The 230,686-nt window shown below is 67.4% G+C and carries 192 protein-coding genes, 1 tRNA gene and 3 pseudogenes (2 of these 196 running past the window's edge); 96 read left to right on the top strand and 100 right to left on the bottom strand.

What is annotated here, in order from left to right:
• Nucleotides 1–1,670: the 5' portion of an N-acetylglutaminylglutamine synthetase gene (ngg, locus tag C0J29_RS03625; protein WP_065044049.1), read on the bottom strand. 115 nt of this gene lie to the left of the window's left edge; only the first 1,670 of its 1,785 coding nucleotides appear in the window; the start codon lies at nucleotides 1,668–1,670; its stop codon lies off the left edge, out of view.
• A gap of 158 nt (nucleotides 1,671–1,828) precedes the next feature.
• Here ngg and C0J29_RS03620 point away from each other — a divergent pair, with 158 nt between their 5' ends.
• Together C0J29_RS03620 and C0J29_RS03615 are read left to right on the top strand one after the other, a co-directional pair.
• Nucleotides 1,829–2,464, top strand: a complete 636-nt coding sequence (locus C0J29_RS03620) for a TetR/AcrR family transcriptional regulator (RefSeq protein ID WP_120794530.1) — start codon at nucleotides 1,829–1,831, stop codon at nucleotides 2,462–2,464.
• The gene (locus tag C0J29_RS03615; RefSeq protein WP_120791552.1) at nucleotides 2,461–3,126 is read left to right on the top strand and encodes an enoyl-CoA hydratase-related protein; all 666 of its coding nucleotides are present in this window, start codon (nucleotides 2,461–2,463) and stop codon (nucleotides 3,124–3,126) included. Before C0J29_RS03620 ends, C0J29_RS03615 begins: the two co-directional genes overlap by 4 nt.
• On the opposite strand, the gene C0J29_RS03610 is transcribed toward C0J29_RS03615, so the two are convergent.
• Nucleotides 3,104–4,135 carry a DUF4185 domain-containing protein gene (locus tag C0J29_RS03610; protein WP_120791551.1) on the bottom strand — a complete coding sequence of 344 codons (1,032 nt, stop codon included), beginning with the start codon at nucleotides 4,133–4,135 and terminating at the stop codon, nucleotides 3,104–3,106. The genes C0J29_RS03615 and C0J29_RS03610 overlap by 23 nt on opposite strands.
• A 3-nt stretch (nucleotides 4,136–4,138) precedes the next feature.
• The gene (locus C0J29_RS03605) at nucleotides 4,139–5,026 is read right to left on the bottom strand and encodes a LysR family transcriptional regulator (RefSeq protein ID WP_065165982.1); all 888 of its coding nucleotides are present in this window, start codon (nucleotides 5,024–5,026) and stop codon (nucleotides 4,139–4,141) included.
• A gap of 83 nt (nucleotides 5,027–5,109) precedes the next feature.
• Here C0J29_RS03605 and C0J29_RS03600 point away from each other — a divergent pair, with 83 nt between their 5' ends.
• The 4 genes from C0J29_RS03600 (at nucleotide 5,110) to C0J29_RS03585 (ending at nucleotide 9,640) form a co-directional block, all read left to right on the top strand.
• Nucleotides 5,110–6,573 (top strand): aldehyde dehydrogenase family protein, encoded by a 1,464-nt coding sequence (locus C0J29_RS03600; protein ID WP_120791550.1) that lies wholly within the window; start codon nucleotides 5,110–5,112, stop codon nucleotides 6,571–6,573.
• Nucleotides 6,573–7,520, top strand: coding sequence for an amidohydrolase family protein (locus C0J29_RS03595; protein ID WP_120794529.1), 948 nt, complete (start codon nucleotides 6,573–6,575; stop codon nucleotides 7,518–7,520). Before C0J29_RS03600 ends, C0J29_RS03595 begins: the two co-directional genes overlap by 1 nt.
• A gap of 36 nt (nucleotides 7,521–7,556) precedes the next feature.
• Complete coding sequence (locus C0J29_RS03590; protein WP_065044054.1) at nucleotides 7,557–8,969, top strand: amino acid permease; 1,413 nt, start codon at nucleotides 7,557–7,559, stop codon at nucleotides 8,967–8,969.
• A 104-nt stretch (nucleotides 8,970–9,073) separates the two neighbouring features.
• Entirely contained in the window at nucleotides 9,074–9,640 is a 567-nt protein-coding gene (locus tag C0J29_RS03585; protein ID WP_120791549.1) for a hypothetical protein, read from the top strand.
• Nucleotides 9,641–9,649: 9 nt separating this feature from the next.
• Here the strand turns inward: C0J29_RS03585 and C0J29_RS03580 are convergent, their stop codons facing one another.
• Nucleotides 9,650–10,408, bottom strand: coding sequence for an alpha/beta hydrolase (locus C0J29_RS03580; RefSeq protein WP_120794528.1), 759 nt, complete (start codon nucleotides 10,406–10,408; stop codon nucleotides 9,650–9,652).
• Nucleotides 10,409–10,552: 144 nt separating this feature from the next.
• On the opposite strand from C0J29_RS03580, the gene C0J29_RS03570 reads away from it, so the two are divergent.
• The 3 genes from C0J29_RS03570 to C0J29_RS03560 all read left to right on the top strand — a co-directional run bounded on the left by C0J29_RS03570 (nucleotide 10,553) and on the right by C0J29_RS03560 (nucleotide 13,797).
• Nucleotides 10,553–11,275: a hypothetical protein gene (locus C0J29_RS03570; RefSeq protein ID WP_162951384.1), complete on the top strand. Its 723-nt coding sequence runs from the start codon at nucleotides 10,553–10,555 to the stop codon at nucleotides 11,273–11,275.
• An 86-nt stretch (nucleotides 11,276–11,361) separates the two neighbouring features.
• Complete coding sequence (locus C0J29_RS33295; protein WP_174814814.1) at nucleotides 11,362–11,910, top strand: oligopeptide transporter substrate-binding protein; 549 nt, start codon at nucleotides 11,362–11,364, stop codon at nucleotides 11,908–11,910.
• Nucleotides 11,911–11,991: 81 nt separating this feature from the next.
• A complete protein-coding gene (locus C0J29_RS03560; protein WP_120791547.1) occupies nucleotides 11,992–13,797 on the top strand; it encodes an Hsp70 family protein in 1,806 nt (601 codons plus the stop codon).
• Nucleotides 13,798–13,821: 24 nt separating this feature from the next.
• Here C0J29_RS03560 and iniC read toward each other — a convergent pair whose 3' ends face one another.
• The 5 genes and pseudogenes from iniC to C0J29_RS03525 all read right to left on the bottom strand — a co-directional run bounded on the left by iniC (nucleotide 13,822) and on the right by C0J29_RS03525 (nucleotide 21,894).
• A complete protein-coding gene (iniC, locus tag C0J29_RS03555; protein ID WP_120791546.1) occupies nucleotides 13,822–15,309 on the bottom strand; it encodes an isoniazid-induced dynamin-like GTPase IniC in 1,488 nt (495 codons plus the stop codon).
• Entirely contained in the window at nucleotides 15,306–17,147 is a 1,842-nt protein-coding gene (locus C0J29_RS03550) for a dynamin-like GTPase family protein (protein ID WP_197748182.1), read from the bottom strand. Before C0J29_RS03550 ends, iniC begins: the two co-directional genes overlap by 4 nt.
• Nucleotides 17,148–17,263: 116 nt before the next feature.
• The gene (locus C0J29_RS32670; RefSeq protein ID WP_156298596.1) at nucleotides 17,264–18,307 is read right to left on the bottom strand and encodes a hypothetical protein; all 1,044 of its coding nucleotides are present in this window, start codon (nucleotides 18,305–18,307) and stop codon (nucleotides 17,264–17,266) included.
• Between the two features lie 2,646 nt (nucleotides 18,308–20,953).
• Nucleotides 20,954–21,046: pseudogene (locus C0J29_RS33540) on the bottom strand (IniB N-terminal domain-containing protein); the annotation flags it as partial.
• Nucleotides 21,047–21,324: 278 nt separating this feature from the next.
• Nucleotides 21,325–21,894, bottom strand: coding sequence for an Rv0340 family IniB-related protein (locus C0J29_RS03525; RefSeq protein WP_120791543.1), 570 nt, complete (start codon nucleotides 21,892–21,894; stop codon nucleotides 21,325–21,327).
• Between the two features lie 210 nt (nucleotides 21,895–22,104).
• Between C0J29_RS03525 and iniR the strand changes: the two genes are divergently transcribed.
• The 4 genes from iniR to C0J29_RS03505 all read left to right on the top strand — a co-directional run bounded on the left by iniR (nucleotide 22,105) and on the right by C0J29_RS03505 (nucleotide 30,567).
• The gene (iniR, locus tag C0J29_RS03520; RefSeq protein WP_242460348.1) at nucleotides 22,105–24,501 is read left to right on the top strand and encodes an isoniazid response ATPase/transcriptional regulator IniR; all 2,397 of its coding nucleotides are present in this window, start codon (nucleotides 22,105–22,107) and stop codon (nucleotides 24,499–24,501) included.
• Between the two features lie 168 nt (nucleotides 24,502–24,669).
• Entirely contained in the window at nucleotides 24,670–27,699 is a 3,030-nt protein-coding gene (locus C0J29_RS03515) for a (Fe-S)-binding protein (protein ID WP_120791541.1), read from the top strand.
• Between the two features lie 30 nt (nucleotides 27,700–27,729).
• Entirely contained in the window at nucleotides 27,730–29,019 is a 1,290-nt protein-coding gene (locus C0J29_RS03510; RefSeq protein WP_120791540.1) for a pyridoxal phosphate-dependent aminotransferase, read from the top strand.
• 174 nt (nucleotides 29,020–29,193) lie between these two features.
• Complete coding sequence (locus C0J29_RS03505) at nucleotides 29,194–30,567, top strand: PE family protein (RefSeq protein WP_120791539.1); 1,374 nt, start codon at nucleotides 29,194–29,196, stop codon at nucleotides 30,565–30,567.
• Between the two features lie 10 nt (nucleotides 30,568–30,577).
• On the opposite strand, the gene rfbA is transcribed toward C0J29_RS03505, so the two are convergent.
• The 5 genes from rfbA to C0J29_RS03480 are packed head-to-tail and all read right to left on the bottom strand — an operon-like array spanning nucleotide 30,578 to nucleotide 33,760.
• Nucleotides 30,578–31,444, bottom strand: coding sequence for a glucose-1-phosphate thymidylyltransferase RfbA (rfbA, locus tag C0J29_RS03500; RefSeq protein ID WP_065042912.1), 867 nt, complete (start codon nucleotides 31,442–31,444; stop codon nucleotides 30,578–30,580).
• A gap of 16 nt (nucleotides 31,445–31,460) precedes the next feature.
• Entirely contained in the window at nucleotides 31,461–31,835 is a 375-nt protein-coding gene (locus C0J29_RS03495; protein ID WP_065042913.1) for a nuclear transport factor 2 family protein, read from the bottom strand.
• An 11-nt stretch (nucleotides 31,836–31,846) separates the two neighbouring features.
• Nucleotides 31,847–32,602 carry a maleylpyruvate isomerase family mycothiol-dependent enzyme gene (locus C0J29_RS03490; protein ID WP_120791538.1) on the bottom strand — a complete coding sequence of 252 codons (756 nt, stop codon included), beginning with the start codon at nucleotides 32,600–32,602 and terminating at the stop codon, nucleotides 31,847–31,849.
• Between the two features lie 22 nt (nucleotides 32,603–32,624).
• Nucleotides 32,625–33,050 carry a tautomerase family protein gene (locus tag C0J29_RS03485; protein WP_120791537.1) on the bottom strand — a complete coding sequence of 142 codons (426 nt, stop codon included), beginning with the start codon at nucleotides 33,048–33,050 and terminating at the stop codon, nucleotides 32,625–32,627.
• Nucleotides 33,051–33,058: 8 nt separating this feature from the next.
• Nucleotides 33,059–33,760, bottom strand: coding sequence for an SDR family oxidoreductase (locus tag C0J29_RS03480; protein ID WP_120791536.1), 702 nt, complete (start codon nucleotides 33,758–33,760; stop codon nucleotides 33,059–33,061).
• 97 nt (nucleotides 33,761–33,857) lie between these two features.
• On the opposite strand from C0J29_RS03480, the gene C0J29_RS03475 reads away from it, so the two are divergent.
• From C0J29_RS03475 to C0J29_RS03460, 4 genes are all read left to right on the top strand, one after another.
• On the top strand, nucleotides 33,858–34,343 hold the full coding sequence (locus C0J29_RS03475; RefSeq protein ID WP_120791535.1) for a winged helix-turn-helix transcriptional regulator: 486 nt from the start codon (nucleotides 33,858–33,860) through the stop codon (nucleotides 34,341–34,343).
• A gap of 102 nt (nucleotides 34,344–34,445) precedes the next feature.
• Nucleotides 34,446–37,145, top strand: a complete 2,700-nt coding sequence (locus tag C0J29_RS03470) for an adenylate/guanylate cyclase domain-containing protein (RefSeq protein ID WP_120791534.1) — start codon at nucleotides 34,446–34,448, stop codon at nucleotides 37,143–37,145.
• Nucleotides 37,146–37,300: 155 nt separating this feature from the next.
• On the top strand, nucleotides 37,301–37,927 hold the full coding sequence (locus tag C0J29_RS03465) for a TetR/AcrR family transcriptional regulator (RefSeq protein WP_065163169.1): 627 nt from the start codon (nucleotides 37,301–37,303) through the stop codon (nucleotides 37,925–37,927).
• 39 nt (nucleotides 37,928–37,966) lie between these two features.
• Nucleotides 37,967–39,742, top strand: a complete 1,776-nt coding sequence (locus tag C0J29_RS03460) for an N-acyl-D-amino-acid deacylase family protein (RefSeq protein WP_120794526.1) — start codon at nucleotides 37,967–37,969, stop codon at nucleotides 39,740–39,742.
• On the opposite strand, the gene C0J29_RS03455 is transcribed toward C0J29_RS03460, so the two are convergent.
• The 6 genes from C0J29_RS03455 to C0J29_RS03430 all read right to left on the bottom strand — a co-directional run bounded on the left by C0J29_RS03455 (nucleotide 39,732) and on the right by C0J29_RS03430 (nucleotide 46,418).
• Nucleotides 39,732–41,063: a UDP-glucose dehydrogenase family protein gene (locus tag C0J29_RS03455; protein WP_065163168.1), complete on the bottom strand. Its 1,332-nt coding sequence runs from the start codon at nucleotides 41,061–41,063 to the stop codon at nucleotides 39,732–39,734. The two genes, C0J29_RS03460 and C0J29_RS03455, sit on opposite strands and share 11 nt — an antisense overlap.
• 78 nt (nucleotides 41,064–41,141) lie before the next feature.
• Nucleotides 41,142–42,557: a DUF7159 family protein gene (locus C0J29_RS03450; protein WP_425272106.1), complete on the bottom strand. Its 1,416-nt coding sequence runs from the start codon at nucleotides 42,555–42,557 to the stop codon at nucleotides 41,142–41,144.
• Nucleotides 42,558–42,676: 119 nt separating this feature from the next.
• Nucleotides 42,677–44,446 carry a DUF7159 family protein gene (locus tag C0J29_RS33285; RefSeq protein WP_425272105.1) on the bottom strand — a complete coding sequence of 590 codons (1,770 nt, stop codon included), beginning with the start codon at nucleotides 44,444–44,446 and terminating at the stop codon, nucleotides 42,677–42,679.
• 87 nt (nucleotides 44,447–44,533) lie between these two features.
• Nucleotides 44,534–45,106, bottom strand: coding sequence for a dCTP deaminase (dcd, locus tag C0J29_RS03440; protein WP_120791533.1), 573 nt, complete (start codon nucleotides 45,104–45,106; stop codon nucleotides 44,534–44,536).
• Between the two features lie 32 nt (nucleotides 45,107–45,138).
• Nucleotides 45,139–45,810 carry a VldE C-terminal domain-containing protein gene (locus C0J29_RS03435; protein WP_065162519.1) on the bottom strand — a complete coding sequence of 224 codons (672 nt, stop codon included), beginning with the start codon at nucleotides 45,808–45,810 and terminating at the stop codon, nucleotides 45,139–45,141.
• Nucleotides 45,811–45,938: 128 nt separating this feature from the next.
• Nucleotides 45,939–46,418: an SRPBCC family protein gene (locus C0J29_RS03430; protein WP_120791532.1), complete on the bottom strand. Its 480-nt coding sequence runs from the start codon at nucleotides 46,416–46,418 to the stop codon at nucleotides 45,939–45,941.
• A 30-nt stretch (nucleotides 46,419–46,448) separates the two neighbouring features.
• On the opposite strand from C0J29_RS03430, the gene C0J29_RS03425 reads away from it, so the two are divergent.
• Together C0J29_RS03425 and C0J29_RS03420 are read left to right on the top strand one after the other, a co-directional pair.
• Nucleotides 46,449–46,519: transfer RNA gene (locus C0J29_RS03425), tRNA-Gly, on the top strand.
• Between the two features lie 279 nt (nucleotides 46,520–46,798).
• Nucleotides 46,799–47,503 carry a PE family protein gene (locus C0J29_RS03420; protein WP_120791531.1) on the top strand — a complete coding sequence of 235 codons (705 nt, stop codon included), beginning with the start codon at nucleotides 46,799–46,801 and terminating at the stop codon, nucleotides 47,501–47,503.
• Between the two features lie 900 nt (nucleotides 47,504–48,403).
• On the opposite strand, the gene C0J29_RS03415 is transcribed toward C0J29_RS03420, so the two are convergent.
• On the bottom strand, nucleotides 48,404–48,889 hold the full coding sequence (locus C0J29_RS03415) for a DUF456 domain-containing protein (RefSeq protein WP_120791530.1): 486 nt from the start codon (nucleotides 48,887–48,889) through the stop codon (nucleotides 48,404–48,406).
• Nucleotides 48,890–49,016: 127 nt separating this feature from the next.
• Here C0J29_RS03415 and C0J29_RS03410 point away from each other — a divergent pair, with 127 nt between their 5' ends.
• Nucleotides 49,017–49,817 (top strand): endonuclease/exonuclease/phosphatase family protein, encoded by an 801-nt coding sequence (locus C0J29_RS03410; RefSeq protein ID WP_162951382.1) that lies wholly within the window; start codon nucleotides 49,017–49,019, stop codon nucleotides 49,815–49,817.
• Here C0J29_RS03410 and C0J29_RS03405 read toward each other — a convergent pair.
• Together C0J29_RS03405 and C0J29_RS03400 are read right to left on the bottom strand one after the other, a co-directional pair.
• Nucleotides 49,807–51,045: an NRAMP family divalent metal transporter gene (locus C0J29_RS03405; RefSeq protein ID WP_120791528.1), complete on the bottom strand. Its 1,239-nt coding sequence runs from the start codon at nucleotides 51,043–51,045 to the stop codon at nucleotides 49,807–49,809. The genes C0J29_RS03410 and C0J29_RS03405 overlap by 11 nt on opposite strands.
• Entirely contained in the window at nucleotides 51,042–51,992 is a 951-nt protein-coding gene (locus C0J29_RS03400; RefSeq protein WP_242460346.1) for a magnesium transporter MgtE N-terminal domain-containing protein, read from the bottom strand. The genes C0J29_RS03405 and C0J29_RS03400 overlap by 4 nt, the downstream gene beginning before the upstream one ends.
• A 254-nt stretch (nucleotides 51,993–52,246) precedes the next feature.
• Between C0J29_RS03400 and C0J29_RS03395 the strand changes: the two genes are divergently transcribed.
• Nucleotides 52,247–53,866, top strand: coding sequence for a serine/threonine-protein kinase (locus tag C0J29_RS03395; protein WP_120791526.1), 1,620 nt, complete (start codon nucleotides 52,247–52,249; stop codon nucleotides 53,864–53,866).
• 5 nt (nucleotides 53,867–53,871) lie between these two features.
• On the opposite strand, the gene C0J29_RS03390 is transcribed toward C0J29_RS03395, so the two are convergent.
• Nucleotides 53,872–54,618 (bottom strand): M15 family metallopeptidase, encoded by a 747-nt coding sequence (locus tag C0J29_RS03390; RefSeq protein WP_242460609.1) that lies wholly within the window; start codon nucleotides 54,616–54,618, stop codon nucleotides 53,872–53,874.
• A gap of 247 nt (nucleotides 54,619–54,865) precedes the next feature.
• On the opposite strand from C0J29_RS03390, the gene C0J29_RS03385 reads away from it, so the two are divergent.
• Nucleotides 54,866–55,330 (top strand): DUF3592 domain-containing protein, encoded by a 465-nt coding sequence (locus C0J29_RS03385; protein WP_162951381.1) that lies wholly within the window; start codon nucleotides 54,866–54,868, stop codon nucleotides 55,328–55,330.
• A 76-nt stretch (nucleotides 55,331–55,406) separates the two neighbouring features.
• Here the strand turns inward: C0J29_RS03385 and C0J29_RS03380 are convergent, their stop codons facing one another.
• Nucleotides 55,407–55,973 (bottom strand): dihydrofolate reductase family protein, encoded by a 567-nt coding sequence (locus tag C0J29_RS03380; protein ID WP_120794524.1) that lies wholly within the window; start codon nucleotides 55,971–55,973, stop codon nucleotides 55,407–55,409.
• Between the two features lie 362 nt (nucleotides 55,974–56,335).
• On the opposite strand from C0J29_RS03380, the gene C0J29_RS03375 reads away from it, so the two are divergent.
• From C0J29_RS03375 to C0J29_RS03360, 4 genes are all read left to right on the top strand, one after another.
• Nucleotides 56,336–57,721, top strand: a complete 1,386-nt coding sequence (locus tag C0J29_RS03375) for a fatty acid desaturase (protein WP_371872479.1) — start codon at nucleotides 56,336–56,338, stop codon at nucleotides 57,719–57,721.
• Between the two features lie 160 nt (nucleotides 57,722–57,881).
• On the top strand, nucleotides 57,882–59,066 hold the full coding sequence (locus C0J29_RS03370) for a type III polyketide synthase (protein WP_120791522.1): 1,185 nt from the start codon (nucleotides 57,882–57,884) through the stop codon (nucleotides 59,064–59,066).
• A gap of 49 nt (nucleotides 59,067–59,115) precedes the next feature.
• Nucleotides 59,116–60,819 (top strand): ATP-binding cassette domain-containing protein, encoded by a 1,704-nt coding sequence (locus C0J29_RS03365; RefSeq protein WP_120791521.1) that lies wholly within the window; start codon nucleotides 59,116–59,118, stop codon nucleotides 60,817–60,819.
• Nucleotides 60,820–61,136: 317 nt separating this feature from the next.
• Entirely contained in the window at nucleotides 61,137–61,850 is a 714-nt protein-coding gene (locus tag C0J29_RS03360) for a PE family protein (RefSeq protein ID WP_133449451.1), read from the top strand.
• A gap of 106 nt (nucleotides 61,851–61,956) precedes the next feature.
• On the opposite strand, the gene adhE is transcribed toward C0J29_RS03360, so the two are convergent.
• Nucleotides 61,957–64,551: a bifunctional acetaldehyde-CoA/alcohol dehydrogenase gene (gene adhE, locus C0J29_RS03355; protein WP_277950734.1), complete on the bottom strand. Its 2,595-nt coding sequence runs from the start codon at nucleotides 64,549–64,551 to the stop codon at nucleotides 61,957–61,959.
• Between the two features lie 179 nt (nucleotides 64,552–64,730).
• Between adhE and mtnA the strand changes: the two genes are divergently transcribed.
• From mtnA to mug, 3 genes are read left to right on the top strand one after another with little or no spacing between them, the layout of a single operon-like run.
• Nucleotides 64,731–65,696: an S-methyl-5-thioribose-1-phosphate isomerase gene (mtnA, locus tag C0J29_RS03350; protein ID WP_120791518.1), complete on the top strand. Its 966-nt coding sequence runs from the start codon at nucleotides 64,731–64,733 to the stop codon at nucleotides 65,694–65,696.
• Between the two features lie 33 nt (nucleotides 65,697–65,729).
• The gene (locus tag C0J29_RS03345) at nucleotides 65,730–68,327 is read left to right on the top strand and encodes a flavin-containing monooxygenase (RefSeq protein WP_120794523.1); all 2,598 of its coding nucleotides are present in this window, start codon (nucleotides 65,730–65,732) and stop codon (nucleotides 68,325–68,327) included.
• On the top strand, nucleotides 68,324–68,830 hold the full coding sequence (mug, locus tag C0J29_RS03340) for a G/U mismatch-specific DNA glycosylase (RefSeq protein WP_120791517.1): 507 nt from the start codon (nucleotides 68,324–68,326) through the stop codon (nucleotides 68,828–68,830). The genes C0J29_RS03345 and mug overlap by 4 nt, the downstream gene beginning before the upstream one ends.
• On the opposite strand, the pseudogene C0J29_RS34720 reads toward mug, so the two are convergent.
• A pseudogene (locus C0J29_RS34720) lies at nucleotides 68,831–68,947 on the bottom strand (aminobenzoate oxygenase); the annotation flags it as partial.
• Nucleotides 68,948–69,069: 122 nt separating this feature from the next.
• Between C0J29_RS34720 and C0J29_RS03330 the strand changes: the two are divergent.
• Nucleotides 69,070–70,656 (top strand): PE family protein, encoded by a 1,587-nt coding sequence (locus C0J29_RS03330; protein ID WP_120791516.1) that lies wholly within the window; start codon nucleotides 69,070–69,072, stop codon nucleotides 70,654–70,656.
• Nucleotides 70,657–70,729: 73 nt separating this feature from the next.
• Here the strand turns inward: C0J29_RS03330 and C0J29_RS03325 are convergent, their stop codons facing one another.
• The 3 genes from C0J29_RS03325 to C0J29_RS03305 form a co-directional block, all read right to left on the bottom strand.
• Entirely contained in the window at nucleotides 70,730–71,830 is a 1,101-nt protein-coding gene (locus C0J29_RS03325; RefSeq protein WP_120791515.1) for a ferritin-like domain-containing protein, read from the bottom strand.
• Nucleotides 71,831–71,972: 142 nt separating this feature from the next.
• Nucleotides 71,973–74,108 carry a DUF7159 family protein gene (locus C0J29_RS32660; RefSeq protein WP_162951380.1) on the bottom strand — a complete coding sequence of 712 codons (2,136 nt, stop codon included), beginning with the start codon at nucleotides 74,106–74,108 and terminating at the stop codon, nucleotides 71,973–71,975.
• 136 nt (nucleotides 74,109–74,244) lie between these two features.
• Nucleotides 74,245–74,883 carry a cutinase family protein gene (locus tag C0J29_RS03305; protein ID WP_065162156.1) on the bottom strand — a complete coding sequence of 213 codons (639 nt, stop codon included), beginning with the start codon at nucleotides 74,881–74,883 and terminating at the stop codon, nucleotides 74,245–74,247.
• Between the two features lie 70 nt (nucleotides 74,884–74,953).
• Here C0J29_RS03305 and C0J29_RS03300 point away from each other — a divergent pair, with 70 nt between their 5' ends.
• On the top strand, nucleotides 74,954–75,715 hold the full coding sequence (locus C0J29_RS03300; protein ID WP_065045349.1) for an alpha/beta hydrolase family protein: 762 nt from the start codon (nucleotides 74,954–74,956) through the stop codon (nucleotides 75,713–75,715).
• 22 nt (nucleotides 75,716–75,737) lie between these two features.
• Here the strand turns inward: C0J29_RS03300 and C0J29_RS03295 are convergent, their stop codons facing one another.
• Together C0J29_RS03295 and C0J29_RS03290 are read right to left on the bottom strand one after the other, a co-directional pair.
• On the bottom strand, nucleotides 75,738–78,347 hold the full coding sequence (locus tag C0J29_RS03295; RefSeq protein ID WP_120791512.1) for a LuxR C-terminal-related transcriptional regulator: 2,610 nt from the start codon (nucleotides 78,345–78,347) through the stop codon (nucleotides 75,738–75,740).
• Nucleotides 78,348–78,389: 42 nt separating this feature from the next.
• On the bottom strand, nucleotides 78,390–78,587 hold the full coding sequence (locus C0J29_RS03290; RefSeq protein ID WP_065162154.1) for a hypothetical protein: 198 nt from the start codon (nucleotides 78,585–78,587) through the stop codon (nucleotides 78,390–78,392).
• 117 nt (nucleotides 78,588–78,704) lie between these two features.
• Between C0J29_RS03290 and C0J29_RS03285 the strand changes: the two genes are divergently transcribed.
• Nucleotides 78,705–79,724 (top strand): AbrB family transcriptional regulator, encoded by a 1,020-nt coding sequence (locus C0J29_RS03285; protein WP_120791511.1) that lies wholly within the window; start codon nucleotides 78,705–78,707, stop codon nucleotides 79,722–79,724.
• On the opposite strand, the gene C0J29_RS03280 is transcribed toward C0J29_RS03285, so the two are convergent.
• Complete coding sequence (locus C0J29_RS03280; RefSeq protein ID WP_120791510.1) at nucleotides 79,714–80,361, bottom strand: TetR/AcrR family transcriptional regulator; 648 nt, start codon at nucleotides 80,359–80,361, stop codon at nucleotides 79,714–79,716. The two genes, C0J29_RS03285 and C0J29_RS03280, sit on opposite strands and share 11 nt — an antisense overlap.
• A 60-nt stretch (nucleotides 80,362–80,421) precedes the next feature.
• On the opposite strand from C0J29_RS03280, the gene C0J29_RS03275 reads away from it, so the two are divergent.
• From C0J29_RS03275 to C0J29_RS03260, 4 genes are all read left to right on the top strand, one after another.
• Nucleotides 80,422–81,618 carry an acyl-CoA dehydrogenase family protein gene (locus tag C0J29_RS03275; protein ID WP_197748179.1) on the top strand — a complete coding sequence of 399 codons (1,197 nt, stop codon included), beginning with the start codon at nucleotides 80,422–80,424 and terminating at the stop codon, nucleotides 81,616–81,618.
• A 94-nt stretch (nucleotides 81,619–81,712) separates the two neighbouring features.
• A complete protein-coding gene (locus C0J29_RS03270; RefSeq protein WP_120791509.1) occupies nucleotides 81,713–82,696 on the top strand; it encodes a TauD/TfdA family dioxygenase in 984 nt (327 codons plus the stop codon).
• A 76-nt stretch (nucleotides 82,697–82,772) separates the two neighbouring features.
• Complete coding sequence (locus C0J29_RS03265; RefSeq protein ID WP_120791508.1) at nucleotides 82,773–86,015, top strand: MMPL family transporter; 3,243 nt, start codon at nucleotides 82,773–82,775, stop codon at nucleotides 86,013–86,015.
• A 74-nt stretch (nucleotides 86,016–86,089) separates the two neighbouring features.
• Nucleotides 86,090–86,974: a cyclopropane mycolic acid synthase family methyltransferase gene (locus tag C0J29_RS03260; RefSeq protein WP_120791507.1), complete on the top strand. Its 885-nt coding sequence runs from the start codon at nucleotides 86,090–86,092 to the stop codon at nucleotides 86,972–86,974.
• An 11-nt stretch (nucleotides 86,975–86,985) separates the two neighbouring features.
• On the opposite strand, the gene C0J29_RS03255 is transcribed toward C0J29_RS03260, so the two are convergent.
• Together C0J29_RS03255 and C0J29_RS03250 are read right to left on the bottom strand one after the other, a co-directional pair.
• Nucleotides 86,986–88,089, bottom strand: a complete 1,104-nt coding sequence (locus tag C0J29_RS03255; protein WP_120791506.1) for a hypothetical protein — start codon at nucleotides 88,087–88,089, stop codon at nucleotides 86,986–86,988.
• A 9-nt stretch (nucleotides 88,090–88,098) separates the two neighbouring features.
• Nucleotides 88,099–88,779, bottom strand: coding sequence for a class I SAM-dependent methyltransferase (locus C0J29_RS03250; protein WP_120791505.1), 681 nt, complete (start codon nucleotides 88,777–88,779; stop codon nucleotides 88,099–88,101).
• A 27-nt stretch (nucleotides 88,780–88,806) separates the two neighbouring features.
• On the opposite strand from C0J29_RS03250, the gene C0J29_RS03245 reads away from it, so the two are divergent.
• The 3 genes from C0J29_RS03245 to xylB are packed head-to-tail and all read left to right on the top strand — an operon-like array spanning nucleotide 88,807 to nucleotide 92,410.
• The gene (locus C0J29_RS03245) at nucleotides 88,807–89,640 is read left to right on the top strand and encodes an AraC family transcriptional regulator (RefSeq protein WP_065045357.1); all 834 of its coding nucleotides are present in this window, start codon (nucleotides 88,807–88,809) and stop codon (nucleotides 89,638–89,640) included.
• A complete protein-coding gene (locus C0J29_RS03240) occupies nucleotides 89,637–91,031 on the top strand; it encodes a mannitol dehydrogenase family protein (RefSeq protein WP_065045358.1) in 1,395 nt (464 codons plus the stop codon). Before C0J29_RS03245 ends, C0J29_RS03240 begins: the two co-directional genes overlap by 4 nt.
• Complete coding sequence (gene xylB, locus C0J29_RS03235; RefSeq protein ID WP_120791504.1) at nucleotides 91,028–92,410, top strand: xylulokinase; 1,383 nt, start codon at nucleotides 91,028–91,030, stop codon at nucleotides 92,408–92,410. The genes C0J29_RS03240 and xylB overlap by 4 nt, the downstream gene beginning before the upstream one ends.
• Here xylB and C0J29_RS03230 read toward each other — a convergent pair.
• Nucleotides 92,400–93,899 (bottom strand): bifunctional phosphatase PAP2/diacylglycerol kinase family protein, encoded by a 1,500-nt coding sequence (locus C0J29_RS03230; RefSeq protein WP_065045360.1) that lies wholly within the window; start codon nucleotides 93,897–93,899, stop codon nucleotides 92,400–92,402. The genes xylB and C0J29_RS03230 overlap by 11 nt on opposite strands.
• A gap of 33 nt (nucleotides 93,900–93,932) precedes the next feature.
• Nucleotides 93,933–94,247 carry a hypothetical protein gene (locus tag C0J29_RS03225; protein ID WP_065045361.1) on the bottom strand — a complete coding sequence of 105 codons (315 nt, stop codon included), beginning with the start codon at nucleotides 94,245–94,247 and terminating at the stop codon, nucleotides 93,933–93,935.
• Nucleotides 94,248–94,358: 111 nt separating this feature from the next.
• On the opposite strand from C0J29_RS03225, the gene C0J29_RS03220 reads away from it, so the two are divergent.
• Nucleotides 94,359–94,589 (top strand): hypothetical protein, encoded by a 231-nt coding sequence (locus C0J29_RS03220; RefSeq protein WP_065045362.1) that lies wholly within the window; start codon nucleotides 94,359–94,361, stop codon nucleotides 94,587–94,589.
• Nucleotides 94,590–94,591: 2 nt separating this feature from the next.
• Here the strand turns inward: C0J29_RS03220 and C0J29_RS03215 are convergent, their stop codons facing one another.
• From C0J29_RS03215 to C0J29_RS03165, 11 genes and pseudogenes are all read right to left on the bottom strand, one after another.
• Nucleotides 94,592–95,467, bottom strand: a complete 876-nt coding sequence (locus tag C0J29_RS03215) for a glycoside hydrolase family 16 protein (protein WP_231513191.1) — start codon at nucleotides 95,465–95,467, stop codon at nucleotides 94,592–94,594.
• 137 nt (nucleotides 95,468–95,604) lie between these two features.
• Entirely contained in the window at nucleotides 95,605–95,907 is a 303-nt protein-coding gene (locus tag C0J29_RS03210; RefSeq protein ID WP_120791503.1) for a hypothetical protein, read from the bottom strand.
• An 18-nt stretch (nucleotides 95,908–95,925) separates the two neighbouring features.
• Complete coding sequence (locus C0J29_RS03205; RefSeq protein WP_120791502.1) at nucleotides 95,926–96,771, bottom strand: TauD/TfdA dioxygenase family protein; 846 nt, start codon at nucleotides 96,769–96,771, stop codon at nucleotides 95,926–95,928.
• Nucleotides 96,772–96,784: 13 nt separating this feature from the next.
• Complete coding sequence (locus C0J29_RS03200) at nucleotides 96,785–97,120, bottom strand: hypothetical protein (protein WP_065045366.1); 336 nt, start codon at nucleotides 97,118–97,120, stop codon at nucleotides 96,785–96,787.
• A 2-nt stretch (nucleotides 97,121–97,122) separates the two neighbouring features.
• Nucleotides 97,123–98,379, bottom strand: a complete 1,257-nt coding sequence (locus C0J29_RS03195; RefSeq protein ID WP_120791501.1) for an aromatic ring-hydroxylating oxygenase subunit alpha — start codon at nucleotides 98,377–98,379, stop codon at nucleotides 97,123–97,125.
• A gap of 13 nt (nucleotides 98,380–98,392) precedes the next feature.
• Complete coding sequence (locus tag C0J29_RS03190) at nucleotides 98,393–99,154, bottom strand: SDR family NAD(P)-dependent oxidoreductase (RefSeq protein WP_120791500.1); 762 nt, start codon at nucleotides 99,152–99,154, stop codon at nucleotides 98,393–98,395.
• Nucleotides 99,151–99,417 (bottom strand): annotated as a pseudogene (locus tag C0J29_RS03185) (2Fe-2S iron-sulfur cluster-binding protein); the annotation flags it as partial. The gene C0J29_RS03190 and the pseudogene C0J29_RS03185, both read right to left, overlap by 4 nt.
• Nucleotides 99,418–99,513: 96 nt before the next feature.
• The gene (locus C0J29_RS03180; protein WP_120794521.1) at nucleotides 99,514–99,966 is read right to left on the bottom strand and encodes a MarR family winged helix-turn-helix transcriptional regulator; all 453 of its coding nucleotides are present in this window, start codon (nucleotides 99,964–99,966) and stop codon (nucleotides 99,514–99,516) included.
• 11 nt (nucleotides 99,967–99,977) lie between these two features.
• Nucleotides 99,978–101,252, bottom strand: a complete 1,275-nt coding sequence (locus C0J29_RS03175) for a metal-dependent hydrolase family protein (protein WP_120791499.1) — start codon at nucleotides 101,250–101,252, stop codon at nucleotides 99,978–99,980.
• Nucleotides 101,249–101,578 (bottom strand): hypothetical protein, encoded by a 330-nt coding sequence (locus C0J29_RS03170; RefSeq protein WP_065045371.1) that lies wholly within the window; start codon nucleotides 101,576–101,578, stop codon nucleotides 101,249–101,251. Before C0J29_RS03170 ends, C0J29_RS03175 begins: the two co-directional genes overlap by 4 nt.
• A complete protein-coding gene (locus C0J29_RS03165) occupies nucleotides 101,575–102,840 on the bottom strand; it encodes an aromatic ring-hydroxylating oxygenase subunit alpha (protein ID WP_065045372.1) in 1,266 nt (421 codons plus the stop codon). The genes C0J29_RS03170 and C0J29_RS03165 overlap by 4 nt, the downstream gene beginning before the upstream one ends.
• A gap of 88 nt (nucleotides 102,841–102,928) precedes the next feature.
• Here C0J29_RS03165 and C0J29_RS03160 point away from each other — a divergent pair, with 88 nt between their 5' ends.
• Nucleotides 102,929–104,329: an aldehyde dehydrogenase gene (locus C0J29_RS03160; RefSeq protein WP_242460345.1), complete on the top strand. Its 1,401-nt coding sequence runs from the start codon at nucleotides 102,929–102,931 to the stop codon at nucleotides 104,327–104,329.
• 1 nt (nucleotide 104,330) lies between these two features.
• On the opposite strand, the gene C0J29_RS03155 is transcribed toward C0J29_RS03160, so the two are convergent.
• The gene (locus C0J29_RS03155; RefSeq protein WP_065045374.1) at nucleotides 104,331–105,344 is read right to left on the bottom strand and encodes an NADP-dependent oxidoreductase; all 1,014 of its coding nucleotides are present in this window, start codon (nucleotides 105,342–105,344) and stop codon (nucleotides 104,331–104,333) included.
• A 48-nt stretch (nucleotides 105,345–105,392) separates the two neighbouring features.
• Here C0J29_RS03155 and C0J29_RS03150 point away from each other — a divergent pair, with 48 nt between their 5' ends.
• Nucleotides 105,393–106,121, top strand: a complete 729-nt coding sequence (locus C0J29_RS03150; RefSeq protein ID WP_065162138.1) for a DUF3060 domain-containing protein — start codon at nucleotides 105,393–105,395, stop codon at nucleotides 106,119–106,121.
• 12 nt (nucleotides 106,122–106,133) lie between these two features.
• Here C0J29_RS03150 and C0J29_RS03145 read toward each other — a convergent pair whose 3' ends face one another.
• The 4 genes from C0J29_RS03145 to C0J29_RS03130 form a co-directional block, all read right to left on the bottom strand.
• Nucleotides 106,134–109,205 (bottom strand): ATP-binding protein, encoded by a 3,072-nt coding sequence (locus tag C0J29_RS03145; RefSeq protein ID WP_242460344.1) that lies wholly within the window; start codon nucleotides 109,203–109,205, stop codon nucleotides 106,134–106,136.
• A gap of 119 nt (nucleotides 109,206–109,324) precedes the next feature.
• A complete protein-coding gene (locus tag C0J29_RS03140; RefSeq protein ID WP_055578198.1) occupies nucleotides 109,325–109,747 on the bottom strand; it encodes a hypothetical protein in 423 nt (140 codons plus the stop codon).
• Nucleotides 109,748–109,780: 33 nt separating this feature from the next.
• Nucleotides 109,781–111,256 carry a DUF7159 family protein gene (locus tag C0J29_RS03135; protein ID WP_120791496.1) on the bottom strand — a complete coding sequence of 492 codons (1,476 nt, stop codon included), beginning with the start codon at nucleotides 111,254–111,256 and terminating at the stop codon, nucleotides 109,781–109,783.
• A gap of 197 nt (nucleotides 111,257–111,453) precedes the next feature.
• On the bottom strand, nucleotides 111,454–113,382 hold the full coding sequence (locus C0J29_RS03130; RefSeq protein ID WP_120791495.1) for an Hsp70 family protein: 1,929 nt from the start codon (nucleotides 113,380–113,382) through the stop codon (nucleotides 111,454–111,456).
• Between the two features lie 205 nt (nucleotides 113,383–113,587).
• Between C0J29_RS03130 and C0J29_RS03125 the strand changes: the two genes are divergently transcribed.
• Nucleotides 113,588–114,094: a nuclear transport factor 2 family protein gene (locus C0J29_RS03125; RefSeq protein WP_065049004.1), complete on the top strand. Its 507-nt coding sequence runs from the start codon at nucleotides 113,588–113,590 to the stop codon at nucleotides 114,092–114,094.
• A gap of 7 nt (nucleotides 114,095–114,101) precedes the next feature.
• Here C0J29_RS03125 and C0J29_RS03120 read toward each other — a convergent pair whose 3' ends face one another.
• Both C0J29_RS03120 and C0J29_RS03115 read right to left on the bottom strand, forming a co-directional pair.
• The gene (locus tag C0J29_RS03120) at nucleotides 114,102–114,758 is read right to left on the bottom strand and encodes a L,D-transpeptidase family protein (RefSeq protein WP_065049002.1); all 657 of its coding nucleotides are present in this window, start codon (nucleotides 114,756–114,758) and stop codon (nucleotides 114,102–114,104) included.
• A gap of 43 nt (nucleotides 114,759–114,801) precedes the next feature.
• Nucleotides 114,802–115,467, bottom strand: a complete 666-nt coding sequence (locus C0J29_RS03115) for a phosphatase PAP2 family protein (RefSeq protein WP_120791494.1) — start codon at nucleotides 115,465–115,467, stop codon at nucleotides 114,802–114,804.
• Nucleotides 115,468–115,524: 57 nt separating this feature from the next.
• Here C0J29_RS03115 and C0J29_RS03110 point away from each other — a divergent pair, with 57 nt between their 5' ends.
• From C0J29_RS03110 to C0J29_RS03100, 3 genes are read left to right on the top strand one after another with little or no spacing between them, the layout of a single operon-like run.
• Complete coding sequence (locus C0J29_RS03110; protein WP_065048999.1) at nucleotides 115,525–116,007, top strand: hypothetical protein; 483 nt, start codon at nucleotides 115,525–115,527, stop codon at nucleotides 116,005–116,007.
• 35 nt (nucleotides 116,008–116,042) lie between these two features.
• Nucleotides 116,043–116,711: a 5,6-dimethylbenzimidazole synthase gene (bluB, locus tag C0J29_RS03105; RefSeq protein ID WP_120791493.1), complete on the top strand. Its 669-nt coding sequence runs from the start codon at nucleotides 116,043–116,045 to the stop codon at nucleotides 116,709–116,711.
• Nucleotides 116,712–118,109: a sulfatase family protein gene (locus C0J29_RS03100; RefSeq protein WP_120791492.1), complete on the top strand. Its 1,398-nt coding sequence runs from the start codon at nucleotides 116,712–116,714 to the stop codon at nucleotides 118,107–118,109.
• Here the strand turns inward: C0J29_RS03100 and C0J29_RS03095 are convergent.
• Nucleotides 118,098–118,880, bottom strand: a complete 783-nt coding sequence (locus C0J29_RS03095; RefSeq protein WP_065048994.1) for a trans-aconitate 2-methyltransferase — start codon at nucleotides 118,878–118,880, stop codon at nucleotides 118,098–118,100. The two genes, C0J29_RS03100 and C0J29_RS03095, sit on opposite strands and share 12 nt — an antisense overlap.
• Before the next feature lie 175 nt (nucleotides 118,881–119,055).
• Here C0J29_RS03095 and C0J29_RS03090 point away from each other — a divergent pair, with 175 nt between their 5' ends.
• A complete protein-coding gene (locus C0J29_RS03090) occupies nucleotides 119,056–120,270 on the top strand; it encodes an alpha/beta hydrolase family protein (RefSeq protein WP_120791491.1) in 1,215 nt (404 codons plus the stop codon).
• On the opposite strand, the gene eccE is transcribed toward C0J29_RS03090, so the two are convergent.
• The 14 genes from eccE to C0J29_RS03020 all read right to left on the bottom strand — a co-directional run bounded on the left by eccE (nucleotide 120,257) and on the right by C0J29_RS03020 (nucleotide 138,876).
• The gene (gene eccE, locus C0J29_RS03085; protein ID WP_120791490.1) at nucleotides 120,257–121,264 is read right to left on the bottom strand and encodes a type VII secretion protein EccE; all 1,008 of its coding nucleotides are present in this window, start codon (nucleotides 121,262–121,264) and stop codon (nucleotides 120,257–120,259) included. The genes C0J29_RS03090 and eccE overlap by 14 nt on opposite strands.
• Nucleotides 121,261–122,625, bottom strand: a complete 1,365-nt coding sequence (gene mycP / locus C0J29_RS03080) for a type VII secretion-associated serine protease mycosin (RefSeq protein ID WP_242460607.1) — start codon at nucleotides 122,623–122,625, stop codon at nucleotides 121,261–121,263. The genes eccE and mycP overlap by 4 nt, the downstream gene beginning before the upstream one ends.
• Before the next feature lie 44 nt (nucleotides 122,626–122,669).
• Nucleotides 122,670–124,070: a type VII secretion integral membrane protein EccD gene (eccD, locus tag C0J29_RS03075; protein ID WP_120791488.1), complete on the bottom strand. Its 1,401-nt coding sequence runs from the start codon at nucleotides 124,068–124,070 to the stop codon at nucleotides 122,670–122,672.
• A 75-nt stretch (nucleotides 124,071–124,145) separates the two neighbouring features.
• Nucleotides 124,146–125,015: an ESX secretion-associated protein EspG gene (locus tag C0J29_RS03070; RefSeq protein WP_065166023.1), complete on the bottom strand. Its 870-nt coding sequence runs from the start codon at nucleotides 125,013–125,015 to the stop codon at nucleotides 124,146–124,148.
• Nucleotides 125,016–125,025: 10 nt separating this feature from the next.
• On the bottom strand, nucleotides 125,026–125,316 hold the full coding sequence (locus C0J29_RS03065) for a WXG100 family type VII secretion target (RefSeq protein WP_065042858.1): 291 nt from the start codon (nucleotides 125,314–125,316) through the stop codon (nucleotides 125,026–125,028).
• 27 nt (nucleotides 125,317–125,343) lie between these two features.
• On the bottom strand, nucleotides 125,344–125,637 hold the full coding sequence (gene esxG / locus C0J29_RS03060; protein ID WP_055580202.1) for a type VII secretion system protein EsxG: 294 nt from the start codon (nucleotides 125,635–125,637) through the stop codon (nucleotides 125,344–125,346).
• A gap of 105 nt (nucleotides 125,638–125,742) precedes the next feature.
• Nucleotides 125,743–126,051 (bottom strand): PE family protein, encoded by a 309-nt coding sequence (locus C0J29_RS03055; protein WP_065042859.1) that lies wholly within the window; start codon nucleotides 126,049–126,051, stop codon nucleotides 125,743–125,745.
• Complete coding sequence (eccCa, locus tag C0J29_RS03050) at nucleotides 126,048–130,046, bottom strand: type VII secretion protein EccCa (protein WP_120791487.1); 3,999 nt, start codon at nucleotides 130,044–130,046, stop codon at nucleotides 126,048–126,050. The genes C0J29_RS03055 and eccCa overlap by 4 nt, the downstream gene beginning before the upstream one ends.
• On the bottom strand, nucleotides 130,043–131,653 hold the full coding sequence (gene eccB, locus C0J29_RS03045) for a type VII secretion protein EccB (RefSeq protein ID WP_065042861.1): 1,611 nt from the start codon (nucleotides 131,651–131,653) through the stop codon (nucleotides 130,043–130,045). Before eccB ends, eccCa begins: the two co-directional genes overlap by 4 nt.
• Nucleotides 131,650–133,503, bottom strand: coding sequence for a type VII secretion AAA-ATPase EccA (eccA, locus tag C0J29_RS03040; protein WP_065166033.1), 1,854 nt, complete (start codon nucleotides 133,501–133,503; stop codon nucleotides 131,650–131,652). Before eccA ends, eccB begins: the two co-directional genes overlap by 4 nt.
• Before the next feature lie 213 nt (nucleotides 133,504–133,716).
• Entirely contained in the window at nucleotides 133,717–135,210 is a 1,494-nt protein-coding gene (locus C0J29_RS03035; protein WP_120791485.1) for a PPE family protein, read from the bottom strand.
• A 77-nt stretch (nucleotides 135,211–135,287) separates the two neighbouring features.
• Nucleotides 135,288–136,184 (bottom strand): class I SAM-dependent methyltransferase, encoded by an 897-nt coding sequence (locus tag C0J29_RS03030; protein ID WP_065166019.1) that lies wholly within the window; start codon nucleotides 136,182–136,184, stop codon nucleotides 135,288–135,290.
• Nucleotides 136,185–136,303: 119 nt separating this feature from the next.
• Nucleotides 136,304–137,884: a PPE family protein gene (locus C0J29_RS03025; RefSeq protein WP_120794520.1), complete on the bottom strand. Its 1,581-nt coding sequence runs from the start codon at nucleotides 137,882–137,884 to the stop codon at nucleotides 136,304–136,306.
• 86 nt (nucleotides 137,885–137,970) lie between these two features.
• On the bottom strand, nucleotides 137,971–138,876 hold the full coding sequence (locus C0J29_RS03020) for an oxygenase MpaB family protein (RefSeq protein WP_065166018.1): 906 nt from the start codon (nucleotides 138,874–138,876) through the stop codon (nucleotides 137,971–137,973).
• An 89-nt stretch (nucleotides 138,877–138,965) separates the two neighbouring features.
• Between C0J29_RS03020 and C0J29_RS03015 the strand changes: the two genes are divergently transcribed.
• Nucleotides 138,966–139,661: a TetR/AcrR family transcriptional regulator gene (locus tag C0J29_RS03015; RefSeq protein WP_120794518.1), complete on the top strand. Its 696-nt coding sequence runs from the start codon at nucleotides 138,966–138,968 to the stop codon at nucleotides 139,659–139,661.
• Here C0J29_RS03015 and C0J29_RS03010 read toward each other — a convergent pair.
• Both C0J29_RS03010 and C0J29_RS03005 read right to left on the bottom strand, forming a co-directional pair.
• Nucleotides 139,588–140,133 carry a hypothetical protein gene (locus C0J29_RS03010; RefSeq protein WP_065042866.1) on the bottom strand — a complete coding sequence of 182 codons (546 nt, stop codon included), beginning with the start codon at nucleotides 140,131–140,133 and terminating at the stop codon, nucleotides 139,588–139,590. The two genes, C0J29_RS03015 and C0J29_RS03010, sit on opposite strands and share 74 nt — an antisense overlap.
• 17 nt (nucleotides 140,134–140,150) lie before the next feature.
• The gene (locus C0J29_RS03005; RefSeq protein WP_065042867.1) at nucleotides 140,151–140,732 is read right to left on the bottom strand and encodes a VOC family protein; all 582 of its coding nucleotides are present in this window, start codon (nucleotides 140,730–140,732) and stop codon (nucleotides 140,151–140,153) included.
• A 66-nt stretch (nucleotides 140,733–140,798) separates the two neighbouring features.
• On the opposite strand from C0J29_RS03005, the gene C0J29_RS03000 reads away from it, so the two are divergent.
• From C0J29_RS03000 to C0J29_RS02990, 3 genes are all read left to right on the top strand, one after another.
• A complete protein-coding gene (locus tag C0J29_RS03000; protein WP_120794516.1) occupies nucleotides 140,799–141,425 on the top strand; it encodes a TetR/AcrR family transcriptional regulator in 627 nt (208 codons plus the stop codon).
• Complete coding sequence (locus C0J29_RS02995; RefSeq protein WP_174814813.1) at nucleotides 141,422–142,537, top strand: alpha/beta hydrolase; 1,116 nt, start codon at nucleotides 141,422–141,424, stop codon at nucleotides 142,535–142,537. Before C0J29_RS03000 ends, C0J29_RS02995 begins: the two co-directional genes overlap by 4 nt.
• A gap of 68 nt (nucleotides 142,538–142,605) precedes the next feature.
• A complete protein-coding gene (locus C0J29_RS02990) occupies nucleotides 142,606–144,780 on the top strand; it encodes an acyl-CoA dehydrogenase family protein (RefSeq protein WP_065042869.1) in 2,175 nt (724 codons plus the stop codon).
• A 98-nt stretch (nucleotides 144,781–144,878) separates the two neighbouring features.
• Here C0J29_RS02990 and fadD2 read toward each other — a convergent pair whose 3' ends face one another.
• Complete coding sequence (gene fadD2, locus C0J29_RS02985) at nucleotides 144,879–146,684, bottom strand: long-chain-fatty-acid--CoA ligase FadD2 (protein ID WP_120791484.1); 1,806 nt, start codon at nucleotides 146,682–146,684, stop codon at nucleotides 144,879–144,881.
• Nucleotides 146,685–146,753: 69 nt separating this feature from the next.
• On the opposite strand from fadD2, the gene ligD reads away from it, so the two are divergent.
• The 6 genes from ligD (at nucleotide 146,754) to C0J29_RS02955 (ending at nucleotide 152,758) form a co-directional block, all read left to right on the top strand.
• Nucleotides 146,754–148,010 carry a non-homologous end-joining DNA ligase gene (ligD, locus tag C0J29_RS02980; protein WP_065163003.1) on the top strand — a complete coding sequence of 419 codons (1,257 nt, stop codon included), beginning with the start codon at nucleotides 146,754–146,756 and terminating at the stop codon, nucleotides 148,008–148,010.
• Nucleotides 148,011–148,046: 36 nt separating this feature from the next.
• Nucleotides 148,047–149,036, top strand: a complete 990-nt coding sequence (locus C0J29_RS02975) for an ABC transporter substrate-binding protein (RefSeq protein WP_120791483.1) — start codon at nucleotides 148,047–148,049, stop codon at nucleotides 149,034–149,036.
• A gap of 85 nt (nucleotides 149,037–149,121) precedes the next feature.
• On the top strand, nucleotides 149,122–149,790 hold the full coding sequence (locus C0J29_RS02970; protein ID WP_120791482.1) for a 5-oxoprolinase subunit B family protein: 669 nt from the start codon (nucleotides 149,122–149,124) through the stop codon (nucleotides 149,788–149,790).
• An 11-nt stretch (nucleotides 149,791–149,801) separates the two neighbouring features.
• Nucleotides 149,802–150,680 carry a 5-oxoprolinase/urea amidolyase family protein gene (locus C0J29_RS02965; RefSeq protein WP_065163020.1) on the top strand — a complete coding sequence of 293 codons (879 nt, stop codon included), beginning with the start codon at nucleotides 149,802–149,804 and terminating at the stop codon, nucleotides 150,678–150,680.
• Nucleotides 150,681–150,703: 23 nt separating this feature from the next.
• Nucleotides 150,704–151,237 carry a GNAT family N-acetyltransferase gene (locus C0J29_RS02960; RefSeq protein WP_120791481.1) on the top strand — a complete coding sequence of 178 codons (534 nt, stop codon included), beginning with the start codon at nucleotides 150,704–150,706 and terminating at the stop codon, nucleotides 151,235–151,237.
• 123 nt (nucleotides 151,238–151,360) lie between these two features.
• Nucleotides 151,361–152,758 carry a nitrate/nitrite transporter gene (locus C0J29_RS02955; RefSeq protein WP_120791480.1) on the top strand — a complete coding sequence of 466 codons (1,398 nt, stop codon included), beginning with the start codon at nucleotides 151,361–151,363 and terminating at the stop codon, nucleotides 152,756–152,758.
• 15 nt (nucleotides 152,759–152,773) lie between these two features.
• Here the strand turns inward: C0J29_RS02955 and C0J29_RS02950 are convergent, their stop codons facing one another.
• Nucleotides 152,774–154,570: a PE family protein gene (locus tag C0J29_RS02950; RefSeq protein WP_120791479.1), complete on the bottom strand. Its 1,797-nt coding sequence runs from the start codon at nucleotides 154,568–154,570 to the stop codon at nucleotides 152,774–152,776.
• 426 nt (nucleotides 154,571–154,996) lie between these two features.
• Between C0J29_RS02950 and C0J29_RS02945 the strand changes: the two genes are divergently transcribed.
• The 4 genes from C0J29_RS02945 to C0J29_RS02930 are packed head-to-tail and all read left to right on the top strand — an operon-like array spanning nucleotide 154,997 to nucleotide 158,777.
• A complete protein-coding gene (locus tag C0J29_RS02945; protein WP_120794515.1) occupies nucleotides 154,997–156,394 on the top strand; it encodes a nitrate/nitrite transporter in 1,398 nt (465 codons plus the stop codon).
• A gap of 34 nt (nucleotides 156,395–156,428) precedes the next feature.
• The gene (locus C0J29_RS02940) at nucleotides 156,429–157,574 is read left to right on the top strand and encodes a uroporphyrinogen-III synthase (RefSeq protein WP_065042875.1); all 1,146 of its coding nucleotides are present in this window, start codon (nucleotides 156,429–156,431) and stop codon (nucleotides 157,572–157,574) included.
• Entirely contained in the window at nucleotides 157,571–158,281 is a 711-nt protein-coding gene (locus C0J29_RS02935) for a sirohydrochlorin chelatase (protein ID WP_120791478.1), read from the top strand. Before C0J29_RS02940 ends, C0J29_RS02935 begins: the two co-directional genes overlap by 4 nt.
• 46 nt (nucleotides 158,282–158,327) lie before the next feature.
• Nucleotides 158,328–158,777 (top strand): TetR/AcrR family transcriptional regulator, encoded by a 450-nt coding sequence (locus tag C0J29_RS02930; protein ID WP_065042877.1) that lies wholly within the window; start codon nucleotides 158,328–158,330, stop codon nucleotides 158,775–158,777.
• Here C0J29_RS02930 and nirD read toward each other — a convergent pair.
• Both nirD and nirB read right to left on the bottom strand, forming a co-directional pair.
• Entirely contained in the window at nucleotides 158,774–159,142 is a 369-nt protein-coding gene (gene nirD / locus C0J29_RS02925; protein ID WP_120791477.1) for a nitrite reductase small subunit NirD, read from the bottom strand. The genes C0J29_RS02930 and nirD overlap by 4 nt on opposite strands.
• Nucleotides 159,143–159,166: 24 nt before the next feature.
• On the bottom strand, nucleotides 159,167–161,728 hold the full coding sequence (nirB, locus tag C0J29_RS02920) for a nitrite reductase large subunit NirB (protein ID WP_120791476.1): 2,562 nt from the start codon (nucleotides 161,726–161,728) through the stop codon (nucleotides 159,167–159,169).
• Nucleotides 161,729–161,943: 215 nt separating this feature from the next.
• Here nirB and C0J29_RS02915 point away from each other — a divergent pair, with 215 nt between their 5' ends.
• Nucleotides 161,944–162,381 carry an Hsp20/alpha crystallin family protein gene (locus C0J29_RS02915; RefSeq protein ID WP_120791475.1) on the top strand — a complete coding sequence of 146 codons (438 nt, stop codon included), beginning with the start codon at nucleotides 161,944–161,946 and terminating at the stop codon, nucleotides 162,379–162,381.
• Nucleotides 162,382–162,444: 63 nt separating this feature from the next.
• Here C0J29_RS02915 and C0J29_RS02910 read toward each other — a convergent pair whose 3' ends face one another.
• Nucleotides 162,445–163,200 carry an isocitrate lyase/PEP mutase family protein gene (locus tag C0J29_RS02910; RefSeq protein ID WP_065042880.1) on the bottom strand — a complete coding sequence of 252 codons (756 nt, stop codon included), beginning with the start codon at nucleotides 163,198–163,200 and terminating at the stop codon, nucleotides 162,445–162,447.
• A 139-nt stretch (nucleotides 163,201–163,339) separates the two neighbouring features.
• On the opposite strand from C0J29_RS02910, the gene C0J29_RS02905 reads away from it, so the two are divergent.
• From C0J29_RS02905 to C0J29_RS32655, 5 genes are all read left to right on the top strand, one after another.
• Nucleotides 163,340–163,636 carry a hypothetical protein gene (locus C0J29_RS02905; protein ID WP_065042881.1) on the top strand — a complete coding sequence of 99 codons (297 nt, stop codon included), beginning with the start codon at nucleotides 163,340–163,342 and terminating at the stop codon, nucleotides 163,634–163,636.
• A gap of 94 nt (nucleotides 163,637–163,730) precedes the next feature.
• The gene (locus C0J29_RS02900; RefSeq protein WP_120791474.1) at nucleotides 163,731–164,558 is read left to right on the top strand and encodes a hypothetical protein; all 828 of its coding nucleotides are present in this window, start codon (nucleotides 163,731–163,733) and stop codon (nucleotides 164,556–164,558) included.
• Between the two features lie 52 nt (nucleotides 164,559–164,610).
• Nucleotides 164,611–166,536, top strand: coding sequence for a fumarate reductase/succinate dehydrogenase flavoprotein subunit (locus tag C0J29_RS02895; protein WP_065042883.1), 1,926 nt, complete (start codon nucleotides 164,611–164,613; stop codon nucleotides 166,534–166,536).
• The gene (locus C0J29_RS02890) at nucleotides 166,536–167,282 is read left to right on the top strand and encodes a succinate dehydrogenase/fumarate reductase iron-sulfur subunit (protein WP_065042884.1); all 747 of its coding nucleotides are present in this window, start codon (nucleotides 166,536–166,538) and stop codon (nucleotides 167,280–167,282) included. The genes C0J29_RS02895 and C0J29_RS02890 overlap by 1 nt, the downstream gene beginning before the upstream one ends.
• A 28-nt stretch (nucleotides 167,283–167,310) precedes the next feature.
• Complete coding sequence (locus tag C0J29_RS32655; protein ID WP_162951378.1) at nucleotides 167,311–167,466, top strand: hypothetical protein; 156 nt, start codon at nucleotides 167,311–167,313, stop codon at nucleotides 167,464–167,466.
• 23 nt (nucleotides 167,467–167,489) lie between these two features.
• Here C0J29_RS32655 and C0J29_RS02885 read toward each other — a convergent pair whose 3' ends face one another.
• Both C0J29_RS02885 and C0J29_RS02880 read right to left on the bottom strand, forming a co-directional pair.
• Nucleotides 167,490–167,981: a flavin reductase family protein gene (locus C0J29_RS02885; RefSeq protein ID WP_065042885.1), complete on the bottom strand. Its 492-nt coding sequence runs from the start codon at nucleotides 167,979–167,981 to the stop codon at nucleotides 167,490–167,492.
• A gap of 4 nt (nucleotides 167,982–167,985) precedes the next feature.
• Nucleotides 167,986–169,032, bottom strand: a complete 1,047-nt coding sequence (locus C0J29_RS02880; protein WP_065042886.1) for an isopenicillin N synthase family dioxygenase — start codon at nucleotides 169,030–169,032, stop codon at nucleotides 167,986–167,988.
• A gap of 191 nt (nucleotides 169,033–169,223) precedes the next feature.
• Here C0J29_RS02880 and C0J29_RS02875 point away from each other — a divergent pair, with 191 nt between their 5' ends.
• Nucleotides 169,224–171,059 (top strand): acyl-CoA dehydrogenase, encoded by a 1,836-nt coding sequence (locus C0J29_RS02875; protein ID WP_065042887.1) that lies wholly within the window; start codon nucleotides 169,224–169,226, stop codon nucleotides 171,057–171,059.
• Nucleotides 171,060–171,438: 379 nt separating this feature from the next.
• On the opposite strand, the gene C0J29_RS02870 is transcribed toward C0J29_RS02875, so the two are convergent.
• A complete protein-coding gene (locus C0J29_RS02870) occupies nucleotides 171,439–172,746 on the bottom strand; it encodes an acetyl-CoA C-acetyltransferase (protein ID WP_120791473.1) in 1,308 nt (435 codons plus the stop codon).
• A gap of 125 nt (nucleotides 172,747–172,871) precedes the next feature.
• Here C0J29_RS02870 and C0J29_RS02865 point away from each other — a divergent pair, with 125 nt between their 5' ends.
• Complete coding sequence (locus C0J29_RS02865) at nucleotides 172,872–174,236, top strand: 3-oxoacyl-ACP reductase (protein WP_120791472.1); 1,365 nt, start codon at nucleotides 172,872–172,874, stop codon at nucleotides 174,234–174,236.
• A gap of 2 nt (nucleotides 174,237–174,238) precedes the next feature.
• Nucleotides 174,239–175,093 (top strand): MaoC/PaaZ C-terminal domain-containing protein, encoded by an 855-nt coding sequence (locus C0J29_RS02860; RefSeq protein ID WP_120794514.1) that lies wholly within the window; start codon nucleotides 174,239–174,241, stop codon nucleotides 175,091–175,093.
• On the opposite strand, the gene C0J29_RS02855 is transcribed toward C0J29_RS02860, so the two are convergent.
• Entirely contained in the window at nucleotides 175,090–176,355 is a 1,266-nt protein-coding gene (locus tag C0J29_RS02855) for a chloride channel protein (protein WP_120794513.1), read from the bottom strand. The two genes, C0J29_RS02860 and C0J29_RS02855, sit on opposite strands and share 4 nt — an antisense overlap.
• A gap of 64 nt (nucleotides 176,356–176,419) precedes the next feature.
• Between C0J29_RS02855 and C0J29_RS02850 the strand changes: the two genes are divergently transcribed.
• A complete protein-coding gene (locus tag C0J29_RS02850; RefSeq protein WP_120791471.1) occupies nucleotides 176,420–177,202 on the top strand; it encodes a M15 family metallopeptidase in 783 nt (260 codons plus the stop codon).
• Here C0J29_RS02850 and C0J29_RS02845 read toward each other — a convergent pair.
• Together C0J29_RS02845 and C0J29_RS02840 are read right to left on the bottom strand one after the other, a co-directional pair.
• Nucleotides 177,199–177,825 carry a TetR/AcrR family transcriptional regulator gene (locus C0J29_RS02845; RefSeq protein ID WP_120791470.1) on the bottom strand — a complete coding sequence of 209 codons (627 nt, stop codon included), beginning with the start codon at nucleotides 177,823–177,825 and terminating at the stop codon, nucleotides 177,199–177,201. The genes C0J29_RS02850 and C0J29_RS02845 overlap by 4 nt on opposite strands.
• Before the next feature lie 41 nt (nucleotides 177,826–177,866).
• Nucleotides 177,867–179,048, bottom strand: coding sequence for a glycoside hydrolase family 3 N-terminal domain-containing protein (locus C0J29_RS02840; RefSeq protein ID WP_120791469.1), 1,182 nt, complete (start codon nucleotides 179,046–179,048; stop codon nucleotides 177,867–177,869).
• Nucleotides 179,049–179,150: 102 nt separating this feature from the next.
• Here C0J29_RS02840 and C0J29_RS02835 point away from each other — a divergent pair, with 102 nt between their 5' ends.
• The 3 genes from C0J29_RS02835 to C0J29_RS02825 are packed head-to-tail and all read left to right on the top strand — an operon-like array spanning nucleotide 179,151 to nucleotide 185,024.
• Nucleotides 179,151–179,324: a DUF2613 domain-containing protein gene (locus tag C0J29_RS02835; RefSeq protein WP_065042893.1), complete on the top strand. Its 174-nt coding sequence runs from the start codon at nucleotides 179,151–179,153 to the stop codon at nucleotides 179,322–179,324.
• 40 nt (nucleotides 179,325–179,364) lie between these two features.
• Nucleotides 179,365–183,528: a DUF3367 domain-containing protein gene (locus C0J29_RS02830; RefSeq protein WP_242460606.1), complete on the top strand. Its 4,164-nt coding sequence runs from the start codon at nucleotides 179,365–179,367 to the stop codon at nucleotides 183,526–183,528.
• 53 nt (nucleotides 183,529–183,581) lie between these two features.
• On the top strand, nucleotides 183,582–185,024 hold the full coding sequence (locus tag C0J29_RS02825; RefSeq protein WP_120791467.1) for a lipase maturation factor family protein: 1,443 nt from the start codon (nucleotides 183,582–183,584) through the stop codon (nucleotides 185,022–185,024).
• Here C0J29_RS02825 and C0J29_RS02820 read toward each other — a convergent pair.
• The 5 genes from C0J29_RS02820 to C0J29_RS02800 all read right to left on the bottom strand — a co-directional run bounded on the left by C0J29_RS02820 (nucleotide 185,004) and on the right by C0J29_RS02800 (nucleotide 190,962).
• A complete protein-coding gene (locus tag C0J29_RS02820) occupies nucleotides 185,004–186,224 on the bottom strand; it encodes a PE-PPE domain-containing protein (protein ID WP_120791466.1) in 1,221 nt (406 codons plus the stop codon). The two genes, C0J29_RS02825 and C0J29_RS02820, sit on opposite strands and share 21 nt — an antisense overlap.
• 357 nt (nucleotides 186,225–186,581) lie before the next feature.
• Complete coding sequence (locus C0J29_RS02815; protein WP_120791465.1) at nucleotides 186,582–188,567, bottom strand: PPE family protein; 1,986 nt, start codon at nucleotides 188,565–188,567, stop codon at nucleotides 186,582–186,584.
• A 17-nt stretch (nucleotides 188,568–188,584) separates the two neighbouring features.
• Nucleotides 188,585–190,105: a PPE family protein gene (locus tag C0J29_RS02810; RefSeq protein WP_370530880.1), complete on the bottom strand. Its 1,521-nt coding sequence runs from the start codon at nucleotides 190,103–190,105 to the stop codon at nucleotides 188,585–188,587.
• A gap of 3 nt (nucleotides 190,106–190,108) precedes the next feature.
• A complete protein-coding gene (locus tag C0J29_RS02805; RefSeq protein WP_120794511.1) occupies nucleotides 190,109–190,417 on the bottom strand; it encodes a PE family protein in 309 nt (102 codons plus the stop codon).
• Nucleotides 190,414–190,962, bottom strand: coding sequence for a hypothetical protein (locus C0J29_RS02800; RefSeq protein ID WP_242460342.1), 549 nt, complete (start codon nucleotides 190,960–190,962; stop codon nucleotides 190,414–190,416). The genes C0J29_RS02805 and C0J29_RS02800 overlap by 4 nt, the downstream gene beginning before the upstream one ends.
• Nucleotides 190,963–191,081: 119 nt before the next feature.
• Here C0J29_RS02800 and C0J29_RS02795 point away from each other — a divergent pair, with 119 nt between their 5' ends.
• Genes C0J29_RS02795 through C0J29_RS02785 form a run of 3 tightly spaced genes read left to right on the top strand, consistent with a single transcriptional unit; the run spans nucleotide 191,082 to nucleotide 192,680 of the window.
• Nucleotides 191,082–191,474, top strand: coding sequence for a hypothetical protein (locus tag C0J29_RS02795; RefSeq protein ID WP_306255680.1), 393 nt, complete (start codon nucleotides 191,082–191,084; stop codon nucleotides 191,472–191,474).
• On the top strand, nucleotides 191,471–192,250 hold the full coding sequence (locus C0J29_RS02790) for a hypothetical protein (protein ID WP_120791463.1): 780 nt from the start codon (nucleotides 191,471–191,473) through the stop codon (nucleotides 192,248–192,250). Before C0J29_RS02795 ends, C0J29_RS02790 begins: the two co-directional genes overlap by 4 nt.
• A 25-nt stretch (nucleotides 192,251–192,275) precedes the next feature.
• A complete protein-coding gene (locus C0J29_RS02785) occupies nucleotides 192,276–192,680 on the top strand; it encodes a TOBE domain-containing protein (RefSeq protein WP_120791462.1) in 405 nt (134 codons plus the stop codon).
• A 6-nt stretch (nucleotides 192,681–192,686) separates the two neighbouring features.
• On the opposite strand, the gene C0J29_RS02780 is transcribed toward C0J29_RS02785, so the two are convergent.
• On the bottom strand, nucleotides 192,687–194,333 hold the full coding sequence (locus tag C0J29_RS02780; protein ID WP_120791461.1) for an acetolactate synthase large subunit: 1,647 nt from the start codon (nucleotides 194,331–194,333) through the stop codon (nucleotides 192,687–192,689).
• 77 nt (nucleotides 194,334–194,410) lie between these two features.
• Between C0J29_RS02780 and C0J29_RS02775 the strand changes: the two genes are divergently transcribed.
• Nucleotides 194,411–195,829 (top strand): NADP-dependent succinic semialdehyde dehydrogenase, encoded by a 1,419-nt coding sequence (locus tag C0J29_RS02775; RefSeq protein ID WP_065045637.1) that lies wholly within the window; start codon nucleotides 194,411–194,413, stop codon nucleotides 195,827–195,829.
• Between the two features lie 26 nt (nucleotides 195,830–195,855).
• Here C0J29_RS02775 and C0J29_RS02770 read toward each other — a convergent pair whose 3' ends face one another.
• On the bottom strand, nucleotides 195,856–196,797 hold the full coding sequence (locus C0J29_RS02770) for a R2-like ligand-binding oxidase (RefSeq protein WP_065045636.1): 942 nt from the start codon (nucleotides 196,795–196,797) through the stop codon (nucleotides 195,856–195,858).
• A 241-nt stretch (nucleotides 196,798–197,038) separates the two neighbouring features.
• On the opposite strand from C0J29_RS02770, the gene C0J29_RS02760 reads away from it, so the two are divergent.
• Entirely contained in the window at nucleotides 197,039–198,241 is a 1,203-nt protein-coding gene (locus C0J29_RS02760) for an IS110 family RNA-guided transposase (RefSeq protein WP_174814885.1), read from the top strand.
• Here the strand turns inward: C0J29_RS02760 and C0J29_RS02755 are convergent.
• Nucleotides 198,222–198,932, bottom strand: coding sequence for a TetR/AcrR family transcriptional regulator (locus C0J29_RS02755; protein ID WP_120791460.1), 711 nt, complete (start codon nucleotides 198,930–198,932; stop codon nucleotides 198,222–198,224). The genes C0J29_RS02760 and C0J29_RS02755 overlap by 20 nt on opposite strands.
• An 81-nt stretch (nucleotides 198,933–199,013) precedes the next feature.
• The gene (locus C0J29_RS02750; RefSeq protein WP_120791459.1) at nucleotides 199,014–200,720 is read right to left on the bottom strand and encodes an acyl-CoA dehydrogenase family protein; all 1,707 of its coding nucleotides are present in this window, start codon (nucleotides 200,718–200,720) and stop codon (nucleotides 199,014–199,016) included.
• Between the two features lie 126 nt (nucleotides 200,721–200,846).
• On the opposite strand from C0J29_RS02750, the gene C0J29_RS02745 reads away from it, so the two are divergent.
• The 4 genes from C0J29_RS02745 to C0J29_RS02730 are packed head-to-tail and all read left to right on the top strand — an operon-like array spanning nucleotide 200,847 to nucleotide 205,793.
• A complete protein-coding gene (locus C0J29_RS02745; protein WP_065042491.1) occupies nucleotides 200,847–201,827 on the top strand; it encodes a phosphotriesterase family protein in 981 nt (326 codons plus the stop codon).
• A complete protein-coding gene (locus C0J29_RS02740; protein WP_120791458.1) occupies nucleotides 201,824–203,281 on the top strand; it encodes an AMP-binding protein in 1,458 nt (485 codons plus the stop codon). The genes C0J29_RS02745 and C0J29_RS02740 overlap by 4 nt, the downstream gene beginning before the upstream one ends.
• Entirely contained in the window at nucleotides 203,281–204,024 is a 744-nt protein-coding gene (locus C0J29_RS02735; RefSeq protein WP_120791457.1) for a PP2C family protein-serine/threonine phosphatase, read from the top strand. The genes C0J29_RS02740 and C0J29_RS02735 overlap by 1 nt, the downstream gene beginning before the upstream one ends.
• Nucleotides 204,025–204,029: 5 nt before the next feature.
• Nucleotides 204,030–205,793 carry a DUF6311 domain-containing protein gene (locus tag C0J29_RS02730; RefSeq protein ID WP_120791456.1) on the top strand — a complete coding sequence of 588 codons (1,764 nt, stop codon included), beginning with the start codon at nucleotides 204,030–204,032 and terminating at the stop codon, nucleotides 205,791–205,793.
• Nucleotides 205,794–205,798: 5 nt separating this feature from the next.
• Here C0J29_RS02730 and C0J29_RS02725 read toward each other — a convergent pair whose 3' ends face one another.
• Entirely contained in the window at nucleotides 205,799–207,049 is a 1,251-nt protein-coding gene (locus C0J29_RS02725; protein ID WP_120791455.1) for an acyltransferase family protein, read from the bottom strand.
• 185 nt (nucleotides 207,050–207,234) lie between these two features.
• On the opposite strand from C0J29_RS02725, the gene pgfA reads away from it, so the two are divergent.
• The 3 genes from pgfA (at nucleotide 207,235) to C0J29_RS02710 (ending at nucleotide 211,138) form a co-directional block, all read left to right on the top strand.
• A complete protein-coding gene (gene pgfA / locus C0J29_RS02720) occupies nucleotides 207,235–208,500 on the top strand; it encodes a cell envelope lipid trafficking protein PgfA (RefSeq protein ID WP_162951375.1) in 1,266 nt (421 codons plus the stop codon).
• A 14-nt stretch (nucleotides 208,501–208,514) separates the two neighbouring features.
• Nucleotides 208,515–210,218 (top strand): MmpA family trehalose lipid delivery protein, encoded by a 1,704-nt coding sequence (locus C0J29_RS02715; RefSeq protein WP_120794509.1) that lies wholly within the window; start codon nucleotides 208,515–208,517, stop codon nucleotides 210,216–210,218.
• A gap of 140 nt (nucleotides 210,219–210,358) precedes the next feature.
• Complete coding sequence (locus C0J29_RS02710) at nucleotides 210,359–211,138, top strand: YoaK family protein (protein WP_120791454.1); 780 nt, start codon at nucleotides 210,359–210,361, stop codon at nucleotides 211,136–211,138.
• A gap of 12 nt (nucleotides 211,139–211,150) precedes the next feature.
• Here the strand turns inward: C0J29_RS02710 and C0J29_RS02705 are convergent, their stop codons facing one another.
• Nucleotides 211,151–212,320, bottom strand: a complete 1,170-nt coding sequence (locus tag C0J29_RS02705; protein ID WP_120791453.1) for a glycosyltransferase family 4 protein — start codon at nucleotides 212,318–212,320, stop codon at nucleotides 211,151–211,153.
• 151 nt (nucleotides 212,321–212,471) lie between these two features.
• Between C0J29_RS02705 and C0J29_RS02700 the strand changes: the two genes are divergently transcribed.
• From C0J29_RS02700 to C0J29_RS02680, 5 genes are all read left to right on the top strand, one after another.
• Nucleotides 212,472–212,819 carry a WhiB family transcriptional regulator gene (locus C0J29_RS02700; RefSeq protein WP_120794508.1) on the top strand — a complete coding sequence of 116 codons (348 nt, stop codon included), beginning with the start codon at nucleotides 212,472–212,474 and terminating at the stop codon, nucleotides 212,817–212,819.
• A complete protein-coding gene (locus tag C0J29_RS02695) occupies nucleotides 212,786–213,280 on the top strand; it encodes a lipoprotein LpqH (RefSeq protein WP_120791452.1) in 495 nt (164 codons plus the stop codon). Before C0J29_RS02700 ends, C0J29_RS02695 begins: the two co-directional genes overlap by 34 nt.
• Nucleotides 213,281–213,308: 28 nt before the next feature.
• Complete coding sequence (locus C0J29_RS02690; protein WP_370530882.1) at nucleotides 213,309–214,088, top strand: class I SAM-dependent methyltransferase; 780 nt, start codon at nucleotides 213,309–213,311, stop codon at nucleotides 214,086–214,088.
• A 98-nt stretch (nucleotides 214,089–214,186) separates the two neighbouring features.
• On the top strand, nucleotides 214,187–215,680 hold the full coding sequence (locus C0J29_RS02685) for an aldehyde dehydrogenase (protein ID WP_120791450.1): 1,494 nt from the start codon (nucleotides 214,187–214,189) through the stop codon (nucleotides 215,678–215,680).
• Between the two features lie 336 nt (nucleotides 215,681–216,016).
• On the top strand, nucleotides 216,017–218,410 hold the full coding sequence (locus tag C0J29_RS02680; protein ID WP_120791449.1) for a PE family protein: 2,394 nt from the start codon (nucleotides 216,017–216,019) through the stop codon (nucleotides 218,408–218,410).
• 132 nt (nucleotides 218,411–218,542) lie between these two features.
• Here C0J29_RS02680 and C0J29_RS02675 read toward each other — a convergent pair whose 3' ends face one another.
• Entirely contained in the window at nucleotides 218,543–219,325 is a 783-nt protein-coding gene (locus tag C0J29_RS02675; protein WP_120791448.1) for a crotonase/enoyl-CoA hydratase family protein, read from the bottom strand.
• Nucleotides 219,326–219,500: 175 nt separating this feature from the next.
• Between C0J29_RS02675 and C0J29_RS32650 the strand changes: the two genes are divergently transcribed.
• The 5 genes from C0J29_RS32650 (at nucleotide 219,501) to C0J29_RS34320 (ending at nucleotide 225,469) form a co-directional block, all read left to right on the top strand.
• Complete coding sequence (locus C0J29_RS32650) at nucleotides 219,501–219,644, top strand: hypothetical protein (RefSeq protein WP_162951374.1); 144 nt, start codon at nucleotides 219,501–219,503, stop codon at nucleotides 219,642–219,644.
• Nucleotides 219,641–220,261, top strand: a complete 621-nt coding sequence (locus C0J29_RS02670; protein WP_174814812.1) for a TetR/AcrR family transcriptional regulator — start codon at nucleotides 219,641–219,643, stop codon at nucleotides 220,259–220,261. The genes C0J29_RS32650 and C0J29_RS02670 overlap by 4 nt, the downstream gene beginning before the upstream one ends.
• A 170-nt stretch (nucleotides 220,262–220,431) precedes the next feature.
• Nucleotides 220,432–222,387 carry a PE family protein gene (locus tag C0J29_RS02665; RefSeq protein ID WP_120791447.1) on the top strand — a complete coding sequence of 652 codons (1,956 nt, stop codon included), beginning with the start codon at nucleotides 220,432–220,434 and terminating at the stop codon, nucleotides 222,385–222,387.
• Nucleotides 222,388–222,512: 125 nt separating this feature from the next.
• Complete coding sequence (locus C0J29_RS02660) at nucleotides 222,513–223,973, top strand: PE family protein (protein WP_065165628.1); 1,461 nt, start codon at nucleotides 222,513–222,515, stop codon at nucleotides 223,971–223,973.
• Nucleotides 223,974–224,206: 233 nt separating this feature from the next.
• Nucleotides 224,207–225,469, top strand: coding sequence for a PE family protein (locus tag C0J29_RS34320; RefSeq protein ID WP_065046903.1), 1,263 nt, complete (start codon nucleotides 224,207–224,209; stop codon nucleotides 225,467–225,469).
• A gap of 41 nt (nucleotides 225,470–225,510) precedes the next feature.
• On the opposite strand, the gene C0J29_RS02650 is transcribed toward C0J29_RS34320, so the two are convergent.
• From C0J29_RS02650 to C0J29_RS02630, 5 genes are all read right to left on the bottom strand, one after another.
• Nucleotides 225,511–225,807 carry a hypothetical protein gene (locus tag C0J29_RS02650; RefSeq protein ID WP_065046905.1) on the bottom strand — a complete coding sequence of 99 codons (297 nt, stop codon included), beginning with the start codon at nucleotides 225,805–225,807 and terminating at the stop codon, nucleotides 225,511–225,513.
• Nucleotides 225,804–227,291: a class I adenylate-forming enzyme family protein gene (locus C0J29_RS02645; protein WP_065046907.1), complete on the bottom strand. Its 1,488-nt coding sequence runs from the start codon at nucleotides 227,289–227,291 to the stop codon at nucleotides 225,804–225,806. The genes C0J29_RS02650 and C0J29_RS02645 overlap by 4 nt, the downstream gene beginning before the upstream one ends.
• Before the next feature lie 121 nt (nucleotides 227,292–227,412).
• Nucleotides 227,413–228,192, bottom strand: coding sequence for a crotonase/enoyl-CoA hydratase family protein (locus tag C0J29_RS02640; protein WP_065163590.1), 780 nt, complete (start codon nucleotides 228,190–228,192; stop codon nucleotides 227,413–227,415).
• Between the two features lie 57 nt (nucleotides 228,193–228,249).
• Nucleotides 228,250–229,659 (bottom strand): WS/DGAT/MGAT family O-acyltransferase, encoded by a 1,410-nt coding sequence (locus tag C0J29_RS02635; protein WP_065163589.1) that lies wholly within the window; start codon nucleotides 229,657–229,659, stop codon nucleotides 228,250–228,252.
• A gap of 43 nt (nucleotides 229,660–229,702) precedes the next feature.
• Nucleotides 229,703–230,686: the 3' portion of an alpha/beta hydrolase gene (locus C0J29_RS02630; protein ID WP_065046914.1), read on the bottom strand. The gene runs 216 nt beyond the window's last position; 984 of the gene's 1,200 nt are visible here — the last part of the coding sequence; its start codon lies off the right edge, out of view — the gene reads right to left on this strand; the stop codon is at nucleotides 229,703–229,705.

Below are 230,686 nucleotides of genomic sequence, written 5' to 3'. Positions count from 1 at the left end.
CCGGGCCGCTCGTTCGCCTCGATGAATGAGTAGTCCTCGGCGGTGACGTCGGGGACGAGGAGGTCGATGCCGGCCACCGGGATACCGATGACCTCGGCCGCCTTGACCGCTACCCGGCACAGTTCTTCGTTCACCTGGCCGGTCACGTCCTGCAGTTTCCCGCCCTGGTGCAGGTTGGCGGTGGCGCGAACCCGCAGGACGGTGCCTTCAGGCAGCACGTCCTCCAGCTGCCAGCCCTCCTTGGCGACCGTCTCTCGCGCGAGGTCGTCGAGCGGTATACGGGACTCACCGTCGGTGGCGGCAGAGCGCCGCCGGCTCTCGGCCTCGATCAATTCGCGCACGGTGTGTTTGCCCGTCCCGATGACCTCGGGTGGCATCCGCAACGCGGCCGCCACCACCCGGCCGTCGATCACCACCAGCCGCAGGTCGTCGCCGTGCACCCGCTTTTCGATCAGCACTTCCGGATCCTGCTCCCTGGCCCGCGCCAGCGCCGCGGCAAGCTCTGCCGGACCCTTCTCGGCAGTGACCCCGACGGTGATGCCCTTACCCTGCTCTCCCCGGCACGGCTTGATCACCGCCTCGCCTATCTCGTTGAGGAACACGTGGTCGTCGTCGTCGAACGTGGCCAGCCGCGCCGGCGGAACGACGATGCCCGCCGCCTTGACCAGACGCCTGGTGAGTCGCTTGTCGTCACAACGGCACATCGCGATGGCCGAGGTGTATTCCGACAGCGACTCGCGGGTGACGACGGTCCGGCCGCCGTGGGAAAGGCGCATCTCGCCGGTCTCGGCGTCCAGAACCTCGACCCGGATGCCGCGGCGGAGCGCCTCCTCGGCGATGATCCGCGCGTAGGGATTGAGGTCGTCGATGGTTTCCGGCGGCGTCGTGAACAGCGGCTCGTTGATGGTGTTCTTTCGCTTGACCACCAGCACCGGGACGCGGCGGAAACCGATCTTCTCGTACAGGGCGATCGCGGCGTCATTGTCGTGGGCGACCGACAGGTCAACGTAGGCCAGCCCATCCCGGCGAAAGCGATCCGCCATGGCGAGGGTCAACGCTTTGCCGATGCCTGGCAGCGCAGCGGCCGGATCTACCGCGAGTGTCCACAGGCTCGCGCCTCGCTCCGGATCCGAGAACAGCACCTTATGGTCGACGCCCGTGGCGGTGCCGATCACCGAGCCGTCGTCGTTACGCACGGCAACCAGGTATGTCACCGCGTCTACGTGCTGATGGTTGTGCCAGATCGTCTCGACCGGCGCTGGAACCATTCCGCACCGCACGAAAATCCGGTTCATGGCATCGGCCTCGGCCCGGGACTGCAGTGTGCGCACCGTCACACCCTGTGGCGCCGGTGCCGGGTCCGCCGGCTCGGTGAAGCGCAGCCGATAAGTGTGGCTCGGGTCGATGAACAGTTCGGTCGGCGCCCGCGCCACGACGATGTGCGCCTCACGTGCGTAGATGCACACGTCACGCCGCCCGGGCGCCTCGTTGCGCAAGGCCTCGACGAGTGCACCGGCGTCGGCGAACGTCTGACCGAAAATGATTCGGCCCCAGCCTAATTCGAGCTCAGTGTGCTGTGCCGCCGACTCGGCGAGGTGAGGCGACGAGGCGTCGTGCAGATTGAGCGTGATGGACTCGGGATGGTCCTCGGCGGCACCCATGGCGCTCATATGACCACCCCTGCCCTCTCAGCGACACCGCGCCCGCGCGACGACTCCGATGAACGTGTCATGGTCGGGCTTGGTTACCCATTTTCCGGGAATCGATCCCCAGGGGCGCGCGCATGGCAGCGGAATAATAGAGCAACTGCTCTGTTAGGATGCCGGTCATGCCGAGGCCCCGCGTGCACGACCCGGACACGGTGCTCGATGCCGTCGAGTCGCTGGCCGTCACGTCCGGCCCGGCCGCGGTGACCATCCGCGCGATCAGTTCGGCCGTCGGCGTCTCCAACGGGGCGCTGTATCACACGTTCGGGTCGAGGGCCGGGCTGCTGGCGCGGGCCTGGCTCAGGGCGGGGCGCCGCTTTCTGCAGGCGCAGAACGCGCTGGTCGACGCGGCCCTCGCAGCCCCGGGCCCAGAAGCCGGCATCGAGGCGGTCGTCGCCGCGGCGGACGCACCGGCGGCGTTCGCCGAGCAATACCCGAACTCGTGCCGCTTGCTGCTCACCATGGCGCGCGACGAGGTGCTCGGCTCCGAGCCTGCGGACGACATCGCCACTGCGATAAGCGATCTCGAGACTCAGCTGATCGGCCTGATGATCCGGCTGGCGCGCGTCGTCTGGGACCGCAAGGACGCCGCGGCGGTGGACACCATCACGATCTGCATCGTCGACCTGCCGACCGCGATCCTGCTGCGTCGCGACCGCCTGCACAGTTCGGTGGCGCGCGAACAGTTGCGCGCCGCGGTACGCGCCGTCCTGCACATCGAGCCTCCGATTCGGCAACCTGGAAGGGAACCCCTGTGACCATCACGCTCAGCTATGACGAAAAGATCGCCATCCTTGACCTCGGGAATGACGAGAACCGTTTCTCGCCAAGCTTTCTCGACGACATCAACGCCCACCTCGACGACATCGAAGGCAGCGGTGCGCAGGCGTTGGTCACCACCGCGGCGGGCCGGTTCTACACCAACGGGCTGGATCTGGACTGGCTCGGCGCGCACGGCGAGCAAACCCAGTTGTACGTGGGCCGGGTGCAGGATCTGCTGGCACGGGTTCTCACGCTGCCGATGCCTACCGCGGCGGCGGTCGTCGGCCACGCATTCGGAGCCGGGGCGATGCTGGCCGTTGCCCATGACTTTCGGGTGATGCGCGCCGACCGCGGGTTCTTCTGCTTCCCCGAGGCGGACATCAACATCCCGTTCACACCGGGCATGGCGGCGCTCATCCAGGCCAAGCTCACCCCGCAGGCGGCGGTCGCCTCCATGACCACCGGGCGACGCTTCGGTGGTGCCGACGCCGCCGCCATCGGGATCGTCGATGCCACCGCGGGCGAAGGAGCGGTGACTGCCGCCGCGGTGGAACTGCTTCGCCCGCTGGGCAATAAGGACCGTGGCACTCTGGGGGCGATCAAACAGACCATGTTCGGCAACGCGGCGCACTTGCTCAGAGCGCGCGCCGACGGCTGACGTTGGCGAGCACCAGCTGCGTGTTGTACGGCGCGCCGAAGGGCACACCCTGCCCGTCGGCTTGGGTATTCCATTGACTGGCAAAGATTTTCATCGACGCCAAGGTGGATCCCGGCAGGATGTAGCCGCCGTAGTTCTGAGCCACGAAGTTCGGGCCGGCCGGGTCGCTCTGCTGCATCAGCACGGTCGGCGGGCCCGCACTGAAAATTTCGGTGGGTCTGTCCGCGACCCAGATCTCCACCGCGCCGTCGGGACCGGTGCGCACATTGAATCCCGCCAGCACGGCGCAACCGTCGACCTCCCGGAAGCTGAGCTCTCCAAAGCTGTTGGCGCTCAGCGCGGTTGCCCGTTGTCGTGGGGTGCCCCAGCCGGCTTCGCCGTCGGATCGCCGCACATAGGGTCGCCAGGAGGAGCGGTCGGTGAAGGTGCGGGGTTCCGTCCGGTAGGTGGTCACGCGCCGGCTGCGGTCGAAGGCATCGGCAACGATGTACACGTACCCGTCCGCTGCCTGGTAGCCGCTGATCTGGGATTGCCCGCCGTCGGCATAGTCGCCGGGACGCCACGAACCTCGGACCGGCTTCCAGCCCTCGGCCGGACGGTCGGTGACTTCCACCAGCCATGAACCGCCCTCGGTGCGCAGGTCCCTGGTACCCACCACCAGCATGTAGGTCCGGTCGCCGACCAGAACGCTCCCGGAGGGCAGCGTGTTCGTGCCACGCGCCTGCCGCGGCGGGATGAAGAGCGGGTTGCCGCTGCCTCTGGGTCCGGTCAGCGGCGCACCGAAGTGGGGGCGGCCGGCGTCATCGAAGTGCACCGGCACCGCGACCGACGGGTAGTGCGGGTGGGTGCCCACCTTGTCACCGCCGAACGCGTCGCCGAAAACGGCCACGTACGACCCGTCGGGCAATTCGACGACCTCCCCGAGGTCCACGGCGCCGATGCCGGGTACGCCGGCGGATGCGCCGGTCCCGGCGACCGGACCGAGGTTGCGCACCTCGCCATGGCGCATCGCCTACGCCTTCTCCTTGATCAGCGACAGCAGCGCGCGCACCGCCGCGCTGGTGGGGCGCGTCGCCGACGTCGCGACGTAGAGCCGCCAGCACAATTCCTGGTCGGTGACGGGAACGGTCACCAGGCCGGCGTCATCGATGTCGTCGAGGATGGTCCAGCTCAGAAACCCGATGCCCAACCCGTTTCGGATGTACGCCGCGGCCGTCCCCAGATCGGCGACCTCGAGGGTGACAGTCCGCTCCACACCGGCGGCGGCGAACGCCTTGTCGATGACGATTCTCGTGCCGTAGCCCGGCGGGGCGTCGACGAAGGACATGCCGGCCAGCTCGGCCAGTGTTACCGAGGCCGCGGACGCCAGCGGGTGCTCGGCCGGCACCACCAGGTGCAGCTTGACGGCGGCGACCTGTTGCCCGTTGAGTCCGGCCGGTACGTCACCGGGGAAGACGAGGAAGGCGATGTCCAGATCGCCGTCGCGCAGTTGTCTTTCCAGCCCGGTCGTCCCGGCGCGGGCCGCGCGCAGCTGTACCCGCACCTCGGGATGGCGGGCGTGCAGCTCCGCCAGGACCGTGGGCAGGTCGATGACATTGATCGAGGTCAGCGTGCCGACGGTGACGGTTCCCCGCACGGCGCCGCGGGTGGCGTGGACGGCGTCCTTGGCGGCCGAGGCGGCATCAAGGGTCGCGCGGGCGTGCGGTCGCAGCTGCTCGCCGGCCGGCGTCAGGCGCACTCCGGCCGGGCCGCGGATGAACAGCTCGGCGCCGAGTTCGCGTTCCAGCGCCCGGATGGTGGCCGAGACGCCGGATTGGACGACGTGGAGTCGCTTGGACGCCCGGGTGAAGCTCAGATTGTCCGCAACAGCGAGGAAGTACTCCAGCTGCCGCAACTCCATGCAGGAATTATCACCGTTCGTGCTGGCGTCGATCAAGAACTTTCGCTGGCAGTGATCATGGCGGCCGGCGTACCTTCGGGCCGGTGGAGCTCACCCGAACCCGCTGGTCATCGCGATCCGACGAGCATCAATTCGTCGTCGAGAATCCTGCCACCGGGCAACCGGTTGCCCGCATCCAAGGCGCGGGAACACAGCAGGTGCACGAGGCTGTCCAGGCAGCCCTTGCTGCTCAGCAGCGCTGGAAGCAGCGTCCGGCCCGCGAACGCGGCCGTCACCTGCGCCGGGTCGCCGACGTCATCCGCGCCCACGCCGACGAGATCGCCGCGCTGGAATCCCTGGAGATGGGCAAACCTGTCACCCAGGCGCGGCAGTTCGACGTCGCGACGGCGATCACGATCTTCGAATACTTCGCCAGCGTGGTCGAGGTGCTGCCCAGCCAGGCCCGCGACTACGGCCCGGTGTTCGACGTGACCACCCTCGAGCCCTACGGCGTGATCGCCGGCATCGTGCCGTTCAACTGGCCGCCCATTCACACCGCCGGCAAGACCGCCCCGGCGCTGGCGGTGGGCAACGCGATCGTGCTCAAGCCGCCGGAGCAGACGCCGTCGGTGGTGCTGCGCATGGTGGAACTGATCAACTCCGCGCTGCCCGATGACCTGGTGCACGCGGTCCCCGGCGGTGGCGCGGTCGGCGCCGCCCTGGCCGCACATCCGTTGGTGGGCAAGGTCTCCTTCACCGGCTCCCCGGTGACGGCGGTCTCCGTGCTGCGCACCACGGCGGACAACCTGACCCCGACGCTGATGGAGCTCGGCGGCAAGAACCCGGTGCTGGTGTTCGACGACGCCGACCTCGATGCGGCCCTGCTCGCCGCGATCGACGGCGGGTTCTTCAACCAGGGCGAGGCATGCACGGCGGCGTCACGAATCTTGCTGCACCACAGCATCTTCGACCAGTTCTCGGCGGGGCTGTGCGCGGCGGTGCAGCGCCTGAAGGTGGGCGACGGCGCCGATCCGGACACCGACGTCGGACCGCTGGTCACCCAGGCTCAGCAGCGACGGGTCCTGGACTATCTGGACATCGGCGTGACCGAGGGGGCCCACATCGCCGCGCAGGCACCGCTGCCCGACGATTCCCGCCTGGCCGACGGCTTCTATGTCCCGCCGACCGTACTCACCGACGTCACCCCGCAGATGCGGGTGGCCACCGAGGAGATCTTCGGCCCCGTCGTCGCGCTCATCCCGTTCGCCGACGAGGCCGAGGCGGTCCGGATCGCCAACGGCACCCAATTCGGTTTGGTGGCCGGGGTTTTCACCCGCGACACCGACCGTGCGCTGCGGGTGAGCCGGCAGATCCGGGCCGGCGCCGTCTTCGTCAACAACTATGTGCGGGTCGCGGTCGGCACCGGTTTCGGCGGTGTGGGGCACAGCGGCTTCGGACGTGAGCACGCACAGGAGACGCTGGCGGAATACGGGTACACCAAAACCATTCGACTGGCTGCCGACACACCTCCCCGGTGGGCCGCGGCAGCCCGGGTCCTGGAGGCTTGATGCGCACCATTGCCCTCGAAGAGCATTACGCCACAACACAATTCCTGAATGGCCCGGGTGGCTGGCTGAAATCCCGGCCGGATATCAGCGAGGCGCTCATCGATCTCGGTGACACCCGCATCAAGGAGATGGACGACGCCGGCGTCGACGTCGCGGTGCTGTCACTGGTCGCACCGGGCGTGGAGCAACTCGACGGTCCGGCGGCTGTGCGACTGGCCCGCAGGTGCAATGACGAACTCGCCGCGGCCGTGCAGCGGTACCCCGGCCGGTTGGCGGGGTTCGCGGCGCTGCCCATCAGCGAGCCCGGCGCGGCGGCCGACGAACTCGAGCGCGCGATCGCCAACGGCTTCGTCGGCGCGGTGGTCAACGGCCACTGCCGGGGCGTCTACCTCGACGACCCGCACTTCGATCCCGTTCTGGACCGGGCCGCTGCCCTGCAGGTTCCGATCTACCTGCACCCGACCATCCCGCCCGAGGCCGTCATCGAATCCTGCTATGCCGGGTTCGCCGAGGAGGTGGCGTTCGCGCTGGCGACCGTGGGCTGGGGCTGGCACATCAGCACCGGCACCCAGGTGCTGCGACTCATCCTCGGCGGCGTGTTCGACCGGCACCCCGACCTGCAGATCATCATCGGACACATGGGTGAGGCCCTGCCGTTCATGGTGCCGCGCTTCGACGCGACCCTGCGCCCGGAACTGACCGGTCTGCGGCGTCCGGTCAGCGCCTACCTGCGGGAGAACCTGACCTACACGTTCGCCAACTTCAACGATGCAGCCACCTACGCAAACCTGGTGGCCAACGTCGGCGTGGACCGGGTGGCCTTCTCCACCGACCACCCCTTCGGATCCATGTCCGCGGGCCGGCAGTTCCTCGACGATCTGCCCCTCACCCGACAGGAGCGGGCCGCCATCAGCCACCGGAACGCGGAGCGACTGCTGGGGCTGTGAACTGCCGGCGGCTTGTCCGTGGGATAGCCTGACGCGATGGCAGCGCCCGCGCGCGCGTTGGACCGCGAAGACGCGGGTTACCACAAGGCGCTCAAGAACCGTCAGATTCAGATGATCGCCCTGGGCGGCGCGATCGGAACCGGGCTGTTCCTCGGCGCCGGCGGCCGGCTCGCCTCGGCCGGGCCCGGGCTGTTCATCGTCTTCGGCATCTGCGGCATCTTCGTCTTCCTGATCCTGCGCGCCCTCGGTGAGCTGGTGCTGTACCGCCCGTCGTCGGGCTCGTTCGTGTCGTACGCGCGCGAATTCTTCGGTGAGAAGGTGGCTTTCGCCGCCGGGTGGATGTACTTCCTGAACTGGGCCATGACCGGGATCGTGGATACCACCGCCATCGCGCAGTACTGCCGCTATTGGAAGGTGTTCCAGGTCGTCCCCCAGTGGACGCTGGCGCTCATCGCGCTGATTGTCGTGGTGTCGATGAACCTGATCTCGGTCAAGCTGTTCGGCGAACTGGAGTTCTGGGCCGCCCTGGTCAAGGTGCTGGCGCTGGTGACGTTTCTGATCGTGGGCACCGTGTTTCTGGCGGGACGGTTCAAAGTGGACGGCCACGACACCGGGTGGTCGCTGTGGAGCAGCCACGGCGGCCTGTTGCCGACCGGCCCGCTGTCGCTGCTTCTCGTCACTTCAGGAGTGGTGTTCGCTTACGCCGCAATCGAACTCGTCGGCATCGCGGCCGGGGAAACCGCGGAACCCGAGAAGGTCATGCCACGCGCCATCAATTCGGTGGTGTTCCGGATCGCGGTCTTCTACATCGGCTCGACGGTCCTGCTCGCGCTGTTACTGCCCTACACCGACTACAAGGACGGCGAGAGCCCGTTCGTGACCTTCTTCAACAAGCTCGGTATCTCCTGGGGCGACGACCTGATGAACCTCGTGGTGCTCACCGCAGCGCTGTCGAGCCTGAACGCGGGCCTGTACTCCACCGGGCGCATCCTGCGGTCGATGGCGATCAACGGCAGCGGCCCGAAGTTCACCGCGCCGATGTCCAAGAACGGCGTGCCCTTCGGCGGCATCCTGCTCACCGCGGGAATCGGTCTGTTCGGCATCGGGCTGAATGCCGTCACCCCGAAACACGCCTTCGAGATCGTGCTGCACATCGCCGCAACCGGTGTCATCGTGGCCTGGGCAACGATCGTCGCTTGCCAGTTGCGGTTCCACCGCCTGGCGAAGGCGGGGGATGTGGAGCGCCCGCACTTCCGCATGCCGCTGTCGCCGTGGACGGGCTGGGTCACGCTGGCCTTCCTGGCTGGTGTGCTGGTGTTGATGATGTTCGACAAGGTGTACGGCCGCTGGATGCTGGCCGCGATGGCGATCGGTATCCCGGCGCTCATCGGTGGTTGGTTCGTGGTGCGCGGGCGGGTCCGCGACGCCGCGGCCGAGGCCGACGCGTAACGCTTTGCCATCAGCGTCATTCCAAGAGCGCGTCACTGCACTGAGTCGGGTATTCCCGTGCGTAATCTGACTTGCTGATATCGGATATTCCGGGGAGTACTACGTTGCGGTTATTGCCCAAGGCTGGGTGGGTTCCACTCGCCGTCGCCGTGCTCATCGCCGGATGCAGTACGACCATCGACGGCAGGCCGGTGGCCAGCCCCGGCGGACGCGGTCCGACCGAACCCTCGTTCCCGACGCCCAGACCCAGCGCTTCCGCGCCGGCTGCGCCGACGACGCCCATCGCGCTTCCTCCCACGCAGCCGCCGTCCACCAACCCGTCACCCGGCACGATCGCGCTCAAGCCTGACCAGAACGGCTATGTCTTCATCGAGACCAAGTCGGGCATCACGCGCTGCCAGATCAACCAGGAGAGCGTGGGCTGCGAGGCACCGTTCACCAATTCACCACTCAAGGACGGCGAGCACGCCAACGGGATCCACATCACTTCCGCCGGAAATGTGCAGTGGGTGCTCGGCAATCTGGGCGCCATTCCCACCGTCACGATCGACTACAAGACCTACGACGCGCAGGGCTGGACCATCGTCGCGACCAAGGAGGGCACCCGCTTCTCCAACAACGGCACCGGCCACGGCATGTTCGTCAGCGTCGACAAGGTCGACACGTTCTAAAGCGCGACGTCACCCGCCCGAGGCGAGGGTCTGCGAGAGCCACTCGAGAACGGGCGGCGCCACCTCGTTGAGTGCCGATTCCGCGATGATCCAGTGCGGAAGGCCGGGATGCACCTGATGCTGCGCGCCATACCGTTTGGCGATCTGCCGTGCGGCCGACGCCGCGACATTTCGGTCCTCGCCTGCGCTGACGCACAGCACCGGGCACGTCACATCCGAAGCGTTGACCCGCGTGACGGGCGCACCGATGAGCATCTGGCGGTACACCTTCCCGGAATCGCGAACCAGCCGCGGTATCAACGCGTCCTGTTCGGTGGAGGGCAGAGTGCACAGCGGCACATTCCGCATCGTTCGCGGCGACGGGAGGATCGGTCGGCCCGCCAGGATGGCGGGCATCAGCGGCGCCAGGTGCGGAAGCGGTTTCAGCTGGGGCCACAGGATGCCGGGGGGCACCGACGCCAGGAGCACCACAGCGCGCGGATCCCGCGCTGCCGCCAGCTTCTGGGCAAGTAATCCGCCCATGCTGTGGCCAATGACGACCGGCGGTGTGGCAAGACCGTCATAGACCTGCAGGACGGCGTCGAAAAGCTCACCGATACCGGTGCCGCGTAGCACCGCGTCGTCCGATGGATCGCGACCGGGCAATGTTGGTGCCACGCAATCGAATCCGACCTGGCCGAAGAAGTCTATCCACGGCTTGAGCAGTGCCGGACGCCCGAATGCGCCGTGAATCAACAGAACTGGCGGGCGTGAGTCGTTCGACTCCATCAGTGGTGACGTCCTTTCCTGGTTTCCCCGCGGGATTGGCGAGAAATGGGTTGCCCGTACAGACCGGGGCCGTCCGGGAAATTCATCGCGCGGTTCGTCGCCCGCCGCCCCTCGTCCTGCGCTCCGACCTATAACATCGAAACCGTGGCACGTTACGGCCCACCAGACGACTTCAACAACCAGCCCACCCAGTACGGCGGTTACGGCGGACAACCGCCGCAGGGCCCGCCTCCCGGTGGGCCACCCCAGGGGCCGCCTCCCGGTGGTCCTCCGCCGTACGGCCGACCTCCCCAGGGCCCGCCGCCAGGGCCCCAGCACCAGCCGACCGTAGAAGGCCAGCCGCCGCTGAGCGGCACGCCGATGCAGAACCAGCCCACCGTGGAACACGGCCACCCCGGCCAGCCACTGCAGTACCAGCCGACCGTGGAAGGCGCTGCACCGGAGCAGTACGACCAGCTCGGAGCCGAGGATCCTGACCAGGAGGGCCGGCCGTGGTACCGCAAGCCGGTGACGCTCATCGGCTGGGCCATTCTGGTGCTGATCCTGCTCGCCCTGATCGCCTACGGCGTGACCCAACTGCTCGGGAGCGACAACAGCAAAAGCCCGGCGCCCAGCACGACGTCCACCACGACCACCTCGACCACCACCGAGACGACCACGAGCACCACCACGACGGAGCCCACCACCACGACCAGCGAACCGGCGACGACGCCCACCGCGGCTCCACCGGCCAACCCGCCCCGAAATCAGCCGCCGGGCAACCAGCCGACCCAGCAACCGACCCATCGGCCACACCTGCCTCAGCTGCCGTCGACCATCACGGTTCCGGGCGGCCCCACCATCACCCTGCCCAACCTGCCCCGTTAGGGCTTGGTGAAGGTTTGATTGCTGATCGGTCACGGGCGGCGCGCGCCGAGCCGGGTGGCCGGGAGTAGCGAATACAGTCGGGGCCCGTGACGAGGTACGACCCGCCCGAATACGGCGCCAACGACCCGACCGCCTACGGCAACTACGGCTACGGGCCCGGCGGGGGCGGGTACCCGCAGCCGACCGGCGGCGCCTACCCGCCCGAACCGGAGCCCGAACGCACGCCCGGCTGGCGCAAACCCCTCGCCCTGGTGGGCTGGGGCGTGCTGATCGCGGTTCTGATCGCGCTGATCATCTACGGCATTGTGCTGCTGGCGCGTGGCCGACCGAGCCCGGCCACGGTCACCACGACCGTGACCACGGTGGCGCCCGCGACTACGACCACGACCACCACGGCTCCGAGCACGACGACAACAACTACAACGACGACCACCACCACAACTACGACGACGACCGCCACCACTACGACCACGACCAGCCCGAGCGAACCCACCACGACGACGCCGACCACTACGACCGCATCGCCGACCACCACGCCCGCCAATTCCCCGGCTCCCGGACTGATTCCCAGACTGCCGTCGCAGATCACGTTGCCGGCCATACCCACCGTCATCAATCTGCCGCCAGGACTGTGACCCGGGGCCGCTGTCTGCGCGACGGCTAGGGTGGGGAACGGCCCCGACCGCAGCGAACAAGGGACGACGAAGGGTGTGGATATGAGTGAGCCGCTCGGGTTGTCGATCGGAGTGGCCAACCTGGTGGCTGCCCGCTCCGGTAGCGTCCCGGTCTCCCGCACACCGGTCGTGACGTTGTTCGAGAACCGTCCATCGGAGGTGGGGCTGCCCGAGGAGAACCCGAATCTGACCGAACCCGGCCTGGTGTTACGCGGGTTCGTGGAACGGGTCGGTGACCCGGCGCCGCTGGTGGCGGCCGACGGGACGAAGTACCTGGGGCAGGCGTTGACCATCGAAGCTCTGGAAGCGATGGCGCGCACTGTGGGCTACGGCCGCCCGATCACGGTCGCCGTCCCGGCGTATTGGTCAGAAAACCAGGTCGCCGCATTGCGCCAGGAGCTGTTCGCCCAGCCCGACCTCGCGGCCCAAGGTGGCACGCCGACGTTGATCTCCGACGCCACGGCGGCGCTGGCCGCGGTCAATGCCCGACCCGGCTTCCCCCGGCAGGGTGTCGTCGCGCTGTGTGACTTCGGGGCCGGCGGCACGAGCGTCACGCTGGCCGACGCCGGATCCGGCTTCCAGCAGATCGGCAGCACGGTCCGCTACAGCGAGTTCTCCGGTGACGACCTCGACCAGCTGATCCTGAATCACGTGCTGGCCTCCTCCCCCAGCGCCGACAGCAGCGATGTATCCAGCACCGCCACGTCCATGGGTTCGGTGACACGCATGCTCGGCGCCTGCCGCACTGCCAAGGAGCAACTGTCCGCGGCTACGGTGGCCACCATCGCCACCGGCACCGGCGGTGCTGATCACCGATTGACCCGCAGCGAATTCGAAGAACTCGTCGCGCCGCCACTGGACAGGTTCCTTGGTTCTATCCCAGAAGTGTTGCAGCGCAACGGGGTTGGACAGCTGGCGGCGGTGGCGATCGTCGGCGGCGGCGCCGCCATCCCGCTGATCTCCACCCGGATGTCGCAACGCCTGCAGGTCCAGGTCTTCACGACGGCGCAACCGCTGTTCGCCGCCGCGATCGGTGCCGCCACGCTTGGCGACGCGCAAGTGGCGTCGGCCGGCGCGGCCACCGGGATCGGACCCGCCGTAGGACTGCCGACAGCCATGATCGGCGCCGCCGTCGGTCCTGAGACGTTGGCATCCCCGACGGCGCCGGTCAACACCGAAGCATTCCCCGACAGTGCCCGTCAGGAGACCGACCGTGCGCTGGCGTGGTCCGAAGACAGCGGCACTGGCATGGAACCGGTCCCCTACACCGGACCCGCCGACTACACCGGCCCGGTCGAGCCTCCGCCCGGCCCGGCGGCTCCCGACACCCGGCAGGACCGCTACGCGGCCGAGCCCGAGGTCCCGCTGTGGTACCGGCGTCCAGCCATTCTGCTCAGCCTCGCCGGCGCCGCCGCGGCCATCATCATCGCCATAGTGCTGGCCTTTACCCTGCGGCCGACCAACGCCAAGCCGGTGGTGACCACCTCGCAGCCGCCGCCGTTCACCACCGTCGTGACCGGGCCGGACAACAGCCCGACCGAGACGGTCATCACCCCGCCGCCCGTCACCGTGACCACCACGCCCTCTACCACCACCAACCCGCCCAGCACCTCGGACACCACGTCGAGCACATCCACCACCACGTCGACGACGACAACCACGACCACCCAGCCCACCACCACGACCACGCAGCCGACGACCACCCAACCGACCACCACCCAGCAGACCACCACCCAGGCACCACCGACCACCACGCAGAAGCCGCCAACCACGACGGCGGCGCCGGTCACACCCACCACCGCGGCGGCACCCACCACCGCGGCGCCTGCCCCCGCGCCAGGCGGCTAGTCGGGCGCTGCGGGTCGCCCCTTATTACGCACGGAATTCGGCCAGCAGCGCCTCGGCGCTGCGGACCGCCGCACGACACGCCCTGGTGGTGAACGGGTCGTTCAGCGGATGCTCGGCGCGGCGGCGCCAATGTTGCGCGGCGGCGAATGCCGCCCGGGAGACCTCCTGAGGGTTGGCCCGGCAGACCTCCGGGTCCAGTCCCAGCCTGCTGGCCGGGCCGGTTCCCGAACCGCCGATGATACGCCGCAGCAGCACGACGTCATTTTCCTTCAAAGTTGTTGTGCGCGAAGATAATTGACTGAGCAGTCGGAGTTCTTCGAACGCGTGGGTGTCAGCCAGCAGCGGGTCGATGTCGGCGATCACATACGGCGTGGCCAGCACCGGGTGCGCTTCGACGAACCGGCGCAGCGACACCAGCGCGGTGTGCGCCTTGAGCATGTCGGAGCGCTGCGCGAACTGCTGGTCGATGACGTTGCGTAAGGCCGTCAACCCGCTGCGCTCCAGCAGTTCGTTGGCCAGTCCCGACGCGTCGGCGACGCCGGCCGCCAGCACGGCAATCGAGATGCGGATGCCGAACATCCCGAACCGCTCCAGCAGATGAGCACGGGTCGCCGCGTCGACCGGCAGTGGGCTGTCCGGGCGTGCGAAGCGATCCACACTCAGCAGTGCCCGGTTGAGTTCGGCGGCGTCGGAGCCGGCAAGCTTCTGCAAGGCGACGAATTCGCTCTGACGCAGCGTTCGCGCGGTCATCGCGAGCAGCCCCGACACCGGGACCACCGCCTGACAGATGCCGGTCTGATTCATCTCGCTGGTGAACCGCCTGGCGACCTCGCTGGCGGACAGCATCGCATCGATGCGCCCGGCGCCGATCTCATCCGCCCGCGATGCCACACCGATGATCCCCAGCGCTCCCGCGGACCCACCCACCAGCCCGCCGATCTGCTTGAGCAGCGCGATGTCAGCGGCGTTGAGGGTGCGCAGCAGGAACACCACCGCATCCACGCGTGGCACCCCGTCCGGGGGCACGAGCAGTCGCAGCGTGCGCTCGGAGGCATCCCGGGTCAGCGACGACGTGCCGGGGGTGTCGATGATGGTGGCTTGCGTCAACTCCTCGGCGGGCCACTCGACATCGAGGTGGGCCACTTCCGCCGGGTTGAGGCTGCGCAGATCGAAGCTCAGCCCGTCGCGATGGGTGATCGGTACGTTGCTGCGTCTTCCGCCCTGGTGTATCGCGGTGACCTTCGGTGTCGGGCCGTGCCGGAACCAGGTCACGATTCTGGTCGCCTCGGTCGCGTCCGTTGGTGCGATGTCGTCCGCGACGAGCGCGTTGACCAGCGTGGACTTACCCGCCTTGAGGGTGCCTGCCAACGCGATGCGGATCGGCTCGTTGAGCCGGGCGCCGATGCGTTCCAACTCGTGGAAGACGTCCGGCCGTTGACGATAGGCCGGTTCCCCCCGATAAGCCTGGATGGTTCCGCCCAGGATGGCACGGACCCGATCGCTTGTGCTCACGCTCGTCCTAGGGTCGCCTGGGGCCGCAGTTTGTCCAAGTTTTCGATGACCTGACGCAGAATGTCCAGTTGTCGCTCCAGCTCGCGCACCCTGGCGTCGCGCTCCACACCCTCCAGGTGGGCAGCGGTCAGGGTGGCCTGCAGTGACTCGTTGAGCGAGCGACTGAGCTCGTTGGCGATGTCGCGGTAGTGGTCGCGCAGCTTTCGGTGAATCGTCTTGAGCCGGTCGCGAGATTCCTTGCCGACGATGAACGACACCTCGTCGACGAAGCGCCGCACGTTCGCCTTGGCCTCGGCGCGCGCCCGCAGTAGCCGACTCTGTTTCTCCTCTTTGTAGGCCATCCGGCCGAGTAGCAGCCCGGCGCCCACCGACACCGGGTTGAACAGGCCCAGCCCCGCGACCGATGACAGCATGCCGATCATCACCACACCGCCGTAGGAACCGCGCAGTCCCGACAGGGCTTTCTGCCCCTTGCCCTGCGGCTTGGATTCCAGTTCCGCCAGTGCTTTGAGTTGATCGAAGTCAGTGGCCATCAGGCGCGACGTCAGCTCCGGCGACATCACCGAGTTCAGACCCGCATCCGCGAAAGAGCGGGCGACTTCGTCGGCCAGGGCCGCAGAACGCTGGTAAGCCCAGACGAAGTTGTCACCGACCGCGGTCGCGATGGCATCCTCGGCTTCGGCACCGATCTCCGCCCAGTGCAGGGTGGGGTCGCAGGAATCGATGCGCTTCTCGATCTCGTCGGTGACGGCGCGAAAGCGTGCCCGCAGGTCGTGGTCCACGTCGTTGCTCACGTCGGTGAAGCCGTCGTTGAGCACCTGCTGCCACAAGGCGGTCGCCTGCAGGGCGTTCTCGGCGTCCCGCTTCCGGCGCTGCAGATCGCTTTCCAGCCGCTCACGCAGGCCGGGGTCGTTGACCGAGGCCAGCTCCGACCCCGCCTTCGTCGTTAATTGCCCTGCAGCAGAACGAATTTCGTTGAGAACTTCGTCACGCACCCGGTCATTCTCCCGGGTCAGCACTTTCTCGCTCAGGAACTTCACCACGGCCGGGAAGTTGGATTCGTCGTTGAGCTCTTTGTCATTGAGGCTCACGGCGTGGCTGCGCAGCAGCGACGAGACCGGGATGATCGGCATGGGCACCCGGCCGCGCTGCAGGTGGTTGGCGTTGGCGTTGACGATCTGACGCCAGTGCGGGTACAGGTCGGTCTTGGTCGCCACGATCACCCCGACCGGGCAGATCTGGTGCGCCTTGCGCAGGAACCACATCTCGGGTTCGGTGAACTCCTGGCTTGCGTCGCTGACCATCAACATCGCATCGGCATCGGGCAGCAGACCGAGCGTCGCTGACAGGTGCGGCTGCCCGTGGCCGCCCACACCCGGGGTGTCGATGAACACCAGGCCGCCCTGCAGCAGTGGGCTGGGCGCGCCGATCTCGACCCGCAGCACGTGGCGTCCGCCGGCCTGTGGCGCCCGGCGCAGATCGGCATTGATCTCCTCGACCGGGATGTCGACTGTTGTGGTTTCGCCGTTGGGTCCCGCCGCCAGAACCAGCCTTGCCGACGGCTGGGCGCTGTAGCTGACGATCGTGATCACTACGGTTGCCTCGTCGTCGCCGACTCGGGCTACCGGCAGATTCAGCAATGAGTTGAGCAGTTGGCTCTTGCCCTGTTTGAGCTGGCCGGCGATCACCACCCGGATGTGGGGGTCGGTGATCCGCTCCCGGGCCCGACGCAGCCGGTGCACGAGATCGCCGCGTTCGTGCAGCTCGGCGATGGCGATCGTGTGATCGATCAGCTCGACGATCACGCTGACCCGACGCGGGTCATCGGGTTGTGCCACCGTGCTGCCCCACTTTCTTCCGTCGCGGTCTGTCAGATCGTCTGTCAGATCAAGGTATGCGTACAAACCGGCGGGGACCACGAGGGTCCCCGCCGGTTTTCAGCCGGGTCTGGTTATCAGAACCCGTGGTGGTCGGCCGGGCCGTGCGTCGCCGGCGGCTCGGTGTGCGCCGGCGGCGTGTGCGGAGCCGGGTCGTGACCGAACACCGACGGGCTCTGCGGCTCGTGGTGGGTCGGTTGCGGCTGCTCCACCGGCTGGTGCTGCTGCGGAGTGAACACCGGGCCGTGATCGGCCGGAGCCGGGTGAGTCGGAGCCGGCGTGTCACCCTGCGGGGCAGGCGTGTGCGGCGCGTTGATCACCGGCGGGTTTGCGCCGCCGGCACCGCCCGTGCCGGCCGGTGTGCCGGGGGTCTGGATGACCGGACCGTGCCCACCGCCTGCCGGGGGCGTCGTTCCGCCGGCCCCGGCGCCGCCGCCGGTGATGACGGGACCCTGCCCTGAGGGCACCGTCGGCTGGTGATCGCCCGGAGTGACCCCGCCGGCCGTACCGGCACCGGCACCCGCGCCGCCGCCGGCGCCCACGCCGCTCGGTCCGACGCCGCCCGCGCCACCTGCGCCGACACCACCGCCGAGTGTCGTGCCTTCCTGGCCCAGGATGTCGCCGTGGCCGCCAGCCCCGGCACCTGTGTGTGCGCCCGGCCCGGTGGCTACGCCCCCGGGTCCAGCAGCCGGCGTGGCTGGTCCGGTGGTGACGGTGCCCCCGCCCGCTCCGGCCGCCGCGACACCGCCGGGGCCTGCCTGCGCTCCGGCTCCGGCGCCGGCTGCACCGGACACTCCGACCGGCTGCGGAGCCGGGTGACCGGCCAGCGGTGTGTTTCCGCCGCCGCCGATACCCAGTCCTGCGCCGCCGGCGGCACCGGCCTGGCCGCCCACGCCGACTCCGCCGATCGGGCCTGCGACGTGGGGCGTGGCAGCGCCGTTCAGCGCTGCGCCCTCGCTCGCAATGAGTCCGGCCTGGCTTCCTGCTCCTGCGCCGAGCGCGGCGTTGGTGCCGGCGATGCTGCCAGCGGTGGCGGCGTGTCCACCCAGAGCCGCCTGACTGGCGAGACCGGCTTGGCCGGCAACTCCGGCCTGCCCGGCGAGACCAGCTTGCCCAGCCATCCCGGCCTGCCCGGCAAGGCCCGCCTGGCCGGCGAGGCCCGCCTGGGCACCTGCCGCGGCGCCCGCCTGACCACCCGCCGCGATTCCGGCCTGGGCACCAGCGCCGACACCGGCCTGGGCCCCGGCGCCGATACCGCCACCAAGCCCGCCGCCGATCGCGCCGCCGGCTTGACCACCAAGGGCCCCACCGACCTGACCGCCAGCGCCGATCGCACCGCCAACCTGACCACCAGCACCCACCGCGCCACCAAGCCCGCCACCGACCTGGCCACCAGCACCCACCGCGCCACCGAGGCCACCACCGACCTGGCCACCAGCGCCGATGGCCCCGCCAACCTGACCGCCAGCGCCGATCGCACCGCCAACCTGGCCGCCAGCACCTACCGCGCCACCAACCTGACCACCGACACCCACAGCACCACCGAGGCCACCACCGACCTGGCCACCGGCGCCGATGGCCCCGCCAACCTGACCACCGGCACCGATCGCACCGCCAACCTGGCCACCGGCGCCGATCGCACCGCCAACCTGGCCACCAGCGCCTACCGCGCCACCAACCTGACCACCGACACCCACGGCGCCACCGAGGCCGCCACCGACCTGGCCACCAACACCACCGCCGATGCCACCACCAATGGCTGCGCCGGCCTGACCACCAAGGGCACCGCCAACCTGACCACCGGCACCAATAGCGCCACCAACCTGGCCGCCAGCGCCGATCGCACCGCCAACCTGGCCACCAGCACCGATCGCACCGCCGACCTGGCCACCAACACCACCACCGATCGCACCGCCGGCCTGACCACCAATGGCACCGCCAACCTGACCACCAGCACCGATCGCACCGCCAACCTGGCCGCCAGCGCCTACCGCGCCGCCGACCTGACCACCGACGCCCACGGCGCCACCGATGCCACCGCCGACCTGGCCACCAACACCACCACCGATCGCACCGCCGGCCTGACCACCAATGGCACCACCGGCCTGACCACCAATGGCACCGCCAACCTGGCCACCAGCGCCCACCGCGCCACCAACCTGACCACCGACACCCACAGCACCACCAAGCCCGCCACCGACCTGGCCACCAACACCACCACCGATCGCACCGCCGGCCTGACCACCAATGGCACCGCCAACCTGACCACCAGCACCGATCGCACCGCCAACCTGGCCTCCGACACCTACAGCGCCGCCAAGGCCACCACCGACCTGGCCACCAACACCACCGCCGATGCCACCACCGATCGCACCGCCGGCCTGACCACCAATGGCACCGCCAACCTGACCACCAGCACCGATCGCACCGCCAACCTGGCCACCAGCGCCCACCGCGCCACCAAGGCCACCACCGACCTGGCCACCAACACCACCACCGATGCCACCACCGATCGCACCGCCGGCCTGACCACCAATGGCCCCGCCAACCTGGCCACCGGCACCGATCGCACCGCCAACCTGGCCACCGACACCCACCGCGCCACCAAGGCCACCACCGACCTGGCCACCAACACCACCACCGATGCCACCACCGATCGCACCGCCGGCCTGACCACCAATGGCACCGCCAACCTGACCACCAGCACCGATCGCACCGCCAACCTGGCCACCAGCGCCCACCGCGCCACCAACCTGACCACCGACACCCACCGCGCCGCCAAGGCCACCACCGACCTGACCACCAACACCACCGCCGATGCCACCACCGATCTGGCCGCCAGCGCCTACCGCGCCACCAACCTGACCACCGACACCCACAGCACCACCGAGGCCACCGCCGACCTGACCACCAACACCACCGCCGATCGCGCCGCCGACCTGACCGCCAACACCGAGGCCACCGCCGACCTGGCCGCCGACACCCAGTCCGCCGCCGACCTGGCCACCCAGTCCGACACCGCCACCGACCCCGCCACCGATGACGCCGCCGGCGCCAGCGCCGATGCCACCGCCGAGTCCGACCTGGCCCCCGAGCCCGATACCGGCCTGGCCACCGATCCCACCACCGAGACCGACACCGGCACCGCCACCAATACCGCCGACTACACCGGCCTGGGCACCGATCTCGGCTTGCACGCCGAACTCAACGCCGGCCTGCGCGCCGACTCCCACCCCGGTTCCGACGCCGGCGCCAAGTCCGGCACCGATTCCTGCTTGAACACCGAATCCGACCTCGAGGCCCGCTTGGGCTCCGACACCGACTCCGGCACCGACTCCGGCACCGACGCCGCCGGTCGGCTCCACGAAGGCCAGCCCGGGAGCGGGCCCAACGAGACCGGTCTGCACGCCCAACCCGCTCTGTCCGACCAGACCGGCGTTGATGCCGTTCGCCAGACCCACACCAACGTCGGACGCGACCGCGCCTGCCAATCCGACGCCCGCGTCCGCGGCGATCAGGCCCGCGTCCGTAGCAACGAGGCCGGCGTCACCGGCCACCAGCCCGGCGTTGCCGAGAACGGGACCGGCGTCTTGCGCGATGAAGCTGGACATGACGCCCGGATCCGCCGATGGGATCGCGAAGCCGTGCTGATCAGCCACGGCCTGCTGCAGGGCGCCGATCGGGTCGTCGGAGGAGACGACCGCGCCGGGGACTGCGCTCGCGACGGCCGAGGAGACCTCGGCGGGAGAGACGTTGATCAAACCGGCGTTGGTCATGGCCTGCCCGGGTGCAGCGACGAACGACTGTGCCGCCTCTTCGCTGCGGAACAGGCTCAGGATGTAGTCAACTAGCGAGGTCATCTTCTTTTCCCTTCGATCGAAACCGTGAAGTTGTTCGCCGAAGTGACCGGCGCTCTGTCATAAACCGTATGGATTTCGCGGCTGCCCCAAATCGGGGTCGGTACCCCCAGCCGGGGGGAGCCCCATCGGGATAGCTAGGGCTGCCCCATTAGGGGATTAGGGGAATCGCACTGCCCCCAGCCCCGCGCTGAAACCACCCCCGTTTGCAGCATTTATGCACGTCAAACAGTACTCGCCAGCTGTCTAGGCCGCCAGACGCAGCAGCGACGCAACGCAGATCAGCCGTGCAAGCCGTCGATGCCGAAGGCGTGGTGATCGGGCTGTCCCTCATGTGAATGCGCGTCCGGATGGATCACTGAGTGGTCCCATATACCGGGGTCGCCAGCTGGGAAGCCGCCATGGTCGAACGCAACTTCGTGCGCTTCAGCACCTGTGAGCAGCGCTGATGGCCCGGGATGACCAATCCCCACCGCGGGGGGACCTCCCGTTGCATCGGCCGGCAGATGCGATGCCGGTTGGTTAATCACGCCACTGACACCACCGATAGCTGCATGCTGGGGTGCCACCGCAGCCGGCGGATGAGGGCTGAAGGCGTCGAATGCCGCCGTCGCCGCACCGCTTGCCCACACATTGCCGTGATCGGCGACCGGCATGCTGCTGGCCGCACCGGAGAGCCCGCCCATCGATAGCGAATCCGACACCATCGGAATCAAATTGTTGACATCGACGCTGGTCACATCGGTAAGGTGCGCGTCGGCAATGGCTTGGGCGGGGTTCGCGGCGTAGCGCGCGGCGACCTCGGGATCGCGCACCAGCGAGATCACGAAGTCGAGCAACGAATTAGCCATCACCGATCTCCCTGTGGCAGATGCCCGCCTGAATTAAGCACTAGCAAGATGCTATCCGCTATGCAGACGCCGGTGTTCGGTGCGAACCCCGCCCACCCCCGGCACCCATTAGGGGGTGACGCGTTAGGGGAATGACCGGGTTACGGGGCAAGGGCGGCTATGGTGAAAAAGCCGCTGGTGACCGCCTATGGAGCACAGGGGGGTACGCACATGGAGTTTCCGCGTGCTGCCCGCGATGTGCTCGGCGAACTCGCAGAAGCCGCGGCCACGCCCGTCAGGGCAGTGATCGTCGGTGGCATCGGCACCGGGAAGACCACTTTCCTGGCAGCCGCGCGCGACAGCCTGCGCCACGCCGGCGTCCCGGTTCTGACCCGACCCCCACGTAACGACGATCCGCCAGGGACGGCATTCGTCGTCGACGACGCTCACCTGCTCGACGACGCCGACCTGCTCAAGCTCACCCAAATCGTCGGTGACTCCGGCGCGACCGTCCTGGTGGCTGCCCAAGCCCACGAGCAGCACGCGGCTCTGCGTCACCTGACGACGGCTATCGCGCGAGACAGACCGCGGATCGTGCTGGGCCCGATGGCGGTCGCCGAACATCAAATGGACTACACCGCGGGTCTGCCGTTTCTCGTCCAAGCGACATCCACCGGTGGCCAGGCACACGGCGCCAAGCTCGCGCTCATCGAGCGATTGCGGCGAATCGACGAGCCCGATCTCGACGCGTTGTTGATCATGTCGTTGACCCACACCCTGGGTTCCGCTGACGTCGCTGCCGCGCTTGGCATTTCGGTCCTCGACGCCCGAACGTTGGTGGATCGGGCACACGCCAGCGGACTGATCGACCCGTCATACCCGCCCGCCTTCCTGGAGCTTGTTCATGATTGCGTCGCTCAGATCATCGGCAACGCCCACCACCACGAAGTCGAAACTTCTTTACTGCGTTCACAACTCGACATCTCTACCGTGTCACCCGACTTCGCGCTGCGACTGGCCGAGCACGGTCTGTGCGACGAGCGATTGTCGGCAATCCTCTCTCACCGTGCAGCCGAAATCCGTTGCGATGCAGCTCAATCCGCCCGGTTCTATCGGGCAGCGGTAAATGTCGGCGCTGCCGGGCTGGCGCCGAAGCTGGCCGACTCGCTCGCCCTCAGCGGGGAGTGTGTAGCCGCCGCGTCGCTCGCCGACAGTCTGCTCGGGTCCCCGGACTTCGCCGAACGTGCAGCAGCCGTGCGCATCGCAGCCAGCGTGGCGACGCACGACGGTAATTCCGGTCAGGCGGCCGAACTCTTCGGCTGGCTGGGCCCGTACCCGGATTCCGTGGTGGGCTCGGCGGCTGCGATCGTGCTCACGGCGACGGGCGACCTCGCTACCGCCCATGCCGCTGTTCGGCTCAAGGACTCAGGCCCGCCGACGATCGCGGCACGCGCATCCCGAAACCTGGCCGAGGGCCTGCTGCTGACTATGGATCAGCCCTACCCCACCGCCATGGCCAAGCTCAGCGGATCCATCGCGGTCGAACACCCTATCGCTGAAGCCTTTCCGGACAGCCCGGCCGCACTCGTCACGCTGGCCGCAATACACGGCGGGGATCCGGTGCGCGCCCACAGTGTGATTGGGCGCGCCGTACGCGCAGAAGCTGAGGCCTTCTTCAAGCACCGCCACCTGCTGCTCTGCGGCTGGATCAAAATGCAGGACGGGCAACTGCCGTCCGCCAGCGCGGACGTCGCCGCAGTGTCCGGCGCGGGCCTGCACCGCCGCGACGCACTGTGGGCCGCCGCCCTGCAGACCGCCATCGCGCGCCGCAGCGGCGATACCGGTGCGCTGCAGAAGCATTGGTACGCGGCCGCCGAGGTGCTCGCGGAGTACTCCCTGGACCTTTTTGCGCTGCTGCCATTGGGCGAGCTGTGGGTTGCGGCAGCCCGCATGCGGCAGGTCGACCAGTTGCAGCACACCTTGGATCAGGCGTTCGCGCTGCTCAACTCCCTGGGAAACCCGCCGCTGTGGTCGGTCCCGCTGCATTGGGCCGGTGTGCACGCGGGAATCCTGGCGAATTCACCGGAGTCCGTCGCACCCCACGGGCAGGCCCTTAGTGCTGGGGCCGCGCAAAGTGTTCTCGCTCAGGCGCTTTCGGTTGCCGGCCGGACGTGGCTGCGAGTTCTTGCCGGGCAGGTGGACGCGGACGAGGTCGGTGCCGCGGCCCGGTCGCTGTCACATGTCGGGTTGACCTCCGATGCGACCCGCCTCGCCGGCCAGGCAGCGCTGCAGACATCGGATCCGCGAGTGGCCGGCGCCATGCTGCAACTCGCGCGCGACCTGAAGATCGGCATGGGCTCCGTCGAGGCACCCAGCGCTGGGGATCAGGTCGAAGCCACCGCCTCGTCCCCCCGTCAGCCACCCTCGGGAACACCATTGTCCGACCGCGAACGCGAAGTCGCCGAACTGCTTCTGCTCGGCCTGCCCTACCGCGATATCGGAAGTCAACTGTTCATCTCGGCAAAAACCGTCGAGCATCACGTCGCCAGGATCCGCCGTCGCCTCGGCGCCGGCTCACGCTCGGAGATGCTGTCGATGCTGCGGGCGATGCTTGCTCCGCAAAGCTGAGGTGTACGCCTGATCACACCCCGCCACGCTGGGCTGGTGATCTGCGCAAACTTAGGATTGCCTATCTCGCAGCCGATGTCCCCGAGATGTCAGTATGAACCTGTTGACTAGCAAAGGCGCTTCCGCGCCTCATCGCATCTGAATGACGACGAATCGAGGTGGCCTTCGGTGACCACGCAGACCCTCATCCGGCTCATCGTGGGCTTGGGCATGACCGCGTTGGTGGGCGCACTGGCGCTCAAGCGTGTCTGGTGGTTGTACAAGCTGGTCACGGCCGGACAGCCGGCAAGCGGACGCACCGACGACATCGGCACCCGTGTCTGGGCGCAGATCTCCGAGGTGTTCGGACAACGCAAGTTGCTGAAATGGTCGATCCCCGGTCTGGCGCACTTTTTCACGATGTGGGGCTTCTTCATCCTCGTCACCGTTTACATCGAGGCCTACGGCACCCTTTTCCAACCCAATTTCCACATTCCGATCGTCGGCCGCTGGGACGCTCTGGGCTTCCTGCAGGACTTCATCGCCCTCAGCGTGGTCTTCGGCATCGTCACGTTCGCGATCATCCGATTGCGCTCGGAGCCCAAGGAATACGGCCGCCAATCGCGGTTCTACGGCTCCCACACCGGAGGCGCGTGGCTGATCCTTTTCATGATCTTCCTGGTCATCTTGACGTTCGCGATCTTCCGCGGCGCCTCGGCGAACACCGGAACTCTCCCCTACGGCGGCGGCGCCTTCTTCTCCCACGCCATGGGCACGCTTATGAGCCCGCTCGGCACAACCGCAAACGAGTGGATCGAAACCGTCGCGCTGTTAGCCCACATCGCCGTGGCGCTCGTCTTCCTGCTGATCGTGCTGCACTCCAAGCACTTGCACATCTTCCTGGCCCCCATCAACGTCACCTTCAAGCGACTGCCCGATGGACTGGGCCCGCTGCTGCCACTCGAGGCCGACGGAAAGCCGATTGACTTCGAAAACCCGCCGGAAGACGCAGTTTTCGGCCGCGGCAAGATCGAGGACTTCACCTGGAAGGGCATGCTCGACTTCGCCACCTGTACCGAGTGCGGTCGATGCCAATCGCAATGCCCCGCCTGGAACACCGCAAAGCCGCTGTCGCCCAAGCTCGTGATCATGGACCTGCGGGATCACTGGATGGCCAAGGCGCCCTACATCCTGGGCGAGAAGGAATCCCCGCTGGAGAGCACACCCGAGGGTGGGCTCGGCGAAGAACTTCGCGGGGAGAAGCACGCCGAGGAACATCACGTCCCCGAATCCGGGTTCGGCCGCATCATGGGCTCCGGGCCTGAGCAGGCCACCCGCCCACTCGTCGGCACTGCCGAGCAGGGCGGCGTGATCGACCCCGACGTGTTGTGGTCCTGCGTGACCTGCGGCGCGTGCGTCGAGCAGTGCCCGGTGGACATCGAACACATCGACCACATCGTCGACATGCGCCGCTACCAGGTGATGATGGAGTCGGAGTTCCCCTCGGAGCTTTCCGCATTGTTCAAGAACCTGGAGAACAAGGGCAATCCGTGGGGCCAGAACGCCGCCGACCGCACGTCGTGGATCGACGAGGTTGACTTCGACGTCCCCGTGTATGGCGAAGACGTCGAAAGCTTCGCGGGATACGAGTACCTGTTCTGGGTGGGCTGCGCCGGCGCCTACGACGACAAAGCAAAGAAGACCACCAAGGCCGTCGCCGAACTTCTTTCCATCGCCGGCGTCAAATTCATGGTCCTGGGCACCGGAGAAACCTGCAATGGCGACTCCGCGCGCCGGTCAGGCAACGAGTTCCTCTTCCAACAGTTGGCGCAGCAGGCCATCGAAACTCTGGACGGGGTGTTCGAAGGTGTGGAGACCGTCGATCGCAAGATCGTCGTCACCTGCCCGCACTGCTTCAACACCCTCGGCAAGGAATACCGACAGCTCGGCAGCAACTACTCCGTGCTGCACCACACCCAGCTGCTGAACCGACTGGTGCGCGACAACAAACTGGTGCCGGTCAACTCCGTCTCCCAGGACATCACCTACCACGACCCGTGCTACCTGGGCCGTCACAACAAGGTCTACGAAGCGCCGCGTGAGTTGATCGGTGCGGCGGGAGCCAACCTCACCGAGATGCCGCGCCACGCCGAGCGCAGCTTCTGCTGTGGCGCCGGCGGCGCGCGCATGTGGATGGAAGAGCACATCGGCAAGCGCATCAACCACGAACGCGTGGACGAGGCGCTGGCCACCAACGCCACCACCGTCGCGGTCGCCTGCCCGTTCTGCCGGGTGATGGTCACCGACGGCGTCGGCGACCGGCAGGAAGAAGCGGGTCGCAGCGGCGTCGAGGTTCTCGACGTGGCCCAGGTGCTGCTCGCATCGCTGGACCGCGACAGCGTGAAGCTGCCCGAGAAGGGCACCGCCGCCAAGGAAGCCGAAGAGCGAGTCGCCAAGGTGGAGAAGGCCGAGCCCAAGGCCGCCGCGGCCGCCCCGGCAGCTGCACCCGAGGAAGCACCGGCCGAGGAGGCCGCCGAGCCTGCCGAAAAGCCCGCCGCCGCAACGCCTGCAGCCCCGGTGAAGGGTCTTGGCATGGCGGGCGGCGCCAAGCGCCCCGGCGCGAAGAAGGCACCGGCGGCTGCCGCACCTCCCGCAACGGAGGAAGCCGCCGCACCTGCCGCCCCCGCCAAGGGGTTAGGCATGGCCGCAGGCGCCAAGCGTCCCGGGGCCAAGAAGGCGGCGCCGGCCGAAGCCGGCAAGGCCACCGAGACGCCCGCTGAAACGGCGCCGGCCGAAGCGTCCACGCCGGCCGCACCCGTGAAGGGTCTTGGTATGGCCGCCGGCGCGAAGCGTCCCGGCGCCAAGAAGGCGGCACCGGCTGCTGAGCCGGCCAAGGCTGAGCCGGTCAAGGCCGAGCCGGCCAAGGCGGAGGCAGCGCCCGCTGAAGCTCCGGCCGAACCGGCCAAACCGGAGGTGCCGGTGAAGGGGCTGGGTATCGCGGCCGGCGCCAAGCGACCGGGTGCGAAGAAGAGCGCTCCTGCCGCGCCCGCCAAGCCTGCCGAGCCGGCAAAGCCTGCCGAGCCGGAAGCCGAAGCGGAAACCGAAGCAAAGTCGGAGCCCGCGCCGTCCGGCGACTCCAACGGAGACGCCGCCGCGCCGGCCGCGCCGGTCAAGGGCTTGGGTCTGGCCAAGGGTGCGCGCCCACCGGGTAAGCGCTGATCACGGTTTTGCACCGATCAGCAAATTTCAGTGGACAGCGGTGGGACCATGGGTGACGTGACCACTCACCAGCTGCCTGCGCACACCTCCGGCCACCACCGGCAGCGCGTGTTCGCGCAGTCGTCCAAGCTGCAGGACGTTCTGTACGAGATCCGCGGACCGGTACACCAGCACGCCGCACGGCTGGAAGCCGAGGGGCACCGCATCCTCAAGCTCAATATCGGCAACCCGGCGCCGTTCGGCTTCGAGGCACCCGACGTGATCATGCGCGACATGATTCAGGCGCTGCCCTATGCGCAGGGGTACTCCGACTCCAAGGGGATCCTGCCGGCACGCCGCGCGGTGGTGACCCGCTACGAACTCGTCGACGGCTTTCCCCGCTTCGATGTCGACGATGTCTATCTGGGCAACGGGGTCTCCGAGCTGATCACGATGACCCTGCAGGCCCTGCTGGACAACGGCGACCAGGTACTGATTCCCGCACCGGACTACCCGTTGTGGACGGCGTCGACCTCCCTGGCCGGCGGCACGCCGGTGCATTACCTGTGCGACGAAACCCAGGACTGGCAGCCCGATATCGCCGACCTGGAATCCAAGATCACCGAGCGCACCAAGGCGTTGGTGGTGATCAACCCGAACAACCCGACGGGTGCGGTGTACAGCCGCGAAATCCTTACGCAGATGGTCGCTTTGGCGCGCAAACACCAACTGCTGCTGCTCGCCGACGAAATCTACGACAAGATCCTTTACGACGACGCCAAGCACATCAACGTGGCCTCGTTGGCCCCCGACATGTTGTGCCTGACCTTCAACGGCCTGTCGAAGGCCTACCGGGTCGCCGGATACCGGGCCGGCTGGCTGGCGATCACCGGCCCCAAGGACCACGCCGGCAGCTTCATCGAGGGCATCAGCCTGCTGGCCAACATGCGCCTGTGCCCGAATGTGCCTGCGCAGCACGCGATTCAGGTTGCACTCGGCGGCCACCAGAGCATCGAGGACCTGGTGCTGCCCGGCGGCCGTCTGCTCGAGCAGCGTGACGTCGCGTGGAGCAAACTCAACGAAATACCTGGCGTCTCGTGCACCAAGCCCGAAGGCGCGCTCTATGCCTTCCCGCGGCTGGACCCTGAGGTCTACGACATCGCTGACGACGAACAACTCGTCCTGGACCTGTTGCTGCAGGAAAAGATCCTTGTCACCCAGGGCACCGGATTCAACTGGCCCGAACCGGATCACCTGCGGATCGTGACGCTGCCGTGGGCACGTGATCTGGCCAAGGCAATCGAACGCCTGGGCAACTTCCTGACCAGCTACCGGCAGTAAGGCCGTCGGCCAGCCGGGCCGTCCTGAAACACGGTTGATCGGCGACCGACCGTCGAACTGCAAGACGTGCCTAAAGGCGCAGCCCAGTAGGGGCGAAATGCCCTAGTAGGGCCCGATCCAGATGCGCGACGCTTCAATCCCCTGTGTCGATGTTGACCTGGTCGGGAGGAAGCAATGTCATATGTGGTGGTGCCGCCGGAGATGGTGGCAGCGGCGGCAACAGATCTGGCGAATATCGGTTCGTCACTGAGCGAGGCCAGTGCTGCCGCGGCAGCCCCGACGATGGGCGTGTTGGCGGCGGGCGCTGACGAGGTGTCGGCGGCCATCGCGGCGCTGTTCACCGCACACGGTCAGGCCTACCAGGTGTTGAGCGCCCAGGCGGCGGCGTTCCAAGCCCAGTTCGAGGCCACCTTGACCGCGGGCGCGAATGCGTATGCGACCGCGGAGGCTGCCGCCGCGGCGCCTCTGCAGCCCCTCCTCGACCTCATCAACGCGCCTACCCAAGCGCTATTCGGGCGTCCGCTGATCGGCAACGGCGCCAACGGGGACCCGGGCACCGGGGCAAACGGCGGAGACGGCGGCATCCTCGGGGGTAACGGTGGGGCCGGCGGCAGTGGCGCACCCGGCCAGAAGGGTGGCAATGGCGGCGCCGGCGGGCTCCTGTTCGGCACCGGCGGCACCGGTGGCGCCGGCGGGGCGTCGACGACCGGGGTCGGTGGGGGTGGCGGCGCCGGCGGGATTGGTGGGCTGTGGGGTAACGGCGGCACCGGTGGCGCCGGAGGGGCCTCGACGGTCGCCGCCGGTGGGCCGGGTGGGCCCGGAGGACGTGGGCTCTTGGTGGGCGTCGGGGGCGCCGGCGGCGCCGGCGGGGCTTCATTGGCGGACGTCGGCGGTGCCGGCGGGAAGGGCGGGGACAGCGGGCTGTTCTTCAGTCCCGGCGGGGCGGGCGGCACCGGCGGGTTCGGCTTGATAGCCGGCGGTCGCGGCGGCGACGGAGGTACGGGCTATTTCGTCGCCACTGGCGGCAACGGCGGCACTGGTGGGTCCACCAGTGGGACCAACTCGCTCGCCGGCACCGGCGGGAACGGCGGCACGGGCCTGTTCGGCAGCGGCGGGGCCGGCGGCACCGGCGGCTCGACCACTGCCCTCAACGCCGTCGGCGGGAGCGGCGGAATCGGCGGGTTGGGCTATTTCGGCAACGGCGGAGCCGGTGGGGCTGGTGGTGACAGTGTCCGCGGCAACGGCGGGTGGGCCGGTGTGGGCGGCGGCGGTTTCTTCAACGGCGGTACCGGCGGGGCGGGCGGATACGGCGGCAACATCGGGGGGAACGGCGAAAGGGGCGGGAACGCCTGGTTCGGCAACGGTGGCGACGGCGGGAACGGCGGCACCGGCGCGACTGTCGGCGGGAACGGCGGTGGGGGCGGCCCATCCACTTTCATCGGCAACGGCGGCAACGGTGGCAACGGCGGGGCGGGCCCGGTGCACGGCAGCCCTGGCGCGGGCGGCACGGCGCTGATCGGCGTCGACGGGTTGCCCGGCCAACTCTAGAGCACCTAAATCAGTTGCGCTCCAACAAGTCCAGCAGGTAATTCCCGTACCCGGACTTGATCAGACTCTGGCCGCGCTTCGCGAGTTGCTCATCGTCGATCCAGCCCAGCCGCCACGCCACTTCTTCGGGAACGCTGACTTTCAGACCCTGCCGCAATTCCAGGGTTCGAACGAAATCGGCTGCGTCCAGCAGGGAATCGAACGTGCCGGTGTCCAGCCACGCGGTACCACGAGCCAGCACCTCAACGGCCAGGCGGCCGCGGTTCAGGTAGATCTGATTGACCTCGGTGATCTCGTACTCGCCGCGCGGCGACTTCTTCAATCCCTTGGCGATCTCGACCACGTCGTTGTCGTAGAAATAGAGACCGGGGACCGCATAGTTCGATTTCGGGGTGGCCGGCTTCTCCTCCAGCGACACCGCCATGCCCGCGGCGTCGAACTCCACCACACCGTAGGCCGACGGGTTGGCCACCCAGTAGGCGAAAACGGCTCCACCACTTATGGATTGGAACCGACTGAGGTTGGTGCCCAGCCCCGGTCCATAAAAGATGTTGTCTCCCAACACCAATGCCACCGAATCGTTGCCGATGTGGTCGGCGCCGACGACGAATGCTTGAGCCAGGCCGTCCGGCCGTTCCTGCACCGCGTAGGTGAGGTTGATGCCGAATTGCGTTCCGTCACCGAGGAGCCGGTGGAATCCGGGTGCGTCGTGGGGCGTGGTGATCATCAAGATGTCACGGATGCCGGCCATCATCAGGGTGGTCAGCGGGTAATAGATCATCGGCTTGTCATAGACCGGCAACAACTGCTTACTGATGCCCATGGTGATCGGATACAGCCGGGTGCCCGAACCGCCCGCCAAGATGATCCCGCGCATACCTGACTCCTCAGCCTCAGTCGACCCGGTCGTTTTCGGTGAGTTCGGTCGCCGCCAGCGCCGACGCCAGGTCCGCATGACGGAAGACCGAGGTGACGTGGTCGCGGACCACTCGGAACGCCGACGCGGTCGTCGACGCGTTGAAGGGCTTGTTGCGATCGCTGATCTGCTGTTCGACGACCACGATGCCGTCGTGCACGTACATCCGGCCCAGCTCAGCCCTTGCCGTCAGCGAGCTCACCCACCGGCGCAGCGCGTCGTGCCCCTGCACGGCTCCCTGCGCGTCGCCTATCTCGATGTCGTCGCTGGACAACGCGACCAAGGTCTCGATGTCGGCGCTGTTCAGAGCATCGTGCCAAGCGAGCACGGTGGCGATCTCGGATGTGGTCATGAGGTGCAAGTCTAGAGAGGCGTACGGTCCAGCCATCTCTGCCATACGGCTTGATCGCCGAACACGGCGATGCCGGTGGCATCGAGCGGGACGCGGCGTGTCATCGCCAGCAGCAATTCGGTGACCCCACCGCGCAACGCGACCGTGCCCTTGCCGTGTTCGTGCGACCACGTGATGGCGACATCTTCGACGGCCACCGTCCACTCGCCGGCCTCGCCGAGCCCGGGATCGGTGGCGTGCAGGTGCAGGGTGTCACCGCCCTCCAAGGGAAGCGCCGCACCGTCCTTTCCGGCCTGGATCACGATGCGTTCCAGAAACTCATCGATCCCGTCGGCCGCGACCTCGGCATCGAGGGTGAAGTCGGCGCCAACGGCCAAGGCGGCGTCCGCTCGATGTATGGCGTTCTCATGAAGGCGGCGCCTGATCCACCACCCGGCGGGTCGGGGACCGAGGAACGTCCAGATCGGGGTTTCGGCGCCAGTCCCTTCGACGGCGTCGACCAGGCGCTGCGCGCCACCGTTCAGCCACGCGATCGCGCCGTCCAGGTCCGGGGGCGGCTTGCCCTCTTCGACACTGCGGAAATCGAGGAAGCTGTCCATCCGGTCGCGGACGATCTGCGCGGCCCAGCGGTCGCCGCGACCGACGTGACGGAACAGCTGCTCAAGCGTCCACCCAGGACAGGTCGGCACCGGCGTCGATTGATCGGCAGCGCGGATCAGTTCACCTAGGGCCCGGGTCTCTTCGAGGTAGCTCGACGCGTAATCCACGCAGGTGACGCTACTCCGGTTGTCAGTACGCGGACACGGCGTTCGCTCGGGCCCAGGCCTTTTCGGCTTCCGAGCCGCCCGGCGGCGGAACGAGCCCGTTGATCATCCAGAGTTCCTCGCTGGTCTCATCGACGTGAAACTCCCAGTGCAGGTTGGGTTTCGCCTGAGCCAGTGGGGCCAGGATGCCGTTGATCCAGTGGGTGATCCGCTGACGATCGCCGGTGCTGTGTGAATGCCGGGCGATGTGATCGATGACGACTCGGATACCTACCGGCGTGGGTTCACCGCCGACGTAGAAGTCCTCGGTACTGGTCTCTTTGAACAACGCGATCACGTAGAACCGGGGCAACCCGGCCTTCTCGTAGTGGTCGGTGATCCGGGTTGCCAACTCGTGCTTCTCTTCGTCGGTGAAGATGCCCGGCGTGTGATGAATTGTCCACAGTGGCATGGTGATTCCTAGCGCGCCAAGCTGAAGGCCAGGTTCTCCACCGGGCCCGAGAGTGCCGCTTTGACGTTAACCGTGACGTCGTCGACAAGAACCTCGACGGCACCGGCTTCCAGTCCGTCCACGATGCGTCTGGCCACCTCTGCCGGAGTCGTCTTCTGCATCGGGATGTCCGCGACCATGTCGGTGTCGATGAATCCGGCATGTACGCCTACCACCTGGGTGTTCTGTGACGCCAACTCAAGACGGAGCGAGTTCGTCAACGACCAGATGGCGGCCTTGGACGAACCGTAGGCTCCGCTGCCGGCGAGCCAGGACAACACCGAATGCACGTTGACCACCGCCCCGCCGCCATTGGCCGCCAGGATCGGCGCGAACGCCCGGGTCACCCGCAACGGCCCGAAGACGTTGATATCAAACGTTTCAGTAATTTGTTCGAAGCTTCCCGTCAACAGCGAATCGGGGAGAAGGATGCCGGCGTTGTTGATCACGATGTCTGCGTCACCCGCGATGCGGGCGAGTGCACCGACCGAGTCGGCGTCGCGAACCTCGAGTTCGTGGGTGACCACCTGCGGGCGGTCATCGGTGAACGCGCTTCTAGCGGTCGAGTAGACCTTGCGGACCCCGCGGGCCAGCACCTCGTCGACCAGAGCCGCACCGAGCCCGCGTCGACCTCCGGTCACCACCACCACTTTGTCGGCTACTGCAACCATCTCCTGCTTCCTTCCACTCATCTGACTAACGTTTTCGTTACTTAGATAGAAGCACGCTATGCTGGATAACGCAATCGTTAGTTATGTGAGGTGCGCCATGGAGTTCGAGAAGAAACTGCGCGACCGCAACAAGTGGTCGGTCGGCGACGGCTGCCCGATGGCGAAAACACTCGACCTGCTGAGCACCAAGACCACCTTCCTGGTCCTCCGCGAATGCTTCTACGGCACAACACGATTCGAGGATTTCGTGGAGAGGATCGGCGCCTCGGCGCCAGCCGTGTCGCGGGCGGTGAAGCAGTTGGAGTCCGCCGGGATCATCGAACGGGCGCCCTATCAGGAGCCGGGCCGCCGGGTTCGCGACGAGTACCGCCTGACTCCGGCGGGCAAGGATCTGCTGCCTGTGCTCCTGTCGCTGGCGCAGTGGGGAGACAAACACCTGCACGGCGGCCGGGGCCCCCTGAGGTTCGTCGACCCCACGAGTGGTCGGGCCCTTGGTGTGCGGATCACCGACGAATCAGGGGACATAGCGACGGAGTCCGATGACATCGAAATTCGTGCCAATCCGGCTTTCAGGCGGCGTTAGGCCGCGGCGACCGAAGACTCGAAAGTAATCGACGAATTGTCGGGGGTGGACGACGCCGCGATAGTCGTCGTCATGGCCCGCGTGCTATGAGATTCTGTTGAGGTGTCCGCTCCTGCGGAGGCTGCTCCTGCCGGGGTAGTCACGTTTCTGTTCACCGATGTGGAGGGCTCGACCCGTCGGTGGGAAACCGATGCCGAAGCGATGCGAGCGGCGCTGGCGGCTCATGACGAAACTTTGCGCGAGACCGTCGCCGCGCATGGTGGGTTCCTCTTCAAACACACCGGCGACGGAATCTGTGCGGCGTTCTCTTCTCCGAGCTCGGCTGTAGAAACGGCGATCACCGCGCAGCGAGCACTCAAACTGCCTGTCCGAATGGGGCTGGCCACCGGAGAAGCCGAAGTGCGTGGCGGCGACTACTTCGGCACCGTGCTTAATCGGGCCGCACGGGTGATGGCTGCCGGCCACGGCGGTCAAATCCTGGTGGCCGAGTCCACCGCGGTTCTGCTCAGCGGGGTCGACATGGTGTCTCTGGGGCCCCGACGGCTGCGCGACGTCCCGATACCCGTCGTGCTTTACCAAGTTCGTGCACCGGGCCTGGCGACGGACTTCCCACCGCTGCGAGCCCTTGTCGCCGGTCCCGGGAACCTGCGGCGTGCGACCACCAGCCTGATAGGACGCGAGTCGCACGTCGAGGAGCTGGCCTCGACCGTGAGCACGCACCGGCTGGTGACCCTGACCGGCGTCGGCGGAGTGGGCAAGACCCGGCTCGCAACCGAAGTCGCAGCGCGCCTGGCTGACGAATACCCAGACGGCATATGGCTTTTCGAACTGGCAGCGGTCACCGACCCGGCAGCGGTACCCGATGCGGTAGCCGCAACTCTGGGCATCGCCCAGCAGCCTGGAAAAACTACGGCCGAGTCGGTGGCCGCAGCGCAAGAAGGCCGTATCCGCTTCTTAATTTTCGATAACTGTGAGCACGTACGCGACGCCGCCGCCGAGCTGATCGATGCGATCTTGGCGGACTCCGACACTGTGCGAATCGTCGCCACCAGCCGCGAGGGGCTTGGGCTCGCCGACGAACAGTTGTGGCTGGTTCCGTCGCTGGACGTGCGCTCAGGCGTGAACTCAAGCGCAGTAGCGCTTTTCGCCGAGCGCACTAACGCGGTCTCGCCCGGTTTCTCACTTGAGAGGGCTGAGGATATCGACGCCGTGGTGGAAATCTGCCGGCGCTTGGACGGCATTCCGCTGGCCATCGAGTTGGCGGCTTCGCGCATGGCGTCGATGACCGCTCGCGAAATCAGGGATCGCCTTGATCAGCGGTTCCGCCTGCTGATCGGGTCACGGCGTGGCATTGAGCGTCACCACACTCTGCGTCATGCGGTCGGCTGGTCCTACGACCTTCTCAGCGAGGCCGAAAAGGTCCTGCTGGCAAGGTATTCGGTTTTCAGCGGAGGATTCGACCTCCGCAGCGCTTGTGCTGTCGCCGAAAGCGATGACGAGTTCGCGACGCTGAACCTGTTGGATGCGCTGGTTCGCAAGTCACTACTCAATGCGGACCGATCCGGCGGCAGCACTCGTTTCTCGATGCTCGAGACGATCCGCCAGTTCGCTGAGGACCAACTGGTGGCCGCCGGCACTGCCGACGCCGCCCGCGCCGCACATGCGCGCTACTTCGCGAGCCGTGAAGCTGACCTCCTGGCATTGTGGGACGGCCCGGGACAGCGGGATGCGTACGGCTGGTTCACAACTGAGTTCGCCAACCTCCGCGCTGCGTATCGGTGGGCCGCTGACCATGGAGAACTAAACGCGGCGATCTCGATGGCCTGGTACGCAATGTTCTTCGGCGTCTGGGTTGAACAGTATGAGTCCGTCGTATGGTGCGAGGAGATGATCAAGCTGGCTCGGCCGGTCCGCCATCCGAGGCTCCGGCAGCTTTATGTGGCGGCGGCGCAAAGTTTTGCCACCGGTCGCGTCGTGGACGCGCTCGCCTACTTCGAGGCTGGTGAACAACTTTCGGAAAGCGACGATTTCGACGCAGTCACCTATGAAGGCGAGTATTCGTCAGGCGTGGTACTCAGTGTGGCCGGCCATCCTGAGCAATGGGTCGACCTGTGCCGCCGAGGCATCGCCGAAGGCACTGGCGCCCGAGTCATCACCCGCGCGTGCTTGTGTATCGCGCTGTATCAATCGGGCAAGTGGGACGAGGCGAGAGCGGTGTCTGAGGGCCTCCTTGCAGCGGCGGCGTCCACCGACAATCCGAACACGGCTTGCTTTGCACTCCTGGGATACGGAACCAGCCACATCAACAGCGATCCCGTCGCGGCCTATCACGCTTTCAGCCGGGCGCTGACGATCGCTCGGGAGACCGGCAACCGGCAAATGGAATCGACGATGTTGACGATGCTGGGCATCGTGGCCGCCAATGAGAACGACCCGTTCTTCGGAGCGGCCGGAGACAACAACATCGGTGCTCTCGAGTACCTCAGCGTGGCGATCCGCCGGTATCACGATGCGGGCAACGTCGTCATGATCCAAAACCCGCTGGCCGTCCTAGCCGCGTTGCTCGACCGTCTCGGGCGCCAGAGGCAAGCCGCAATTGTCACCGGGTTCGCCTTGAGTGAGATGGTACGAGCGGGCTATCCGCAGATAATCGCCATGATCACCCACCTACGCGAGGTGCTCGGAGAGCAGACCTACGAATCGCTTGCGCGCGAAGGCGAGGCAATGACCGTCGCTGCCATCGTGACCTACGCCTACGACCAAATCGACCAATTGCGAACAGAACTCGAACACCACGGCTGACCCTATCTCGCTAGTCATTTCCCGCCCGACCACGTGGTGTCGCCGCGCTGCTTCGGCGGGCTTCCCACTCGGCGCAGTCCGCCGGCGACATGCCGTCAGGATCGAACTCGTCGTCGGCAAGTCCACGACGTCTGGACGGGGCTAAGGTCTCAGCCATGCGCACCCACGGGTGGAGCGGTGCGAGGCCCGCGACCGACAACGAGGCGATCGAACGCATCCTCGACGCCGCCAGCGAAGCCATCGAGCAACGCGGCGGCGACATGCGGATTGCCGACGTGGCGCGCACGCTGGGCGTCTCCCGTCAAACGGTCTACAACTACTTCCCCGGGACCAACACCCTCATCGAGGCCGCAGCAACCCGGTCCGGCATGCGGTTCTGCGAAATACTGTCCAGGCACCTCGCCGGGATGACCGATCCGGTCGAGGCACTGGTGGAGAGCCTGGCGTTCACGCTGGAATGGCTGCCCAGCGACAAACACATCCAATTGATGCTGGTCCGCGACTTCACCAAGGCATCAGCCGGCATCACCTCGGACATCGGGATCAAGTTCAGTCACGGCATCCTGGCCGGCCTGGACGTCGACTGGGCCACCTTGGGTCTCACCGACGCCGACCTGGACGATCTGGCCGAGTACACGTTGCGGATCCTGCAGTCGTTCACCATCGATCCCGGCCGGCCGCCGCGCACCGGCGAGGTGCTGCGCGGATATCTGCGCCGCTGGATCGCACCGGTGCTGACCGCCGAAATCGCCCATCAGGGGACGGCCACGACCTCGAGTTGACGATTTCGGTAAGCTGTCCATTCAAGTGAGGTGGTCACATTGACTTTCGACGCAGTGGTCGTCAACGGCAGGTGGTTCGACGGCAGTGGGGGGCCCTCGGCCATCCGCAACATCGGGATACGCGACGGCCGCGTGGCGGCTGTCACCCCCACTCCGCTGGATACCGAAGGCTGCCCGAACGTCATCGACGCCGAGGGCAAATGGGTGATTCCGGGCATCATCGACATCCACACCCACTACGACGCCGAGGTGCTGGCCGCGCCGGAGCTGTCGGAGTCCGTGCGTCACGGCGTCACCACCATCGTGATGGGGTCGTGCTCGCTGTCCACCGTGCATGTCAGCGCCGGCGAAGCCGCCGACCTGTTCGGGCGGGTTGAGGCGATCCCGCATGAGCACGTGGTCCGCATCGTCGGTGAGCACAAGTCGTGGACGAATCCGCAGGAATACATCGACGCCCTGGAGTCGCTGCCACTCGGCCCCAACGTGACGGCCTTCATCGGCCACTCCGACATGCGGACATCGGTGATGGGCCTGGATCGGGCCACCCGCGAGGACGTCAAGCCCACCGCCGCCGAACAGGCCCGGATGGAACAGATGCTGGACGAGGCGCTGGACGCCGGATTCCTCGGAATGTCCTCGCAGCAACTACTTTTCGACAAGATCGACGGAGACACCTGCCGGTCCCGTACGCTGCCGTCCACCTACGCCAAGGGCCGCGAACTGCGTAGGCTCAAGTCGTTGTTGCGGCGTACCGGTCGCGTCCTGCAGTCCGGTCCCGACATCAGTCACCCACAGAACATCGTCTCCCAAGCACTGCAGTCGCTGGGAATCCGCCGGCGCCACCTGAAGACCAGCCTGCTGGCGGCCGCGGACATGAAGTCGGCGCCGGGAACCATCTGGTTGACCAGCGGATTGGCGGCTCTGGTGAATCGACTCGGCGGCGACTTCCGCTTCCAGCACCTTCCGGTGCCGTTCGAGGTGTACGCCGACGGGATCGACCTGGTCGTCTTCGAGGAATTCGGCGCCGGGGCGGCCGCACTGCACCTCAAGGACGAAGTCGAGCGCAACGAGCTCATGCGCGACGAGGAGTACCGCCGGCAGTTCCGGAAGGACTACGACAGCAAGTTCGGCCCGCGTGCGTGGCATCGGGACTTCTTCGACGCGGAGATCGTTTCCTGCCCCGACGAGTCGGTGGTGGGCAAGTCGTTCGGTCAGGTCGGCGTGGAACGCGGCGGCCTGCACCCGGTCGACGCCTTCCTCGACCTGGTACTCGAACACGGCACCGCGATCCGCTGGCGCACAACGATTTCCAATCACCGTCCCAAGATGTTGCGCCGGCTGGCTCAGATGCACGGCTTGCAGGTGGGGTTCTCCGACGCCGGGGCACACCTGCGCAACATGGCCTTCTACAACAGCGGGCTGCGGCTGCTGCGGCATGTGCGTGACGCTCAGCGCGAGGGCCGCCCGTTCCTATCGATCGAGCAGGCGGTGCACCGGTTGACCGGCGAACTGGCCGACTGGTACGGGCTGGATGCCGGTCACCTGCGGGTGGGCGACTGGGCCGACCTGGTGGTCATCGACCCGCAACGGCTCGACGACTCGCTGGACGCCTACCACGAGGCCAAAATCAATGCCTACGACGGTCTTTCACGCATGGTGAACCGCAACGACGCCACCGTCGAGGCCGTCTTCGTGTCGGGTCGCGAGGTATTCCGGCACGGGCAGCCGACCGAGATCCTGGGACGCGAGCGCACCGGCGGATTCCTGCGCGCCGACGGCCGGCCGCGCAACGTGCCGCAGGCCGTCACCGCGTAGGGCGCCGCGCTCCGAGCCGGAACACCCGCCAGCCCGCCCGTTCCCAGCGGCTCACATCCAGGCAGTTGCGGCCGTCGACGATGACACGGGCCCGCACCCGATCCGCGAGGTCGTCCGGGTCGAGGTCGACGAACTCCCGCCACTCGGTGAGCACCAGCACGGCATCCGCGCGCTCACATGCCTCTTCGACCGAAACCGCATAGGTCAACGTGGGGAACAGCCGGTTGGCGTTGTCGAGCGCCTTGGGGTCGTAGACGTTGACGGCGGCACCGTTGAGTTGCAGCTGCCCGGCGACGTTGAGCGCGGGAGAATCCCGCACGTCGTCGGACTCCGGCTTGAAGGCCGCACCCAGCACTGCGATGTTGGCACCGAGCAGTGATCCGCCGCAGGCCGCGGTGGCCAGTTCGACCATCCGGGTCCGGCGCCGCATGTTGATGCTGTCGACCTCGCGCAGGAAAGTCAGGGCCTGGTCGGCGCCCAGCTCGCCCGCCCGGGCCATGAATGCGCGGATGTCCTTGGGTAGGCACCCTCCACCGAAACCCAAACCGGCATTGAGACATTGGCGTCCGATGCGAGGGTCGTACCCCAGCGCGTCGGCCAGCAGGCTGACGTCGGCGCCCGCCGCCTCGCACACCTCGGATATCGCGTTGATGAACGAGATCTTGGTTGCCAGAAAGGCATTGGCAGAGACCTTGACGAGTTCCGCGGTCTGCAGATCGGTTACCAGAAAAGGCACCCCCGAGGTCAGCAGCGGCTCGTACAGCTCGCGCACGACGGCCTCGGCGCGGGCGGAATCCTGTTGCACGCCAAGCACAATGCGGTCCGGGTGCAGCGTGTCGTGGACGGCATAGCCCTCGCGGAGGAACTCCGGGTTCCAGGCGATTTCGACGTCCACTCCGGCGGGGGCCAGCGACGCGGCCCGCCGGCTGAGTTCAGCCGCGGTGCCCACCGGCACCGTCGACTTGCCGACCAGGACGGAGGCCCTGGTCAGACGTGGCACCAAGGCGTCGATGACGGCGTGCACGTGCCGTATGTCGGCGCCGTATTCGCCCTTCTTCTGCGGTGTGCCGACGCCGAGGAAATGCACGTCGGCGAATTCGGCCGCCATGTCGTAGTCGGTGGTGAAATGCAGTCGGCCCGCAGCAAGGTTGGCAGTCAACAACTTTCGCAAGCCAGGTTCATAGAACGGAATGTCGCCACCCGCCAGCTTGGCGACCTTACCCGGGTCGATATCTACCCCGACGACCTCGTGTCCCAGCTCTGCCATTCCGACAGCGTGGGTGGCACCGAGGTAACCGGTACCGAAAACGGTGCATCGCATACCACCGTGTGTAAGTGGCCGCGATGAGCGGACCGCATCGCGACGCTGAACGGCAGGTGACAGCTACCCGGCGAGATGCTAGAAGCCGGGGATCCCGGGAATGTTGAACCCGCCGCGACCGCCGCCGCCCTTGCCGCCGCGCTCCCCGCCACCTTTGCCGCCACCGGGGAACTTGCCGGGTCCCCGGCCGTCGTCGCCGCCGCGGCCGCCACCGCCACCCGGGCCGAGCGGGAACTGCGGGGTAAAGATCTGCGGCAGCTGAGGTACCGGCACCGGCACCGGGACCGGAGCGGGTGCAACCGGGACCGGGGCGGGCGCCACGGGAGCGGGTGCAGGCGCCTGCGGAACGGGTGCTTGTGGCACCTCCACGGGCACCTGGGGAGCCTGCGGCGCCGGAGCCTGCTCAGGCACTTGGGCCGGAGCCTGCGGAGCCGGCGCGGGCGCCTGCTCGGGGACGGCTGCCGGAGCGGGAGCCTGGGGCGTCGGGGCGGGCGCCTGAGGAGCCGGGGTGGGCTGGACGAGGGCTTGACCCGGGTCCGGCCTGGTGTTGGACGTGCTTCGGATGCTGACGGCCAGCGAGACGACCAGCGACGCCACGCCGACCACGAAGATCGACAGCAGGACGCTGCCCAGCAACCCCAGCGGCCGACGACCTTCTGTCTTCGGCTCGTCGTGATCGGCGTCGACAGCGCTGTAGGCCAGTGCCCCGTCTGCTGCGGCGGAGTTGTCGAAGTAGGCGGGGTCGAGCACCAACGGCGCGTAAGCGCCGGTACCGGGGTCCTGAGCGTAGGCGCGAGCCGCCGTCGATGCGGACAGCAACGGGGTGTTCGCCGACGCCAGCGCCGCTCCCCAGGCGAGTGCGGTCTCGGGCTCTTCGGGCAAGGTCACCGGGAGCGTGGTTGCGGCGTCCAGCGCCGGCTTGATCATGGGAACGTCGACACCGGAGCCGACCACAAAGACGGCGTCGGGATGCGTCTGCAGCGTTTCGGCCGTGGCGACCAGCTCGGCCAGCCGGGCCACCGCGGCGTCGTCGTCCGACGGCAGCGGCTGCGTCTGGATGTCGGCGACGGATCCATCGGCGCTGTTCACCACGGCCAGAGTTGCGGTGTCGGGTTCGATGAACAGCAGCGCTGTCTGTGCGTAGTTGGTCTCGTTGCCGACCGAATGCGCCAATGCGGCTGCGGCGAGGAACGCCGAAACCAGCATGACGTTCTCGATCTTGCGGCTGGCCAACGCGTCGCGGAGCTCAGCCGCCTGGGCCGGGTCGCGCCACGTCACTCCTGTTGAGGCCAGCTGGTAGCCGCCCTCGGTGGCGCCTTCCCGGGTCCCGAGTATGGCCGAGATGACCTGGTCGGCAGCGTTGAACGTCGGCGCGTCCTCTTCCCTGACGTCGATGCTGTCTTCATCCACCAGGGCGCCGTCGCCGTTTTCGCCTTCGACCAGCACCATCCGGACTGCGGTCGGTGCCATCGACACGCCAAGTACGGTGTCCAAAGCTCCCCCAAAGTTGACTGTGCGGATTCCCCAACCCGTGCTATATAACGGTACCCGCGCACCGCTTTCGTACCCATTTGAGTTTGCTTTGTAGGCAAACTCACAGGGTCAGAGGCCGGCTAACGGTGCCCGCCGCCGCCACCGCCGTGTCCGCCACCGAAGCCGCCTCCGCCACCGCCGAAGCCGCCTCCGCCGCCGCCGAAGCCACCGTGACCGCCACCTGAGCCACCGCCACCCGGGCCGCCGCCACCGAACGGACCGTGCCCACCGGATCCGCCGCCACCGAAGGGACCCTGACCTCCGGGGCCACCACCACCGAACGGACCGCGTCCGCCGGGACCGCCGCCACCGAACGGACCCTGGCTACCGGGGCCACCGCCGCCCCCGAAGGGACCTTGACTGCCGGGGCCGCCACCTCCGAACGGACCGCGCCCACCGCCGAACGGGCCCTGGTTGCCGGGATTACCCCCGCCACCACCACCGAAAGGACCCCGGCCCGGGTTGGGCACCGGTGCCTGCGGGATCTGGGGAACCGGCGCCTTCGGGACCTGGATGACGGGCGCCTGCGGGATCTGGGGAACCGGCGCCTTCGGGACCTGGATGACGGGCGCCTGCGGGATTGGATTCTGGATGCGCGGCGGCGACGCCGGAATCGGCGCGCGCGGAGCAGGCAGTTGCGGCTGCTGACGTGGCACCTGGATGGGCGGCACCAGGATCGGGATCACCGGCGGAACGAGAACGGGGTCCGGTAACCGAGGCGCGGGCAGCTCGGGAGCAGGCAGCGCCGGAGCGGGTATCACCGGTGCCGCCGGCGCCGGGATTACAGGTGCCGCCTGAGCCTGCTCGATCGGTGCCGCTGGCGCCACCTTGGGGACCTGCGGTGTCTCGACGCGTGGCGGCGCTGCCGGCAGGTCGATCTTGTGCTGGGGCGCGGCCACCTCGGTTTGCACGGCCTCGGGCTGCATGGGTGCGACGAATTGGTTCTCGTTCGGCTTCGGCTGCAGAGCGACCGTCGGACGAATGTTGATGGCCAGCGCCACCTCCAGAGCGATGACGGCCGCGCACGCGACCACCGCCAGGCCACTACCGAGCAGCAACGCGGGCCGGCGCTTGGCCGACTCCTCCTCGGGGAGGTCGCCGTCGTCGAACCCGGGTGCCTCGGGGAGCTCATCGCCGAGCTGCGCGTAGGCCAAAGCTGCGGTGGTGGCCGCGAACAACGGCGAGCTTCCCGAAGCCAGCGCCGCGCCGCGGGCCAGCGCCATGTCGGGTTCCTCCGGCACGCTGATCCTCAGCGTCGTCGCCGCGTCCAGAGCCGGCTTGATCATGGGCACGTCGACGCCCGAACCCACCACGTAGATGCCGTCCGGACGGGCGCGCATGGTCTCGGCGGTCGATACCAGCTGCGCCAGTTCGGCGACCGCGGCGTCGTCGTCCTCGGCCAGAAATTGGCGTCGCACGTCGCACAGCGAACCGTCGCGGGTGTCCACCACGGCCAGGGTGGCGCTGTCCGGTTCGACGAACAGGACGCCCGTGCGCTCGTAGCCGACTGCGGCGCCGACAGACTGCCCCATCGCAACCGCCGCCAGAAACGCCGAAACCAGCATCACGTTCTCGACTTTGTGGGCGGCCAGGGCGTCGCGCAGGGCTGCCGCCTGAGTCTGATCGGTCCAGCTAACACCGACGGAGGACAACCTGAGACCTGCGTCACCGGCACCTTCCCGGGTGCCCAGGATCGCCGCCATCACCCGGTCGGACGCGCACGTGGCGGCCGTGTCGCGGGCCATCCGGAAGCTGTCTTCTTCGACGATGACGCCGTCGGCGTCCTCACCTTCGACCAACGCCATGCGCACTGCCGAAGGCGCCATCGAAACCCCGAGTACGACGTCCAAAACCCCTCCCAAGGTTTACCGGTCTATGGAGGGCAACACGGCACGAAGCCGTCGAATTCCATTGTGGCCCCAGAGGCTATGCGCAGGCTAGGTGGAGCGTATGAAGTTCAGGTACGACCGCGAAGGTGTCGGGCCCCGCTGACCCTGGTACTTCGAGCCTACTTGCGAACTGCCGTAAGGATGCTCGGACGGGCTGGTCAGGCGAAGGATGCACAACTGGCCGATTTTCATCCCCGGCCACAACGTGATCGGCAGGTTGGCCACATTGGACAGTTCGAGGGTGATGTGGCCGCTGAAGCCCGGATCGATGAAGCCCGCGGTGGAGTGCGTCAGCAAACCCAGGCGGCCCAGCGACGACTTGCCTTCCAACCGGCCCGCCAGGTCGTCAGGCAGCGTGCAGAGTTCCAGAGTCGAGCCGAGCACGAACTCGCCGGGGTGCAGGACAAACGGCTCGCCCTCGGCGGGTTGCACGAGGCTGGTCAGCTCGTCCTGCTGGTGCGCCGGGTCGATGTGCGTGTAGCGGGTGTTGTTGAAGACCCGGAACAACGAGTCGAGCCGGACGTCGATGCTGGACGGCTGAACGAGGTCGTCGTCGAAGGGGTCGAGCCCCAGTCGGCCAGCGGCGATCTCGGCCCTGAGGTCACGGTCGGAGAGCAGCACTCGACGAGCGTAGCTGCCAGTGGTTGCCCGGGTTAGCGGACGTAGATTTCATCCCCGGTCGGGTAGCCGCCGCCGGTGGTGGTGACGTGGACGTGGTCGTAGTGGCCGTAGCCGCCGGACTGAGCACCGCCGCCGGGTGTGTAGTAGGTACCGCGCCAGATGGCGTCCTGGATACCGAAACGATCGGCGTTCTGTAGGACGAAAGTGACGATCGCGTTCCCCAGCTCGATCCCCTCGTCGGAACTCGGGTTGGGGATCATCACGTCAAGCGCCAGGCCTTCGGGGTGCCACCGCAGCGCGTCCGGTCGCACGCCGCCGATCTGATGGATCTCGGGGAACAGTGCGCTGATGCTGCGCTCGACCAGGATGGTCCTGACCTGCAGTCCGGCTTCCGGGGCGACGCCGACGGGCAGGACGCGCGATCCCGCGTTGGCGCGCGAGCGGTCGGCTCGCGACCGCTCCGCCGGGGCCATTTCGTCGATGCTGAATCTCAAGTGGGAGGTGTCGATGGTGGAGGCCGTGGCCGCGGCGAGCTCGATGCAGCATGACTCGTTGGCGGGGATCAGCGGCTTGGCTTCGGCTCGGGCGGCACCGTGCGAACTCACGTCGCCCGCCACCGCGAAGTACACGGCAGCGGAGGCGAGGCCCACAGCCAGCGCTGCGGGCGATTTCCGCGGCTTTCTAGCTAACTCGTGCCTGCCCACGGGAGGTCACAATACGAGGTCACGGATGATAACGAAAGGGTAAACATCACATTTTTAGGATTTGCATTAATTCACCGACTTAACGACTTCGCGAATTACACGCTTGTAGTTTGCGGCGATTGACCCCGTCAGCCGACCAACCAGTTCGCCAGTTCCTCGAGCATCTGCCGCGCGTAACCCCGCCAGAACCAGCCGAAGGCCGGCAATGCTGACGCGGCCACACGTGACCGCGGAAACATGTTGTAGCGCCACGTGATTCGGGTACCGGTACCGGCCGGAGCGAAGAGGAATTCGCCGTCGATCGTGGTCAGGAGGGCGGCAAGTGGCCCCTTGAAGTCGGTGATCCGGTAGATCCAGGCGTGTGGTTCGTCGACACTGACGACGGTCTCCCTGACGCTGCCCCATGGGCCGAGTTCCAGCACCCGGGTCTGGCCGGGCGTTCCGCGCCAGTCTGTGGTGTCTGGACCGCTGACGGCCAGGATCGGCGGGATCGGTCCATACCGTCGGCGGAACATGGCGGGGACGTCCATCTGGATGACTCCGCGGAAGGCCTGTTCAGGCGTCACGGGGACGGTTCGGGATTGTTCGACCCGCACACCATTCGGCATCGCCCGATGCTAGCCTTTCTGGGCAACAGCGCCGATGTAGTTCAATGGCAGAACATCAGCTTCCCAAGCTGAATACGCGGGTTCGATTCCCGTCATCGGCTCCGCGTTGAGCACCACGTATACCGTTCGAACGGTGTTCGCCCGCTCCCCGATGTCACCCGTTGCCTCGACTCGCCCCGAACCGGCGTGGGCGGTTCCGGTTGATGCTTGACGTTTGAGGTCCGGTTGCTGGTTGACGTTTCTGGGACGCGGTTCCGGTAGGTCCGCGGCCGCAGTTCCGGTAGGGGCTTAGAGCCGAAAGTCCCTAGTGAGTGAGACATGTTCCCGCGAGAATTTTCGTCCTACCGATGAGTCGATGAGGACAAGTTGGGAGGGCAAAGATGTCCGCAGTGATCGCGTCGCCGGGAATGATGGAGGCGGCAGCAACGGATTTGTCCGCTATTGGATCGAGGCTTAGCGCCGCCCAGATGGTAGCGGCGGCCCCAACTCTTTCCGTGCTGCCCGCTGCCGCCGATGAGGTCTCGGCACGTATTGCAAACCTGTTCTCCGGTTACGCCGAGGACTATCAGAAACTGGCCGGGCAAGTGGCGGTGTCTTATGAGCAGTTCGTGCAGCAGCTCACCGGCAGCGCGGTCTCGTATGCCAGTGCTGAGGCCGCCAACGTCGCGTCGTTGCTGCAACCTTTGACAACGATTGCGGCACCAGTTGCCGCAGCTGCCGCAGTCGCCCAGAACGTGCTGATCGATACGGTCATCTCTGCACTATCCACTGGGGCTGTTATCTTAATTGGCGGAGCTGTGGTTTCAGTTTTCTTGGCTTGGCTTTCACTCGATCTCGCGGCGCTATTTTTAGCGCCAATTGTGATTAACGCGACGTCAACGTTGATTAACTCGACAGGGCTTGCCACTTGGTTAAGTGTAGCAATCAACTCTTTAACCGAAGTGGCGTATTCCATGTTCACGACATTTCCAATTCTTGGACAATTAGCCTCTCTCTTTACATCAACGATTTATAATGCGTCCTTTATCTTATTATTGCCGTACATTTTGGCAAACTTTCTTGTCCTGAGATCATACTCCTACTGATGATCAAAAACGATCGAAGCGATTGCGCTCGTCTCCGACAAAATTGACGCCGCACTGAGTATCCGGGTTGGTCATTGATCAATCCTTCGCAACCATGGCCGTATTTCCAATAATTTCACGGATACTATCGGAATCAATTGCTCCACGAGAGGATTCGGCGTTCTATACATGTTCGAAAACGTTTAAAATTGCCTTCTCGGTACTTTCTGCGCGTTGGTCGGCAATTGAGCCCCCGGTCGGCGTCAGTCCGGGCTTACCCTGCCTCCGTCGGCCTCACTAGGGCTCAGTCAGCTGCGCTTGTCGCTTTTGTCGCTTTGCTGGAGATCTCCAGCAATGCCAACTAAGTACCCATGAGTGCGAGCAAGTGCGTAAAAATGTGCTGGACAGCGGCTTTCAATGTGCATTCGTTGGCATTTATCGGCACAGAAAAGGCGCTCATATATACCAAGGCAGCTTCCCAAGCTGAATACGCGGGTTCGATAAGTTCGCAGAGTACGGCGTCTTGACCGCCGCTTGACCGACGGTCCGTCGGGCGCTCGCGCCGAAGCTGTCTGCTTTGCCCGACCTTTTCAGAAATATCGCGCCATCAACAATATCGAAACCTGGGAACCCGCAAATGCGTGCCGCCAATCGAGCAGATTCGTCAGCCGCATAATGCGCGGCGCGGCACTGCCCACGTACGTCGCCGTCATCATCGGCCGCGGCAATAGCGACCGGCTCCGTCGGCAATCCGGGTGGCCGCTGGTGGGATGAGAGACTGGCACCTCTCACGGACGATCAACGACTCGGCAACAGCACACTGAATCTTGGCTTGCAACATAGGCTTTCGTACCTAGGGTGGCTAAGGAATGCACGAAGTCGCGGGAAACCATTCGGGATAGAACCCTCTCAGCGCGGCACCTACTGGGTCAGGTACACCCCGGACGCCCACGCGACCGTGGCGAGCAGCGCGGCAGCCAACTCGACACCCATCGACAACGCGACACCTTTCACGGCGTGCTTCGTCGAGGTCCATGCCAGCCGCTGGTCTCCGCGGGTGGCCAGCTCGGCCAGGTAGACACCCAGCACGAAGCCGACCAGCAGGCCGATCACCGGGATTACGAAGAAACCAATGATGCCCGCAACGGCGCCCGCCGCCAGACTCAGCGTGCGCACGTCGGCGGCCCGCATCCGCTTCATGGGCCAGGTGTATTTGATCAATGTCGCGACACCGAGCAGCGCGGCCACCACGCCGAGCGTCACCCACGCGGTGACGGTGTTCTCGACGATGGCCCACACCATGATCGCGCCGAACACCAGCAGCGTGCCCGGTAACAGCGGCACCACGATGCCGATGATTCCGACGGCGATCGCGAGTGCTACGAGGACGATGCCGGCAGCACTCATATTCCCAACGTATCTGTAGCGGCCGCTGCCAAAGATCATCGCTACGGGGACCATGCCCCACCAGGCGCTGATCCTTGTCAGGCCGCGAACGTCCCTGCGTCGAGGTCGTGCCACATACGATCGGGACGTGACGTCACGCGCTCAGGACGGTGTGCTGACGGTGCTGACGTTGAACATTTGGGGCGACCACCTCTGGGAGGAGCGCAAGCACGCGCTCGTCGACTGGTTCACCGAGATTCGCCCTGATGTGGTCGCGTTGCAGGAGGCGACGCGGTCACCGGAATTGTGTGAGGCGACGTGGCTGGCCGAGCAGACCGGGATGGACGCGGTGTTCGCCGCCGCGTACGTCCGCCCCGACCGCAGCGATTTCGGCAACGCGGTCCTGAGCCGCTGGCCGATCGTCGACTCGCGGTCGCTCCAGCTGACCCTGGCGGGGTCGAATATCGAGCCTCGCGGCGCGCTGACGGTCGATGTGCGCGTTCGCAACCGTCTGGTGTCGGTCACCTCAACCCACTTGTCCTACCAGTTCGACGCGGGCTGGGTGCGCGAGGCACAGGTCCGTCAGCTCGCCGATTTCGTCGGGACGGGCTCTGGCGATTTCCCCCCGATTGTCTGTGGCGACTTCAACGCCCGCCCGGAATCTACCGAGGTGCGACACATCAGCGGCCTGCTGTTCGACGCCTTCCAGGAGGCCCATCCTGGTGAGCTTGGCTTCACCTGGAACAACACCAACCCGTACACGGCGCAGGATCCGACACCGGATCAGCGCATCGACTACATCTTCGTAGGCGCGCGCACCGCTGACGGCGCGGGCAAGGTGCTCGACGCGGCCGTTGTGTGCAACGCACCGCGCCGCGGTGTCTGGCCCAGCGATCATTTCGGTGTCGTCGCCCAATTGGCGTGCCCTGCCCCACCCCTCATCCGGTGAGGGATGTGACCGCCAGCGCAGCAACGCAAAGCACCACCATGGCGGTCGTGAGACCGTAGGCGATCGCGCCGGCAGAGCCAATGGTGAACGGTCCCATCAGGTCGCGGTCACGCCCGATGCCGATCATCGCGAACAGCAGCGGCACCAGTAGCACGGCATTGAGCACCTGGGTGGCCACCAGGATCGTCACGAGCGGGGCATTCGGGATGAGCACGGCGAGCGCGCTGATGAGCGTGACAATTCCGAACGTCAAGTAGAAGGTCTTGGCCTCGCGATAAGAATCGTCGACGGCTGCTTCGATGCCGGCGTACTCGCACACCGAATAGGCCGTCGACAGCGGCAGTATGGAGGCAGCCAGCAACGCCGCCCCGATCAATCCCACCGCGAACAGTGTCGAGGCGGCGGGGCCGGCGAGGGGTTCGAGAGCCACTGCGGTGTCGGCAGCGTCCTGGATGGAGCGGCCGTCGCGGTAGAGCGTCGCCGCACACGCCACCACGACGAAGAACCCGATGACCCCGGTGAGCACGGCCCCCGTCACCACGTCGAGCCGCACCAGAGGGAGGTCCTCGGTCCGAAGCTTCTTGTCGACCGCGTAGGACTGCATGAAAGAAAGTCCCCACGGGGCGAGCGTGGTGCCGAGGGTGGCGGTGACGATGGCGACGGCTTCGCCATTGGCGGGCATGCTCGGAACCAGCATGCCGTGGAGTGCGGCCCCCCAGTCCGGATGGGCCAGCACTCCGGACCCGACGTAGGCCAGGAAGATCGTCGACAGCAGTAGCAGGACGTGCTCGACGCGGTGGAAGCTGCCACGCAGCACCAGCAGGGAGACGACCACCGCCGCTGCGGGGACGCTCGCGTAGCGGCTGACGCCGAACAGTTCGGAGCCGGCGGCGATCCCGGCGAACTCAGCACAGGTCGTGCCGACGTTGGCGATCACGAGGGCGGCGAGCACGGCACCGCCCAACCGCACGCCGTACCGCTGGCGCACGAGGCCGATGAGGCCCTGTCCGGTGACCACACCCATGCGTGCTGCCAGGCCGTGGAAGATCACTAGGGCGACGGTGGAGAGCACGAGCACCCACAACAGCTGGTAGCCGTGCTTCGTGCCGAGGACCGAGTAGGTCGTGATGCCGGCCGGGTCGTCGTCGGAGAGGCCCGCCAGCAACCCCGGACCGACCACCGCCAGCAGTCCGCCGAGCGCGAGCCGTTTGCGGGCCGGCCTCCTCAAGGCTTCGGCCTCTCGGCTCCCCTACCGCCGGCTGGGGCGTGACGCCGGCGAGGCCAAACTTGCGAGCGGAGGAGGGGTCTGTCGAGGAGCGTGGGCGTCCCTGCGAGGCGGTCCCGCCATCGGGTCGCATGGTCGGCGGGCATGGCGGCTACGGTTTCGGCGGCATCCTCGTGGGGCATCGCCCGCAGCACCCGCTCCCCCACGTCCGGGTGGCTGGCGCGGATGACCTCGGCGGCGACGCGGGGGCCCCGGACGGCAAGAATCTCGGTGGCCGACTCGGTGTCGAGCCGGCTCACCAGTGCAGCGAGTCCTCGCGCATCGAGGTGGTGTACCGCCGATCGTGGGGTTGCGAGCTGCACGGCATGACCGCGCTCCGAGGTCAGGTGCAGATCGGTCCATGCGAGGGCGTCCTCCCCGGCGCGCGCCGCCAGTCGGCGTAGGCCGAGCCGCCGCAGCACCCCGCCAAATCCGACCTCGACGCCGACGAGCTCGAGCCGGTTCTGGCTGGTGCGGGCGAGCACCACCTCGGCGACCCGGGCCAGTCGCTGGCCCACCACGTCGACGACCTGGGTGTCGAGCACGTCGCGCCCCAGCAGGATTTCGTCGTCTCCCAGCGTTTCGGTGATCGAGGTGATCGCGAATGCGGCCGGATCATCGGTGCCGTGTGCGAGCACCAACCCCGTGTGCCGGAAACTCTCGACCGCGGCCCACGGCGACAGGAGGTCCGGCGCCCGGTGGCGCTGCACGAGGAGTCGCTTGACCAGGCACCGCCCGGGCTGCTCGTCCAGTTCGACAGTCAGGTCGGCGAGGCGACCGACCACACCCCCGTCGGGACTCAGCACGCTTTGTCCGGTTATCCGGCTGAGCAACAGCACCCCAGCAGCATGCCCGAGTGACGGGTGTTCGGCACACGATGAGGCAACCTTGAGCCAGAAGTTCGCGCGCACGATTTCCGATGTTCGTCGTTGGCCAGCCATCCCTAGACATACCGCTTGTTTATGTGGTGCGAGGGTCGTCACCGCGCCGAACCGGCTCGCACCAAAAGACCACCGCAGCCAGGGACAATCGGCCCTACACCCATCCGCCATGCCGCGACAGAATTACAGGCCCGGGCAATACGGGACAGGCGATCCCGACGTCCATTGCGGCGCTCACCGGCGTCCGGCTACACCAAAGGAACTCGGTCGAAAGGGGCGAGCGGATGGAAACTGCGCAGACACCGCCGGGGTCCCTGGCTGAGGGCACGCCATTCGGACGCTACCGGTTGATCGAGTTGCTGGGCCGCGGCGGCATGGGCGCGGTGTGGCGAGCTTATGACACCGTGATGGATCGGACGGTGGCGCTCAAGGTGCTACCGGAAGAATTCGCCAACGACGATGTCTATCAGGAGCGGTTTCGCCGGGAGGCTCACGCCGCAGCGGGGCTCGACGAGCCTCATGTGGTGCCGATCTATGACTTCGGGCAAATCGAGGGACGCCTGTATGTGACGATGCGGCTGATCAGGGGCCGCGACCTGCACAGCATGCTGGCGGACGGCCCGCTGCCGCCGGGACGGGCACTAGCGATCATCGACCAGATCGCCGCGGCGCTGCACGCGGCGCACCGGATCGGGTTGGTGCACCGCGACGTCAAGCCGTCGAACATCCTTATCGCCGAGCACGACTTCGCCTACCTGATCGACTTCGGCATCGCCCGCGCCGTTGGCGAGACCTCGCTGACCAAAGCCGGCACGGTGATCGGCACCTGGGCCTACATGGCCCCCGAGCGCATCAGCACCGGCCAGAACGATCCCCGCGGCGACATCTACGCGTTGACCTGCGTGCTGTATGAGTGCCTGACCGGGCTGCCGCCCTTTCCCGGTAAAAGTATCGAGCAACAGATCACCGCTCATCTGACCATGCCGCCGCCGCAGCCATCGATGATGCACGCGGGCCTGCCACCACAGCTCGATCAGGTGATCGCCACCGGCATGGCCAAAGACCCCGGCCAGCGCTACGCCTCCACACTGGACTTGGCGAGCGCCGCCAAAGACGCCATCACCACCCCAGTGCCGCGGCCAATCCCGTCCCCCGCTGCGCCGACCATGGCCGCGCCGCATGTCGCGTTGAACACCGAGTTGCAGCACCCGCCTGCTGTCGGCGACGCCGGGCACGTGGATACGGTGTGGGCCGCCGCTCCCACTCAATTGGGCAGCCCAAGCGCGCCGAGCCGCCCGAGCCTGCCGGTGCAGCCTCCGGAAGGTCCGCCACCGCCGGCAGGTGCTCGACGCCGCGGGTTTTCGACGCGCGGCAAGGCTGCGATCGGCCTCGGGGCTGCCGCGGTGCTGGCCGCCGTGATTGTGACCACCGCCGTCATCGCAGGGCGTAACGGCGCCAGCGAACACTCCGGCGTGGAGGCATCAACGCCGAGCTCCGGTCCAACGTCGCCCGCCTCCAACCCTCCTGTCACCACCCCTCCCACGTCATCCTCCACCGAGCCGACCGAGGCGACGATGTCGCTGAGCGGCACCTGGTCTGGACCCGTCTCCGGCGACCAATACGGCTTCGACGTGACCGCCGACATCGTTGACGGTGCACAGCTCACCGGCACCGTCAGCTATCCCCAACTCGGCTGCGCCGGCACATGGACCCAGCATGGCGTCGGAGACAACGGGACGCGGTTGGTCTCCGAACGGATCACACGCGGCAGCTGCGTGCCGGCGGAGGTCACTCTCACCCCGCGCACCGACGGCACGCTTTCCTACATGTCCACGTACTACGCGGCGTCACAGCACCGGACCTTCACGATCTACGCGACCATGCGCCGTTCGGCGATCCGCTAACCGGCTCAGTTCACGGGAACGTTGATGATCGAGCGCTCGACGTTCGCGTCGGGACCGTCGAAGTGCCACCACTCGCCTGAGTATGGGGTCAGCCCACCGGTGCCCATGGCGTCGCGCAGCCGAGCGCGGTTGGCCTGCTCGGTTTCACTGACCCCCTGGGTTGCGAATGCATTTGCGCGAGAGGAGAATTCGTCGAAGTCCGTGCCCATGTCGGTCAGGCACAGACTGCCCGCGCGATTTCCTGGTGGGCACTGTTCTTGGGTGTTCGCGATCGTTAGGTCAACCGAGCGCCCCGCCTCGTGGCTGCGCGAATACTGGCCCGGACGGGCCACCCAACTGGGATCGGGCACCGCCTGGAACATCCGGACCTGCACGTCGTGCGGCCGGTAGCAGTCCCAGAAGACCAACGCTTCTCCCTGGTGCAGAGCCCCTGCCGCCGCAGCCAGACCCGGCACCATGGATTCGTGCACCAAGCACCGGGCATCGGCGGGATACAAGGGCGCGTGCACGAAATTGTTTGACGTGGCGTAGCGGAGATCGATGATCGCATTGGGAACGGCCGTCCGGACGTCGACGAAACCCACCGCGCGCGCCTCTGGGGAAACCGGGGGCACCCCGTTGGTCGGGGATGCGGGAGTGGAGTCGGTCGCGTTCGCACCAGAGGCTGGGGTGGCGGTTGTCGCACTCGGCGCTGCAGGACCACCCGCTGGCGCACTGCAGGCCGCGCTGCAAGCCACGGCAATCAGGGCGATAGCGAGCCGTCGCACGATGACCCATCCTCGATCAGCCTCTTCGAAGGGTCAATCGTGCGGGCGTGCGCCCGGCGGCGCTGGAAGTCTTTCCTACCGACATCATCGAGAAGCGTTGCGCCGGACCTCCTTCATTCGAGGCTGTCATCACGGCATCGAGTCTGCGCCCAGATCTCACCGTGCCTCAGATTCACACCGCCGGCCACCGCCGGACGGACTATTGTTCGCCTCGGGGTCTCGGAGGTTCGCGATGCACGACTGGCCGTATCTCATCGTCGGCGCGGTATTCGTCGCGGCTGGTGTTTCGGCTCTGATCTGGTTCATTCGACGGATTCGCCTGAGCCAAGGTGCCCGCACGTGGCCAACCGTGCCGGCTTTTGTGACGCGCTCCGAAATCGTCAAGTTCACGGACTCTGAAGGCAATGCCAGTTACCACCTGGACGCCACATATCGCTACGAGGTAGAAGGGGTCAAGCACTGGGGCGGATTCAGGCCTAGCGGTAACTCCAAGTCGGATTGCGCGAAGTTGCTGAAGCGCTACGCCGTGGGAACCGAGGTCGAGGTTCGCTACGATCCGGCCGATTCCGCGACGTCATCCCTGGCTCTTGGCGATGGAAAGAGCGATTGGGAGGACATGGTGCCGTTTCTGTTGTTCGTATCGGTGCTCATCGTCGCCGGCATCTGGATCTCGTTCACGACATTGCAAAGCCTGTAGGCGCGCGAGGCCGACGCGACGACTCCTGGGGCCTTACGGCGCGGTAACTGTTGCCCGCCCCTACACTCCCTTCCGATCAGTCCCGTTTCGCTTCGTACCGCAGCAGGACCGTGCCGCCCGGGAAAGTGCGGTTCTCTAACAGCCGCAACGAGATCCATGATGGCAGGTTCGGGAAGAACGGGGTGCCGCCGCCCACTGCGGTGGGCGCGACGACGATTCGGAATTCGTCTACCAGTCCGGCCTGCACGATCGGTGCGGCCAGCGTCGCGCCCGCCACCTCCAGATGGCCCTCGGTCTCGGCTTTCAGCCTCCTCACCACCTCGACGGGGTCGCCGCGTTCCAAGCGGGAGTTCCAGTCGACGGACTGCAGAGTGCGGGAGAACACGACCTTGGGCATGTCGCGCCAGATGCGGGCGAAGTCGATGATGATCGGGGTGGCGTCCGGGGCCTGATCGGCGGTCGGCCAGTACGCGGACATCAGTTCGTAGAGCCGCCGGCCGTAGAACGCCAGGGCCGTCTCCCGCTCGAAGTCATTCCAGGATTGGTGCAGTTCTTCGCTCGGTTCGGACCAGTCGATGTTGCCCTGCGCGTCGGCGATGTATCCGTCCAACGACACGTTGAAGCCATAGATGAGTTTGCCCATGCAGTTCAGACTGCCCCGGAAGGCAAAACTGATCGCGACGCCACACGGGATATCCGCCACAGTCGGCGCCCGGCATTGCCCTTGACGAGTGATCGATGCGGCTGCCCGCATGACGCCAAGCATTTCTTGCGAATCCGCCAAGGCTGTCGTCCCAAGCTGGCCCAACTCACGGCGGTACGGATCGCGCAGCGAATCGACCACCGCCAACGCAGGCACGCCAAAGGAACGAAATGACCATCGAGCTACCAGCCCCCCGGGAGCAAGACTCCCGTCGTCCTACCGACCCGGGGCCAGGACCGGACCACCCCGAGGCCGATTCGCATCGACCTCCGCCCGGCCCTCCGGCCGGTGGGCCGCCCGATGTGTGGGTCTACAAGGGACGCGCCTACGACTTGTCCGACTGGATCGCCAAACATCCGGGCGGAGCTTTCTTCATCGGCCGCACGAAGAACCGCGATATCACCTCGATCATCCAGGCGTACCACAAGAATCCGGAGGGGATCGAAAGACTCCTCGAGCGGTACGCGCTGGACCGTGACGCCCGCCCCCGGGACGTTCACCCCAAGTGCAACGCACCGGAATTCCTGTTCAAGGAAGACTTCAACAGCTGGCGGGACACCCCGAAGTACCGATTTGACGACAAGGACGACCTGCTGCACCGGGTGAAGGCGCGACTGCGGGAACCTCGGCTAGCTGCGCGAATCGTCAAGATGGACAGGCTGTTCAACGCGGTGGTCGCGGGTCTGGCCGTCGCATACGTCGCGGTACAAGGCCTGCGACTGACCGAACCAGGCTGGATACCGTTGCCGCTCTTCGTGATCGCAATGGTGCTGTTGCGGTGCTCCCTGGCCGGCTTCGGACACTACGCCGTGCACCGCAGGCAAAAAGGACTCGCCAGGGTCTTCGCGAGTGCCTTCGACATCAACTACGTGGCGCTGGGATTGGTGACGGCAGACGGACACACGCTGCTTCACCACCCCCACACTCAGAGTGACGTCGACATCAAGAAGAACGTGTTCACGATGATGATGCGGTTGCCTCGCCTGCTGCGGGTGCCTGTCCACACGTTTCACAAGTTCGGCCACCTGATCACCGGCATGCCCATCCGGATCGTGGACGTCGTCAGAATCACGCGCAAGATCGGCGTCAAAGAGGTCTACGGAACCTGGCGCAACGCAATTCCGCACTTCGCCGGGTCGATAGGCCTGCGCCTGCTACTCATCGGCGAGCTGGTGGCCTACGTGGTGGCCGGTGATTTCTTTTCCTGGGCTTTGCAATTCGTGGCGACCCTGTGGATCAGCACGTTCCTGATCGTCTCAAGCCATGACTTCGAAGAAGACACCGACCCGCCCGCGGCCGATGATGCCGACGACTGGGGCATACACCAACTCACTGAGGCCTACGATCTGAAGGTAATCGGCAACCGCTACGTCGACTGCTTCCTGTCCGCCGGCCTGAGTCCACACCGCGCGCACCATCTGCTGCCGTATCAGGGCAGCGGGTTCGCCAACATCGCCAGCGAGGACGTGCTGCGCGAAGAGGCGGCGAGGTTCGGTGTCGAGTGGCTTCCCGCAAAGAGTTTCGTCACCGATCGGCTGCCGAAGCTTGCCCGCACATATCTCCTGTCGCCCTCCCGCCAGGCGGAGGAAAAGCAATGGGGATTCTTCCGCGAACATTGCTCTCCGCAAGCCTGGCGCGCCAGCGTCGCCTACGCGGCGTCCGGTTTCGGCGGCCTCGGCTCGGTATAGGACCGTCTAGCCGCATACAACCGCCAGACACCAAGAATCCGTAGAGCTTTCGCCAATATCCCGCACCGAAACTACCAGTAACTGAATCACAGTTGCGGACACATCGGAGATCGATCACCGATCATCGTTGCCGCCGAACGACTTTGAAGAAGGAACGCATATGTACGTCAACGACGAGCTACTCATGTGCCGGCAGGGCGGCGGCGACGTGGCCACTCTTGCCCAGCTGCCCCCCGCCCCTCCGACCACGGTGGCGGTGATCGAGAGCATCGCCACAGGAACGCCTGGTTATGTCGTCGATCAGCTACAGGTTGCCGACCAGGTCGCCGCGCTCTTCGACAATCCCGAACAGCGCGAGAGGATTTCGCGCCTGTACCGCAAGACCATGATCCGCACCCGACGGATGGTGGTCGACCCGCTAGAGCCCGAATTCGATGCGCTGCGGCGCCGGGCGGGAACGATCCGGCAACGGATGGACCTGTTTTACTGCCAGGCAGTTCCCTTGGCCGTCGAGGTGGCCGGGCGGGCCCTGGCGTCCGTCGACGACCCGTCCACGGAGATAGGAATGCTGGTGTTTGTCACCAGCACCGGCTTCGTCGCTCCCGGTGTCGATGTAGCGGTGGTCAAACAACTGGGCCTTGCCCCCTCGGTTTCGCGCGTCGTGGTCAATTTCATGGGATGCGCGGCTGCGATGAACGGCATACGCACAGCACGGGATTACGTTCGTGCCCATCCGAGCAGGAAGGCACTCGTCGTGTGCATCGAGCTCTGCTCGGTCAACGCCACTTTCGCCGACGACATCAACGACGTCATCATTTCCAGCCTTTTCGGTGACGGGTGCGGAGCCCTGGTGATCGGTGCCAGCGAGTGCCAGCAACCGCTGAACCAGGGCAACGTGGTGATACGCGACAGCTTCAGCGCGCTGCTCGATGACGCCGAAGATGGCATCGTTCTCGGTGTCAACGACAACGGCATCACGTGCGACCTGTCGGAGAACCTGCCGACTTACATCTATGACAGCGTCAACCCCGCGATCACCGAGGTATTGCGGGAAAACGGATTACAGAAATCGGACATCGATCTGTGGGCGATTCATCCGGGCGGACCGAAGATCATCGAAGAATCGGCCCGATCGCTGGGCATCGCCGTCGAGGAGGCCGCGCCCAGCTGGGATGTGCTCGCTCGGTTCGGCAACATGCTCAGCGTTTCGCTGCTCTTTGTCCTGCAACTCATGGTGCAACAGGCAGACGGGAAGGACGACATCTCCACGGGTGTGGCGTTCTCCTTCGCACCCGGCGTCGCCGTCGAAGGAATGGTCTTCGACATCATCGGCCGCTGCCCCTGAGCACCAACACCACGGCACGTCACAAGGCGAATTCGAAAGGCTCACAACAATGCAACTCGTCAAGTTCTTGTTCTCGATCTCATGGGCCCGCATAGTGGCCGTCTTTGTCGCCGGCCTGATCAGCGGCGTGGCCAGCACCTATCTACTGACACTGCTCAACAGCGTGCTGTCGCCGGAAAACCATTCCGGCGCAACCCTGCAACGCTTTGCGCTGACGGGGTCGGTGGCGCTGGCCGGTGCGGTGCTATCCCAGGTTCTACTGATCCGCCTCACCCAGGACGCGATCTACCAACTGCGGGAAGGTCTGAGCGCCAAGGTGATCTCGGCCCCGCTGGAGGATCTGGAGCGAATGGGACTACACCGGCTCATCGCAACCCTGACCGAGGATGTGCGGTCGCTGTCGCAAGCGGTGACGGCCATCCCCAACATGTGCATCGACGTGACCACCATCCTGGGGTCTCTGACATTCCTCGCCGCCGTGTCGGGTCCGCTGTTCGCGGTGACCATCGCGGGCACGTTGATCAGCATCGCCAGCGCTGAGACGGTGCTGCGGCAAGTGCGGCGCATCTACCATCAGGCTCGCGAGAACGAGGACGCGCTGTTGCGGTCGTTTTCCGCAATGACACTCGGCATCAAGGAACTTAAGCTGCACCGGCGTCGGCGCCACGACTTCATGGATCGCCACCTGCTCGGGTCGGCACGCACCCTGCGAACCCAGAACGTCAGGGCCGGCTCCTGGCTCTCGGCGGCGCAGGGCTTCGGTCAGCTCTTCCAGCTCGCCACAATGGGTCTCATCCTCTTCGTGATCGCCGCGGCACTGCAGCTGCCGAGGGATGCCATGGTCAGTTACCTGCTGGTCACGATGTTCCTATCGAGGCCGATGCAAAGCCTGATGAGGCAGATCCCGGAACTGCTGCGCGGCGACGTGGCGCTGAACAAGATCCGCACGCTGAACTTGTCCATGGAGGGCCCCCAGGACAGGGAACAACCGCCCTGCCTCGAGCGTCCTGCCGCCGGCTATGCCCGGCTGGACCTGAGCAACGTCAGCTACACGTATCGGTCGGAGCTGGCCCCGTCGGTTCCGCAGGGTCCGGGTGCACCCCCACCGAAGGCGGGCCCGCCGCCGGTCCCCCACGCCCATCCGCGAGGCAGCGGGCCGGGGTTCCATCTCGGTCCCGTTGACCTGAGCTTCGAACCTGGCCAGATCACCTTCATCGTCGGAGGCAATGGAAGTGGGAAATCGACTCTGGCCAAGCTGATTACGGGCCTGTACCCACCGGCGAGCGGATCGCTCGTGCTCAACGGCGAAAAAATCGGCCACGACAACATCGAATGGTTCCGGCAGAACTGTTCAGCCGTCTTCGCCGACTACCACCTCTTCGAGGACTACCTGGGATTCGACCGGCCCGGGATCGACGATGAGGTTCGCCACTACCTGCACCGGTTGCAGATCGCGCACAAGGTGACGGTGCACGACGGTCGACTGTCGACCGTTGCGCTGTCGCAGGGTCAACGCAAACGACTGGCGCTGCTGACCGCACTGCTGGAGGACCGGCCGATCTACCTGTTCGACGAGTGGGCCGCCGACCAGGAGCCACGGTTCCGCGAGGTGTTTTACACCGAATTGCTCACCGACCTGAAGAACCGCGGCAAGACCGTCATCGTCATCACGCACGACGATCGCTACTTCCACTGCGCGGACCGGCTGGTCAAGCTCGATTTCGGGGAGGTAGCGACGTTGGGGGCTGTTTAGAGCCGAAGGTCCTTCGTAGAGGCTCTTTGCAAACCCTTGTCTGGTCCTAGCCTTATCTTTAGTCCCCTGAGAATCATTTATATGTTCACCGTCGGTCGAATACGGATCGAAGAAGCGGTAACCTGCAGAACCGCTTCGCCGCCGTTTTGCGAGGGCCAGCACACGAACGCACCAACTCAAGACAGTTCGGACACCCATCCCTTGTGTCCGATTAGAGCCGAAAGTCCCTATTCGAAGGCGTAGGTCTCGCGCGACCCTTTCTCCTGACGGTGAGTCGATGAGGTCGGGTCCCAGAAGGACGAACCGGAGGAGTGAAGATGTCTGCTGTAATCGCAGCGCCGGATGTGATGAAAACCGCGGCAATCGATTTGTCGGCAATAGGTTCGTCCCTGCGTTCCGCGCACATCGTGGCAGGTCCTCCTACGGTGACAGTGGTGCCCGCCGCCGCCGACGAAATTTCGGCAAGCATTGCGGACCTGTTCTCCGGTTATGCCCGCGACTATCAGAAGCTAGCCGGAGAGGCAGCCGCGTCCTATGAGGATTTTGTGCGGCGATTGACTGCCAGTGCGGGCGCATATGCGAGTGCTGAAGCCGCCAACGTGGCCTCGTTGCTTCAGCCCCTGACGGCAATTGCAGCTCCGGTTGCCGCTGCGGCTACGGGCCTTCAGGAGTTGGTCGATCTGGGGACGAGTCTGGTTTCGAACGCCGTAATACTCATCGGTGGGGGCCTATTTTTATTGGCCGCGTCGGTTTTCGTTTCTTGGCTTGTAGCAGACATTGCGTTACTTTTGTTAGGGGGCGTTGCCGTCAGCGCGATCGTTTCTTTGCCCTTTTATCCTTTAGTTCTTTCGTTGCTCGACTCGGTTGCACAATCTCTGATCGCCGTCACGTATCCGATCTTTGCAGCATTCCCTATCTTTGGGACGTTATTCGCTGCTATCGGCGGCGGATTCATTGGCGCGGGCATCGTCTTTTTCTTGCCACTGATTTTAGCTTTCCTGTTTTTGATAAATGCAACCGGTCTGGGCTGATCAGTTTCAACCCATCATCAGTGGTCGAGACCCGTTGGTACCGCAGCAGTTAAAGGTGTGCCCTCAAGGCAGAGCGAACTCCCACAAGCCGCTCCGCCAGCGACACTCACCCCCCTGCGCCGTAATACCCCAAGCGCAGCAACTCCGTAATCTCAGTGACCAGCGGCATCCGCGGGTTGGTCCGGTTGCTGAGATCCTCGAAAGCCGTCATCGCCAGCCCCGGCAGCGCCGCCAGGAACTCCTCTTCGGCGACGCCCATGTCCCGCAGCGAGCGTGGCATCTCAACGGAACGAAGCAGATCCTCGACTCCCCGGAACAAGCGACCGCGGCTGTCTTCAGGTTCGTGGCCGCCGAAGATGAGCTGGCCGATCTGGGCGTACTTGTCTGGGGCGATGTAAGCCGAGTAGCCGGGAGCAGGCATGAATTTGCTTGGCAGGCCTGAGTTGTAACGGAGCACGTGCGGCAGGAAGATCGCGTTCGCCCGCCCGTGCGCGATGCCGAACTTGGCGCCGACGGCATGGGCCAGCGCATGGTTGGTCCCGACGAACGCGTTCGAGAACGCGAGCCCGGCCAGCGTGGCCGCATTCGACATGTCGGTGCGCGCCACCAGATCGTCGGGGTCTCGGTACGCCTTGGGCAGGGACTCGAAGATCAGGCGCGCCGCCTGTGCGCACAGCGCATCGGTGTACGGCGACGCGAAGATGGAGACCGCCGCCTCCAGCGCATGCGTCAGCGCGTCGATACCGGTGTCTGCGGTCAGCACCGGCGGCATCGACGAGGCCAGCTCGGGGTCAATGATCGCCAGCTCCGGCACCAGGCTGTAGTCGACCAGCGTCTCCTTCTTGCCGCGCACGGTCAGCACCGCCGCCGGCGACACTTCCGAGCCGGTTCCCGAAGTCGTTGGTATCGCGACCAATTGGAGACGGTGCCGGTCGGTCGGATAGTCGGCCACCCGCTTGCGGGGGTCGAGGAACGGCATGGTCAACTCGTCGAGGGACTTCTCCGGGTGCTCGTAGAACAGCCGCATCGCCTTGCCGGCATCGAGCACCGAACCGCCGCCCACGGCGATCAGGACGTCGGGTTGCACCCGTTGCAGCAACTCGACACCGCGCCCGATGGTCGTCTCGTTCGGCTCCGGGGTCACTTCGCTGAACACCTGTATGTGGCGGGCGCGCATCTTGCCGCGCACCAGATCGACCACACCTCGCTCATCGCTCACGGCATCGGTGACCACCACAACGGTGTCGCAATCGAGGTCGCGCAAATTTTCCAGCGCACCGGCGTTGAAGAACGTGTTGGACGGGACCCGGAACCACTGCGGCGGGGTGCGACGCTTCGCGACGGTCTTGATGTTGAGCAGCTGCCGGTAGTTGACGTTCTCGGTCGTACTCGACCCGCCCCACGTGCCGCATCCCAGCGAGAAGGTCGGGGTCAGATTGTTGTAGACCCCACCCAGCGCCCCTACCGCGGTCGGTGCGTTCACCAGGATCCGCCCGGTACGCACCGCCGCGCTGTACGCGTCGATCACCGCCTGATCGTTGGAGTAGACCGCCGAGGTGTGGCCCAGGCCGCCGTGTTCGGTCACCATTACCGCCACATCTATTGCGTGCTGCACGTCGCGGGCCCGAACCACACCGAGGACCGGCATTAGCTTCTCCTGCAGCAGCGGGTGCGCTGCGAGTTCGTCGAGGTCCGCGGGTAACGGAGCCAGCAACACCTTGACCGTTGGCGGTACCGAAAACCCAGCTCGCGCAGCAAGTTCCGGCGCCTTCTGACCCAGTGCGTCCAGCGAGATCTTGTCGCCACAGCCGAATGCGAACTGGGTTATCGCGGCGGCCTCGTCGTCGGTGAGCAGCCGCGCACCCATCCGCTCGAACTCGGCGATCATCGCGTCGTACACCTCGTCGTCGATGATGCAGGTCTGCTCAGCGGGGCAGATCACCGAAGAGTCAAAGGTTTTCGAGATCAGGATGTCGACGACGGCACCCTTCACGTCGGCGGTCTTGTGGGTGTAGATGGGGGCATTTCCCGGCCCCACGCAGAGCCCCGGCTTCCCGGTCGCACTCGCCAGCGCCACGATCTTCGGCCCGCCGGTCACCCAGATGAAGTCGACCTTGGGATGTTTGAACAGATAATGCGTCACCTCGTGGGCGGCGTCCGGGATGACCTGCAGCGCACCCACTGGCATCCCGGCAGCTTCGGCCGCCTCACGCATGATCTCGACGCTGCGCTCGCAGGACCGCACCGCATACGGTGACGGCCGGAACACGATGGCATTGCGGGTCTTGGCGGCCACGATCGCTTTGAACAGAACCGTCGACGTCGGGTTGGTCACCGGGGTGATCGCGAGCACCACGCCGATCGGTTCGGCGACTCGGACGATGTTGTTCTCGATGTCCTCTTCGACGACCCCCACCGACTTCTTGTCACGCAGGTAGTCGTGCAGGAACTCCGTCGCCACATAGTTCTTGACGACCTTGTCCTCGAAGACGCCGAACCCGGTTTCCTGGATCGCCAAGCCCGCCAGCTCGGCAGCGGCACGAAGCCCGGCGCGAACCATCGCCTCGACGATCCGGTCCACCTGGACCTGATCGAGCTTGCGGAATTCGGCGGCCGCCGCGGCGGCGACGTCCACCATCGCGTCGATCTCGTCGCGGCGGCGATCGTCGTTGTCCAGCTGACCGCTGTCGCCGGTGTTTATCGCGGCGGCCGCCAGCGGGGCCGTCCCCAGTTTCGTCGGCACTGTGTCGCCCTCCTCACGCAGCCACGTCGGTGGCTGCCAGTGCCATCGTCGGTCAGTCCCGACCGAGCGGATAGAGGCTTAAGTCCGTGCGGAGTCGGGGCTGCGGTCACCACATAGGCGCGAGCTAGGGTCGACACGTGCGCAGGACGATCGACTGGGACGGCGACTCGGTCACGATCATCGACCAGACCGCACTGCCGGCCGAATACCGCATCCTGCGCCTGGCCAGCGTCGACGACCTGATCGACGCGATCCGCCGCCTGGCGGTCCGTGGTGCCCCGGCACTCGGCGCGGCGGGGGCACTCGGCGTGGTACTCGCGGCCCGTCATGGAGGCGACGTCCGGTCGGCCGCCGAACGGGTCGCCAACGCACGACCGACCGCCGTCAACCTCAGCTGGGGGGTCACGCGCGCACTCAGCAAGCTCGACGAGGGTGCCGAAGCCGTTCTTGCCGAAGCACTTTCGATCCTCGATGAGGATGAGCGCCTCAACCACAAGGCTTCCGGCCACGCCGCCGAGATCGTGCTCTCCCTCACCGACCGCCGCCCGCTGCGTCTACTCAGCCACTGCAACGCCGGCCACCTCGCCACCGTCGCCTGGGGCAGCGCGCTCGGCGTGGTCTGGCATCTGCACCGGCGCGGTTTGGTCGATTCCGTACTGGTGGATGAAACAAGGCCGCTGATGCAGGGCTCACGGTTGACTGCCTGGGAGCTGGCCCAGGCGGGCGTGCCCTACCGGGTGCAGCCCGACAGCGCCGCGGCGGCGGCGATGGCACGCGGCCTCGTCGACTGCGTGCTCGTCGGGGCCGATCGGATCGCCGCCAACGGCGACGTCGCCAACAAGATCGGCACCTACGGCCTGGCCATTGCGGCACGCCATCACAACGTGCCGCTCGTCGTGGTCGCGCCGTCATCCACCATCGACAGCACGCTGCCCTCCGGTGCCGGGATCGCCATCGAAGAACGAGCACCAGACGAACTCCGTACGTACGGTGCCACCACGATCACCCCATCGGACGCCGACGTCTTCAACCCCGCCTTCGACGTGACCCCGGCCGACTTGATCAGCGCCGTCGTCACCGAACACGGCCAATTTCACCCCTAAACAAACCGCTTCAAAGTAGTCATGATGTTTCACATGGCTGATCAACACTCCAACCCCGATGTCGTGGTTGTGGGCGCCGGCTTCGCCGGCCTGTACGCCGCGTACCGTCTCCGGCTCGCGGGTCTGTCAATGCGCATATTCGAGGCCGGTGACGACATCGGCGGCACCTGGTACTGGAACCGCTATCCGGGCGCGCGGGTCGACATCCCGAGCGTCGACTACATGTTCAGCTTCGATGCGGACTGGGCGCGCGACTGGCAATGGTCGGAGAAGTACGCGACGCAGCCCGAGATCCTGCGTTATCTGAACCACGTCGCCGACAAGCACGACCTCCGTCGCGACATCCAGTTCGGCACCCGGATCACGCATGCGCACTGGGACGACAACTCGTCCGGCTACCGCGTGCGCACCGATGGGGGTGAAGAGATCAGCTGCCGCTACCTGGTGATGGCGACGGGTTGCCTCTCAGTACCCAAGGATGTCGACATCGATGGCGTCGAGAACTTCACCGGTGAGGTGTATTTCACCAGCCGATGGCCGCACGAACCCGTCGACTTCACCGGCAAGCGCGTCGGCGTCGTCGGCACTGGCTCGTCGGGAATCCAGTCGATTCCGCTGATCGCCGCTCAGGCTGAGCAAGTGGTGGTCTTCCAGCGCACGCCGTGCTTCTCGATTCCCGCCCAGAACGGTCCCATTGCGCCGGAGAAGCTCGCGGAGATGGCCGACGAATCGGCCTATCGGCAGGCCGCGAAGTACTCCTTCGGCGGCGTTCCGGCAGAGCGCACCATCGTTCCGGCTTTCTCGGTGTCTGCCGATGAACGCCGGCAGCGTTACGAACGCGCCTGGCAACGTGGCGAACTGCTGGAAGTGCTCAACCTCTACGCCGATGTGATGAGTAACCCATTGGCCAACAAAGACTTTGCCGATTTCATTCACGACAAGATCCGCGCCATCGTGCGGGATCCGAAGACGGCCGATGCGCTGTGCCCCAGAACGTATCCGGTCGGCGCCAAACGGCTCTGCCTGGATACCAACTACTACGCCACCTTCAACCTGCCTCATGTCCGTCTGGTTAATCTGCAGGACCAGCCGTTGGTGGGCGTGACAGCGACCGGAATCGACACGGCCGGCGAATCTTTCGAGTTCGACGCGATCGTCTTCGCCACCGGCTTCGACGCGATCACGGGTGCCGTCGCCGCCATCGACATCGTGGGTCGTGACGGACTTGTATTGAAGGACAAGTGGTCTCACGGTCCGAACACCTATCTCGGCCTGATGACCGAGCGATTCCCCAACCTGTTCCTCATTGCCGGCCCGCAGAGCCCCTCGGTGCTCTCCAACATGGCGGTGTCCATCGAGCAGCACGTCGACTTCGTCGCCGACACGTTGACGTATCTGCGCGACCACGGTTTCGACCGGATCGAGCCCACCCAGCTCGCCGAGGCCGGATGGATGCAGCACGTGGACGACGCCGCGTCGATAACGCTTTTCCCACAGGCGAATTCGTGGTACGTCGGTGCGAACATCCCGGGCAAGCCGCGCACCTTCATGGCTTACGCCGCCGGGGTCGACTTCTACCGGGTGGCATGCGAAGAGGTAGTCGCCCGCGGCTACCTGGGCTTCAGGTTGTCCGGGCCCGACGGCGCACAGTGCAACGACGGCGTGGTGCGTCGTCTGCAGCCCGACGTCCAGATGGTCCTCGAGCAGATGGCGCTGATGGAATTGCCTCCCTTGGAGTCGTTGCCACCCGAGCAGGCGCGCGCTCTCATGAGCGAGATGAATCTCGCCCGCCCGCCGGGTCCGGACGTCGGCGAGATCGTCGACGGGACGCTACCCGGCGCGGCAGGGCCCCTGGCGTACCGGCTCTACCGGCCGGCGAGCCCGGGTCCACATCCCGTCGTCGTCTACTTCCACGGTGGCGGTTGGGTCCTCGGCGATCACATCTCGGACGATCCGTTGTGCCGGGACCTCTGCGTGCGCAGCGATGCGCTCATCGTGTCGGTGGATTACCGGCACGCTCCTGAGCACCGCTTCCCGGCGGCGCTGGAGGACGGCTGGGCGGCAGCGCGGTGGGTTGCCGAGCACGCGCAGGAACTCGGTGGCATCCCCGGCCGCCTTGCGGTGTGCGGCTGGAGCGCCGGCGCCGGCATCGCCACCGTGGTCTGCCGCTTGGCCAGGGACACCGGCTGGCCGACGATCGTCGGCCAGGCGTTGGTCACGCCGGTCGTCGATTCCGATCTGAGTCGCGGCTCCTACGCCGAGAACGCCGACGGCTACGGCCTCACCGCCCCGCTCATGCAATGGTTCTTCGACCACTACGCCGATCCTGAGGTACGGGGCGACCCCAGGATCGCGCCGTTGCGTACGCCCGACCTGTCGGGTCTGCCACCAACACTCGTCGTCACGGCAGAGTTTGACCCGCTGCGCGACGAAGGTGATGCCTACGCGGAAGCGCTTGCCGCGGCAGGGGTTTCGACGCAGCATGTGCGGGCCCGCGGGCACACGCACCTGTCGCTGACCATGGTGGACGTGGTGGTCTCCGGCGCGCCGATCCGGGCACAGATCGCCGACGCACTGCGCGGGTTCTTTGCAGCCGACACCGCCAAGAGTGCGGCGTTGGTTCCGGGTTGACCGGATACGACGCAGACGTTTTGGCGCACGGCCTCGAGGTCGTCTTCTGCGGGATCAACCCTGCTGCCACGGCGGTCGCCGATGGCCACAACTTCTCCAACCGCAGTAATCGCTTCTGGCCGGTGTTGCACCTCGCCGGGTTCACCGACGTGCGCCTGCGTCCGTCGGAGGAGCGCCGGTTGCTCGAATACGGCTGTGGCATAACCGCTTTGGTCGCCCGGGCGACCAAACGGGCCGATGAAATATCGCTGGACGAGTTCCGGCAGGCGCGTCCGCAATTCGAGGCGAAGATGCGCCGCTACAGACCGCGAGTTATCGCGTTCCTCGGCAAGCGAGCCTTCTCGGCGATGATCGGCGAATCCGGAGTCAGCTGGGGGCGGTTCCCCGATCAATTCGCCGGGTCGACGGCTTGGATTCTGCCGAACCCTAGCGGACTCAACAGAGCTTTCAGCCTCGGCGACCTGGTAGCCGCATATGCCGAGCTTCGCAGTGCGCTGAATTAGTCAGCTCGCGCCCGCCGCAATAACCTGGTCCACCTCGAGGGCCCGTTCGGCCATCTCCGCGTGTGCCTTGTCCAGCGCCTCGGCCTGATCTTCATCGGCTTTCATCAGCGCCTCGAGCAATCTCGTCGAAATGAATCGGCACCGTGTGCAGGAGAGGATGATGGTCTCATCGCTTGGTGATGACCGGCGATCCCCGGGGGGGCATGGCGTAATCGTCATGGCGCGCTGGGAGGTGTCAGATGTCGTTTCTGATTGCGGCGCCAGAGGCGCTGGCAGCGGCGGTAGCGAATCTAGCCGGTATCGAATCGGCGCTGAGCGCGGCCAATGCGGCCGCGAGGGTCAATACGTCCGCGCTGGTGGCGGCGGGCGCCGACGAGGTGTCGGCGGCCATCGCGGCGGCATTCTCCGGGCACGCCCAGGGCTACCAGGCGCTCAGCGCAAAGGCGGCCGCGTTCCATGATCAATTTGCGCAGACGTTGGGTGCTGGTGCAGACGCGTATGCCGGCGCCGAGGCCACTGCGGCCACGCCCCTACAGCCCCTTCTCACTGCAATCAACGCGCCCTTCCTGACGCTGACCGGTCGCCCCCTGATCGGCAACGGCACCAATGGGACCCCAGGTACCGGGGCCAATGGCGGGGCCGGCGGAATCTTGATCGGTAGCGGCGGCAACGGCGGGTCCGGCGGGGTCGGCCAAAATGGGGGCGCCGGCGGGGCCGCGGGGTTGTTCGGCGTTGGCGGCGCCGGCGGGGCCGGCGGGCCCGGCACCACCAACGGCGGAGCCGGCGGGGCCGGCGGGTCGCTGTTCGGGGCCGGCGGCGGCGGCGGTGCGGGTGGATTCAATGTGGCCGGCACCGGGGGGAACGGCGGGGTCGGCGGGGCCGGCGGGCTGTTCAGCTCGGGCGGCACCGGCGGCCCCGGTGGCAGCGGTAACGGCGCTGGAGGTAACGGCGGGGTCGGCGGCGCCGGCGGTACTGCGGGACTGTTTGGCACGGGCGGCACTGGCGGTATTGGCGGGTTCACCGGCGCCGCCGTAGGAGGCAACGGTGGACCCGGCGGCTCCGGTGGGCTGATTGGCACCGGCGGCACCGGTGGCTTTGGCGGCGCCGGCGGCAGCGCCGGTGCAATCAGCGGGCATGGCGGGGCCGGCGGTAACGGCGGCATGCTCGGCGGTAGCGGCGGGTCCGGCGGCACCGGTGGTGGCGGCGGCGCAATCAACGGCGACGGCGGGGCCGGCGGCAATGCAGGCATGTTCTTCGGCGATGGCGGGGCCGGGGGCTCCGCCGGTGGCGGTGGCTCGATTGCCGGGGATGGCGGGGCCGGCGGCAATGCAGGCATGTTCGCCGGCGCCGGTGGCGCTGGCGGGGCCGGTGGCACCTCCGGTGCTATCGGCGGTAAGGGCGGCGCCGGAGGCCGAGCCGGAATGCTCTTCGGCACCGGCGGCAGCGGCGGCGGCGGCGGTGCGGCCTCGGGCGCCGCGATAGGCGGCGACGGCGGCGCCGGCGGCGCGGCCGGGATGCTCTTCGGCGACGGCGGGGCAGGTGGCGCCGGCGGTATCAGCGCCATCATCGGCGGAAATGGCGGGGCCGGCGGCGTGGCCGGGTTTATCGGCAACGGCGGGCTCGGCGGTGACGGCGGGACCAACACCACCGTCAACGCCAGCGGCGTCGGCGGCAACGGTGGTCGAGGTGGTAATGCCGTGCTGATCGGCAACGGTGGCAACGGCGGCAACGGCGGTTTCAGCGTGACCCCGGGCAAAGCAGGCAAAGCCGGCGCCGGCGGCACCGGCGGACTGCTCGGCCTGGACGGATCGCCGGGACTCCCGTAGCTAAGCCGTCGGCAGACGCTCATCGCTGCCGGGTTGTGGTCTCCGCTCGCGATATTCGCCTTGACCCTTAGGTTTAGCTCGCGCCCGCCGCAATCACCTGGTCCACCTCGAGGGCCCGTTCGGCCATCTCCGCATGTGCCTTGTCCAGCGCCTCGGCCTGATCTTCATCGGCTTTCATCAGCGCCTCGATGTCGAAGCCGGCCATGTCGTGAACACCCATGTCCCGGAAAGCCTTCTGGACCTTGTCACCCCACAAACCGATGTCTTTGACGATCGGCACGATGCGGCTGAAGAGGTGCGAGCGGAACTGGATCATCAGCGGCGACTTGTCGACCCAGTCGGCACACTCTTGAACATTCATGCCGAGGGTCTCGAAGACCTCTTCGCCGCGGAACCGGTCGCGCATCAGGTAGCAGGCGTCGACGACGAACTCCTCCCGCTCGCCCCTTTCGGCCTCCGTCAGGGCGGAGTAGTAGTCCTTCAGCGAGATTCGGCCGAAGGCGACGTGCCGGGCCTCGTCCTGCATGACGTAAGCCAGCACCTGCTTGGCCAGCGAGTCCGGCGCGGCCATGTCACGCAGCACCCCGAAGGCGGCTAGCGCAAGCCCTTCGATGAGTACCTGCATGCCGAGGTAGGGCATGTCCCAGCGCGAGTCGCGCAGGGTGTCGTCCAGCAGCGCCGTCAGGTTCTTGTTGATCGGGTAGACCAGGCCGATCTTCTCCTGCAGGAACCGCGAGAACGCCTCGACGTGCCGGGCCTCGTCCATGGTCTGGGTGGCCGCGTAGAACTTTGCGTCCAGGTCCGGCACGACCTCGACGATCTTGGCCGCGCAGATCATCGCGCCTTGCTCGCCATGCAGGAACTGCGAAAACTGCCAGGACTGGAAGTGCTGGCGCATCTCGTCGCGGCGGGCATCGTCAGCGGCGTCCCACATCGGGCTGCCGAACAGCGGGTTGAACTCGTCGGGCAACCCGATCGGGTTATAGGGGTCGACGTCCTGGGCCCAGTCGATGCGCAACTGAGCGTCCCACTGCTTGTCCTTGCCCTTCTGGTAGAGGGAAAGAAGCCGGGCGCGGCTCTCGTCGTACTCCCAGGTGAAGCGCGCGTCGCCGACACTGGGGACAGCCCACGAATACGGCGCGGGGACGTGGGTGTACTTGTCCTTCGTGGTCATGGGTTGCGGCCCCTCTCCCGGTGTGACCAGTGGTCATATGACGTGTATCACACCACAGTGCACCGCGTTGGGCAGGGCGTCAAGCAATTGGCGGTCGATGGCTCCACCCGCGATCAGATCGGTGTCGGGGTTTGGCCTGGCGCTACCTTTTCCCGCCGCCGGAACTGCCACTGCCGCCGCTGGAACTACTGCCACCCGTGGAGCTGCTGCCGCCACCGATGGAGCTGCTGCCGCCACCGATGGAGCTGCTTCCGCCGCCGATCGAACTACCTCCGCCGATCGAACTACCTCCGCCGCCACCCAGCGAGCTTCCACCCAACGAGCCCCCGGGGGAGCCACCGCCACCACCGAGCGAACCCCCACCCAACGAGCCCCCAGGGGAGCCACCGCCAGTGCCGGGCGAGCCACCGCCGGTGAGCGAACTGCCGCCCGTGATCGGGGGGCTGGTTCCGGGGATTCCAGCGCTCCCTCCGCCGGCGGTGGGTAAGGGCTCTGGGGCCGGCGCGGGAAGAGCAGCGGGTAGCTGCGGTGCGACCGGAGGCACATCCTGCGCCGGTATGCCTGGCGAGGCAGGAATCGTCGGACCCTCAAGAACGGGACCACGGACCGGCGGAGTTTCCAGACCCGGCAGGCCCGGAACCACCGGAGCATCAGGTGCCGGAACATCAACGGGCACTTGAGCTTCGGGGACGTGGACCGCTGGCGGGGCCACCGGAACAGGCCTGGGCGGCTGGGACACCGGAACGTAAGTGGGGGGTTGTGACACCGGAACGGTGGTCGGTGGTTGCGACACCGGGACCGTCGTCGGAGGTTGCGTCACCGGGACCGTCGTCGGAGGTTGCGACACCGGGACCGTCGACGGGGGTTGCGTCACCGGAACCGAAGTAGCGGACTGCGACACCGGAACCGAAGTGGGGGGCTGCGACACCGGGACCGACGTCGCAGGCTGGGTCACCGGGACCGTCGTCGCAGGCTGCGTCACCGGAATCGACGGAAGTTTTCGCGGCGGAATGCTTGGCGCAGCACTTGGGGGCTGCACGCCTGGCAGCGGCAGCAGTATCGGGTAATTGGGGTAATCGGCGTCCGGGACCCTCGGCGGCAAGGCGTTGGGCATCAGGATGGGCAGCGCGAGAAGAGCGGGGGGTGGTCCTCCGGAAGAATCACCGGGTAGCACCACGGAAGGCAGCGGGATGGAGGGGGCAGAGGGCGGCAGTTGCGTCACCGGACCCGTCGGACGCATCGCCGTCGGCCGTGAATCCGGCGCGACCGCCAGCGGCGCCAAAGGCATCAGCGGCGCCTGCATCAGGCGGTTCTGACCTGGGACGTGATGCAAACCCACCGCCGCCGGCCGGATACCGAGCGCCAACGAAACTTCAAGCGCCACAACGGCACTGATCAGGGCGACCGCCCCGACGCTGCCCACCAGCAGGACGGGTCTGCGCTGCCGCAGCGTCTCGCCCAGTTCGGCTTCTTCGCCCGTTTCAAGCACCGTGGTGGGCGCGTCCATCTCTTCGTCCGGCAACACGCTGTACGCGACGCGAGGCAGCGTCACCGCCTCGTCCTCCCGAGTGCCGGAGACACGAGCGAAGGCGAAGGCGTCGGTAGCCAGAGCGGTCGGCGATGCGCCGACGGACGCCAATGCCGCTCCACGCGCCAGCGCCGTATCCGGTTCCTCAGGCACGATTACCGCGAGCGACGTTGCCTGCTGGAGTTGCAGTTTGATCATGGCGATGTCCACCCCGGACCCGATGAGGAACACGCCGTCTGGCCGGGTGGCGAGTGTCTCGGCCCACGTGATCAGCTCGGCCGGCGTCGTGACGGCACCGGCGCCGCGCAGCGGTTCGTTCCGGATGTCGGCGATCGCCCCCTGCACCGCGTCAATCACCGCCAGAGTCACGCTGCCGGGTTCAACGAACAACACCGCCATGTGCTCGGAGTTGATCGCCTGCGCAACGGCTTGCGCCAGGGTTGTCGCGGCGATGAACGGCGAGCTGAGCGTGATGATGCCGGCGTTGCAATCAGCCAGCGCCTCATCCAGCCGGCCCGCGTCGGATTCGTCGGTCCAGGTCACGCCGATCGACATCACTCGGTTGCCGGCCGCCGCTGCAGCGTCTTGGACATCCTGTATCACCGCCACCAGATGGTCAGTTGCTGAGCCGCGGCCGACATCGACCTGGAACTCCCTCTCCTCGACGGTGACGCCATCCGCTTTATGCCCCTCGACCAGCACCATACGAACCGCCGCCGGTGTCATCGATAGCCCGAGTACGATGTCCACTTTTTCTCCAAATGCGTTAGCCAGCGAGTCCCGGTCCAGCCAGAGAAACCGCGACACTCGCTGATCTAAAATATCACCGCATCGGATTCGTTACCGTACTCAGCAGTTAGGTATTAGCTGAGAATTCCGCCCGCCGCTACAGCTTGCCTGCCACAAAACTGGCCGCCTGATCCACCAGTCCGGAGTCGATATAAGACGGCTGCAGATGCGACGGCCAGTTCGTGCCCCTACCGCAGATGGGATCCCCGGGCGCGCACTGGTCGATCGTCTTTCCGGCGAAGGCCGGCGACAGCCCACGAGTCCCGTTACCGAACAACGCGACCGCGGCGACGTGCTGGTCGACGCCCGGCGGCAGGACGTTGGTGAACCCGAACAGCGGACGGCCCCCGGTCACCAAATCGGCCACCTCGGCGCCGAGTGAATAGCCGCCGAGCACCATGCGCGTATTCGGGCAGTCTCTGGCCATCGACTGGACGTGAGCACTCATGTCGTTGGCACCGGTGCCGGTGGTGATGTTGGCCGGGTAGTTGACCCCGTAGACGCCGATCGACATCCGCGTCTTGCCGCGCAGCGAATTGACGAGGGCATCCCCGACGGCGCCGACGCCGGGTGGTTCCTCACGGCCGCGGGCGAAGACCACTTCCGCGTCGGGGCAGGCCGCCGCTGCCTTCGGCAACGATGACGCGGGGCCGATGGCCAACCCGAAACCCAGCAGGACGGCAGTCGCCAGGCTGAGAGCAGCGTGCGCGCCTGGCATTATCGCGACAAGCCTCATGACGCGATGTTACGGACCTGCCCATCAGGCGTCGAACCGCTCGGGCCGTCGGCGGTGTTAGATCTCCAACATGGGCGAACGCGTCACGTTCCGAAGTTCGACGGGGCCGAACCTGGCGGGGATCATCGACGTGCCGGAAGGCGAGGTGCGCGGCTGGGGAGTGTTCGCACACGGCTTCACTCTCGGCAAAGAGTCGCCGGCCGCGGCCCGCATTTGCAAGCAACTGGCCGCCGACGGGATCGGCATGCTGCGCTTCGACGCGCTGGGTCTCAGTGGATCCGAGGGAGATTGGGGCGACGGGTCGTTCACCGTCAAGGTCAACGACATCGTCAAGGCATGCGAGTTCATGGCCGAGCGCGGAACCCCGGCCGACATATTGGTCGGTCACTCGTGGGGCGGCGCAGCCGCACTCGCCGCCGCCCGCCAGTCACCGGGGGTGCGGTCGGTCGTCACGGTGGCGGCACCGATAGACCCGAGCCACGTCGAAAAGCATTACGACGCAGTGGTTGACCGTTGCCTGTCCGAAGGCAGTGCCGAGTGGATGGTCGGCGGGCGCACGCTGACCCTGAAGCGGGACTTCGTCGAGGATGTGCGCGCTGCGCATCTGCACGACAAGATCAAAGGACTACGGTTGCCGCTGCTGATCCTGCATTCGCCGACCGACAACACGGTCGGCATCGGAAACGCGACCGAGATCTTCCGGCTGGCTCGCCACCCGCGCAGCTTCGTCTCGCTGGAGGGTTCCGATCACCTGCTCACCGCGCGGGGCCAGGCTCGGCGGGCTGCCCGGATCATCGGCGCGTGGGCCGACGCATATCTCGACGAGGACTAAGCCCTCGTTTCAACCCCGCGCCTCAGCCCCGCGGCTTCAATAAAGCAGCAAGTTCCTCGCGGCTGGAGACTCCGGTCTTAGTCATCGCCCGGTAGATATGACCTTCGACCGTGCGCACCGACAGTGTCAGGCGCTCGGCAACGGCACGGCTGGGCAGGCCCTCTCCGAGCAGCATCACGATCTCCCGCTCCCGCGAGGTGAACGGAACGGGCACGCTGGCCTGACGAAGCGCTGGGGTGATCGCGCCGCCGCACCGCTCGGCCAGGGCATCCGCGCGTGTCGAGCAGCTCAACGCCGACCCTCGTAAGTCTTTGTGGCGGAACGCTATCGCTGCGTGCGCTGCCGCGTCGAGCGCGGCCATGAGATCGCCCTGTGTTTCGAAATCCTCTGACACCGAGACCAACTCGGCTCCGTCACCCGTCGCCAGCGCGGCGGCGAACCGGGCGGCGATGCCGACCCGCGGGCCCTCCACGAATTGCGCGAGCTCGCCCAGCCGTGCTGCCGTCGACCCAGCACCGAATTGCGTGGCCGTCTGCAAGCACAGCACCTCCGCAGCGTATTGTCCGGTGGCACAGGTCGATTCGGCCGAACGAAGCGCAATGTTGATCGCTTCGCTGAGCGCACCCTGGCAGGCAGCGACCCAGGCGCGCGCCAACTCGTGCTCGAAAGCGACGAAACCCCAACTTCGATGGTGCTCTGCCTCCACAGCATCAAGTGCGGCGGACGCGTCGTCAGCCAGGCCGCACATGGCCAGTGTGACGGTGAGCGGAATGAGGTAGCGATAGCGAAAACCGTTGGAATCACCGGCGAAAAGCTCGACAACGGTCTGCAGGTGCTTCCTGGCCTCATCCAGACGTCCCGATCCGGCCGCAGCCCGGCCCATGATCGCCGCGCCCAGAAGTTGGGCGACACCGGGAACATCCGCGGTCTGCTCACGCGCCTGCTGCGCCAGGGCGCTGGCCTTCGACAAGCGACCACTGAGCAGCAGCGCACCCAGATGCCGGTCGGCCAGAATCAACCTCATGTGGGCCGCGGTGGACGTGCGCTGCACGCAGGCGTAGCCGACTTCGGCCACCCGGTCCGTCTCTGCGGCGTGCCCCGCATCGCCGTGGGCGACGACCAGCGCCCACGCCGCGGCGGAACTGATGATTCCGGGCAGGCATTCCAGATCGACGGTCTCCCCAAGGGCAATCGCCTTGTGGGGCTGTGCCATCGATGCCCAGTAGACGGTCAGGTAGGCGTCGCTCCAGCTACGTGTGGACGCCGTCGCCACGTGTGCGGCTTCCTCGAACAGCTGCCTGGCACCGTCGGGATCAGCCAGCCCCCACAGCCTGTTGAACCCGCGATGACCGAGCAGATAAACCCGATCCTCCTCGGAGAGACCGTCGGTTGGGGTCGCAGCCACCGCCGCGTCGGCCTCCGCACCGCGTCCTTGCCAGGCCAGCGCGAACGAGCGGATGTTGTAGGCCGGTACACCGCATCCGGCGCGAATTGCCGCCGCCGCCAACCGGTCCGCCAGCGGAGCATCGGCGAGGAACATCGCGCCTTCGGCTGCCCGAAGAAGGAGTTCCCCGTCGGGTGCGAGATCGGAGTCGACGCTCAACACCGCGCGGCGCACCACTGTTCGCACTTCGTCGCGATCTTCGGACGCGGCCAACTCGGTGGCGACCCGGCCGCGCAGCCGGCGCAACCGGGTTGCCGCAGCCCGCGACCGGCGCAGCTCGCCATACAGCGGATGAGCCAGCCGCACTTCCACACTGCCGTCGACCGGGCCGATCGCAATCAGTCCCCGCACGTCGGCCTCCTCGATGGCCGCCGCGTCCACCAGTCGCGCCAGGGACTTCAGTTCGATCGGCTCTCCGACCGCCAGCGTGTCCACGACATCGCCCACCGCACCGGGCAATGTCCCCATTCGCGACTCGATCAACTCGGCCAGACTGGGCGGCACCACCGGGTCGCCGGTCCATCGCCAATAGCCGTGGCGTTGCACCAACCGGCCATCGGCCCGTTCCTGTTCGACGATGTTGCGCAGATACAGTGCGTTGCCCCGCGTCAGCTTCCAAAGTCTTTGCGAGACATCAGGATCAACGGGCCCATTTAGGGCCGCCGACAACAATGTCGCTGTTTCGTCGGCCGAGAGCGGCTGCAGATCCAGTCGCTCGAAACCGGCGCTCCACACTTCCCGTAGCGCAGCGGAAAGCGGCTCACCGCTGCGAACCGTCAACACCACTTTGGCCGACCGGCGCTGGACGATCTGGTGCAGCACGAACACCGACAGGTCGTCGAGCAGGTGCGCGTCGTCGACGGCGATGACCACCGCGGTGTGTTGCGTTGTGGCCGTCAGCGATTCGATCACGTCGCGAACGAGGTGTACCAACTGCCCGTCGCCTGGCCCGGGCACCCGCACCCAGGCGGCGAATGCACCCAGGGGAAGCGATTGTGCCGACGCGCTGGCAACAGCCCAGCGGGTGGCGCACCCATGAAGGCCCGTGAGTGCGTCACCCGCAAGCCGGCTCTTTCCGACACCGGGTGCGCCACAGACGAGGACCCCCGGTGTGCGCGGATCAGATATCGCTGCCCGGATGACGGCGATTTCCTGTGCCCGGCCGACCAGCGGCCACGTCAGACGCACCCGGTTAGCGTAGGAGAGTCGGTGCAGCAGCGCACGGGTTCGTCACAGCTTGCGAAGCCGGAGTGCGGCAAGTTTCGCCTCGGCGACCCGGTAGAAACCCTCGAGGAAGTCGTTCTCGACGCCGACGTATTCGCAGATCACCTCATTCGCCACGCCGGCCTCGCGCAGCCGCAGAGCCAGCGAATACGGCAACGGCAATCTGCGCAGCGCCCGCTCACGCTCGGTGAGTTCGTCTGACATCAGGCCAGCGTGCAGCGCCATGAACGAGCTCGGTTGAGTAGACCGATACTCAACTTGCCCGGGCGCCTGTCCTGCGCTTTAAGAATCCGCCAAGGCGTCTGTTGAAACCTCGACACCATGAACCCGATTGACCTTCTCATCGTCGCCGTTGTCTGCGGGGCCTTCGCCTGGTCGATGGCACGGTATGCGCCCAAGGCCGTGCCGGGAATCGGCCTGGCCGCCCAGGGCGTGCTCGGCGTCTACACCGGGCTGATGGTGCGCGACATCTCGTTCACCGCGCTGGGCTCGCACTGGCCGATCGTCATCGCGGTCGCCCTAAGCACCCTGGTCCTCAGCGTCGCGGGCGGTGCGTTGCTCGGCCTGCACCGCGACATCACGCCGCTGACCGGTGGCCTGGCGCTGGTGGCCGGCGGCTCGGCCGGACTGGTCGCCATCGCGCGTGAACTCGGCGGTGACGATCGCGTCGTCGCGGCCGTCCAGTACCTGCGCGTTGCGCTGATCACCGCCGCGATGCCCGTCGTCGCCACCGCCTTCTACCACAGCACTCCTTCGCACACCGCCGAGATCGCTGAGAAGTCCTCTCTGCCTTGGTATTTCACGCTTCCACTGATCGCCGCCATCGTGGCGGTCGGCGCGGTCGCCGGACGTCGGCTGCCTGGCGGCGGGCTGATCGGCCCGATGGTGATCACCATCGGCCTGGAATTCGCCGGGCTGGCCAACGGCCTCGCGGTGCCGATGGTGTTGTTCCAGGCCGGAATTGTGCTGATCGTCCTGCAGACGGTGCTGGCGCTGGACCGTGAGTCGCTCCGGGCGATTCGCCGGATCCTGCCCGGCGCGTTCGCCCTGATCATGGTGCTGAACGTGGCCGCGGCCGGCCTGGGCGTGGTCCTGGCTCACTCGGCCGGACTGAGCATGCTCGACGGGTACCTGGCGACCAGCCCCGGCGGTGTCTACGCGGTGCTGGGCACCGCGGCCGGCTCGGGTTCGAACGTCACGTTCGTGATGGCGTCCCAAGTCATCCGGGTGGTGCTGATGCTGGTCGCCGCGCCGTTCGTGGCGAAGATGTTCATCCGGTTCACGCCGCGGAGCGCCGCGGCGGTTCCGGTGCACCGGGAACTGGTGCCCGTCACCGCCTGAGCAGGGCGTCGGTGAGCGCGGCGGTGATGAACTCGCCGTACCGGGCCGCCGACCAACCCCGCTCCAGCACGAGCAGCTCGTAGAGTTCGGGCGCGTGGTAGGTCCACAGCACGTCACGCGCCACGGCTGCGCCGACCCGCAGCTGGCCCGTCTTGCCCAGATCAGCGGCGAACATCTTCATGGCGGTTAGCGTTTCGTCGCGGATCTGTTTCCAGACCGCCGCGGCATCCGCAGACGAAGCGGCCCCGTCACGTGCCAGCAACTGGACCGGAGCACTACGGGGCATGGTCGATGCCAGGTGTTCGGCGTAGATCGCGATCTTGCGGGTGGCCTCGGGCGCGTCGAGCACCTTCTGGATGACCTCTCGTTGGGCCATCGGAATCGGATCGTCGTCGCCGGCGACCGACACGTCGAAAAGTGCTTTCAGGACACCGGCTTTGGTGGCGAAGGTCTTGTACACCGTTTCCACCGACACGCCCGCGTCCCGGGCGATCTCGGCGATCTTCGTCGCCGCATAACCCTGGGCGAGGAAGCGTTGCCGGGCGGCCTGCAGCACGCGCGCCCGGTTCTGTTGCGCCTGTTGGCGACGCTGCGTCGAGTCATAGCGCCGCGCCGGCTCCTTCTTGACAGCTCCCATAATTAAGTACATGCTCCTGTATCGAATACAGTTTCTTGTATCAGAATAGGGGAGCCACACATGACCACCGCGACCAGCACACCCATCACCCCGCCCGACGGATTACGGCCCATGACGGTCGCCCGTCTGCTCGCTCCCGAAATCACCCGGCGCGCAACCGAAGCCGAGGCCGCCGGTACCGTGCCGGCGGATCTGGTCCAGCGGTTGCGGGCGGCCGGAATCTTCCGCGCCCTGCAACCGCGGGCACTCGGCGGCTCGGAGATGGCGCCCGTTGATTTCATCGAGGTGATCGAGGAGTTGGCCCGCGCCGACGGTTCCGCGGGCTGGATCGCGGCCATCGGCGCGGGGGCGCCGGCTTTCACGGCCTGGCTGCAACCGGCGACCGCTACGCAGCTGTTCGGGGCGGACGCCGACTTCACCGCGGCCACCGTATTCGCCCCTACCGGGCGGGCGGTGCCCGACGGCACCGGACGCTTCGCCCTCGACGGGCGCTGGCCGTTCGCCAGCGGTTGCCGGCACGCCGAGTGGTTCTTGACCGGGATGTTCGTCTTCGACGGCGACGCGCCCCGCCTGCTTGCCGACCGGGGTCCCGACTGGCGCCTCGCATTCCTTCGCCGTGAGGACGCCGAAATCGTCGACAACTGGGACGTTCTGGGGCTGCGCGCCACCGGCAGCAACGACATCGTCGTCCGCGCTCTCAGCGTCGCCGAGGAACACACCATCAGCCCCTTCTTCGAGCCCGCCCAACACGACGGCCCGCTCTGGCGACTGACGTTCTTCTCGCTGGTCGGAGTCGCTCTGGCCGGTGTCCCGCTCGGGATCGCGCGGCGCGCGCTGGACGAGTTCGTCGCTCTTGCGCCCACGAAGGTGCGCGCCGGGACGTCGCGGCCGATCGCAGAGGACCCTGTCGCACAGGTCGAGTTGGCAAGGGCTGAAGCCGGTTTGCGCTCGGCGCGAGCATTTCTCCTCGGCGAGGCCGGTGCGCTGTGGGACACTGCCTGCGCCGGAGACACGCCTGCCGTCGAGCAGCGCGTCCGCTTCCAGCTCGCCGCGCAACAGGCGATGCGCGCAGCACGCGAAGCCGTCGACACCGTGTTCGGTCTGACCGGCGCCGGCGCGGTGCAAGCCACCCACCCCATTCAGCGGTGCTTCCGGGATCTGCACACGGCCGGCCAACACGTGTACTTCAGCCCCGCAGCCCTGAAACGGTACGCCGCCGAGCGCTTCCAGTTAGCCCAGCCGACCTGGTTGTTCTGACCGCTGACCGCGCCGAGCGGCTCCAAGAATTTCTCAAGTGACTCTCGCCAAACTCATAGAAACGCATCTCAGCCGGACGAGAGGAGATGAAGAGATGCTCACAGCGAATGGAACACAACAGCAAGCACGTCAGCGCCGGTCGATCGCCGCCCCGACGGTTTGGGATCACGCCAGCCTGGACGCCTGGGACTACATGATCGCCGTCGAGCCGCAGCACGCCGCGGCGTGCCTGCGTATCCGGGACCGGCTGCGGCGGCTCGGCCGGCGCCTGGACACCATCGTGGCATCGGACTTCCAGGAGCCGGAGCTGGTGGAGATCGCCCGCGGCATCCGGCACTGCCTGCGCCTGGGCCCCGGCTTCTGCGTGTTACGCGGTCTGCCGCTGCAGGATTGGTCGGACGAGGAAGCATCGATGCTCTACTGGGGTCTGGGTACCTACCTGGGCGGCCCGCAGCCGCAGAACCGTCAGGGCGACCGGGTCTACCTGGTGCAGGACACCGGACAGACGGTCGCGGAGGCACGCGGCTCGAAGACCAACTCCGAGTTGATCTTTCACACCGACTCGGCCTGCGCCTACGCCGGCAGCCGGCCTGACGTCCTCGGTCTGCTGTGCCTGCGCAAGGCCGTGTCCGGCGGGGAGTCGGTCATGGTCAGCGGCCACACCGTGTACAACGCGCTGCTGGCGACGCAACCGGAACTGGTGGAGGAACTCTACGGGCAGTTCTGCTTCGACCGCTCACACGAGACCCAGCCGGGCGAGGACCCGTTCACGCACGGCTCGATCTTCACCGACACCCCGGAAGGTGTCCGCATCCGCTACAACCGGCTGCACATCGAATTGGGCCACTACCGCAGCGGCCAGCCCATGAGCGACCGGCAGCGCCAGGCCCTCGACGCTCTCGACCGGGCCCTGAATGACCCCGCCAACCACGTTGAGTTCACCCTCGACCCGGGCGACGTCTTCTTCGCCGACAACCACACCACCCTGCACAACCGGCGCAGTTTCGTCGACGCGCCCGAGGCAACGCAACGACGCTGCCTGGTGCGCCTGTGGCTGGCCGGCGAACCGCGCAACTGAGCGCAGCGAACCTTTAGAAACCCCCAAGACCGGCGCGACAGACTTCTGGCATCGGTCTGAGGGGAAAGGCGATGACATGTTGAGGCAGTTGGCCACTTTCACCGTGCGGCGCCCCAAGGCGGTGCTGGCGGCGGTCCTGGTGCTACTCGGCATCAGCGTCGTCCTCGGCGGCTCGGTATCCGACAAGCTGGGTACGGGCGGAAACACCGATCCGGCTGCGGAGTCGTCGCAGGCCGAGGAGTTTCTGGACCAGCATTTCGGCACCACTTCGAACCTGGTCATCCAGCTGCTGCCCCGCGAGGGCACCGTCGAAGCGCCCGATGTCGCGCCGGTGCGGGACCAGGTGCTTCGGCTCATCGCGGCCGAGCCCAAGGCGAAAGTCACCAGGGCTTTCGGTGACGAGGGAGCCGGCGACCTGCGCAGTAAGGACGGTCGTTCCGGCCTGATCCTGGTCCACGTCGGCGGAACCGCGGACGAGGCCGCCGACACCGCCAAGCGGATCATCGCGAAACTGCCCTCCGACCCCAACATCACCGTCCGCGCGGGCGGCTCACTGGGCGTGCAGCAGGAGATCAGGGACAAGGTCAAGCACGACCTCAAGACGAGCGAGAGCATCGCGGTGCCCATCTCGCTCGCCGTGTTGGTGATCGTGTTCGGCGGGCTCATCGCCGCGGCGCTGCCGGTGGTGGTCGGGGTCGTCTCGATCGTCTCCACCCTGTCGGTCCTGCTGCTCATGACGACGCTCACCGACGTGTCGGTGCATGCCCTCACGGTCACCACCGCGTTCGGCCTGGGGTTGTCGATCGACTTCGGCCTGCTGATGGTGTCCCGGTACCGCGAGGAATGCGCCAACGGGAAAGGCCACCACCAGGCCATCATCGCGACCGTCAACACCGCCGGCCGAACCATCCTGTTCAGCGCGGCGACGGTCACCCTGGCGATGACCAGCCTGCTGGTGTTTCCCACCTACTTCCTGCGATCGGTCGGGCTGGCCGCCACCGCCACCGTCCTGCTCTCGGCTTTCAGCGCGATCGTGGTGCTGCCCGCCCTGCTGGCCCTGCTCGGCAAGCGCGTCGACTCCCTGGCGGTGATCCGGCGCAAGGTGCCGCTGTCGGCGGACTCCCTGTTCTGGCGGCGCTTCGCCGAGGTCGTCACCCGCCGGCCGCTGCTGTACGCACTGCCGGTCGTCGCTGCACTGCTCGCGCTGGGGGTCCCGTTCCTGCACGCGCAGTACGCCACCCCCGACGAACGTGCGCTACCGACCAGCTCCAGCGCCCGCCTGGTGGCGGAGTCGTTGCAGCACGACTTCTCCCTCGACCCCTCACAGGCGATCACGCTGGTCTCCCGCAACGATGCCGACGCGCTCGCCAAGCTCGCCGCCGAGGTGTCGGGCATGGACGGTGTCGTCCTGGTCAACGGCCCCATCGGCCGCTACGAACACGGCCAGCCGGTCGGCCCGGTGCCCGCCGCCTCCGGAGCCGGATACGCGTTCGTCTACCTGTCGGTGCAGGCGGACTCCGACAAAGCTCAGCACCTGGTGCGCGACATCCGCGCCAAGATCAGCAACCACCAGGTGGAGGTGGGCGGTCCCACCGCCACGCTGATCGACAGCCGCGCCGCGATCGCCGACCGGCTTCCGCTGGCCATCGCGCTGATCGCGGTGGCGACGTTCATCCTGCTGTTCCTGTTCACGGGCAGCGTCGTGGTCCCGGTGAAGGCGCTGCTGCTGAACCTGCTCGTGCTGAGCGCGGTCCTGGGTGTCCTGGTCTGGATCTTCCAGCAAGGTCACCTGTCAGGACTGCTGGGGTTCACTCCCGCGCCGCTGAATCCGTCGATGGTCGTCCTGCTCTGCGCCATCGCGTTCAGCCTGTCCGTCGACTACGAGATCTTCCTGCTCAGCCGGATCAAGGAGGCCCGCGACTCGGGCCTGTCCAATGACGCGTCCACCGTCATCGGGCTGGGCCGGGTGGGACGAATCGTCACCAGCGCCGCACTGCTGCTGACGATCACCCTGATCTCGTTCGCCAACGGGCTGTCGTTCATGAAGATGTTCGGCATCGGCACCGCGCTCGCGGTCGTGATCGACGCGACGATCATCCGCGGTGTCGTGGTGCCGGCGTTCCTGCGCGTCGCCGGCGACCTCAACTGGTGGGCGCCGCGGCCGCTCCGGTGGTTGCACTCCCGGATCGGCATCAGCGAAACCCCGGCCGACGAGGACACCCCGGCCCACGAGCACACCCCGGCAGCCGAAGCCCCGGCGGCCGAAGCCCCGTCGCCCGCCGAAGACCTCGCCGTGGCGGCCGCGGTGCAGGCGGCCGGCGAATACGCCGCGGCCGGGCCGTCGGCCCTGCGTTCGACCGACGTCGAGGTCATCCCCGGTGCGCACCTGGTGGCCAACGTCAACGGCACCGTCATCGTGGTGGCCCACCGTGAGCGGACGGCGCTCACCGAGCACTCCGTCGCCGCGCAACAGTTGGCCGCCCTGTCCGAGATGGTCCGGCGGACCAACCCACAGAAGCTGGTCAGCGCCTTCGCCAAGCTCTCCCGTCAGCCCTGGACGCACACCCTGGTCGACGTCGGGATCGTCACCCCAACCGGAGCCGGGCTGGAGATCCTGCTGTGCGGCAGCATCACCGTCGCACTCGACGAGGGCGACGACCGGACGGTGCTGCACGGCCGCGGTCGCCTGGTGCACTACTCGGTGCCGATGCCGGCGGTGGCCGCCATCGTCGCCGTCGACGAATTGGGCCAGCGGTCCCGCGCCGGCGTCCAGCCCGGCGGCGTATACCGGCTCACCGGCGGAACCGTGCCCGGCGACGGCGCCGTCCTGCGGTCGGCGCAGGCCCCCCGCCAGTACGCGCCGGCGGTCGCTTCCCCGCAGCCCAACCGGTGGGTGGTCCTCGAAGACGGTTCCCGCATCGACATCGACCGCGACTGCGTCATCGGGCGCGACCCCTCCGGATCTGACGCGGCGCAACGCGGACTCAACCGGGTGAGCCTGGCAGACCCCGACGGTCTGATGTCCCGGGCCCACGTCGAGGTCCGCACCGTCAACGGTGACGTGCTCATCGTCGACCGTGGGTCCACCAACGGTGTCTACGTCCGCGAGCCGGCCCAACACGATTGGACCCGGATCGCCCCCTGGGAGCCGGTGACCTGGCGACCCGGCTCATACATCCAGATCGGCGGCCGGATCCTTCGGCTCCACGGCGGAGCCGCTCCGTTTTCCCAGCGTGGACCGCGTGTCACCAGGCACCACCACGCGCCGCGAGAGCCGCATTCCGGCCGCGCGTCCTCGGCGGCCTTCCCGACGGGCTAGCATGGTTTAGGTCAATCGGGCTTGGATCACGCGACGCTACGCTCGACGGGGGAGTCGAGTCGAAAGTTGCCGTTATGCCTGAGAACCAGAATGAATCCGAAACTTTGAAGCCACATTTCGAGGACGTCCAAGCGCATTACGACCTCTCCGACGAGTTCTTCAAGATCTTCCTGGATCCCACCCGGACCTACAGTTGCGCGTACTTCGAACGCGATGACATGTCCCTCGAAGAGGCTCAGATCGCCAAGGTGGATCTCTCGCTCGGCAAGCTCGGGCTACAGCCCGGCATGACGCTGCTCGACATCGGCTGCGGCTGGGGAACCACGATCGTCCGTGCGCTCGAGCAGTACGACGTGAACGTGGTCGGCCTGACCTTGAGCCGCAATCAGCAGGCGCACACCCAGCGACGGCTCGATGAGCACCCCAGCCCGCGCAGCAAGCGGGTACTGCTGCGGGGCTGGGAACAGTTCGACGAGAAGGTGGACCGGATCGTCTCCATCGGCGCCTTCGAGCACTTCGGCCGCGACCGGTACACCGACTTCTTCAAGATGGCCTATGAGGCTCTGCCTGACGACGGCATCATGTTGCTGCACACCATCATTCAGCCCAGCGAGGACGAATTTGCCGATCGCGGGCTACCCATCACCATGACCAAGCTGCGGTTCATGAAGTTCATCATGGACGAGATCTTCCCGGGCGGCGACCTTCCTCCCGCCAAGGCCGTCAAGGAGCACGCGGAGCAGGCCGGCTTCTCGGTCAACCGGATTCAGCAGTTACGCCCGCACTATGCACGCACGCTCGACACCTGGGCTGCCGCGCTGGAAGCCAACCGCGACGAGGCGATCGCCGTTCAGTCGCAAGAGGTTTACGACCGGTACATGAAGTACCTGACCGGCTGTGCCGACCTGTTCCGCGAGGGCTATACGGACGTCGCGCAGTTCACCCTCGCCAAAGGCTGAGCAGCCGACGCTCACTTGTTGCGGACGCAATCATAGGTGAGCTTGACCTCCTCACCCAGATCGACAACCTCGAACTGATCGACGGCGATGTCGTTGAATGACTGTGCGGTGACGCCTAATTCGGACCACTTCTTGGTACTGGTCCGGTCGTCGGCGAAGGTGAGCGGCACCTGGCCGCCATCGGCGAGCAGCATTCCGTACTTTTTCAGAGCGGCGATGACCACCCGTTCGGATTTGGAGAAGTGCGAGTCGTCGAAGTCTGCTCGCAGCCGGAACCGCACGCCGTAGGGCGGAGCATTGGGATCGGTACTGGCCGGGCCGCCGGCGTGGGTGGCCGGACGCACGTAGACGCCCTCCTTCATCCGGTCGTTCGGGAGGATGAAGCGAATAGCGTGATTGATTGCGCCAGAGGCGACTTCATCGGCAGTCGGCAACATTGCGGCAATGGGGAAACCGGCGGCGTCAGCGCTGGTGCACTGATCGCCACGCAATGTCTCGGGGTATGCCTTGGCGAGGTCCCAGACAACGAAGGCCTGCGCCGTGATGTCTTGACCGGACTGGCTGCCGTGATAGATCTCGTAAAGCTTGCGTTGGTCGCGATCGACGACGAGCAGGTGACAGTCTTCCTGCCCTTCGGTTGCGCCGGTGGTGTCACACTTGAGGCTGGACGAGCCTTCGATGTATGCCTTGGCCGGCAACGGCATTTGCGCGGGAACGGAGTCGCAGTCCGGTCCGCCGCCGCAATAGTCCTCGACGCCGACCACCTTCGTCTTCGGTGAGTTGCCGTCGGCGAACAAGATCGGGATGGAGAAGTCGGCCTGGAAGGCTCCGGTCCCCCAGCCGCCCGCCGCACTCAGCGCCTGAATGATCGCATCCGAGCGACCCGCCCTGGCGGCGCCGGAAACGTCGACGTTCCACGGCACGGCGGTGCTGAACAGGGCTCCGGCCGGCACCGGCGCCGTAGCACGGGACGAACCGGGCGCACCCGCCCCGGGCGATGCGTCCGAATTCGACGTCGCAGGTTTCGAGTGGCAACCGGCGACCAGGATGAGCACCGAACACAGGATTGCCAGGGCCTTTGCCGGCCGCGCGAGGTACGCCGCGCAGAGGTACATCGTCCGACATTAACGGTTCATCTCGTCCGCCGGAACCGGTCGGGTTGCCCGGTAAAGCGAGATGGACCCCGAGACAGTCCTGATCGCCGACACTTCGGCGACATCTGCGAACCCGGCCCGGGTAATCAACCCGGGCAGGATCCCGTCCGCGTTGGGCTGGGTGTCCTCTTTGCCGTCGGCGAACTGGACGATGCGGAATCCCAGCCGCATCAACGCGTCGCGCTGCACGCCGAAGTCGGCAATGACCAGTTCGCCGCCGGGGTGCAGCAGCGTGAACATGTCGCCGATGATCGCCTTCTTCATCGGCACTGGACACTGGTGCAGCACCAGGCTGGACACCACTTTGTCCGCGATCCCGGCTCCGATGAGTTCCACGGCCCGGTCCCCCATGGCCTGGACGAACTCGACCTCGACTCCGGCCCGGCGCACCTTGTCACGGGCAATCGCCAGCACCTGCGGGTCGGGGTCCACCCCAATGACCCGGGCCTCCGGCTGCTGCTGCTTCATCTTGATTGCCAAAGACGCGGTGCCACAGCCGATATCGATGACGGTGTCGGCCGCCTCGAGTGCCAGTTGCGCGATCACGGCCGAGCGCCACCGCTCTTCGCGCGTCAACAGCGCGATGACGGTGTCGTAGTACTTGGTGTATCTCGGGTTACCCGCGGCGGGCGTAAACGACTGCGCTGACATGACACTCAGTCGTACCATCGGAGAGCCATGACATTCTCTGCACAGACGGCCACAGCCTTGTCCTGCGCGGACAATCCTGTGTTGATCGACATGCGGCAGGGTGGCGCCTGCACGGCCGGTGCGTTTGTCTACGAAGGCCAACGGGTAACCACGGCGCGCCACGCCCACGACCTGCACCAGCTGGAGTACGTCGTGCAGGGCGTCTTGGAAGTGGAGACGGATGCCGGTGCCTACGTGTTGTCCGAGCGGCAGGCCGCCTGGATCCCGGCCGGCTTGGGACACATCAGCACGATCGACACCCGGGTGCGGTCGGTGTCGATATTCCTGCACCCCGGTCACCTGCGGCCTACCCGGCCGGGCGCCGGGATCGTGATGGTGTCGCCGCTGATCCGCCAGATGATCATCTACGCGTGCCGGTGGCCCATCGACCGGCGCTCCGCCGACCCGGTGGCCGAGGCGTACTTCCATTGCTTCGCCGAACTGCTGGCCGAGCTGCTCGGATCGCAGAGCCCGTTCAGTCTGCCGACAACCACTCATCCGCAACTCGCTGTGGCACTCAAACACACGCGTAATTCACTGGCTGGCATCACGATTGATGAGGCCGCCGCAGCCGCGGGCATGTCGCCCCGCTCGCTGCGGCGCCTGTGTCACCGCGAAATTCAGATGACCTGGCGCGACTACACGCAGCAGGCCCGGCTGATGCGGGCGGCAGCGCTTTTGGCCGATCCGCATTTGAGCGTGCTCCAGGTCGCGACCAGGGTGGGCTTCGACAGTGCCAGCTCGTTCACCCGGGCGTTCCGGGGTGCGTGGGGCCGGCCCCCGTCCGCCTACCGCCGGCACGGCAGCGAGTTGCCGGCATGAAACTCAACGCCCGCAACCTGCACACCCTGCAGATACCCACACCCGAATACGACCGCAGCCGCATCAAGGTCGGCATCGTGCACTTCGGCGTCGGGGGCTTTCACCGCGCCCACCAGGCCATGTACGTCGACCGGCTGCTCAGCCAGGGAATCGCGCGGAAGTGGGGCATCTGCGGGGTCGGTGTGCTGCCCGGCGACCGCCGGATGCGTGACGCGCTGCGCGATCAGGATCATCTGTACACCCTGACCCTGGCCCACCCCGACGGCACCCGGGAACCTCGAGTCATCGGTTCGATTGTCGACTTCCGTTATGCGCCAGATGATCCCGAGGCAGTAATCGAGCTGCTCGCCGATCGTGCGGTGCGCATCATCTCGTTGACGATCACCGAGGGCGGATACAACGAACCGCTGAGCGCCGTTTTCGCACTGGTCACCGAGGCGCTCAACCGGCGCCGGCTCCGCGGCTTGAAATCCCCGACCATCGTGTCCTGTGACAACATCGTCGGAAACGGCCACATCGCGCGGCAGGCGTTCACCTCCTATGCCCAAACGTCCAATCCCGCACTGGCGCAATGGATGGACGAGAACACCCGGTTTCCGAATTCGATGGTCGACCGGATCACGCCGGCCACCACCCCCGATGTGATCGAAAGACTGACAACCGATTTCGGTGTGGACGACGCCTGGCCGGTGATCACGGAGCCGTTCGCCATGTGGGCCCTCGAGGACGACTTCGCCGACGGGCGACCACCGCTGGACCGGGCGGGCGTCACCTTCGCCGATGACGTGTCGCCGTACGAAGCGATGAAGCTCCGCCTGCTCAATGCCAGCCACCAGGGCCTGTGCTACTTCGCGTATCTGGCCGGTTACCGCCTGGTGCACGACGCCGCTCAAGACCCGCTGATCGCCCAATTACTGGGCTGCTACATGGATTCCGAGGCGATGCCGACACTGACGCCGGTACCCGGGCTGAGGGAGTTCAAGGATGGCCTGCTCCCCCGTTTCGCCAATGCGCACGTCCGCGACACGGTGGCCCGGCTCTGCGCCGAATCGTCGGACCGGATCCCCAAGTGGCTGCTGCCGGTGGTTCGCGACAACCTGCGCTCGGGTGGCTCGGTGCGACTGTCGGCGGCCATCGTGGCCAGTTGGGCCCGCTACGCCGAGGGCGTGGACGAAGAAGGCCGTCCTATCGAGGTCGTGGATCCGCGGGCGGACACCCTGATTCCGATCGCACGCTCGCAGCGCAGGAACGCGTCGGCGTTTCTGGCCAACCGGTCGGTCTTCGGCAACCTGATCGAGGAGCCCCGTTTCGTGGAGCCGTATCTGTGGGCGCTGGACTCGCTACACCGCGACGGCGCCCGCGCGACAGTCGAGAAGCTGCTGCGACCGTGACCCTGGTCGCGGGCATCGACTGCTCGACACAGTCCTGCAAGGTTCTGATCTGCGACGCCGGCACCGGCGCGGTGATCCGCCAGGGCCGCGCCACGCACCCCGACGGCACCGAAATCGACCCCGCCGCATGGGAATCGGCCGCCGGGCAGGCGATCGTCGCGGCCGGCGGGTTGGACGACGTGGCAGCGGTGTCCGTGGGCGGACAGCAGCACGGCATGGTGTGCCTCGACTCCACCGGTGCAGTCGTGCGACCTGCGCTGCTGTGGAACGACGTGCGCTCGGCCCAGGCGGCACGCGACCTGGTGGACGACCTGGGCGGACCGCAGGCCTGGGCGCACGCCGTCGGACTGGTGCCGCTGGCCGCCGTCACGGCCGCGAAACTGCGCTGGCTCGCCGACCACGAGCCCCATCATGCCGACCGCACGGCGGCGGTGTGCCTGCCGCACGACTGGCTGACCTGGCGGCTCCGCGGTGAATCCGACATTGCGGCAGTAACCACCGACCGCAGCGACGCCAGTGGCACCGGCTACTTCGACGCCGAAACCGACCGGTACCGCGTCGACCTCCTCGAGCTGGCGCTGCGCGGGCGCAGTCCTGCCCTGCCACGCGTGCTGGGTCCCTCCGAATCATTGAGCGGCGCAACACTGTTCGGAGCCGGACTGGGCGACAATGCTGCCGCGGCGCTGGGCCTGGGCGCCGGTGAGGGCGACGTGATCGTCTCGATCGGAACCTCGGGTGTGGTGTGCGCCGTGGCCGCCGATCCGGTCCGTGACGACCGGGGATTCGTAGCCGGCTTCGCCGACGGCACCGGCCGCTACCTTCCCCTGGTGTGCACGCTAAACGCCGCGCGGGTGCTCGACGCGGCGGCGACGATGCTGCGGGTCGACCACGACGACCTGTCCAGCCTGGCATTGTCGGCTCCGCCCGGCAGCGCGGGCCTGGTACTGGTCCCCTACCTGGAAGGTGAACGAACGCCCAACCGGCCCAACGCCTCTGGTGCGCTGCACGGGCTTCGGGTCTCGAACTCGACGCCCGCCAACCTGGCCAGGGCGGCGGTGGAAGGCATGCTCTGCGCGCTGGCCGAGGGCCTCGCCCAGCTCACCACTCATGGCGTCAGTGTGCGCCGCATCCTGCTGATCGGCGGCGGCGCGCAGTCTCGCGCGGTGTGCGAGATCGCGCCGACCGTGTTCGGCATGCCCGTATTGGTGCCCACCGCAGCCGAATACGTCGCACTAGGCGCGGCGCGGCAGGCGGCCTGGGCATGCAGCGGATCACCGGCGCCGCCCGCCTGGTCCCCGCCGGCGACGCTGGAGTACGCGGGCGATGCCGCACCGGGCGTCCTGCAGCGCTATGCGCAGGTGCAGGATCTCACCGAATGAGGGGAAGCGGCCGGTAGACCGGCAGGGCCCGGTACTTCGAGACGAAGGTGGCTTTGTCGTACTCCTCGCCGATCTCGCCGTCATGCGCGACGACGGTAGGCCCATCGACCGCGGTGAAGGTGAACTCCGGCACCTGCATTTCGTGGTAGAGCGGGCTGCGTTCCAGCCGGCCCAGCACCAACGCGGTCAGGATCCTCGTCCTGGCCAGTCGGCGGCCGGTTTCCAGGATGCGCACATCGATCAGGCCGTCGTCCATCCGGGTGCGCCGCGACGGGGCGAATCCGGTTGGCAGATAGAGGGAATTGCCGATGAACATGAGTGAGGTCTGCAGCGTCTTGTTGTCGTAGCTGATGCGCACGGGCTGGCCGTTGCGCAGGGTGTGCAGCATCGCGTACATACCGGCCAGCGGTTTGCCGATGCGCTTTTCCAGCTTCTCCCGTTCCTGGACGAACGCGGGGTAGGCGCCGATGCTGGCGGTGTTGACCACCATGTGGTTCTCGTTCAGGCACATCATGTCGACGTAGGCCACGCTGCCACGCCGGATGGCTTCGATGGTCTTGGCGATGGAGTCGCAGCCGATGTCCTTGGCGAAGTGGTTGAAGGTGCCCCCGGGAAATACCGCCAGCGGCACCCCCGCATCGGCGGCGACCGCCGCGGCGGCGGCCACCGTGCCGTCGCCGCCGCCGACCGCCAGCACCTCGGCGCGTGCGACGGCGTCGCGCATTACCTGCAACGGGTCGTCATCGGAGCCGAGTTCGACGATCTCCGCCGCGGACAACTGGTCGCGAACCTCCTCGGCAACGCGGGCTCCGTTGCCGCTGTTCGACGCCGGGTTGACGACCAGGACCACCCCGGAACCGTCGGGGCGCTCCGCGACGTCCGCCCGCAGCGGTTCGGTCTTCGGCAGGGCGGTTTCGACGATGGGTGGCACCAACCGGCTGCCGAGAACGGCGATGCCGGAGCCGATCCCGAACCCGATGACGACATCACCGGGGTAGTGCGCACCGACGGCCACCCGGGACAACCCGACCAGGCCGGCCAGCAGGGCCAGCCCGAAGCCCAGCGTCGGGTTTTCCAGCCCCACTCCGACGGCGAATGCGGCCGCGCTGGCGGAATGCCCGGACGGCAGCGAATTGGACGTCGGCCGCCGCCGCACGCGGCGCACCAGCGGCACGGAATCGTAGAGCGGCCGCGGCCGCCGGCGGACGCGCTTGGCGACCTGGTTGGTCACCAGGCTGGTGACGCCCAGCGACACCAGCCCGCGGGTGGCGCCGCGCTGCGCGGAATGCTTTCCCGACGCGAGCAGCAAGGCTCCGATGGCGAACCACAGCTTGGAATGGTCGGCGGCCCGGGTCAGCGGCGGCATCGCCTTGTCGAGCAGCGGAGTCGGGCTCTCAGCGACCGCCTCGAACAGCTCGCGATCGAGAGCGCCCAAACCGCGCGTGATCTGTTTGACGCTGCGCAGCGGTCGCAATGGCCGTTCGTTCATTCGGTCCACCCTAAGGGGCACACGCGCAGAACCTCACGGCCGCTCACCTTTTCGCCGCAGCGTCCAGGCCGGCACCCAGTGCGTCACCGGCTTCTGCCGGGCGCCGAACTCTACCGGGTAGGTCACCAGGCCCCACCAGTCGCCCTGCTCGCACAGTCCCCAGCAGCTCAGCTTGCCCTCGACGACCTTGTGCAGCTGCAGGCCGTTCGGGTGGTAGCGACCCGAGCGGTGCGGCTCGCGCGGGAACAGCACCGTCAGGTCCACCAGCACTGGCACCGGCGGACGCACCGGCCGGAAAGGCCCGCGGAGCGGTTGCCCGTTGTACCCGATCGACGCAAGCCGCCCCATCGATCGATCATACGATTATTCGATCATACGTTCGAATGACTGACGATCACAGTTTCGCGAACGCCGAATCGGGCAATTCGACAGTCAACAGTTTCGGAAGGGGGCTCGGAGATGAAGACCATGTTCGCTGCCGGGATTCTGACGGCCGGCGCCGCATTGTTCAGCACCGCGGTGGCGGTGGCCAACGCTGACGAGGTCCAGGTGGAGGGCAGTTACGCGACGCTGGCGGCGTGCCAGGCCGACGGCCCGCACGTGGAGATCACCCACAACGACGGGGCGTACACACATTGGGACTGTCGCCAGGGCGACGACGGGCTGTGGTATCTACACCTGTCGAACTAGGGCTAGAAGACGCGCACCCAGTCGACAAGCATGTCCTGCGGGTAGCTGCCTGCCGCCGGGTCGCCGCCACCTGATCCGCCGACCGCCAGGTTGAGGACCGGGAACACGGTGTAGTCCGGGTCATTGAACGGCCATTCCTTGAACGGCTCGTCCAGGTTCTCGATGCCGGTCGCCGGGACCGAGAAGTATGGGGCTGCGCCGTCGGCGTAGTCCACCCAGAAATACATCCCGGTGACGTCCCACTTGACGCGCCAGTTGTGCCAGCCGCCGTCGACGCCGATCGGGTTGGTCTCGAAGGCGGTGCCGTCGGGGTTGGCGTGCACGGTGGTGCCGGACGGCCAGGTGCCGTTGCCGTACCACTCGATCAGGTCGATCTCGCCGCTGCGGCCCGGGTCGTCGTTGGACAGCCACCACGCCGGCCACATGCCCGGTGCCAGGCAGTTGAATTTAATCCGGGCTTCCCAGGTGGTGCCGACGCCGCCGCGCCACAAACCGTGCACCAGGCCGCCGAAATAGCCGCCGTGGCCGTCGTGCGTGGCGCGCAGCACCAGGTTGGAATTGCCGTCCAAGAAGACGTTCTGGCGGCTGTCGCGGTACTGGCCCCAGAACTGCGGCTGGTCGAATCCGACCGGATTGCGGATCGGCGTCCGGAAGTTCGAAATCGCCCACTTACCGGGATCGGGTGCCGAACCGGCGGGTCCGTCGAACTCGTCGTGCCAGATGAATCCACCGGCCGCTCCGGCCGCGGGGGCGGCCGGCGCAGGTGCGGGACCGGCGGGTGCGGCCGGCCGAGACGGGCTCGCGTTTGCTGTCGGGGCCGCGGTCGCGGCCGCCAGTGCGCTGAATCCCGCCATCATGAGCATGCGGCGACGGTCCATCTGTGGCATGGCAAGGAAGATAGCAGCCCGGTCGGCCTTGCGTGGACTCCGGCGAGGCGGTGTCGGCGTCGCTCCAGGTCAGTGCGGCAAGCTTTTCGCGCGGCGGCCAGGAATAGCACCGAAATTCACCCCCACACTCACGAGGCCGGCGTGAAGTACCGCATGGCCGGAGGCGGCTCGGTGTGGACGGCGGACGGCCGCGACATGCGGCCGCTGGCCAGCGCCGCTTTCAGATTGGCGCGAGCCGTCTCGACGTCCGTGTCGATCTCGTACAGCGTCAGGAAGGAGTCGCCGTCGACGGCCTTCCAGCGCCGGGCCGAGGCGAAGCCCTCGACGTCGAGCATCTCCGGTAGGTGCGTCTCCTCGTGCCAGCGGTGATACTCCTCCGCGAGGTCCGGTGTCGCGGGTTTGCTTTCGACCAACAGCAATGCCCTGGCCATGTGTGTGCCTCCTGAGGGTTATCGGATCGGTTCGTCGCCCAGCACGGTGGTGCGCAACATCTCGCGGCGAGAAGCCGGGTCGTAGGGCGCCGCGCGGTGCAGGACGCCGCGGTTGTCCCAGATGACGGTGTCGCCGACGGACCAGACGTGGCTGTACACCCGATCGGGGGCGGTGGCGCGCTCGAGCAGGTCGGCCAGTAAGGCACGGCCCTCAGCGAGATCCATGCCGACGACGTAGTCGGCCGACGCGCCGAGCACCAACGACTTGCGGCCGCTACGGTGCGTCCACACCAACGGGTGCTCATGGGTAGGGCGGGACTGCCAGCGCGCCAACTGTTCGGGACTGGGATCGGGGGTGACACGGCGTTGGGAGGCCTCCAGCGAATGCACCACCCGTAGCGAGCCGTAGTGCTCCTTCTCCGCCGCGGTCAGCGCTTCATACGCCGCATAAGAATTGGCGAACTCGGTCTCCCCGCCCCATTCGGCCACCTGCACCGCCGACAGCACGGTGGCCTTCTGCGGGTATTCGTTGCCCAGCGGCGTGCAGCCGTCGATGTGCCAGTCGAACGTGGCCTTCAAGTAGGCGGCCGACGAATTCTTCGCCGGGTCCAGGGTGATGGGATAGATGCCCGCGACCGGGTGGTGCCCGTCGGCGGAGTGATCGACGCCGCCGAGGCGGCGGCAGAACCCGACCTGCGCCTCGGGATCGAGCCGGAGGCCACGAAATACCAAGACGCCGTTGGCTTCCAGGGCGTCGAGGATGACGCTGCCTACCGAGTCGTCGGCGGCGAGGCCGGCCGCGTCGAGACCGGAGACCTCGGCGCCGACCGATTCGGTGAGTTTGTTGATCGTCAGCAGACTCATGACCTGACCCTTCTCACGGCACCGGTTCGCCGGTGCGGATCATCACGGCATCCGCGGAATTGGTCGGTGCCGGCTGATGCATGATCTCGACTGCCATCGCGACCAGGACCAGCGAATAAATCAGGCGGAGCAGGTTGAGCACGTCGTCGGGCAGGTCGTCGAGCGGGAACTTGTCGCAGTAGTCGATGGCCTCTTCCAGCCGCGGGAAGAAGGCGTCGTAGAACTCCTGCATCGCGGCCATGGTGCTGGCCATGCGCGTGTTCCAGCGCTCGGTTTCGGTTGCCAGACACCAGGTTTGCGCGTACGGCTCGAGTTCGGCGAAGGCACTGGGCAGCAGGCTTGCGGACATTCTCACACTCCCACGCTTTCGCGACGGTACGCCTCGACCCAGTCGACGACCACCTTGTGCAGGTGGCGCACCAGGATCTCCTGGTCGTTGAGCGGGAACTCGTCGACGATGCCGTACTCCAGGGCGGCCTGGGTTCCGCCGAGCATGCCCGCGTCCTGCAGGGCGAATTCCTTGAGCACCACCGCGGCGACTTCGTGTTCCACCCGCTCACGCACGCTGCGGGCGGGGTGGAAATAGGTGTAGGCCTCGAAGCGGTGGGTGTTGTGCGACGTGGGCCAGTACCGGTAGAGCAGGTACCACCCGCCGTAGATCAGGATCTCGATATTGGGGAAGATCTGGAAATTGCTGATCCCCCAGGGCTCGATACCGCCCGGATTGAGCCCGCCCGGCAGCTCACCGATGTCGGGGGTACGCCACGGGCCGACCAGTCCGCTGCGGGTGGCCCGCTCGATCGGATACATGTACTCCTGCGGCAGCAGCCAACGCCGCCGCCCCGCCGTCGACACCAGCCGGTGCGGACCGTCGAGTTGGAAGTGCCCGCAAGTGAATCCGGCGTTCGGGTCGCGCACCTCCGGCGGCACCTGCTGCGGGTGCAGAGAGGGCACGTGGTAGTACTCCTGGAACGCGTCGGCGAAGATCTTCCAGTTGCTGTTGTTGTGCGCCACCCATTCGTAGCGCTCGGTCAATTTCCCGAACGGATAGGCGTCCAGGGCGGTGACCATCGGCCCCAGGAATTCCCGGAGTCCTTGGCGCGGTTCGGTGTCCAGGTTGATGAAGATGAAACCGTTCCAGATGTCGCAGTGCACCGGGGCCAGTCCGTAATCGGCCGGATCGAGGTCGAAGAACTCCGATTGTTGCTGCACGAAAGTCAGCTCGCCGTCCAGGCCGTAGCGCCAGCCGTGATACTTGCAGGTGAACTGCCGACAGGTGCCGCGGGTCTGCGCGCGGGGAAAGTCGTTCCACACCAGCTTGTTTCCGCGGTGCCGGCAGACGTTGTAGAACGCCCGGATCCGATCGTCACGGCCCCGGACCAGGATTACCGAGACGCCGGCGACCTCGAGCTCTCTGGTGACGTAGCTGCCGGTGCGGGGCAACTCCTCGACCCGGGCGACGTTGAGCCAGGCCCGCTTGAAGACTGCCTCGCGTTCGAGCTGGTAGAACTCCGGTGACGTGGAGTCCCGGAAAGAGATTGGGCCCGTGCCCAATTCGGGATAGTGCTCGGTCCAGGACCCCTCCGCCGGTCGACCCGTTCGCGTCATCGTCGCCTGCCTCTCACAACACCGCTCCGCCGTTGACACCGAGTACCTGGCCGGTGATGAACCGGGCCTCCTCCGAGCAAAGAAATCCCACCGCCGCGGCGATGTCGGCCCCGGTGCCCAGGTACCCGACCGGAATGCTGGCGGCGATCTGCTCGTTCGGCGGCAGGTAGCCGGCGGCCTGGCCTTGGTGCTGCATCGGTGTCTCGATACCCGACGGCGGGATGGTGTTCACCGTGATCCCGTGTGCGGCGAATTCCCGCGCCAGCGACTTGGCCAGCGTCAGCACCGCGCCCTTGGCCGCCGCATAATGGGCGGCCTTCGGCGACCCGCGCTGCGCGCTCGACGACGAGATCAACACCACCCGGCCCCAATTCGCCGCCACCATGTCCGGCAGCGCCACCTGGCAGCAGTGAAAGGTGCCGGTCAGGTTCACGTCAACGATCCGCGTCCAGTCCCGCTCGGTGATCTCCAGAAACGGCGCGAATCCGAACAACCCCGCGCTGGTCACCAAGACCGACACCGGTCCCAGCTCGGTGCGGACCTGAGCGAAGGCCCGTTCGACGGCGTGCCGGTCCGTGACATCGGCACCCACGGCGATGGCGGACGCGCCGCCGGTCCGCAGTTCCGCGCTGACCCGTTGCGCGGCTTCCGCATTGACGTCGAGCACGGCGACTTTCATTCCACGGCCTGCTAATTCGTGACAGATGGCCTCGCCGATACCGGAGCCGCCGCCGGTCACTAGGGCCACTCGGGAAGCCACTCGGCCGGCGTTCATTCGTAGACCACCCGCACCGCGCGACTGGTGGGCAGCGCCTGACACGTCAGGATCCAGCCCTCGTCCAGTTCCTCGTCCTCCAGCGCGTCGTTGTTGAGCATGCGCGCGTCGCCTTCGGTGAGTCGCGCCATACATGTTCCGCAGGAGCCGACTTCGCACGACGACGGTGCGGCCAGGCCGGCCATCCGTGCGGTCTGCAGCAAGGTGTCACCTCTCGAATACGGCACCGTGACGGTGCGCCGGTCGAGTTCGATGGTCACCTGCTCGGTAACGGCGTCACCCAGCTGGGGCACGGCGCGGGACTCAGGCATCCGGACGATAATATCAAGTACTTGTTATTCATCTCAAGTCGCTGCGGGTCATTCGTCATTCGCTTCGCTGAAAAGCTCATGGCCCGTGCCCTTTTGGACCACCCGCCCGAGCAACTCCCGCAACGTCTCCTGCTCCCGGGCACTCAGGACGCCGAACACCTCTTCATGGGCGGACAGCGCCGTGGCGACCACGGTCGCGGCGACGTCGCGCCCCTCGCCGGTGAGGTACGCCTGCAGGATGCGTCCGTGCTGCGGGTCCTTCTTCCGCTCCACCAGACCGCGGCGCTCCAGCGACGTCAGCGCGGCCTGAACTCCCTGCGGGCTGATCAGCAGCCGTCGCGCGAGTTCGGCCCCCGACAGGCCGGGCTCGTTGGCAAGCTGGCGCAGCACCCCGATCTGGGCCGTGCTCACGCCGTGCGCACTCATCGCTTCATTGATGGTGGTCAGCGAGTGGTAGAAGGCCTGCTTGAGCAGCCACAACAGGTGATCGGTGAGTTCCATGCCTTCCGCCATCATTCGACGCCAGCGCGCGGGTTCATCGTTGGGGCCTTATGAATCTGGCCGTGCTTCATCACGAAGCACACATCCAGAGTCGCGGCGATGTCCTTGGCGGGATCACCCGGCACCGCGACGATGTCCGCGAGGAAACCCGGTGCGAGCCGGCCCAGCTCGTCACCTGCCTCCACCAGGTCAGCCGCTACCACCGTGGCGGCTTGAATCGCCTGCATCGGCGTCATGCCGCGGTCGACCAGGGCGACCAATTCCTTCGCGTTCTGGCCGTGCGGAATGGCCGGCGCGTCGGTCCCGCACGCGATGCGCACCCCCGCGGCAATCGCCTTGGGCAGCATGGACTTTGCCCGCGGGAACACCTCCTCGGCTTTCTTGCGCAGCTCCGGCGCGATCCGGTCGATCGCCATCGCCTCGGTCAGGTAGGTCGTCGAGACCAGGAACGTGCCGTGGTCGACCATCATCTGAATCGTCTCGTCACTGGCCAGGAACCCGTGTTCGATGCAGTCGATGCCGGCGCGGATGCAGGCCTGGATGGCGGTGTCGCCGACCGCGTGCGCGGCGACCCGCACCCCGGCCCGGTGCGCCTCGTCGGCGATCGCGGCGAATTCGGCGTCCGAATACTGTTGAGAGCCCGGAGCGGTGCTGTGCGACATGACACCGCCGGAGGCCGACACCTTGATCAGCTTGGCGCCATGGCGAATCTGGTAGCGGACGCAGGCGATCACGTCCGGCACCCCGTTGGCGATGCCCTCGGCGACCGAGAGCGGCATGATGCCCGGCGCCAGCCGCTGAAACACCGTGGGGTCCAGGTGGCCACCGTAGGGCGTGACGGCGTGCCCGGCCGGATAGACCCGAGGGCCCACGTGCCAGCCCTGGTCGATGGCGCGCTGCAGCGCGACGTCCAGGAGGTAGCCGCCGGTCTTGACCATCAGACCGAGGTTGCGCACGGTGGTGAAGCCGGCGTCCAGCGTGGTACGCGCGTTGACCGCGGCCCGCAGCGTGCGATACGCGGGGTCGTCCTGCACGCCGTGCATCGGCGCCGGCAGGCCTTCCGGGCCGCCGGGTCCGCCGATGAACAGGTTGAGTTCCATGTCCATCAGACCCGGTAACAGCGTCACATCGCCGAGGTCGATGACCGTGGCCGAATCCGGCAGCGGCCCTTCGTCGTTCACCGCAGCGATGCGCTCGCCGTCCACCACGATCGTCGCCGGAGAGCGAACCTGACCGGATTCGACGTCGACCCAGCGGGCCGCACGCAGAACGGTGGTACCGCTCACGGGACGGGCTCGGACACGCAGTCCAGGGTGGAGGCGCCCGAGTCGGGCACCCGGGGCTGTTTCCAGCACTCCACCGGAAACGACACCATGATCATGGAGTACAGCAGGTGCATGAGGTTCAGCACGTCGTCCGGAAGGTCGTCGAGCGGAAACTTGTCGCAGTAGGCGAGAGCCTCTTCCGCGCGGGGGGTTACCGCGTCGTAGAAAGCCTTCATCTCGGTCATGGAGCTGGCCAGACGCTTGGCGTAACGCTGCGGCTCCGACGGCAGGCACCAGTCCGAGAACTGCTCGAGGTCGGCGAATTCCGTTGGGAGCAGGGCTGTCATCGCGCCACACTCCCGGCCCGGTAATCCTCGATCCAGGCCGCCGTCTCCTTGTGCAGGTGGCGCAGCAGGATCTCCTGGTCGCAGAGCAGGAACTCGTCGATCACGCGCGACTCGATCATGGACTGGGTCGCCTCGAGGGTGTTGGCATCCTGCAGGCCGTACTCCTTGAACGACACCGCCGCCAGCTCCTGGGCCACCCGCTCCCGCGGAGTGCGCGGCTGGGGGAAGTACAACGTGCCTTCGAAGATGTGGCTCTGGTGCGACGTCGGCCAGTAGTGGTAGGTCAGGTACCAGCCCTGACCCCAGAACAGAATCACGAAGTTGGGGAACAGCTGGAACGAATCCAGGCCCCACGGTTCACATTTCGCGGGGTTCAGCCCCGCCGGCAGCTCGCCGAGGTCGGGTTTGTCCCACGGTCCGAAAAGTCCGCTCTGACAGATGTCCTCGATCGGCTTGCGCATCTCCGGCGCCATCTCCCAGGCACGCACACCGGAGGTGCTAACCAGCCGGTGTGGACCCTCCAGCCGGTAGTGCGGAGCCTCGAAGCCGGCTTGCGCCGCGGCCTTGGAATATGCGGTCGGTGATTGGTTCGCATGCAACACCGGCGCGTGATAGAACTCCTGGAACGCGTCCATGTAGAGCTTCCAATTCGCCTTCACCTCAGAGCGATAGCTCCAGCGCGAGGTCATCGCGCCGAACGGATAGCCTTCCAGTGCGGTGACCATCGGACCGAGGAACTCGCGCAGTGACTGCTCGGGCTGCCTGGCGAAGTTGACGAAGACGAAGCCTTCCCAGACGTCGCAGTGCACCGGCACCAGCCCGTACCGGCTCTTGTCCAGGTCGAAGAACTCGTCTTCCTGCTGCACGAACGTCAGGTTGCCGTCCAGGTCGTAGCGCCACGCGTGGTACTTGCAGGTGAACTGCCGGCACACGCCGCTGGTCTCCTGCAGCGGCATGTCATTCCACACCAGCTTGTTGCCGCGATGGCGGCACACGTTGTGGTAAGCCTTGATCTCTCCAGACCCGTTGCGCACCAAGATGATCGAGGTGTTGACGACCTTCAGCTCCCGGGTCAGGTAGCTGCCCTTGCGCGGAAGTTGCTCCACCCGGGCCACATTGAGCCACGCCCGCTTGAATATCGCCTCGCGCTCGAGTTGGTAGATCTCCGGGCTGATGGAGTCCTCGTAGGACACCGGCCCGGTGCCCAGTTCGGGGTAGTGCTGGGTCCAGCTGCCTTCCGGTGGCTTGGGAAATCGGGGCATGACCGCTCCTGTCCGTCCGTCGAAGCCGACGGTATATGCTCGTGGGCAGGATCACAAGTAGTTGATATTCCAGCGATGGGAGCACCGAGTGACAACGGGGCAGGACTTCCAGGTCATCTCGCCACACACCGAGGAGCCCATCGCGCAGGTGCCTGCCGCCGACCCGGCCGATGTCGACGCCGCCGTCAATGCGGCACGCACAGCGCTGAATTCGGGGCCGTGGTCCAGCTACGCACCGGCTGACCGTATTGCGTTGATTCGCCGGCTCGCCGAGATCTACCAGCAGCACAGCGGGCGGATGGCCGAGACCATCACCGCTGAGATCGGTGCCCCGATCACGTTCGCCAGACGCGCCCAGGTCGGGTTGCCGACGATGATGATGCGGGCGTTCTGCGACCTGGCCGAGCGTCACTCGTGGCAGGAGACCCGCCCCGGGTTCTTCGGCGCCGACGTGCACATCCGCAAGGAGCCGGTCGGCGTGGTCGCCGCGATCGTGCCCTGGAACATGCCGCAGTTCCTGATCATGACCAAGCTGGTTCCCGCGCTGCTGGCGGGCTGCACCGTTGTGCTGAAGCCGGCCGCCGAAAGTCCCTTGGACGCACTGTTGTTGGCAGAGTTGCTGGAGCAGGCGGAGTTGCCGCCGGGAGTCGTCACGGTCGTGACCGGGGGGCGCGACACCGGTGAACTCCTGGTAGCCCATCCCGGCGTGGACAAGGTGTCGTTCACCGGTTCCACCGCCGCGGGGCGGGCGGTAGCCGCGGCATGCGCAGCCAATCTCACCCGGGTCGGCCTGGAACTCGGCGGAAAATCCGCTGCGATCGTTCTCGAGGACGCCGCGCCCGACAAGGTCGCGGCGGGAGTGCGGTCGGCGAGCCTGTCCAACAGCGGCCAGATCTGCAACGCGCTGACCCGCGTGCTGGTGCCGTCGCACCGCCAGGACGAGTACGTCCAGGCGCTCGCCGCCGAGATGAGCGGGCTGCGCGTCGGCGATCCGACCGATCCGGAGACCCAGCTCGGGCCGCTGGTCTCGCACCGCCAGCAGCAACGTGTGCTCGACTACATCCGGATCGGCGAACGCGAAGGCGCCCGGCTGGTCACCGGCGGCACCGGCATGCCCGACGGCCTCGACCGCGGATGGTACGTGCGCCCAACCCTTTTCGCGGAGGCCGACAACAGCATGCGGATCGCGCGCGAAGAGATCTTCGGCCCGGTGATCACAGTGATCGGATACCGCGACGAAGACGAGGCGGTGGCCATCGCCAACGATTCCGACTACGGCCTGGCCGGCTCGGTGTGGACGGGCGACACCGACCGGGCGCTGAGCATCGCGGCGCGGGTGCGCACCGGCACCCTCGGAATCAACCAGGGCTACACCATGGACCCGTTTGCGCCATTCGGCGGCGTGAAGGGCAGCGGTTACGGGCGCGAGCTGGGACCCGAGGGCATCGAGGGCTACCTGGACGCCAAATCAATCGCGATCACCCGCTGATTCAGCCCGGCTCGCTGATCTTGACCAGCGTCTTGCCGATATTCGCCCCGGTGAAAAGTCCGTTGAGGGCGTCGACGCACTGCTCGATGCCGTCGTAAATGGTCTGACGGTGTCGCAGGCGCCCCTCGGACTCCCACTGGCGCAGGTTGGCGAACGCCTCGTCGAAGCGGCCCCACTGGTCGAGCGCGTTGAAACCCTGCATCGATGCGGTCTTGGACAGCAGGTTGACGTAGTTGGCCGGTCCCGGGTGCTCGCCGGTGAGGTAACTGGAGATGACACCGCAGAGCACCACGCGGGCCTTGGACGCGATCCGGCCCAGCACCGCGTTGAGGATGGGTCCGCCGACATTGTCGAAATAGACGTCGACGCGGCGCGGGCAGTGCTCTTTGAGCGCGGCGACGATGTCGTCGTTCTTGTAGTCGATGCACGCGTCGAATCCGAAGTCCTCGACCACCGCCCGGCACTTCTCCGGCCCGCCCGCTATACCCACCACCCGGGCGCCGGCGATCTTGGCGATCTGCCCGGCCACCGATCCGGTGGCGCCCGCCGCGGCGGAGACCACCACGGTCTCCCCCGGTTGCGGGCGGCCGATATCGGTCATCCCGAAGTAGGCGGTGGCGCCGGTCGGCCCGTACACCGACATGATCGCCAGCTGGTCGTCCTCACCCGGGATGGGAGTGCTGAAGATGTCGTCGCGGATGACCACGTACTCCTGGAAACCGGTCAGCGTGGTGACGATGTCGCCGACGGCGTAAGCATCGCAACGTGTTTCGACGACCTCGCCGATTCCCGCCGCCCGGATCACCTCACCGATCTGCACCGGGGGCAGGTAACTGGGCTGGTCGTCCAGCCAGGTGCGCAGGGCGGCGTCGATGCCCACGTAGGTGGTGCGCAACAACGCCTCTCCCGCCGCGAGTTCGGGGGCCGGCCGGGTGATCAACTCGGTGTCTTCGGGCTGCACCAGACCGGAGGGGCGGCGGCGCAACAGGATCTGGCGATTCGGCAAGGCGGGCACGACGCTGAGCCTATTCCGCGGGGTTGCCGATATGGGAGCATCTCAGGCATGAATTCAGAGGATGACCCGGAAGCCCGGATCCGGGAGCTGGAGCAGCCACTGGCCGATCAGGCACGGGCATCCGAGTCGGGCGCCGGCCTGGGCTCCGGCGGCGGCTACAACTATCCGCCGCCCCCGCCGGGGCCCGTCCCCCCGCCGACACCGTCGAACATGTCCCCTCCCGGCTACGGGTACAGCAGCCCGTATCCCGGCGCCACGCCCCGCTCGTCATCGGGCATGCGCTGGTTCTGGATTCTGGCCGCGGCGGGCGTCCTCGGCGTGCTGGTGTTGGTGGGCGGCATCGCCGCCTATGCCGCACACCAGTTCTCCCATGACGATCTCGTCGTGCCCTCCCCCACCGAGAGCACCTCGGCGGCAACGACGACCGGCAAGGCGCCGAGTCGCACCGCACCGTCGACCGGTAAGACGCGCACGCCCAGCGCGGGTCCGTCACCGTCGTCCACCGCACCGGCGGGCGAGACGATCACGATCTCGGGCATCAACGAGAACAAGACCGTCGCCTGCAACGGCAACGTGATCGAGATCAGCGGGATCTCCAACACGGTGACGATCACCGGGCACTGCGCGACGGTCAACGTGCAGGGCCTGCAGAACGTCGTCACCGTAGACAACGTGGACACCATCGAAGCTTCCGGGCTCAACAACAAGGTGACCTATCATTCCGGCTCGCCGAAGATCACCAAGAGCGGCAGCGGGAACACGGTCGAGCAGGGCTGACCCGGCGAGGGGTCAGCCCAGGTAAGCCTCGTAACCTGCCTCTCGAGCCAGAGTCAGGCAGCGTTGCGTGAACCGCCGGTGCCCCGCTTCGTCCCGGCGGGCCCTCGCGAGCAGGCCCCGCAACCGCAGTACCGGAAGCTCGAACAGCACGAACCCCGGCTCGGTCGGCACCGCCGCCAACCGGTCGACGGCGTGGTGAGCGGCCTCCAGGTCGGCGGCCGATCCCCGCGACAACAGCGCCTCTACCAGGACCGCGGTCGCCGGGCCGCGGAAGATCACCTCGCCGCATTCGAATTGCTCGTCGAGAACCGTTGTGGCGGAGTCGATTGCGGCATCGACATCGCCGGAGCGCGCGCGTTCCCGGGCGAATTCGATGTCGACCATCCGCCGCAGCGACACGGTGAGCTTCTCCGCGACGAACAACTCGCGGGCCCTGGTCAGGCACTCCAGCCCGGGCGCTCGATTGGCGGTGTCGGTGTGTATCAGCGTGGTCGCGCGATTGAGAAGTGCGTACGCCAACGCTGTGTTGTTGCCGGATTGCTCGACGAGGCCCAGGTCTTCGGATGCCCGAGCCACGTCCGCCGCGGTAGGCAGCACGGCACCGTTCTGCAGCGCAGCCTGGTACTTGTAGAGGTGCGCGAACGGCGCCGCGCCCTCGTCGACGGCGCGGACCAGCGCGATGCCCGCCTCCATGTCATCGCGCCAGCCGCCGCGGCCCAGGAACATGCCGGCGGCACCCTTGACGGTGAGCGCGAAGGCGAGGGGCGAGCCGATGAGGAAGTCGCCCATGGTGGCGTCGCCGTCGGCGATGTCGATGACCCGCTGGGTCAGGCGCAGACTCTCGCTCGCCTGGCCGGCTTCCCACTTCGCCTGTGCTCCTGCGTAGAACAGTCCGACGGTCAGCGCCGGATCGCCGATCGACTCGACCAGCGTGGCGAACTCCGAGGCCACCTCGGCTGCTTCGGAGTTGCGGGAGTTGAAGGTCAGCGCGGTCAGGTGTCCGGCCATCCCCAGCACCAGGGACCTCTTGTCGCCCGCGGCGGAGGTGAGTTCGCGCAATTCGTCGAATCCGGTGTCCGAGGGGGTACCGCCCACTTGAAAAGTGCTGCCGCACAGCATTGCCCGCGGTGCGATCCGCATGGCCAGCCGTTCCGGTTCGTCGTCGGGCAACCGGTCGGCGACGTCGCGCGCCAGTTCCCAGCTCTTCCGCGCCGCCCGGATGTCGCGGGTGCCGTACCAGGTTGCCGCCTGCATGTGCCAGTCGAATGCATCCCGCAGATCGCCGGCGGCCGCGTACTGAGTGGCGACGATGGCGGCCTCCTGCCCGGTATAGCGGCCGTGGGTGCGTTGCAACACGGCCGCGACGCGCCGGTGCAACTCCGATCGCCCGGACTTCAACTGCGATTCGTAGGCCACCGCCTGGATCAGCGGATGGCAGAACGCGTACCTGGCGTGCGGCGTGAAGGCGATCTGCTCGATCAGCTCCGCTTCGATCAGCGGCATCAAATCCGTTGACTCCAGCAGCGATTCGAGCAATTGCTGGTCGAAACGGAGGCCTATCACGGCCGCGGCGTTCAGCGTGCGTTTGGCCGTTGCGGTGAGGCGGTCGATACGGGCGCTGATGATCGCCTGGACACTGGCCGGCACCTGGATGTCGGCTTGCGGACGGACGCAGACATAACTGCCCGGCAACCCTTCCAACACACCCCGCTCGGCCAGGTCGCGCACGATCTCTTCGGCGGCGAACGGCAGACCCGCCGCCCGCTCGGCGATTACAACCGCCAGCCCGAGCACCGAGGGATCCGGGCCCAGCAGCGCGCCGACCAATTCGGCAGTGTGCGAGTCATCTAGGGGCACAAGAGAAAACTGGTGCGAACCGGTGATCGAGGACAGCGTCCCGGCATACTCGGGCCGGTAGATCACCAGTAGCATCGCGCGCATCCGGGGTACCGCCGCGGCGAAGTCGGCGAGCAGGGCTTCGCTGACGCTGTCGATCCAGTGTGCATCCTCGACCACATACAACGCCGGCTCGGCGCGATGCAGCGCAACGCTTTCGATGAGTTTGACCAACCGGCGGCGCCGGGCTTCGGGGGTGATGTCCGGTAACACCGTCTCTGGGTCGCGAATGCCCAGCAGGTCGTCGAGCAGCAGCAGATCCTCAGCGCCCGCGCCGGGAATCTTGGCCCGGACCCGCGCCCGGCCGGCCTCCGCCGGCACCGCACCGACGCCGAAGACCGCCCGCAGCAGCCGGGAGATCACGTGGAACGGGATGTCGCGGGTGTGGGATTCGCAGTAGGTGACAAAGACTTCGAATCCTCGCCCGCTGGCCGTCGCCACCACCTCGCGACCCAACCTGGTCTTCCCGACACCGGGCCGCCCCGACACCGTGACGATGGCTCCGTGGCCACGCGCCGCCTCGTCCAGAAGTCGCGCTGCCGCCGCAGTCTCCGCGTGGCGACCGACCAGCCGGGACTCGTGCCGCACCTTGTGCGTTCGTCCGGGATCCTCGACACCGACGCCCAGCAGTCGCCGCGCCGGGACACCCGTCTCGACGCCTTTGATGCGCACCGTCTCCGGTGGCGCGAGGGCCACCCGGTCGTCCACCAGCCGGGCGGTGGACTCGCTGAGCATGACTCCGCCCGGTGGTGCAACGGATTCCATCCGCTGAGCCATCCCCACCTGCTCGCCGACGGCGGTGTAGCCGAGGTGGGCGGCACCGACTTCACCGGCGATCACCTGCCCGGAATTCAGGCCGACCCGCACCCGCAGATCGATGTTGTCTCTGCGAGCGACCTCGGCGCCCAGCCGCTGCGCCACCTGCTGGATGTCCATGGCCGCCAGACAAGCCCGAAAAGCATGGTCCTCCAACGCGATCGGCGCACCGAAAAGCGCCATGATGCCGTCGCCGGTGAATTTGTCCACGGTGCCCGCGTAACGCTGCACCACTGCCGCCGACCGATCCACCAACTCGGTCATCACCTCGCGCAACCGCTCGGGCCCGAGGGCCGCCGCCATGTCCATCGACCGCACCACGTCGGCGAACAGGACGGTCACCTGCTTGTATTCGGCAGGCTGGACGACCACTGTCAGCGGCGCACCGCACGCGTCGCAGAACCGCGCACCCTGGCGCGGCTCGGATCCGCAGTTATGGCAGACGGAGGGTTGGGCAGCCACAATCTGCCCAGCATAGGCCGCCGCCGAGGCTAGGCAGGATCGCCTATTGCGTCTTTCGCCGGGCCGTCAGTCGGGTCGTCCAACACGCTGACGGCAATGCCGTACGGCAGGAAGCGCACCTTGCGCTTGGGGTCGGTGTTGTTCTTGTTGGCGCGCAGGGCGTCGAGTTCGTTGGCGTACACCTGCTCAACCCGCGCGCCGCCGTCGGCGTCCACGGTGTAGATGGCCCACACGCCATCGCCGGCCTCGCCGGCGGTTTCAGGTTCCGGGCGGCTGCGCCGGGAGAGATCTTCGAAGAGCAGCGACCACCCCGGGCGCCCGCCGGGGGAGCCGACATACCGACCGATCCGCTCGAACGCGTCACGCAGGCCTTCGGTGCCCTCCCGAATCACCCGATCCAAGTCCTCGGGATCGAACCCGAAGCCGCCGCCCGACCCACCTTTATCGCTCATACTGCCCAGTCTGCGCTCAACCCGGCAGATCCGCTACGGACCAGGCTCCGCGGGCGCGGGCGGGGGCGGCGGCGGTGGTGGGTTGATCGGGATCGGGATCGACATGAACGGCAGGTGCAGATACATCGTCATCACCGGGGTCGGCGGCGCAGCGGGGGCCGGGGCGGCCGGGGCGGGCGCGGCCGGCGGCGGAGCCGACGGCGGCGGGGCCTGTTGCACCGGGGTCTGCACCGGCGGCGCCGCCTGCTGGGTGGGCTGCCGGCGCGGCGCGGGCGCCACGTATGCCGGGGCCTGTGCCGGCCTGGTGACGGTCTGCGGCGGCGCCTGCTGAATCACCGGCGGCGGGGCGGGTGCAGCCGCGACCTCCACGGACGGCGGGGCCGCCGGCGGCGCACTCGGGGGCGGTGCCGCGCTGGTGCCCGGCAACAACACCTGCGCCGGCAATTCGGTTGCGGGTGCCTGGGACGCCGGCGCCTCGGCGCTCTCGCGCGGACTGGGTTGCTGAGCCGCGGTCGGGCGGACGTGGGAGCCCAGCGACACGATCAGCACCCCGGCCACCACCGCTGCGATGCCGGCGATGGCCGCGCTCACCAGCGCCAATGGCTTGCGATGCGGGTCCTGTTCGGGTTCGGCGGCCGGGTCGGTTTCTTCGTCCAGGGCGCTGTAGGCCAGTGCGCCCTCGCTGACGCCGGCGATGGCGCAGACGTCGAGGTAGCTCGGGGTGAGCGCGCGCGGGTTCACCTCACCGGTGCCTGGATCCAGCGCGTAGGCCAGTGCGGAAGTCGACGACGCGAACAGCGGTGCATTCGCCGAGGCCAGTGCCGCGCCCCTGGCCAGCGCCATCTCCGGCTCTTCGGGGCAGCTGACCACCAACGACGTCGCCGCCTCCAGGGCGGGCTTGACGCCGACGATGTCGACGCCACATCCGACGAGGAAGACGCCGTCGGCGCGCGAAGCCGGCGCATCCAGACCCGCGACCATCGTCACCAGCCCGGCTGCCAGGGATTCATCCCGGACGGCCTGCCGGTGCAGGTCGACGATCGAGCCGTCGGCGACCTCGACGACGGCCAGGGTCGCGCTGCCGGCCTCGACGAACAGCATCGCGATGTGCTCGTAGTCGAGGGCGGCGCCGACAGTCTGCGCCAGCGCGGCCGCGGCGAGCAGCGGCGACACCAGCATCACGCTGCCGACATCGCGGGCGGCGAGCTCCAGCCGCAGCGCGGCAACCTCAGTGGGGTCCGTCCAGGTGACCCCGGTGGAGGCCAGTTGATAACCGCCCTCGGCCGCACCTTCGCGGGTGCCGACCAGGGCGGCGATCACCTGGTCGGTCGCTGCGTCACCGTCGTCTGTGCCTTCTGCGCCTTCTGCGCCTGCTGCGCTTGCTGCGCCTTTCGAGGCAGCTACGTCGATGCTTTCTTCCTCGACGGTCGCGCCGTCGGCATTCGTCCCCTCGATCAGCACCATCCGGACTGCTGAGGGCTCCATCGAAACCCCAAGCACGATGTCCATAACCCCTCCAAGCCATGTGCGAGCTAGCCACGGGGTCTAGGCGGATCGGCCCACCGCCCGAGCCGCCGCGACAAATATCCGCCCCACTGCTGGAGCGACCGATTCAGCTGGCCTGTATGCAGTTTGCCAGCTCAAACCCTACTCGCGCACATCGAGGTAGGGAGCAATTCCTATGAAGCTCAAATGAGAATCGCCGGTCAGGGACCTCCGGGCGAGGAGAAGGGGTTCTGGGGGTTGGCATTCTGCGGCACCTGGTTGGCCGGGGCGGGGTTGGCCGGCACCTGGTTGGCCGGCACCTGGATCGGTATCGGCAGCGGGAGCAGCGGCACGTGCAGCCACTGGGTCGTCATCTTCACCGGCGGAGGTTCCGAGGTGGCCGGCGTCTCCGCCGCGCTGGGGGCCTCGGCCGCGCTGGGTGGCTCGGAGGTAGGGGCCGGCTCCGAGGTGGGCGGCGTCGTGGTGGCAGCCGGGGGGTGTGTGGTGGTGACCGGGGCGGGCCTGGTCGTCGTCAGCGCGGGGGACGGCGGGGGCGAGGGTGGCGGGGGCGGGGGTGGCGGCGGTGTCTCGACGCTGGTGGGTGCGGCCGGGCTGGGGGCCATCGCCTCGCTGGGTGGCGGCGGCAGCGGGCTGGGCGCCGCCGGGCTGGTCGGAATCGGGTTGGGCAACTTGGCGCTGGGTGACACCGGCGGCGGCGCGACGCTGGGCACGACGGGGGCCGGACGGTGGGTGTGACGCTGCTCGACGGCGGTCAGCGTGATCGCCACCCCGCCGACCGCGGTCATGGCGACCGCCGCGCACAGGCCGATCAGCAGCTGCGACACCCGGATGCGGCGCTTCGGTGCTTTCGGCGGGTCGATGATGTTGAGCCGCATCGAGAAGCACGGGCCGTCTTCGTTGTAGGAGTCGCCCTGGAAGCGGGTCGGCACCTCGGGGAACTCGGTCTGCGACCAGGCCAGCTCGCGATCGGTCAACGCGTCCTGGTCGATCACCAGCACGTCACCGGCCGGCAGGTCGATCACGCCGATGCCGGACCCTCCGGCCGCTTGAGCCCCGCCCGCCAGCAGCCCGACGGAGGTGCGGGTCCGCAGGTCCATCAGTTCATTGCGCGTCGCCAGTAGCAGGGCACCCTTGGCGGCGGCGCTGACCGGATCCGACGCGGTCAACACCGGCAGCCTGGTGTGGAACGAAAGACGTTGACTGACAAGCGGAATGCGGGCGCCCCCACCGACCGTCACCAGCGCGGCCAGATCGGCGAAGCTTGAATTGTTGCGCGCCAGCATGTCGTCGAAGGCGTAGATGAGGCCGGTCAGCCGGTCGGCGATCAGGTCGTCGAACTTCTCCCGGGTGAGCTCCAGCTCGAGGCTGGTGCCGGAGAGTTCTGCGGCGAGTTCGGTGACGGCGTCGGTGGACAGCCGCTCCTTGGCCTCCCGGCACTGCTCCCGGAGCGTGCCGAGCTGACCCAGCATGGCGGTGCCGGTCGCATCGATGTCCGTGAGACCGAGTTCTTCCATCACGTGCAGCAGCAACGCCTGGTCAATCTGATTTCCCGAAAAATCGTCGTAACGCATTGTGGCGCTGACGGGTTCGAATTCGTCCTTGGTCTCGAGCAGGGTGATGTAGGTACCGGAACCACCGAAATCGAGCAACCCGACCACGCCTCCGGTGGGAACACCCACTTCGGCGTTCACCGCAGTCACCGCCGCGATCGCGTCGGGCACCAGGCGCGGCGGCAAGCCGCTGCGCACAAACCCGACGTGGGTACGCAGTGCGTTGCGCAACGCCTGCACGGCGCCCGGTTTCCAATGTGCGGGAACGGCAATCGTGATATCCGCGGAGCTCGCGTCGGCGCCCGCGGCAACCACCATCGCGTCCAGCGCCTCGACCGTGAGCAGGTCCGGGTCGTGCGCGGAACCGTCCGGGGAGATCAGCGCCACGGAGTCGCCGATCCGTTCCACAAAGGCACTCATCAGAGTGCCGGGCTCGGCCGAATTCTCGCCGAACACACCAAGTTTCGGGGCGCAGTGCGGATACAGGGTGAGCACAGCGCGACGGATGACCGGAGAATTTCCGTTCGCCGCCGCAACCAGGTTCATGGTCCCGATCGACAACCCCAGCGGGTCGTACATATAGCCATGCCTTCGTCGATAGGGGGTCGGTAGCCAGCGTTAACCTTAGCCGCCACCTCAGTGAATGTGGTTCGGCGGCAATGTCATTGGTATACGGTCGATGCCGTGTCGTCACCGAAAAGGTATATTCGGCACCATTGACAAAACGGGTTCGCCGGCGTTCCGCCTGGTTGGCTACCGGCCCTCCCGCGCCGCGGCCGGCCCGATGTGCTGCAATGAGCCGGTGAGCCTCTCCGAATACCCCGTGGCAGATGTCGAAGCGATCAAGCAAGTCAAGTACCGCTACCTGCGCGCGATGGATACCAAGCACTGGGACGAGTTCGCCGAGACGATGACCGAGGACATCGTCGGCGCCTACGGCTCGTCGCTGGGCAAGGAACTGCACTTCGACAATCGCAAGGACCTGGTGGAGTACCTGAGCTCAGCCATGGGGCCTGGTGTCGTCACCGAGCACCGCGTCACTCATCCGGAGATCACCGTCGACGGCGATACCGCCTCGGCAATCTGGTATCTGCAGGACCGGGTGATCGTCGCCGAGTTCAACTTCATGTTGATCGGCGCGGCGTTCTACCGCGACCAGTACCGGCGCACCCCCGACGGGTGGCGGATCAGCGCGACCGGCTACGACCGCACCTACGAGGCGACGATGTCGGTGGCAGACCTGAAGTTCAACGTCAAACCCGGCCGCGCCCGTGCCGATGTGAGCGAATAGCGTTCGCCTACTTGGCGATCGCGATAACCGCGCCGGGCCGCAGCCATTTGATGATCGACACCAGCGTGGCGTCGTCGATGGCCACGCAGCCCTCGGTGGGGCCGCCGTCGGTGGTGTGAAAGAAGAACGCCGCGCCACCTCCCGGCGTCTTGTTCTTGTTGACGCCCATCACCACGGCGTGCTTGTACTGCGGGATCTGCAGGTTCTCGCTTTCGCCGGTGTTGAAGGGACACTGGGCTTTCTGGCACACCTGCATGCTGTTGAAAGTGGGGCTGTGGTCGTCCCCGCTCCACCAGTGGTTCGGTCCGACCTGCGTGTAGGGCAGTCCCCCACCGGGATTGGGTGCGGTGCCGAAAGCCGAGTCGAGGCTGTACACACCCATCGGAGTGGCCGGGTAACCACTCTTGGCCTGCGGGGCCATGCCCGCCGAGCCGACGTGGGTGGGGATCCCCGTCTTCAGCGGCTGCCAGCCGGCCGCGGTGCGTTGATAGATGTCCATCTTCGCGTTCGACCCGCCGGTCGAAACCACCGAAACCACTTGTGTCGCATTGCCGACCGAGTTCGCGAACCACGGATTGCCGGCGGCCCCGGCGACCGGTGCGGACAGGCCTGCCATCACGAACGCGCACACGACAGCACAAAGCTGAGCGAGCAGTCGGCGCATGGATCAATGGTCAGACCCGCCGTGGCGAAGGGTCAAGTAAAGGTTAAGACCCGGTTGGGTCACGGGGTTGTGACCCGGGCCGAAAACCCCAGAGACACAGCATGAAATACACATAGCCCAGCGCCCAGCCGGCGATCACGTCCGAGGGATGGTGCACGTTCAGCGCCACCCGGGCCACGCCGACGATGAAGACACCAAGGCCGGCCAGCACCATCGCGACAGCCCGCGCCGGCCCGCTTTTCATCATCGGCAACCCCAGTGCCAGCAGCGCCAGCAGACTGCACATCGCCTCGAGCGCGTGCCCGGACGGAAACGACGTCTCGGTCGCGTACACCAGGGCGGTGGTCGGTCGCGGCCGCCCGGCCAGGTTCTTGGCCACCAGCGTGACGAACCCGTTCAGCGGCCCGCACAGCATCAGCAGCAGCCCCATCCGTACCCGTCGTCGCACCAGGGCGAACACCATGGCCGCGAGGGTCACCAGCCGCAATGGAATCGGGCCCAGCACGAAGGACACGATGACCCAGAACCGCACCCAGCCCGCGTGCTTGATCCCGATGTCGTGCGCCGGGTTCAGCAGCGCCCAGTCGAACTCGTGCAGCCAGCCCCAGTGCTGCCGGTGCCCCACCCACAGCGCGGCGTAGAGCGCCACCGCGGCGAACACCAGCCAGGCAGACCACGAAAGGCGTCGGACACTTCGTGGGCTGGTCATCGGCTACATCGATACAGGCTCGGTGCAACGAACGCCAATCGGACCCATACTGGCGTTATGCCCGTGATTCTCCGTAGGTTGTTCGGCGTCGGTAAGTTGCCCGCGGACCTGCACGCGCAGGTGGAATCCGAGGGCCTGATCCACCTCGCCGAATTCGTTGCGGTCACCCGGCGATTCAGCGGCTCCATCCCGGGCCTGCGCTCGCAGGGCACCATCGCCAGCTACGTGGGGTCCCTGGCGCTGACCCAACAACGGGTACTCGCAACGATGTCGGTGGTGCCCAAGCTGGCCGGCCGGGTCGTGGATGTCCGCTGGGACGAAGCGCAGGAGGGTGCGGCGAAGGCGGAGATTTCCGCGACGGGATTGCAAGTCGATGTGGATACCGCGGCGGTCGACGAGCGCTTCCACGGCCATCTCTCCCTGCACTTCAAGGACACCATCGACGAGGATGTGCTGGCCCGCCTGCCGCGGCGATCGATGTCGTTCGATGTGCCGCCGGAGTACGTCTTCCGGGCAGTGGGCGTCACCTACAGCCCGTGACCTTGTTTCTACGGTGACGTTTCTACGATGACCGGGTGACCGATCACTCGTACACCGCCGCCGAGCGTCGCGCCGTGTACCGGGTGATCTCCGAGCGGCGCGACATGCGTCGCTTCGTGCGCGGCGAGCAGGTGTCCGAGGAGGTGCTGGCACGTCTGCTGCAGGCCGCGCACGCTGCGCCCAGCGTGGGTCTGATGCAGCCGTGGCGCTTCATCCGGGTCACCGACCAGGATCTCCGGCGGCGCATTCACGCGCTTGTCGACGCCGAGCGCGCGCTGACCGCGGCGGCCCTTGGGGCACGCGAGGCCGAATTCCTGGCACTGAAGGTCGAAGGCGTTCTCGAGTGCGCAGAGCTGCTGGTGGTGGCGCTGTGCGACGACCGAGAGGCCCACATCTTCGGCCGGCGCACGCTGCCCCAGATGGATCTCGCGTCGGTGTCGTGTGCGATCCAGAACCTCTGGCTGGCGGCCCGGTGCGAGGGCCTGGGAGTGGGCTGGGTGTCGCTGTTCGATCCCGACCGGTTGGCCGCTTTGCTGGGGATGCCGGCCGGCGCCGAGCCGGTGGCCATTCTCTGCGTGGGACCGGTGCCTGAGTTCCCGGACCGGCCCGCACTGGAGTTGGACGGCTGGACCTCGGCAAGACCGCTGCGGGAGTTCGTCTCGGAGAATCGATGGCAGACTCCTCAAGACGAAGGGACGGTGTGAATGGGTGACTCAGGAGCGGCTGCGCAGAACGTTCTGCTCGTGCACTGGCACGACCTCGGGCGGTATCTCGGTGTCTACGGCCACCCGGATGTGTCGAGCCCGCGTCTGGACCGCCTCGCCGCCGAGAGCATCCTGTTCACCCGCGCCCACGCCACCGCGCCACTGTGCTCGCCCTCGCGCGGCTCCCTGTTCACCGGGCGCTACCCGCAGACCAACGGCCTGCTCGGATTGGCCCACCACGGCTGGGAATACCGCACCGATGTGCGCACCCTGCCCCAGCTGCTTTCCGAATCAGGCTATTACTCGGCCCTTTTCGGCATGCAGCACGAGACGTCCTATCCCAAGCGGCTGGGGTTCGACGAGTTCGACGTGTCGAACTCCTACTGCGAATACGTGGTGGAGAGAGTTCAGGAATGGCTGCAGGACAGCCCCGCAGACCTGTCCGGCCAACCGTTCCTGCTGACGGCCGGGTTCTTCGAGACCCACCGACCGTATCCGCACGACCGATACCAACCGGCCGACAGCGCGACCGTCGAGCTACCGGACTACCTGCCCGACACGCCCGAGGTCCGCGGCGATCTCGCCGACTTCTACGGCTCCATCACCACCGCAGATGCCGCGGTCGGCCGAATCCTGGACACGCTGGCGCAGACCGGTCTGGATGCCAGCACCTGGGTGGTGTTCTTCACCGACCACGGCCCGGCGTTCCCACGCGCGAAGTCCACCTTGTACGACGCGGGGACCGGCATCGCTCTGATCATCCGGCCACCCACCGGCCTCGGCGTGGCGCCACGGGTGTACGACGAGTTGTTCAGCGGCGTCGACCTGCTGCCCACACTGCTCGGACTGCTGGGCATGGAGGTACCTGCCGACGTCGACGGCGTGTCGCACGCGGATGCGTTGTTCGCACCCGAGGAGATCACCCCGGTCCGCGACCACGTGTACACCACGAAGACCTACCACGACTCGTTCGACCCGATCCGGGCGATCCGCACCAAGGACTTCAGCTACATCGAGAACTACGTACCCCGCCCGCTGCTGGACCTGCCGTGGGACATCGAGGAGAGCCCGTCCGGAATTGCGGTGGCTCCCTTCGTCAAGACACCCCGGCCGGAGCGCGAACTCTACGATCTGCGCGCGGATCCCACCGAGACGACGAATCTTCTCGATGACGCGACCGGGGACTCCGACGCCATTGCCGCCGATCTTGCCGTGCGGCTGCACGATTGGCGCCAGCGCACCGGCGATGTGATCCCTTCGGAGTTCGCCGGCACCCGGATCTCGGTGCGCTACACCGAAACATATCTGCAGATCCATCGCGCGACGCCGACCAGCCGCTCGGCGATCGCCGTGGACCGCGGCATCGAGGAAGAGATCGAGCCCGGGTTAACCAGCTGAGCGGCGCCCGTCGACCTGCGCCACGATGAACAGCCGTCGGAACGGGAAGATCGTCGTGCCGTCGGCGCGGGGCGGATAGGCGTCGTCCAGCAACGGGATCAGCTCACTTCGGAATTGGTCGAAGCCGTCGTCGTCGAGGCGCTCGCGCACCGGCACCAGCGCGGTGCCGGTGATCCACTCCAGCACCGGGTGCTCGCCGGTCAGCTGGTGTAGATAGGTGGTCTCCCACGCGTCGACCCGGCAGCCGGCGTCCATCAGCAGGTCCGCGTAATGGGTGGGCGGATGTACCACGGCACCTACCCGAAACGGTATGTCGCGCATGATCTTTGCGTAGGGCTCCCGACGCGCCAGCGCGCGCACGGCGGCGTGGGAGGGAGTGTCGAAGTTACCGGGGATCTGAACGGCGATCCAGGACCCGCCTGGAAGCTGGCCGACCCATTTGAGCAGCAGGTCGGAGTGCTCGGGCACCCAGTGCAGCGCCGCGTTGCTGACCACGACGTCGGTGTCCGGCTGCGGCTTCCAGTTGCGCAGGTCTCCGGCGACGGCTTCGATCCCACGTTCACGGGCCGCCGCCACCATCTCCGGAGAGCTGTCGATGGCCTCGATCACCGCTTCCGGCCAGCGCTTGGCGAGGTGCCGGGTCAGGTGGCCGGGGCCACAACCGAGGTCGACCACCCGCCGCGCCCGGTCCGCGCCCACCCGCGACAACAAGTCGTAGAACGGCCGGCTGCGATGATCCGCAAAAGCCAGGTAGACGTCGGGATCCCACATGTCGGTCCTCCTGATCGACACCTACACCCAGAGGTGTCAACAACAAATTAAGGGTGTCACCAACAAACCGTATTACCGGACGGCCCCACAATGCGCGTCCATCGGGGTGTCAATTATTGACGAGCCTGTCGAAAGTCCCGGCATCCGCCGCATTCAGCGCGTTACGATCGAGAGGATGTCTGAGATTTCGGACCTGGTCGGTGACGCTGATCCGATCAGCCCTCCCCTGCCCATACCCGACGTACCCGGCGGCGACGTCGGAGTCGAGGGACTGCCTGCCCGCTCGACCCTGTCACCCCGTCAGCGTGTGGTGGTGGAGGCCTCGGCGATCAGCGATGTCGCGCTGCGTACCACCGCATCGGCGCTACTGGCTGCCACCGTGGCGCCGGTGGTCGTCAGCAGCAATCTGCGGCGTGGCGATTCCGGCAGCGAGCGCGACAAGCTGAAGTTCTACGCCGAACTCGGCGCCGAGCGCGACCCGCGCCTGTCCTTCCCGGCTCCGCTGGAACCGCCGAAAAACGTGACCCGGCATGCCAGTCCGCTCGCGCAGCGAGTCGCCCTGGCCACCATCGACAACATCTTGTTCCCCAGCAGCTTCCGGGCGATCAACCCCGCCATGCGCAAGCGGTGGAGCGCGCTGTCCGCCAACAACATGGTGCGGGCCCAACATTGGCGTCACGACGACGGGCCCCGCCCCACGTTGTGCGTGATTCACGGGTTCATGGGGTCTTCGTATCTCTTCAACGGTCTGTTCTTCTCACTGCCCTGGTATTTCCGCTCGGGCTACGACGTGTTGTTGTACACGTTGCCGTTTCATGGCAAACGAGCCGAGAAGTATTCGCCGTTCAGCGGTTTCGGCTACTTCGCCAGTGGGTTGAGCGGTTTCGCCGAGGCGATGGCCCAGGCCGTGCACGACTTCCGGTCCGTGGTGGACTATCTGCAGGGCACCGGCGTGGAACGGATTGCGCTGACTGGACTTTCACTCGGCGGGTACACCTCGGCGCTGATAGCTTCCGTCGACGACCGGCTCGAGGCGGTCATCCCCAACTGTCCCGTCATCACGCCCGGCGACCTGTTCGACGAGTGGTTCCCGGCCAGCACGTTCATCAAGTTCGGTCGGTGGCTGACCAGCATCAGCAACGACGAATTACAGGCCGGGCTGGCCTATCACGGCCCGCTGAACTATCAGCCGCTGCTGTCCAAGGACCGCCGGATGATCATCACCGGCCTGGGCGACCGGATGGCTCCGCCGGAGCACGCGGTCGCCCTGTGGAAGCACTGGGACCGCTGCGCGCTGCACTGGTTCCCCGGCAGCCACGTGCTGCACGTGAGCCAGCTGGACTACCTACGCCGGATGACGCCGTTCCTGCATCAGTTCATGTACGACTGAGCGTCTCTGACTGGCCTTGCGCAGCCGGCCAGTCCAACCGCTGCAGCAGGTCCGCGGGCAACTGCGCGTGACCGTCGAGCCGGCGGGTGGACAACGGGTCCAGCGCCTGCAGCGCCGGTCGCTGGTTTCCCCGCTCCAAGGTCAGGCCGGTCACCGGGGCGGTGCCGCCCGGAGCGGCGTCGGTGCGCAGCGCGCAGGCCGCGGCCACCGTGTGATGGGTTCCCGAGTCCGCGATCTCCAGCGCCGTCCAGATCTCTCGCGCCTGCTGCGCCCGCACGTCGGCGAGCGTCTCAGGCAACCCGTCATCGACTCTGATCCGGTATGCCGCAACATAATCCGAGCTGCCCTGCTGCACCGAACGCCATGTTTCGCGGGCGGTGCTGCCGGACTCGAACGACAACACCTCCGGAACATCCTCGGCGGCAACGGTGTTGGCGTCGAAGCCGATCTCCCGCAGATGGTCGGCGAGCCGGCGGGCAGCGACCTCGGCGGTCTCGTGCAACGGAATACGGGCCGACCGGGCCTGCAGCGCGGCCAGGTTGTCGACAGCCGACAGCGTCAGGCCGATCCAGGTTTCCGTGGCACCTGATCCGTTGTGGCGACTGGTGATTCGGATGCCGTCCGCACGGATGCCGTAGCAGTTCAAGTAGCGCTCGACCAGCGGCAGCGGCAACGCGCCGGTCGCCGACGACGCCGGGCCCAACCGCAGCAACGCGGTGGTTCGCGTGTTCGCATCGGGCTCGGGCACCGGCCGGCCACCGCGGCTGACGATGGCCAGCCGACGGCGCAGGATGGTGGTGAAGTGCAGCCCGCGCCACCACCCGAAGAGCAGGATCAGCGCCGCCACGGCGATGCCGATCAACCAGTAGGCCCGGGTGGACTGCCACGGGTAGGCCCCGGAAAAGGCTCCAGAAAAAGCTAACGCGGCCGGCACCACGGCCAGCAGCGCCAGACTGATCCTGGCGGCCCCCGGCGCGGGAATCGAATGGCTCACGGAGTGGACTCCTTCCGGCGGCGCACTACCGCCACCGTCGCTGCGGTGATGATGACGAGCAACGTCAGCACGCCGGCTCCGGCGAGTGCGACGTTGCGCGGTGTGGTGTCCTCGGGCGCCGCGGACGGCGGCACGGCGACCGGCTTGACCGATGCCGGGGCCGGTGCCCCGCCGGCAGCCGGTGACAGTTGCCAGGTCAGCGCCGCTACCGCATCCAGGGTGCCGGCCCCGACGACGTTGGACGGATCCCGCGGACCGTTCTGCGCGGTCGCGGTGAGGCGGCGCACCACCTCGGCGGCCGGCAGGTCCGGGTACTTGGCGCGGACCAGCGCCGCGACGCCGGACACATAACCGGCCGCGTAGCTGGTGCCGCTGAGTGGGATCAGTTGCTGGTGGTCGTCGGGCAGGCCGTTGGCCAGACCGCCGCCATCGGCGTTGCTCACCGAGGCGATGTTCTCCCCCGGCGCGGCGATGCCGACCCACGGACCGGCCATAGTGAACTTCGAGGGGCGGCCGTCAGATGAGACGGAGGCCGCCGACAGCACGTAGGGCTGCCACCACGACGGGACGGAGACCGACGTGACGCCGGCCCAGTTGCGCGGATCGCTGGGGCGGCTCAGGTCGGTGAGCGGGTTGGAGTCGCACGATGTGCCGCCGGCGACCGATCCGGTCGGGCCGCTGTTGCCCGCGGCGGCCACGATCACGACGTCCTTGTCCACCGCCGCATACTTGATCGCCGCTCCCAGCGCGGCCTGGTCCACGGTGCGGTCGGCCGGCAGGCAGGTGATCGCGGAGATGTTGATGACCCGGGCGCCGCGATCGGCCGCGTGCACAATGGCGCGGGCCAGCGCCTCGATGTCGATGGCCGCCCGCGCCAGCGTCGGGTCACCGCCCGGGGTGCGCGGGGAGAACTTGGCCGACGTCACCCGCAGCGACAGCAGCCGTGCCGCCGGCGCCACACCGGAGAACCCGTCGTCTCCGGGCTGGCCTGCGACGATGCCGGCGACGAGCGTGCCGTGCCCGTCGCAATCGGTCAGGCCGTCGGTGGACTCCACGAAGTCGCCGCCGGCATCCACATTGTTCAGCCGCGGGCCCGGGCGCACGCCGGTGTCGATGATGGCCACCAGCTGGCCCTCACCACGGGAGAACTGCCATGCCGCAGGGAGATTCAGCAGGGTCTGGCTGGGTGTCGGCGTGCCCGGGTCGCTGCCCGGGATGACGCCGGAGACGCTGCACGGGCCGCGCTGCTCCATTGTCTGCACCGGCCCCGGCGACCCGCTCGGCGGTTGCGCCGCAGCGTCCACCACCGGCGGGCTGACGGCCAGCGCCGGCGGCGCCACCGCGATCACCGGGCCCTGCATCAGCACCAGAAGTGCCGTGCAGCAACCCAATCCAGCGGCACGTCTCATCGATTGAGCACCCAGGCGAACAGACCGACCAGAAACGCCATGACCGGGATCAGGGACGCGTCGAGGCCGGCCGCGACGAAACCCACCAACCGGCGCAGCGGCAGTGAGTAGCTGTCCGGCGAGGCGATCGACGGGTTCAGTGCCACCACGACCCAGGCCAGCACGAGCACCGTCAGCACCAGCACCGCGGCGAAGGCGCCGACGAAACGTCCGGTCGCGGCATAGAACACCAACAACGCGCCGGCCACCAGGAACGGCTGGGCCAACAGCCACGCCTTGCACGCGGCCGAATCCCATACCCGCGCCCGCAGCGCGGCCGCCGCCGAAGCCGCCGCCACCACATACCAGCCCGCGATGCTCAGCGTTTCGGGCCGCAGCGCGATCGCCACCGAGCCCAGGACGCCGAGCAGGACGGCGGCGGCGATGAAACCGTTCTGGTGGGCGTCGCTGATCCGCACCCGGCGTGGCAGGTCCTCCAGCACACGCAACGACGGCGCCGACGGCGTGGGATCCCCGGGCGCCGGAATCACCGGCAGCGGGAACCGCGCCCACAGCGCGGAAAGCTGAGCCGCCTGGATCGTGATCAACAGCGCCGCGACGATCAGACCGCAACCAAGAGTCAGTATCGGCAGCCGCCAGAGCATTTCGGCCCCGGCCGCCAATGCGACGGCAAGGCCGACCACCGCCGAGGCGGTGAAAAAGCCGACCGCGCGCTCTCGTTCGGTGCTGGGGACGATCAGGGCGATCAGCGACCATGCGGCGACACCGGCAGCGGCCAACAACACCTGCGCCGCTCCGAACCTGCCGGGCACCGCCAGCGCCAGCGCCGCCGCGATCGGCACCAGCGCCGTAATCGACAACGCGACGCCCGTGCGCGGGGAACGGCCGGTGCTCAGCAAGCCGGTGATCGCGACGACAGCCGCGAGCGCGCTGACCGCGACCAAACCGGCGAGCGCGCCGGTGGCGACCCGGTGAGCCACCGACAAGCCGGTGGCCAGCAGCGTCACAGCGATCACCGCGACCAGCGCGCCGCGCTGAATCTGCTTGACGCCCCAGGGGTTACGCCGCGAGGCCGAGAAGATCATGGCGGCGTCGGCGATGTCTTCGACGATTCCCGGGGCGGCGGGGCCCGTCGGCACCGGCTGCAGGGCAAGCAGATCCCCGTCGACGACTCCGACGGTGTCCAGGCTCGCATCCAGACTGAACGGTGCTCCACCGATCGGGGCCAGGCTCAGGTAGGGGGCGGCTGCGGCGCCGTCGGCGCTGTCACCGTTGCCGGCCGTGGGAACCACCAGACGCTGTACCGCCGGCAGGATTTCGCGCAGCGGCAACTCGGTGGGCAATGCCATCTCCGTCAACCGGCTGTCCGCGAGAATGGCGACGCGGACGATCGGCATAACGGTGCCGGACGTCACTGAACCCACCAAAGCTGCTGGGGCCGTTGCTGGAACATCGTGCTCTCTTTCTGCTTGCTATGAACTTTGGGTGGAGAAGTCTCGCGATAACCGGTGGCCGGGGAACCATTCCCCGCCCGGCAGGAAGGACGTGAGTTGTTCGATCGCGACGGCGGTCGCGAACGGTGTGCCGGGACTGAACGTGGAAACCCATTCGCCGTCAAAGGCCCGGGACGGACTGACCAGTACCCGCCCGGCGGCGGTGTCGATGATGCTGAGCCCGACTTCGGTGGTGGCGTGCCTGCCATCGCGGTTGCAGCCGGCCACGACTTCGACGTAGCTGCGGGGACCGGTGAACACCGACTCCACCACGGCGCGCGCCGAGACCGGGATGCCCAGGTAGTCAAGGACTTCCGCGAGCGGTTCGCCGGCCCGCAGTCGCTCGTCGGCCCGGGCGCCCACCCGGGTCGGCATGCTGAACTCCTCGAATCGGGCGGGCGGCCGTTGCATCAGTCCGACGCCCAGCACCGGAACCAGCGCCCTCGGGTCGTCGATGTCCATCACGGTGAACGTGACCAACTGCGCGCTGCGCAACGCGACCACGGTGACGCCGGCGCGCTGAGCGACGATGCCGCGCAGCATGTCGCCGGCGTCGGTCGCCGAACCGGGTCCCAGGTAACGCAGGTCGAGCCACCGGTCCGGAAAGCAGACCACTTTGATCCAGTCGGCGATCACCGGATTGACGACGCCGCAAGGCTGGCCCGGTGTCATCACACCCATCCGGGTCAGCTCTTCGGCCTGACGTTCGAAGAACGCGGTTCGTTGCGCGGCATCGCGATACGGCGTGGTGATGGCGAGCACCCAGGGAAAGCTGCCCGCCCCAACGGTTTCCGCAATGAACCACGCCTGATCGACCGTCAGCTCAACGGCATTGGGCGAAGCGTCCATCTAAATGCGACTAACCGCCCCACTTGGCGGCTTCGGCGGCGTCCCGGGCCATCATCGACATGGTGTTGGCTTCGTGGGTGCTGGCCATCGCCTGGTAGGCGCGCACCAGGTCCTCCATGGCCTGGTTCCACTGCACCTGCCACGCCTGATACGTCACGCCGGTGTCACCCTGCCAGGCGTTGTGCAGCGCGGCTTGCTCGGCCGAGATGTCGGCACCCAGGCCCTGCAACGTGCCCGCGTAGCCCGACATGTCCCCAGCGTGCGCGAGCATGGCCGGGTAGTTGTACATGATCTGCGACATGTTCAATCCTCTCTTTCTAAGCCGGGCTCAGAAACCGGTGTAAGACGACGCGGCGGCGGCATCGGCGGCCACGTAGGTGCCGGCAGCCTCACCGAGGTTGGCCTGCGCGATGTCAAGCAGGGTGTTGACCCGGGCCGCGACCTCCACGAAACGGGCGTGGGCAGCCTGAAACGCCGCCGAGGACTCACCCTGGTGGAAAGCCTGCGCCGACATCGCCGCCTGCTCGGCCTGACCGATCGTGTGCCGCATCAGCCCCGCCTTGGCGCTGAACGCCGACTGCGACGACACCAGCTGCGGAATATGAGCGTCCAACAAACTCATAGATCTTCCTTCCCTTGTTTTGAATCAGAATTGCTTGCTCGGTAAGTCATCTCGCCGACTTCCGGCTCCCCCTTCCTCTCGGCCGCACTCCCAGGAGAGAGCTCATCAGCCGCCGGCCATCCCGTAGGTCGCCGCGGCCGCCGCGTCTCCGGCGAGGTAGCTGGCGCCGGCCGTGCCAACGCCGACGCCGGCACGCCCCAACTCCTCCACACCCTGGGCGGCAACGGCCGTGTGCTCCTGGCCCTGCGCGCTGAAACCCGCGGCAGTCTGCAGCGACACCGGGTCGGCCGCAGGCGGAACCACCGCGGTGATCAACGGCGCCGCACTCGCATGCGCGGCAGCCAGCCTCGCCGTCAGCGCCTCGACCGCGGCGCTGGCACTGGCCAGTCCCTCCGGAACCACTCGCAACGTCATGACTGACTTCCCTCCTGTTGCGTATCACCAAATAACGCGGCCGCACCGACCATCGGATTGACCAGCTGCAGAAATGTCGGGGTGTCGCTGTCGGACAACAGAATTCCGCGGCCCGCCGGCAGGCGGCTGAACCGCTGGCCGCGGATCTTGCCGCTGTCCTGCGGATTGCCGGCCAGCATCAGCGTGGTCGCCTGCAGGTCGTTGAATCTGCGCAACAGCGGGTTGGTCATCAACGCGTGCGCCGAGCCGGACGCACGTCCGGTGACGATCACCCGAAGACCCAGATCGCTTGCCTGGCCCAGCAATCCGATCAGCGGCGTCCAGGGCCGCTGCCCGACGAACGGTCCGCTGACAGCCGCCGAATCGGGGACCTGGTCGACGTCATCGATGATCAGGTAGTGGGTGTGGCCCTGATAGCTCCATCGCGACAACTCGGCCGGCGACAGGCCGGCCGGCGGCCGGCGTGACTCGATGAGGTTGGCCAGCCCGATCATCGCAGGGGTGATCCGGTCGATGTTGGCGGTGTACTCGTTGTCCGGGAAAAGCGGCTCGTCGACCAGGTGCAGACGACGGTCGAGCACCGTGAAGGCCACCGAGTCGGCGGTCGAATTCTCCCGGACGGTGCGGATGATGTGGCGCAGCAGGGTGGTCTTGCCGGACTTGCTGTCCCCGAACACCATCAACAGCGGGTGCTCGGCGAAGTCGTGCACCACCGCCGCCAGATCCTCTTCGCGCTGGCCGAGCACGATCTGCTCCGGGCCCCGATACAGCGCGCCGACCGCTTCCGGAGCCAGGTTGGTGGGCAGCAACCGCACCGGCGGCGCCGTCTGGCCCGGGTAGCGAGCGTTGATCACGGGGATCTGGTCCAATTCCGGTTCGGCGAACAGGAAATGCTGGGCGGCCATGGTCAGCCCGCGCCCCGGCTGGTCGTGCGGGATCGCCTCGGCCGGCCGGTGCAGGGCTCCCGTCACCCGCACATTGCTGTCGCGGGCGTCATGCAACTTGAGCTCCAGTCGCAGCCCCAGGCCGTCGCGCATCGCCAGCGGCACCTCCAGCCAACTCGGCGTGGTGACGACCACGTGGATGCCGTAAGCGAGACCGCCGTTCACGAGCTCGGTCACCCTCGCCAGCAACGGGTTCCGGGTGTTGAACTGGTCGACGTTGTCGCGACCGAAGCCGTACAGGTTGTCGATGACCAGGAACACCTCGCCGAAGCCGTCGTTGGTCACCGATCCGTTGCCGTTGCCCTGCCGGTCCCGGAACGCCTCCCGGCGCTGACGGGCCAGCAGCAGCTGCTCCAGCTCGCCGAAGGTGCGGCGGATGCGTTCGGGCTCGAGCGCCGTCGCGACGCCGCCGACATGCGCCAGCCCCTCCAGCGCGCGGAGCTGACCGCCGCCGTAGTCCAAGCAGTAGAAGGTGACGTCGCGCGGCGAGTGCAGGCTGGCGGCGGACATGATGAATGTCTGCAGCGCAGTCGTTTTCCCGGACTTGGGACCACCGTGGATCACCATGTTGCCGGCCGAGGACGTGGCATCGAAGACCAGCGGGTCGCGGCGCATCTCGAACGGCTTGTCGACCTCACCGAGCGGCCAGCGCCATTGCCGGGGCGGCACACCGGACCGCGCCAGCGCCGCCGTCAGCGGGATCGGCTCGTCCAGCGGCGGCAGCCACAGCTGCGGCGCGTGCGGCCCGTAGCCGGCCAACTGTTCGCCGATAGTCGCGATCAGCTTGCGCGGCGGCCCGATCGGCTCGTCCTCGTCGATACCGGAGATCACCGTGCCGGGATCCGGCTCCACCGCTCCGGCCGGGAACAGTTTCGGCTCCGGGATGGACTGCACCACCATGGTTTTCGCCGCCTGGGGCGGTTCGTAGATGCCGTCGACGTAGGTCGACCGGAACTTGATCGGGGCGGCGCCGGGCGCCGGCACCAGGAACCCGATGCCCTTGTGCTCCTTGCCCGATTCGATGTGGTAGGCATCTTCCACGCCGATGATCTGGCGAGACACGCTGGGGCTGGCCACCTTCAGACCTATCCGGTATGAGGTGTTCTTGTCGATGTCCTTGATCTTCCCGACATCCAGCGTCTGGGAGGCGAACAGGATGTGGATGCGGAACGAACGGCCCTTGCGCGCCACGTAGTCGAACAGCTCGGCATATTCCGGATGGTCGGCGAGCATCAGGGTGAACTCGTCGGCCACCACGAAAAGTGTTGGGATGGGCGCCAAGTCGAATGCGCCGTTGGCTCCCGAGTCGCGAGCGGCTTCGTACTCGGTGACCGAGTTGAACGCGCTGCCCTGCACCTTGCGGCCGGCCTCGCGCAGCAGCATCTCGCGCCGGGCCACCTCGCCCCGCAGGGTGTCGGCGAACCGGTCGGCCAGCGACTTCTTCTCGGCCATGTTCGAGATCACCGCAACGACCTGCGGGAAGTTGCGGAAGCTGTCGGCGCCGGCCTCACCCTTGAAATCGGCGTAGATGACGATCAGCCGGTCCGCGGAGTGAGTGGTCAACAGCGCCAACAGAATCGACATCAGGGTCTGCGACTTGCCGGAACCCGTCATACCGATCATCAGGCCGTGCGGACCCATACCGCCCTCGGCCTCGTCCTTCAGGTCGAACATCAGCGGCTCACCCGTGGCGGTGACGCCGATCGGGACGCGCAACTCGTCGTCGCGGTTTCGTGGCGCCCACAGGGCGGGCACGTCCAGCTGCGACGCATCCGAAATACCCAGCAGCGTCGTGAAGTTGGCGCCGCGGGTGGCCGCCGACCGCAGCCCGGTGTGCGTCGGGTTGGAATCCCAGCGCGACAACCGGCGGGCCAGGTGGGCGGCCTCGTGCGCGCTGAATTCGTCGGCGTCGTCGATGTACGGTTGCCAGCCACCGGTCTGCCATCGTTCGATGGCGCCGCCTGCGACCCGCACGATCGGCTTCTCCGGGTCGGAGTACTGCTCCCGGTGCGGCTCCTTGTCGGAGAGATGCACGACGGTGACGCCGGCGCGGCCCGCGCCCAACGCCGAGACGTTCAGGTCATAGTCGGGGTCGTCCACCACGATCAGCAAGTGCCGCAACGCATCTACCGGCCGGCCGGTGAACGCCGGTCGGTCGTCCAGCGCCGGAGCGAGCAGGTCCGCCAGTTCGTCGGCGTCGTCGGTCAGATAGCGGGCGGGCCCGACGCCGTCGAGGCGACCCGGGATGTCGGCGTGCGGCAACCATTTCAGCCACGACCAGTCCTCGCCCTCCAGGTCGTGGGTGGCCAGCGCCACGCCGAGCACCGTCGGGTCGTGCCAGGTGACCGCCTGAGCTATCCAGGCGCGCACCGCCGCGCGCACCTGCCCGGTGTCCCCGAGCACGGTGATGCGGGAGACCTTGGCCAGGTCGATTCCCGTCGGTATGTCGCGAACCGTGCGCTGGGTGTCCAGCAGACTGCGTAATGCGCTGTGCGACACCGGTTCCAGGTCGATCTCGTCGGCGGTGTCGTTGACCCGCAGCGCGGTGGCCAGTGGCGCCGAGTGGCGGCCGGCGCGCAGCACCAGGAAGTCCGGGTCGTGCGGGTCGCGCTCCCACTGGCGGCGGGACCCGGGCACCGCGGCCAACGTGTGCGGCTCCGGGTGCGACCACTGCGCGGCCGCGCGCTGCTCGGCCGCCTGGGCCCGGATGTTGTCTCGCACCACCGAGAGGTAGCGCAGATAATCGGCGCGTTCGGCGTCGACCTCCTCGGTGCGCATCTTGTTGTCGTTGCCCCGGTAGAGCGCAGTAGCGGCCAGCAACAGCACGAACGGGAAGAACAGCGTCTGCGGAGAGATCACCTTCATGCCGGTGGCGAACAACGCCACAATCATGCCCACGATCAGGATGCCGATCAGGTACGGCATTGCGCGGCGGAACAGCGACGGCGGAATCGCCCGGGGCAGTTCCGGCGGGGCCTCGATGGTGATGGTGCCTTTGCGGGCGCTGGGCGGCGTCAGCCGCCGACGCGCCTCGAAGATCAGTCTGCTCATCGGGGCTCCCCTTCGGCGGATACCGGGTGGCCGGGCCGGCTGTCGGGCGGCAGGCCGTCATGCGCTAACAGCGCATCGGCGCGCGACAGTGTCGGACCGGGTGCGAACAAGGACAGGATGGACCACGGGATGCCCAGCGGCGGCGCCGCAAGACCAAGGGCCTCAACCGTTTTGCTGCGACCGGTAGCTCCGGAGCGGCCGTCGGACTCGTTGTCGATGCCGTACCGGACCCCGGTGTCGGAAACCCAGAACAACGACCCGGTGGCCGGTGCCGCGGCGCCGCCACCCACGGTCTGGGTGAAGTATCCAGTGCCGGGAGCGAGCGCGACTTTGGCTCCACCGCCGACCAATTCGACGGTGCGCAACCCGTCGCGCACCGGCAGTGCCGATCCCGCCAACAGGCTCAGCGAGCTGGTGGCGGCCCCGGCGGGCTTGCTCCAGAACGCGCAGGTGATCGGACTGCTGTCCGCGTTGACCAGCGTCACCGGCTGACCCGGATAGCGAGCGGAGTCCAACATCCGCGACACCGGCAGCTTGGCGATGTCGTCGGCACCCAGCCGCGGAGGTTGCTGCAGCCCATAGGAATTCGTGTTGCGCAGGATGGCCGCCAGCACCGGTGAGATCGGTTGCAGACCGTCGGGCAGCACCGCGTAGTAGGTGACGGTGTCCGCCGCACTGCGGTCCACCGCGTACGACACCACCACTCCGCCGATCGGGGCGGGCACGGCGAACCCCGCAGGAACACCGGCATTCGGGATCAGCGGGGCGGCCAGCGGCGGCGACTCGGGGATCGCGTTGAACAGACCGGCGGCGACGGGTCGCGGCGCGGGCACGTCGGTACCCAGGCCCAGGGCGTTGGTGACCGCGTGGTCGGCCAGATCGATCCGGCTGCGCTTGCCGTCCCACAGCAGCCACGTCCCGTTCCCTCCGGAAGAGGCGGCGTCCACCAGGATCACCTGGCCGGCACTGATCGCGGCCGCGCGGGCGCCCTCACTGACGGGCTGCCCGGCGATGACGGTCACGCCCGTGCTGCGCGCGCCGCGCCCGGGCTGGCCGCTGACCCCGTCGCACACCGTCCAGGCGGCATCGCGAGAGGTGTTCTGCACCATGCGTTCCGGGGCGCCCGGAATGCCGATCAGGTTGCCTCGCGGAAACCGGTCCAGCTCAGCACTTTTCACGGTGGTGGGGTTGACCGGCTGGCCGGCGATCAGCCGGGCCGAGGTGAGGTTGAGGACCGGGTGCAGCTGGTCTCCGACGCGCACGTACAGCGCCGCGGTGGAGCGGTCGGCCAGCACCGTGTTGTTGCCCACCTGCCCGTTCGGGCGGATCAACGAAAACACAAAGCAGCCAAGCAGTCCGGTGACCAGCAGCAGCACACCCATCAGCACCGCGCGCGACTGGGTCCGCAACGGGTCGACCAGCATCCTGGTGTCGTGCAATGCGATTCCCGAAGCGATGCGGCGCATCACGAACCGCCAGCCGGTCACCTGATGGCGGGTGACGAAACCGCGCCGGTAGTGCACCTGCTCCGGGTTCTCATTGACCGGCGTGCGGGAAGCGAAGGAACGCCGCTCGTCGCGCTCGTCGTCATACTCGCTCTTACTCATGCCGGCACCGACAGTCCCAGCCCGCGCAGCAGCGGGGCGACGGTGTTGCCGACATCTTGTGCGGTGATCGTCATCAATTCCTCATCGGTGAATTCACCCGTACCGGCCTGCTCTGAATGGTCGAGGCGGAATTCGCGTTCCTCCTCCGAGCGCTCGACCACGTTCCGGACGAACCGGCCGTTGCCGGCGATGTCGAGGTTGCGCCGCGCGATGCCGTTGCTGTCGGGCGACGACGTCTCGGCCAGGTGGGTGAACAGTCGCTGCATGTCATCGAGAGCGGCCTGCTCGAACACGCTATCCCGTTGCTGCGCCATCAGATTCGCGATCTCGGTCAGTTCGGATGGCTGGTAGGACGGGAAGTCGATACTGCGGGTGAACCGGGACCGCAGGCCCTCATTGGTGTCGAGGAACTTGTCCAGGTCTGCGCGGTACCCGGCAATGATGACCACCAGCCGGTCGCGGTCGTTCTCCATGCGGGCCAGCAACGTGTCGATGGCCACCAATCCGAAGTCGTTCTTGGCTCCGGTGGCCACCAGCGCGTAAGCCTCGTCGAGGAACAGCACGCCGTCCAGGGCGCTGTCGATGATCGCGTTCGTCTTGGCTTCGGTCTCGCCGATGTGCTGGCCGATCAGGTCCGCACGATGCACCTCGCGGATGTTCTCCCGCTTCAGCAGGCCCAACCCGCAGTAGATCTTCGCCACGACACGCGCGATGGTGGTCTTGCCCGTCCCGGGTGGGCCGGCGAACACCAGGTGGTGGGTGCGCTGCGCAACGGTGAGGCCACGCTGCTGGCGCAGTACGGCCATCGCGACGGAACTCTTGAGCCGCGACACCTGGTTCTTGACCTCGTCCAGGCCGATGAAGTCATTGAGCTGGACTTCGGCCTCGGCCAGCAGGGTGGCCTTACGTTCGCGCGCGCCCGGGTCGACGAAATCTGCGTCGCTGGGCTCGGTGTCGGGGTCCCACGGGTCGATGCGGGCCTCGATGCGCGCCGCGGTGGTGGTGACGATCCCAAAGCTCGGGTCGGACAGCGCCTGCTCGATCTCCTCGTTCTCCGGATTGGCCGCGTACAGCTCGTGCAGTACCTCGCTGGCCGCCTCCTCGTCGACGTGCGCACGCAGTGCCAGAGCCTTAGCCAGCGCACCATCGACCGCGGCCACGGCGATGGGGCCCTCGGGCTCTTCCAGGTACGACAACGCCGGGGCGAACATGCCCAGCCGGGCCAGCGCGGTGCCCAGGGTGATCTTCACCGCATGCGCGAAGGCCTCGTCCAGGCCCGGGTCGTTGACGATCGGGGTCAGCAGCTTGACCACGTCCGACCAGCGCTCGGCGCGATAGTTGATGACGACAGAGATCCACCGGGCCTCGCGCAACTTGGGGCGGCGCTCACTGATGCGGCTGACGATCTCGTCGGCCACCGCGAACTGACGCTCGGCGGCCAGTGCCGCCGCGTAGGCGAGGTGGAAGTCGTCGGGCGTGGTGGCCCGCAATTGCAGATACAGCCCGGTGTCGTAACGGAACCCGAGTGCCCCCGGCACCAGTTCGACCTGGCGCTGGAGTACCCCGGCCGTGGCGGCGGTCCGCGACACCTGCTCGAGCACCTGCCTGGAGGTGTCGCCGGCAGCGGCCAGGCCGGTCCATGCGTCGCACTGCTCGTGAGCGATGCGGGTGAGCGCGCTGAATCCCGAGCGCGCCGCACTCAGGTCGGCCGGCCGCTGCCGCTCGTAGACCGCGATGCCGAGCGCGCGGCAGCAGGTGGCAAACCTGCTGACGACGTCACCATCTACTCTGCCGTCTGTCCGGGATGCTCGGGGCGCAGCCGCCAGCATGCCGATTTCACCGCGTTCCACGCCCGCGCCGTCTCCTGAAGTCAAGGTCGCCATTGGCAAATTCCGCCTGAGGTTAGCCTCACGAAGTTAGCATTCCCTAAGCTAACTGTCGAGGCGGCCCATTCCGCACGACTCACCACTCGAACTCCCGTCTCAAAGCCTTTGACCTGCGCATTTTCCGATCTCGTGAAAGGCGGGGGCCAAGGTATTGAAGCTTACTGAATATGATTTTCATTAACAACACCGGGGGTCGGGTGGTTTCCGGTCCGGCGCCCAGGTGTGGGGCAGCATCGGCACCACCGGTGCACCACCCGACTCGCCGTCGGCGAGCTGCGCCAGGCCCGCCGCGTCGGCGACAGAGCCCCTGGGCAGCGTCCCGGCGAAGCCGAGCGTTCCCACACCCGAGGCCGACGGTCCGGATTCCGAGCCCAGAAATTCGTGCCGGTAGCCCCGGTCCGGCAGGGTCGCCTGGCGCCGCCGGCGGGCCCGCTCCTGGGTGCGCTGCGATGCCGCGGCGGCTGCCGGTGCCGCGGCCTGCTCCGGCTCCACCGCCTTGCGCCGCGCGCTGGAACTCATCGTCGATCCGAACCCGGCGCCGGGCCCGCCGACCAGGTAGGGAAAGCCCGCAGGTCCGGCGCCGGGCGGCGGCGGTGGCGCCGCCGCGGGTGCCGGAGTCGTGGGGACGGACACGGGTGACGACGGCGCCGGCGCCGGACTCGGAGCGGGGGCGGTGCTGGTCACGACCGGCGAGCCCGCGACGGCGGGCAGACCGGCCGCCGGCGCAGCGGGTGCCGCCGGCGCCAGGGGCGTCACCGGGGCGGGCTGGATCGCGGCGAGCCCGGCCAGCCCGGCCGTGCCGGCGAAGCCGACGCTGCCCAGCGGCGCGGCGAGCGCGAGCGGGACCAGCACCTGCAACTGCGGAAAGGTGCTGATCACCTCGCCGAGGTGATCGATTTCGTCGGCCACGAGCAGCGGCAGGTCATTCTCCAGCTGCGAGATGGCCGCGGAAGGATTCTCGGGAAATTCCTCCAGGTCCCGGCCGACCGTCTCGGTGACCTGGGTGACCCGGTTCACCCACCAGCTCAACTGGGTCGGGTCGCCGCCGTCGTTGTCGATGATCCCGCCCGCATTGTCGCCTTCTTCGGCGCCGTCGCTGCCATCATCGGCATGGTCGGCGTGGTTGGCCACCATGATCGGGGGCGCCGCCTCCGCGGGTGGGGCCGACGCCACCGCTGCGTCGGTGACCGCCTGATACGCGGTCATCGTGTCGGCGGCCTGGATCCACATCCGGACATAGTCGGCCTCGTTGAGCGCGATGGGAATGGTATTGATCCCGAAGAAGTTTGTCGCGACCAGCGCGGAGTGGACCACGTGGTTGGCGGCGAGTTCGGCCAGCGTCGGCATGGTGGCGAGTGCGACGGCATACGCGCCCGCGGCGGACTCCTGCTGTGCGGCGGCGTCGGCGCTGTAGGCGCTGGCGCGCATCAGCCATTGCAGATACGGCAGATGAGCCGCCACGTATCGCCCGGCGGTCGGCCCCTCCCACGCGCCGGCCTGCACCGCGCCCAGGACAGTGACGAGCTCGTCGGCGGCCGAGGCATAGTCAACACTCAGCGACTGCCAGGCCTGGGCCGCCGCCAGCCAGCCCGCAGGCCCCGGCCCACTGCTTAGCTGGGCCGAATGGACCTCGGGCGGGAAGGCCCCCCACGGCACAACCGGCACAGAGATTTAGTCGGACGGATGCCGAGAATAGTTCCCGGCGTATACGAACTTCTTTTGCGACTCATAGAAATCGCACCGGCCGGCTACGGCTTAGCAGCGCTCACCAGGGTGTTTCGCGCGAACATCGGTGCCGCCTCGGAGTCGGTTCCGGGTATCGGCCGGCCGACCTCGCGCAGATAGTCGTTCAACGGCGTAGGAATGGCGGTCCATCCGTGGTCACCGAACCACTCGGCGGCTGGGGCGCAACGCTCGTTGTAGACCAGCTGGAAGAACGGGCGCTCGTCCGCGGCGGCGCGTTCTTCTTCGACCTTGGCCTGGAATTCGTCGGCCGGCATCGGGGCCCCGTCTTCGACGGCGACGTGGCTGCCAAGGCTCGCCAGTGCGTCGATGCCGGTGAACAGCTGCTCCTGCGCGGCGGCCGGCAGGTAGATCAGCAGTCCCTCGGCGATCCAGGCGGAGAACTGGGTGGGATCAAAGCCGTTGTCCTGCAACGCTGTTGACCAGTCGTCACGGAGGTCTACGGCGACCTCACGTCGCTGGGCGCGCGGTTGCACGCCGTGCTCGGCGAGCACCTCCCGCTTGAAGTCGAGGACCTGCGGTTGATCCAGCTCGTAGACGGTGGTTCCGTCCGGCCACGGCAACCGGTAGGCCCGCGAATCCAGACCGGCCGCCAGGATCACCACCTGGCGCGCCCCCGCAGCCGCGACACGGTGGAAGTAAGCATCGAAGTATTTGGTGCGGGCGGCCTGGAAGTTGACGAAGTGCTGACCGAAGTCGTCGCTGAGCAGTTCGTGGTCGGGCGCATTGCCGTCGAGCACGTCGGCCCAGGATCCGCCGACGGCCCGGCAGAACAGTTCCGCGTACGGGTCCACGACCAGCGGCTCGGGCTTCTTGGCCTCCAACGCCCGCGCGGTGGCGACGAACAGCGCCGTCGATCCGACACTCGTTGTGATGTCCCAGCTGTCGCGTTCACTTCGCACTCAACCGACCCTACGCGTGGCGATCGGCGAGCCCGGTGAAACCGGGCGCTGCGGGTCGCCACCATCAAGCCCAGGCGATTCGCGAGCCCGGTGAAACCGGGCGCTGCGGGTCGCCACCATCAATTCCGGTCGGCGTCCCAGGTGCTCGGCAGCATCGGCGCCGTGGGGCCGCCGCCGAATTCGTCGTCAGCCAGCGTGGTCAATCCCGCCGCGTCGGCGGCGGACCCTTTCCGCACGGTGCCGGTGAACCCGAAACTCCCGCCACCGGCCTCTGACGCCGTCGATCCCGGGTCGTTCGGCGCTGCCCAGTCCGGGTCGACGCCGACGTTCATGTCGGCGAACTCATCCCCGTGCTCACGCACCGTCGTACGCCGGCGCCGGCGCGCACGGGCCTGGTCGCGGGCCGCCGCCGCAGCCCCCACGGCGGCCAGGTCGGGTTCCGGGGCCTTCCTGCTGGCGCTGGCACGGGCACTCATGCCCGAACCGAACCCGATGCCGGGGCCACCGCCAACGAGGAACGGAAAGCCGAAACCGGCGGCGGGCCCACCTCCCGGCGGCACCGTCCCGACGCTGCTGACCGGGCTCGACACGGTCGCGGTCGTCGGCGCCGGCGCAGCGGGTGCGGCGGAGGCCACCACGCTGGGAGCGGGTCCGGCGACGGCGAGGGCGGGTGCCGCGGCAGCGGCCGGTGGCACGACCGCGGCGACCGTCGCCGGCGATATCCCGCCGAGTCCTGCCAGCCCGGCCAGGCCGCTCACCGCGCCCAGGTTGGCGACGGCGCCACCCACCGCAAAGGACAGCAACTGCGGGGATTGCAGCAGCGGGACGAGCTGGGCCAGGTGGGTGGGCCAGTCGAATTCGGCCAGTTGAACGAGGTACTCGATCGCCCCTGCGGGATTGGTGAACAGCTGCTGGACAAACGTCTCGAACTGCTGGCCGAACTCCAGGGAGCGCGCGACCCACCAGATGGGCTGGGTGGCGTCGCTGATGTCATGCATGTGGACGCCATTCAGGGTGCCTTCGAGAGGATCCCAGTCGATCTGCCCGCCGGTCACCGCGCGCAACAGATCCGCGATCAGGTAATCCAGCGGGGTCGGGTCACCGTGGTCGTGGTCCACGTGGCCGTCTTCGCCGTGATCGTGGTCGTCCCCGTGGTCGTCTTCGGCCGCCACGATCTCCGGGGCGGGTGCCGTCGCCGGAACCGACGCAGCGGCGGCGCTCGACACCGCGTCGTAGGTCGCCATGGTGGTGGCCGCCTGAATCCACATCCGCGCGTAGTCGGCCTCGTTGAGCGCGATCGGGATGGTGTTGATGCCGAAGAAGTTGGTGGCGATGAGGACGCCGTGTATCGCGTGGTTGGCCGCCAACTCGACCATCGTCGGCATGGCCGCCACGGCGGCGGTGTAGGCGGCGGCCGCGGTCTCGTGTTGCGCGGCGGCGTCTGCGCTGGTGACGCCCGCCTGCGTGAGCCATGCCAGATAGGGCTGGTGCGCGGCGACATACTGCGCAGCGGTCGGGCCTTCCCAGGCCCCGCCCTGAACCGCCCCCAGCAAGGCCAGCAATTCGTCGGCGACATCGGTGTATTCGGCGCTGAGCGCCGACCAGGCCCCGGCCGCCGCCAACCATGCACCCGGCCCGGGCCCACTGCTCAGCAGCGTCGAGTGCACTTCGGGAGGCGCTGCCATCCATACCGTGGCCATGCCGAACACCCCTCCGCCGCCGAAATCCGACTTTGGAGGTTACTGACTTTGACAATCGTTTTCAATAGGCCTGGACGGCCCACGCGTCAGACCAACGGGCGACCCGTCTTGATCCGCCGATCGAGGTCCCACAGCATCAGGTTGAACGGGAACTGCCGAACCACCTTCGGCAGCAGGCCGTTCACGGTCCCGATCACTGACATCAGCGCGTCGAACTGCCGCTGCTTGGCGTCGTCCCACGGCAGCCGCATCTCGTCGCGAAAGCGTTGCGGTAGGAATCCGGCGGTGATCAGCAGATTGAAGCTTTCCAACGGGGCGCGCAACCAGTCCGGCAGCGGCACGCCCTTGATCCGGGCTACCGCAATCGGGTACAGGAATTCCCGGACGGTGTCGTCGATGTGCACCTTGTCCAGCGACTCCTGCCAGTACTTGTCAAAAGCCGCCACATCCGCCGGCCACATTTCGATCGGCACCTGCAAGGTGGTGCCGATCGACATGCCCTCTTGGTACAACCGGTCGGCTACTTCGTCGGTCAACTCGCCGACGAAGGTGCGATAGATGTCGATGCCGCCCTTGAAGATGCAGGCGGCGACCCACAACTGCAGTTCCGGATCGAATGCGTTGTAGGACACCGGGCTTTCGGGCGTGGAATAGACCTGCGCATGGGCCCGGTTCACGGCGCGCCGGAAGGCCGCCTTCTGGGTGTCCGTGCCGGCGTTGGCGACCGCGATATAGGTGAACGTGGTGCGGGCCCGCTTGATGGGATGGCGGTCGATGCGCCCGCTCTCGACCCGACTCTCGGCCACCCCGTGCCCGACGCCGGGACGCGCCAACTCCATGATCACGTTGGCTGGGCCGGCCAGCAGCGCCACACCCATCAGGCTGTAATCGTCGGCGAGCCGCCGGCGGGTCTTACCGCCCGGGCGTGGTGGGTCGGAGATCGGGCGCTCCACATGCGGAATGCGCTGGTGCACCGTCTGGTCAATTGTCACTGTCGGCTCCCGGCAATTAGCGCCATAATTTGACAACGCGTGTTTCCTGATATTGTCTGGTACAGCATGCCGATGTCAAGATGGACACCATGACGCCGCCGAGCGCGCGCCCCTATCGGGGTATCGACGCGACCGAGCGGCTCTCGGCGCGCCGCCGGCAACTGCTGGAAGCCGGCCTGGACCTGCTCGGCTCGCCCGATGACCCGGAGCTGACGGTCCGCAGCGTCTGTCAACGCGCCGGGCTGTCCGCACGCTACTTCTACGAAAGCTTCGGCGATAAGGACGAGTTCATCGAGCGCGTCTACGACTGGGTGATCGCCAAGCTCGCGGTCAACATCCAGTCCGCCGCGGCGACGGGACCACCTGAGAAGCAAGCCCGCGCCGGAATGGGCGTCATTGTGCGCACGGTCGCCGAAGACGCCCGGATCGGCCGGTTGGTGTTCAGCACCAAACTCGGCAATGCGGTGGTGATCCGTAAACGGGCCGAGTCCAGCGCGCTGTTTGCCCTGGTGACCGGTCGGCACGTGATCGACATGTTGCGGGCGCCGGAGAATGAGCGCGTCAAGGCGGCAACTCACTTCTCGGTGGGCGGAGTAGGGCAGACGCTGAGCGCCTGGCTGGACGGCGACGTGAAGATGGAGCCTGAAGAACTCGCCGATCACCTGGCCTCGCTGCTGGTCGAGCTGACCGAGCCCAGCCTGTACCAGCCGGCTAGGGCATCAGCGGCACCTGCCACACCCGCATTTCCGGATGCAGCCACAGACGCAGCCACGTCAGGCGCATGATCCGCAGTGCGCCGGAAATCAGCAGAAAAGCCATCGGCGCCTGAATCAGCATCGCGGTGACCACCGACACGGCGGCGTCCTCGGGCTTCGCCGTCATCAGGTCGAACCACCCGTCGCAGATCAGCAGCACACCGGTGGTGAACCCGGTCAGCACGATCAACTGCCGGCGCAGGAAACCCAGCACCGCGGTGGCCGCCATGAATCCCAGCAACAGAATGTCGAAGCCGATCCAGGTAGCCGGCCAGTTGTGGGCCACGTATTTCTGCGGCAGCGTGACGGACAGATAGCCGATCCACGGGATCATCACGATCAGGCCGCCGACGATCAGGCCGAGCCGGATGCGCCGCATCCGCGCCAGCACCTCAGGATCTTCCAGTTCGCTCAGCGGCTTTTCCAGCCGGGTGATCAGCTCACGCCGCTGTTCGCCGCTCAACGCTTCGATCTGTTCGTCGGAGAGAATGCCCTCGGTCACCCTCAAAGTATCGGCGGCTAGCGGGCCGCCGCCACCGGCGGGCGGCGGTCGGCGGCGGTCCTGGGCACCGCCGGAGTGTCCGCTTCGGTGAATTCCCTTACCCAGCAGGCAAATTCCAACATGATGCCGTCCGGGTCCTGAAAATAGAACGAGCGCACGTACACCCCGGGGTGCACCGTGGCGGACACCTGCATCGGGCTCTCGTCGTGGTTGAGCACCGGGCCGACCCGCACGCCCTTGTCCTTCAAGCGCTGCCGGTAGGCGTCGAACTTCTCGGCCGGCACGTGAAAGGCCAGGTGATTCATGGTGCTCACCGCGCTGGTGATGTCTCCGAGGCCCGGTAGCGCACCCGGTGACGAGATGCCCGGCACCCGGTCGGCCGCCTCGGCGAACCAGAAGAACGCCACGCAGTCTCCGTTGCCGGCGTCGAAGAAGAAGTGCTGCCCCGCGCCGCCGGGCAGGTCGAGTGACTTGATCAACGGCATGCCCAGGATGTTGCTGTAGAAGTCCACCGTGCGCTCCATATCCGAGCACACCAGCGCGACGTGGTTGATTCCGCCGAGTTCGAACTCGCTGTTGGTGTTGTGCGGCTTGATCATGGTGCGGCTCCCCTGGTTATGATCCGTACCTGAATCTAACATCAGATTCAGATTTTGGAGGTGCCGGTGACCGCGGCAGAACGGGCGGGGCCCCAGTTCCCCACGCACCGCGGCCGGCGCACCCAGGCCGCGATCGACGCCGCTGCCCGAAAGGTGATCGCGCGCAAGGGCATCCTCGCGACAACCATCGCCGACATCGCGGCCGAGGCCGGCCGCTCGGCCGCGTCGTTCTACAACTACTACGACTCGAAAGAGGCGATGGTGCGCCAGTGGGCGCTGCGTTTCCGCGACGAGGCCGGCGAGCGCGCCGCAGCGGTGACCGAGCACGGCCTGTCCGAACGCGAGCGTGCCCATCAGGCCGCCGCCGCGCACTGGCAGACCTACCGGCATCGGCTCGCGGAGATGATCAGCGTATCGCAGCTGGCCATGATCAACCCGGATTTCGCCGAATATTGGGCTGAGATGTGCTCGATACCAATATCTTTCATCACCGAGTCGGTCCGACGCGCCCAGCGGCAGGGCTACTGCCCCGACGACGACCCCCAGCTACTGGCCGAGGCGATCGTCGCCATGTTCAACCAGTTCTGCTATATCCAGCTCACCGGTCCCCGTGACCCGGATGACGAAGCGTGCATCCGGACGCTGGCCAACATCTACTACCGGGCCATCTACAGCGAGGAGCATCGCTCTTGACCGAGATCATTCGCGAATTCATCGGGCTGCCGTCGCCGACCGCCGGACGCGCCGGGGCCGGCGGGCATCCGTGCCAGGGCCTCTACCACCGCGCGGCCGGGCAACGGCCCAAAGTGGCGATGATCGCCACGCACTACCAGATCGATTTCTCCGAGCACTACATCGCCGAATATCTCGCCGCCCGCGGCATCGGGTTCCTGGGCTGGAACACCCGCTTCCGTGGCTTCGAAAGCAGCTTTCTGCTCGATCACGCCCTGGTCGACATCGGTGTCGGCGTGCGCTGGCTCCGCGAGACTGCCGGCGTCGAAACGGTTGTGCTGCTGGGTAATTCCGGTGGCGGCTCGTTGATGTCGGCCTACCAGTCCCAGGCGGTGGATCCCAACGTGACCCCGCTGGAAGGCATGCGGCCCGCCACCGGCCTCACCGACTTGGCCGCCGCCGACGGATACGTCGCCACCGCCGCCCATCCCGGACGGCCCGACGTGCTCACCGCGTGGATGGACGGGGCCGTCGTCGACGAGAATGACCCCGTCGCAACCGATCCCGAGCTGGACCTGTTCAACGAGAACAACGGCCCGCCCTATTCACCGGAGTTCGTTCAGCGCTACCGGGCCGCCCAGGATGCGCGCAACCACGCCATCACTGATTGGGCGGAAGCCGAACTCAAACGTGTTCGGGCCGCCGGCTTCTCCGATCGCCCATTCACGGTGATGCGCACCTGGGCCGACCCACGCATGGTCGACCCGACACTCGAACCCACCAAACGCCAGCCCAATTCGTGTTACGCCGGCCCGCCGGTGAAGGCCAACCGCTCCCCGCACGGCATTGCCGCGGCCTGCACGCTGCGCAACTGGCTGGGCATGTGGAGCCTGCGGGTGGCACAGACCCGGGCCGAGCCGCACCTGCGCCGCATCACCTGCCCCGCGCTGGTGATCAACGCCGAAGCCGACACCGGAGTCTTCCCGTCAGATGCCCGCCGCATCTACGAGGCGCTGGCCGGCACCGACAAATCGCAGGCATCCATCGACACCGATCACTACTTCACCACCCCGGGTGCTCGTGACGCGCAGGCCGACGCCATCGCGGCGTGGATCGGGAAACGGTGGGGCTAGCTGTCGTCGATCAACCCACTGGTTGTTAGCTTGGAAAGCGAACCCGCGAATCGATGGGAAGGCGACCAATGCCGATCGCGATCACCCCTGAACATCAAGACCTGGCCGACTCAGTGCGGTCTTTCGTGGCGCGGGTAGCGCCGTCGGAAGTGCTGCACGCTGCGCTGGAGACCCCGGTGCAGAATCCACCGCCGTACTGGCAGGCCGCGGCCGAGCAGGGCCTGCAGGGCGTGCACCTGGCCGAATCGGTCGGCGGGCAGGGATTCGGCCTGCTCGAACTGGCCGTCGTGCTGGCCGAATTCGGTCACGGAGCGGTGCCCGGGCCGTTCGTGCCGTCGGCGATCGCCAGCGCGCTGATCGCGGCGCACGACCCGGACGCCAAGGTGCTGGCCGAACTGGCGTCCGGGGCGGCCATCGGCGCCTACGCGCTGGATTCGGGACTGACGGCCACCCGGCAAGGTGACGTGCTGGTGATCCGCGGCGAGGTGCGCGCGGTGCCCGCCGCCGCGCAGGCCTCGGTCCTGGTGCTGCCGGTGGCCATCGACAGCGGCGAGGAGTGGGTGGTGCTGCGCTCCGAGCAACTGGAGATCAGGCCGGTGCGCAGCATTGACCCGCTGCGGCCTATCGCCGACATCTGTGCCAACGCCGTCGAAGTGGGCGACGACGTGGTGCTGGCCAACCTGAGCATGACGAAGGCCCACGCGCTGATGACGACGTTGCTGTCGGCTGAGGCGGTAGGAGTGGCGCGCTGGGCGACCGACACGGCGTCGGCCTACGCGAAGATCCGCGAGCAGTTCGGCCGGCCGATCGGCCAGTTCCAGGCCATCAAGCACAAATGCGCCGAGATGATGGCAGACACCGAGCGGGCCACCGCCGCGGTGTGGGACGCCGCTCGCGCCCTGGACGAGGACAGTGAGCATCTGGGGTTTGCCGCGGCGGTGGCGGCGACGCTGGCGCCGGCCGCGGCCCAGCGGGGCACGCAGGACTGCATTCAGGTGCACGGCGGCATCGGCTTCACCTGGGAGCACGACACCAACGTCTACTACCGCCGGGCCCTCTTGCTGGCCGCCTGTTTCGGCCGCGCCTCGGAATACCCGCAACGCGTGGTCGACACCGCCACCACCACCGGGATGCGCGCGGTGGACATCGATCTGGATCCCGCCACCGAGCAATTGCGGGCCGAGATCCGCGCCGAGGTCGCGGCGTTCAAGGACATGGATCGCGCCGAGCGCACCGTCGCGATCGCCGAGGCCGGCTGGGTGCTGCCGTACCTACCCAAGCCGTGGGGCCGGGCCTCGAGCCCGATCGAGCAGGTGATCATCGCCCAGGAATTCACGTCCGGCCGGGTCAAGCGGCCGCAGGTCGGCATCGCCGCCTGGATCATCCCGTCCATCGTCGCGTTCGGCACCGAGGAGCAGCAGCAGCGCTTCCTGCCACCGACCTTCCGGGGCGAAATGATCTGGTGCCAACTGTTTTCCGAGCCCGGAGCCGGGTCCGACCTGGCCGGCCTGTCCACCAAGGCGACCAAGGTGGACGGCGGCTGGCGCATCACCGGGCAGAAGATCTGGACCACGGCTGCCCAGTTCTCCCAGTGGGGTGCCCTGCTGGCCAGGACGGATCCGAACGCTCCGAAACACAACGGCATCACCTACTTCCTGCTCGACATGAAGAGCGAGGGGGTGACGGTCAAGCCGCTGCGCGAACTCACCGGGCAGGAGTTCTTCAACACCGTCTATATCGACGACGTTTTCGTGCCGGACGAATATGTGCTGGGAGAGGTGAACCGGGGGTGGGAGGTCAGTCGCAATACCCTTACCGCTGAACGGGTTTCGATCGGCGGTAGCGATTTGAACTTCCTGGCCAGCCTGCCGCAGTTCGTCGAGTTCGTGCGGGACGGCCACTTCGATCAGGTCGCCCGCCACCGCGCCGGCCAGTTGATCGCCGAGGGTCACGCCGCCAAGGTGCTCAACCTGCGTTCCACGCTGCTGACGCTGGCCGGTGGCGACGCGATGCCGTCGGCCGCGATCTCCAAACTGCTGTCGATGCGCACCGGCCAGGGCTACGCCGAGTTCGCGGTGTCGTCCTTCGGCACGGACGCGGTGATCGCCGATCCCGACACCCCGCAGGGCAAGTGGGGCGACTATCTGCTGTCCAGCCGGGCCACGACCATTTACGGCGGCACCTCGGAGGTGCAGCTCAATATCATCGCCGAGCGCCTGCTGGGACTACCGCGCGACCCGTAGACCCCTAGACCCCTAGACCTCTAGACCCGTCGCGTCGAGATTGCAGCCGCGGTCGCGATCACGCGCGAATCGCGACCCTGACGGCAATCTCGCTGCGGCTACTCAGATTTGGCGTCGTCAGATTTGGCGTCGTCCGATTTAGCGTCGTCAGATTTGGCGTCGTCCGATTTACCCTTGCCCGAATCCTTGGCGAGGTCCTTGGCCTTGTCCGCCGCCTTTTCCTTATCGTCGACATCCAGCTCGCGCAGCTCGCGCTTGAGGATCTTGCCGGTGGGGTTGCGCGGCAGCTCGTCGAGAAAGATGACCTCGCGCGGCACCTTGTACCGGGCCAGCTCTTCCTTCACGTGCTTCTTGAGGGTGTCCTCGTCGACATCCGAGCCGTCCTTCTTGACCACGAAGGCACGCAGCCGGTGTCCCCAGTCCTTGTCCTCGACGCCGATCGCGGTGGCCTCCACCACCTCCGGATGCCCGCTGAGGCAGTCCTCGACCTCGGCCGGGAACACGTTCTCGCCGCCGGAGACGATCATCTCGTCGTCACGCCCGCTGACGTACAGCAGGTTGTCCTCGTCGAAATAGCCGACGTCGCCGGAGGACATCAGGCCGTCGATGATCTGCTTGTGTCCGCCGCCGGTGTACCCCTCGAACGGGAAGGCGTTGCCGACGAAGATCCGCCCCACCTCGCCCTGCGGCTTCTCCTTGCCGTTGTCGTCGAGGATCTTGACCTTGACGCCCTTGACGACGGGCCCGACGGTCGCCGGGTTCTTCTCCAGGTCCTTGGGACCGGCGATGGTGGCGAACGCGATCTCCGTGGAGCCGTACATGTTGTAGATGACCGGGCCGAAGTCCTTGAGCGCGCGCTGGGCCAGCTCTGCACCCAGCTGTGAGCCGGACACGAAGATGATCTTCAGGTGCGACAGGTCTGGCTTCTTGTCCATCTTCTCGATCGCGTCCAACAGGCGCGACAGCATCACCGGCACCACGACCATGGCCGTCGCCTTGTGCTTCTCCAGGTCCTCGAGCACCATCGGCGGCTTGAACTTGCGGCGCAGCACCAGCGTCGAGCCCAGGAACATCGCGATGGTGGCGTGCAGGTAGCCCAGCGCGTGGAACATCGGCGCGGGCAGCGAGGTGATCTCGTTGGCCTTGAACGGCACGTGCGACAGGATGCCGCCGACCGGCGCCAGCGTCGGCGGGGTGCTGCGGTTGGCGCCCTTGGGGGTCCCGGTGGTTCCGCTGGTCAGGATGATGATCGACGCGTGCTTGCTGGCCTTGGGCGCGGGGTCTTTGCTGCTGCGCTTGATCAGGTCGGCCAGCGTCTCGTCGCTGCTGCCTGAGTCCTCGTCACTGTCCGGGTTGGTGCCCAACGCCCTCAGCTTGCCCAGCTCTGGCTCGGCCTTGCTGACGACCTTGGTGTACTCGTCGTCGTAGATGATCACCTTGGCGCCTTCGCGCTCGGAGACCTCTTTGACCTGCGGTCCGGAGAATTCGCTGTTGAGCAGGATGATGCGGGCGCCGGCCCGGGCCGCGCCGTAGTTGGCGATGACGAACCACCGGGTGTTGCGGGCCAGGATGGCCACCCCGTCCCCGCCCTTGACGCCCATTTCGATCAGGCCGTTGGCCACTGCGTGGGCGGCCTCGTCGAGCTCCTGGTACGTCATCGAGCCCTCTTCGTCGATGACAGCCCGGGCGTCGGGGTGGCGCCGCGCGTTCAGCGAGGGCAGCATGCCGAATTCGCCCCACTTGGCGATATCGGCTGCCATGGCCGCGGTCTTGAGGGGCGACTCGATCTTGAACGCGCCCGCTTCGAAGATCTTGCGCACGTAGTGCAGTTCGGCAGCGCCGCGTTCGACGTACTGCTGAATCTTGGCAGGGATCTGCCCGGGCAGGTCGCTGAGGTTAGGCATGTTCCTCACCATATGTGACGGAGGTCGCAAAGCGATCGGTAGGTTTCTCCCGAATTACCATCGAGTTCTATGACCAAACCCGTGTCGCTGGAGGTGACCGGCCGCGAGGTCACCGTCACGCATCCGGACAAGGTTGTTTTTCCTGATCAGGGCATCACCAAGCTTGACCTGGTGCGCTACTACCTGAGCGTGGCCGACGGCGCGCTGCGCGGGGTGGCCGACCGCCCGATGATCCTCAAGCGCTTCGTCAAGGGCATCACCGAAGAGGCGGTGTTCCAGAAGCGCGCGCCGGCCAACCGCCCGGACTGGGTCGATGTCGCCACGTTGCGTTACGCGTCCGGCACCTCGGCCGACGAGGCCGTCATCCACGACGCCGCCGGCCTGGCCTGGGTGATCAACACGGGTTGCGTCGACCTCAACCCACATCCGGTGCGCGCCAACGACCTCGAGCACCCCGACGAGCTGCGGGTCGACCTGGACCCGATGCCCGGTGTGGACTGGCGGCGCATCGTCGACGTCGCCCTGGTGGCCCGGGAGGTTCTCGAGGACTACGGCCTGACCGCCTGGCCCAAGACGTCGGGGTCACGCGGCTTCCACGTCTACGCCCGCATCGCCCCGCACTGGCCGTTCACCCAGGTGCGGCTCGCCGCCCAGACCATCGCACGCGAGGTGGAAAGGCGGGTGCCCGATCTGGCCACCAGCCGGTGGTGGAAGGAGGAGCGCGAGGGCGTGTTCGTCGACTTCAACCAGAACGCGAAGGACCGCACCGTCGCCTCCGCTTACTCGGTGCGCGCCACCCCCGATGCCCGGGTGTCCACACCGCTGCGCTGGGACGAGGTGGCCGGGTGCCGTCCGGAGGAATTCACCATCGCGACGGTGCCCGACCGGTTCGCCGAACAGGGCGACCCGTGGGCGGGCATGGACGACCTGGTCGGTTCAGCGGCAGGCAGCCTGGACCAGCTGTTGGCACTGGCCGAAGAGCTGGGCCCGCCGGAGAAGGCGCCGCGCGGCGCCAAGAAGTCTGCCGATGGCCGGCGGCAATCGGTGATGCCGTTGATCGAGGTCGCCCGCACCAAGACCAAAGACGAGGCGATGGCCGCGCTGGACACGTGGCGGGAGCGTCATCCCACCGCGGCCGCGCTGCTGGAGCCGGTCGACGTGCTGGTCGACGGCATGCGCGGGCCCAGTTCGATCTGGTACCGGATCCGGATCAACCTGCAGCACGTACCCGCTGACCAGCGGCCCGCGCAGGAGGAACTGATCGCCGACTATTCGCCCTGGGACGGCTATAAACCAAAGCGCGGCACGGGAAAACAGGCCACGTAACTGACGGTCCGGTAAGACACGCGATACTCTCTCGCTGTGCTGCAGGGATGGAGTCGGCGGGGATTTTTGCAGGCCGCCGGGGTTACTGGGCTCGCCGGACTGGTTGCTGCGTGCTCCGAAAACAAGCCGGCGCCCGGATCGGCCGGCGGCGGGTCGGTGACGGTCACCCACCTGTTCGGTCAGACCGTCGTCAAGGAACCGCCGAAGCGGGTGGTGAGCGCCGGCTACACCGAACAGGACGACCTGCTGGCCGTCGGGGTGGTGCCGATCGCGGTGACCAACTGGTTCGGCGACCAGCCGTTCGGCGTGTGGCCGTGGGCGCAACCGAAACTCGGTGCGGCACAACCCGTTCTGCTGAACCTGGACAACGGGATACCGGTGGACCAGATCGCCGGGCTCAAGCCGGACCTGATCGTGGCGACGAACGCCGGCCTGGACGCCGACACCTACCAGAAGCTGTCCGCGATCGCGCCGACCATCGCCCAGTCCGACGGCGACGCGTTCTTCGAACCGTGGAAGGACCAGGCCACCGCCATCGGCCAGGCAGTATTCCAGGCCGACCAGATGAAAACCCTGGTCAACGCCGTCGACAGCAAATTCACCGACGTCGGGCAGAAGAACCCGTCCTGGAAAGGCAAAAAGGCGCTGTTGATGCAGGGGCGCATCTGGCAGGGCACGATCGTGGCGACCGCGGCGGGTTGGCGCACCGACTTTCTGAACCAGATGGGCCTGGTCGTGGCCGACAGCATCAAGCCCTACGTCAGGGATCACCGGGCGGTGATACCCCGCGATCACATCAAAGACGTGCTGGATGCCGCCGACGTGGTGATCTGGTCGACGGAGAGCCCCGAGGAAGAGCAGGCGCTGCTGGCTGATCCCGAGGTGGCCGCCGCGCAGGTGACCGCGCAGAAACGCCATATCTTCACCGGCAAAGACCTGGCCGGCGCGATCGCCTTCGCGTCGCCGCTGAGCTATCCGGTGGTCGCCGATCAGCTGCCGCCACAGCTGGCCAAGGTCCTGGGCTGATGACGCTCTGAGCGTTTGCTAAGGCACCTCTGGCAGTGCTGGAATTCGCTCGCGAACGGCTGGATTCCGGAGCTACCGTCGAAAGATGAGTGTGACGGAGATCACCGATTTCTCGAGGGGCCTCGACGTGGCAACCACCGTCATCGACTACGGCGATCAAGCGCTGATTCTGCAGTGCGACAGCACCGCCGAGGTTTTGGCGTGGACGGAGACGCTGCGGGCAGCGCGGTTACCCGGCGTGGTGGACATCGTCCCGGCCTCGGTCACCGTCCTGGTGAAACTCGACGGACCGCGGTTCCAGGGCGTGACCCGGCAGCGCATCAGAAGGTTGCGGGTGGCCGCCGACGCGACCGATCCCGGCCTCAGCGATCCGGCCGACGACATCGTGATCGACGTCGTGTACGACGGCCCTGATCTGGCCCACGTCGCCGGCCACACCGGGTTGAGCCCCGCGCAGGTCATCAACGCCCACACCGGCACCCGGTGGCGGGTGGGCTTCGGCGGGTTCGCCCCGGGCTTCGCCTACCTGATCGGCGGCGACGAGCGGCTCCGCGTGCCACGGCGGTCCGAGCCGCGGACCTCGGTGCCGGCCGGCGCGGTCGGTTTGGCCGGTGAATTCAGCGCGGTGTATCCGCGGCAGTCACCGGGCGGCTGGCAGATCATCGGTCACACCGACGCGGTGTTGTGGGACATCGATCGACCCGATCCGGCGCTGCTCACGCAGGGCCGGTGGGTCCGGTTCCGGGCTCACTGAGGGGGCGCGCCATGACACCCACCCTGGAAATCCTGCGTACCGGGCCGCTGGCGGTCGTTCAGGACCTCGGCCGCTCCGGACTCGCGCACCTCGGTGTCGGCCCGTCCGGGGCCGCCGACCGCCGCTCGCACACGTTGGCCAACCGGCTGGTCGCCAACCCCGACGACCGGGCCACCGTGGAAGTGACCTTCGGGGGCTTGACCGCCCGGGTTCGGGGCGGCAATCTCGACATCGCGGTGACGGGCGCCGACACCGATCCGACAGTCAACGGAATCATGTTCGGCACCAACAGTATTCACCACGTTCGCGATGGGCAGGTGATATCGCTCGGCACGCCGCGGGCCGGGCTGCGGACGTATCTGGCGGTGCGCGGCGGCATCTGCGTGACGCCGGTGCTGGGCTCGCGCAGCTACGACGTGATGTCGGCGATCGGCCCGTTGCCGCTGCAGGCCGGCGACGTGTTGCCGATCGGCGATCACACCCACGACTACCCCGAACTGGACCAGGCCCCGGTGGCCGCCATCACCACCGAAGCGGTCGAACTGCTGGCGATACCCGGACCGCGCGACGACTGGTTCGTCGACCCCGACATCCTGGTCCACACCGACTGGGTGGCCTCCGACCGCAGCGACCGGGTGGGCATGCGCCTCGTCGGCCGCCCGCTGCGGCATCGCGAACCGGACCGGCAGCTACCCAGCGAGGGCGCCACGCGCGGCGCCATCCAGGTGCCACCCAACGGGCTGCCGGTGATCCTGGGGCCCGATCACCCCGTCACCGGCGGTTACCCGGTGATCGGCGTGCTGACCGACGAGGACATCGACAAGGCCGCCCAGGTGCGGCCGGGGCAGCACGTGCGGCTGCATTGGGCGCGGCCACGGCGGGCGGGATAGACCCGACCTGGTAGAACAAGCACGTGCACACCGCACGTCTGGTCCACACGGCCGACCTGGACACTCACACCCGCCAGAGCATCTACCAGATGGTCACCACGGCGTTCGCCGGCGACTTCACCGACTCCGACTGGGAACACACGCTGGGCGGGATGCACGCACTGGTCTGGTACCACGGCGCGATCATCGCGCACGCCGCGGTGGTGCAGCGACGACTGATCTACCAGGATCGTGCACTGCGCTGCGGTTACGTGGAAGGTGTTGCGGTACGCGAAGATTGGCGCGGCCAGGGGCTGGTCCGCGCGCTGTTGGACGGGGTCGAGCAGGTGATGCGGGGCGCCTATCAACTCGGTGCGCTGAGCTCAACGGTGGACGCCCGCGGGCTGTACGCGGGCCGGGGGTGGCTGCCCTGGCTCGGCCCGACGTCGGTGCTGGCTCCCACCGGCCCGGCCCGCACTTCCGACGACGACGGTTCGATCTTCGTCCTGCCGGTGAGCGTGACCCTGGACACCTCCGTTGAGTTGATGTGCGACTGGCGCGATGGAGACGTCTGGTAAGTCTCACACCGCCTTAGGTGGTGGGGTGATGGGAAGTTCACACACCCGGGTCCCTGACGGAAGCGCTCGGGCAACAATGGATTTCTAGCGTGATCGGCAAGGTCGATGACGTTAGGAGTCTTCATGTTCGCCCGTCGTTCGCACGTTATCTCCGACTGGGATCCCGAAGATGTAGTCGCGTGGGAGGCAGGCAACAAGGACATCGCCCGGCGCAACCTGATCTGGTCGGTGGTCGCCGAACACGTCGGATTCTCCGTCTGGTCGATCTGGTCGGTCATGGTGCTGTTCATGCCGGCGTCGGTGTACGGATTCTCCGCCGGGGACAAGTTCCTGTTGGGTGCCACGGCAACGCTGGTCGGCGGCTGCCTGCGGTTCCCGTACACCTTCGCCACCGCGAAGTTCGGTGGCCGCAACTGGACCATCTTCTCGGCGGTGGTCCTGCTCATTCCGACCGTCGGAACGATTGTCCTGCTGGCCAATCCGGGTCTACCGCTGTGGCCTTATCTGGTGTGCGCCGCGCTCGCCGGGCTCGGCGGGGGCAACTTCGCCTCCTCGATGACGAACATCAATGCGTTCTATCCGCAACGGCTCAAAGGCGCGGCGCTGGCGCTCAACGCCGGTGGCGGAAACCTCGGAGTGCCGATGATTCAGCTGATCGGTCTGCTGGTGATCGCCACGGCCGGCGACCGCCGGCCGTACTGGGTCTGCGCGGTATACCTGGTGCTACTGGCAGTGGCCGGTATCGGCGCGGCGTTGTACATGGACAACCTGAAGCAGTACCGCATTGAGATGGACACCATGCGCAAGGTGCTGGCCGAGCCGCACACCTGGGTGATCTCAACGCTTTACATCGGCACCTTCGGCTCGTTCATCGGGTTCTCCTTCGCATTCGGTCAGGTGCTGCAGATCAACTTCATCGCCGGCGGCCGGAGCACCGGGCAGGCCGCCCTGCACGCCGCCCAGATCGCTTTCCTGGGGCCACTTCTGGGCTCGCTGTCACGGGTGTATGGGGGCCGGTTGGCCGACCGCGTCGGGGGCGGGCGGGTCACCCTGGGCGCATTCTGTGCAATGATCCTCGCCGCCGGAATACTGGTCAGCGTCAGCACTTTCGGGGATCACCGCACCGGGCCCGCGCCGACGTCGACGATGATCGGTTACGTGGTGGGCTTCGTGGCGCTGTTCATCCTGTCCGGAATCGGCAATGGCTCTGTATACAAGATGATTCCGTCGATCTTCGAGGCCCGCAGCCACTCACTGCCGGTGAGCGAAGCCGAGCGACGGCAGTGGTCACGTTCGATGTCCGGCGCCCTGATCGGATTCGCCGGGGCCGTCGGCGCGCTGGGCGGTGTCGGCGTGAATCTCGCCTTGCGCCAGTCTTATTCGAGCAGCGGCACCGCCACGGGAGCCTTCTGGGCCTTCGTCGGGTTCTACCTCGCCGCGTCGGCGCTGACCTGGCTCATCTACGTGCGCAGGCCCCTTGCGGCGCCCGGTCACAGCCGCACCGGTCTGGCTTACGTTTGATTTTGAGAGTCTGGCTCAGGCGCGCTTGAGCCCGGTCGTGCCATTGGCCCCGTCGTAGGCCGGCCCGCCGGCACCGTTCGCCCCCGCGGTGCCGTCGCGCCCGGTCGTGCCCAGTCCCAGCCCGGCGGCACCGCCGGTACCCGCACCGCCGTGCGAGCCACCGAGGCCGCCGACGCCGCCGTCCCCGACGCTTCCGGCCGCACCGGACCTGCCGAGCAGACCGCCGCGGGCACCTGCGCCGCCCTGGCCGGCTTCGCCGCCGCTGCCACCGTCGCCACCGTGGCCGGCGTCGCCGCCCTGGCCGCCGTTACCGCCGGACGCAAGGCCCGAGACCGCACCCGCATTGCCGCCCGCGGCGCCGTCCCCGCCGTTGCCGCCCAGTCCGCCGCCACCACCGGCGCCCCCCGCGCCACCGTGGCCGCCCGCCCCGCCGTTGCCGGCCAGCCACCCGCCGGCACCGGCATTTCCGCCGGCACCACCGGCCGCACCGCTACCGCCTCGCCCGCCATCGCCTCCGTCGCCGCCCGCTCCGCCGTTTCCGCCGGATGCGTTGCCGTTGGAGTTGTACGCCGCGTTGGTGGAGTTCGAATCGATGGTCGCGTGGCCGCCGCCGGCGCCCCCGGCGCCGCCGCCCGAACCGCTACCCCCGGCGCCGCCGGTGCCGCCGATGCCGCCGTCACCGCCGTTGCCGACCAGGAAGCCGCCGCGGCCCCCGTCACCACCGGCGCCGCCGACGCTACCGCTGCCCTGTCCGTCCAGGCCTGCGCCACCGGCGCCGCCGTTACCGCCCAGGCCGGCCACGGCCGCACCGGTACCGGTCGCCCGGGCGTAACCGCCCGCACCGCCGTCTCCGCCATCGGCCCCGCCTGCGCCGCCGGCCCCGCCATTACCGCCATTGCCGGCCACGGGACTGGTGGTGAAGGCCCCGGCCTTCGTGACGTCGGCGTTGCCGCCGCTACCGCCGCTACCCCCGTTGACCCCCGACGGCCCGGGTTGTCCCGATCCGCCGTTGCTGCCGGTGACGTGACCCGCCTTGTCCACCTGGTTGCTGCGGCCCGCTGCGCCGTTGAGGCTCGAATCGGTGGTCGACGCCGGGTTGACGGCGTCCGCACCGGACATTCCGGCCCCGCCGTGCCCGCCGCTGCCACCCGCGCCCCACAGCCCGGCGCTGCCACCGGCGCCCCCGTGGCCACCGGCCATGCTGACCGACGTCGCGGCGCCTCCGCCGCCGCCGCTTCCTCCGTCGCCGTACCACCACCCACCGCGGCCGCCGGTTCCTCCGGTGGCACCGGCACCGCCCGTGCCGCCGGTGCCGCCGTTGCCGATCAGCCCTGCCGCGCCGCCCGCGCCGCCGGCCTGGCCGGTCCCGCCCGATCCCCCGTTGCCGCCGTTGCCCAACAGAATCCCGCCCGCCGCACCGTTGGCGCCCGAGCCCGCGGCGCCGTCCGCGCCGTTGCCGATCAAGGGGCGGCCCACCAGCGCCTGGGTCGGCGCGTTGATGACGTTGAGGACTTGCTGCAGCGGCGACACATTGGCGGCCTCGGCCCGCGCGTAGGTGGTGGCGTTCAAACTGAGGGTCTGCACGAACTGGTCGTGGAAGGCCGAAACTTGAGCGGACAGGCTCTGATAGGCCTGACCATGCCCGGAGAACAGCGCCGCTAACGCCGCCGACACCTCGTCGGCGCCCGCTGCTAGCACTTCCGTTGTCGACGCGGCTGCCGTTGCGTTCGCGCAGCGCAATGCCGAACCGATATTCGCCAGGTCCGCCGCTGACGACGAAAGCGCTTCTGGGGCAACGAGTAGATACGACATTGTGATCCGTTCCCTTACCTGTGGTGGCCGATGCCGGGGCTCGCTGACCACTCTGGTGTGGCGCCGGCCACACGTCTCTACGGCGGCTGGGGGAATCTGGGGATGAAATTTCCTCCCCCTATTGGGGGAGCAGCAGGGCGGCGGTGCCGACTGTGAATTTCACGGCTCGACGCGCCGCCGAAGCGTCGCCAGATTCCCGCGCGGCGCCAGGGATCGACCCGGGACGCGTGTAGCGAATGTCACTCGAATACGCCGGTTTTCGAGGTTTACAGGGACCTGCCAGACAACTGGGACGCAACTTTCAGTCGATCTGGACCCTTCTGAGTTGACTGCCTTCAGCGCCCGATGTGAGCATCGAAACCGACCTTGGCGCAAGCCTCTTCATTCAGCGGCGCCGTCGAGGTGCCCGGAAAGGTGCACAACCTCATGGGCCGCAACCATCGCATCGAGAACTGGAATCCCGAGGACACGGCGGCCTGGAACGCCGGAAACGACAAGATCGCCAGGCGCAACCTGCTCTGCACGATGGCCGGCGATCACATTGCCTTCTCGATCTGGTCCCTGTGGTCGGTAATGACGCTGTTCATGCCCGCATCAGTGTACGGATTCTCGGCCGGCGACAAGCTGCTGCTGGGAGCCGTCGCCACCCTGATCGGCGGCTGCGCACGCATTCCCTACACCCTCGGCATCGCCAGGTTCGGTGGCCGCAACTGGACCACGTTCTCGGCGTTCGTGCTTCTTGTTCCCACCGCCATGACCATCGCGCTGCTGGCCCACCCCGGCCTGCCGCTGTGGCCATATGTGTTGTGCGCGGCCATGACCGGCCTGGGTGGCGGCAATTACGCGGCATCGTTGGCCAACGTCAACGCGTTCTATCCGGAGCGGCTGAAAGGTGCAGCGCTGGCCGTCAACGCGGGGGTGGGCAATCTCGGAGTCGCGGTGATCCAGCTCGTCGGCCTGTTGGCCTTCGCCACGGCCGGGCATCGGGCGCCGTACTGGGTGTGCGCGATTTACCTTGTGCTGCTGGCGATCGCGGGTATCGCCGCGGCACTGTTCATGGACAATCTCGAGCACGGCATTCAGCTGAACACGTTGCGCTCGGTGCTGTTCGTGCGGCACACCTGGGTGATCTCCCTGCTTTACATCTGCACCTTCGGCTCGTGGATCGGGTTCGCGTTCGCGTTCGGCCAGGTGTTGCAGGTCAACTTCGAGGAACACGGCGAAACCGTCAAGCACGCGTCGCTGCACGCCGCTCAGATCGCCTTTGTGGGGCCGCTATTGGGCTCGCTGGCGCGGATTTACGGGGGCCGCCTGTCCGACCGCATCGGCGGAAGTCGGGTCACCCTGGGCGTTCTCGCCGGCATGATTCTGGCGGCCGGCGTGCTGGTAGCCATCAGCACCCACGACGACGTCGCACCGGGCACCGGCAGTTTCACGCTGATCGGTTACGTGGCGTGCTTCATGGCGCTGTTCATTCTGGCCGGGATGGGCAACGGGTCGGTGTTCAAGCTGATCCCGTCCATCTTCGAGGCACGCAGCCGCTCGCTGGATACCGGCGAAGCCGAGCGTCGCCACTGGGCGCGTGCCATGTCCGGTTCGTTGATCGGATTCTGTTCAGCGGTAGGCGCACTGGGCGGGGTGGGGATCAACCTGGCGCTGCGCGAGTCATACCTGCACAGTGGCACCGAGACCTCGGCCTACTGGACGTTCCTGGTGTCCTACGTCTTCGCCGCGTGGCTCACCTGGGTGATGTACGTGCGCCGTCCCGGCACACCTGTGACGCAGAACGCAGACGAGGGCAATGCTGCAGCAATTGCCAGGTAACGCTTCGGAAATGAGCCTGGCATACAAAGGACATATGGCCCAGTCACCGTCTGCGCCACTCACTGGCTACCGCGTCGCAGTCACCTCAGCGCGTCGCTCAGAAGAGTTGTGTGCGCTGCTGAATCGTCATGGGGCGGAGGTCTTCGCCGCCCCCGCGATCAGCATGATCGCGCTGCCCGATGACGATGAATTGCACTGCAACACCGAAGCATTGATCGCCGCACCGCCGGACATCATGGTGGCCCACACCGGCATCGGCTTTCGCGGCTGGGTGGCCGCGGCCGAAGGATGGGGTCTGGCGACCGAACTCGTCGACTCGTTGTCGTCAGCGCGGGTCATCTCGCGGGGACCGAAGGCAACCGGCGCACTGCGCGCTGCCGGACTGCGTGAGGAATGGTCACCCGAATCCGAATCGTCGCACGAGGTCCTGGAATACCTGCTCGAGACGGGGGTCGACGGCAAGCGCATCGCCGTACAGTTGCACGGCGCGGCGGACGGCTGGGATCCGTTTCCGGAGTTCCTGGGAGGTCTGCGCGACGCGGGTGCCGAGGTTGTCCCGATCCGGGTATACCGTTGGAAGCCAGTTCCATTGGACGGCGAGTTCGATCAGCTGGTCGCCGGCATCGCCCGGCGGCAGTTCGACGCGGTGAGCTTTACGTCGGCCCCGGCGGCCGTGGCGGTGCTGGAGCGCAGCCGCGACCTGGGCATCGAGGACCAGGTGCTGGCCGCCTTCCGCAGCAGCGTGCACGCGATGTGTGTGGGCCCGGTGACATCGCGGCCCCTGATCCGGCACGGTGTCCCGACATCGTCACCGGAGCGAATGCGGTTGGGCGCCTTGGCACGTCATATCGCCGAGGAACTGCCGTTGCTCGGTTCGTGCAGCGTCCGGGCCGCCGGCCATCTGGTCGACATCCGGGGTACCTGCGTGCTGGTCGACGGGTCGGTCAAGACGGTGTCCGGCTCGGGCATGGCGATACTGCACGCCCTGGCACATCGTCCCGGAGATGTGGTCGGTCGCGCGGAACTGCTGCGGCTGCTGCCCGGCAACGGCGGTGACACGCATGCGGTGGACACCGCCGTGCTTCGGTTGCGAACGGCGCTGGGCGACAAGAACATCGTCGCCACCGTGGTCAAGCGGGGTTACCGGCTGGCCCTCGACGGAGAGCACGACGCGGCATGAGCCTCATACTGACCGCCCACGGCACCCGCCGGCCGGCCGGCGTCGCCATGATCGGCGACCTCGCGGCCCGGGTGGCTGAACTGCTCGACCGCAGTATCGCGGTGGCGTTCGTCGACGTGCTGGGACCCACACCCAGCGAAGTACTCTCGGCCGTGCACGCCAGGCGCGAGCCCGCAATCGTGGTGCCCGCGTTCCTTTCTCGCGGCTATCACGTCCGCGCCGACCTGCCCGCACATATCGAGGCCAGCGGACACCCGAATGTCGTCGTCACCCCGGCACTCGGGCCGGGGCCGGGCATCATCCGGATCATCCACCAGAACCTGGTGGAAACCGGTTGGCAACCCGGGGATTCGGTGATTCTCGCCGCGGCGGGCACGTCCGATCGCCGCGCCCGCGCCGACTTGGATCTCGCGGCGACGTTGCTGTCAACGCTGACCGGGGCGCCGGTCGAACTGGGATTTGCAGCGACCGGCACTCCTACCATCCGCGATGCCGTCGCCGCCGCGCGTCGCCGGGGTGCGCGCCGCGTGGTGGTCGCGTCCTATCTGCTGGCCGACGGCCTGTTCCAGGAGCGGCTGGATCACTGCGGCGCCGACCTCGTGACGCGGCCGCTGGGCACCCATCCCGGGGTCGCCCGTTTGGTGGCCGATCGGTTCCGGAACGCCGCCGACCCCGCGGTCAGAACGCTCTACCAGCGGACGGCGTGATCAACGACACTTGATGTTTGTGGGTATCCCGGGTAATCCTGGCAACATGGCCCGCAACGAAGAGCCCTCGCGAGGACTCCTCGACGATGTGGCGAAGATGCTCCGGTTACCTTTCCGGACACCGGAGTTCATCGACCGCATCTTCACCGGGAGTGTCAACCAGGTAGGCCGCCGCACGCTCTACATGCTGATCACCACGTGGGATGCCGCCGGCGGCGGGCCTTTTGCCGCGAGTGCAATCGCGTCGACGGGCCTGTCCAAGACCGCCGAGATCGTTCAGGGAATGCTGATCGGTCCGGTGTTCAACCCGCTGCTCAAGATGCTGGGGGCTGACAAGATCGCCGTCCGCGCATCGCTGTGCGCTTCGCAGTTGGTAGGGCTGGGAATCATGCGCTACGGCGTGCGTTCCGAGCCGCTGCACTCGATGACGGTGGAACAACTGGTGGACGCCATCGGCCCGACGATGCAGCGCTACCTCGTCGGCAAGATCGACTAGGCAGCCATCCGCGCCGCGAACCGCCCGACCTGAATACTGCCGTCGGCGGTGACCCGGACCGGGTAGACCGGCACCGAAACCCGCTCGTCGTCCAGGCAGGAGCCGTCGTCCAGCGCGAAAGCCTGCTTGAGGATCGGTGATTGAACGACGGCACGGCCGGCGCGGTCACCGACGATGCCGCGGGACAACACCGCCGCATTCGAGAACGGGTCGATGTTGCCGATCGCGTACACCGATCCGTCGTCGAGCCGGAACAGCGCGGCCTGCGCGCCGTCGTCGAGCAGCACCCCGACGCCGCGTCCCGGAATGAGGTGGTCGTACCGGCAGGCGGTGGTCCACGCCTGGATGTCGTTGACGATAGTCATGATTGATTCCCTCCCTAGCTACAGCTATCCGCGAACCCGCGGAATACCAATGGGCACCGGCACTTTGCGCCCGGAACGTTCGGTGAACGTCACCGTCGGGTCGACGGCGCCCGGGGCGTTGACGAACGAGACGAACCTGGAGAGCTTGTCCGGATCCTCCAGCACGCCCTTCCACTCACACTCGTAGTTCGCGACGTGGCGTTCGATGGCGGCCTCGAATTCCCCGGCCAGTCCCAGCGAGTCGTCACACACCACCTCGCGCACGTGGTCCAGTCCGAGTGATTCCACCCATGGCGCGGTCCGCTGCAACCGGTCCGCCGTGCGGATGTAGTACATGAGGAATCGGTCGATGTAGCGGACCAGCGTGGCGGTGTCCAGGTCGCCGGCCAGCAACTGGGCGTGCTTGGGGGTCATCCCTCCGTTGCCGCCGACGTACAGATTCCACCCCTGCTCGGTGGCGATGACCCCGACGTCCTTGCCGCGGGCCTCGGCGCACTCCCGTGCGCAGCCCGAAACGCCGAGCTTGATCTTGTGGGGTGCCCGCAGTCCGCGGTAGCGCAGTTCGAGGTCGATGGCCAGCTGCACCGAATCCTGTTGGCCATAACGGCACCAGTCGCTACCGACGCAGCTCTTCACCGTCCGCAGCGCCTTGCCGTAGGCATGACCCGACTCCATACCGGCGTCGACCAGCCGCTTCCAGATCGCCGGCAACTGGTCCACCCGGGCACCGAACATGTCGATCCGCTGGCCGCCGGTGATCTTGGTGTAGAGCCCGAAATCCTGTGCGATCTGGCCGATCAGGATCAGGTGCTCGGGCTTGATGTCGCCACCGGGCACCCGCGGCACCACCGAGTAGCTGCCGTTGCGCTGGATATTGGCCAGGAAGTGGTCGTTGGAATCCTGCAGCGAGGCCTGCTCGCCTTCCAGGATGTGGTCGGATCCGGTGGAGGCCAGGATGGACGCGACGACGGGTTTGCAGATGTCGCAACCCTTTCCACGGCCGAAGCGCTCCAGCAGACCGGAGAAGGTGCGGATCTCGGTGGCCGAGATGATCTGGAACAACTCCGCCCGCGACTGCCCGAAGTGCTCGCACAGCGCCTTGGACTGCGCCACGCCCTCGGCTTCCAGCAGTTGCTTGAGCAACGGAACGCACGAGCCGCACGAGGTGCCGGCGGCGGTGCGGGACTTCAGCGCCGGGACGTCGGCGCAGCCGTCGGCGATGGCGCACTTCAGGTCGCCCTTGCTGACGTTGTTGCAGGAGCAGATCTGGGCCGAATCCGGCAGTGCCCCAATGCCCAGAGCACCGGCGGCACCGGCCGACCCGGCGGGTGCGATGAGCGCCAACGGGTCACCGGGCAGCTCGCTGCCGACCATCGGACGCAGCACCCCGTACGCCGACGCGTCGCCCACCAACACGCCGCCGAGCAACGTCCTGGCATCGTCGGAGAGCACCAGCTTGGCGTAGGTGCGGTTCACTGCGTCGTTGATGACGACTTCGAGGCAGTTCTCCGTGCTGCCCATCGCATCTCCGAAGCTGGCGACGTCGACGCCGAGCAGCTTGAGCTTGGTGGACAGATCCGCCTCGGGAAATTCCGCGGTGCCGTCGACCAGCCGGTCGGCCACCACCTCGGCGCTGGTGTAGCCCGGTCCCACCAGGCCGTAGCACCGGCCCTCGATGGCGGCTACCTCGCCCACCGCGTAGATGTCGGAATCGCTGGTGCGGCAGGCCAAGTCGGTGAGGACGCCGCCGCGCGGAGCGATGTCCAGCCCGGCGGCCCGGGCCAATTCGTCGCGGGGCCGGATGCCGGCGGCGAAGATCACCACACCGGCATCGATCACCCGGCCATCGGAGAGCCGCACCGTCAGCGATTCGGAGCCGTCCGAATGCGCAACGGAATCAATCGATTCGGTGCCGGTTCCGACGTGGATGTCGATCCCGAGATCGCCGATCATCCGGGCCAGCAGAGCGCCGCCGGCCTCGTCGATCTGCTGAGCCATCAGCCGCGGCATCATCTCGACCACGTGCGTCGGTAAACCGAACTGGCGCAACGCGTTCGCCGCCTCCAGGCCCAGCAGACCGCCGCCGATGACCACGCCGGCCCGGCCGCTACCGGACTCGACCGCGCGCTGCGCGCCGGTGCGGATGGCGTCGAGGTCGTCGAGGGTCCGGTACACGTGGCAGGAAGGCAGGTCGTGGCCGGTGACCGGAGGGACGAAGGCATAGGACCCGGTCGCCAGCACCAGGGCGTCGTAATCGTGGACCCGGCCGTCGGAGGTGACGGCTGTCTTTGCCGCACGGTCGATTTCGGTGACGCGGGTGTTCAGCAGCAGTTGCACGTGGGGGTCGCCGGCATAGTCGTTGCCGGGCAGGGCCAGCAGGCTGCGGTCCCAGGTCTCGGTGTATGAGGTCAGGCCGACGCGGTCGTAAGCGGCATCGGCCTCTTCGGCCAGCACAGTGATTCGCCACGCCCCGTTGGTGTCTCGGGCGCGTAGCGCCTCGACGAACCGATGGCCAACCATGCCGTGGCCGACCACGACGACGCGCCGGGCAGCAGCGCGCGCGGGAGTACTTCCGGCAGAGGACATGTCACGAGACTACGAACTCGATGTTGCCGGGAATGACGCGAAATGTGACGCATTCATCACGCCGTCCTCACAGCTGGCAATCGCCTGTGTGACGGCGTTCGCTCTGGGCGAACGGCCAGGTGGAACTTTAGCGTAGGGCACTCATGTTTTACCGGGTAGCCGACCACCACAGCGTCGGGCACAGCTAACTCACAACGAAGAGTAAGGAGTCACCCATGAGCAATCTCGCCTTGTGGTCGCGTCCGGCGTGGGACACCGACCGATGGTTGCGGGACTTTTTCGGTCCGGCATCCGCCGACTGGGTCAAGTCTGCTACCAGCGGATTTAACCCGGCAGCCGAGATTTTGAAGGAAGGCGATGACGCGGTAGTCCGGTTGGAACTGCCGGGCATCGATGTCGAGAAGGACGTCAACGTCGAGGTGGACAAGGGCCGCCTGGTCATCCATGGCGAACACCGCGACGAACACGCGGAAGAGGAACACGGCCGCACGCTGCGGGAGATCCGGTACGGGTCGTTCCGCCGGTCGTTCCAGCTTCCGGCGCACGTCACCGGCGAGGCCATCGCGGCGTCGTACGACGCGGGCGTGCTGACCGTGCGGGTCACCGGCGCCTACGCCGGGGCGCAGCCGCAGCGCATCGCCATCACCAAATAGCCCGACCGGACACAGAGGCCCCCGCACGCCCGGCGTGCCGGGGGCCTTTGTGACTGCTCGGGATCAGCGCCAGCGGGCGAGCAGTTCGTTCGCCCGGGCCGACAGCGCGTATTGCAGGAACGGGCCGAAGCTGATCCGCGCCACCCCGAGCGGGGCGAACGACGCCGGGTCGTCCTGGTCCGGCATCGCGATCGCGTTGACCGGCAACGGCAACTCAGTTGCCAAGCGCCGCAACGTCTCCGAATCATGGCGACCCACCGGGTACAGCACGTCGGCCCCCGCCTGGGCCGCTTCGGTGAGCCGCGCCACCGCCAGGTCGACCCGGCTCGCGGCGTCCCCTTCCTGGCGCAGGAACACATCGGTGCGGGCGTTGATCACGACGTGAACCCCGGCCGCGTCGGCGGCCGAGCGCAACTGGCTCACCAGTTCGGCATGTTCGGCCGAGGACCGCAGCCGCCCGCCTTCGGAGTGCACGGTGTCTTCGATGTTGAGTCCGACAGCACCGACCCCCAGCAGGCCCTCGATGAGGCGGGGTGCGGGCTGTCCGTAGCCCGACTCGATGTCGACCGAGACCGGCAGGTCGACCGCCGCGGTTATCTGCGCGACTCGCGCCTGCACGTCGTCGAACGACATGCCCTCGCTGTCGGGTTTGCCTACGGAGTCCGCGAGCGGGTGACTACCGACCGTGAGCGCCGCGAATCCGGCATCCGCGGCCAACTTCGCCGACCAGGCATCCCACACCGTGGGCAACACGACCGGATCCCCCGGTCGGTGAAGTTGCAGCAACACCCGGGCTTGTTCGGCCAGTTCCAGCGGCATGGGCACAAAGTCACTTTCTTGGCGGCCGGAGTCACTTTCTCGGCGGCCGGACCCAAGTTGTCGGGTGTCCGGCTCCGACAGCGGATAGTATCGGCTGACGTACTGTGATCCGTAACACCTTCGGCCCAGGGAGCATCGATTGTCCACCGCCACTGAACTCTCCGAACTGCACGACCTGATGCGGGGCCTGCGGCGGTGTGTGACCTCGCTGAAGTCACGCTACGGAGACAATCCCGCCACGCGCCGCATCGTGATCGACGCCGAGCGAATCCTCACTGACATCGAATTACTCGACAGCGATGTCGCGGAATTGGACCTGACCCGGGCCACCGTCTACCAATCCAGCGAGAAGATCGCCATCCCGGACACCCAGTACGACACCGACTTCTGGCGCGATGTCGACGACGAGGGTGTCGGAGGTCACAGCAGGTATTAGCGGCCCACCGGCTTGAGACGCCCGACTAAGGAGCGGGCGTTCATTCTGTGTACCCTTCGAGCTACAGCCCGTTCGAAGAGGAACAACACATTAGATGAGCGCACCAACGGCGAGCCGTTCTGAGTCCGGCGTCTTTTCAGCAACCCGCGCCCGGATTGGGCAAAAAACGCTCCGCACCGATCGGTGGTGGCTGCAGCCCCTGAGGATCAACCTGGGCTTCGCCGCTTTCGTCATCTACGCGACAGCGCGCGCGTTCCAGCAGGACTATTTCTTCGTCCCGAACTACCACTACCTGACGCCGTTCTACTCGCCGTGCGTCAGCAAGGCCTGCGGTGAGGCCAGCGAGTTCTGGCCGCAGATCCTGCCGGACGTGTGGTGGTTGCCGTACGCGGCGTTGACCCTGCCGTTCCTGCTGTTGTTCCGGTTGACCTGCTACTACTACCGCGGCGCCTACTACCGCACGGTGTGGCAGTCGCCCACCGCCTGCGCGGTGGCCGAGCCGCGCGTCCACTACACCGGCGAGACCAAGTTCCCGCTGATCATCCAGAACACCCACCGGTACTTCTTCTACATCGCCGGCATCATCTCGGTGATCAACACCTGGGACGCCATCGCCGCTTTCCACTCCGACGACGGCCCGGGCGGATTCGGGTTCGGTCTGGGCAACCTGGTCCTGCTCGGCAACGTCATCATGCTGTGGACCTACACGCTGTCCTGCCACTCCTGCCGGCACGTCACCGGTGGCCGGCTCAAGCACTTCTCCAAACACCCTGTGCGGTACTGGATCTGGACCCAGGTCAGCAAGATCAACGAGCGGCACAAGATGTACGCGTGGATCACGCTCGGGACGTTGATGTTCACGGACTTCTACATCCTGCTGGTGTCCAGCGGCACCATCTCCGACCTGAGATTCATCGGCTGATCAGCCCTTCAGCCACAGTGCGAACGAAATTCCATTATTTGAGCGAGGTTTCATGGTTGAGGTCGAACGGCACGCCTACGACGTAGTCGTCATCGGTGCCGGCGGCGCAGGGTTACGCGCAGTCATCGAAGCGCGCGAGCGCGGCCTGAAGGTCGCCGTGGTAACCAAATCCCTGTTCGGCAAAGCCCATACGGTGATGGCCGAGGGTGGCTGCGCGGCGTCCATGGGTAACGCCAACCCGAAGGACAACTGGCAGACCCACTTCGGCGACACCATGCGGGGTGGCAAGTTCCTCAACAACTGGCGGATGGCCGAGCTGCACGCCAAGGAGGCACCGGACCGCGTCTGGGAGCTGGAGACCTACGGCGCGCTGTTCGACCGCACCAAAGACGGCCGGATCAGCCAGCGCAACTTCGGCGGACACACCTATCCGCGACTCGCGCACGTCGGTGACCGCACCGGCCTGGAGCTGATCCGCACCATGCAGCAGAAGATCGTCTCGCTGCAGCAGGAGGACTTCGCCGAGTTCGGTGACTACGAGGCCCGGATCCGGGTGTTCGCCGAGTGCACGGTCACCGAGCTGCTGAAGGACGGTGACGCGATCGCCGGGGCGTTCGGCTACTGGCGGGAGAGCGGCAACTTCGTCCTGTTCGAGGCGCCGGCGGTGGTGCTGGCCACCGGCGGCATCGGCAAGTCGTTCAAGGTCACCTCCAACTCCTGGGAGTACACCGGCGACGGCCACGCGCTGGCCCTGCGCGCCGGTGCGACGTTGATCAACATGGAGTTCGTCCAGTTCCACCCGACGGGCATGGTGTGGCCGCCGAGTGTGAAGGGGATTCTGGTCACCGAAGGTGTCCGGGGCGACGGCGGAGTGCTCAAGAACTCCGAAGGCACACGGTTCATGTTCGGCTACATCCCGCCGGTCTTCAAAGGCCAGTACGCCGAAGACGAGCAAGAGGCCGACCAGTGGCTCAAGGACAACGACTCGGCCCGTCGTACCCCGGACCTGCTGCCCCGCGACGAGGTGGCGCGCGCCATCAACTCGGAGGTCAAGGCCGGCCGTGGCACCCCGCACGGCGGGGTCTACCTGGACATCGCGTCCCGGCTGACCCCGGCGGAGATCAAGCGCCGGTTGCCGTCGATGTACCACCAGTTCATGGAGCTGGCCGAGGTCGACATCACCAAGGAGCCGATGGAGGTCGGCCCCACCTGTCACTACGTGATGGGTGGTGTCGAGGTCGACGCCGACACCGGCGCGGCCAAGGTGCCCGGCCTGTTCGCCGCGGGTGAATGCTCCGGCGGCATGCACGGCTCGAACCGGCTGGGCGGCAACTCGCTGTCCGACCTGCTGGTCTTCGGCCGGCGCGCCGGACTGGGCGCCGCCGACTACGTGCGCGCCCTGAGTAGCCGTCCGACGGTCTCCGAGGACGCACTCAGGGACGCCGAGCAGTTCGCCCTCAAGCCGTTCACGGGTCCCACCGACGGCTCGGCCCCGGAGAATCCCTATGCGCTGCAGATGGATCTGCAGCACGTGATGAACGACCTGGTCGGCATCATCCGCAAAGAGGAAGAGATCACCCGGGCGCTGAAGCTGCTCAAGGAGCTCTGGTCGCGGTACCAGCACGTGCAGGTCGAAGGCGGACGGCAGTACAACCCGGGCTGGAACCTGGCGATCGACCTGCGCAACATGCTGATGGTCAGCGAATGCGTGGCCAAGGCGGCGCTCACCCGCACCGAGAGCCGCGGCGGGCACACCCGCGATGACCACCCGAGCATGGATTCCAGCTGGCGCAACACGTTGCTGGTGTGCAAAGAGGCCTCCCAGGATGAGGCCGAAACCACCGGGGACCACATCACCATCACCCGTCAGGAGCAGGTCCCGATGCGGCCCGACTTGCTGGAGCTCTTCAAGGTCTCCGAATTGGAGAAGTACTACACCAACGAAGAGCTGGCCGAGCACCCGGAACGGAGAGCGTAATGGCGTACAACGCGAGCATGCGGGTCTGGCGCGGCGACGAAAGTGGCGGCGGGCTCGAAGAATTCACCGTCGAGGTCAACGAGGGTGAGGTCGTCCTCGACGTCATCCACCGCCTGCAGCAGACGCAGACGCCCGATCTGGCGGTGCGCTGGAACTGCAAGGCGGGCAAGTGCGGATCGTGCTCGGCGGAGATCAACGGCAAGCCGCGCCTGATGTGCATGACGCGGATGTCGACGTTCGAGGAGAACGAGGTCGTCACCGTCACCCCGATCCGCACCTTCCCGGTGATCCGCGACCTGGTGACCGACGTGTCGTTCAACTACGAAAAGGCGCGCGAGATCCCGTCGTTCACCCCGCCGAAGGAGTTGCAGCCGGGCGAGTACCGGATGGCCCAGGTGGATGTCCAGCGTTCGCAGGAATTCCGCAAGTGCATCGAATGCTTCCTGTGCCAGAACGTCTGTCACGTCATCCGTGACCACGACGAGAACAAAGAGGCATTCGCCGGTCCGCGTTTCCTGATGCGGATCGCCGAGCTCGACATGCACCCGCTGGACACGGTGGACCGGCAGAAACAGGCTCAGGAAGAGCACGGGCTGGGGTACTGCAACATCACCAAGTGCTGCACCGAGGTCTGCCCCGAGCACATCAAGATCACCGACAATGCGCTGATCCCGATGAAAGAGCGGGTCGCCGACCGCAAGTACGACCCGGTCGTGTGGCTGGGTAACAAGCTGTTCAGGCGTTAATCCCCGCCACACCGGGTATCCGGCTGGCATGCGAGGAACGACCAGCACCAACGAAATTCGAACGGCGATTCGGGAGTTGTCCGTCCGCGCCGAGCTGGCGCGCAAAGAGGGACGGCACGACGACGCTACGGACATCGAGCAGCGCATCGACGCATACCGGAAAGAGTTGAGCGAGCGGCCCTAGCCTGGCTCGGCTCTCAGCCGCCTTCAGACACCCAGGCGGCGAAAGACGCTGCGGTGGAACACGATCGGGGCGACCTCGGCGTCGACGGTGACTTCACTGACCCGCAGCACGACAATGGTGTGGTCGCCCGCCGGAATCAGTTGCTCGATCGCACTTTCCAGCCATAGCGCGGTGCCCCGGATGAAAACGGCTCCGGAGTCCCGCAATTCCGTCTCCAGCCCGGCGAACCGGTCGCCCGTTTTGGCGGCCAGGGTGCGCGCGGCCGCGTCGTGCGCCTCGCCGAGCACGCTGATCCCCAACATCGGCGCGTCCTTGAGCTTGGGCCAGGTGGTGGACGTGTTCTGCACGCAGAAGGACACCAGCGGGGGCTCCAGCGACACCGGAACGAAGGTACTGGCGGCGAGGCCTTCGCGTTTCCCGTTCACATGCGCCGCGATTGCGACGACGCCGGTGGGGAAATGGCCGAAAGCCTCACGCAGCGACAGCGGCGTCAAGTTCTTGTTGTCGGAGTTCACCGAACTATTCGCTCCTCGAGCCGAGAACGGGATTCTCGCTTTCGAGCCTACCGGGCGCGTATCCGTGGGCGGCAGCCACATCCGGATGCGCACGCACCCTGCTCTTCCAGGCATTGCGGCCGTAAACGGAGTGAATCGGGTCGGCGGGGTCCGGCACCCGGCGGGCCTGGCGGGCCAGCGCGGCGGGCAGCTCAAGCACCGGTAGCTGGGCATCCAGCGCGGGGTTGAAGAAGTACGGCACCGAGATCCGGTCGGCCGTGGCTCCGGACAGGTCCACCCGATGCTCGGTGGCGCGCAGGTAGCCGCCGGTCGTGAGTTCGAGCAACTCACCGATGTTGACCACGAACGCACCGTCCAGCGGCGCGACGTCGACCCAGCCCTGTCCCGGAGACCTTCGCACCTGCAGGCCCCGGCTTCCCGGCTCGGGCAGCAGCAGGGTGAGCACTCCGGAGTCCTTGTGAGCGCCGACACCCTGCGGCGAGGCGGCTGCCGCCGGGTACCGGATGATCTTGATCAGGGTCGCGGGCCGGTCGGCGAAAGCGGCGTCGAAGACGTCCGGCGGGCTGCCGAGGGAGGCCGCCCAGTGCCGCAACAGGGTGCGGGACACCCGGGACAACGCGGCATCCCACTCGGCGACGATGCCCGGCAGCTCCGGCATCGCCGCCGGCCACTGGTTGGGGCCCTGCAGCCACAGGTAGTCGGGCCGGCCGGGCCCGCCGCCGGGTGGGCGCTCGGGGCCGATGTCGATCTGCTCGCGCCAGTCCACTTCGCCGCGGGTCAGCTCGCCACCCAGTCGGGTGTAGCCGCGGAAATGCGGGCTGCGCACCATCGCGATCGCGTCCTTGTCCGCCTGCGGGAGCGCAAACAGGCGCCGCGCCGCGTCCAGCACGCTGGTCACCAGGGCGGCGGGCACGTCGTGGCCGACCAGATAGAAGAAGCCCATTTCGTGTGCGGCCCGGCGCAGACCGGCGCGCAGCCGGTCGGAATCGGCGTTCAGATCCACTATCGGAAGGGTCGTGACGCTCCCCACATTTATCATCGGCTCCATCATCGTCGCAGGTGAGCAGGTGTGCCAGCACTGGGATCAGCCGTATCCCAACCGGTTGGTTAGTTAGACCGTGAAATGTTCCTCACATCGACTTGCGTTGAACAACACAGCCGAGATATTTTAACGGTGTTACTGGTGGGTAACTTAGACCTAGTACCCAACCACAGGTGGCATTCTCAACGAGGAGGACCGTAGTGAGCCACTACAAGAGCAACGTTCGTGACCAGGAATTCAACCTGTTCGAGGTGCTGGGTGTCGACAAGGCGTTAGGCCAGGGCGAGTTCAGCGATCTGGACGCCGACACCGGCCGCGAGATTCTCGCGGAGGTAGCCCGGCTGGCCGAAGGGCCCGTCGCCGATTCGTTCATCGAAGGTGACCGCAACCCGCCGACCTTCGACCCCAAGACTTTCTCGGTGACCCTGCCGGAGTCGTTCAAGAAGTCCGTCAACGCGGTGATCGACGCCGGCTGGGACAAGGCAGGTCTCGACGAGGCACTCGGCGGCATGCCGATGCCCAAGGCGCTGATGTGGGCCATCAACGAGCACATTCTCGGCTCCAACCCGGCAGTGTGGATGTACGCCGGTGGCGCCGGTTTCGCTCAGATCCTCTACCACCTCGGTACCGAGGAGCAGCGGAAGTGGGCCGTGCTGGCCGCCGAGCGCCGCTGGGGCTCGACCATGGTGCTCACCGAGCCGGACGCCGGTTCGGACGTGGGCGCCGGCCGCACCAAGGCCGTCCAGCAGGAGGACGGCACCTGGCACATCGACGGCGTCAAGCGCTTCATCACCTCGGGTGACTCCGGTGACCTGTTCGAGAACATCTTCCACCTGGTCCTGGCCCGCCCGGAGGGCGCCGGTCCCGGCACCAAGGGGCTGTCGCTGTTCTTCGTGCCCAAGTTCCTGTTCGACCCCGAAACCGGCGAGCCGGGCGAGCGCAACGGCGTGTACGTGACCAACGTCGAGCACAAGATGGGCCTGAAGGTTTCGGCCACCTGTGAGTTGTCCCTCGGCCAGCACGACAAGCCCGCCATCGGCTGGCTGGTCGGCGAGGTGCACGACGGCATCGCGCAGATGTTCGAGGTCATCGAGCAGGCCCGGATGATGGTCGGCACCAAGGCCATCGCCACCCTGTCCACGGGTTACCTGAACGCGCTGGAATACGCCAAGTCCCGCGTCCAGGGCGCCGACCTGACCCAGATGACCGACAAGACGGCGCCGCGCGTGACCATCACGCACCACCCCGACGTCCGCCGGTCGCTGATGACGCAGAAGGCCTACGCCGAGGGCCTGCGGGCGCTGTACCTGTACACCGCGACCTACCAGGACGCGCCGGTGGCCGAGGCGCTGCACGGGGTCACCCCCGAGCTGGCCGCCAAGATCAACGACCTGCTGCTGCCGATCGTCAAGGGTGTCGGCTCCGAGCAGGCCTACGCCAAGCTCACCGAGAGCCTGCAGACCTTCGGTGGGTCCGGCTTCCTGCAGGACTACCCGGTCGAGCAGTACATCCGGGACGCCAAGATCGACTCCCTCTACGAGGGCACCACAGCCATCCAGGCGCAGGACTTCTTCTTCCGCAAGATCGTCCGCGACAAGGGTGTGGCACTGGCGCACGTGTCGGGTGAGATCCAGCAGTTCGTCGACAGCGAGTCCGGCAACGGGCGGCTCAAGACGGAGCGGGCTCTGCTCGCCAAGGCGCTCACCGACGTCCAGGCGATGGCCGCCTCGCTGACCGGCTACCTGATGGCCGCGCAGGAGGACGTCACCAGCCTGTACAAGGTGGGCCTGGGTTCGGTGCGGTTCCTGATGAGCGTCGGCGACCTGGTCATCGGCTGGTTGCTGCAGCGTCAGGCCGCCGTGGCGATCGAGGCCCTGGACGCCGGTGCCACCGGCGCCGAGCGGTCCTTCTACGAGGGCAAGATCGCGGTCGCGTCGTTCTTCGCGAAGAACTTCCTGCCGCTGTTGACCAGCACCCGCGAGGTGATCGAGACCCTGGACAACGAGATCATGGAGCTCGACGAAGCCGCCTTCTGAGTTACAACACGCAAAATCCCCCCGCTGCGGCGCGGGGATTTTTGCGTTGCGGCTGTCGGCGCGACACTGACGCCACACGCGACACGCCGTGTCGGGTCTACTTGGATTCATTTTCGGCGATGCGCGGGCGCGAGAGCGGCGCGCGGCCAAAAGCAAAAAGACCGCCGCTGGATCCCCTCACTCCAGCGGCGGCCCTTCTCGTTCGCCCGTCTGCGCTGACCGGCAATCGATCCAGGGATTGCCCCGCGTTGCCGTCGGGGTCGGGGGGTCAGACCACAACACGGGGCTATCCGATCGAGCGGTTACCCATATGTGCGCGAAGTTAACCCATTAAATCCAAAAAGTAGTCGGGTGATTTTCCGCACACCGTCAGGCCTGGTCAGGCCTCGAGGATCGCGGCGACGCCCTGGCCGCCGGCCGCGCAGATCGAGATCAGCGCGCGCACGGGGCCCTTGGTTTCGGCCTTCTTCTGTGCCAGCTGCTTGGCGGTCTGCGCCAGAATCCGTCCGCCGGTGGCGGCGAACGGGTGCCCCGCCGCGAGCGAGGATCCGTTCACGTTGAGCTTGGACCGGTCGATAGAGCCCAGCGCGGCGTCCAGCCCCAGCCGCTCCTTGCAGTACTCCTCGGACTCCCAGGCCTGCAGGTGCGCCAGCACCACCGACGCGAACGCCTCGTGGATCTCGTAGAAGTCGAAATGCTGCAGGCTCAGCCCGTTGCGCGCCAGCAGTCGCGGCACCGCATAGGTGGGCGCCATCAACAGACCGTCGTACCCGTTGACGTAGTCGACGGCGGCGGTCTCGGAATCAACCAGGAAGGCCAGCGGCTGCAGGTTGTGGTCTGCCGCCCACTGCTCGGTGGCCAGCAGTGCCACCGACGCGCCGTCGGTCAGCGGGGTCGAGTTGCCCGCGGTCATGGTTGCGTCGCCGGCTTTCACCCCGAAGACCGGGCGCAGGGTGGCGAGCTTCTCCGGGCTGGAGTTGGGCCGCAGGTTGTCGTCGCGGTACAGGCCCAGGAAGGGCGAGACCAGGTCGTCGAAGAAACCGCGGTCGTAGGCATCGGCCATGTTGCGGTGGCTGGCGGCGGCCAGTTCATCCTGGTCGACGCGCTTGATCCCCAACTGCTTGGCGGTGACGGCGGCGTGCTCGCCCATCGACTTGCCAGTGCGTGGCTCGCTGTTGGCCGGGATCTCGATGCCCAGGTTCGCCGGCAGGGTGCCCACCAGCTTCAGCCGCTGCACGTTGGACTTGGCTCGCCGCAGCTTGAGCAGGGTGCGGCGCAGGTCGTCGCCGAGGCCGATCGGCGGGTCGGAGGTGGTGTCGACACCACCGGCGGCCGCGACCTCGTAGCGTCCGGCGGCGATGCCGTCGGCGGCCGCGATGGCCGCCTGCAGACCGGTGCCGCAGGCCTGCTGGATGTCGAAGGCGGGCGTGTGCGGGTTCAGTTCCGACCCGAGCACGCATTCGCGCATGAGATTGAAATCACGGCTGTGCTTGAGCACCGCGCCGCCGATGACCGCGCCCAGACGCTCGCCCCGCAGGTTGAACCGGTCCACCAGCCCACCCAGCGCCGCGGTGAACATGTCCTGGTTGGACGCGTCGGCGTAGGCACCGTCCGACCGGGCGAAGGGAATGCGGTTGCCGCCGAGTACGGCGACGCGTCGCTTGGTCTGATCATTGGCAGGGGCCACTGTTTTCTCCGTCGATCTCCGGTAGTACGGGGGTTAGTTTTGGGGTATCAGCGCTTCGCAGGCAATACTACCCACTGTTCTTACTCTCAAGTAAGTTCGCACCCCTGACACGGAAGGCAAGCTCAGTGGCACCGAAGGTCTCGCCCGATCTGTTCTCCCAGGTTGTCAATTCCGGCCCGGGATCGTTCCTGGCCAAGCAACTCGGGGTCCCCCAGCCCGAGCCGCTGCGCCGGTACAAGGCGGGTGACCCGCCCCTGGCCGGCTCGCTGCTGATCGGCGGAGAGGGCCGGGTCGTCGAGCCGCTGCGGGCGGCGCTGGACAAGGACTACGACCTGGTGGGCAACAACCTGGGCGGGCGCTGGGCCGACTCGTTCGGTGGCCTGGTGTTCGACGCCACCGGCATCACCGAGCCCACCGGGCTGAAGGCCCTGCACGACTTCTTCACCCCCGTCGTGCGCAACCTGGGCCCCTCGGCGCGGGTCGTCGTGGTGGGCACCACGCCGGAGGCGATCGACAACCCGCACGAGCGGATCGCGCAGCGCGCCCTGGAGGGCTTCACCCGCTCGGTCGGCAAGGAACTGCGCCGCGGCGGCACCTCGGCGCTGGTGTACCTGGCGCCCGATGCGAAGCCGGCCGCGACCGGCCTGGAATCCACGATGCGGTTCATCCTGTCGGCCAAGTCGGCGTACGTCGGCGGCCAGGTGTTCTACGTCGGCGCGGCAGACTCGGCGCCGCCGGCCGACTGGGACCGCCCGCTGGACGGCAAGGTGGCCATCGTGACCGGCGCGGCCCGCGGCATCGGGGCCACCATCGCCGAAGTGTTCGCCAGGGACGGCGCCAGCGTGGTCGCGATCGACGTGGAGTCCGCCGCCGAGGCCCTGGCCGAGACCGCCAGCAAGGTGGGCGGCACACCGCTGTGGCTGGATGTCACCGGCGACGACGCGGTGGACAAGATCTCCGAGCACCTGCGCGACCACCACGGGGGCAAGGCCGACATTCTGGTGAACAACGCCGGCATCACCCGCGACAAGCTGCTGGCCAACATGGATGACGCCCGTTGGGATGCCGTCATCGCCGTCAATCTGCTTGCCCCACTGCGTCTTACCGAAGGGCTGGTGGCCAACGGCACCCTCGGCGAGGGCGGCCGGGTGATCGGGCTGTCGTCGATCGCCGGCATTGCGGGCAACCGCGGGCAGACGAACTACGGCACCACCAAGGCCGGCATGATCGGCATCACCCAGGCGCTGGCCCCCGAACTCGCCCAGAAGAACATCACGATCAACGCGGTGGCGCCGGGCTTCATCGAAACCAAGATGACCGCCGCGATCCCGCTGGCCACCCGCGAGGTGGCCCGCCGGATGAACTCGCTGCTGCAGGGCGGCCAGCCCGTCGACGTCGCCGAGGCCATCGCGTACTTCGCCAGCCCGGCCTCAAATGCCGTGACCGGCAATGTGATCCGGGTCTGCGGCCAGGCGATGATCGGGGCCTGATGGTGAGTCAACCGAGTGGTCTGCGCAACATGCTGCGGGCAGTGGCCGGTTCGCTGCCGGTGGTGTCCCGGTCCGATCAACTCTCCGACCGGACGGTGACGGTCGAGGAACTGCCGATCGACTCCGCGAATGTGGCCGCCTACGCGGCGGTCACCGGGTTGCGCTTCGGCAACAACGTGCCGCTGACGTATCCGTTCGCACTGACCTTCCCGTCGGTGATGTCGCTGGTGACCGGGTTCGACTTCCCTTTCTCCGCAATGGGTTCGGTGCACACCGAGAACCAGATCATGCAGTACCGCCCGATCGCGGTGACCGACACGGTCGGCGTGCGGGTGCACGCCGAAAATCTGCGCGAGCACCGCAAGGGTCTGCTGGTCGACCTGGTGACCGACGTCAGCGTCGGCAACGAACCGGCGTGGCACCAGGTGACCACCTTCCTGCACCAGCAACGCACCAGCCTGTCCGACGAGCCCAAGCCGCCGCCGCAGAAGCAGCCCAAGCTGCCGCCGCCCTCGGCGGTGCTGCGGATCACCCCGTCGCAGATCCGCCGCTACGCCGCGGTGGGCGGCGACCACAACCCGATCCACACCAACTCGGTGGCCGCCAAGCTGTTCGGTTTCCCCACCGTCATCGCGCACGGAATGTACAGTGCCGCAGCGGTTTTAGCGAACATCGAGGCACGTTTTCCGGATGCCGTGCGGTACTCGGTGCGGTTCGGCAAGCCGGTGCTGTTGCCGGCGACCGCGGGGCTCTACATCGACGAGCGCAAAGTCGATGGGCAAGACGGCTGGGAGTTGTCGCTGCGGCACATCGCCAAGGGCTACCCGCACCTGACGGGAACGGTGCAGCCCCTCTAACCCGCTCGGTCTTCCAGGCGCAGGCGCTGACGGCGGACCACCAGTCTGTCGAGCGTGTGCGCCCCGACCGCGGTGACGGCGAACACCAGCAGCATCCAGATCGGTGGCCGCGCCAGTTCCCAGACGAAGATCGCTGCCCAGATCGGTGAACCCTGGGTCACCGCCAGCACGCCGGCCGCAGCACCCAGGGAGATGACCGGCCCGTGCAAGTGCGTTCCGGCGAACTGATTGAGCGTCAGCACCAGCAGTGTGCCCGCGGCCGCGCCGGTGGCCAACGACGGCGTGAGCAGGCCACCGGCTCCGCCGGCGCGCAGGAACAGCGCCGTCAGCACCGGCTTCAACGCCAAGATCACGGCGGCCGAGGTCAGTGTCATACCGGAGGCCAGACTGACGGTGAGCACGCTCTTTCCGTTGCCGGGCAGCTCGGGCCACCAGTGCGAACAGACGCCGGTCAGCAGCCCCGCGCCGGCAAGCGCGGGAATCAGCACCCAGGACCGGATCAGTGTGGCCGGACGGGCCGCGGCGATGATCTTGTTGAAGACCCACCCCACCGCGAAGGCCACCGGTGCCAGCGCCAGCCCGTGCGCGCTCAACAGATAGGCCGATTCCGCGCCGCGCCAATGCAATTCGTTGTGGTCGTGGGTGACCGCCGAGCCGACCGCGACGGCCAGGCTCGACGTGATCAGCGCCGCGCCCACCGCGCGCAACCGCCAGGTATTCAGGAGGATGCGCAACGTGAAGAGCGCACCCGCCATCGGTACCGCGTACACCGCGCCGAGCCCGGCGCCGGCGGCGCAGGCCAGCAGGATCTCCCGGTCGCCCGGGGACAGCCGCTTCAGCCACGCCGTGCCGAAATCGCCCAGCACTGACGCGAATTGGCGTGGCGCGCCTTCGCGGCCCAGCGAGGCGCCGGAGCCGACCAGCACCACCTGGAGCACGGCGTCGATGCTCCACGTCAGCCGCGGTACCCGTTCGTGCCGGGCGATGGTGCCGGCCAGCGGCGGGACGTCGGCACGCCTCCGCAGGATCCACCAGCCCGAGCCGGCCACTGCCGCGCCCACCATCGGGCCCAGGGCCCGTCGTACCGGACTGCTGCCGGTGATCCCGTCGAGCAGCGAGCCGAATGTGTAGTGGTACGTGAGGTGTTCGACCGACCGGAGCACCACCGTGGTGGCCAGCCCGGCGAGCCCGGCTAAAAGCCCGACGATGACGACAGCACAGAAGAAGGCATAGAACTCGTCGGCGCCGGGCTTTCGGGGCACGCCTGCCGACAATACGGACACCGACGCGGTTGCGCACCGAGTTGCCGGCGGTCAATGATGACCCATGTTTGCCAGGCCGGTTGCCGGCATCGTGCTGGCGGCAGTCGTGCTGGTGGCGGTCTGCTGCGGCGCGCCGGTTGCCCGGGCCGACCCCGTCGCGCCCGCCGACTTCGTGGTGCTGCAGGACCTCGACCCGAGTATCGAGGCGGACATCCGCTACTACACGCCGCACAACTTCACCGGCGACCCGGTCGACGGATACCAGGCTCCGCTGTGCATCCTCACCCGCGCGGCGGCCGAGGGGCTACGGCGAGCCCAGCAGCAGCTCAAACCCCGCGGCTACACGCTGAAGGTGTACGACTGCTACCGCCCACAGCGCGCCGTCGACGAATTCGTCAGCTGGGCAAGCGATGTGGCGGATCAGCGGATGAGGGCCGAGTTCTATCCGCGCGTGGACAAGTCGGTGTTGTTCCGCGACGGATACATCGCCGCACGCTCCGGGCACAGTCGTGGCAGCACGGTCGATTTGACGGTGGTGCGACTGCCGGCCGCACCCGCTCCGCGATACATCCCGGACCAGCCGCTGGTGGATTGCACGGCCCCGGCTCCGCAGCGGTTTCCCGACGATTCCATCGATATGGGCTCGGGCTTCGACTGTTTCGATCCGGTCGCCCACACCCTGGACGTCCAGGGCGAGCAACTGTCGAATCGATTGCTGCTCAAGGACGTTCTGCAGGCCCAGGGCTTCGTCAACTACGCCGACGAATGGTGGCACTACACCTTTCAACCGGAGCCCTACCCGGATACCTACTTCGACTTCCCCATCGACCGTTCGTCGTTCGATTAACCGGTCGCGGTGTTCGGGCCGACATCCCGGTCGGCCGGCGCCCCCCGCAGACCCGCCCAGAACAGGTCGATCATCATCTCGGCGGCCGCGTCGACGTCGATGTCACCGGTGCTGAGCCGGCTGGCCACCGCTTCGCCGGCGCCCACCAAAGCCACCGCCATGATCTCGATTTCGGCATCGGACCGCGGGCTGCGGGTGCCGGCCCGCACCAGCCCGGCCACCAGTTCGATGATCTGTTCCCGGCCCTCGCGCACGGTATGGGCGAACGCCTGGGAGCTGGTGGCCTGGGTGTACATCACGATCCAGGACGCGCGGTTCTCGTCGATATAACGCAGGAACGCCACAATGGTGTTGCGCAACAGATCTTTTGGGCTCTGCGTGAAGTCGATGTCGGCGCGCACGCCGTCGATGAACCGGCTCATCTCCCGGTTCAGGCAGGCGCCGAACAGGTCTTCCTTGGATCCGTAATACAGGTAGAGCATCGGCTTGGAGATCTCGGCCGCGGCGGCGATGGTGTCCATCGAGGTTTCGTGATAGCCGTTGACCGAGAACATCTGCACTGCGGCGTCGAGCATTTGTTGCTCGCGGACAGCACGCGGTAACCGCTTGGTACCACCTGCCATCGCTAACCCCTATCTGTCCGAATCAAGGGTAAGCAATTCGGCTAGCGGCCACACGTCGCGGTGACACCCTTCATCGCCGCGACCCGCACCAGTGAGGCGTCCACCTGCTGAACCGGCAGATCGCCGGCGTTGACGGCCTGTTCCAGCCGGTCCAGCACGGCGGGCACTTCCTTGGTGGTGACCCACAGTGCGATGTCGGTGCCGGCCTGCAACGTTTTCAGCACGGCCTCGGTCACGCCGAACCGGTCGGAGATGGCGGCCATGCTGGACACGTCGTCGCTGAAGACCGGACCGTTGAACGGCGGCCCGCCGTAGCCGGTGCCGGTCCGCAGCAGATCGAGGGCGGCTTTGCTGAGGCTGGCCGGATCACTGCCGGTCAACCCGGGGACCTGCATGTGCCCGACCATCACCGCAACCGGGATGGCATTGAGCAGGGTCCGATACGGCACCAGGTCGTTGGCGATGAGCTCGGACAGCGGTGGCGTGGTGACGCCGCCGGTGTGCGAATCGCCGGAGCCGTGGCCGTGCCCGGGGAAGTGCTTGAGCACCGGCAGCAGCTTCGCGTCGCGCAGGCCCTGCGCGTAGGCGCCGGCGTACTCGGTGACTTTCGCGGGATCCGCACCGAACGAGCGGTCGCCGATCACGCTGTCGTCGGGCTCGTCGGTCACGTCGACCACCGGGGCGAAGTCGACGGTGATGCCCAGTTCTTTCATCTTGCGGCCGCGGGTCAGCACCAGATCGTGAACCTGGGCGGGCGTCATCGTCTGCCCCATCTCCTTGGCTGTCGGGCCCCTGCCGTCCAGCAGGGTCCGCAACCGCGACACCCGGCCGCCCTCCTCGTCGACGCCGACGGCGAGCGGCAGCGGACCGGCCGCGTTGGCGATCTCGCCCAGCGGTCCCGGGAGCATGGACAGGTCGGTGTCGCTGCCGATCAGGATGCCCCCGACATGGGACTCGGTGACCACGGCCCTGGCGTCGGCGGCGTCGCGCACCCCGACCATCAGCAGCTGGGCCAGCTTGTCACGCAGGTTGGGCATCTTGCCGGGGACGTCGGGCGGGTCGGCGCACACCCGCGGGCCCGGTGCCGCGGCCGGGGTGGAACTGGTGCTCGACGAGCTCGGGCTGCTCGGGGCTGACGACTTCCCGGGCTTGGTCCCGCCGTGGCAGGCGACGACCAGCATCGATGCGGCGGCAAGGACGGCCAGGGTGCGCGGAAAAGCCATCCGGACATGCTGTCACGAGCACTTTGAGGCCCGGTTCTGGGGCGGGTGCACGCGTGGCGGGTAAGCACTGCTGCCCTGCGTCAGTCTGCTAGGTTCGGTGACATGAACCGGATCGTCGCGCCCGCCGCCGCCAGTGTGGTAGTCGGCCTGTTGCTCGGCGCGGCGGCGATCTTCGGCGTCACCTTGATGGTCCAGCAGGACACCAAGCCGCCACTGCCCGGGGGCGATCCGGGGTCGTCGGTGCTCAACCGGGTCGAGTACGGAAACCGTAGCTAGCCAGCCGAAGGTCGAGTTTCCGGCCCTTTCGCGTCGCTGGCTGCTGTTGGTCGGAGCCGTATCGCTGCTGCTGTCCTTCCTCCAGTCACCCGGCCAGGTCTCCCCCGACACCAAACTCGACCTCACCGCCAACCCGCTGCGCTTCCTGACCCGCGCCACCAACCTGTGGAACAGCGAGCTGCCGTTCGGCCAGTCGCAGAACCAGGCCTACGGCTACCTGTTTCCGCACGGCACCTTCTTCCTGATCGGACATGCGCTGGGCGTGCCCGGCTGGGTCACCCAGCGGCTGTGGTGGGCGCTGCTGCTGACGGTGGGGTTCTGGGGGATGCTGCGGGTCGCCGAGGCGCTGGGCATCGGCAGCCCGGCGTCCCGGATGCTCGGCGCCGTCGCGTTCGCACTGTCACCGCGGGTGCTGACCACGCTGGGATCGATCTCCTCGGAAACGCTGCCGATGATGCTCGCGCCCTGGGTGCTGCTGCCGACGATTCTCGCTCTGGGAAACAAGGCCGAGCGCGGTGGCCCGGGGCGCTCGGCGCGGGTGCTGGCCGGCCAGGCGGGGATCGCGGTTGCGCTGATGGGCGCGGTCAATGCGATCGCGACGCTGGCCGGTTGCCTTCCGGCGGCGATCTGGCTGGCCGCGCACCGGCCGAATCGGCGCTGGTGGCGCTACGCCGGGTGGCTGGTCGTGGCGCTGGTTCCGGCGGTGTTGTGGTGGGTGGTGGCACTGAGCCAGTTGCGCAACGTCAGCCCGCCGTTTCTGGACTTCATCGAATCCTCCGGGGTGACTACGCAGTGGTCGTCGCTGGTGGAGCTGTTGCGCGGTACCGACAGCTGGACTCCGTTCGTGGCGCCCACGGCCACGGCGGGCGCTCCCCTGGTCACCGGGCCGGTCGCCATCCTGGGCACCTGTTTGGTCGCCGGGGCCGGGTTGGCCGGGCTGGCCGCTGCCGCGATGCCGGCCCGGGGCCGGCTGGTGACCATGCTGCTGGTCGGCGTGGTGCTGCTGGCCGTCGGTTACAGCGGCGGGCTGGGATCGCCGGTCGCCCACCAGGTGCAGGCCTTCCTGGATGCCGGCGGCACTCCGCTGCGCAATGTGCACAAGCTCGGGCCCGTCGTCCGCATCCCGCTGGTCCTCGGGTTCGCGCACCTGCTGGGCCGCATCCCGTTGCCGGGCAGCGCTCCGAAAGCGGCGTGGCTGGCCGCGTTCGCCCACCCGGAGCGGGACCGCCGGGTGGCGGTCGGGATCGTCGCGCTCGTAGGACTGCTGGTGAGCACGTCACTGGCGTGGTCCGCACGCCTGGCCCCGCCGGGCACGTTCAGCGCGCTGCCGGACTACTGGCATGAAGCGGCCGACTGGCTCACCGCTCACCAGGACGGGCGGGTGCTGGTGGTGCCGGGCGCGCCCTTTGCCACCCAGGTGTGGGGAACGAGTCACGACGAGCCGCTGCAGGTGCTCGGCAGCAGCGCGTGGGGGGTGCGCGACTCGATCCCGCTGACACCGCCGCAGACCATTCGGGCTATCGATTCGGTGCAACGTCTGTTCGCGGCCGGACGGCCATCCGCCGGCTTGGCCGATACCCTTGCCCGACAAGGTATTTCGTACGTGGCGGTGCGCAACGACCTGGACCCCGAGTCGTCGCGGTCGGCCCGGCCGATACTGGTGCACCGCGCCATCTCGGGGTCGCCGGGGTTGACGAAAGTGGCCGAGTTCGGTGCGCCGGTCGGCCCCGGAGTGCTGGCCGGCTTCGTCAGTGACAGCGGGTTGCGGCCGCGGTACCCGGCCGTTCAGATCTATCGGGTCGGTGCGGGGGGCCATCCGGGCGCGCCGTACTTCGCCGACGTTGCGCGGCTGCCCCGCGTCGACGGTGGACCCGAAGTGTTGCTGCGACTGGACGAACGGCGACGGTTGCTGGGTCAGCCGCCGCTGGGCCCGGTGTTGCTTACCGCAGACGCCCGGGCCGCCGGGCTAGCGACGCCGGAAGTCACCGTCACCGATACCCCGCTCGCCCGCGAAACCGACTACGGCCGCGTCGACCTGCATTCGTCGGCGATTCGGGCGCCCGGGGACGCCCGGCACACCTACAACCGGGTGCCCGATTACCCCGTACCCGGCGCCGACACCGTCTACGGAAGCTGGACCGGTGGCCGCATCACGGTGTCGAGTTCGTCGTCGGATGCCACCGCCCTACCCGATGTCGCCGCGGCGACCTCGCCCGCCGCCGCCGTGGACGGCGATCCGGCGACGTCCTGGGTGTCCAACGCCCTGCAGGCCGCCGTCGGGCAGTGGCTGCAGGTGGATTTCGACCATCCGGTGACCAACGCGGTCCTCACCCTGACACCGAGCGCGTCGGCCGTCGGCGCGCAGGTGCGCCGCATCCTGGTCGAAACCGCCAACGGCAGCACCACCTTGCGGTTCGACGAGTCCGGAAAGCCGTTGAGCGCCGCGCTGCCCGTCGGCGAGACGCCGTGGGTGCGGGTCACGGCGGCCGGCACCGACGACGGATCGGCCGGGGTGCAGTTCGGGATCACCGATCTGACGGTCACCCAGTACGACGCGTCGGGCTTCGCCCATCCGGTGCAGTTGCGGCACACCGTCCTGGTGCCGGGCCCGCCATCCGGCGCCACGATCGCGGGCTGGGACCTGGGCGCTGAATTGCTGGGCCGCCCGGGATGCGCGCCGGGGCCGGTCAGCGTGCGGTGCGCCGCGTCGATGGCCCTGGCTCCCGAGGAGCCCGTCAACCTGAGCCGTACCCTGACGGTGCCCAGCCCGGTGTCGGTGACTCCGACCGTGTGGGTGCGCCCGCGTCAGGGACCTAAACTGGCGGATCTGGTCGCTGAGCCGAATACCACTCGGGCTTATGGTGATTCCGACCTGGTCGAGGTGCTCGGCTCGGCGTATGCGGCCACCGACGGCGATCCGGCCACGGCGTGGACCGCGCCGCAGCGGGTGGTGCAGTTCAAGACCCCGCCGACGCTGACGCTGAAGCTGCCGCGGGCCACCGAGGTGACCGGGTTGCGGGTGGCGCCCAGCCGGACCACACTCCCAGCCCATCCGACCATGCTGGCTGTCGACCTGGGCGACGGACCGCAGGTGCAGGCCGTGGACCCGAGCCGCGATGCGCAGACGCTCACGCTGCACCCGAGGGTGACCGACACCGTCACGGTGAGCCTGCTCGATTGGCAGGACATCATCGACCGTAACGCGCTCGGATTCGACCAGCTCAAGCCGCCGGGGCTGGCCGAGGTGGCAGCGCTCGGCGCCGACGGCAACCCGATCGCGGCCGGTGGCGGCGCTGAGGCCGCGCGCACCCGGGAAGTTTTCGTCGACTGTGAGCACGGGCCGGTCATCGCCGTGGCCGGCCGGTTCCTGCATACCTCGATCCGGACCACCGCCGGCGCCTTGCTGGACGACGAGCCCGTCGCGGCGCAACCGTGCGAACCCGGTCCGATCGAGCTGCCGGCCGGCCGGCAGGAGCTGTTGATCAGTCCGGGTGCGGCATTCGTGGTGGACGGCGCGCAGCTGTCGGCCACACCCGAATCACCTTGTGCACCTGTGGTTTCCGCCGATACCGGTGCCTGGGGACCAGCACGTCGGGAGGTGCGAGCGCCCGCGTCGGCGAACTCACGGGTGCTGGTGATACCGGAGAGCATCAACCCGGGGTGGGTGGCCCGTGACAGTAGAGGCGCACGCCTGACACCGGTGGCGGTCAACGGTTGGCAGCAGGCGTGGTTGGTGCCCGCGGGTGACGCCGGCACCATCACGCTGACCTTCGCCGCCAACACGGTGTACCGGGCCGGTCTGGGACTGGGCCTGAGCCTGTTGCCGCTGCTGGCGCTGCTGGCATTTTGGCGGCGCCGCAACGGTTCTGATGATGACGCGGCCGCGGTTCCGTGGCCGACCGGGGTTTGGGCCGGGGTGGCGGTGCTGGGAGCGGGCGGTCTGATCGCCGGCGTCGTCGGCGTTCTGGTGGTCGGGGCTCTGCTGGGCGTGCGATACCTGGCGCCCCCTCGGTGGCGCGACGGGCTGACCGTGGGGCTCAGCGCGGGCGGCATCGTGTTGGCCGGGGCGGCGTTGTCACGTCATCCGTGGCGCTCGGTCGACGGCTACGCCGGACATTCCGCGAGTGTGCAACTGCTGGCGTTGATTTCGCTGGCCGCGGTGGCTACATCGGTGGTGGGACGGGCGAAGGGCGCCAACTCGTAGTTGGCCGCGGGTTTTCGGCCTGGTTGACTGGATACCCAGAGGAGTTGTGGGCCATGAATTGGTTTTCGGCACCTGAATATTGGTTGGGCGCACGGGTGCTGGAGCGCGGCGTCGCGGCGATCTACCTCGTTGCGTTCGTGGCGGCGGCGCGGCAGTTCCGGCCGCTGATCGGGGAGCGCGGGATGCTGCCAGTGCCGGGATATCTGGCGAAGCGGTCATTCTGGCGGGCTCCGAGCATCTTTCAGCTGCGCTATTCCGACCGGTTGTTCGCCGCGGTGGCGTGGTTCGGCGCGGCCTTGTCGGCCGCGATGGTCGGCGGCCTGGATCTGGTGCCGTTGTGGGCTTCTGTGTTGATGTGGGCGACGCTCTGGGTGCTGTACCTGTCGATCGTCAACGTTGGGCAGACGTGGTACGGCTTCGGCTGGGAGTCCCTGCTGCTGGAGACCGGATTCCTGATGATCTTCCTGGGCAACGGGCAGGTGGCGCCGCCCGTGCTGACGTTGTGGTTGGTGCGCTGGCTGTTGTTTCGCGTCGAGTTCGGCGCGGGGCTGATAAAGATGCGCGGCGATTCCTGCTGGCGCGATCTGAGTTGTCTGGACTATCACCATGAAACCCAGCCGATGCCCGGTCCGTTGAGCTGGTTCTTTCACCACCTGCCTCGGCCATTACACCGAATTGAAGTGGCGGGCAACCACTTTGCGCAGTTGGTGGTGCCGTTCGGGTTGTTCGCTCCACAACCCGTCGCCAGTATCGCGGCCGCCGTGATCGTCGTCACCCAGTTGTGGCTGGTGGCTTCGGGAAACTTCGCCTGGCTGAACTGGCTGACGATCTTTCTGGCATTCGGCGCGGTCGACGAGGCTTCGGTGGCCGTGTTGGTGCGTGTGCACAGGCCGGCCGTGCCGGATCCCCCGTTGTGGTTCGCCGTCTCGGTGATCGTCGTCGGGGCGCTGATGCTGGGGCTGAGCTATTGGCCGGCGCGCAACATGCTCTCGCCCGGACAACGAATGAACGCTTCCTTCAACGCCTTTCACCTGTGCAACACCTACGGTGCGTTCGGCAGCATAAGCCGCATTCGACAGGAGGTGGTGATCGAGGGCACGGCCGATGCGACGATCGGTGACGAGACGGTGTGGCAGGAATACGAATTCAAGGGCAAGCCCACCGCGTTGCGGCGGCTGCCGCGCCAGTTCGCGCCTTACCATCTGCGGCTTGACTGGTTGATGTGGTTCGCCGCCATCTCGCCGGGCTACGCGCTGGCCTGGATGACGCCGTTCCTGCACCGACTGCTGCGCAATGATCCTGCGACTCTGAAGTTGTTGCGCCGGAATCCTTTCCCGGATTCGCCACCGCGCTACGTGCGCGCACAGCTCTACAAGTATCGGTACACCACACCGGCCGAACTGCGACGCGACCACGCCTGGTGGCATCGGACATTGATCGGGAGTTACGTGCCGGCGATGTCGCTACCCGGGCGGCTACCAGCCCAGGACCAGTGATCCGTGCGCGAAGTACGGGCCGGCGTTGGGCGCCAGAGACGAATAGCCGCTGTTCACCAGCGGTTGCAGAAAAGTATTGAGATTGTTGACGATTGGCTGCGGCACACCTAATTGCTGCAGCGGCATCAGCATCGGCAGGGTCGGCGACGGGATCATGTACGTGGTGATCGTCCCGCCCAGCGAGGTGCCGACGCTGGACAACTCGACCACCTTCGACATCGATGCCAATGACGACGTGTTGTGGAGATAGGCAGTCGCGAACAGCGAGTTCACGACTGCGGGAATGTTCCAGGGTCGATCCGGCGGGTTGGCCCAGCCGTCGTACTGGGCGAAAACCACGCTGACGTCGTATTGGGTGTTGGGCAGTCCCTGCACCGTGTAGTTCACTATCGGCAACGTGAACCCGTCGGGCAGATACGTCCGCATCACACCCAGCTCCGGGCTGCCGAACAGCGCGAACTGCAGGGCGCCGGGCGGCGGCGCGGCAGCCGGATTGGTCGCCAGGTAGGCCAACTCACGGTTGACGACGAGGGTTCCCTCCGATAGAGCGGCGATGTGCACCGGGGAGCCGTTGCCGTTGACGACCGCGTTGACGATCTGGTCGTTGAGTGCACGCACCCCGAAGGCGACGGCGTCGTTGACGTCGGGAGCCGCCAGACTGCCACTCAGGATGCCCATGCTCGCCGGGTAGTTGACGACCTGTGCGAGGCTGCCAGGAAACCAGTTCTGACCGATGGCGTGGTTGATCAGGTCATATCCCTGCAGGATCGACACCGAGCTCGAGCCGGGGATGCTGTCCGCGTAGAACAACTGCCCCAGGTACGGAAGTCGAGTGAGGAAATTGGGGAGGTACAGCGGCCCGGCTCCGGGGACGGAAATTCTGGTTGCCGCCGCAGGGTTGGGCATAGCTTGTTCGGCGTTGGCGAGTTCGGTTGCCTGGTAGGCATTCGCGGTTGTCGCCAGGCGGAGCGCCAGCCCCTCCTGGTACTGCGATGTCTGCCTGGCCACCGCCTGATATTCGCGGCCGAACGCGCTGAACAACGTCGCCACGGCTGTGGACACCTCGTCTTCGGCGGCGGCCAGCAGCGACGTGGTGGAGTGCGCGGCCACAGCCCCCGCCGCGGTGACTGTGGAACCCAGAGCGGCCAGATCCCCGGCGGCAGCAGTCAGGAAGTCGGGCGTCGCAACGACATACGCCACAATCTCCTCCTGACAGGCGCGATCATGGACCGAGCAGCTGCGAGGTTACCCGTCGTCCAAGGCGACCACTGAATATTCAGAGAATTCAAAAACGCGTTGCCCTCGAGCCAGAAATCGAAAGTCTGATGGCCAAGATCGTCGCGACGGTAAATGCCGAAGGCGGCAGAAGTGTGGTCATTCACCCTGGTGAACAGAGGCCAATGCTGAATATGTTGTCGCTCGACATTTCAGCCGGCGTCCCGGGCATACCGACACTGAAGAGCGCGTCGCCGGGCGTACGGCCTAAATATCATGCGTTGATCAGGTGTGACGCCGCAGTGGCGAGCCACCGCGAGTGCGATGAGCTGGTTCAGACGATCAGAGGAAGAAGCCCGGCCGGCCGCTGGTGTTCTTGAAGCCTCCCGAACTGAAGTCGCCCTGGTTAGCGATGCCTGAACTCTTTAGCCCGGTGTTGTTGATACCCACGCTGCTGCCGTCACCTGTTGAGTTGCCACCGGAGTTCCCGAAGCCGGTGTTCTGGAAGCCGTAATTCAGGAAGCCGACATTTTGCAGGCCGGTGTTGGCGATGCCCACGTTGCCGGCCTTGCCGCTGGTGTTGTAGAGACCGGCGGTGGTCCCGCCGCCACCGCCGCCACCGCCGCCACCGCCACCACCGCCACCGCCGCCACCGCCGGCGCTGACGTTGTTGTAAGCGCCGGATGTGTGACCGCCGTTGCTGGCGTTGAAGAAGCCTGACGCCCCAGTGCCGCTGTTGCCGTAGCCCGAGTTGGGCGCGTTGACGTTGGCCGCGCTGGCGAAGCCGGTGTTGACGTTGCCGGAATTGAACCCGCCGGTGTTGGTGTCGCCCGCATTTCCGAAGCCGGTGTTGACGTTGCCGGAATTAAAGAAGCCGGAGTTGCCACCGAAGCCGGCTCCTGAATTGAAGCTGCCGAAGTTCAGTCCGGTGCCGGAGTTGAATTGACCCACATTCTGGCCGCCCCCGGAATTGAAGTCGCCGACGTTACGCCCGACGCCCGAGTTGAAACTCCCGGCGTTGCTACCTCCGCCAGAGTTGAACATGCCGAAATTCAGCGGGCTGGAGTTCGCAAAGCCGGTGTTGGCATCGCCGGCGTTGCAGAAGCCGGTGTTGATGTCACCGGAGTTGGCGAAGCCGAAATTGTTGCTGCCGGAGTTGCTGAACCCGATGTTTCCGCTGCCCGAGTTGAAGAAGCCGATGTTGTTGCTGCCGGAGTTGAACAACCCGATATTGCCGGTGCCGGAGTTCAGGCTGCCGATACCGACCTGATTGTCACCGGTGAGCCCGATGCCGATGTTGTTGTTGCCGGTGTTGCCGAATCCGAAGTTGAAGCTTCCTGTGTTTCCGAAGCCGATGTTGCCGTTGCCTGCGGCGCCGCCAATGCCCGAGTTGCCACTGCCGATGTTGCCACTGCCGTGATTGCCATTGCCGAAGTTCCCGTTGCCGGTATTCCCCGAGCCGATGTTGGAGTCGCCACGGTTCCCGCTTCCGAAATTGCCGCTGCCGACGTTGCCCGATCCGGCGTTGCCGCTGCCGGTGTTTCCCGAGCCGACGCTGCCGTTGCCGGTATTGCCCATACCGATATTCGCGCTACCGGTGTTGCCCGAGCCGACGTTGTTGCTGCCGGTGTTGCCGCTCCCCAGATTGGCGTCGCCGTGATTTCCGGATCCAAGATTCCCATTCCCCGTGTTGCCTATTCCCGTGTTGCCGTCACCGCGGTTCCCGCCACCCAGGTTCAGGTTGCCGCGATTGCCGCCGCCGACGTTCAGGCTCACGCCGGCATCTGCGGCGATCGCCTGAGCCGCCGCCACAGGCAGACGCTGCCAAGCCGAAAGCTGCGCAGCCACCGCAGACACTCCGCTGTGATAGCCGACCATCGCGGCGACATCCTGGGCCCACATTTGTTCGTACACACTCTCGGCGGCGGCGATGGCCGGGGCGTTGAGACCCAGCCAATTGGATCGGACCAACTGCACGAAGGCATTCCGGTTGGCCGCGATCTCCACCGGATGAATCGTCGCCGCGTAAGCGGTCTCGAATGCCGCGACCACCCCGCGAGCCTGAGTGGCCGCGCCATCGGCGCGAGCCGCTGCGGCACTCAACCAGGCGGCGTACGGTGCCGCCGCACCTGCCATCGCCGTCGCTGCCGCACCCTGCCAGGCCTGGCCGACCAATGCCCCGGTGATCGACCGGAATGCGGTCGCCGCACGATCCAGCTCGCCGGCGAGGCCATCCCAAGCCGAAGCAGCTGACGCCATCGGTCCGGAACCGGCTCCGGAGTACATCAGCGCCGAGTTGATCTCCGGCGCGAACACCGAAAAGTTCACCTACACCCCTCACGTATTCACTCGTCGAACGACCACGTTTTTGGCAGCATTGGCGCGCCTGGGCCGCCGCCGAATTCATCACCGGCCAAGGCGACAAGCCCGGCCGGTTGCCGGGGGGCGCTGAGTGCCGTCCCGACGAATCCAATTGGACCGGCGCCCTTTTCAGACGGCGCGCATTCAGTCTCACTCGCAGTGCCCGAGTCGACATCTTCGCTCGGGTCGAGAAATTCGTAGCGGTAACCTCGGCCGAGGCTGTTGCGCAGGCGTCGAGCGGCGCGCCCGCGGTTGAGTTTTCCCACGGTCGCAGCCGCGGGAGCAACCGCGGCATCGGGGGTGGTGTCCGGGGCGGCAATGCGGGCCCGCATCCCCCAGCCGGTACCCGGACCGGGTCCGCCGATCAGGTACGAAAAGCCTTCAGCACCGGCGGCCGGCGCAGGCGGATTCGCGGGAGCGGCGGAAACCGGTGCAGCCTGCGGCGCGGCGGACACGGAGATGGCGCTGGTGGTAGGCCCGAAGGCAGGCGCCGCCAACAGCATCGCCGGCGAAGGCAGTTCAGCCGGGGTAGCGACCACGACGGGCGGGGACGGCGCGAGCGGCACCATCGGCTGCGCCGCCAAGGCGGCCAAACCGGACAAGCCACCCAGATTCACCGAAGCCAGGTCGAGGAAGGCGGGCAACAGGAGAGGCGCCATCTGCACGAGGAAGCGCAACGTCCGTAACGTCCAATTGACGACGCGGTAGGTCTGCCACGCAAGGAAGTAGCTGACGAGGGCCGGAAGATTGGCCGGATTCGTCAGTAATTGCGGGATATTCGTCTGCAGGTAAGCCAGAGCCTGCTGATTGCCGCCAATGAAGTTGGGCAGGTTCTGTATGAACTGCATCGGCGTCCAGTTGGGTTGCCCCTGACCGGCGATGCGAGCACCGTCGGCGCCGAAGATCATCGCCCAGATCTCCGCCGGTGTCGGCAACTGAAATCCGTTGCCAGCGCCCCCGCCTCCCCCGCCGCCGCCGCCGCCACCGCCGCCACCGCCGGTCGCGGCAGCCGCATTGACCGCTTCCGTCGTCGCTTGGTAGGTGCTCATCGTGGTAGCGGCTTGGATCCACATCCGCGCGTAGTCGGCTTCGTTCACTGCGATCGGGATTGTGTTGAGGCCGAAGAAATTCGTCGCAACCAACGCTCCGTGCACGGCATGGTTGGCGGCCAGTTCGGCCAGCGTCGGCATCGCCGCTACTGCGGTGGCGTACGCCGCTGCCGCCGCTTCCTGCCGGGCCGACCGTGCGGCGCTGACGGCGCCGGCCAGTGTCAGCCACTGCAGGTAGGGTTCATGTGCAGTGGCATACCGCGCCGCCGTTGGCCCCTGCCACACTTGGGTAGACCCGGCTAGCACCGCTGCCAGTTCCGTGGCTGCCGACTGATACTCGGTACTCAACTGAGCCCAGGTCCGCGCGGCGGCCTGTAGCGGGCCAAGACCGGGACCGGTACTGAGTAGCGCTGAATGAACCTCCGGCGGAGAGGCCATCCAGAGCGGCGAGGTCATTGGTCAGCCGCCCGCGCCCAGGTACGTCGCTGCCGCCGTTGTATCTCCCAGGACATAACTCGTTGCTGCGGCGGTCACCCCGGCAGCGGCTCGACCCAACACCTCGAGACCTGCGGCGACCGCCGCTTCGTGCTGGGTGCCTTCCTCGCTGAAGTTCAGCGCGGCCTGTACCGAGACCGGATCTACTGCAGGAGGCAACACCACCGAGATCACTGGGGCGGCAGCCGCATGTGCGGCAGCCAGCCGGGCAGCGATCGCCTCGACGGCCGCACTGGTCATCGCGAGACCTTCGGGAACAATTCTCAAGGTCATGAGCACTTCCCCTTGTCCACGCCTCTCACCACGGCAGCGATCACCCACGCGAGGACGCCCGCCGCCAGGCCAAAACCCAAGTGGAACAACACCTTCTCACCCCATGACTCGGTGCCGATCAAGGCCGGCATCGAATTGGCAAGCGACACAAGGTGCACCGGCGCCGCAGCCAGCGCGACCACCCATCGATGTCGCCGCGCCATCGGTACAGCACAAATCGTGTACAGCAGGGCCGCGGCAGCCACGTAACGCACGCTTCCTGCACCGGCCGGACTGGCCGCAAACATCGTCGCGATCGTCGCCGTGGCACCCACCGCCAGCACAGCCGAACGCCGCCGGCTGGTCAAGCAGACCGCCACCAACAGGGTCAGCCAGATCAGGCCGCGGTGTCCCGGTAACCCCATGGGGATCCGGACGTCCGCATAACCGACGATGCCAACCACCGCGAGCAGCGGAAATGCCAGTTCCCGAGCAGACGTAAACCGCAGAAACGTCTCGGCATCCGACATCGCAGCGCCGGAGGGCGCGCTGTGCGGCAGGACCATATGCGGAACAATACGCCCCAGTAGTCCTGATTTGCGGATCGGATGAGTCATATTCTCCGCATATGCGATATTCATACACCGCACGGTGTGGGCGTCAGCACCTGGCGGCGATCTCGGCGATGATGCTGGTCGCCGCCGGCGGCTCTGGGTGCGTCGCAATGCCGGACACAGCGGGACCGCTGGTGGTCAAGCAAGACGATCGGGTGCTGCGGCGTTTCAACATGCAGCAGTTGCGGGACCTTCCCCAGGTCGACGTCCAGACACCTCAGTCGCACGGCGCACAGGTTCAACGAGGCCCCAGCGTGCGCTCGATTCTCGGCGCCGCGGGTGTAGCGCACGTGGACCGGCTCCGGGTAGAAGGACGCGACCCCGCCCAGATATTGAGTGCCCAGGAGCTCGCCGACGATGTCATCCTCAATCGCACCAAGCGAAACACGCTCAAGCTCGTCGGACCTAGATTGCCTCGCGATCGGTGGGTCCGGGATGTCGTTGTCCTGGTGGCCATTTCATGAGTCGCGCGCTGGCCGGCGTCGATTTGTTGATCGGCATAGACGACACTGACGATCTGCGCAGCCCGGGCACCGGCCGCCGGGCGCGGGCACTGCTGCAAGAGCTCACCGCGGCCTTGCTGGGCACCGCGGCCGGTGCCACCCGCCACCAGTTGCTGGTGGACGATCGAATTCCCTACACCAGCCACAATTCCAGTGCCTGCCTGATGTGGCGAAGCGCCTCGTACGACCCGGCGTCGGTGCTGAACGACGTCATCGAGCTGGCCGGGCGTTTTCTGGAACGAGTCTGCCCGCCCGCCGCCGACCCAGGGCTCGTCGTGGCTGTCCCAAGTCGCGTCGACGATGTCGCGGCGCTGGTGGAATTCGGTCAGCGGGCAAAACGTGAAGTGCTGTGCACTCGAGACGCTCGAGAACTCGCTGCCCGGCTGGGTATTCACCTTTCCGGACACGGAGGAACCCAGGACGGCGTGTTGGGTGCGCTGGCCGCGGTCGGGCTGTTCTTGTCTGGCAATGACGGATTGTTCATCACGCTGCCCGGTCTTTATGAACTGCCCGGCGAGGCGACGATTGACGATCTTTACGCACGCATCCCCCTCGACGATGCTCGTGACGACTGCCATCGCCGACCCGCTACCGGCGATCTGGTCGAACTCGGCGACTGGGTCCATCCGGTGCTGCTGGAGGGCCGTTCGGTCCTACTTTTAGACCGGCCCCGCGAGTGCCGCGACGGCCGGCAGGTCTGGAGGACGGCACCGCGGGCGGTCGTCAAACAACATTGAGCGTCAACCTCGGTAGGATTCGTCCGTGTCGACACTAAGGATCAAGCAAGCCGCGGAGTTGCTTGGAGTCAGTGACGACACCGTGCGCCGATGGATCCAGCAGGGCACGTTGGCGGTCGAGCAGGACGAGTCGGGACGCAAGGTGATCGCCGGTGACGTTCTGGCTGAATTCTGGCGTATCAACGCGCCGCCACCACCATCGAACCCGCTGAACAGCAGCAGTTCCGCCCGCAACCGCTTCGTCGGCCTGGTCACAAAAGTAATCAGCGACAAAGTGATGGCTCAGGTGGAAATGCAATGCGGACCTCACACTGTCGTGTCGTTGATGAGCGCCGAGGCCGCCCAGGAACTGAAGCTACAGCCCGGCAGCATCGCCGTGGCGATCGTCAAGGCAACCAACGTCATTGTCGAGGTACCCGAATCGATTTAGGGATGACTACAGCGTCTCGTCCAGCTCCCCCAGCCGATCGGTGAGCCGCAGGTTCTCCGAATAGTCGACCGGGCACGCGATCAGCGACACCCCGTCGCCATCCAGCGCCGCCCGCAACGTCGGCAACAAGTCCTCGGCGCTGCTGATTCGATATCCCTTGGCGCCGAAGCTTTCCGCATACTTGACCACATCGGGGTTGCCGAACGACACGTAGTGGTGCTCGCCGAGTTCGAGATCCATCTTCCACTCGATCAAGCCGTAGCCGCCGTCCTCCCAGATCAGCACCACCAGCGGGATCTTCTCCCGCACCGCCGTCTCGATCTCCTGCGAGTTCATCAGGAAAGCTCCGTCGCCCACCACCGTCAGCACCTTCGACTCCGGCTGCGCCAGCTTCACCCCGAGCGCTCCGGGCAGCGCAAAACCCATGGTGGACAGACCGTTTGAGATCAGACAGGTGTTGCGCTCATAGGTCGGGTAGAGCCGCGCCATCCACATCTTGGTGGCGCCGGTGTCAACCAGCACGACGTCGCTGCGCCCCAGCGCCGCCCGGGTGTCGGCGACCACCCGCTGCGGCGCCAGCGGGAAGCGCGAATCCTGTTGTCCCCGAGTGAATTCCTCGTCCAACAGTCCCGACCCGGGTACCTCCACGTCGTCGAAGCGGCGCCCGTCCATCGCCTCGGTGAGCTGGTTGAGCGAGTCGCTGATGTCGCCGATGATGCCGACGTCGACCGAGTAGTGCGCGTCCACCTCGGCCGGGAACCGATGGATGTGGATGATCTTCTTGTCGCCCTGCGGGTTGATCCGGACCGGATCGAATTCCTGCAACTCGTATCCGACCGCGATGACGACATCGGCGTTGTCGAACCCGAAGTTGACGTAGTCGTGCCGCATGAAGCCCAGCGTCCCAATGCCGTTCGGATGGTCGTCGGGCATGACACCCTTGCCGTGAAAGCTGTTGGCGACCTTGATTCCGAGCTCCTCGGAGAACCGGATCAGCGCCTTGGTTGCATCGCTGCGGGCGGCGCCGTGCCCGGCGAGCACCACCGGCCGTTGGGCCGAGCGCAGGATGTCCACCGCGCGCGCCACCTGACGGGCGGCCGGCGCGTCGGCGCGAACGACATTGCGGGGCAACGGCGCCAACTCCGGGTAATCCTCGGCATCCTCGTCGATGTGTTCCGGCACCGCGAGATAGACCGCGGCCGGCCGTTCGGTCTCGGCGACCTTGAACGCCTTGCGGACCATCTCGGGTATGGCATGTGCGGTCGGGATTCCGGCGGACCACCGGGTGATCGGCGCGAACATCGACACCAGGTCGACGTACTGGTGGGATTCCTTGTACTCGCGGTCCTGACCGACCTGCGCCGAGATGGCGACCATCGGGGTGCTGTTGGTGGTGGCGTCCGCGACGCCGAGTTGCATGTTGATCGCGCCCGGGCCCAACGTTGCCGAGACCACGGCCGCGCGTCCGGTGACCCGGCCGTACATCTCGGCCATGAAGGCCGCGCCCTGCTCGTGCCGGGTGAGGACATAGCGGATATTCGAGGCCGCGAGCGCCTTGATGAAGCGGATGTTCTCTTCCCCGGGTATTCCGAAGACAACTTCGACACCCTCGTTTTCCAGGCACTTGACGATCAGCTCAGCCGGTGTGGACATCCGCTACCTCTCTGTTTCCTAGATAGTGGCAGGCTAGTTGTCGGACGGTTCACGACAACCCCGACAGGAGGGCCAGCGTGCCCATCGCCACCATCAACCCGGCCACCGGCGAGACAGTCAAAACCTTCACCCCCGCGACCGACGACGAAGTAGAGCAAGCAATAGCTCGCGCCTACGCGCGCTTCCAGGACTACCGGCGCAACACCACCTATGCCCAGCGTGCCGAATGGGCAAACGCCACCGCCGACCTGCTCGAGGCTGAGGCGGACGACACCGCGGCCATCATGACCCTGGAGATGGGCAAGACGCTGGCCAGCGCCAAGGCGGAAGTGCTCAAGTGTGCCAAGGGATTTCGCTACTACGCAGAGAACGCCGAAGCGCTGCTCGCCGATGAGCCGGCCGACGCCGGCAAGGTGAACGCATCCCGTGCCTTCACCCGCTACCAACCGCTCGGCGTGGTGCTGGCGGTGATGCCGTGGAACTTCCCGTTGTGGCAGGCCGTGCGGTTCGCGGCGCCCGCGCTGATGGCCGGCAATGTCGGGCTGCTCAAACACGCATCGAACGTCCCGCAGTGCGCGCTGTACCTGGCCGACGTCATCGCGCGCGGTGGGTTCCCGGACGGGTGCTTCCAGACACTGCTCGTCGCCTCCGGCGCCGTCGAGAAGATCCTGCGCGATCCCCGCGTGGCCGCCGCCACCCTCACGGGCAGTGAACCGGCCGGGCAGTCGGTGGGCGCCATCGCCGGGGACGAGATCAAGCCGACCGTGCTCGAACTCGGCGGCAGCGACCCGTTCATCGTGATGCCCTCGGCGGATCTGGACGCCGCGGTGAAGACAGCGGTCACCGGCCGGGTGCAGAACAACGGGCAGTCCTGCATCGCCGCCAAGCGCTTCATCGTCCACACCGACATCTACGACGAGTTCCTGGACAAGTTCGTCGAGCGGTTTGAAGCGCTCAAAGTCGGTGACCCGACCGACCCCGACACGGACGTCGGCCCGCTGGCCACCGAATCGGGTCGCGACGAGATCGCCCAGCAGGTCGAGGACGCCGCCGCCGCGGGTGCGGTAATCCGTTGTGGCGGTAAGCGTCCCGACCGGCCGGGCTGGTTCTACCCGCCGACGGTCATCAGTGACATCACCAAGGACATGGCGCTCTACACCGAGGAGGTCTTCGGCCCCGTCGCGTCGGTGTACCGGACCGCCGACATCGACGAAGCGATCGAGATCGCCAACGCGACCACGTTCGGGTTGGGCTCGAACGCGTGGACCGAGGACGAGGCCGAGCAGCAGCGCTTCATCGACGACATCGTGGCCGGCGCCGTGTTCATCAATGGCATGACGGTGTCCTATCCCGAGCTGCCGTTCGGCGGAGTCAAGCGGTCCGGTTACGGACGCGAGCTGGCGGGTCTAGGCATTCGCGAGTTCTGCAACGCCAAGACGGTGTGGGTCGGCAAGAGCGACACCGGCGAGGCCGCCGGGAGCAAGAAGGTCGAGTAGCTTTCCGCGCCGAATAGTTGCCCGTGCTAGCTGACCGCGGCCAGCGCGCGCTCGTCTTCGTCGGCGAACTCGTCCTCGAGTTGCACCGGCGAATAGTCCAAATCGATCTCGCCCACCGGGCGGCCGCGGGCACTGCTGATGGTGCCGAACCGTCGCATGCCCTTGTCGGTGGAGTACTGCAGCATCTCGTCGGGCTTCAGGCCGAACGGCGGATGCTCGCCGTACAGCTCGAAACCCTCTTCGGTGAGCCGCAGCGCCATCGGGATCAGCTCGTTCATGCGGTTCTCGAACACGGTCCAGTTGGCGTCGTCGGCCGCGACGTGGCGACGACAGGTGAACGTTCCCCAGGCCATGTGGCGGCGTTCGTCGTCGCCGATGCGGCGGACCAGTTCCTGCATGCCCGGCAGGATGCCGCGTTCGACGCAGATCTTGTTCCACGCGTAGTAGCCGGTGAGCGCCAGCATGCCTTCGACGATGTGGTTGTAGGTGACCGATGCCCGCACCTGAGCCGCCGGCGAGGGATCACCGGTCAGCGCGTTCAGACAGTCCGGCAACTCGTCGTAGAAGATGTCGCGGTAGGTCGGCAGCGGGTCGAGGTAGCCGTGCAGATCGTCCGTGACACCGACCGCGTCGAGCCAGAGGCGGAACACCTGGACGTGCTTGGCCTCCTCGAACGCGAACTGCGTCAGGTACATCTCGTCACCCAGCCGCCCCTCGGCGCGCATCGCGGCCATGAAGGGCTGGATGTCCTCGGTCACCGCTTCCTCGCCGGCGATGAACTGGGCGCACAACCGAATTGCATAGTCGCGCTCGGGTTCCGACAGCTGCTGCCAGTCCTCGCGGTCCTGGGAGAAATCGATGTCGGCCGGGTTCCAGAACTTGGCGTTGCCGCCGGCGAACAGTTTCAACGGCAGGCTCTCCCAGTTGAGGCCGCCGGCCACCATCGATCCGGTGCGGGTGCGGTTCATGTGATCCTTACCTTTCTTGGAGGGTGATCGGGGCGTATTGCCTTAGGCTTCGATTTGCCCAGGGACGTCGGGTATGGCTTTCATGTGGTTGCTGTGTTCGATGGCCGAAGGAGATTGGCCGCCCGGCGTTCCGCGACGACTCGACCGCTAATTGAGAGATGCGATGTGATCGCTGTGTAAGGACACGCCGGCGTGGTCGTCTGTTGGGTTGGTGGCACCTATGACGAGGACGGAGGTGGTTGTGGCGCAACAACTGTGGGCCGGTGTAGATGCTGGCAAGTCTGATCACCACTGTGTGGTCATTGATGCTGAGGGAAGTCGATTGCTCTCCCAGCGGGTCGCCAATGACGAGGCCGCACTGCTGGCGCTGATCAAGGCGGTTGCGGCGTTGGCCGATGGGGGTGAGCTCACCTGGGCGATCGACCTCAACGGCGGCGGGGCGGCATTGTTGATCTGCTTGTTGATGGCCGCTGAACAGCGGTTGCTCTACATCCCCGGCAGAACCATTTACCACGCCTCGGCTAGTTACCGCGGAGATGGCAAGACCGACGCCAAAGACGCCGCGATTATCGCCGATCAGGCACGGATGCGCCGCGACCTGCAACCGTTGCGGGCCGGTGATGACATCGCGGTCGAACTGCGCATCTTGACCAGTCGACGCGCTGATTTGGTCGCCGATCGCACGCGGGCAATCAACCGGCTGCGTGCCCAGCTGCTGGACTACTTCCCCGCCCTGGAACGCGCATTTGACTACAGCAACAGCAAGGCGGCGCTGCTGCTGCTCAGCAGCTACCAGACCCCCGACGGGCTGCGCCGTGCAGGTGCTGCTCGCCTGGCTGCATGGTTGCGCAAACGGAAGGCTCGCAATGTCGATGCCGTCGTAGCCACAGCGCTGGCGGCGGCCAACGCCCAGCACACCATCATGCCCGGACAACAATTGGCCGCCACCGTCGTAGCTCGCCTGGCCAAGGAGGTGATGGCCCTCGACATCGAAATCGGCGACACCGACACGATGATCGAGGAGCGATTTCGCCGCCACCGCCACGCCGAAATCCTGCTGAGCATGCCCGGATTCGGCGTCACCCTCGCCGCAGAGTTCCTGGCCGCCACTGGCGGCGACATGAGCGCATTCGACTCCGTCGACCGCCTCGCCGGCGTCTCCGGCCTGGCACCGGTTCCCCGCGACTCCGGACGCATCACAGGCAACCTCAAACGCCCACGACGCTACGACCGCCGACTCTTGCGCAGCTGCTACCTGTCGGCACAAATCGCCATCCGCACCGACCCCGCCTCGCGCACGTACTACGACCGCAAACGCGCCGAAGGCAAAACCCACACCCAAGCCGTGCTCGCTCTGGCCCGACGACGCCTCAACGTCCTGTGGGCAATGCTCCGCGACCACACGCCATATCAACCCACCGCAACTACTGCCGCGGCGGCTTGACAACGTCATTGAGAATCTCCTTTGATCGGGCCCGGTTGACGGCGGGGCGCGGCGCGGAGAACGCGTCCGAGAGCACCGCAACGAGCCGGCGCACGGCGAGCGCCGGCTGCTCCGGAGTCGGTTCGTCCAGACCGAGGATCGGATCGAGACCGCGCATGTACGGGGCCAGCGCCAGGTGCGGGAAGATCATCAGCAGCAGCGACAACAACGCGTCGGTGTCGGAATCCTCACGCAGATCGCCGCGCCGGTGCGCCTCGGTCACCAGCGGCCGAAGCACCTCCAAGTAGTGGCGGTGGACGACGTTGCGCACGCTGATGCGGGCGTCGGTGTCGACCTCCAGTGTCGCGGCGGCGTGCAGCGACCGTTCCCGGGGATGCTCGGCGTAGTAGGCGACCCAGGCGTCGAGCAGGTCGGTGAGGAATTCGAAGAACGGCCGGCTCGGGTCGATGTCGCGGATCGTCGTTTCCACGTAGCTCCGCACCCGCTGGCTGGCGACATCGGCGATGTAGGCGTAGAGGTCTCGCTTGTCCGCGAAGTACTGGAACAGACTGCCTTTGGCCACGCCGGCGCGCCGGGCGATGACGTTGAGGCTGCCGTTGGAGAACCCGTGGGCGCCGAACTCCGCCTCCGCGGCTTCGATGACCGCCGCGCGGCGGGCCGGATCGACACGCGCCCAGGTAACCGTCGGCATGCGCCTCCCCTCACCGTGAATGACCGCTGGTCATCATACTGTGAGACAGCTCACAGTCAAGGACGCGCGGCGGCACCCGCCCTAAGGGCGCATCTCGTACGCCCCGTTGAGAGGCAGCACGAATTCCTTCCACACCCTCTCGTAGCGCGCCGGGTCGTTGGCGGGGCGACGGATCATCCGCAGCGCAAACGCGGCCTGCTCTTCGGTGGTGGCGGCCTTGTCGTGCAGTTCGACGGCGTAGGTGTTGAAGTCGCGAACCAGCAGCCCGAAGATCTCGTCGAGCAGCGCCTCGTCGACGCCGGTCAGCGGGGCTTCCTCCAGGATCAGCTGGGCGTAGGGCACCAGGGCGAAGATCTGGCCCACGCCGAAGGCGAAGTCGATGTCCTTCTGTTGCGCGGCATCGGGGGTGGCGCCGGCGAGCATCTCGGCCAGCACGTCGACCTGCTCACGCAGCAGCGCGACGTTCGGCAGATGCCCGTAGCTCTCGAACGGCGCCCGCCAGTCGTGGAACCGAACCTTGCCCAGACCGCCGGTGGGCCCCTGGTTGAACAGGAACGTGTCGTCGGCGTCATCGTCGCGGCGGCCGATCAGCGGCAGCGACGCGTCAGGAGCGAACAGGAAGTTCGGCATGAACTTGGCCAGCAGCCCGATGTTGATGTGGACGGTGCCCTCCAGGCGGGGCAGCATGCCGATCTCCTGGGCAACGGTTTCGAAGAACATGTCCTTCTCCACGCCCTTGGCCGCGATGACGTCGAACAGTGCGGTGATCACCCGCTCCCCCTCGCTGGTCACCTTGGCCTTGGTGAGCGGGCTGTACAGCAGGTAGCGGCGGTCGTCAGCGGACGCGCTGCGCATGTAGTCCGACGCGCGGGTGCACACCAGTCGCATTGCGACCAGCCGCGCGTAGGAGTCGGTGAGCAGCCGCCGGACGTGGCTGAAGTCGGTGACGACGGTGCCGTACAGGTGGCGGTTGGCGGCGTGCGTAATGGCCTCGTAGAAGGCGTGGGTGCACATGCCCACCGAGCCCCAGCCCAGGTTGTACTTGCACACGTTCACCGTGTTGAGCGCGGCGTGGAAGGCGCCCATGCCGCGATGCAGCAGGTCGGCCTCGGTGACCGGGTAGTCGTGCAGGGCGTAGTTCGCCACGTAGTTCTGTGAGTTGACGACGTTCTTCTTGCATTCGTACCGGTCGTCCTGGGAGTCCGCGGCGAAGAAGACGTACTCCGGGGAGCTGGAACCGTCGTCGATGCGGCCGAACGTGGAGACCATCCGGGCCACGTTGGCGTTGCCGATGTAGTACTTCTCGCCGTTTGCCACCCAGCCGTGTTCGGACGGGGTCAGCACCATGTCGGTCTGGTAGACGTCGGCGCCGTGCGCCTTCTCGGACAGACCGAAGGCGAACACCTCACCCTGTTCCAGCTGGGCGGCGGCCTTGCGCTTGGCGTCCTCGTTGTCGCTCATCCAGATCGGGCCCAGACCCAGCGCGGTGACCTGGAAGGGGTACCAGTAGCTCAGCCCGTAGAAACCGATGATCTCGGCGAACTCGCTGATGCGGTAGGTGTCCCAGCGGCAGTCGGCCGCGCCGTACTCCGCGGGGGTCAGCAGCGAGGCGAAGATCCGGTTCTCGCCGATGTGGTTGAGAAACTCGGTGTACCAGGCGCGCTCGTGTGCGTCATGCTTCAGCTTCGCCTTACCCCGGTTCTCGAAGAAGTCCACCGTGGCCTGCATGATCTCCCCCGACCGGGCATCCGGGTACTTGCGTTGCAATTTGTTGGGATTGAGCAGCATGAGGGTGGCTCCAGAGCGATTTCGGATTCAGGACGGGTCGACCGTACTGCAATACCTGCGAAGCCGGTACAAGGACGACACTGGTAGGTCTTAAAAATGCCCCCGCAGCGACCTAGCATCAAAGGCGTGTCAGAACTTAATACCGCCCGCGGAACCATCGATACCGCAGATCTCGGCGTCACGCTCATGCACGAGCACGTGTTCATCATGACGACCGAAATCGCCCTGAACTACCCCGAAGCCTGGGGTGACGAGGAGAAACGGGTGGCCGACGCCGTCGCCCGCCTCAATGAGCTGAAGTCCCGCGGCGTGGACACCATCGTCGACCTGACGGTGATCGGTCTCGGTCGCTACATCCCGCGCATCGCCCGCGTGGCCGCCCAGACCGAGCTGAATATCGTTGTGGCGACTGGGCTTTACACCTACAACGACATTCCGTTCCGGTTCCACTACGAAGGACCGGGCGGCATGCTCGACGGCCCGGAGATCATGACCGACATGTTCGTCCGCGACATCGAGCAGGGCATCGCCGATACCGGCATCAAGGCCGGCATCCTCAAATGTGCCACCGACGAACCCGGTATCACCCCGGGCGTCGAGCGGGTGTTGCGTGCCGTGGCCCAGGCCCACAAGCGCACCGGGGTACCGATCTCGACCCACACCCACGCCGGGCTGCGGCGCGGGCTCGAGCAGCAGCGCATCTTCGAAGAGGAAGGCGTGGACCTGACGCGGGTGATCATCGGGCACTCCGGCGACAGCACCGACGTCGGCTACCTCGAAGAGCTGATCTCCGCCGGGTCGTACCTCGGAATGGACCGGTTCGGTCTGGACGTGCTGCTGCCCTTCGAAGAGCGGGTCCAGATCGTGGCGACCATGTGCGAGCGTGGCCACGCCGACAAGATGGTGTTGTCCCACGACGCCAACTGCTACTTCGATGCGCTGCCCGAGGAGCTCGTCCCGCAGATGGCGCCCAACTGGCACTACCTGCACATTCACAACGACGTCATTCCCGCGCTGCAGCAGCGCGGCGTCACCGATGAGCAGATCCACACCATGCTCGTGGAGAACCCGCGCAAAATCTTCGATCGGCAGGGCGCCTATCAGTGACGGTCCCGTCGATCGGAACACAGATTTCGCAGCTGGCCGCGCTCGCCCCGGACGAGCCGGCCGTCAGCTGCGACGGACACACCATCACCCGAGCCGAGCTCGACCGCTCGACCAACCGGCTGGCCCGCGCCTACGCCGAACGCGGCGTGGGGCTCGGCGACTACGTGACGATCGTGCTGCCCAACTCGGTGGAATGGATTCAGGCGGCAGTGGCGTGCTGGAAGCTGGGGGCGGTGCCACAGCCCTTGTCCCCGCGCCTGCCGGAGGCCGAGTTCGAAGGCCTGCTGGGGCTGCGCCGCTCGGCGTTGCTGGTAGGCCGGGATCATCCCGGAACGCCAAGCGTCCCAGCCGGTTTCGTCCCGGAGACCTCGGATGCCGCGCTGCCCGAGGCGGTGTCACCGTGCTGGAAGTCGATGGCGTCGGGCGGCAGCACCGGGCGGCCCAAGCTCATCGAAGCCGGCGGCGACAGTCGGGTCCCGCCGGCGATCGGCTACCCGCTGGGCATGCAGGAGGGCGACACCACGCTGGTGCCGGTGCCGCTGACGCACAACACCGGGTTCACCACCGCCCTGATCGCGCTGATCATGCGCCAGCACCTGGTGTTGATGAGCCGGTTCGACCCGCACGAATTCCTGGCGACGATCGGGCGGCACCGCGTCAGCTTCCTGGTCACCGTGCCGACGATCATGCAGCGACTGCTGCCGGTGTACCGGGCCGATCCGGGATCGTACGACCTGTCCTCGCTGCGCCGGTTGTGGCACCTGGCCGCGCCGTGCCCTCCGGCGGTCAAGCAGGCCTGGATCGACCTGATCGGGCCCGAGAAGGTCTGGGAACTCTACGGCGGCACCGAGTTACAGGCGTTGACCTTCATTTCCGGGGATCAGTGGCTGACGCACCCGGGCTCGGTCGGGCAGGTGGTCAGCGGGGAGATGAAGGTGCTCGACGACGACGGCAACGAATGCCCGCCCGGCGTGGTCGGTGAGATCTACATGCGCCCCAACCCCGGCAGCGCGCCGACGTATCGCTACATCGGCTCCACCGCGAAGTCGCGCGACGGCTGGGATTCGCTGGGCGACCTCGGTTATTTCGACGCTGACGGCTTCTTGTATCTGTCGGACCGGCGGGTCGACATGTTCACCGTCGGGGGGCGCAACGTCTATCCGGCCGAGATCGAGAACGCGCTGTCGGCTCACCCGGAAGTGTTGTCCTGCTTGGTCGTTGGAGTCCCCGACGGCGATCTGGGCCAGGTGCCCTATGCACTCGTGCACACGGCGCGCGGGTCGACCCTGGACGCCGCGGCCGTGCACAGCTTCGTCGCCGACCGACTGGCGGCCTACAAGGTGCCCCGTATCGTTGAGTTCGTCGACGCCCCTCTGCGCGACGACGCCGGCAAGGCGCGTCGCACGGCGGTGCGCGACACCGTCATCGCGCGATTGCAGGTTGGGGGGCCGTAATGGATGCCACCCGGTATTCGGCACTGAGTGACGTCGGGTGCGAACGGTCCGACAACCAGGACCGCTGGGGCGCCGACCCGGACCAGCGCCTGTTCATGGTGGCCGACGGAGTCGGCGGCAGCCGCGACGGGGCGCTGGCCGCCCAGACCATGGTCGACATCCTGCCCCGCTACGTCGCCCACCACCTGCCGGCCGACCAGCGCGAGGCCCCCGACGCGCCCGAACGCCTGGGCCGGGCCATCTCCGAACTCTCCGACGATCTGCACACCAAGGCGCAGAGTGATTCCCGGTTCGCGGGCGCCAACAGCACCCTGGTGGCCGTCGTCATCGTCGGCTCCCGCGCGCTGGTGGCCCATCTCGGTGACAGCCGTGCGTATCTGCTGCGCGACGGACAGCTCACTCAACTCACCCGCGACCACACACTGGTGCAGTCTCTGGTGGACGCGAACCAGGTGCAGGCCGAGGACGCCGGGAACCTGCGGGTGCGCAATGTGGTGACGCGGTACATGGGCATGAAGCCGCCGGCCAAAGCCGACTCCAGCGCGCAGGACCTGTCCGACGGAGACCGGATCCTGTTGTGCAGCGACGGTTTACACGGCGTCGTCAAGGAACCGACGTTGACCCGGATTCTCGGCAAGTACGACGACCCCGGCGAAGTGTGCGCCGCGCTGATCGCGGCGGCCCGGGGCGAGGGCGCTCCGGACAACGTCACCGCGCTGGTGGTCGACGTTTCCGACTCGTAGCCCGGGTGACCGGCGGGAGCGGCTTTCGGCGGTGGACCACCGGATCTCGCGGTGGCCTCATCGTGTTCGCCGGTTACCTGCTGGGGGCCGTCGTCCTGACCATCGGCGCCTGGAGCGATCCGAGATCGGGCTGGGCCGGCGGCTGCTGCGATCAGCAGCAGACGATCTGGTACCTGGGCTGGGCGCCGCACGCGCTCGCGCACGGCCTCAACCCGTTCTTCACGACGCAGATCGGCGCGCCCGCCGGGGTCAACCTGATGTGGAACACCCCGATGACGCTGCTGGGCCTTCTCGGCTGGCTACCGGCGAAGATCGGCGGCCCCGTCTTCGGTTTCAACGTCCTGATGGTGGCCGGCATCGCGCTCAGCGGGTGGACCGCGTGGCTGGCGATCCGCCGCTGGACGGGCGACGGCCCGGGTCCGGTCGTCGGTGGCGCGGTGTACGCGTTCTCTCCCTACGTCGCCTCCCATGCGGCGCTGCACCTAAACCTCGCGACGGCCTGGGTCCCGCCGCTGGTCCTGATCGCCATCGACGAGCTGCTGGTCACCCGGCGCCGGCCGCCGTGGCAGACGGGGGTGGCGCTCGGATTGCTGGGCAGCGCCCAACTGCTGATCGCGGCGGAGATGCTGGCCACCGGCGTGGTGGCGGCCGGAGTGCTGATTTGCACCCTGGGCGTGGCCGGCCGCGCGCGGTGGCGCGATGCACTGAGGCGGCTGGCCCCCGCGCTCGCGGTCGCCGCGCCGGTGTTCCTGCTGCTCTCGTCCTGGCCCCTGATCACGCAGTTCTTCGGACCGCAACGCATTACCAGGCAGGTTCAGGATTCCAGGATCTTCTCGACCGACCTGTTGAATCTCGTCGTTCCGACGCCTTATCAGCTGATCGCCCCGCACGCGGCCACGCAGCTCTCGCGGGAGTTCAGCGGCCTGTACCACGAGGCGACGGCCTATCTCGGCCTGCCGTTGCTGGTCATACTGGTCGCCGTCGCCGTCCGGCAGTGGGACGACCTGCGCATCCGCGTGGCGAGCTGCACCGGCGGGCTGCTGCTGGTGCTGTCGCTGGGACCGTGGCTGCATATCGGCACGAAGGCGTTGCCCGTCCCGCTGCCCTGGCTTCCCTTCAGCAGGCTGCCTCTGATGCGCCATGTGCTGCCGGGGCGATTCACACTGTTCGTCTGGCTGGCGGTCGCGGTGGTCGTCGCGGTCGTCATCGCGCGGGCGACCCGGCTGGCCCCGCGACCCAAGGCGCGGTGGTTGCTAGCCGTGGCCGCAGCGCTGACGCTGATCCTGCCGGCTCCGCTCCAGCGGATGCCCTCCTACACCCCCGTCTTCTTCCGGACGTGGGCCGGCCGGCACATCGGGCCCGACGAAACCGTGCTCGTCGCCCCTTATTTCCGGGACCCGCAGGGCCGTGCCGCACCGATGCTGTGGGCGGCGGAGACCGACTACGGGCTGCGCATGCCCGAGGCCTACGCCTACATGCCGCAGCCGGACGGCGGCACGCGGCCCGGGCCACCGCCGACGCGGCTGTACTCGGTGATGGTGACGATTCAGAGCGGCACCCCGCTGGTAGCGCGCGGTGAGGTTCGTGACCAGGTGGGCGCCGATCTAGTGAGGGCGGGGGTGCGCCATGTCATCGTCGGGCCGACGCAGGAGTGGCAGGCGTTGATCGCGTTCTTCAGCGACCTGTTCGGCCGCGCGCCGCAATATGTCGGTGAGATCGCCATCTGGCGGGACGTCGACGTCCGGGGTGTCGTTGCGCCGCCGCCCTAGTGACGTCACGGCGCGATCGCGTCCGCCTCGCTGTCCTCCGGCTCCGCCTTACTCTCCCGTTTCTCGCTGTCCCGTTTCTCCCAGCGGCGCAACGCTTCCCGGCACGGCGACTCGACCAGGGCGTAGCTCACCGCGGCGATCGCGATGCCGAAGAGCAGGGTCAGCGCCAGCACCACCGGCATGTGGCCGTTGAACGCGAAGATGCCGAGCACCGGGAACACCATGTCCAGTGCGGCGAGATGCCAGATGAACAGGCCGTAGGACCAGCGGCCCAGGGTCACCATGAAGGTGCTCCCCAGCAGCCGGTGGGGAGTGTCCGGCCGGTCCAGCACCAGCGGCGCCAGCAGCGCGAAAGCCACCACCGAGCCCATCGCGGTCTTCACCGAGAACTGCGCGGGGCTGCTGGGCACCAGACCCGCGGGCCCGGCCAGCGGCGAGGCGGCCACCAGGTAGGCGGCCACCGCGATCGCCGCCATGGCTACCCGGTGCCGGGCCAGTCGGTGCACCCACCCGAGCGGACTGTGCACCAACTCGGCCAGCACCATGCCCGCGGCGAACCAGGAGAAGTACGCCGGCGGCCAGTTCAGCGGGTTGGCGCCGGGGCCGCCGCCCAGCACGGCCAGCGGCAGCCAGCCCCACGCCCAGCTGAGCGCGCCCAGCGTGGCGATCGCCGGCAGCCGCGCGCCGACCGGGATCCGCCGGGCCAGCCAGGCCAGGATGGGCAGCGCCAGATAGAAGGTCACCTCGACCGACAGGCTCCACATCTGGGTGAGGCCGCCGGTCAGGGTCAGGGGCACATAGATCTGGGTGAGCGTCAGGTTGGCCAGCCAGACCGTGAGGCTGGCGTGGTCGGAGTCGGGCAGCAGGGTCAGGATCACCACCACCGCGACCAGGTAGGCCGGCATGATGCGGACCACCCGGGAACGCAGGTAGTGACCGGTGCGCGGACGGGGCTTCAGATCGCGTTCCGCCGCGGCGTGCCCGCGCCACAGCAGGAATCCCGACAACGCGAAGAAGACCGCGACGGCCAGGTCGAACCGGCCGAACAAGCGGCCGTCGACCCCGCTGGAGTGCCCCGTCTGGAAGGCGACGTGGGTGACGACCACGCCGATGGCCGCGCAGGCCCGCATCCCCTCGACGGCGGGCAGGAAACTGCGGGTGCCACCCACCTGTCGGCCGTCAGTCACGGTCCCAGTCTGCCCGTGGATGTGGTCGGCGGCAGCGGGTACACCTCGGGCCGGGCCACGTCCGTACATTGGGCCCTAGGTTCGTGCTGGGTTCGTGCCTAAGTTTCGTGCCCAGGTTCGTACTCAGCTCGTACGGAGCGGCACCACGTTCTGCTGTTAGGGTCAAACGGGTTTGCCTCGCTTGGTCAGGTCAAGGCGGGTCGCGACCGGTGTGTCCCGGACGAACTGATGGACCAGAAGGAGGTCACAGCAACGTGAACCGAGCAGTCATGTTGCGCATCGCCGCATGCGGAACTATCGGTCTCGGAGCCGCACTGCTGATCGCCGCGTTGTTGTTGTCGACCTATACCAGCAGCAGGATCGCCAAGATCCCGCTCAATCTGGACGCGACGCTGGTCAGCGAGGGCAACGGAACCGCCATCGACGCGGCCTCCCTGTCCACCGACCGGGTCGTCGTCAACCAGAACGTACCGTTGGTGTCCCAGCAGCAGATCAGCGTCGAAGCGCCCGCCAACGCCGACGTGGTCACCCTGCAGGTCGGTTCGTCGGTCCGGCGCAGCGACAAGCAGAAGGACAGCGGGTTGATGCTGGCCATCGTCGACACCGTGACCATCAACCGCAAGACCGCGATGGCGGTGTCGGACGACTCGCACCCGGGTGGCTACGTGCAGAAGCCGCGCGGCATCGGCGACGAGAACCCGCCGACCGCGATGCCGCTGCGGCACGAGGGTCTGGCCTACCGCTTCCCGTTCAACACCGAGCGCAAGACCTACCCCTACTTCGACCCGATCGCGCAGAAGCCGTTCGACGCGAACTATGAAGGCCAGGAGGACGTCAACGGCCTGAGCACCTACCGGTTCACGCAGAACGTGGGCGTCAACAGCGAGGGCAAGTTGGTCGCCCCGATCACCTATCCGTCGCTGTACGGCGGCAACGAGGACGGCAAGATCACCACGAGCGCGTCGATGTGGGGTGTGCCCGGGGAGCCGAACGAGCAGATCACCATGACCCGCTACTACACCGCCAAGCGCACCTTCTGGGTGGACCCGGTGTCCGGGACGATCGTCAAGGAAACCGAGCAGGCGCACCACTACTACGCCCGCGACGCGCTCAAGCCCGAGGTGACGCTGGTCGACTACAAGCTCACCTCGACCCAGGAGACGGTGGAGTCGCAGGTCAACTCCGCGCGGGACGAAGGCGACCGGGTGGCGCTGTGGTCGCGGGTGCTGCCGATCACCTTCACGGCGATCGGGTTGATCGCGCTCATCGGCGGCGGGGTCCTGGCCTCGTTCAGCCTGCGCACTGAGAGCGCGCTGACCGACCCCAGTCTGGATCGCGACGACACCGACTTCCTGCGGCGCGCGGGGCTGGAACCCCCGACTCCGGGGGCGGAAGCGGAAACCGAGAAGATTCCCGCCCAGCGACCGGATCTGGTCGAAGACGATCCGAGTCCACTGGATCCGGATCCGCCCAAGGATCCGCCGGAAGCCGGCGAGCCGCCGCCCACCGAACGGACCTAACGGTGCGGGCCTGGATGGCCCGGCCGCCGTACGCCCTCGCTCTGTCGCTGCTGGTGGTCGGCCCACTGCTGGGCCCGGGCTACCTGTTGCTGCGCGACGCAGTGTCCACTCCGCGGTCCTATCTGTCCGACACCGCGCTCGGGTTGACGGCGGCGCCGCGCGCGACGCCGCAGGACTTCGCGGTGGCGCTGGCATCACAAGTTCTCGACGGCGGTGTCGTGGTCAAGGCACTGCTGGTGCTGGGGCTGTGGCTGGCGGGGTGGGGTGCGGCGCGCTTGGTCGTCGCGGTGCTGCCCGAGGCGGCCGGCGGCGGCGAATTCGTCGCGATCACCCTGGCGATCTGGAACCCCTACGTCGCGGAGCGGTTGCTGCAGGGCCACTGGAGCCTGCTCGTCGGCTACGGCTGCCTGCCGTGGGTGGCGACCGCGATGCTTGGAATGCGCGCCGGTGGCACCGGGGTGTTCGGTTTGGCGTTCTGGATCGCGCTGGCTGGGCTGACGCCGACCGGGCTGATTCTCGCCGCGACGGTGGCGTCGGTGTGCGTAGCCGGCCCCGGGGCCGGACGGCCGCGCTGGCTGTGTGCGGTGGCGGCGCTGGGTTTCTCGGTGGTGGGCGCGTTGCCGTGGCTGACGGCGTCACTGCTGGGTTCCTCGTTGCGGGTCGGCACCGGGGCCGGCAACGGGGCCGGCGTGGACGCCTTCGCCCCCCGCGCCGAGCCCGGCCTGGGCACCCTGTTCAGCCTGGCCGGGCTGGGCGGGATTTGGAACGGCGAAGCGGTACCCGCTTCGCGGACAACGCTTTTCGCGGCGGCAGCGGCCGTCGTGCTGCTGGGGGTGGTGGTGGCGGGACTGCCGGTGGTGGCGCGGCGACCGGCCGCCCGGCCGTTGCTGCTGCTTTGCGTGGCGGCCGTGGTGGTGCCGGCCGTGCTGGCGAGCGGCCCCGGATTGCACGTGCTGCGAGCGGCGGTGGACGCGGTGCCGGGCCTGGGCGTATTGCGCGACGGACAGAAGTGGGTGGCGCTGGCGGTACCCGGCTACGTCCTGGCGGCCGCGGGCGCGGTGCTCACTCTGCGGCGCCGGCTGCCGTCCGCGGCCACTGCGGCGGTGTGCTGCCTGGCGCTGGTCCTGGTGTTGCCGGATCTGGCCTGGGGAGTGTGGGGCCGGATATCCCCGGTGCACTATCCGCCGGGGTGGACGGCGATGGCGGAGCGGATCAACGCCGAACCCGGCGCCGTAGCGGTACTGCCGGCCGGGACGATGCGGCGCTTCTCCTGGTCCGGGCCGGCTCCGGTGCTCGATCCGCTGCCCCGCTGGGTCCGTGCCGATGTGCTGACCACAGGTGACCTGGTGATCTCCGGCGTGACCGTGCCGGGCGAGGGCGACCATGCCCGGGCCGTGCAGCAAATGCTGTCGTCCGGGCAGGAGCCTTCGAGCCTGGCCGCGGCCGGGGTGGCCTGGCTGGTGGTCGAGTCGGGCACCCCCGGCGATACCGGGGCCGGCGCTCGCACCGTTGGTTCTCTGACGCCGGCCTACCGGGACGGCGACATCGCGCTGTACCGGATCGGTGGCCACAGCGCGGGCGTACCTGCCTCCCACCGCCGGTCCGTGCTGCTCGCGCATTTCGCCTGGCTGGCACTGCTGATGGCGGGCGGAGTGGGGTTGGGGTGGCGCACAATAGCCGCCCGCCGCGCCAGGTTGCGTGGCGCAAATCACCAATGAGTTACGGGGACAATGCGATTCGACTCCTCTGTCGCTCCATCTCTGGCCAAACTCATACGAAAACTTATTGATGAAGCAAATTTCGCTATATAGCCTTCTTAACGAAGCCACGACAACCGCCGTGCCGTAAAGGAAGCCTGATGCAACGCGACCGCACCACTCGACCCTCATCGTCGAGCAAGCGAGCCCAGGGATTGTTGCTCGGGTACAGCGGCGTTCTGGCGTTCGTCGCCGGCTTCGTCAATGCGGTCGCCCTGCTGCTGCTCGCCTTCCCGGTCGGCAACCTCACCGCCGTCACGACCCAGCTCGGCATGAACACCGCCAACCCGCTGCTGTACGAAGGCCACATCCTCGCCGCGATCCTGCTGGGATTCTGGTTCGGCGCCATCACTGCCGGGGCCATCCTCGGCCACAGTCACCACCTACCCGGCCCACGGCATGCCGCGGTCCTGGCCGCCGAGGCGACCCTGCTGGTCCTCGCCGCGCTTGGCGTGGAAGAAACTCAGGTCAGGGCAGCCATCGAGGCAGTCGGGGTCGAGCAGACCGCGGTGCAGGCGCTGCTGGCGGCCGCGGCGCTCGGCATGCAGAACGGGCTCACGTCGAGTTTCCGCGGGATGGCGATCCGCACCACCCACTTCACCGGCACGGTCACCGACCTCGGGTTGATGATCGGCCGCGCCCGGCGGCAGGGAATCGAGAAGTGGAAGGCCGCGGTCCTGTCGCTGACCCTGGTCCTCTTCCTGGCCGGCGGTACCGCGGGCCTGCTGATCGGGACGTCGCTCGAGGGCTACGCGCTGTTGGTGCCGGCGGCGCTGTGCGGCACCGTCGCGGCGGCGAGCTCGCTGAACGGCCGGAAGTTCCCGGTGCTGGCGCCGATTGGGCGCCCGCGCGTCGCAGAACCCGCCCCGGCGAGCGCCTGATTCCCGCCGACGTCAGACCAGGCCGCTAAGCGGTTCTCCGGCCTGAACGGCTTCCAGCACCGTGCGTATCGCGTCGGCGCTCTGCGGCCAGGAGAACTCCAGACTGCGCGCCTGGGCCTTGGCTCCCAGCTGCTCGCGCAGCACCTCGTCGGACAGCAACTCTTCAAGCCGGTCGACCAACTCGGCGCGGTTGTCCACCAGGACCCCGGTGACGCCGTCGATGATCGAGTCGGACAATCCGCCCGAGGACCGGTAGCCGATCGTCGGCACCGCGTGCTGGCCGGCTTCGACCACCGCCAGCCCCCACCCCTCCTTGCGGGACGGCAGCAGCTGCACCCACGAGCTCTGCAGCACGTGGTGCTTGGTGACGTCGTCGACGTGGCCGTGAAAGGTGACAGCGTCGGCGATGCCGCGCTGCTGCACGTGCTCCACGAGGCGGTCGCGCCACCAGCCACCACCCACAACGTCCAGATGCAGGCCCGGGATTCGGGTTCGCAGCACGGCGATCGCGTCCAGCGCGTCCTCGATCTGTTTGTGCGGCACCAGACGGGACAGCACCACCACGCGCGGGGCGGCCGCGCGGGGCCCGGTCAGGGTCTGTGCCGGCGCCTCGTCAAGACCGTTGCGCACCACGGCAATTCGCGCGCCGTCCACCCCGAGCACCTCAAGGTCCCGCGCGGACGGCAGTGACACCGTGACGTACTGGTTGCTCCGGTGCAGCCGCGGCGACAGCGTCGACTCGACGAACCAACCCACCCGGGACAGCACCGGGCCGGCGACCGGCCACTGCTCGCGGTGGCAGTGGTGGACCAGCACGACCGCCCGCCGGCCGTATATCAGCCTGGCCAGGAACGGCAGTCCGTTCTGCGTGTCGACGACGACGTCGGGTTTGACATGTCGCAGCGGGCCCAGGCCGATTCTGGCCAGGGCCATGGCGAGCATCGCCCAAATGTAGACCGTGTAGGGCCCGCCGGAGCGACTGATGCGGACACCGTCGACGACCTCGCGCCGCGCGGCGCCGGGGTAGCGGGCGGTACGCAGCGTGACGGTGACGCCGGCGGCGGCCAGCTGTGCGCCGATGCGCTGCAGGTAAGTCTCGCTGCCACCGCCCTGCGGGTGCCCGGTATCGCGCCAGCACAGCAGCAGCACGGATCGCAGGTCAGACGTTCGCAGGTCAGGCATTGATGATCAGCCTAACGGGCGCGGCGCGTCCGCAGCATCGACCAGCGGGCGTCCCCTTGCAGATGAAGTCGTTCTAGCATCTGATGCGTTGATGTATCATATGTAGATCACGTCGTTACGGCACGCGCAGAAGGGACAAACCGTGTCAGAAATCGCGCCGGCCTCCCGGGCCGCGGGGGCAGACGAACCCGATTGGCGCTTGCGGGCGGTCTGCAGGTCCAGCGATGCCGAACTGCTGTTCGTCGCCGGGGCGATGCAACGCCAAGCGGCGTCGATTTGCCGACAGTGCCCGGGCAAGTGGGAATGTGCGGCCGATGCGCTCGACAACAGGTTCGAGTACGGCGTCTGGGGCGGCTTGACCGAGCGTCAGCGCAGGTCCCTGCTCAAGACATACCCGCACGTGGAATCCTGGGCCGCCGTGCTCGCCGAACAACACGCTCGCAGACAGAACGGAAGGGCTCGACGATGGCGACAACCATCCGGCGCCGACACCGTCTAGCCGCCGCTGTTGCCGGCGCGGCCGCGCTGACCACGAGCCTCACCGGGTGCAGCCACACCAGTTTCTCCCCCACCCTCAGCGGACCCACCGTCACCTACACGGGCGGCGCGATAGCCGAGACCAACGACGCCAAAGTGGTTGTCGACGGCCAGGAACACACCATTGACGGGCAGATCGCCTGCATCGCGCTGGACGGAGGCGAGACGATGATCGCCATCGGCAAAGAACCGATCGCCGTCAAGATCACGCTGACCGTCAACCGCGAATTGCCCCGGGTACGAATGGTCATTCTGCAGAACCTGGTCGGCTACACCCTTTTCGTCATGGATCCGCCGCAAAAGGGCGAGGCATCGGCGAGCAAGGACGGCAAGCGTTACATCGTCGGTGGCACCTCGTGGGGTCTCAACACCGACAGCGACGACGTGAAGAAGCCGTTCCGAATCCAGTTCACCTGCCCCTGATTGCCGCGTCGCCCGTATGGTGTGCCGGGTGGCCCGTCCTGTCCAGCCGACCAAGCTGTTCGCGCGACGGGCGACCCTGCGCCGGTCGGTTCGGCTGCTGTCGGAGTTCCGCTACGAGCAACCCGATCCTGCGCGGTTCTACGGGGCGCTGGCCGCCGACACCGCATCGATGGTGGGCGATCTGTGGCGGGGGTTGCGCGGCGGTCCCCCGGTCCGGCGCACCCTGCTCGATGTGGGCGGCGGGCCCGGATACTTCGCGTCGGCGTTCACCGACGCCGGGCTCCGCTACATCGGCGTCGAGCCCGACTCCGGCGAGATGCATGCGGCCGGGCCCTGCGTCACAGGCGCATCGGGCGCGTTGGTGCGGGCGTCGGGCATGGCTCTTCCGTTCGCCGACGACTCCGTCGACATCTGCCTGTCGTCCAACGTCGCCGAGCACGTACCCCGCCCGTGGCAACTGGGCAATGAGATGTTGCGGGTGACCAAGCCGGGCGGGCTGGTCGTGCTGTCCTACACCGTCTGGCTGGGTCCGTTCGGCGGGCACGAGATGGGCCTGACGCATTACCTCGGCGGCACCCGGGCCGCCGCGCTGTACGAACGCAGACACGGCCATGTAGCCAAGAACAACTACGGCTCGTCGTTGTTCGCGGTGTCCGCCGCGGACGGCTTGGACTGGGCCCGCGCCACGGGGTGCGCCGTCGCGACTTTCCCTCGGTACCACCCGCGCTGGGCCTGGTGGGTGACCTCGGTGCCGGTGCTGCGCGAGTTCGCGGTGAGCAATCTGGTGCTGGTCCTGTCGCCCCCATAATGGAACATGTTCTAATCTCGCTCCGGCTTGGGTAGGGTGGCGCCCATGAGCCTGCTCGCGACGGTGCGGCGCGGTGCGAAGAGGAGGAGCGGCCCAACATGACGACGATTAAGAACGACCCGACGACCAAGAGCGACACGACCGAATACGACAAGCTGTTCATCGGCGGCAAATGGACGGAGCCGGCGACCGCCGAGGTCATCGAGGTGCACTGTCCGGCCACCGGCGAATACGTCGGCAAGGTGCCGCTGGCGACGGCGGCCGACGTCGACGCCGCGGTCGCCGCGGCCCGCGCCGCATTCGACAGCGGGCCGTGGCCCACGACTCCCCCCAAGGAACGCGCGGCCGTCATCGCCAAGGCTCAGCAACTGCTCGAAGAGCGCAAGGAGCTCTTCGCCAAGCTGCTCGCCGATGAGACCGGGCAGCCGCCGATGACCATCGAAACCATGCACTGGATGGGGTCGATGGGGGCGATGAGCTTCTTCGCCGGGCCGGCGGCCGACCAGGTCAAGTGGCGCGAGATCCGCAACGGCTCCTACGGCCAGACCATCGTGCACCGGGAGCCGATCGGCGTGGTGGGCGCGATCGTGGCCTGGAACGTGCCGCTGTTCCTGGCGATCAACAAGCTGGGGCCCGCGCTGTTGGCCGGCTGCACGGTGGTGCTCAAGCCCGCGGCCGAAACACCTTTGACCGCAAACGCTTTGGCCGAGGTATTCGCCGACGCCGGCCTGCCCGAAGGGGTGTTGTCGGTGGTGCCCGGCGGCATCGAGACCGGGCAGGCACTGACCTCCAACCCCGACGTCGACCTGTTCACCTTCACCGGCAGCTCCGCGGTCGGAAAGGAAATCGGCAAGCGCGCCGCGGACATGCTCAAGCCGTGCACCCTGGAGTTGGGCGGCAAGTCGGCGGCGATCGTGCTCGAGGACGTCGACCTGGCCTCGGCGGTTCCGATGATGGTGTTCTCCGGGATCATGAACACCGGGCAGGCGTGCGTCGGGCAGACCCGCATCCTCGCGCCGCGCTCCCGGTACGACGAAATCGTAGACGCCGTAAGCGCTTTCGTGCAGGCGCTGCCGGTAGGACCGCCGTCGGACCCGAACGCCCAGATCGGGTCGCTGATCTCGGAGAAGCAGCGTGCCCGGGTCGAGAGCTACATCGCCAAAGGCAAAGAGGAAGGCGCCCGGGTGGTGTGCGGCGGCGGACGGCCCGAGGGACTGGACAACGGATTCTTCGTGCAGCCCACGGTGTTCGCCGACGTCGACAACAAGATGACGATCGCGCAGGAGGAGATCTTCGGCCCGGTGCTGAGCATCATCCCCTACGACACCGAGGAGGACGCGATCAAGATCGCCAACGACTCGGTGTACGGATTGGCCGGCAGCGTGTGGACGACCAACGTGCCCAAGGGAATTGAGATCTCCGAGAAGATCCGCACCGGAACGTACGCGATCAACTGGTATGCGTTCGACCCCTGCTGCCCGTTCGGCGGCTACAAGAACTCGGGCATCGGGCGGGAGAACGGGCCCGAGGGTGTCGAGCACTTCACCCAGCAGAAGAGTGTGCTGATGCCGATGGGCTACACGGTCGAGTAACTACGCCGCTGAGCAGACGCAAACTCGCCCCGGAATGTCTGTCCCGGGGCGAGTTTGCGTCTGCCGGCGGGAGCACGCCGGGTACTGCGCACCATGCCACTCATATATGAGTAACATCGGAGTCTTCCGAGAAACTCATGTGAATGACTGCGCCACAACGGAATTGACCCCTGCGTCAGAGTTTTCCAGCTGACGGCAAAGCCGCCCATTTTGGTGCGGAATTCCAGAATGCGGGTCGGCGAACAGCGCTATGCTGCGCTCCTGCCGACCCCCCGTGTGGGCGGGCGCACCCGGGCCGGCCCTTGGTGCTGACCCTCCCGCCTTGGGAGGTCTGTCATGTCGTTCGTGATCGCGGTGCCGGAGTTATTATCAACAGCCGCAACAGATTTAGCGGGTGTGGGCTCGGCGATAGGCGCGGCCGGCGCCAGCGCGGCCGGCCCGACAACGGCATTGATCAGCGCCGGCGCGGACGAGGTGTCGGCGGCCATCGCGGCGGTGTTCAACTCGCACGGTGAGGCGTATCAGGCGCTCAACGCGCAGGCGGCGGCATTTCATTCTCAGTTCGTGTCGGCCCTGACCGCGGGCGGCGCTTCGTATGCGACCGCGGAAGCGACCGCGGCATCGGTGCTACAGAATGCGCTCGACCTGCTCAACGTTCCCACCCAGGCGCTGTTGGGACGCCCGCTGATCGGCAACGGCGCCAACGGCGCCCCCGGCACCGGCGCCCCGGGCGGGGCGGGCGGGATCTTGATCGGCAACGGCGGGGCCGGCGGGTCCGGCGCGCCCGGTCAGGCGGGCGGGGCGGGCGGGGCCGCCGGGCTTATCGGCAACGGAGGGGCAGGCGGGGCGGGCGGCGGCTCATCGACCGGCAAGGCCGGGGCGGGCGGAGCCGGCGGTGCGGCCCTGCTGTTCGGTACGGGCGGGGCCGGCGGACCGGGCGGGTACGCGGTGACCGCCGGCACGGGTGGGGTAGGGGGAGCTGGCGGAGCCGGCGGGTTGTTCACCAGCGGCGGGACCGGCGGGGCCGGCGGCAGCGGCAGGTTGGGCGCCAATGGCGGCGCCGGCGGAATCGGTGGAGTGGGCGGCCTGTTCGGCACCGGTGGCGCGGGCGGTTCCGGTGGAGAGAGCGCGGCCATCGGCGGGGCCGGCGGGGCCGGTGGGGCCGGCGGGCTGTTCGGCGGCGGCGGGGACGGCGGGTCGGGCGCCAGTGGCGGGCTCGGCGGGGCCGGCGGCGCGGGGGGCAACGCCGGCCTGCTCGCCACCGCCGACGGCGGTACCGGCGGTGCCGGCGGTGCCGGCGGCGAAGGCTTGGGCACCGGCGGAGCCGGCGGGGCCGGCGGCAACGCCGGCCTGCTGTTCGGCTCCGGCGGGACGGGTGGCGCCGGCGGGGACGGTGGTTCGGGCGGACTCAGCACCGGCGGTGCTGGTGGAAACGGCGGCAAGCCTGGGCTGATCGGCAACGGCGGCAACGGCGGCGCCGGCGGCGCCGGAACGAACACCGGCTTCGGAGGCGCCGGAGGAGCCGCCGGCAGCGGCGTGTTGATCGGCAACGGCGGGAACGGTGGCAATGGCGGCACCGGTGGCACGGCGGGCAGCACCGGCGCCGGCGGCCTCGGTGGGCCCCTGCTGGGAGCGGACGGATCCAACGCCCCGGCGAGCGGCAACCCGCTACACACCTTCCAGCAAACGGCGCTGCAGGCGATCAACTCCCCCATTCAGGCCGCGACCGGGCGTCCGCTGATCGGCAACGGCGCTAACGGCGCCCCGGGAACCGGAGCTGCCGGCGGGGCGGGCGGCTGGTTGTTCGGCAACGGCGGGTCCGGCGGGTCCGGCGCGACCGCCACCGGCGCCACGGCCGGCCTGCCCGGGGGGGCGGGAGGAGCAGGTGGGACCTTGTTCGGGGCGGGCGGGAGCGGCGGGACCGGCGGTTTCTCACCGCTCGGCCTCGGCGGCCAGGGCGGAGCCGGCGGTGCCGGCGGACTGTTCAACCGCGGCGGGGCGGGCGGTATCGGCGGATCCGGAGGTGCCGCCGGCGCCGGCGCCGGCGGGGCCGGCGGCACCGGCGGCCTGTTCGGCAATGGCGGGGCCGGCGGCACCGGCGGGTCCGGTGCTGCCGTCGGCGGGGTCGGGGGGAACGGGGGATCCGGTGGGGTGTTCGGCTCCGGCGGAATCGGCGGAACCGGCGGCTTCGGCTTCACCACCAGCGGCGGGACCGGCGGGGCCGGCGGGGCGGGCGGCCTGTTCGGGGGCGGCGGCGACGGCGGCAACGGCGGGCAGAGCAACCTGCTCGGCGGCACCGGCGGGGCCGGCGGCAACGCCGGACTGCTGGTCGCATCCGGAGCCGGCGGCGGCGCCGGCGGCACCGGCGGCGACAGTCTCAACACCACGGGCGGGGTCGGCGGCACCGGCGGCAATGGCGGGTTCCTGTTCGGTTCCGGCGGCGCCGGGGGCACCGGCGGGGCCGGCGCTCCCGACGTGGCCATCAACGGCGGAGCCGGCGGGGCCGGCGGCAAGTCGGGGCTGTTCGACAACGGTGGCAACGGCGGTGCCGGCGGTTCGGGCGGTGTCGGCGGTAAGGGCGGCGCCGGCGGGTTGGGCGGCAGCGCCGTGCTGGTCGGCGACGGCGGCAACGGCGGAAACGGCGGCAGTGCCACTACCGTCGGCAAGGCCGGCGCCGGGGGCACCGGCGGTCTGGTGCTCGGTCAGGACGGGAAGGCCGGCTTACCGTAGCCGGGGGCCCGGCAAGCCGGCGCCCCTAGCCCGGCCGGACCAGTAGCCGTCGAGTGTGAATTATGCTGCGCGACACGCCGATTGGACGTCGCGTGGTTCACGGTCGACGCTCGGCCACGGCCGGCCTGGCGGTCAGCGTCCGCTGAACCTGGCCTGCCGTCGTTCGACGAACGACTGCACACCCTCGGCGGCGTCCTCGCTGGCGAACAACGCCGCGACGTCGGGGCGCAACCGCTCGATCGCCGCCGCCTCTCCCCGCTCGCGGGCCAGGTGCGCAGAAGCCAGCGTGGCCTGCACGCCCAGTGGCGCGGCGCGCTCGGCGATGGTCTGCGCGATCTCGCGGGCCCGGGCCAGCGCCGCCGCGCCGTCCTCGGCGACCTCCTGCACCAAGCCGATCCGGTGCGCCTCGGCGGCGTCGAACTCGTCGCCGGTCAGCAGCCAGCGCATGGCATTCCCCCAGCCCGCCTCGCGAGGCAGCCGGATCGTCGCGCCGCCGAACGGGTAGATGCCGCGCTGCACCTCCAGCTGCGTGAAACGGGTTCCGGCCGCCGCGATCCGGATGTCGGCAGCCAGCAGCAGTTCGATACCGAGCGTCATGCACCAGCCCTGCGCAACGGCGACCAACGGCGTAGTCCAGGCGCCGTCCAGACGCCACGGGTCCCGTCCCCCCTCGGGCACCGGCGATTCGCCTGAGGCGATGCCGGGACCGACATCGACCAGGTCCAGTCCGGCGGTGAAGTGGTCACCGTGGGCGAAGAGCACACCAGCCCGCATGTCGGGGTCCGATTCCAGGACCGCGTAGGCGCGGGACAGGTCGGCGAGCATCTCCCGATCGAACGAGTTGCGCTTGTGGGGCCGGTTCAGGCCGATCAGCAGTACATGTCCGTCCCGCTCCAGGGACACCGTGTTGGTCATGGCACGAGTGAACCGCAGAAATATGAATTATGCAATAGTGCATAACGCTGAGTCGACCCTGAATCACGGGTCGATTGCGAGCGATTGCTTACTAAACCCCTGTGTTATATGCTACTTAGCATATTCATGGGCCGGTCCCCGGCGCATGAGCGCAATACACCTGCGGGGAGCAGTCATGTGGATCATCGAGCTCAACATCGCCGGCCATACCTTTACCCGCGAGATGCCTGACCTGCGCCGGCGGCCATTCCGGCTCAGCGCCCGCCATCTGCACTGGCCGGCCATCCGGCACCCGCACGAGCCGTCGCACGCCGCATGACACCGGCCGCCACGAAGCGCGTCGGCACCCGGGACAAGATGCTGATCAGCGCCGCCCATGTGATGCGGGAGCGCGGTGCCGCCGGGGTCACGATCGACTCAGTGCTGGCACGCAGTGGGGCCCCGCGCGGTTCGGTGTACCACCACTTCCCCGAGGGCCGCAATCAGATCCTGACCGAGGCGCTGCGCTATGCCGGCGACTCCATCACGGCCAACATCGACAACGCCGTCGACCGCGGCGCCAAGGCGCTGCTGCGCGAGTTCGTCGAATTCTGGGAGCGTCTGCTGACCGAGTGTGATTTCACCGCCGGCTGTCCGGTGGTCGCGGCCGCGATCGGTTCGGCCGACGAAGAACTCGAACTGTCCACCGAAGCCGGCCTGATTCTGGGCCGTTGGTGCACCGCGCTCAGCCGGGCATTTGTCACCGACGGATTCGACGACGCGGACGCGGCTTCGCTGGCGGTGATGTCGATATCCGCACTCGAGGGCGCCATCGTGCTGTGTCGCTCGACCCGCAGCGTCATCCCGCTGCGCCAGGTCGGCGATCAGCTCGAATTCCTGATCAAGGCAAGGGAATTCGTTCGGCGCAACGGATTGGACGACAAGCGCGCCCACTGAACCGTTTTCGCGCAGGGGAATTCGTTTTTACTGGGTCTGCCAGAGATTCCGCCCCTGTTTCTGGCGTACATTTCCATCAAGTTTCCGAGATTTCTCCAAAAACCCGTTGAGCTGCGGTGATCAAGCTACGCTCAGCCGGAGTCCACGGGTGCCTATCGGGAGGTAATCGGATGTCGTATGTGTTCGCTTCAACAGAGTTTGTGAGCGCGGCGGCAGCCGATCTGGCGAATTTGGGTTCGTCGATCACCCAGGCGAACGTGCTCGCGGCATTACCGACCACATCGGTATTGGCCGCGGGTGCCGACGAGATCTCGGCCGCGGTGGCGGCCTTGTTCGGTGCCCATGCGCAGGGATACCAGGCCCTCAGCGCGCAGGCCGCGGCCTTCCACGAACAGTTCGTGCAAGCGATGAGTGCGGGGGCCAGCGCATACGCGACCGCCGAGGTGACGAACATCGGGCCGCTGCAGCCGTTGCTCGACGTGATCAACGCGCCGACGCAGGCGCTGCTCGGCCGCCCGTTGATCGGCAACGGCGCCGACGGGACCGCACTCAACCCGAACGGTGGTGCCGGCGGTCTGCTCATCGGCAATGGCGGCAACGGGTACAACGGCGGTGGCGGTAGGGGCGGGGATGCCGGTCTGCTCGGGAACGGCGGCCGAGGCGGGTCCGGCAACACCGGCGCACCAGCCACACCCGCCGGTACCGGCGGAGCCGGCGGCGCCGGCGGGTGGCTGTACGGCAACGGCGGCGCTGGTGGCGCGGGCGGCGGCAACAACGGTGCCGCCGCGGCCGGCGGCGGCAACGGCGGTCGTGCCTGGCTGCTGGGCAGCGGCGGAGCCGGCGGGGCCGGCGGGGACGTCTCGGGACTGGTCTTGACGCCCGCCGGGAACGGCGGCACGGGTGCGGCCGGCGGACTCCTGTGGGGCAACGGCGGAGCCGGCGGCGCCGGCGGCAGCTCCCTCACGGTGGGTAGCCCGGCCACCGCGGGTATCGGCGGCAACGGCGGCAACGCCTTCCTGTTCGGTGACGGCGGTGGCGGCGGGAACAGCGGAGTCGGCGCCACGCAGGGCGCCGGCGGCAACGGCGGCAGCGCCGGCCTGTTGGTCGGCAACGGCGGCGACGGCGGCACCGGATTTGTCAGTGGCACCGGCGGCCTGGCCGGTAAGGCCGGCCTGCTCATCGGTGCCGGCGGCAACGGCGGCAGCGGCGCCGTCGGGCAGGCGGGCGCCAATGGCGGGTTGCTGTTCGGCGACGGCGGCGACGGCGGCAGCGCCGTGCCCAGCGCTAACGGCAACGGCGGATTCGGTGGCCGCGGCGGCAACGCCGGGCTGATCGGCGCGGGCGGCAACGGCGGTTACGGCGGCACCTTCAACGGCCTCGGAACGCCGGGCAACGGCGGCGTCGGGGGCGACGGCGGAAACGGCGGCTTGCTGTTCGGGAACGGCGGCTGGGGCGGTGCGGGTGGTGCCGGCGGCACCGGCAATTTCTTCGGTGCGGCCGGTCACGGCGGAAATGGCGGACGCGGTGGCTCGGCCCAGCTCTTCGGTAGCAGTGGTGCCGGCGGTCACGGTGGTGACGGCGGCGCCACCGGCACCAACGCATTCGGCGGTGGTGGCGGCGGTAACGGCGGCGAAGCCGGCAGCAGCGGGATCATCTCCGGCATGAACGGCGCCGGTGGCGCAGGCGGCAACGGCGGCGCGGGCAACGCCGTCGCCACCGGCGGCATGGGCGGCAGCGGTGGTCACGGCTCCAACAGCAAGCTCATCGGACAGGGCGGCGACGGCGGGTTCGGTGGGGCCGGCGGCGTCGGTACAGCGGTCGGGCAGGGCGCGGCAGGAGGCCAAGGTGGCAGCGCCGGTGACGGCGGCATGCTGTTCGGCAGCGGCGGCTGGGGCGGTTACGGCGGTGCCGGTGGCCAGAACTTCTCCGTAGCCGTCACCTCTTCGGGTGGGCCCGGTGGCAGCGGCGGCACCGGCGGCAATGCCTTCTTCATCGGCAACGGTGGACCCGGCGGAGGTGGCGGCATCGGTGGGACCGGCTTCACCACCGGAACGGGCGGAACCGGCGGGGGCGGTGGCACCGCCGGACCGTTCGGCAAGGCCGGTGCGCCCGGCCCGCACGGCTAGCCCCCGACGGCTCATATATGTGCCTGCGGTGAATTTCGCCGGTTTCTGACCGGATTCAAACCTGTGCTCCCAGGGACGGCGATACGCTTTCCACCACTCTGCATCGGTGAGGGTGGGGATAGGACATGTCTTACGTCATCGCATCTCCCGACGTTGTGGCGACCGCAGCGCGGGACCTGGCCGGCATCGGTTCGGCAATCAACGAAACCACCGCGTCGACGCTGGTACCGACCACGCGACTGCTGGCGGCCGGCGCTGACGAGGTGTCCGCGGCAGTGGCAGCGCTGTTCGAGCTGCATGGCCGGGGCTACCAGGCTCTCAGCGCGCAAGCCGCAGCGTTTCACCAGCAGTTCGTCCAGGCCCTCGATGCCGGCGCGAATCTGTACGCCGGCGCCGAGGCCGCCAACGCCGCGGCCGTCGCCAACCCGTGGCAGGCCCTGCAGCAACAGGTATTGAACCTGATCAATACACCGACCGAGGTGCTGTTGCAGCGCCCACTGATCGGCAACGGCGCCGACGGCGCGCCGGGAACCGGTCAGAACGGCGGGGCGGGCGGCCTCCTGTGGGGCAGCGGCGGCAACGGCGGATCGGGAAAACCGGCGACGGCATTCGGTCCTGGCGGGCCGGGAGGAAGCGGTGGCGCCGCCGGATTGATCGGCAATGGCGGCACAGGCGGTGCCGGAGGTCCTGCCGTCGGGTTGCAATCCGCCGGCCCCGGCGGCGCCGGCGGCAGCGGGGGCATGCTGGTCGGGAACGGCGGTGCCGGAGGGCCGGGCGGGTATGCCCTGACGCCCACCACGGGGGGCGCGGGTGGCCGGGGTGGGGATGCCGTCGGATTGTTCGGTAACGGAGGCGCCGGCGGCAACGGCGGTTCGGGGCAGGTCGGGGACGCGCAGAACAGCGTCGCCGGCGCAGGCGGCCAGGGAGGCCATGGGGGGCTGCTGAACGGTGACGGCGGCCGCGGCGGTAACGCCGGAGCCGCCACCCGCGGCAACTCCGGCGGAAACGGGGGCGCCGGCGGGATGTTCAGTGGCAACGGCGGCGACGGCGGCAACGGTACGGAGGGCAATCCCGTTCTGGGCGGCCCGTATGCCGGCGGCAACGGCGGTTCGGCCGGCCTGATCGGCAATGGCGGCGCCGGTGGCACCGGCGGCTCCGCCACGCTGCAGTTCACGTTTGGGAACGGCGGCTTGGGCGGCAACGGCGGTACCGGCGGCAGCCTGTTCGGCCAAGGAGGTCACGGCGGCGCCGGCGGGCAATCCAGCTACGGCAATGGCGGCGACGGGGGCGCGGGCGGCAATGCCATCGGGCTCTACGGGACCGGTGGTGACGGCGGCGACGGCGGCCAGGGGCTCGGCAGAGGTGGTTTCGGCGGCCGCGGCGGCAACGCGGGCTTCACGGGCAGCGGCGGTCGGGGCGGCGACGCCGGGTGGGGCACCACATTCACCGGAGCATTAGGGGGCGACGGCGGCAACGCCCAGTTGATCGGCAATGGCGGGGACGGCGGGACCGGACAGCTTCCCGCCAACGGAGGCATCGGTGGCGCCGGCGGGCTGTTGCTCGGGTTGCCCGGGGCCGACGGATAGGGCCGGCCGGGGACGTCGGCATTTCCATCGCGAGTTCCCAAAAGTCTTCCTGCCGAGGCGTATTGCTGCTCCGCAGCTAGTGCGATCGTGTGTTTCTGCAATGAGCTTGCAAGGTATTTTCTTGGAACATCCGATGTGTGTTCGGTGATCGCGCTAAAATCAATGACCTCACCGCACGGCTCGGCGATGGCGCCGGGCGACCGCCGGGCTCCACGCGGGTGGGGAGGTGCGAAATGTCATTCGTCATCGCGCTGCCCGACCTCCTGTCGAGTGCCGCAACGGACCTGACCAACATCGGTTCGGCAATCACCGAGGCCAATGCCGCCGCGGCGGGCCGGACCACAGCCCTGCTCGCGGCCGGTGCGGATGAGGTGTCGGCCGCCGTAGCGGCCCTCTTCGGCTCACAAGCACAGGGTTACCAGGCCGTCAGCGCCCAGGCCGCGGCGTTTCATCAGCAGTTTGTGCAGGCTTTGAGCGCCGGAGCGGACGCCTATACCGCCGCCGAGGCCGCCAGTTCGTCGCCGCTCGAGGCGGTCCTGCAGCAACTGCTCGGGGTCATCAACGCACCCACCGAGATGCTGTTGCAGCGCCCCCTGATCGGCAACGGAACCAACGGCGCACCCGGGACGGGACAGAACGGTGGGGCCGGCGGAATCTTGTGGGGCAATGGCGGCACCGGCGGGTCCGGCCCCGGCGGCCAGCGCGGCGGCAATGGCGGAGCCGCCGGACTCCTCGGCAGCGGCGGCGCCGGCGGCACCGGCGGGAGCACCAACGTGGCCGGAGGCACCGCCGGCATGGGCGGCACGGGCGGCACTGGCGGGATCTTGTGGGGTAATGGCGGCGCCGGCGGGTTCGGTGGAGTGAACGAATTCACCGGCGGCCGAGCGGGTAACGGTGGCGTCGGAGGTAACGCGATCGGATTATTCGGTGCCGGCGGAGCCGGTGGAGCCGGTGGCTTCTCCAATAGCGGCACCGGCCCCGGTGGGGCGGGCGGCAGCGGCGGCAGCGGCGCTCTGCTGTACGGACCGGGCGGCGCTGGCGGCGACGCCGGATACGGCGGCAGCGGCAACGTCGGCGGTTCTGGCGGCAAAGGGGGGCTGCTGTTCGGCGATGGCGGCGATGGCGGTGACGGCTCGTTGACGTTCGGCGGAGGGGCCGGCGGCAACGCCGGGGTGTTCGGCAACGGCGGCGACGGCGGAACCGGTGGGGGTCTCTACACCGCGGTGGGAAGCGGAGGTCCCGGCGGCTCAGGCGGCAACGGCGGGCTTCTCGTCGGCAACGGCGGGCACGGTGGCACCGGCGGACAGACGCTGATCGGTGCGGGCGGACCGGGAGGCGCCGGCGGCAACGCTGTGGGACTGTTCGGCGATGGCGGCGACGGTGGCGAAGGTGGCGCCACAGGTAGCGGCGCCGGCGGTCCGGGTGGGGTCGGCGGCAACGGCGGGATCGTGTTGGGAGCCAGTGGGAACAAAGGACCGCGCGGGGCTACGTTCTGACGTTCCCACTCAATCAAAGGGCGGACGCTCCCGGTCGAATGTCAGTCGCTGGCCGGCAGCGGCTTGACCTCTTTGAGCGCCAACTTGGTGTCGCCGACGCTCAGGCTGCCGGCGCCCGGCTTGGTCACCAGCACCTCGGCGCCGGTCTCGTCGACGTAGCGCTTGCCCATCACGCTGCCGTCGGCGAATTCCGGGTCGAGTTCGCCGGAACGCCCGGCCCCCATCTCCACCATCGGCGCGCCGCCGCAGCGCAGGTCGTCGAGGCTGTCCGCACTGCGGACGACGATGACTTGGGTGTCACACACCTGGCTGGCCAGGCGGGTTCCGTTCTTGATCATGTTTGCGCCCCTGCTAGGTTCTCGATGATCTCCCGGCGAAGTACCTTGCCGGTGGCGGTGGTTGGCAGCTCGTCGCGAAACACTACCCGGTCCGGCGTGCGTGACCCCCGCAAACTTTTTCGGACATACTCGCGCAGTTCCTCGGGGTCGGGATCGACGCCGTCGCGCGGCACCACCACGGCGACGATCGCCTGCCCCCACTGCGGATCCTCGACACCGACCACCGCGACGTCGCGCACGTGCGGGTGCTCGATGAGCACCTCCTCCAGTTCCGCGGGAGCGATGTTCTCGCCGCCGCGGATGATGGTGTCGTCGCTGCGGCCACCGATGAACAGGTAGCCGTCCTCGTCGATCATGGCGATGTCTTTGGTTGCGAACCAACCGTTTTCGTCCAGGACCGAGCCGATCCCGGCGTAGCGGCCGGACACCTGCTCGCCGCGGACGAACAGTTCGCCCGTCTCCCCCGGGCCCAGCACGGTGCCGTCCTCGCCGCGGATCTCCACCTCGATGCCGGGGACGGGCCGGCCCACAGAGCCCAGCCGCCTGGCAACCACGGCGTCGGCGGCGGTGTGCGCGTCGCGGTGGTCATCGGGGGTCAACACGGCGATCGTCGAGCTGGTTTCGGTGAGCCCGTAGGCGTTGACGAAGCCGACGTCCGGCAACAGCTCCAGGGCCCGGCGAACCAGCGGCAGGCCGACTTTCGAGCCCCCGTAGGCGAGGTTGCGCAGCGCGGCCAGCTTGTGCTCGCCGGACTCCAGCACAGCGACGATGCGATCCAGCATGGTCGGCACCACGGTCGCGGTGGTGACGCGTTCGTCGTTGACCAGCCGCACCCACTCATGGGGGTCGAAGTTGGGCAGATACACCATCTTTCGGCCGGCGTACAGGTTGGACAGCGCGGCCCCCACCCCGGCGATGTGATAAGGCGGCACGCAGATCAGCGCGGCGTCTTCCGGTGCGGCCGAATCGAATTCGACGGTTCCGGTGATGTAACTGGTCAGGTTGTTGTGGGTGAGCTCGACCGCCTTGGGTTGTGAGGTGGTGCCCGAGGTGAACAGCACCACGGCGACCGAGTCCGGGTCGGCGAACTCCGCGGCGGCCTCGGCGCTGCGGGCCAGCGCGAGGAACTCCTCGGAACTCAGCGCCCGGGCGTCGCCGATCATGTCCCGGTACCGGTCGTCGACGATCACCAGCGGTTCGGGCAGCCGGCGGATCAGTGCCTGGATACCGTCGGCGGAAAGACGGTAGTTGATCGGAGTGAACGGCAGCCCGGCGCGCGCCGAGGCGAAGATCAGCAGCGGCAGCAGCGCGCCGCCGGCCCCGACGTACACGACGTGCTGTGCCCCCGACGTCGCCAGGACGCCCGCGCCGCCGTCGGCCAGGTCGCTGAGCTGCTGCGTCGTCAACCGTAGGTCCCCGGCCACCAGGGCCGTGCGCTCAGGGTTGCCCGACGCAGCCATCTCCAGCAGCAGCGAAACGCTCATTCCTCGATCCCTCTAGGATCCCGCGACCTTTACAAATCTTGGCCATAGTGTAACCCATGTCGAGAGAACGGCGACGCCCGGTGGCCCGCCTGGGGCCGATCATGCAGCGCTACCTCGGCGGTTATGTGCCAGTCCAGCGCGGCGGGCGCTTCTCGGCGAAGGCGATCGCGCCCTCTTTCGCGTCGTTGGACATGAAGATCGGCGCGAGAATCTCGATCTGCTTGGTGAACCGGTTTTCCAGCGTCCAGCCCCGGGATTCGGTGATGATGCGCTTGGTGGCGGCCACCGCAAGCGGGCCGTTGGCGGTGATCTTCTCGGCCAGCGCGATCGCCGCGTCCAGTGCCCCGCCGGGTTCGGCGAGCACGTTGACCAGGCCCAGTTCGTGAGCGCGTGCGGCGGACAGCTGGTCGCCGGTCAGGGCCAGCTCCATCGCGATCGCGTACGGGATGCGCTCGGGCAGCCGCAGCAAGCCACCGCCGCCGGCCACCAGGCCGCGCTTGACCTCGGGGATGCCGAACGCCGAATTGTTGGCTGCCACAATCAGATCCGTAGCCAGGGCCAGTTCGGTGCCACCGGCCAGGGCGTAACCCTCGACCGCGGCGATCAGCGGCTTGGCGGGTGGGCGCTCGGTGAACCCCAGGCCCCTGCCCTGGATCGCGACGTTCTCGCCGCGGGCGAACGCCTTGAGGTCCATGCCCGCGCAGAAGGATCCGCCGGCGCCGGTCAGGATGGCCACCGAGAGATCGGCGTCGTCGTCCAGGCGATCCATGGCGTCGGCCAGGCCCTGGCTGGCCGCGGCATTGATCGCGTTCTTGGCCTTGGGCCGGTTGATGGTGATGATCAGGATCCGGTCCCGCTTTTCAGTCAGGACCTCGGGTTCGGTGTTAGCTTCGTCGCTCACAGTGCGATGGTAGCGGTCGCCGTGCGTAACGAATCCGCCGGTCGATGTAACGTCGGGTCAGGCCTGGGCCAGCGCCTCGGCGACGACCGTCAGCTCTTCGGAAAGTCCTGCCGCCCTGCGTATTTCGACGAATTCGGCGATCATCGCCTCGGTCACCTCGTGCGGGTCGTTCAAGGTCGCACCGTCGGTCAGGACCGAGATGTTGAGTTGATCGACGTAGCTCCACACGGTGATGTTCAGGCCACTACCCGCCGTCAGCGGCCCCACCGAATAGATCTCGGTGACCAGCGCGCCGCCCACCCGGCCGCGTTCACGGGGACCCGGGACATTGGAGATGTTGAGGTTGAGCACCTTGTTCTGGCCGTCGCGGCTGGACAGCCAGCGGAACATGGCCTCGGTGCCCGACGGCGGCCAGTACGCGGCCCAGCGGCTGATCAATTCCGGTCCGAGCAACTGATGACTCTCCTTGGCGGACACCGCATTGTCGTGCGCGGCCCGCACCCGCTCCAGCGGGTCGTCCAGGTCTGACGGCAGCGCAACCATCATGCCGCTGAAGTAATTGCCCGAGATTCGTTCCGGGTCGAAGTTGAAACTGACCGGCACCGACGCCAGCAATGGCACCGCCTCGCCGTCATAACGCAGCAGCAGCTCGTGCAGCGCACCGCTGGACAGGGCCAGCACCATGTCGTTGATGGTGGCGCCGAGCTTCTTCCCGGTCTCTTTCACGTCGGCCAGCGCGAGCGTCGCGGTGGCGAACCGGCGCTCGGGTGTGAGCATGTGGTTCATGAACGTCGGCGGCGGAGTGAACGGCATCGTCAGCTCCGGGGAGAGCTTGCGGGAACTGCGCCGCACCCGCCGGATGCCTTGCGCGGTATAGCGAACGGTTGCGGGAATGCGTTTGATGTGACGCATGTGGTCGACGAACGCGGTGTTGATCAGCTCGCGTTTGGTGGGCGCCGGATCCGGTGTGTAGGAGCTGAGCTGCGGGGTCGGCATGAGATCCATGCCGTGCGCCATCAAGTTCGCCGAGGCGACGCCATCGGCCAACGCGTGATGGATCTTGAGCACCACCGCGATCCGGCCGTTGGCCAGCCCCTCGACGAAGTACATCTCCCACAGCGGATGAGCCCGGTCCAGCGGTGTGCTGGCGATCTGCCCGACGGCCTCGTCGAGTTCGCGGCGGCCGCCCGGGGCGGGCAGCTGCCACGGGCGGATGTGGTAGGTGAAGTCGACCTCGCAGTTCTCCCGCCACATCGGGTGGTGGAACTTGTAGGGGACGTCAATCAGCTGGTAGCCCAACGGGACCAGCTTGTCCATCCGCCCAGCGATGACCTGACGGAACGCGTCGATGGTAAAACCGCGGCTCTCCGGATCGAGTTCGATGACGGCGACCTTGATGGTGTGCATGTGCACGTTCGGCGCTTCGCTGTACAGCAGCACCGCGTCCCAGCCGGTGAGCCGCTTCACCCCAGTTCCCTACCCATAGCGCGACCTTACAAGCGGTCGGCCGCTAGATGACCTCTTTGGCGAACTGTGTCCGGGTGCGGTGCACCTGGTTGAGGAACAACGCGGTGGCGTGCGCCATTGCGCCCGCGCGCGGGCCGTCGAGCATGTCGAAGCCGTGGCCCGCGCCCGGCAATTCCACGTAACTGACCAGGGAAGCCGACACCGCGCGCAGCCGCTCCACGAAACTGCGCGCCTGCGCCACCGGGATCACGCTGTCCCGGCTGCCGTGAATCACCAGGAACGGCGGCGCATTTCGGTGCACCCGGGCGATCGGAGAGGCGTCACGGAAGACTTCCGGGTGGCGCGCGATGGAGCGCTGGACCACGATCCGCTCCAGGAATTGAACGAACCGTTCCCGCTCGGGTGTGGAGCGGTCCTCCCAGCAGTAGCGGCCGTAGATGCCGACCACCGCGTCCACCGAGCTGTCGGCGCCGTCGGGCAGCTTCGCCTGGTAGTTCGGGTCGTCGTCGGTGAGGCCGGCCAGCGCGGCCAGGTGCCCGCCCGCCGAACAACCGGCCACCGCGACGAAGCTGCGGTCGCCACCGAACCTGTCGACATTGGCGCGCGCCCAGGCGATGGCCGTCTTGACGTCGGTGATGTGCCGGGGCCAGCGGTGGTGCGGCGAGACACGGTAGTTGATCGCCAGGCACACCCAGCCCTGCTCGGCCAGCCGCGACATCAGCGCGGTCCCCTGCATCTGGGTGCTGCCGTGCACCCAGGCGCCACCGGGAACGAAGATCAGCACCGGTGCGGGTTCGGCGGGCAGGTCCTTGCGCCGCCAGACATCGAGCGTCTGGACGGGCTGGTCACCGTAGTGGACGCCGCGGCGGTGCAGGTACTTGCTGCGGCGCATCGCTTCCCAGAACGGCGGCGTGGGGTTGGCGGCGGGCCACTCGGCGTCGAGTTCCTCGGGCGACACCGTCCCGCGCAAGGCTGCGATCGACACGTCGTTGGTGCTCTCCCGCTCTTGCCGGCGCAGCTCACCGCT

Origin of the sequence: Mycobacterium paragordonae, assembly GCF_003614435.1 — a bacterium.
GTDB classification, from domain to species: Bacteria; Actinomycetota; Actinomycetes; order Mycobacteriales; family Mycobacteriaceae; genus Mycobacterium; species Mycobacterium paragordonae.
Note: the sequence above shows the minus strand (reverse complement) of the source record. Positions and strands in the feature narration are given on the sequence as shown.

What these genes read in the sequence shown, in the direction of transcription:
- C0J29_RS03620 (WP_120794530.1), top strand. Translation starts at nt 1,829, where the DNA reads ATGCCGAGGCCCCGCGTGCACGACCCGGACACGGTGCTCGATGCCGTC.
- C0J29_RS03610 (WP_120791551.1), bottom strand. Translation starts at nt 4,135, where the DNA reads ATGCGCCATGGCGAGGTGCGCAACCTCGGTCCGGTCGCCGGGACCGGC.
- C0J29_RS03605 (WP_065165982.1), bottom strand. Translation starts at nt 5,026, where the DNA reads ATGGAGTTGCGGCAGCTGGAGTACTTCCTCGCTGTTGCGGACAATCTG.
- C0J29_RS03595 (WP_120794529.1), top strand. Translation starts at nt 6,573, where the DNA reads ATGCGCACCATTGCCCTCGAAGAGCATTACGCCACAACACAATTCCTG.
- C0J29_RS03590 (WP_065044054.1), top strand. Translation starts at nt 7,557, where the DNA reads ATGGCAGCGCCCGCGCGCGCGTTGGACCGCGAAGACGCGGGTTACCAC.
- C0J29_RS03580 (WP_120794528.1), bottom strand. Translation starts at nt 10,408, where the DNA reads ATGGAGTCGAACGACTCACGCCCGCCAGTTCTGTTGATTCACGGCGCA.
- C0J29_RS03560 (WP_120791547.1), top strand. Translation starts at nt 11,992, where the DNA reads ATGAGTGAGCCGCTCGGGTTGTCGATCGGAGTGGCCAACCTGGTGGCT.
- C0J29_RS32670 (WP_156298596.1), bottom strand. Translation starts at nt 18,307, where the DNA reads ATGGCTGGGCAAGCTGGTCTCGCCGGGCAGGCCGGAGTTGCCGGCCAA.
- C0J29_RS03525 (WP_120791543.1), bottom strand. Translation starts at nt 21,894, where the DNA reads ATGGCTAATTCGTTGCTCGACTTCGTGATCTCGCTGGTGCGCGATCCC.
- iniR (WP_242460348.1), top strand. Translation starts at nt 22,105, where the DNA reads ATGGAGTTTCCGCGTGCTGCCCGCGATGTGCTCGGCGAACTCGCAGAA.
- C0J29_RS03505 (WP_120791539.1), top strand. Translation starts at nt 29,194, where the DNA reads ATGTCATATGTGGTGGTGCCGCCGGAGATGGTGGCAGCGGCGGCAACA.
- rfbA (WP_065042912.1), bottom strand. Translation starts at nt 31,444, where the DNA reads ATGCGCGGGATCATCTTGGCGGGCGGTTCGGGCACCCGGCTGTATCCG.
- C0J29_RS03495 (WP_065042913.1), bottom strand. Translation starts at nt 31,835, where the DNA reads ATGACCACATCCGAGATCGCCACCGTGCTCGCTTGGCACGATGCTCTG.
- C0J29_RS03485 (WP_120791537.1), bottom strand. Translation starts at nt 33,050, where the DNA reads ATGCCACTGTGGACAATTCATCACACGCCGGGCATCTTCACCGACGAA.
- C0J29_RS03480 (WP_120791536.1), bottom strand. Translation starts at nt 33,760, where the DNA reads ATGGTTGCAGTAGCCGACAAAGTGGTGGTGGTGACCGGAGGTCGACGC.
- C0J29_RS03475 (WP_120791535.1), top strand. Translation starts at nt 33,858, where the DNA reads ATGGAGTTCGAGAAGAAACTGCGCGACCGCAACAAGTGGTCGGTCGGC.
- C0J29_RS03465 (WP_065163169.1), top strand. Translation starts at nt 37,301, where the DNA reads ATGCGCACCCACGGGTGGAGCGGTGCGAGGCCCGCGACCGACAACGAG.
- C0J29_RS03455 (WP_065163168.1), bottom strand. Translation starts at nt 41,063, where the DNA reads ATGCGATGCACCGTTTTCGGTACCGGTTACCTCGGTGCCACCCACGCT.
- C0J29_RS03430 (WP_120791532.1), bottom strand. Translation starts at nt 46,418, where the DNA reads ATGCCGAATGGTGTGCGGGTCGAACAATCCCGAACCGTCCCCGTGACG.
- C0J29_RS03420 (WP_120791531.1), top strand. Translation starts at nt 46,799, where the DNA reads ATGTCCGCAGTGATCGCGTCGCCGGGAATGATGGAGGCGGCAGCAACG.
- C0J29_RS03415 (WP_120791530.1), bottom strand. Translation starts at nt 48,889, where the DNA reads ATGAGTGCTGCCGGCATCGTCCTCGTAGCACTCGCGATCGCCGTCGGA.
- C0J29_RS03395 (WP_120791526.1), top strand. Translation starts at nt 52,247, where the DNA reads ATGGAAACTGCGCAGACACCGCCGGGGTCCCTGGCTGAGGGCACGCCA.
- C0J29_RS03385 (WP_162951381.1), top strand. Translation starts at nt 54,866, where the DNA reads ATGCACGACTGGCCGTATCTCATCGTCGGCGCGGTATTCGTCGCGGCT.
- C0J29_RS03380 (WP_120794524.1), bottom strand. Translation starts at nt 55,973, where the DNA reads ATGGGCAAACTCATCTATGGCTTCAACGTGTCGTTGGACGGATACATC.
- C0J29_RS03370 (WP_120791522.1), top strand. Translation starts at nt 57,882, where the DNA reads ATGTACGTCAACGACGAGCTACTCATGTGCCGGCAGGGCGGCGGCGAC.
- C0J29_RS03365 (WP_120791521.1), top strand. Translation starts at nt 59,116, where the DNA reads ATGCAACTCGTCAAGTTCTTGTTCTCGATCTCATGGGCCCGCATAGTG.
- C0J29_RS03360 (WP_133449451.1), top strand. Translation starts at nt 61,137, where the DNA reads ATGTCTGCTGTAATCGCAGCGCCGGATGTGATGAAAACCGCGGCAATC.
- C0J29_RS03345 (WP_120794523.1), top strand. Translation starts at nt 65,730, where the DNA reads ATGGCTGATCAACACTCCAACCCCGATGTCGTGGTTGTGGGCGCCGGC.
- C0J29_RS03330 (WP_120791516.1), top strand. Translation starts at nt 69,070, where the DNA reads ATGTCGTTTCTGATTGCGGCGCCAGAGGCGCTGGCAGCGGCGGTAGCG.
- C0J29_RS03325 (WP_120791515.1), bottom strand. Translation starts at nt 71,830, where the DNA reads ATGACCACGAAGGACAAGTACACCCACGTCCCCGCGCCGTATTCGTGG.
- C0J29_RS03305 (WP_065162156.1), bottom strand. Translation starts at nt 74,883, where the DNA reads ATGAGGCTTGTCGCGATAATGCCAGGCGCGCACGCTGCTCTCAGCCTG.
- C0J29_RS03300 (WP_065045349.1), top strand. Translation starts at nt 74,954, where the DNA reads ATGGGCGAACGCGTCACGTTCCGAAGTTCGACGGGGCCGAACCTGGCG.
- C0J29_RS03290 (WP_065162154.1), bottom strand. Translation starts at nt 78,587, where the DNA reads ATGTCAGACGAACTCACCGAGCGTGAGCGGGCGCTGCGCAGATTGCCG.
- C0J29_RS03285 (WP_120791511.1), top strand. Translation starts at nt 78,705, where the DNA reads ATGAACCCGATTGACCTTCTCATCGTCGCCGTTGTCTGCGGGGCCTTC.
- C0J29_RS03280 (WP_120791510.1), bottom strand. Translation starts at nt 80,361, where the DNA reads ATGGGAGCTGTCAAGAAGGAGCCGGCGCGGCGCTATGACTCGACGCAG.
- C0J29_RS03275 (WP_197748179.1), top strand. Translation starts at nt 80,422, where the DNA reads ATGACCACCGCGACCAGCACACCCATCACCCCGCCCGACGGATTACGG.
- C0J29_RS03270 (WP_120791509.1), top strand. Translation starts at nt 81,713, where the DNA reads ATGCTCACAGCGAATGGAACACAACAGCAAGCACGTCAGCGCCGGTCG.
- C0J29_RS03265 (WP_120791508.1), top strand. Translation starts at nt 82,773, where the DNA reads ATGTTGAGGCAGTTGGCCACTTTCACCGTGCGGCGCCCCAAGGCGGTG.
- C0J29_RS03260 (WP_120791507.1), top strand. Translation starts at nt 86,090, where the DNA reads ATGCCTGAGAACCAGAATGAATCCGAAACTTTGAAGCCACATTTCGAG.
- C0J29_RS03255 (WP_120791506.1), bottom strand. Translation starts at nt 88,089, where the DNA reads ATGTACCTCTGCGCGGCGTACCTCGCGCGGCCGGCAAAGGCCCTGGCA.
- C0J29_RS03250 (WP_120791505.1), bottom strand. Translation starts at nt 88,779, where the DNA reads ATGTCAGCGCAGTCGTTTACGCCCGCCGCGGGTAACCCGAGATACACC.
- C0J29_RS03245 (WP_065045357.1), top strand. Translation starts at nt 88,807, where the DNA reads ATGACATTCTCTGCACAGACGGCCACAGCCTTGTCCTGCGCGGACAAT.
- C0J29_RS03240 (WP_065045358.1), top strand. Translation starts at nt 89,637, where the DNA reads ATGAAACTCAACGCCCGCAACCTGCACACCCTGCAGATACCCACACCC.
- C0J29_RS03230 (WP_065045360.1), bottom strand. Translation starts at nt 93,899, where the DNA reads ATGAACGAACGGCCATTGCGACCGCTGCGCAGCGTCAAACAGATCACG.
- C0J29_RS03225 (WP_065045361.1), bottom strand. Translation starts at nt 94,247, where the DNA reads ATGGGGCGGCTTGCGTCGATCGGGTACAACGGGCAACCGCTCCGCGGG.
- C0J29_RS03220 (WP_065045362.1), top strand. Translation starts at nt 94,359, where the DNA reads ATGAAGACCATGTTCGCTGCCGGGATTCTGACGGCCGGCGCCGCATTG.
- C0J29_RS03215 (WP_231513191.1), bottom strand. Translation starts at nt 95,467, where the DNA reads ATGGACCGTCGCCGCATGCTCATGATGGCGGGATTCAGCGCACTGGCG.
- C0J29_RS03210 (WP_120791503.1), bottom strand. Translation starts at nt 95,907, where the DNA reads ATGGCCAGGGCATTGCTGTTGGTCGAAAGCAAACCCGCGACACCGGAC.
- C0J29_RS03205 (WP_120791502.1), bottom strand. Translation starts at nt 96,771, where the DNA reads ATGAGTCTGCTGACGATCAACAAACTCACCGAATCGGTCGGCGCCGAG.
- C0J29_RS03200 (WP_065045366.1), bottom strand. Translation starts at nt 97,120, where the DNA reads ATGTCCGCAAGCCTGCTGCCCAGTGCCTTCGCCGAACTCGAGCCGTAC.
- C0J29_RS03195 (WP_120791501.1), bottom strand. Translation starts at nt 98,379, where the DNA reads ATGACGCGAACGGGTCGACCGGCGGAGGGGTCCTGGACCGAGCACTAT.
- C0J29_RS03190 (WP_120791500.1), bottom strand. Translation starts at nt 99,154, where the DNA reads ATGAACGCCGGCCGAGTGGCTTCCCGAGTGGCCCTAGTGACCGGCGGC.
- C0J29_RS03180 (WP_120794521.1), bottom strand. Translation starts at nt 99,966, where the DNA reads ATGGAACTCACCGATCACCTGTTGTGGCTGCTCAAGCAGGCCTTCTAC.
- C0J29_RS03170 (WP_065045371.1), bottom strand. Translation starts at nt 101,578, where the DNA reads ATGACAGCCCTGCTCCCAACGGAATTCGCCGACCTCGAGCAGTTCTCG.
- C0J29_RS03165 (WP_065045372.1), bottom strand. Translation starts at nt 102,840, where the DNA reads ATGCCCCGATTTCCCAAGCCACCGGAAGGCAGCTGGACCCAGCACTAC.
- C0J29_RS03150 (WP_065162138.1), top strand. Translation starts at nt 105,393, where the DNA reads ATGAATTCAGAGGATGACCCGGAAGCCCGGATCCGGGAGCTGGAGCAG.
- C0J29_RS03140 (WP_055578198.1), bottom strand. Translation starts at nt 109,747, where the DNA reads ATGAGCGATAAAGGTGGGTCGGGCGGCGGCTTCGGGTTCGATCCCGAG.
- C0J29_RS03135 (WP_120791496.1), bottom strand. Translation starts at nt 111,256, where the DNA reads ATGGACATCGTGCTTGGGGTTTCGATGGAGCCCTCAGCAGTCCGGATG.
- C0J29_RS03130 (WP_120791495.1), bottom strand. Translation starts at nt 113,382, where the DNA reads ATGTACGACCCGCTGGGGTTGTCGATCGGGACCATGAACCTGGTTGCG.
- C0J29_RS03125 (WP_065049004.1), top strand. Translation starts at nt 113,588, where the DNA reads ATGTGCTGCAATGAGCCGGTGAGCCTCTCCGAATACCCCGTGGCAGAT.
- C0J29_RS03120 (WP_065049002.1), bottom strand. Translation starts at nt 114,758, where the DNA reads ATGCGCCGACTGCTCGCTCAGCTTTGTGCTGTCGTGTGCGCGTTCGTG.
- C0J29_RS03115 (WP_120791494.1), bottom strand. Translation starts at nt 115,467, where the DNA reads ATGACCAGCCCACGAAGTGTCCGACGCCTTTCGTGGTCTGCCTGGCTG.
- C0J29_RS03110 (WP_065048999.1), top strand. Translation starts at nt 115,525, where the DNA reads ATGCCCGTGATTCTCCGTAGGTTGTTCGGCGTCGGTAAGTTGCCCGCG.
- C0J29_RS03100 (WP_120791492.1), top strand. Translation starts at nt 116,712, where the DNA reads ATGGGTGACTCAGGAGCGGCTGCGCAGAACGTTCTGCTCGTGCACTGG.
- C0J29_RS03095 (WP_065048994.1), bottom strand. Translation starts at nt 118,880, where the DNA reads ATGTGGGATCCCGACGTCTACCTGGCTTTTGCGGATCATCGCAGCCGG.
- C0J29_RS03090 (WP_120791491.1), top strand. Translation starts at nt 119,056, where the DNA reads ATGTCTGAGATTTCGGACCTGGTCGGTGACGCTGATCCGATCAGCCCT.
- mycP (WP_242460607.1), bottom strand. Translation starts at nt 122,625, where the DNA reads ATGCAGGGCCCGGTGATCGCGGTGGCGCCGCCGGCGCTGGCCGTCAGC.
- eccD (WP_120791488.1), bottom strand. Translation starts at nt 124,070, where the DNA reads ATGCCGATCGTCCGCGTCGCCATTCTCGCGGACAGCCGGTTGACGGAG.
- C0J29_RS03070 (WP_065166023.1), bottom strand. Translation starts at nt 125,015, where the DNA reads ATGGACGCTTCGCCCAATGCCGTTGAGCTGACGGTCGATCAGGCGTGG.
- C0J29_RS03065 (WP_065042858.1), bottom strand. Translation starts at nt 125,316, where the DNA reads ATGTCGCAGATCATGTACAACTACCCGGCCATGCTCGCGCACGCTGGG.
- esxG (WP_055580202.1), bottom strand. Translation starts at nt 125,637, where the DNA reads ATGAGTTTGTTGGACGCTCATATTCCGCAGCTGGTGTCGTCGCAGTCG.
- C0J29_RS03055 (WP_065042859.1), bottom strand. Translation starts at nt 126,051, where the DNA reads ATGACGTTGCGAGTGGTTCCGGAGGGACTGGCCAGTGCCAGCGCCGCG.
- eccCa (WP_120791487.1), bottom strand. Translation starts at nt 130,046, where the DNA reads ATGAGCAGACTGATCTTCGAGGCGCGTCGGCGGCTGACGCCGCCCAGC.
- eccB (WP_065042861.1), bottom strand. Translation starts at nt 131,653, where the DNA reads ATGAGTAAGAGCGAGTATGACGACGAGCGCGACGAGCGGCGTTCCTTC.
- C0J29_RS03025 (WP_120794520.1), bottom strand. Translation starts at nt 137,884, where the DNA reads ATGGCCACGGTATGGATGGCAGCGCCTCCCGAAGTGCACTCGACGCTG.
- C0J29_RS03015 (WP_120794518.1), top strand. Translation starts at nt 138,966, where the DNA reads ATGACGCCGCCGAGCGCGCGCCCCTATCGGGGTATCGACGCGACCGAG.
- C0J29_RS03005 (WP_065042867.1), bottom strand. Translation starts at nt 140,732, where the DNA reads ATGATCAAGCCGCACAACACCAACAGCGAGTTCGAACTCGGCGGAATC.
- C0J29_RS02990 (WP_065042869.1), top strand. Translation starts at nt 142,606, where the DNA reads ATGCCGATCGCGATCACCCCTGAACATCAAGACCTGGCCGACTCAGTG.
- fadD2 (WP_120791484.1), bottom strand. Translation starts at nt 146,684, where the DNA reads ATGCCTAACCTCAGCGACCTGCCCGGGCAGATCCCTGCCAAGATTCAG.
- ligD (WP_065163003.1), top strand. Translation starts at nt 146,754, where the DNA reads ATGACCAAACCCGTGTCGCTGGAGGTGACCGGCCGCGAGGTCACCGTC.
- C0J29_RS02970 (WP_120791482.1), top strand. Translation starts at nt 149,122, where the DNA reads ATGAGTGTGACGGAGATCACCGATTTCTCGAGGGGCCTCGACGTGGCA.
- C0J29_RS02965 (WP_065163020.1), top strand. Translation starts at nt 149,802, where the DNA reads ATGACACCCACCCTGGAAATCCTGCGTACCGGGCCGCTGGCGGTCGTT.
- C0J29_RS02955 (WP_120791480.1), top strand. Translation starts at nt 151,361, where the DNA reads ATGTTCGCCCGTCGTTCGCACGTTATCTCCGACTGGGATCCCGAAGAT.
- C0J29_RS02950 (WP_120791479.1), bottom strand. Translation starts at nt 154,570, where the DNA reads ATGTCGTATCTACTCGTTGCCCCAGAAGCGCTTTCGTCGTCAGCGGCG.
- C0J29_RS02945 (WP_120794515.1), top strand. Translation starts at nt 154,997, where the DNA reads ATGGGCCGCAACCATCGCATCGAGAACTGGAATCCCGAGGACACGGCG.
- C0J29_RS02940 (WP_065042875.1), top strand. Translation starts at nt 156,429, where the DNA reads ATGGCCCAGTCACCGTCTGCGCCACTCACTGGCTACCGCGTCGCAGTC.
- C0J29_RS02935 (WP_120791478.1), top strand. Translation starts at nt 157,571, where the DNA reads ATGAGCCTCATACTGACCGCCCACGGCACCCGCCGGCCGGCCGGCGTC.
- C0J29_RS02930 (WP_065042877.1), top strand. Translation starts at nt 158,328, where the DNA reads ATGGCCCGCAACGAAGAGCCCTCGCGAGGACTCCTCGACGATGTGGCG.
- nirD (WP_120791477.1), bottom strand. Translation starts at nt 159,142, where the DNA reads ATGACTATCGTCAACGACATCCAGGCGTGGACCACCGCCTGCCGGTAC.
- nirB (WP_120791476.1), bottom strand. Translation starts at nt 161,728, where the DNA reads ATGTCCTCTGCCGGAAGTACTCCCGCGCGCGCTGCTGCCCGGCGCGTC.
- C0J29_RS02915 (WP_120791475.1), top strand. Translation starts at nt 161,944, where the DNA reads ATGAGCAATCTCGCCTTGTGGTCGCGTCCGGCGTGGGACACCGACCGA.
- C0J29_RS02910 (WP_065042880.1), bottom strand. Translation starts at nt 163,200, where the DNA reads ATGCCGCTGGAACTGGCCGAACAAGCCCGGGTGTTGCTGCAACTTCAC.
- C0J29_RS02900 (WP_120791474.1), top strand. Translation starts at nt 163,731, where the DNA reads ATGAGCGCACCAACGGCGAGCCGTTCTGAGTCCGGCGTCTTTTCAGCA.
- C0J29_RS02895 (WP_065042883.1), top strand. Translation starts at nt 164,611, where the DNA reads ATGGTTGAGGTCGAACGGCACGCCTACGACGTAGTCGTCATCGGTGCC.
- C0J29_RS02890 (WP_065042884.1), top strand. Translation starts at nt 166,536, where the DNA reads ATGGCGTACAACGCGAGCATGCGGGTCTGGCGCGGCGACGAAAGTGGC.
- C0J29_RS32655 (WP_162951378.1), top strand. Translation starts at nt 167,311, where the DNA reads ATGCGAGGAACGACCAGCACCAACGAAATTCGAACGGCGATTCGGGAG.
- C0J29_RS02880 (WP_065042886.1), bottom strand. Translation starts at nt 169,032, where the DNA reads ATGATGGAGCCGATGATAAATGTGGGGAGCGTCACGACCCTTCCGATA.
- C0J29_RS02850 (WP_120791471.1), top strand. Translation starts at nt 176,420, where the DNA reads ATGTTTGCCAGGCCGGTTGCCGGCATCGTGCTGGCGGCAGTCGTGCTG.
- C0J29_RS02845 (WP_120791470.1), bottom strand. Translation starts at nt 177,825, where the DNA reads ATGGCAGGTGGTACCAAGCGGTTACCGCGTGCTGTCCGCGAGCAACAA.
- C0J29_RS02840 (WP_120791469.1), bottom strand. Translation starts at nt 179,048, where the DNA reads ATGGCTTTTCCGCGCACCCTGGCCGTCCTTGCCGCCGCATCGATGCTG.
- C0J29_RS02835 (WP_065042893.1), top strand. Translation starts at nt 179,151, where the DNA reads ATGAACCGGATCGTCGCGCCCGCCGCCGCCAGTGTGGTAGTCGGCCTG.
- C0J29_RS02825 (WP_120791467.1), top strand. Translation starts at nt 183,582, where the DNA reads ATGAATTGGTTTTCGGCACCTGAATATTGGTTGGGCGCACGGGTGCTG.
- C0J29_RS02810 (WP_370530880.1), bottom strand. Translation starts at nt 190,105, where the DNA reads ATGACCTCGCCGCTCTGGATGGCCTCTCCGCCGGAGGTTCATTCAGCG.
- C0J29_RS02805 (WP_120794511.1), bottom strand. Translation starts at nt 190,417, where the DNA reads ATGACCTTGAGAATTGTTCCCGAAGGTCTCGCGATGACCAGTGCGGCC.
- C0J29_RS02800 (WP_242460342.1), bottom strand. Translation starts at nt 190,962, where the DNA reads ATGGTCCTGCCGCACAGCGCGCCCTCCGGCGCTGCGATGTCGGATGCC.
- C0J29_RS02795 (WP_306255680.1), top strand. Translation starts at nt 191,082, where the DNA reads ATGATGCTGGTCGCCGCCGGCGGCTCTGGGTGCGTCGCAATGCCGGAC.
- C0J29_RS02790 (WP_120791463.1), top strand. Translation starts at nt 191,471, where the DNA reads ATGAGTCGCGCGCTGGCCGGCGTCGATTTGTTGATCGGCATAGACGAC.
- C0J29_RS02780 (WP_120791461.1), bottom strand. Translation starts at nt 194,333, where the DNA reads ATGTCCACACCGGCTGAGCTGATCGTCAAGTGCCTGGAAAACGAGGGT.
- C0J29_RS02770 (WP_065045636.1), bottom strand. Translation starts at nt 196,797, where the DNA reads ATGAACCGCACCCGCACCGGATCGATGGTGGCCGGCGGCCTCAACTGG.
- C0J29_RS02755 (WP_120791460.1), bottom strand. Translation starts at nt 198,932, where the DNA reads ATGCCGACGGTTACCTGGGCGCGTGTCGATCCGGCCCGCCGCGCGGCG.
- C0J29_RS02750 (WP_120791459.1), bottom strand. Translation starts at nt 200,720, where the DNA reads ATGCTGCTCAATCCCAACAAATTGCAACGCAAGTACCCGGATGCCCGG.
- C0J29_RS02735 (WP_120791457.1), top strand. Translation starts at nt 203,281, where the DNA reads ATGGATGCCACCCGGTATTCGGCACTGAGTGACGTCGGGTGCGAACGG.
- C0J29_RS02725 (WP_120791455.1), bottom strand. Translation starts at nt 207,049, where the DNA reads ATGTACGGACGTGGCCCGGCCCGAGGTGTACCCGCTGCCGCCGACCAC.
- C0J29_RS02715 (WP_120794509.1), top strand. Translation starts at nt 208,515, where the DNA reads ATGGCCCGGCCGCCGTACGCCCTCGCTCTGTCGCTGCTGGTGGTCGGC.
- C0J29_RS02710 (WP_120791454.1), top strand. Translation starts at nt 210,359, where the DNA reads ATGCAACGCGACCGCACCACTCGACCCTCATCGTCGAGCAAGCGAGCC.
- C0J29_RS02705 (WP_120791453.1), bottom strand. Translation starts at nt 212,320, where the DNA reads ATGCCTGACCTGCGAACGTCTGACCTGCGATCCGTGCTGCTGCTGTGC.
- C0J29_RS02695 (WP_120791452.1), top strand. Translation starts at nt 212,786, where the DNA reads ATGGCGACAACCATCCGGCGCCGACACCGTCTAGCCGCCGCTGTTGCC.
- C0J29_RS02685 (WP_120791450.1), top strand. Translation starts at nt 214,187, where the DNA reads ATGACGACGATTAAGAACGACCCGACGACCAAGAGCGACACGACCGAA.
- C0J29_RS02680 (WP_120791449.1), top strand. Translation starts at nt 216,017, where the DNA reads ATGTCGTTCGTGATCGCGGTGCCGGAGTTATTATCAACAGCCGCAACA.
- C0J29_RS02675 (WP_120791448.1), bottom strand. Translation starts at nt 219,325, where the DNA reads ATGACCAACACGGTGTCCCTGGAGCGGGACGGACATGTACTGCTGATC.
- C0J29_RS32650 (WP_162951374.1), top strand. Translation starts at nt 219,501, where the DNA reads ATGTGGATCATCGAGCTCAACATCGCCGGCCATACCTTTACCCGCGAG.
- C0J29_RS02670 (WP_174814812.1), top strand. Translation starts at nt 219,641, where the DNA reads ATGACACCGGCCGCCACGAAGCGCGTCGGCACCCGGGACAAGATGCTG.
- C0J29_RS02665 (WP_120791447.1), top strand. Translation starts at nt 220,432, where the DNA reads ATGTCGTATGTGTTCGCTTCAACAGAGTTTGTGAGCGCGGCGGCAGCC.
- C0J29_RS02660 (WP_065165628.1), top strand. Translation starts at nt 222,513, where the DNA reads ATGTCTTACGTCATCGCATCTCCCGACGTTGTGGCGACCGCAGCGCGG.
- C0J29_RS34320 (WP_065046903.1), top strand. Translation starts at nt 224,207, where the DNA reads ATGTCATTCGTCATCGCGCTGCCCGACCTCCTGTCGAGTGCCGCAACG.
- C0J29_RS02650 (WP_065046905.1), bottom strand. Translation starts at nt 225,807, where the DNA reads ATGATCAAGAACGGAACCCGCCTGGCCAGCCAGGTGTGTGACACCCAA.
- C0J29_RS02645 (WP_065046907.1), bottom strand. Translation starts at nt 227,291, where the DNA reads ATGAGCGTTTCGCTGCTGCTGGAGATGGCTGCGTCGGGCAACCCTGAG.